Genomic DNA, 230,686 nt, shown 5'->3' with positions numbered 1-230,686 from the left:
TTGATCATTAATTATATGTGCAACTGGCGATGTGCTATAACTCAGTACCAAATCAGCTTCACCTTTTAAGAACATACCGTATGCCTCACTCCACCCTTTAGTAACTGTAACAGTATTTTTAGCAATTTTTTGCCATGCAGATACCGCATCCTTACCATAAATATTTTTTACCCAAAATAGCAATCCTAATCCGGGAGTACTGGTTCTAGGATCTTGATAAATAATCTTCCAATTGGCTTTATTGTCAACTAACTCATGCAATGAGTGAGGAGGATTCTTTATTTTTTCTTTATTGTAGATAAAAGCAAAATAACCGAAATCATACGGCATAAAATCTTCATCCCACCAATCAGTATTAAGATTGTTAGGTTTGGCTATTTGATGAGGTGCCATGATATTAGCCTGTTTAGCTTGTCCTAAAAGATTATTGTCTAAACCTAAAATAACATCAGCATTGGTTTTATTACCCTCAAGGCGAAGACGATTTAAAATCGACACACCATCGCCTAGCGTTACAATATCAAGTTGGCAATCACACTGCGCTTCAAAGCCCTGTTTAATTGCTTCACCTGGTCCCCACTCGGAAATAAAAGAGCTATAACTATAAACAGTTAAAATAGGTTTTTCATGAATTTTAGCATTGGCAGAAGTTGCTACAAAGAATACAGAAAATAAAAATGACAGTAAGAATTTATTACAAAACATTTTGCCTCCAAAAAAGCGAATAAAAGACAAAAGGTTTGAGCAGACACGATAACTCAAATCCCTCCGCTGGCATGACCCAGTTCAGGTTCGACGAGTTGCATTAGTAAATCTAACACTCTCAGCCCATAAGGCACCCCGTTGAGAACGATATTAGTTTAGTAGTTAGTTGGAAAATTGTAAATAAAGAAAGTGGTAAGTTATTTTTAAGGTATCATTTTCTGGTAAAAAATCATCAGAAAATCCATTATTTTTAGTTAAATTTAAATCATATCAAACATTAGTAACCAGTAGCTCCTCATTTAGGTATAAAAACGGTTATGCTTAAAATAAAAATAGCGATTTTTGTAAAAAATATTCAGGAGTCTATACCGTTTCGTCTATTTTATTATTAAATGTCTAATAGAATTCATGTGAATAAAAAGACTTTTTATTACTGTTCTTATATTCAATCATCATTATCCATTCAAGTTATTTAAGTTCGTTATTATGGCTTGATATTATATTTTTGTTTAATTGCAGCTAACTCTTCAAGTGATGTAGCATTAAAGGCTTCCACCATCCATTCTGGCCAACCCTCACCCTCTATCATATCCTCTTTGAATTTTACCTCTTCATCTGTCTTGTATTCGCCATCATCTATATCGGCTGATTCATAATTCACCATAAAACTGTTAATCCAACACCAAACATGCAAACTACCTGCTCCGGGTTGAGCCGGATCTAACATAACATGGTCAATAACCTGATGTGTACTGGGTTGACATACCATTAACACCGTTGAGGTTAAAGCATTGCGTGAAAAATTATGGATAATTACGCCATGCATATCATTCCAATCATACTCTTGTATGCGGCGTTTTTTCGGTTGTAAAAATACTTTTGGGTGCCGTAATACTTTAAAGTTAAAAAAGTAACTTTCATTAACATACACTTTACCCGTCTTACGATTAAATATAATTGGACTACAGTGGCGTGAAAATGCATTCTGGTAGAATTCAGGAATAATTAGATATAAACCAAAACTACAAGTAATAAAACCAATTATTCCAATTAGTGTTAGTTCGTGATCAAATCCAAAAATAAACATAACCATACCAACAATTAGAATATTCATCCCAATAATACAAATAAAATAAAGATATGTATAAAAAATCTGATCATTTCGTCGCTGACGAATAAATGCACAATAGTTATCATTAGCATAAATTAATCGACGACAATGCAATGATAGGCCATAAGGACCTTTATCTAGGTCTCCAAACCAACCAAAGATCTGGGGGCGGTATTTTGAGGGCATTACTGTTTTATTCCTTTACGTTCTACTTAAGTTCGTTATTATGGCTTGATATTATATTTTTGTTTAATTGCAGCTAACTCTTCAAGTGATGTAGCATTAAAGGCTTCCACCATCCATTCTGGCCAACCTTCACCCTCTATTATATCTGTTTTAAATTTTCCTTCTTCATCTGTTTTGTATTCACCATCATCTATATTGGCTGATTCATAATTCACCATAAAACTGTTAATCCAACACCAAACATGAAAACTACCTGCTCCTGGTTGAGCCGGATCTAACATAACATGGTCAATAACCTGATGTGTACCGGGTTGACACACAATTAATACCGTTGAAATTAAAGCATTCCGTGAAAAATTATGGATAATTACACCATGCATATCATTCCAATCATACTCTTGTATTCGGCGTTTTTTCGGTTGTAAAAATACTTTTGGATGCCGAAAAAATTTAAAGTTAAAAAAATAACTTTCATTAACATACACTTTACCCGTTTTACGATTAAATATAATGGGACTTCCAAGGCGTGAAAATGCATTTTGATAGAATTCAGGAATTGCATAATTTAAAGCAAAAAGGCTAGTAAAAAAACAGGCTATAACAACCAGATCAACAAACTCTATTTTAGAATTATCATGTAGAACCGCTAGCCAAAGACATCCTATGATAGTTCCAATCAACAAAATAATGGCAATAAAATAGAGACAAGTATAAAAAATCTGATCATTATGTTCCTGACGAATAAAGGCACAATAGTTATTATTCGCATAAATTAACCGACTATCATGCAATGATAGGCTATAAGGGCCTTTATCTAGGTCGCCAAACCAACCTAAAATTTGGGGGCGGTATTTTGATGGCATTAATGTTTTATTCCTTATTCCTTTGCGTTCTGTTTAAGTTCGTTATTATGGCTTGATATTATATTTTTGCTTAATTGTAGATAACTCTTCAAGTGATGTGGCATTAAAGGCTTCCACCATCCATTCTGGCCAACCTTCACCCTCTATCATATCCTCTTTGAATTTTGCCTCTTCATCTGTTTTGTATTCGCCGTCATCTATATCGGCTGATTTATAATAAACCATAAAACTGTTAATCCAACACCAAACATGCAAACTACCTGCTCCGGGTTGAGCCGGATCTAACATAACATGGTCAATAACCTGATGTGTACCGGGTTGACATACCATTAACACCGTTGAGGTTAAAGCATTACGAGAAAAATTATGGATAATTACGCCATGCATATCATTCCAATCATACTCTTGTATACGGCGTTTTTTCGGTTGTAAAAATACTTTTGGGTGCCGTAATACTTTAAAGTTGAAAAAGTAACTTTCATTAACATACACTTTACCCGTCTTACGATTAAATATAATTGGACTACAGTGGCGTGAAAATGCATTCTGGTAGAATTCAGGAATAATTAGATATAAACCAAAACCACAAGTAATAAAACCAATTATTCCAATCAGTGCCAGTTCATGATCAAATCCAAAAATAAATATAACCATACCTACAATTAATATACTCAACAAAATAATCGCAACAAAATATAGACATGTATAAAAAATTTGATCACTATGTTCCTGACGAATAAAGGCACAATAGTTATCATTGGCATAAATTAAGCGATCATCATGCAATGGTAGGCTATGAGGGCCTTTATCCAGATCGCCAAACCAACCAAAGATCTGGGGACGGTATTTTGAGGGCATTACTGTTTTATTCCTTTACGTTCTATTTAAGTTCGTTATTATGGTTTGATATTATATTTTTGCTTAATTGCAGCTAATTCTTCAAGTGATGTAGCATTAAAGGCTTCCACCATCCATTCTGGCCAACCCTCACCCTCTATCATATCTGTTTTAAATTTTGCTTCTTCATCCGTCTTGTATTCGCCATCATCTATATTGGCTGATTTATAATAAACCATAAAACTATTGATCCAACCCCAGACAAACATTCTACCTGTTGCTGCTCGTGCAGGATCTAACATAACATGGTCAATAACCTGATGTGTACCGGGTTGACACACCATTAACATCGTTGAGGTTAAAGCATTACGTGAAAAATTATGGATAATTACACCATGCATATCATTCCAATCATACTCTTGTATGCGGCGCTTTTTCGGTTGTAAAAATACTTTTGGGTGCCGTAATATTTTAAAGTTAAAAAAGTAACTTTCATTAACATACACTTTACCCGTTTTACGATTAAATATTATGGGACTACCAAGACGGGAAAATGCATTTTGATAGAATTCAGGAATTGCATAATTTAAAGCAAAAAGGCTAGTAATAAAACAGGCTATAACAACCAGATCAACAAACTCGATTTTAGAATTATCATGGAGAACCGCTAGCCAAACACATCCTATGATAGTTACATTCAACAAAATAATGGCAATAAAATAGAGACAAGTATAAAAAATCTGATCATTATGTTCCTGACGAATAAATGCACAATAGTTATCATTGGCATAAATTAAGCGATCATCATGCAGTGGTAGGCTATGAGGACCTTTATCCAGGTCGCCAAACCAACCTAAAATTTGGGGACGGTATTTTGATGGCATTACTGTTTTATTCCTTATCCTTATTCCTTTGCGTTCTATTTAAGTTCATTATTATGGCTTGATATTATATTTTTGCTTAATTGTAGATAACTCTTCAAGTGATGTGGCATTAAAGGCGTCCACCATCCATTCTGGCCAACCCTCACCCTCTATCATATCCTCTTTGAATTTTGCCTCTTCATCTGTCTTGTATTCGCCATCATTTATATCGGCTGATTCATAATTCACCATAAAACTGTTAATCCAACCCCAGACAAACATTCTACCTGTTGCTGCTCGTATAGGATCTAACATAACATGGTCAATAACCTGATTTGTACCAGGTTGACATACCATTAACACTGTTGAGGTTAAGGCATTACGTGAAAAATTATGGATAATTACACCATGCATATCATTCCAATCATACTCTTGTATGCGGCGCTTTTTCGGTTGTAAAAATACTTTTGGGTGTCGTAATACTTTAAAGTTGAAAAAGTAATTTTCGTTAACATACACTTTACCTGTCTTGCGATTAAAAATAATGGGATTACCAAGACGGGAAAATGCATTCTGGTAGAATTCAGGAATTGCTAGATATAATGCAAAACAGCAAGTAATAAAACCAATTGTACCAACTATTGTTAGTTTGTCACCGATATCAGAATCATTAAATCCAAAAATACAGAAAGGAAAACCTACAAGTAGTATAATTCCTAGAATAATTGCAACAAAATAGAGACATGTATAAAAAATTTGGTCATTGTGATCCTGGCGAATAAACGCACAATAGTTATCATTGGCATAAATTAAACGACGGTCATGCAGAGGTACGCTATAAGCACCTTTATCTAGATCACCAAACCAACCAACGATCTGGGGGCGGTATTTTGAGGGCATTATTGTTTTATTCCTTATCCTTATTCCTTTACTATCACTTTAATTTTTTTGTTATTATTTAATATTATATTTTTGTTTAATTGCAGCTAACTCTTCAAGTGACGCGGCATTAAAGGCTTCCACCATCCATTCTGGCCACCCTTCACCCTCTATTATATCTGTTTTAAATTTTACTTCTTCATCTGTCTTGTATTCGCCATCATCTATATCGGCTGATTTATAGTACACCATAAAACTATTAATCCAACACCAAACATGCAAACTACCTGCTCCGGGTTGAGCTGGATCTAACATAACATGGTCAATAACCTGATGTGTACCAGGTTGACACACCATTAACACCGTTGAGGTTAAAGCATTGCGTGAAAAATTATGGATAATTACACCATGCATATCATTCCAATCATACTCTTGTATGCGGCGTTTTTTCGGTTGTAAAAATACTTTTGGGTGTCGTAATACTTTAAAGTTGAAAAAGTAATTTTCGTTAACATACACTTTACCCGTCTTACGATTAAATATAATTGGACTACAGTGGCGTGAAAATGCATTCTGGTAGAATTCAGGAATAATTAGATATAAACCAAAACTACAAGTAATAAAACCAATTATTCCAATTAGTGTTAGTTCGTGATCAAATCCAAAAATAAACATAACCATACCAACAATTAGAATATTCATTCCAATAATACAAATAAAATAAAGATATGTATAAAAAATCTGATCATTTCGTCGCTGACGAATAAATGCACAATAGTTATCATTAGCATAAATTAATCGACGACCATGCAATGATAGGCCATAAGGGCCTTTATCTAGGTCGCCAAACCAACCTAATATCTGGGGACGGTATTTTGAGGGCATTACTGTTTTTGTTCCTTATTCCTTTGCGTTCTATTTAAATTCGTTATTATGGCTTGATATTATATTTTTGCTTAATTGTAGATAACTCTTCAAGTGATGTGGCATTAAAAGCTTCCACCATCCATTCTGGCCAACCCTCACCCTCTATCATATCTGTTTTAAATTTTGCCTCTTCATCTGTCTTGTATTCGCCATCATCTATATCGGCTGATTTATAATTCACCATAAAACTGTTAATCCAACCCCAGACAAACATTCTACCTGTTGCTGGTCGTGCAGGATCTAACATAACGTGGTCAATGACCTGATTTGTGCCAGGTTGACACACCATTAACACCGTTGATGTTAAAGCATTACGTGAAAAATTATGGATAATTACACCATGCATATCATTCCAATCATACTCTTGTATGCGACGTTTTTTCGGTTGTAAAAATACTTTTGGGTGCCGTAATATTTTAAAGTTAAAAAAGTAACTTTCATTAACATACACTTTACCCGTTTTACGATTAAATATTATGGGACTACCAAGACGGGAAAATGCATTTTGATAGAATTCAGGAATTGCATAATTTAAAGCAAAAAGGCTAGTAATAAAACAGGCTATAACAACCAGATCAACAAACTCGATTTTAGAATTATCATGGAGAACCGCTAGCCAAACACATCCTATGATAGTTACATTCAACAAAATAATGGCAATAAAATAGAGACAAGTATAAAAAATCTGATCATTATGTTCCTGACGAATAAATGCACAATAGTTATCATTGGCATAAATTAAGCGATCATCATGCAGTGGTAGGCTATGAGGACCTTTATCCAGGTCGCCAAACCAACCAACGATCTGGGGGCGATATTTTGATGGCATTCTTACTCTCCTTTTTAATTACTCATCGTGAAATTTATTACTATCTCGGTTAATTATCAATGGGATTTCGTTACAATCTGTGGTATCAGTGTAGATATTGATTTGATAACTTTTTACCAGATCACAAGCGAATGTGCCTGCTACCCATGTGATTGCCGTTAAGTCACTCTTTGGCTGGTTAGGGGTTGAACTTTTCAATTCGACTTTTTCAATATCATTAAAATTGGATTCCCGTATTGCTTTACGGTTTATAATCGTTTTAAAGCTTTTACTTTCATAACGTTCAACAAAATAACTTTTTTGAGAAGTAACATAGTCTCTAATTTTTAAAGTTTCTTTATCTTTATCTTCATTTGTGTGGATTAGGATATTGTCATTTGGTGCAGGGTACTTATTTATCTTGGTGGAGTTGATATTAAAGTTGAATTCAATAAAATCGGCATTGCTTTGGTCATTTTTGCCAAATAAACGAACTGATGCCTGCAAAGATTTGTTGGAAATGAATGTGTAATCTAAATATTGCAAATAAAAATAGATATGTCTATGATATAGTTTCATTCCATTATATAAACTTGGTTTTTTAAAAATCATAAATGTATCAATGCCTGAAATTGCAACCAAGTAATCATTAACCGAATGACCAAAACCAACAAAAGAATTTTGCTCTTCGTGATAGGCATCATACCCTAAAAAGTCAAATTCTTTATGCACTCCAAAATAACAGCGGTTTAGCCAGTGATCGATAGGGGTAAAATTGTCATATTTTTTACTCATACCAATTAGATATATTCCTATTAATAATAATATAACTCCCCCACCTATAGCTAAACTTGAAGTAGCTAGTAAAAAAACAGCCCCAATACCTAAGATGGAAGCACCTATAACTCTATAAATAAAATAACTTTTATCTTCCATATTCCACATGCCAAAAGCACTTTTTAATTCACCTAACGCTTCCAGTACAGTTATAAAGGCAAAAGCTTCTGCTATACTTTTAGAAATAATACCATTTGATTTTAATAAATTTTTAATTTCAGGTATTGATGCTTTGGCAGTGGTGGAACGCATAGCTTTTAATAATTGCATTTGCAATTTTATATCACGATATATGGCAACTGTATCGACACTGAGTAACGCTAATGAGCTTAAGTCGATGGCTAGCTTAAGTTGTTTCTGTTTTTGAGTTTTGCCCTCTTCAATTTTGTCCAATGCTTTAATGTCATCTAAAATATTTAACATGGTGATAACACCCATTACCGCATTAACAGTGTAGTTAAGTCTAGCGGCTTTCACATTTTGTCTAGTTCGTTTTGCTTGTTCAGTTCTCGATTGATTTTGTTCGATCTTTATTTTTTCGTTCTTTTTTTTATTCATCGCTTCAGTTTCTTTTTTTATTTCATATTCACGAGTTTTATCATCCCTTTTATTTTGGTTTGATTGGTGAATCGCTTCGTCATTGGAAGCTTTCTGCCGATTGGTAATATCAATTTTGCCTTCTAAAACAGCTTGCCGATTGACTAAAGTGACATAATCAGGCATTTTTGTTGCTAAAAAATTCTTAAAATCATTTGGATTGACAATCTCTTTATTTTTCAAAAAACCAACAACTAAGCCTTTACTGACTTCATCAGGAAAACAAAGCGTAAATTTAAGCGTTTGGGTTGTTGGTTTTTTTACGCCAACATCATATTTTGCATCTGTCACATCAAATTTTTCCAAAAAAGCAATTTCTGGACCGGTCAAACTGTTTTCGCGGAAAAGCTCCCCTTGTAATTGAGTCAATAATGCATAAACTTGTCGAATTTTTTCCGGTCTAACTTTTTTAGTAAACTCAACTGGATAGGCACCAATGTCACCTAAGTAAGCAAGCGAATCAAGCTGTTTTAAACGAGGCTCAATAGGTTGGAATTGTTTATGTGTTCTTAAGATTGAGTATTTTTTTAGTGCTTGTTGATGCAGATATCGATTTTTTCCTACATCTGTCATTACACTGTTTCCCTCTACCATCTCGGCTAGTTGGTGGTTGATTGATGCTAAATGCTCGTTTAATTGTTTGAGTTCTTTAATTTTTTGATCTCTTATTTTTTGTAGCTTTGCATGCTCTTGTGGATTATATTTTCGATTGTTGTTTAACTCTTCTTGTTTAGCGTTGATCTCTTGCCGTTTTTTTTCAATATCAAGTTCAACACGCTCTTTCGCTTTTTGCAGTTCCTTTTCTTTGTCGGTTTGGGTGTTTTGAGTTTTTTCTGCCTGATAAGTGTTATAAGCTAAAACCAAACCTGTTGAGTTACTGATTACATCACGCCATTTTAGTAATGTATTATTATCTAAATTGACAAATGCTGGCGCATCAATATTGATCCCTTGATTATTCTGATGTTCAATTACATAAAAAATACTATTATGGTTACTCAGTAATTCGTCCCAAAGGGCGTTATCTTCATCAAGACGGACTTCCGCATGGGTAGAATCAAGTAGGATTTGCAAAACTTCTTTTATATAGCTTAGAGCTCTGATACTGGTAGAAAAATCAAATTCTTGTTGCCAAAAAGGCGCTTGATTGAACGTTGTCGGCTTTATTTTACTGTATTTTGAAACAAATTGTGCATTACCAAATAACCAACGCACATAAGTAAAATAGTCTTGCGACCATTCTTGATAATATTTTTCAATATCAGCAAAAGCGGTTTCTAATTCACCTTTGAAAGAATCAATTTTTTTATTATCAAGCTGTTCGTTTATTTTTTTTATTTTTTCGGCTTTATCTGATTCGGCTTTTGCAATGTCATTTTGTGCTTTATCTAAAAAATCATTACCTGAATCATGTGCAGCGTCAATATTTTTTATATAGTCATACCATTCCTGTAACCGTGCAATTTCAGTGTCATAAGCATTTTCAACTGAAGTACGATAGTTCTCAATAAATTGTAGAATCGTGCGTTTTTTAAACATGTCTGACTGATAATACTTAAACCGTTTTTTTAAAATAGGATTAACACTTTTATACAGTTGTTCACCACGTTTTTGATAAACCTGTGTTGCATCTTTTAGAGAAACGACATCACATTGTTGGTCATTCAGATCACTTTTTTGGTTATTCTTATTGTCTTCTTGATTGGTAAAAATATGCAGTTGTGATAATCTTTGGGAGTTGAGTTCTTGAGCAATGCCAAATGTATCTTCTAATACAACACCACAAGATATCGGTTTATCCCCGCTATATAGTTGACTGGCATGTATAGCATATTTTTGTTTCTGACTTTTTAAACTTATAAAAGGATGTACCGATTCAAAATTATTAAGACCTTGCTCACCAAAACGAAACTCCAATACTTTGCTGTCGTCATTATTAGATTCTTGATAATTACTCCCAAAAATATCTTTAAATGGCACCGAACGATTACCTGTTGCTTCGGCCGGTGAGTCTTTAAATTGTTTTATATTAATTTTTGTAAAACGGGATAATATGTTGCTATCTTGTTGCTTTAAATAATCATTGATTGTTTTTTCGCTCCAAGGTTGCGAAGTATAAGCCACCCATGCATAAGTATAATGTTCTTGAAGATTAATAAATGATGCTGGAATGGTATGACAGGCATTTTTGCATGCTTTTGATATCGGTCTTGGCTGGGTATTGGTCAATTCATAGAGTTTTTTTAATCTAAGTGCCCCCTCAATACATTCATAGACATGAAATATTCGGCTATTAATATCATCGTCAAGTTGATGCATAACGTAGACATAACCGTCACGCAAAGTACGAAGTACATAGCTATAATACTCTAATTCTATTTCTGGTTTGCGATTGTTAAAATCTAAAGTTTTAGTGTAATCAGCTAATTCTTGATAAATGGGGTCAATGCTTTTAGTTAACAAAGATTGGGTTTTTACAACCGCTTGACGCAGTAAAAAAACCGGAATTCCGACTCGACCACAAGCAAGGCAATTTCCTTTTGCTTCGTTTTGATTTTCTTTAGCAATGTTTTCTGTTTTTTTCATCTTATACTCTATTATTCTTGTTTTATCTGTTTTTGCTATTCTTTAGCAGAAAGTAATTGGCTTTCAAAATGAATATTGGCATTAATAACATGTTTTGAGAATGTGCCTGGTTCTTGTTGCGCTTTTCTAATTTGCTCAAATATTTGCGGATGTTCAGTAAAAACTTGATGATACCTTAATCCGTTTAATCCCCAAAATAAGATATCGGTAGCATGGGTTAATCCTAATTGATAAGCCTGTTCAACCAGTTGTGCTGATTGCGAAATCACATTTTCATTAAGCGGTAAATTTTTTTGTTCATCAAATTGTGACCGATTATTCGACCATGCATTAACAAGCGTTCGAATCATCCTGAAATTTTTTAAGCGTTGACAGTAATTTGAACTCCAACTGATTGGCGTTTCGAGTGTGTTATCAGCAGTGAAACGCATAAATTTGCCACTATCAATGGATGGATAATAGTAGTTTTCAATTTGAGAAAATTGCGCTTTTAGCCATGCATTGTCTTCTTTTGAACCCACTTCGTGTAAAAATTGCATTCGAAAAGGTTCAAAGAAAGGATAATAAGGTTGTCGCAATGTTTGTGCGATATTATTACCAATCTTGATCAGTTGTTTTGCCAGCACCGACGGTTTGAGATCAGAGATAATATAAGCACAAATATAGCGTTTAGACCATAAACATTCAATTTTGGCTTGTTGGTTGATTTCATCAAGCATCGAATCGGCAAAAAATTCATTTGGATCAGCAAGTTTAATAAGTGTCGGGCATATACTTTGATCATAATCCAAATCTGTACGTAATACTTGCGTCAGTTTTTTTTCGCCAAAGGATTTATCTTCACCAAATAGATCTAATAATGAATCGCGTGATAATGGACTTAATGAGTTAAGTACCACTAAGTTATCCACTAATAAATAGCGATATTTATTAAAGTTATCTTGATTGTTTAATTCATTTAGCATTATTAATCCGTTTCTGCGCAGTGTTTAACATTCAGCTCACTTGATTTTAATGTTATCGTTCTGTTTTGAGTTGCTGGACCCATCTTTTTCATCGCATTGCATTTCAAGTAAACGTTATTATTTGTGCCCAGTTCAATTCCCGCACCGCTGATTTTTACGTATGAACCACCACATATTAAGATAATTTCTTTTGTTGCTGACCAATCAACACTGCCATCAACACTGTCTATTTTAATATCTTGCTTAGCAGCCATATTCAGGTTGGCATTTTGTGCCTGCACGTTAACATCACCTTGGTTGGCAAAGACTTTCATTCCTGATTTATGAGCAAACAGACCGATGGATTCACCGGATGAGACAGTAATGTTTTTTAACGCATTGATGTCAGTTTGGTTTTCACTGGTCACCGATACGCTGTTTGATGTGGACAGTTGGATGTTTTCCGGACTGGTTAAAGCGATGCCCTCTTGCGCATAAGCAATAATGCCACTTTGGGCTAATTGGGTTAATGTCGCTTTAAGTTGCTCTTGACTGTCGGTATCCGCACCATGAGCTTCAGAGGCAGTTGCTGCATTTTGCAGTGCTTTAGCAATTGATAATGCATTTTCAAGCTGGGTAATGGCACCTTGCATATCAAGCTGTTTACCCTGTGCCTTAGGCTCGGTCTGACTGGTCAGGTATAAACCTTTATTGGCAGCAATTGCCCCCCACTCATCGGTGCGCAGTTCAAATCCCTCACCACGCTGCTCTTTGTTTTGGTCAACTAAATGCCCGATGTTAAGCTGGGTTTTACCGTATTCGGTCGCTAACTTAATGTGCTCTTGTCCGCGCTTATCATCCATCCGCAGTTTGTTGTTAGCAGGAGTACGAATTACATTTCGATGTTTGTTTATGGTAGTCACATGGTCAGGGTGGCCACTGTCATGCATCGCATGCGCGATATAAGGTCGGTCCGGATTACCGTTAGTAAACGCTACCGCAACTTCTGTGCCGTCAATCAGTGGAAAGTGAAAACCATAGGTACTGCCTGCATACGGTTTAGCCAGTCTTAACCATAAACTCTCTTCACCGTTTCGCCACTCTTTTAAATCAAAGTTAAATTTAACCCGATAGCGACCTTGTGTATCAATATAACCATAGGTGTCATTATTCGGACTGGTTACCCGTGCCGGTAAAGTGCCGTCAATAGTCGGAAAAGGAATCGGCTCCGGGCGGTAAGGTTTTAATGGCTGGTAAGGTATGGCGGTAAAACTCAGTTCATAAGCATCACTGCGGTTTCCCTGTCCTTGCACCGTTAATATCATTACCCCCTCATCTATTCCGGCAATCGTACTGCCTTTGATACGGATATGTTGACCCGGAGCTAAAGTGGCCTGATTGCTTTTACCCCGGATAATAATTTGACGGCTAATGGCGTGTTCATGGCGAATACGGGCATACCATTCTCCACTTTCAACACTATTACTCGTGTTAGCTTGATTACGGTCAATATCACTGCTGTTGTTATTGCTATTACTACTGTTAGTGTTAACGCTATTATTTTCGTTGTCATTACTATTGCCGTTACTGCCTTGACTGCCGTCGGTATCGATATCACTACTGTTTTCATCATTATTACTGTTATGATTATTTATATCATTGTTATTGGTATTACTACCATTACCATTGCTATTTAACCCTTTATAGTGCTCATCATAACGGTAATCAGTACCGTAAGTGGTGTTATCTTTTAGTTGGCTATTAACCTCACCCAGTAAATTTGTCTGCGCATCGCGGTAGTTATAATCCTGTACTTGTACCGAAGCTTCCACCATCTGACTGTGTAAGGTCATATCCCAGACACTTTCAACGCCATTATCCAGTGTGCCGCTCGGTTGTTTGTACACAATATCAGCCACCTGCTGGTAACCTTGCTCATAATCACTGATGACCAACACATCACAATTGTGTTCACCATGCGTTTCAAACCGGAAATAGACCCCCACATCAGCAAGCAATCTTTGAATAAACTCAAGGTCACTCTCCTGCCACTGGGTGATAAACTCACGCTCCGGATATTGCTCTTTAAGTGCTAAACGATAATCAATCCCTGTATAACCATGACCTCGCAAGACCTCTTCAACCACACTGATAACGCTTTGATTTTGAAAAATGGCACAGTTATGACTTAATGCCAGTTTGGCTAATTGCGAGGATAAAACAACCTGATAACGGGCTTCATCGTTACTGACTGATAATTGACTGAACTGGGTTATCACACCATAAAGAGTGCGTGAGCCGCCTTGAGATAATAGTGAATTTAACGGATTAAGCGGATTAAATTGGGTTAAAGAATTAAGTGAATCGAGTGGATTGGATTGTTTAAGTTTATCTAACTGCTTTAATGGATTAGTCTGTTTTAATGAATCTAAAGGATTAGCCGAAGTTAAGGAATTAAGTGCATTAAGTCCTTGAGTTGCAAAGTCGCTTAAACTGCCAGAATTAGCAGGGTTAAAACTCAAACGGGCATTTTGGTTAAGAAATGACTCAACAGAAAGTTGTTTATCCGAGCAGGTGAAAGTAATCGTATAGTGCCAAGGCTGGTTAAGCTGCTCATTACCCTCAACCTGTAAAACTGAAACCTCAGCAGACAAACCATCAATATTTAACGTATAGCGATTATGACCGACTCCATTAACCAAACCTTGCTTTAAACCCCGACTTAAACCATTGCCCAATTGTTCCATCAAATTGGTTAATCCTTTATCCATGTTATCCTCAATATATTTCATGACTACTGAAAATATTTTGTTATTGTTATAAATAATTTTTTGTATTATTTTTTGATTGTTAGGATAATTTACAATTATCACAAAAGCCTTTTGATAAATTCATATCAAAAAACAATCTAAAAAAGAGGTATAAAATACCTTTTTTTACGCAATTTGCAATATTTTTTTAAAGTTTTTATAAATTTAATTTTAATAGATAACTTACTGATATCACTAATAAATCATAAGAATATAAATAACAATTTGTCACTAAAATATTATTGAAAAAGTGTATTACCAGAATTTGGATTTTGGAAATTTATTTTGGGTATTTTACAAAAAAATTTACATTAAGTATTTATAACTAAAACAAGGTTTTTTTTAAGAAAATTATATTTTTGTTGTACGAAAACCAACTTATTTATGAAATATTTGTTTTAATTTTCGATTAATTTACACTTTATACTAAATATTTAACTAAATAACCTTATGATTGCCCTGAAAATTACATGAACATTAGGTATTAACGATTTAGTTATCAATTTCAATATTTTGAAATTTTTTTAACGATTTCTTATCAGATCAAATTTGACAAAATATCCTTAAAAATTCTATTATTTAACCACTTTCTCCTTATATGCGTCATCCCTTGCATATGATCCTCTGGTGTTTATCATCAGAGGAATTTTTCTTTCTACTCACCTCATTTAATAAAGTTTCTTATTATTAGCTAACAACTTGTTACTATACAATAATTTTTATTTTTTATATGATTTTTCCTAACAAAATTTTAAATATTATTTAAATTATATGTAATCTTGATGATAGGATTACAAAACCTAGTGATAAAATTAAAATAATCGGTTCTAAAATATTTTACAATTAGATTTAAAATAAACATTATAATAGATAATTATTTACACTCTTTAAGTGTACAAAATCAACAAAAGCTAATTCAAATTGGTAATCGCCTTTGCAAAGCTAAATTTAACTTGTATTGATAATTTTTTGTTAAATAATTTTTATTTAATATTAATTGAATATTACACAGTATTTGCGATATCAATAATAATTGACCTGTTTAGTGATTTTACATATTTGGCAAAAGTATTTTTACAGAACAATTATTTTTAATACGCAATACATCCTGTTTTAACTACTACTTTGACATTGCCAATAAAGCAATTAAAGCAAGAACGTATTCTTCGATTTCGTTACATAGATAAAAAAACTATAAACGATTTTGTTTATAAATTCATAACCACCTAAAAGTAGAAAATATTAAGACAAAAAACTTAAAATAGTTATTTTGTAATATCCTTAGCACTAATTTCAAATAAGGTTAACAATTTGCTTATTCCCTTTGATAAACGATGGTGGCTAGCTATTAAAAAATACCTATAAACATTACCTATTCTTTTTAAAAACTTTTCTTAAACTCAAGAATTATTAATTCTATTTATATTTTTATGCATTGTTCATAATTTTATGATTTTTTTCAAATATAATATATCTTACAAAGCATTGAATTGGTATGTTAAATAAATCGCGCTTTTTCAGAAGAGAGATAAAAATACTTTCTAAAATATATTGTTAGATGATTTACAGAAAATCAAAAAAAGATTGAAACAAAAAGAGACAAGCAACAATAAATTATTTTAATTTCAATAGAATAATGTATAAGTAGAGGCTTTTAAAGTCTAGGAATGTTTATTGTTTAGATTTTATGGTGTGTAGAGATTTTATATCTAACAATTACGGTATTTTCTGAATGTGGTTAAAAAAATACCATAACAATACCGTCGTTATCAATTGGTTAATATTGTCATTGATCGCGTTAAAGGTATTAAATACCCTTATTTGAAAAGAATTTAATCGTCTTAAATCTTGTAACTTCTTTTTGTAATTTTGACCCCAGCAGGAATCGAACCTGCAATTAGCCCTTAGGAGGGGCTCGTTATATCCATTTAACTATGAGGTCATAGCGGCGAGCATTTTAATAAATTTAAACAAACATTGCTATTTAATTCATGAAAAATTTTCTATTTTGAACAAACATGATACAATCATGCCCATTCAACACTTTATCATTTTTATTCGGTAACATTATGAAAAAAAAAATAATAGGTATGATGTTTTCGGTTTTAGCACTGACAAGTTGTGCAACCTATCAGCCTGAGACAGATAGCTACAGTGACCCATTATCTGGGTTCAATAAAACTATGTTTAATGTTAACTATTATGCGCTTGATCCTTACATTTTGAGACCTGCCGCAGTTGTTTGGAAAGATTATGTACCTACACCAATACGTAAAGGGGTCGTTAATGTTTCATCTAACCTTTCTGAACCCGCATCAATGGTCAATAGTGTGCTACAAGGTGAAGGTCATGAAGCAGGCAAGCATTTAGCTCGATTCTTTCTAAATACCGTTTTTGGTGTTGCTGGTTTATTTGATGTGGCAAGTATGGCCGATCCACAATTACAAAAAGGTTCTAAACGTAGTTTTGGTGATGTGTTAGGCCATTATGATATGCCTTATGGTCCTTATGTTGTGTTACCTTTCTATGGTTCAGCTACCCTCCGCCAAGAAGGTGGTGATATTGTTGATACTTTATATCCGCCACTTGTCTGGTTAGATTGGGAATGGGCATTAGTCCGTGGCGTATTTGATGGTATTGAAGCACGTGCTGTAGCAATTGAGTATGAAGATTTACTCAAAAATAGTGATGACCCTTATAACTTTATGCGTAATGCTTATTTCCAACGTAATGATTTTAATGCATCTGGTGGTAAAGTTGACGAGCAAAAACAACAGCAACGCCAAGAAAGCATTAATAGCATAATTAATGATATAGATTCTCAATAAGTTTAATTAGTTACATTCGTTAAGAAACCGCCTTAATTGGCGGTTTTTTGTGTCTTATAAAAGCTTTTTAAATGCCGTTGCGGTCTTTTACGGCAAGTTTCATTTCGGGTAGATAGCGCCAAAACCGACTTGGCATATGTTGCCGTTGCAATTTTGGATTAATACGTTCTTTGATGGTTATTGCATTGCAATACCTTAACCACATGGTTTGAAACAATGCCTCGTCCTCGGTTAGATAATTTTGATTAACTTGACTGTTAATAATTAAATCATCTTTATCAATCAATGATACCTGTTCTATGCTATTCAAATCATAGACATAACCATATTGGCGCTTTTCGTCATATATTGCCCATTTTTGATCAGCAAAGCGTTCTTTAAAAAAAGTTAGTACCAAAGGTAGCACGTTATAAATAGGACCTATCACAGAAAAGTAGATCTTTTCGCATTCTTCGTTTTCGTCATCATCTGATGCTTGTTTATAAGTTTTTTTTAATGGATTTTTTATAGCATTAAAACGAATAAACTCTATTATACGATGACGTTCATTACTTACTTTTTTTGCAATTTCGCGCACGGTTAATACATCGGGATCGGCAAAATCAGTTTCGATAGATTTTGTGGCTTTAAACACTTTGCAAATATATCGAAAGATGATTAAGTCGCTATCGGGTAATTCAGATAACCATACATACATTAATTGCCGCAAAGCCGTTTTACTCAATTTTTTGATTAATGCAACACGCACCCGTTCATACTTAAATTCGCAAAATTCCACATGATGCCTATCAGTCACAAGTAGTGGTTCTACCTGTCCTGTAGCTAATAAACATTCTGGCATTTTTTTGAGTTTAAAAGCATCAAATACCGCGCATAGCACACCTTCAAAGCTTTTTTCGTAATAAAACGCTAACATGCGTTACCACCCCATTACGAGTTGTTGTGGTTGATAAATTGCTTTATCTTCTAACAATGGTGTATCTTGCAAAGATAGCTTGATATATTCGGCCGATGAGTCAAGTATTTTAAATTTTTTCATATCATGACAAATAATAAAAAACTGCGCCCGCTTTAACACCACTCCGATCCGTTTAAGTGCTTCGAATGTTAATCGACGATGACGCCTTGCCATAACAATTAATTTGGCAGATTTAACACCGATACCAGGTACCCGTAATATTTTTTGATAACTATCACGATTAATATCAACTGGAAAAAACTGCGGATTGCGGATCGCCCAAGAAAGTTTAGGATCAACCGTTAAATCAAGATCTGGATATCTATCATTAACAATTTCATCAACATTAAAGTCATAAAATCGTAATAACCAATCAGCTTGATACAGCCTATTTTCACGCACACGCGGTACATCTTGCACAACTGGCAAACGTTTATCATAACCGTTAACAGGAACAAATCCTGAATAATAGACTCGTTTCATGCTCGGTCGCTTATAGAGTTTGGCAGTTAGTTGTAATATCTGTTTGTCCGATTCATCCGTTGCACCAATAATCATTTGTGTGCTCTGCCCTGCTGGTACAAATTTTGGTGTAGATTTAAACTTTTTACGATCTTCAATATTCTCAAGTAAATTTTGATGGATTTGACGCATAGGTTGATAGATACTTTTATGATCTTTATCTGGCGCAAGTAATTTAAGATTTTCTTCGGTTGGAATTTCTAAGTTAACACTCATTCTATCAACCAATAATCCAGCTTGATTAACCAGTTCATCACTAGCACCAGGGATCGCTTTCATATGAATATAACCATTAAAATGATACTCAGTACGTAAAATTTTTACTACACGGATCATGCGTTCCATAGTGTGATCAGGGCTGCGCACAATACCCGAACTTATAAATAGACCTTCGATGTAGTTACGACGATAAAATTCAATGGTCAGATCAGCTAGTTCGCGCGGAGTAAAACCCGCTCTAGGAATATCGTTACTTTGTCGGTTAATACAATAAGCACAATCAAACATGCAGTAGTTAGTTAACATAATTTTGAGTAACGACACGCATCGCCCATCGGCAGTAAATGTGTGGCAAAGACCACTTTTGCTTGCACTCCCAATGCCTTTATTTTTATTGCGACGGGTTGATCCACTTGATGAACACGAGACATCATACTTTGCTGATTCGGCTAATATCTCAAGCTTAGCAATCATTTTTTCATTCATTTTGCATTACCATAAACTGTATTTATATACAGTATATATTAACTGTATTATGCTCCGCAAGTATGTTGCTATTTAATCGTATTAACGTAGAAAACTTAAGCCATTACACTATCAATAACATGTTAACTTTTAACCAATTTAAGGCTGAATTCACTCAATTAATATATTAATAATCAATAAATTACAAAAAAGCAAAGATAAAAGAATTACTGAGGTATTGTTGAGCTTACAAGTGTACGCTATAATCACACTAATTTTTGTTAGAAGCAGATAATTTAGGAGCTGAATATTGTATGAAACGCGTTGTTATAACAGGGTTAGGAATTCTTTCAAGTATTGGAAATAATACCAAAGAAGTTTTGGAATCTTTAAAAATTGGCCGTAGTGGTATTACCTTTTCACAAGAAATGAAAGATAGCGGAATGCGAAGCCATGTTTGCGGAAATGTTAAATTGGACACTACAGGTCTTATTGATCGTAAAATAGTTCGCTTTATGAATGATGCTTCTATTTATGGTTATCTTGCTTTACAACAAGCTATTGAAGACGCTAAATTAACTCCAGAACAAGTTTCTAATATACGTACTGGTTTAATTGCAGGTTATGGTGGTTCAACTAAAACACAATATAATATTGTTGCTGGAATGAAAGAGAAAGGATTACGTGGTGTTGGTCCTTATGCAGTGACAAGAACAATGTCATCGGCAATTTCAGCTTGTTTAGCTACACCATTTAAAATTAAAGGTATGAGCTATTCTATGACCTCAGCTTGTGCAACGTCTGTGCACTGTATTGGTCACGCTGCTGAACTTATTCAGCTAGGTAAACAGGATATTGTTTTTGCCGGTGGTGGTGAAGAACTTAATTGGGAAATGTCTTGCGAATTTGACGCAATGGGTGCACTATCAACTAAATATAACGACTGTCCAGAAAAAGCATCACGTGCTTATGATGCCAATCGTGATGGGTTTGTTATTGCTGGCGGAGCGGGTATGGTTGTCGTTGAAGAGTTAGAACATGCATTAGCCCGTGGTGCTCATATTTATGGTGAATTAGTCGGTTATGGTGCAACATCAGATGGTTATGATATGGTTGCTCCATCAGGCGAAGGTGCAATGCGTTGTATGCAACTTGCTATGCAAAACTTAGATGCGCCGATTGATTATATCAATACTCATGGTACATCAACACCTGTTGGTGATGTAAAAGAGTTATGGGCAATCAAACAAGTGTTTGGTGACAATATTCCAGCAATCTCATCAACTAAGTCAATGACAGGTCACTCATTAAGTGCAACAGGCGCACAAGAACTTATCTATTCATTATTAATGCTTGAGCATGGCTTTATTACACCAAGTATTAATATTGATGAATTAGACGAAGCAGCAGTTGGCATGAATATTATTACTGAACCAACCGAACGTGAATTGACAACGGTTATGTCAAATAGCTTTGGTTTTGGTGGTACTAATGCTTCAATTGTCATGAAAAAATATAAAGCTTAATCACTCAAATTTTTTATCAATCAATAAAAAACCGTTCTATTAAGAACGGTTTTTTTGTGCAAATCATTAACTACATAAACACCTAGAGTACTTTACTTAAAAATAACTGGGTACGTTCGTTTTGTGGATTTTTGAAGATCTGCTCAGGTGATCCTTGCTCTTGAATAATTCCCTGATCAATAAAAATTACTCGGCTGGACATCTCTCTGGCAAAACCCATTTCGTGAGTGACAACCACCATCGTCATACCCTCTTGCGCCAATGATTTCATAACGGCTAGTACTTCACCAACCAATTCAGGATCAAGTGCTGAAGTTGGTTCATCAAATAACATTACTTTAGGATCCATCATCAAAGCTCTGGCAATGGCAACACGTTGTTGTTGACCACCTGAAAGTTGACTTGGGTAAGCATCAATCTTATCAATTAGTCCGACTTTAATAAGTAAACTTTCTGCCTTGGTAATAGCATCGGTTTTAGCCATTTTTTTGACATCACGAGGTGCTAAAATCAAATTTTCTAACACAGTCATATGTGGAAACAGATTAAAACGCTGAAACACCATTCCCACTGATTCACGCAAGCGATTGATATTGATTTTAGGGTCATGAACTTTAAAGCCATTAACTTCAATTTCACCTGAGGTGATATCTTCTAACCCATTTATGCAACGTAAAAAGGTACTTTTACCCGATCCTGACGGACCAATAATTGAAATAACCTCTTTTTCTTGGATATCGCACGTTATACCTCTTAATACATGAATATCACCAAATTGCTTTTGTAGATTATTAATGTGAATCACTTTTACCTAACCTTTTTTCCATATATTTAACCAGTAATGACAGCAAAAATGTCATAGACCAGTAAATTAAAGAGATAACTAAATAAGGTTCTGTATAGACAGCATTGGCTGCACCAGCCGTTCTTGCCGCATAAGCTAAATCGATCAACCCGATAGCTGAACCTAATGAAGAATCTTTTAAAATTGCAATTGCATTATTACCTAAAGGTGGAAGCATGCGTCGAAAAGCTTGTGGTAAAATTACCTTACGCATAGTACTACCATAACTCATGCCCAGTGAGCGTGCTGCTTCCATTTGTCCTTTATCAATAGATTGAATGCCTGCTCTAAAGATTTCAGAAATGTAAGCTCCAGCATTTAAAGTTATCGCTAAAACACAAGAGATAAATGCGCCATATTGCACTCGTAAAAAACGCGCGGTTTCAGGTGAGATCAAATAATCAGAGACTAAAATACCCTCTCGAGGATGTAACAGAAATGGCATGATAACAAAGTACATAACCATAATTTGTACAAATAACGGTGTACCACGAAATGCACTTACATAAATTTTAACTGGCCATTTTACTACTAATAATAAAACATATTTATAAATGCCGTGCTTCACTTCAGCAACTCGACCAAGACCTAACATTAATCCCCAAAGGGTACCAAACACCACACAAACTATTGTACAGGTGATGGTCATTATTGCCCCATCAATAAACAGAGGCAAATAATCACTAATTACTTCCCAATTAAACTGCATAAATAAAATGATCCTGTAATTGTCGATTAATTAATGGGTAGAGTTGGTACATTTTCATCAAACCATTTAGCATAAATGGTTGCATAAGTACCATTGGCAATAATTTTTTTAAGTCCTTCGTTAATACTATTAAGTAATTTATCATTACCTTTAGCAACAGCTATACCAAAATATTGAGGCTCGAAATTTTGATCAGCAATTAGATTGAAATCTTTTCCTGGATGCATTTTAATATAGAACTTAACGACTCCAACATCACTAACCGCAGCATCAATCCCTTCTTCGTAAAGATCTTGTAATAAAAGCGGCGTATTATCAAAACGCTTTATCGCTTTGCTATTCATTCCTAAAACTTTTGAAACAACCACATCTGCTGTACTACCATTTACAACGCCTACTGTTTTGGTTTTTAAATCTTCCAATGAAGTAATACTCGACTGTGCTTGCGTTACAACAACTTGTTCAGCAGGAAAGTAAGGGAACGAGAAATCTACCGATTTTTTGCGTTTATCGGTAATAGTAATACCTGAAATAATAATGTCTCGTTCACCATTGTTCAAACTGGCAAAAATACTGTCCCAAGGTGTATTAATCAATTTGATATTAAAATTTTCTACATCAGCAATTGCTTGGATGATATCTATATCAAACCCCTCTAATTGGCGCTGAGTATTTTCATATTCAAACGGACGATATGTACCACCCGCACCGACTACATAAGTTATATCTTTATCAGCATAACTAAAATGACTAGTGAGTAATAAAAAAGTGGATAAAATTAACGAAAAACAAGACTTAATCATGGTTATTCCTATCTTTAAATAAATGTGAAAACCATAATAACTTTTGAGGGAAATAATGCAAATTAATATTCAGATTTCATTATATTATTTACTTTTTGAAGTGCATTAAATGATTAAAAAGTAATACGTAATCTTAGCGTGAGATCTTTTTTAAACTCAACAATAAAAACTCAGAACTTTACTTAGCACTTTGTAAAGTTAGTATCTCTGATTTTTATAGCTTCATTGTTCGGATAAAAAAGGTTAATATCGCGAATACGATAAGTAATATCACTATAAACATAAACGCATTATTATAACTTCATTATAACTTCCTCCAGATTGGTCAGCTATAAAGCCAATTAATTTCCTTAAGTATAATATTATCCCTAATAAGCTGACACCAAAGGGGCTAGTTTTTTCAATATTTTAAAGCAATATGCTTTGCCATGTAATTTTGCGACCATTAACGATTTATGTTGCGCTATATGTTGCACCATTTTTACATCCACCACTTTGGTTGCAATGGATGTAAGGTTAACTCAAATAAGTGAGCGTTTATTATCAATAATACAATTTTACTTTTGATAAATATCCCAAGCAGCTTGTAATCCAGCGCCTTGGATGGTTTTGAAACCAACACGATTTAATACCGCTTCAAATGCGGTTAATGTTTGTAAAACACACGGTTTTCTAGCGTTATACCCCATGGTGCCAATACGCCAAACATTACCTTTAAGAGGACCAAAAGACGCACCAATTTCAATACCAAAATCATTAAGCATTAAGTTACGCACTTCTTGATCGTTAATATGTTCTGGACGTATCACCCCAACCACATTATTCATTTTATGGTTAATATCGCCAAACAATTCAAGTCCCATTGCTTGTAAACCAGCCACCATGGCCGCACCATTAATACGGTGACGTTCTATAACATTATCCAACCCTTCTTGTAATACAATGCGAGCACACTCTCTAGCAGCATAAAGCATAGAAGTAGCTTCAGTATGATGGTTAATTCGTTCTGATCCCCAATAACGAATGATCATATCAATATCGAAATAGTTGGAATAAATCATTTCATCACTACCACTACTATCGCCTTCAGCTCGAATACCAAGTTCAACACATTTGCGTGATTGGATAATTTCAACCATTTTTGGACTTAACGTTAAAGGAGCCACACCCGGAGGTCCACTCAAACATTTTTGCAAACTAACAGATACCCCATCAAGTTGCCATTTATCGACTTCTAAAACGTTACCGACAATTGAAGCGGTTGCATCTACGTAAGACAGTACACCATGCCTACGACAAATTTCACCAATTTTATCTAATGGTTGAAGTAATGTAGTTGATGTATCACCTTGTACACAAAGTAGCAAACGTGGCTTAATTTTTTTAATGGCATCTTCAATTACATTAGGATCGAATATTTCACCCCATGGTACTTCGATAGTATGCACATCAGCTCGGCAGCGGTGAGCGATTTCACAAAGTAATAAACCAAATCGACCAAATATTGGCACCAATACTTTATCACCAGGGCGAATTGTAGACACAAGAACGGCTTCAATCCCCGCTCTGGCTGTACCATCAATAACAAAAGTTTGTTCATTTTTGGTTTTAAAAATGTCACGATAAAGCGCCATCGTTTGGTTCATATAATCAGTCATAACAGGATCGAATTGACCAATTAAAGGTGCAGCCATTGCTCGCGTTACACGTGGATCAGCATTAATTGGACCCGGTCCCATCAATAATCGTGCTGGCGGATTAATTTGATCATATTTATCTAAATCTAACATGTGATTTTCCTTTAGTTATTTCTTGTTTATTTGTTAACAATCACGTTTAGTTGTGATGAATTATTTATCTTTTTATATCAATATTTTTTAAAAAACTAGTGGCTAATGGATGGTGAAACTTAAATAAATTAATAATTTCACTCATCACTTTTCCCATATGAGACTTTTTCCATGCTAAGGATAACGGCGATGGTTTACGTTCATTAATCACTTGGCATTCAATTAAATCACCCGAATCCAAATACTTTTGACAAACTGAACGCGGTAAAAAACCTATCCCCAGCCCTTTTAAATGACACGATAATTTGGTTGTAACATTAGGCACAATAATTTCGGATTGGCTTGGCAGTAACCATGCTACGCGTTTATTCATATGAACTGATGTATCTTCTATATTAATTGCAGGATATTTGCGTAACGTTTCGTTCGATAACGGTCCTTCTAAATGAGTAATAGGATGATTTTTTGCGGCGACAAAAACCCAATTAATTTCACCTAATGGAAAAATATTAATCATATTATCCAATGACTCCGTTCCTGTTGCGCCAATAGCAAGATGACATTCTCCATGCAATAACGAATCCCAAACGCCCATATATACCTGCCGATTAAATGTAAAATTAGTAAATGGAAATTTTTCTTGCAAATAACTCAACAGATCAGTGACAGCATCAACATCATAGAGCAAATTATTAATGGTCAGATTGATTTTGCGTTCAACGCCATCACGGATTTGATGCAGTTCTTCCGGCATGGTGGTTAACCAAAGTAGCCATTGGCTACAATGCTCATAAAGATGTTGACCGGCAAGCGTTAACGATACAGTACGTGTTGTGCGTTGAAACAATTGAGTATTAAGATCGGTTTCCAATGATTTGATGCGATAGCTAATGGCAGCGGGTGTTTTAAATAACAGTTTGGCTGCTTTGGAAAAGCTTTTACACTCAGCAACTTTTGTGAAAGTCCGCATAGTTTCTGTATCTAACATTATTCAGTCCTTTATAACAAAACGATCAATACCCAACCAAATCCCCAATAAAAGATCGGCTCCCGATGTGTGTCCATAATTTAAAAGATTATGAATAGCACAATGGTCATACTTATGTTGTTTAAGCCGTTCAATGACATTCAAAACAGATAATGAAAATTGACCTTGTAACGCATATTTTAAAAACGTAGCACTAATTGTTGTTGTCAACGTCTCTAATGGTAAAGCCTGCATTGCTGTTTTTAATTGTTGTATTTTGGGCTTAAAACGATGATCACTGACCAGTACCGCAATCATCCCAACAATAATATCATCAAAGCTAGGCGTTAAGCCGGGACCTAAACCAATAAATTGAGTGATATCCGCATGTTGTCCCAACATTAACCGATTCAACCCATCACACAAAATCACCAGATCTGGCGCGGGTTTATCAACAATATTTTCTTTAAGAAAACCAAATAAACCCGTTGGATAATCTATCTGCATGAATCGTTGCTTAATCGCGGTTTTATCTAATTGGGTGTGTGATCTGCATTTTAGCGTCATATTGCAGATATGTGTGTTATAACTTAACAGAACATCACCCATTTTTAAATCACCATTAATCTGTTGTGTTATGGTTAAATGATCATTAGCTAGCCTAGATTTTATTACATCAAAATCATTAGTCTTTAGAACCCAGCCCATAGGTGATAAACCACTGCCATAACGATGTAAAGTGAGCAATTGTTGCTGATGATTAATTAAATTAATGGAATGTTCATGCAAACTAAATAACGATAATCCGCTTTTTACATTTGGTGCATGAGCACTAATAATTAAGGGTTTAATTTGTTGTAAGTCATTTTGGGGTGATAACAGGCTATACTGCCGATCCGCATCGGCAGTGAATGATGTTGCTGTAAGTGAAGTACTTATCGCTTTTGTTAATAATTTATTTTCTGCATAACTACATTTCATAAATTAAACTTTAAGTTTTTTAGCTAATGCCTCAAGTGCTTTTTCAAAACAGGCTAATGGAGCACGTACCGTTCCTGCACCAATTTGACCCACACCAGCCTGTTTGTGGGCAATACCCGTATTAATCAAAGGAGTGATCCCCGTTTCAACAACACGGCGAACATCAAGCCCCAAACAGCATCCTTGGAAGTTCCAAGATGGAATTTGTAACAGCATATTATGGTCGAGGTAGATTTCACTCATCTCTTCAGATACTTCATATGCAACATCCGCGCCACCAGCACCAACGAAGCGAGTTACTCCAGGCGCAGCTACCATGGCAGCACCACCGATCCCAAAGGTTTCAGTAATCGCACTATCACCGATATCTGGATTGGCTTCGTTTTGTGAATAACCCGTGAAAAATAGTCCTTGCGGAGTGTTAACTGGGGCCGTAAACCATTCATCACCTAACCCACTCACTTTAATACCAAAATCTTTACCATTACGTGTCATAACAGTAACAATAGTACCTTCTTGAATTTGTGCTGCACTGTCCATAACCGATTTACAATACGCCATCGCTAGGTTTAAAAAGAACTGATCAGTGACACTTAAAAAGTCAAAAATTTTCGCCATTTCTGTTTTATTGCGATCAAGTAGAGCTAATTTGGGTGACAAGGTTCTAAGCAATAAAGCTGAAGCTGCAATATTACGTTGGTGAAACTCATCCCCCATAGTAATGGCTTGCGCCATTAACGCTGTAAGATCAATACCATTTTCAAATAGTTTAAGGGCATCATTTAATGCTGGTCCTAAGGACTCTTTCATCCAATGGTGACGATGAAGCACTTCCTCACCATAGGCGCCAAAGCGCATGACTTTACCAATACCTTCGTTTAAATTGCAGTATGCTCGATTACCATGAGTGATGTTTTCGACAACCAACATTGGCATATTTGCCGAAGTTATCCCTCCCATTGGTCCAACTGCATTAACGCTGTGACATGGAATGAATTCAACCTTACCATTTGCTAGTAAATCTAAAGCGGGTTTTTCATCGCTTGCCCAATTTTCAAACAAACATGCACCAATGCAAGCCCCCTGCATTGGACCAGTCATATCTTGCCAAGAAATGGGAGGACCTGCATGTAATAATTTATAACCTTGTGCTAAAGTCGGTACAGCTTCTTTTGCAGCAACTACCCCAATCCAATGTGGTCTAGCGGCTCTAATTCGCTCAATAATGGCTTGGTTTGCTTCATTAATTGCTCTATTCATACGTCAAAACCTCTTAATTTAATTTTTTTAAAATAGCCGCTAATTTTTGATTTCCGCCAGCTATTGGTGCCCATTGATAATGCACAACAGACACATTGGATGATTGAAGATCTTCCGCAAAACTGCGCAGTCCAGCATTGATTACACTTATATGATTAAGCAATGGATATGATTTAAGTGAACCCGTTGATTTTGTTGGCGTAATTAATTTTTTAGCTAATAATACCGCTTCTGGCAAATTATCCATTACCACAATGTTATTTTCAGTTAAGGCAGTTATTTGTTGGCTACGGCATTGTGGATCTTGCTGTGAGCCGGTTACTGTTGCAATAGCGATTAATGGATTATCGCTTGAACGTTGTGCGCAGGCCGCTTTATAACCGGCAATAATTGATTCAGCAGGATTAGGATTAGCACCATAACCAATCACCAAATCGAGTAATACTACGCCAACTGTCTTTTGTGCCCCTAACTTACTAATTTCTTGTTCACGAATTGAGGGGTCGATCATTGGATGAGGACGACCAACAGTATAAAAATCATCACCAAGATCAATAATTTTATGACCATTTTCGTCAAGCATTATGCCTTTATCATGATCTTCATTGATTGATAAATGCAACTCCTGAGCAAGTAACATCGCGGCTTCTGACGCTAAAGTTCCACCAGTATACAGTCCTGAAATCGTTTGCTTGGTTACTTTTGGTAATGCGCGTGCTGCCACTTCTACTTTGGCTAGCAAACAAGCTAAACGTGCTGCCTGATCTAATGTTTTGGCAAAATAGATATTCTCATCTTGTACTTTGTCGATAGTTGATCCTAAAAACAGTGCCACAATTGGCTTATTAATCAGCTTCATGGCATTAATAACTTTTTCTCGCACACTTTCAGCAGGTGGTTTTGAAATAAAAGTAATGACTTGACTTTGCTCATCTGCAGCGAGCATCTTTAATGCAGTCAGAGCACTTATTCCCCCTACCTCTTGTGATAAATCGCGCCCGCCCAAACCAATAGCTTGTGTAATACCTTGGTTTAATAAAGCAATTTGTGAGATGACTTCTTGAATACCTGTACCCGATGCACCAATTACACCAATATTCCCCTTAGGAATTACATTTGCAAAAGCTAGCGGTGCTCCAGCAATAATAGCCGTACCACAATCAGGCCCCATCACAATCAAATCTTTACTCGAAGCCTTAGTTTTTAGGCGAATTTCATCATTCACAGGCACATTATCTGAAAATATCATGACATTTTTATTATCATCTATGGCTTGTTCGGCAAGTTCTGCTGCGTATTCACCAGCAATCGATATCAAAACTAAATTAGCATCAGGTAATTTTTGGGTCGCGCTAGCATAACGCCTTGCTTTAAGTAATTTACTACCACCTTGTTGTTGCTGGGCGATATTTTTTAAAGCATCTTCAAGCTGTGTACTGATTAAATCCACAACATTAATTGAATCGTTATTCGTTTTAATAGCAACGCAAATATCATTGGGTGTTGCATCATTAAACTTATCACTCCAAAAACCCGTTGCCGTAAGCAAGGATTTATTGGCTGGAGTCCCCATCATGACAGAAACCTCATCAACTTCATCAAGATTACTCAGTTTTTTTGAAATTAACATTAAACTGACTGAATCTTGAAAGCTCCCTTTTTTTATGAAAGATTGAATCATGAGAATTGCCTCTCAATTATTTAGTAGTTATTTATTTTTAAATATGCAATAAATCTAAAATGATAGATATCGATTACAAATGGTATTTACTATAAGTCGATAAATCGTTATACCTTTATCTATCAAATTTAAAATCACACGCTATTTATATATTACGAAAAAAACTGCGAATAAATAGGTTAGATGTCACAATTCAATAACTTATTATTAGAAAAAATTTAAATAAAAATCATAATGATACCTGATTATTAAAAAATTTTTTATAATAGTAACTTATTAATTTAATTAAATTTTATAAAACTAAAAAAGAGTGTTTGATCACATTATTATTTGCTATTAATAGTATGTTACTTAGCAAACATAACCAGAATAATTCTTAAGAATAGAAAGATTAAAAACAGGTAGATGCTTATGAAAATCTTATATGATGATGTGGCAAACGCAGTGGAATGGATATCGAGTTTTGGGGGACTAGAACAAGGTGGAACCACGCGTTTACTTTATACGCCTCAATGGCTAGCAGCACAAAATGCATTGAAAGAACGCATGACCAATATCGGTATGCAAAGCTATTTTGATGATGTTGGCAATTTATATGGTCGCTTTGAAGGTAGTAAATATAAAGATCAGATCATTATGTCAGGTTCGCATGTTGATACAGTTGTCAATGGTGGAAAGTTGGATGGGCAACTCGGTATTATTGCCGCCTTACTTGCCATGCAATACCTAAAAGAAAACTATGGTCAACCTCTTCGTACTCTTGAGATTATCTCAATGGCTGAAGAAGAAGGCAGTCGTTTTCCATATGTATTTTGGGGTAGTAAAAATGTTTTTGCGATTGCAAACAAAAAGGATGTTGAAAATATCACTGATTCGGAAGGCATCAAATTTGTTGATGCCATGCAAGCCTGCGGATTTCAATTCAGTTCACAACCTGCACGCAGCGATATCAAAGCTTTTCTAGAAATTCATATAGAGCAAGGCGGCGTACTTGAAAAAGAACAAAAAAGCATTGGAGTTGTGACCAGTATTGTCGGTCAACGCCGTTATAACATCAGACTGATTGGAGAAGCCAACCATGCAGGCACTACACCAATGGGATATCGTAAAGATGCGGTGTATGCCTTTAGTCGTATATGTCATGAATCCATTAATAAAGCACTAAAAAAAGGTGATCCACTCGTACTTACTTTTGGTCATGTAGAGCCAAAACCTAATGTGGTTAACGTTGTACCAGGTGAAGTGCTATTTACCATGGATTGTCGCCATACCAATAAATCCGAATTAGTTGGATTTACTGAAGAAATCGAAGCCGATATGGTGCGTATTGCCAAAGAGCTAGGGCTTGAAATTGAAATAAATCGCTGGATGGATGAAGATCCCATTCCAATGAACGACAAACTAATCCATATGTTAGAAGACATTTGCAAAGAAGAAAAGCTCAGCTATCGTGTAATGCACAGCGGTGCAGGTCATGATTCACAAATTTTTGCGCCACGAGTACCTACCGCCATGCTGTTTGTACCAAGTATCAAAGGCATTAGCCACAATACGGCCGAAGATACCAAAACTGAAGATTTAGTCGAAGGTATCAAAGCGTTAACCTATGCGCTTTATAAATTAGCTTACCAAGAGTAATGAGGAATTAAAATGACAACCGTTGACACAACATCCAAAACAGTTGGTATCCAATACTGGCATAAAATCGTAGTATTATTATGTCTTGGTTGGACAGTGATGTGGATCTATCGTCCTGTTCTAACCGCTATCTTTCCAGAAGTTCAACAAACTATAGGTCCGCAATCCAATACCGAGTTAGGTTTAATTGCTAGTTGCTATTTTTTTGCTTATACCGCTATGCAAATCCCAGCAGGGATGTTAGTTGATAAGTTTGGTAAAAAAGCAGTAGTAATTCCTGGTTTCTTATTATTTACCATCGCCGCTTTAATCATTGGTAATGCACATTCTATTATGATGATTTATGTTGGTAGTTTATTAGCTGGCTTAGGTTGTGGCTCTTATTATGGTTCGGCTTGGTCACTTTCAGCCGAAAATATCCCATCTGAACATCGTGGCTTTGCTTCAGCTATTATCAATACTGGCTCAGCTTTAGGGATGGGCATAAGTTTACTGGCAACCAGCTTTTTAGTTAAATCATGGGGTATGCCATGGGAGTATATGCTCTATATTATTGCTGCGCTGTTACTTTGTTTAGTTGCAGGCTTTGCTATTGTTATCAAAGAACAACCAAAGCTTAGACAGCCAGTTCAAAATGACTCAACGAATAACCAAACGAAAACATCGCCAATTAAATCTGACCAAAAGCATAGTTTTTTTAGTATTGAAATGATTGCCTCTTACATTATGTATTTTGCAACATGTTATGGCTACTACATGATTGTCAGTTGGTTACCAAACTTTCTAGAAACTGAACGTGGTTTTACGGGGGGTAGTATTGGCTCAGCATCATCATTGGTAGCTTTTGCAGCTATTCCGGGAGCATTAATCATCAGTAAAATATCCGATAAATTTAGAAGTAAACGTCTATTGTTTATTATCGTATTAGAACTGATTGCTGCTGGAACCTTATTTATTACCGTACAATCTGCAACCATCACTTTTTTACTTGCGGGATTAATCTTTTATGGATTATTTGGCAAACTGACTGTCGAACCAATATTGATTTCACATGTTGCCGAAACCGCACCAAAAACCAATTATGGTACCTCTTTTGGTGTCTTTAATTTCTTTGGCATGAGTTCGTCAGTGATTGCACCACCGCTAACGGGTTATTTAGCCGATCTTACTGGCACTAAAATCACTGGGTTTTACGTCGCCATAGTCATATTGATCGTTGCTACGCTGATCTTCATGCTGATTAACTCGAAAAAAAAGGCTAACAACCAATAAACACCATTACCGGTCAGATGCCTATGACCGGTTAAACCAATATAAACAATGACTGCTTTTTACAAGTTGGGATTGCTATTACCTAAATAACGATAAACAGATAATTTAATAACCAAAAAGTTACGTAAAAACAGCAGCATGTTACAAGGAGAATAAAAATGGGGTATATCAATAATAATACTGGTTATCCAAAAGATCTGCTTGCATCAAGAGCCATTATTAAACGCCATAACTACGCATTGATACCGCCAGATGGGTTAGTCAAAAATATCATTCCAGGCTTTGAAAACTGTGATATCACAATTCTATCCACACCCAAATTAGGGGCATCATTTGTCGATTATCTTATTACTATGCATCAAGATGGTAAAAATTTACAAGGTTTTGGCGGTAAAGATATAGAAGTATTTGTCTATGTGATCAGTGGCGAAGTAACGGCAAAAGCTGACGATCAAGTTTTTAATCTAAAAACGGGGGGTTATGTTTATTGTCCAGCAGGAATTAAATTGTATTTGCAAAATGACACTGCTTTATCCCGATTATTTTTGTATAAACGTCGCTATATACCGCTCGCAGGTTATCAAGCACATATAGTGAGCAATCATGTCGAAAAACTGGATTGTATCTGTTATGAAGATATGGATAACGTCTTTGTGCAAGATCTCCTGCCTAAAGAGCTTGGTTTTGACATGAACTTTCATATATTAACTTTCAAACCTGGTGCAAGCCATGGCTATATTGAAACTCATGTCCAAGAACATGGCGCGTATTTGCTTAGTGGCGAAGGCTTGTATTTGCTTGATAATGAGTGGATACCAGTCAAAAAAGATGATTATATTTTTATGGGCGCTTATGCACTGCAAGCTTGCTATTCGGTTGGTAAAGAACCATTGAGCTATATCTATTCTAAAGATTGCCATCGAGATATAGAAATATAAACACAAGACACTTAAAAACATTATCAAGGAAACAAAATGGAACTTATTGTCATTGCGTTAGGTGGTAATGCCATTGCCAAACGCAATCAACCTTTAACAGTCGATAATCAATATGAAAATATTGATGCAACAACAAAAATTATTGCCAAACTTGCGGGTAAATACCGCTTAGTTATCGTACATGGTAATGGACCACAAGTAGGATTATTGGCTTTGCAAAATCAAGCTTATTCTCAAGTCCCTGCCTATCCGCTAGATATTTTAGTTGCCCAAACCCAAGGCATGCTAGGTTATATGATTGGACGCAGTTTACAACAACACAACAATATTAATAAAGTTGTGACGGTGTTAACACAAGTCGAAGTGGATGAGCATGATCCCTCGTTTATTCAACCAACTAAATATATCGGGCCTGTCTATCAACCCGATCAACAGCAACAATTACAAGCACAATATGGTTGGACATTTAAACAAGATGGTCAATATATTCGCCGAGTCGTTCCCTCACCAAAACCAAAAACAATACTCGAAATTGACACCATAAAAGAACTGCTGACCGATGATGCCATTGTGATATGTAATGGTGGTGGTGGTATACCAGTAATTAAAGATGTGAATGGTTACAAAGGTGTCGAAGCAGTGATCGATAAAGATCACTCAGCTGCAATACTTGCAACGCAGCTTAAAGCCGATCATCTGATGATCTTAACAGATGCCGATGCCGTTTATGAAAATTGGGGCACTCCTGATCAAACTGCATTACGCCATGTCACCCCTGAACGACTAAAACCGTTAGCGGTTGACGATGGTGCAATGGGTCCAAAAGTAAAATCGGTAATTGAATTTGTCGAAAAGACGGGCAACAGAGCTTACATCGGTACATTAACCGATATTGAAGCGTTATTAGATACCACTAAAGGCACCATTGTCAGCCCATCAAATCAACAAAGTAATGAGTGAGTAAACATATCTGGAAAAGATAGGAGTTTTAATATGAGAGTTGATAGACAAACCTTACATCATTTAATCGCTAAAAAATTACATAAAGCGGGTTTAACAAGCGAACACGCGGATATTGCTGCTGATGCCCTAACTTTTGCTGATGCCCGTGGCATCCATTCGCATGGCGCGGTGCGCGTTGAATATTATGCTGAACGTATTGCCAAAGGTGGAATGACACATAACCCTAATGTCACGTACCAAGAGACAGGTCCAGCCAGTGGCATATTAGATTTTGACAATGGGTGTGGTTTAGTGGCCGCTAAAGTAGGCATGGATAAAGCGATTGCCATGGCGAAAAAAAATGGTATTGCAGTGGTAGGTATTCGTCGTATGTCACACAGTGGTTCACTTTGTTATTTTACCGAAATGGCCGCTGAACAAAATTTAATTGCGGTATCTATGTGCCAATCCGATCCAATGGCGGTACCTTATGGCGGCGCAGAAGAATTTTTTGGTACGAATCCTATCGCCTTTGCTGCACCAACAGCCGATAATCGTCTTGTTTCGTTTGATATGGCTACCACAGTACAAGCTTGGGGAAAAATATTGTATGCCAAATCCAAAGGTGTGCCAATTCCACCGACTTGGGCAGTTGACGAACAAGGTGAACCAACAACCGATCCACACAAAGTCAACGCTCTATTACCAATAGCGGATGCCAAGGGTTATGGGCTAATGATGATGGTGGATGTATTGTCAGGCATTTTATTAGGTGTACCATTTGGCAAAAACGTCTCATCAATGTATGCCGACTTGTCTAAAGGACGCGATCTTGGACATTTGCATATTGTTATCAACCCCGATTATTTTATCGGTCTTGAAACATTCAAAAAGAACATGTCTGCCATGCTGGATCAACTAAAACACGTTAAACCTGCTAAAGGAAATAGTGAAGTCTTTTTCCCTGGTGAACGAGGCAAAAAACGTGAAGCGGATTACTTAAAAAATGGGATAGAAATTGTAGATGAAATCTACAACTACTTAATAAGTGATGCTATCCATTACAATCGATATGATCACAAAAATAAGTTTGCAGAATAAAAATCCCCCTGAGTTGGCATGGGATATGAAGATTGACCTTTAGAACTTTCTTAATTAAGAATCCCTGTGCATACAGGGAACACCAGTGACCAATCGATTATGAGTCGCTTTTATGGTGGTTTATCCCTGTGTATACAGGGAACATATGGGTATCGATAGACTCAAAAGCCCAACTGGTGTTATTTCCATCGCTGGTATTTTATTCCTTGCCCTCTCGATATTGAATTCAGAGGTTTAAATTAATTTATTATTCTTATGCAAAAAGCTTCTGTTTTTATTCGTAATGCCTCAATATCATCTTCTGAATCATATTGTTCATTTGGAGTTTTAATATATTCCTCAATCATTAAATAAGTATCATGTGATTTTTTAATTAGAGAATTGGTTGATTTTTCTATTAAATTATTTTCTTTTTTCTCTACTGTTTGCCCCGTATGAGTAATAGTTATATCACTTTCATCCCAATCATTCGATTCCCAAAAACTAAGTCCATCCATTTCAGTTTTACTTATACTATACAGTTTATTATTTTCTATTTTGAATTCTACCTTCCTTATTATATTAAACCCATCGGTAACATAATCAGTAAATTTTCCATTTTTCATTTTCGATCTGTAACCGTCCAATTTACACTCCCACTTACCAACCAAAAACTCATTAGTAACTTTACCGCCACCATCATCACCATCATCACCACAACCAGACAACGCAAAACAAACCAATCCTAGTAATGCAATTCTTTTCATACCATCTCCTTTTTTAGGTAATGGTATGTTATTTAAAAATTAAGGGCAATGAAAAATCGCCACTAGGGCGGTTTATCCCTGTATATACAGGGAACATTTTTCTGTAAATACACCTAATTTTTTTTCAAGCGGTTTATCCCTGTGTATACAGGGAACATACGATTGAGGCTGGGGATCTGGTTTTCGTTGACGGTTTATCCCTGTGTATACAGGGAACATTAGTTATTTCAATGTGACGAACGCCTCGATCGCGGTTTATCCCTGTGTATACAGGGAACATAGCGTATAAATTAGATTGGATCGATTCTGTGCCGGTTTATCCCTGTGTATACAGGGAACATCAGGTCAAAAACCTAACCCTAATGCATCAGTGCGGTTTATCCCTGTGTATACAGGGAACATTATCGGTAATACTCAAATACGCGTTTTTGCTGCGGTTTATCCCTGTGTATACAGGGAACATACCAATTATAACATACTGTTTTATAATTAAAATATTGACTGTGAAATTTCTACCGATTTTTTTGGCTATTTTTTATCAAAATTAGCATTTATAACACTATGTTTTTATTAAATTAATTAAAATTGATGGGAATTAAAATTCGATTCTACGGGATTCCAACAATAAATTTATATTTTTCATATAATTACAAATTGGCAAACAATGAAATATAGAATTGCGATTATTTGAATAGCAAAAAAATGCTATGTAATATTGACGCATCCCCGATTTATCCCTGTATATACAGGGAACATCAGAGACAGCTTTCTCGCCTGCTCGGCATATTCGGTTTATCCCTGTACATACTGGGTACACAAAAAACCATATATTATTATAGATAAATGATAAATTAATGCATATGCCAATAACCTAAATTAGGTTAATTTACAAATAAAGCTGTTTTATCTATATGTATAAGAAATACTTTTCTAGACTAATCTAATATAGAAATTAGTCTGTTTACAATTGAGCCCTTTCGGGCTTTTTTATGGATTAGGCATGGTAAATTGTTTGTCTTCTTCTTTAATGTTATCCGTTACTGTCTCAATAATCTCACTCATATCATCTGGGTTATCTTCAAATTTTTTTTCATCTAATTGGTTAGGATTTTTAATATCAAATTCTTTAAAACTCAGGTAAATCGCTTCAAAAAAATCTTTTGGAACGTCCCCGTCTTTTAGTTGGCTTATATTATTCATTGTGATTTCAAGAAACTTCTGAAAGTAACTGTCAGTAGCTACACAATCCTTTAAAACCGGAAATTTAACATTGTCTTTTGTACCCAGACAGATCAAGTCAAGTTTACTTCCCTTTTTGATGTTCACTGCATCATCTTTATTTTTTAATTCAATAGAAACCAATTCAGATTGATTATCACCATTTGCAACAATATATGGATTACCATTTAAATCCGTTTTTACTTCTGATGTTTCTGTTATAATATTCACTAACTGTTGATCGTATGTTTTGTCGTATTTAGTCAAATCATTACTGAATTCTTTGCTAAGATCTGATACCGATACGATTGGTATTTTTTCACCAATAATTGATTCACCGTTTGTTCTAAAAACAGCAATATCTTCATTTATAAGTAACTCAGTAAATTTTTTTGCATTATCATTAGCAAAAGCGTTGAAACCGATCAAAGTTAATATTGAAATTGCAATTAAATTTTTCATTCCTTACTTCCATTTATTATTGAATAATAACAGATGATAAAATAATTAAATTTTTTTCATACTTTAAATTTTATTTTGGGTAATAGTATTTTATTTAGATGATTTGGGCAATAAAAAACCGCCTAAGCAGTTAAGTGAATAAATTATTAATTCCTTTTAAAAAGAAGACTTTTCATAAACTATTTTATGGAAAGAGATCGTAATATGCAGTTATAAACAAAACAAATTCTGTAAGCGCTATTGAGCATAATCAATAAAATAACTTTGTATTTATAAGTTTAGTTGCTTATCTATACTGATAGGTAAAAATTCATTTATTTTATACTTTTACCATGCAATCCTTAAAAACTCATTAATCAATCAAATATATGTCGTATAAATAATATTTAGAATCCATTCATATAAAGTTAACAACTTCTAATCTATTATGATTTATCCCTGTGCATACAGGGAACGCTATCCACTGATTGCTTCTGTGTCTAGTTCTGCCGGTTTATCCCTGTGTGTACAGGGAACAGATCGTTTAATTTTTCAGCCACCAATTTTTTAGCGGTTTATCCCTGTGTGTACAGGGAACAGCCAGTATCTACTGCGATAAATCGCTCGCCCTCCGGTTTATCCCTGTGTGTACAGGGAACAGAACACGTCAATAATCCGCAAACACTGGTGGGACGGTTTATCCCTGTGTGTACAGGGAACAGACCAATTATAACATACTGTTTTATAATTAAAATATTGACCACCAAATTTCTACCAATTTTTTAGGCTATTTTTTATTAAAATCGGTATTAATAACGCACTGTTTTTATTTAATTAATTAGAATTGATGGAAATTAAAATTAGATTCTACGGAATTCTACCAATAAATTTATATTTTTCATGTAGTTAAAAATAGGAATTTTTATTGTTCTATTTTTAATGATTTGTTGTTATCAAAATGACTCTATTTTTATAGTTGTTTGCATGTGTAGCTTAGTTATAAAATTTTTACAAATTAAACTCAAGTAGTGTTTTTTTAGTAAGTGCATTTCTGTAATTTTGAGTGATCCAATATATTCTTTTTGAATGAAAATAATTTTATAAGCGCTGTTATTTGTGATCTATTACTCAATATTAAAAATAAAACTTTATGTCAGCTCAACATGGTATTTTGTCTATAATCATAGATTTAAAATAAATTATTTATTGATTTTTATACTGAAACGTATAGCTAACCTGAAACTTTTTGACAAAGTTTTGTCCCTGTGTTTATAGAAAACTCATATTATCAATTTGATTCAAATAAGATTTTAAAACGATAATAATCATAATAAGCTTTTTAATTTTTGCCATGCATATTTAAATCTAAACTTAAGATAAAAAGCCAAAATACGCATCTTGATTTTACTTATTGGGCGATTTTCTTTTTTTTTGATATCATCAATTGCACTCAATAACTCATCTTCATCAAAAAAGTAGCAGACAGATGGAACAGGTGTGAGCGCATTGTGGTAACAATAAGGTGCGACATAATTAAATAAAGCATGCTCAACATAGGATATTGGAAATAATTTTGCTACTGAAGCAATATGGTTATAATCGACTTCATTATCAACAAATAGATCTGAAAGAGCAATATAAAGATCTTCTTCATTTAACGTATGTTCCACTTTGTAAACTCCTCTATTTCATCATCAAGGCTATCTGCAACTGCTGAACCAATCATCGATCCTCCAATACTGCCAGCTAAAACAACAGCAATAGCACAAAATGGAGCACCTGGACCACATATTGTTGATGCACCTAACCCTGCCAACCAGCCTCCTGCCATCGCTCCTCCAATTCCCATTCCTTGCTTTATAGTTTCTTTCGGTTTATTTTCAGCATTAATAATCTCATAGGTAGCAAGTGATGCCGTCACTAAAATACCAACTTTACCTATAATTTTTAATCGTTTATTTTTTGTTGTATAGTCTTTATTATCACGACCAGAAGAGCTAATTGTTTCATAATATATGATATTTTTTTGTTTAGGTGAAAGATCTTTAAAGTTTAATTTGAATCTTAGCTGTGAATATTTATTTAAATAATATTCATGTGTCTTAGGTCCTGATTTATATTTTTCTGCTCTCGCTAATCCATAAGCTGATGTGTATTTTCTATGCTCTGCCATAATTTGATTTCTCATTTCGTAACAAAATGTAGCAGCCTCTTTCACTGATACTTTCTTCGCGTCAACTAATCCTTTTATTTCTACACTAATTCTTTTTATATTACTTATATAACTCTCTCTTACTTTTGCATCGCTGATTGCATCTTTTGCAAATTTCATTGCAGTATCATTCAGTGCAAACAAAGCATTGTCTAATATTTGATTTGGATCTTCGATTAAATTGTCAGTTTCCGTAGGAAATTGACCTCCCACCATAAGTGTAACCACCATAATTATCAACCTATTATTGTTTTTAATAAATTTTCAGTTATGCTTGATATATTATTATCATCCCCTAAATTCTCTAAGCTTTCTATCTCTATTCTTGCACTATCACATTGTGTATCAATAGTTAGTCTTGCTTTATTATTTTGATCAAAAGTTCCTTTTAATAATTGACCATTATTTAAAGTAACAATGAAGTTTAAACCAGAATAATCTCTATTTGAAGCTATTTGAAATCCAATCCAGTTATCAGCTTTTTTTTGGTTGATTTCTTGTTTATTTATAATGGAATTTGATTGAGATGAATTCGATAGACTATTATTAGAGATATTAATATACATAGTACTTTTTAATGCAATGATTCTATGACCACCAACTGGAGTGCATTTACACGCAATAATACAACCATCATAAGCAACAGGTTTTCCGTCAATAATAAAATTACTTGCCCCCTCTATGATCCTTCCTGTGCTTCTACATTTAGGGCAAGATGCTAAATCGCCCAATAAGGCGACACCATCAATACCACAATAACCATTCCCTGAGGCTGTAATAATCCTACCACCATAATTAGTTATATCTCCCAATACAGCTATTTGTTTAATCATGCTATATTCTCAAGTGCTTTATATCCATTTTTAATATGGAAATATTTTATACAATATAACTATATAAATCCTATTTTTTAGGTTAATGAATGTAAATAGATATTTGGTTATGAACGGATATCTGAGAAAGTAAAAGATTTGACGAATCACATTTGCGCACTCTGTAATTCTGTAATAGCAATAAAGCATAACCGTTTTAACACTGGCGATTCTGTTTTTTTCTCGCAAATTATTCAACTGGTCGATGACAGTGGCTAAGGTTTGTTTATAAATACTAAACAACTGTAACTGAGTAGAGTTAAAATTCATGTCTACTATTGATTAATACCTGTGTATACAGGGAACACAATCAGTAATTGATACAACTCATCACGCAAATCGGTTTATCCCTGTGTGTACAGGGAACAGAAAAGGCAAGAAAGGCAAACACAAATCAATGCCGGTTTATCCCTGTGTGTACAGGAAACAGCGGCGTGACTACCGACGAAATAGGAAATTTGGCGGTTTATCCCTGTGTGTACAGGGAACAGGTATCTGACAATTTTCATTGATAACTACGTTGCGGTTTATCCCTGTGTGTACAGGGAACAGTCCAGATGTAATGACGATAGGTTTACCTAGAGCGGTTTATCCCTGTGTGTACAGGGAACAGGATATAATCTACAACGTGATCCACCATCATACCGGTTTATCCCTGTGTGTACAGGGAACAGTGCAATTGTGATTGGTTCATCAAATTGTTTAGCGGTTTATCCCTGTGTGTACAGGGAACAGACCAATTATAACATACTGTTTTATAATTAAAATATTGACCACCAAATTTCTACCGATTTTTTAGGCTATTTTTTATTAAAATCTGTATTTATAACACACTGTTTTTATTTGATTAATTAAAATTAATGGAAATTAAATTTCGATTCTACGGAATTCTACCAATAAATATATATTTTTCATGTAGTTAAAAATAGGAATTTTTATTGTTCTATTTTTAATGATTTGTTGTTATCAAAATGACTCTATTTTTATAGTTGTTTGCATGTGTAGCTTAGTTATAAAATTTTTACAAATTAAACTCAAGTAGTGTTTTTTTAGTAAGTGCATTTCTGTAATTTTGAGTGATCCAATATATTCTTTTTGAATGAAAATAATTTTATAAGCGCGGTTATTTGGAATTTATTATACTGTTTTAAAAGTAAATACTTATATTGGCTCAATATTATATTTTTTTATAAACATAAAATTAATTTAGATTATTTATTTATCTTTTATACTGAAACGTATGGTTAACCTGAAACTTTTTGACAAAATAGAAATACCTATTATTTGTTAGTAAACAGACTATAAATTGTTGATCACTATTGTCACTCTTTGCATTTGGCTGATTGTATCTTGCAAATTTTTATTTTCTAGTTTAATTTACCTGCACAAATTATAAATAATTAGAGACTAAACATGCAGATATCATTTAAAGAACAACAGCAGCGAATTAGCTTTGTAAAACAATTTTTTGCCGATAAGTTAGCGGAAAATTTATCATTAATCGAAGTTCAAGCCCCTCTACTGAGTAAAGTTGGTGATGGTGTTCAAGATAATTTATCTGGAACTGAAAACGCAGTGCAAGTTAAAGTGAAAACCATTAATGATGCCCAATTTGAGGTAGTGCATTCACTCGCTAAATGGAAACGTAAAATTTTAAGTGATCACCATTTTGCTGTTGGTGAAGGCTTATATGCTAACATGAAAGCATTGCGTCCTGATGAAGATCGCTTATCACCTATTCATTCTGTCTATGTTGATCAATGGGATTGGGAAAAAGTAATTCGACCAGAAGATCGTAATCTAACTTATTTAAAACAGACGGTTGAAAAAATTTATTCAGCCATTAAAGCGACTGAAAAAGCAGTATCCGAAAAATATCATCTTTCCCGTTTTTTACCTGAATCAATAACCTTTATGGACAGTGAGCAACTGTTAAAACGTTATCCAAATTTATCCCCTAAAGAGCGTGAAAATGCGATAACTAAGGAACTTGGCGCTGTATTTTTAATTGGTATTGGCGGTAAGTTGGCAAATAACGAAAAACATGATGTTCGTGCTCCAGATTATGATGATTGGAGTAGCGATAATGAAATGGGTTCTAAAGGATTAAATGGTGATATTTTAGTTTGGAATCCAATTTTAAATAGCGCATTTGAAATTTCATCTATGGGTATTCGTGTCGACCCAGAAACATTAAAACGTCAATTGAAAATTACAGGTGATGAAGATCGGTTACAATTTGCTTGGCACCAAGCTTTAGTCAATGGAGAACTATTACAAACCATAGGTGGTGGAATTGGTCAATCTCGTCTAGTTATGTTACTTCTACAACAAAAACATATTGGTCAAGTTCAAGCTAGCGTTTGGGATGATTCAACCAAACAAAATTATTCACAATTGCTTTAGTCGCAGTAAACATACTTTACCTTAAATGGTAAAGTATGATTTTGACTAAAAACTCCTATCCAATCCCATTTGCCAAAAATTAGCTTCAAGCTGTGTAGCCTGCTTGAATATTGTCGTTAACTGTTCAAATCGGCTCGTATCGATATTTATTAAACGTTGATCAATCCAAGCAATTTCATTTTGCATTGCTTGTTGAAACTCCTTACTGGCATACATTTTAATCCAACTGGTATATGGGTTATTTTTAGCATCATACCAAAGTTGTTTTTTTAACCATTTGGCAATCATACCATAACCGATTAAACAAGGAGCCAATACAATATGTAAGTCTAAAATATCACCTTGTAATCCAACATCAAGCACATACTGCGTATATGCCTTATTTGCTTTGGCTTCCGTTAGCGTATTGAGTTCATTTTCATTTATTCGCCATCTTTTACAATATTCAATATGTAAATCGAGTTCAACTTCAACAATCGTTTTTAAACTATTTAAAGATTGCTTAATTTCTGAAATATCATTACTTTTATAGACAGCAAGTCCCCAAACCCGTGAAAAATTGATTAAAAATAGATAGTCTTGTTTTAAATAGTGCTGGAAACAGGTTATATCTAATGTTCCTTTGCCTAATCGTTGAATAAATTCATGTTGAATATAGTGATCCCAATCAGTTTGACATGATTGAATAAGTGAGTAAAACGATGACATAACAGCTCCTTTTTTAACAACTCAGCTACTGACGAGCAAAACAGTCTTGCAGAAAAAGTCTGTTTTAAACTCCTTTCGTCGGCATTAAACGAATCAGATTCTACTGATATAATTTCAGCCTATAGCACCCCAATTAAATAAATATCTAGAATTATGAACAAAACTTTTACATGAGTAATAATTTATTATTAAGTTTTACTTTCTTTTTGTTCATTTATTATCAACTAAAAAATTAATTTTTATTATTGCAGTTGAGTAGGCTTATTCGGTCACATTGTAGATATAGCTTAGTGAGCCTACTCTATCTATTTTATTAAACTTACTTATCTGTTTTCTGACTCAATTTGGGGTTCCTGATTTTCTGTAGCGGGCGGAGCTGCTGCTTCTTGTTGAACTGATGCATCAGATTGAGTTTTTTGGTTCTGATCTTGGGTTGTTGATGTTTGTTCGGTTGTTTTAGTCGTTGCGGATATATCTTTAAAGAGCACATAAACAATCTTTTGTTGACCACGATCACAAGATCCGACAATTTTACCTTCTGTTTGTTGATCGGCTTGATCTACTGAAATGAGTTTCAATTGAAATTTTGAAGGATCAACACCATTATTTTCTATTTTTTTAGCTATATTGGCACTGATATCATCACAATTAGATGCTACAGCCATCATTGGTAAACTTAATAACAGAACCAAGACTAACTTTTTCATTTCCTTTCCTTTTAATATAGAACTGCCAACATTATAAAACTATTGGTGAATCTGTCTACATTTGTTGTACATAATTACTTCATAAAAGTGAGTGATGATAAAACGAATTTTGGAAAAAATGGAATAATGATTACTGGTGTTGGTTTTCCAATAATTTTAATCTATTCACAATCCAAGTTCGGATATCGTTTAATTCATCTTCCGATAAACTATTCACAAAATCTCTTTTTTCGTGCAATTTTTTTCGATCAGCTTCAGTTAATACTACTCCTTTTAAATTTAACAATACTTCTTTACGGTATACGGAGTAGATAAATTCTTTTATCAAGTCATCTGAAAAATTTATCTCAGTCATAATATTCATTCCTTTTGTCTCATCATTACCTACTTCACAACTATTGAATAAAAATAGCTGGTCTTTTTTCAGGTAAATACCATCAACTACATCGGATAAAAAATGCCATTTATTCTAAAATTTAAATCATTATCAAAATATCACTGACACTTTTTACTATAATATTATATTAAAGTCTTTACAATGGACGAATATTAATCATTCATAAAAATTTTTTAATTTTATATCACCAAAATTATTCACTATACTATTTGATAAGTATTTAACAAACCTGTTGATAACTCTTTATAAAATTGATTTATATTGTTATTTTCACTAGGTTAAAAATTAACCAGCGAATTTTTTGGTTTTATACCCTTAAAAAAAGCAAGTGTTTTTTTACTTTTTTCTTTTACAAAAAAAGCTTTTTATCGTCTAAATTGCAACAAAAAAGCAACAGCCAAATATTAATATTGTGATTGTTGCTTTAACATTATTGGTATTTAAAACGCAGTAAAATTCCAAATAGCAAATAAGAAATCTAAATAGTCAATATTTACAATTGGTAAACTTTACACCTTTTAAAATAGATAGGTTTAAAGTAAACAGCTAATTGCGATAATTCTGTTATTTTGTTAATTATTAAAATTGTTAGGATAAGTTTTTTTAATTAAACAGCGAAAATCAAATATCAAGATTGATTGTCACATTATCATTATTAGAATTTATAATGCGGTTAGAAATGCGATAAAACCAAATATGACACCAGGAGAATTAGCGATTGCAATTGGCCAATCTTTCTTTTCTCGTAATAATCCATAAAACACCCAAAGTAAACAGTTGATTGCAGCCGCTAATGGTTGAGTTGGATTAGATTTTAACCCATGAAGATTATCAATAATTTGTGGAATATAAGAAATATACATACATAACGAAGCTGCTGTTGCGATAATACCTAAATAATGGAAAGCTTTTTTTGATAGTTTCAAAATTGTCCCCTTTTAAATTTCTAAAGATATCTAAATGATTATAATCAGATGTGGAATTACCTGCAATTACACGATCTTGCCCCAAAGTATTCATTATCGTTAAGACAAATCAATGAAATAATAAGGAATGTATGTGTTAAAAAACGATGTTACAGTTATTCATCAGGTTATAAAACGCACTGTGTAGTTTATTAACCAGTAAGATAAAAACCACACAATGCAATTTATTTCTAGGATTGGTGATACTGTTATAAATTACCTGTAATTATTTAAGTTCAGTCTGTTTTGTTTCATAACCTAAAAATATAATACTGATAATTGCAACTAAGATCGATAAACTAAAAAGCCCGAAAATGGTACTGATTGATACATTATTTGCCATTAATAACCCAACCATTAATGGACCTAAAATACCGCCAATACGACCAATTGATGCCGCCATGCCGGCACCCGTTGCCCGAATATTAGTGGTGTATTGTTCTGGCGTGTAAGCATACATCGCCCCCCATGCACCTAAATTAAAGAACGAAAGTAATGCACCAAAGAATAATAACTGGTTAGCGGATTCAGACAAACCAAACAAATATGCGCTTATTAATGTACCAAGTAAATAGGTAACTAACACCCATTTACGCCCAACACGTTCAATTAGCCATGCAACTGTAAAATAACCAGGTAACTGTGCAAGCGTCATTAGCAAAATATATTCAAAGCTTTTAACCATACCAAAGCCTTTCATCATCATAACACTTGGCAACCATAAGAACATGCCATAATAGGAAAACACTACGCAAAACCAAACAATCCATAGCATTAATGTTTGACGACGAAACTTTGTTGATAACAATGACTGTACTTTATGAAGGATGGAATCTTTTTTAGCATTGGAATTTAACTGTATGTATGTTGGTGAATCCGGTAAGCTAAATCGTAAATAGAGCGCATAAAAAGCAGGAGCAGCGCAAATTATCATAGCTCCACGCCAACCAACTGCTGGAAGCGGGATCAGAAAATAAGCAATCAATGCCGCAAGTACCCAACCTACAGCCCAAAAGCTTTCCAGTAATACCACAACCCTACCACGTACCTCTGGTGCAACGCTTTCACTAACTAATGTGGATGCAACGGGCAATTCACCACCTAATCCCATACCAATGAAAAAACGTAATACAAGCAAGCTACCCAGTCCCCATGCAAAGGCACTTAAACCACTGGCAATACTAAACATGAGTAAGGTAAATAAAAAGGCCGATTTACGTCCTTTTTGATCTGCATAAATACCAAATACAAATGCACCCACCGCCATACCGATAGAGTTAACACTACCTATCCATCCCAGTTGAGCAGGTGAAAGCCCCCAATCTTGCTTTAACGCAGCTAAAATAAAAGATAATAAGCCAACGTCCATTGCATCAAACAACCAACCTGTGCCGGCAACAAGTAATAGCTTATTAATCGATAATGATGATACTTTTAAATTTTCCATAATAACTAACAGATAAAATGACTTGAGTTTGCTCATCAAATCAGATTCTGAACAAAATGTCCATAACTTAATCTGACTTTACCCAAGCTATCCCCAAAATCTGAGCCTTGTGCAACAATAATACCTTGAGATAATAGGTGATTTAAAAACATTAATTCTTGAGCCGTATTTGTGACGGGTAAGTTTGCATACAAATGGAAACCACCTAATGATGGTTGATAAGTTATCTCACCTTTAAATTTCGTGTTTAGCCAATCCATTAATAGCTCCGATCTGTATTTTAGTTTTTCACGTAGCAGTTGTTGATGTGCCAGATAGTGGTTCTTTAAATATTGTTCTGCTAATAATTGAGGTAAAATGCTTAACCCTGAATCAATATGTTGGCGGATTTTAGCTAAGTTTTCGATAACTGCTCGAGGCGCAATCATCCAACCAATTCGAATATTTCGACCAATATATTTAGATAATGAACCTAAATAAATAACCTGATCATTACTATCAAACTTTTTAATCGGTGAGATTGCTAAGTTATCGCTAAAGGCTAAATTACTATAAGCATCATCCTCGACGATTCCAATACATTGTGATCGACAAAAATCAAGTATCCTTTTTTTTCGTTTATCACTCATAACAAATCCCATCGGGTTTTGAAAAACAGGATTTAAGAACAACCATTTTACTTGATGTTGTTCTACTACTTTTTTTAAACTCTCCGGCATGATGCCTTGAGCATCACACTCTATGCCATATAAGCGTAATCCCGCTGCTTGAAATAAGGGTAACGAATAAAAGTAAGAAGGAGACTCAATGCCAATCGCATCTCCTGGTTTGAGTAAACCTTGCGTAATTAAGAACAATGATTGCTGAGTACCTGAAGTAATTAAGATCTCATCACTGTTAACTTGCATAGCAAAACATGCTTTCATGTAGTGCACAATCTGTTCTTTAAGTGAGGGTAACCCCAACTGTAGTTGATCACTCTGTTTTTCGTGCATCACTAATTCGTGCGATGATATATTAGGTAATTGTAATTTGGGAATTAAATCAGTGGGTAAATCTCCATTAGCAAGATCATATATTTGAGTTTTACTGTTCCGTAGTTTATCAATTTTTTGTTGATACAATGTTTGTTTGTTTTGATAGAAGAAATGTCCAGGTAAACGCCAATTAATCGTAGAGTAAACTTGCACCCCCCATTTTTGATTATTTACATATGTACCACTACCACGTTTACGAATTAATACACCGCGTTCAGTTAAATAATCTAGAGCATGTACGATAGTCGAACGATTTACTTGCAATTGTTTAGCCAATTCACGTTCTGAAAGTAACCTTTCACCCGAAATCAAAATCCCATGTTCGATATAATACTCAATCAGTTGGATAACTTTTTTGAAAATTGGCCCTTCAAAGGGAACAAGTTTTTGTTTATGCCACATGTTTTACTCTTTTTATATCGGAGTGATAAGTCTAATATTTTTAAAACTGGTATTAAATGGTTGAGTCTTTTAATGCCATCGCAATTTTGTGTGATTAGGTTTCGACTTTTTTAATATACATTTCCTACCATTAAAAAATTATGTCCTAAGAAAAAAACTTTATAATTTTATTTTGGTTTTCATTTATCTCATTGATAATGTTCGCTTTATTACATTAAGTATTGCAAAACAAAGATGATCTATTGAAATAATGGCATTATAAGCAATGTCTAAAAATATACTTAATGTTGCCTAAATTTAACCGAATATAAAATAAAATTGGATGGTTTGATTATAGTCCAATTGGCCGTTTATTCCACTCTTATATTTCTGAATAATAGATACCTGATCTCACATTTTATTATTAAGAACTTTACTAGGAGCAAGCATGAATCAAGTTACAGGAACGCAAACCGTTAAACGTGGCATGGCGCAAATGCAAAAAGGTGGTGTTATTATGGATGTCGTTAATGCCGAACAAGCAAAAATTGCTGAGCAAGCGGGGGCTGTCGCAGTGATGGCTTTAGAACGTGTGCCATCGGATATTCGAGCAGCTGGAGGCGTTGCCCGAATGGCGGATCCAACAATAGTAGAACAGGTAATGAATGCAGTGACGATTCCTGTCATGGCAAAAGCACGTATTGGGCATATTGTTGAAGCTCGTATCTTAGAATCAATGGGCGTTGATTATATCGATGAAAGTGAAGTATTAACCCCTGCCGATGAACAATATCATCTACTTAAAAGTAATTTTACCGTACCATTTGTGTGTGGTTGTCGTGATTTAGGCGAAGCATTGCGTCGTATTGGTGAAGGTGCATCAATGTTAAGAACCAAAGGTGAGCCTGGTACGGGTAATATTGTTGAAGCGGTACGCCATATGCGTAAAGTCAATGAACAAATTCGTATGGTTGTCAGTAAATCTGATGATGAGTTGATGACTTTTGCTAAAGAAATTGGTGCGCCTTTTGAACTAGTAGAACAAATTAAGCAACTCGGTAAATTACCTGTCGTCAATTTTGCTGCTGGTGGCGTAGCAACTCCTGCCGATGCAGCTTTGATGATGCAACTTGGTGCGGATGGCGTATTTGTCGGTTCTGGTATTTTTAAATCACAAAATCCTGAAAAATTTGCTAAGGCAATTGTGCAAGCTACAACCTATTATGATGATTACCCACGTTTAGTGGAATTATCGAAAGGCTTAGGTGAAGCAATGAAAGGAATAGAAATCAGTAAACTTACCGAATCGGAACGCATGCAAGAACGAGGTTGGTAATGACGCAATCGTTAACTTCCAAACGGTTAAAAAAAGTTGGTGTGCTCAATTTACAAGGAGCGGTTAGCGAACACATCACTATGCTAAATAGTTTAGATAACGTGCAAGCTATCGCAGTAAAACATCCTGAGCAATTAGCTGAACTAGATGGCCTGATTATTCCGGGAGGAGAATCAACAACCATTAGCCGTTTGATAAAACAAAATGGACTGTTTGAACCAATTAAACAATTTGCTCAACAAGGTAAAGGTATTTTGGGAACTTGTGCAGGATTAGTATTATGCGGAAAAACCACTACTCATAATGAAGTTGAACAGCTTGCTTTAATCGATATTCATGTTGAGCGTAATGGTTTTGGTCGGCAGATTAACAGCTTTGAAACAAAGTTAGATGTTAAGTTAATCGGTCAACAAATCCCTGCTGTTTTTATTCGTGCTCCCTATATCGCCAAAGCAGGTAAGCATGTAGAACAACTCGCTTTTATTGATGAACATTGCGTAATGGCTAAACAAAATAATATTTTAGTCTGTTCATTTCATCCTGAATTAACACAAGATAATCGCATTATGCACTATTTTGTAGAGAGCTGTTAATCAGTTTTAGTAAAATAGACCATTAATTTAATCAACTAGAAATTAAGCAATAAACTAACAGATTATTATGATCTGTTAGTTTATAGTTTATATGTTAATAGCACTTTTAAAGTTGGGTAATATAGACCTGATGATTCAAAATGTTATTAGGATCAAATTGCTGTTTTATTCGCTGCATTAATTGACGGTTTTCTTGGGCAATGGCATTGTTAAAATATTTTACTTTTGCGGTGCCAATACCATGTTCAGCCGAAGGCAGACCACCTAACTCATGACATTTTTGATATAAGGCATTATGGATTTGCTCGAGTGCTTCTGACCATTGCTTTTCGTCTCGTCCGTCACGCAATATGCATAAGTGAATATTGCCGTCTCCTGCATGACCAAAAGCGAGCATACGAACACCTGATTGGGATTGTAACTGTTTAGTGTAATTAATAAAATCGGCAATGCGATTAATCGGAACGACAATATCAATCGGATCTTGTTCTGTAACTGCCTCAACAGCACGAACCAGTGATCCGCGAACGGTCCAAATTTGATTGGCTTGTTCGAGCGTTTCGGCAATAAAATAGTTGCAATCGCCTAAATTCGCTAATAACTGTTGGCGTTGCTGAACAATGTGTTGCTTGTTCGCACCATCAAGCATAATGATTAAATAGGCCTTAGAATCTGGCAATGGAAATTGGAACCCTAAATAGCGTTCTCCCCACTGAGCCACTTGACGTTCAACAAATTCCAGCGCAGTGGGTGTTAATGTCTGTAATATTGTCGTGATATTGGCAACGGCTTGTTCAATGGTGTTAAATCCAATAATTAATGTTTCAAAGACACTTGGTTTAGCAATCAATTTTAATGTACATTGGGTAATAATACCTAATGTTCCTTCGCTGCCGATAAAAAGATGTTTTAATGACAGCCCCGTATTATCTTTGATATTTTTACTACCAATATTTAATATTGTGCCATCTGCCATAACGACTTCAAGCGCTTGCACATAATCTCGCGTAACACCATATTTAACCGCACGCATGCCACCCGCATTAGTACTAATATTACCGCCAACGGTCGCATTTTTTGCACCGGGATCAGGTGGATAAAAAAGATCCTGCTTTTCAACAAACTGTTGCAAATCTTGCAATAAGATGCCTGATTGTACAGTTACCGTAAAGGTAGATCTATCTAGTTCGATAATGGCATTCATTAACGATAAGTCGATAATCATACCACCATTAGGAATGGTTGAGCCAACTAGATTGGTACCCGCTCCACGTGTTGTAACTTTAAGATTATTTTGATTGGCATATTTGACAAGTTGTGCAACTTCATCCGTAGTTTTAGGATAAACCAAAATTTCCGCTTGCCCATAATGTGATTTAAGCCCATCAGTTAAGTGAGATTGAGGTATATGATCTTTAGTAATGATTCGATCTGAATCAACAATTATATCCGTTAATTTTTTCATGTTGCTTTACCGATTATTTGTGACTTCTATCAAAATGATTAGCTAATTTATCACCTAGATACTGTATTAACATAACTACAATAATTAAAATGATAATACAGATAATAAGAACTTCGGTGACATAACGCTGATAACCAAACCGAATCGCTAAATCGCCGATTCCTCCACCACCAACAACACCAGCCATTGAACTAAAACCTATGAGTGATATGGTCGTGACTGTAGCATGGCGGATTAGCTGTGCTAACGCTTCAGGAAACAATATACCAAAGATGATACGAGTGTGTGAGGCACCACTGGCAATGGCTGCTTCAATAACACCTTTGTCAATTTGGCTAAAGGCGTTTTCCGCCAATCTAGCATAAAATGCTATTGCAGCTATTGCCAACGGGACAATTACCGCTTTAGGGCCAACTGTAGTACCGACAATATACGTTCCAAGCGGTAGAACGGCTACCATCAAAATTAAAAAAGGAATGGAGCGCGTTGCATTAATAATAAAATTAGCAATATTCCCTATCACTCTGTTTTTTAGAAAAAATGGATTGGATAATAAAAATAGAAGCAATCCAATTAGGGTACCAAAAACAAGCCCAGCTAGTAATGACCAACTTACCATAATGAACGTTTCGTCAGCGGCTTTCCATAGCATTTCCATTATTTCAGCGATTGTCAATTTAACCATTATTTTATTTCCTCAATGATCACGCTTTGATGTTCCAGTTTCGCAATGAGCTGTTGGATATTATTGGGCTCACCAATTAACTCTATAACTAAATTGCCTAGCGCTTGTTGGTCAAAATATTCGATAAAACCATGCAATATATTAAAAGCCACACCCGTTTCATAAGCAGATTGATACAAAATAGGTTGAGTGGTGTTTTCGTTGATATAGCGAAGTCGAACCAATTTACCTTTGACATTTTGTCTAATAGGTTCAGGCAAATGAGTATTTTCATCAATGTTAAGAAAATTTTGGGTGAATTGTTGTTTGGGATTGGCGAACAAATTGAAAGTATTATCCATTTCAACTATTTCACCTTGAGACATCACAGCAACTCGATCGCAGATTTTTTTTACGACATCAATTTCATGGGTAATCAGTACTATGGTTAAGGAAAATTTTTGGTTAAGCTGTTTAAGTAGCTCCAAAATGGCACTGGTTGTAGTCGGATCGAGTGCACTGGTAGCTTCATCACACAGTAATATTTTAGCTTCATTAGCTAATGCACGGGCAATACCGACTCGTTGTTTTTGTCCACCACTCAGTTCAGCAGGATAAGCTTTGGCTTTGTCACTTAATCCCACTAATGCAAGTAACTCCTCTACTCTATTTTTGACTGCCTCCCCTTTTTTACCCGCAGCTTTTAGTACAAAGGCAATATTTTCATAAACAGTTTTTGATGAAGCTAGGTTGAAATTTTGGAAGATCATGCCGACTTGAAAACGAAAGGCCATTAATTGTCGGCCTTTTAACGTCTGAATATCTGTGCCGCCAACAATAATCTGTCCAGAGCTGGGATCAGCAAGTCGATTAAGAGTGCGAACGAGGGTACTTTTACCTGCACCACTGGAGCCAATAATACCAAATATCTCGCCATGATTAACCTCAAAAGAAACATTTTTTACTGCATCAATGATCTGATCTTTGGCCTCAAAACGAACAGATACATTTTTTACTTGAATCAGTGGTGTATTTTGCATAGTTAAAATAATTGATAATCAGGTTTTTGGAAAGTATAGAAAATACCGTTTTTGTCTTCGATCACTTGTAAATATTCGTCTGATTTCAAAACATCTATAATGTCTTTACCTAAAGTATCTTTTGATTCAGTACGAATCGCGATGACGTTTTTGTGATCTTTATCAAGGATTTCTGTATAAAGTGCTTTAGATAGATCCAAACCTGCACCGATCGCATAATTTCCATTTACAACGGATAAAACAACATTATCCAGTGATCTAGGCGTTTGTGGCGCTTCAATGGGTACAATTTCCAATTCATATGGATTTTCGATAATGTTTTTTGGTGTTAGATTATTTTTATCAACCGCAGGATCGAGCTTAATTAAACCTGCTGCTTGTAAGATTCTTAGCGCTCTCGCTTCGTTAGTGACATCATTTGAAATGGTGACTTGATCACCTTTTTTTAATTGCGAAAAATCGGTGATCTTGTTCGAAAAAATACCCGCCCCAGCCGTTGGTACAAAGCCAACAGCTAAGATATCTAAATTACGTGCTTGTTTGAAATTTTCAAGATAGCTCAAATGTTGGAATAAATTAATATCAATATCTTTGTTGGCTAAAGCCAGATTAGGTTGTACATAATCACTGAATTCTCGAATTTCAATTTTGTAACCTTTTTTTTCTAATCCTGGTGCAATCGCTTGTTTAAACATATCACCATATGGACCTGCTGCTACGCCAACGGTAATCTGGTTTTCCTTTTTAGCATCGTCACAACCTGTTAATAACAACATAACCGAAAATATGGCTATAGTTGATGTAATTAGTTTTTTAAACATGTTAATTTTTCCTTAAGTTTTGATAATCTATCTAAAGCTGCAATCAAGGTTTGTTCTTGTTTTGCAAAATGAAAACGAATATAGCGATATTCTGGATGTTTAAAAAAAGCCGATCCAGGAACAGCTGCTACACCAACTTCTTTTATTAACCATTCACAAAATTCAAAATCAGTGGTAAATGGATTCAATCCAGAAATATCAACCAATACATAATAAGCACCTTGCGGTTCATAATAAGATAAGCCTATCTGATCTAAACCTTGTAAAAATAAGCGACGTTTAGCCATATAAGTTTCGGTGAGTTGCTGATAATATTCCTCACTTAATGATAGACCTGCACAAGCGGCTTTTTGTAATGGCGCAGCAGCACCAACGGTAAGAAAATCATGAATCATTTTGCAACCATCAATGATGCGTTTGTCCGCTATGATATAGCCTAGACGCCAACCAGTAATAGAATAAGTTTTAGATAATGAACTACAACTAATCGTGCGCTGTTGCATATCAGGAAAACTCGCTAAATAGAGATGTTTATGCGGTGGATAGACCATGTGTTCATACACTTCGTCAGTAATGACATAAGCATCGAATTCAATTGCTAATTGACTGATATATTCAAGCTCATCTTTAGTAAATACCTTGCCACAAGGATTACTCGGATTACATAAAATTAATGCTTTAGCACCTTGCTCAAACGCCTCGCGGAGCTGCTTTTTATCAAACTCGAAAGTAGGTGGAATAAGTGGTACATAGATAGGCGTTGCATCTGACAAAATTGCATCAGCACCATAGTTTTCATAAAAAGGCGAAAAGATGATAACTTTATCTTTTGGGTTACATACCGCCATCACCGCACACATCATTGCCTCAGTACTGCCACAAGTAACTAATACGTTTTCATCTGGGTTTATGTCGATGTTCATTAACTTTTGCTGTTTTTTGGCCAACAGTTGCCTAAATTCTTGCGATCCCCACGTGATCTCATATTGGTGAGGCCCATTATCAGCTACTTGTTTAAGGGCATCAATAAGCTGTTTTGGAGGATCAAAATCAGGAAAGCCTTGTGATAAATTGATAGCCTGATATTGGTTAGCAATTCGCGTCATCCTACGAATAACTGAATCAGAAAAATGATCGAGTCGATTGGCTAGTTTATGCATTGTTTTTTTTTAGATAATAAAATTATAAGGTTGGTAAGTATAATACAAAACTCTATTTTTTCTGTTAAATAAAATATTTATATATAGTTATAATTTTTATTTATAACGCAGTATTTGGTAAAAGATAATGATTGATTGGATATTTTATTCTTAATTTAAACAGAAACGAAATAACCCGCAAAACTCACATAAAACCTGACAAGAAGAAAGTCTGCCATGTTTAATCTTGAGCAATTGAGCTTTTAATTAATTAAAAACTATCCATTAGCATTCACTTTCTTTGCCAATGAGTCTTATGGGCAAAGCCTAAAAGATTGTTCGTCATTTTTATCTGTTGTAGCTGTAACGACCAGATGGGTGCTTTCATTACTCTGGCAAAAGGAAAGGCACGATAGTATTGATTATAAGCATCTTTAGCTTGCTCACCTTGCAACTGTGTTGCTTGAGCCTGAAATTGTATGCCCTGAATCTGAGCAACGGTTTTAGGTGTAACGGCAATCGTCCCCGCTACTTGCGGTTGAATTAGCATTGCCTTGGCATGCTCCGTTTTTAACTCAGTTAAAAAATAGAGATTTAACTGATCTTCATCCAATACATAAAACACATTACACGCCCACGGTAAGTTATCTGAAGTAATGACACTCAGCGATAATACATGGTTTTTTCTGATAAACTTAAGAATTTTGGGATCGATTAACATACATTATTCTGGCTTAACATTTAAATGCATATCTTCGCCCCAGCGAGGTAGTGACGGTATATCAATATCAAACAGATCAAGCGCTCGTGCAACACTGTGGGTAATCATATCATCGATACTGTCAATATGCTGATAAAGCGCAGGTACTGGTGGAAAAATTACTCCTCCCATAAGAGTGACCATTTCCATATTTTTTATATGGCTTAAATGTAGGGGGGATTCTCTTATCATTAATACCAATCGGCGACGCTCTTTTAGTACGACATCTGCAGCACGAGTTAATAAATTATCCGATAAACTCTGAGCAATTGCAGCTAAAGAGCGCATTGAGCAAGGTGCAACCAGCATGCCCATAGTCTTAAACGATCCACTGGCAATCGCTGCGCCAACATTATTGACGGAATAAACTTTATCCGCCAATGATTCAATCTGAGCCAAACTCATATTAGGGATTTCGTAAGAGCGTGTTAGTTGTGCCGCTTTTGAAATTACTAAATGTGTTTCAATATCCAATGGTTTTAAAAGCTCTAACGCTTTAATACCATAAGCAAAACCTGTTGCACCACTAATCCCAATTACTAGTCGCTTTACAGTCATATTCATTCCTATTTTATTCAAAATCTGGCAGAAAACGTTTTATATCAACTTCTTTAAAACGGGCTCGTTCAAATTCTGCTTTTAACGCAAAAGGCACCGTGCAATCAAAAATTACTTTTGCCGAACTACCAAATTGCCTAATAAACGGGCTATATTCTGGACGTTGAGATGGATCGAGCGGATGGCATCTAACGCCTGATATTGTTGAAATATCAATATCACCTTGAAAACGAGTATTCATCGCCCACAGTACATCATCAGTATCATAAATATCGACATCCTCATCAACAAGTATTACATGTTTTAATTCGGAAAATGCCGCAAAAGCTAAAATAGCAGCTTGCTTGTGTTTACCTTCATCAGAAGGAACAGATTTTTTAAATTGTAAGATAGCTAAATATTTTCCCCCACCAGAACGATGTGCGTAAACATTTAATAATTTACCTGGCATCGCAGCCTCAACCATTTGTAAAATACTGGCCTCGGTAGGAATACCCGCCATATTAACATGTTCTTCACTTGGTCCAATGCAAGTTTGATAAATTGGATTTTTTCGATAAGTAACTGCTTTCACTTTGATAACGGGTAATGATTGATTCGCAGGACCAGTATAACCCGGGAATTCAGGCATTGCTTTACCTGTGTGAGAGTTTTGATCTTCAGCGACTCGCACATTTGGTAAGATTTCACCTTCAATGACGACTTCGGCATTAGCAATCGCTTTTGCATTAACTGTTAAGCAATCGACTAATTCAACTGCACGCCCACGAATGCCACCAGCAATAGAAAGTTCATCAAAACCAATTGGTGTGGTTGGTGGTTCAAAGCATGCAGACACTTCAATCACGGGGTCGACACCGATACTAATTGAGACAGGTAACGGTTTACCCGCTTTTTCAGCCTTTTCACGAAATACATCTATATGTCGTCCGGGAACAAAGTAGATTGAAATTTCGTCTTTGCTTTGATAGCACATTCGATGAATAGTCACATCGCTTTCACCTGTTTGTGGATCGCTCGCATAGAGCATGCCAAGAGTAATGTATGGGCCGGCATCTTCTTCGGTATTAGTTGGTGCGGGTACTAGTTTACGAATATCAAAATCAGGATCAGTCGCTTTATGCACGATTTCTTGACAAACTGCTAGTTCACGAGGAATCGTTATCGGGGCTATGGGATTATTTACTGCATCTTTTAGTAAAAATGCGAGTTTGTCTGGTTCACAACCAAATAAATGTGCAACTCGTTTGCGTGAAGCAAGTAATCCAATTAAGACTTTAAAATCATCAAATCCTTTTACTTTATTAAAAATCATTGCAGGACCAATTCGAGTAGGTCTTTTAACCGTTCCCCCTGCCCCAACAAACCGATAAACACCCGCTAATTCTGCCATAGGGTCAACAAGGGTGTCAGTTGTAACCAGTTGATCGGGGATTTGTGCTAATTGATTAATTGCATCACGCAAATCATAAGATCCAGTAGGATTTGCCATAATAACCTCTTCCATTTCAATCAATATTAAATCAGACAACTTTTGATAACAATTCAAGCTATATTTAACGGTTATTAATTTCAAAAATTGATTTTAAATAATCGAATGTCACTAATCATACCGATATAACACCTAGCTATCAAGCAAGTATCTGCATGGTTCACTGGATTTGAGCATTAATGAGATAATTTATGCTATCTAACAGTATTAAACACCGTTTTTTATAAAAAAATAGCAAGATCTGTTAATAAAAAATGATGAGTTCTTTGACACAATAATAATAGATTTACTAAATAATCAACAAGAATATAACAACTAACTTCCCTGTTAGTTGTATTACAAGACTTATTCTTTTGCCATTGGTCGTTCAACAACTTTGGTTTCTTGGTTGCCCTGTATAGACTTGATTTGAGCCTCATATTGTTCAACGGCTTTTTTACCCGATAACAAACTATACACCAAAGTAAACTCAGTACTTTGTCCTGGTTCTAATTGACGTACACGCTTTTGTTCACGCTCAATTGTAACTGGGTAGGCAAAGCTGGTTCCAGGCTCTAAACCTGTTACATAGCCTTGTTTAAGAGTATCGGTATTTTTCCATAAAGTAAAAACAGGTAATTGACTTGTATTAAATGAGATACCCGCCCCTTTGTCACCTGCTTGGTTAGTAACCATCACTTGAGTCTGTCCTTGATCATCGGCATAAGGATAAATATTAAAGACCATTTCATCAAAGTTTTTAGTTGGACCTAAATACGTTTGCCATGTTTTTAAGCCTTTTTTAGCATAATCATTAAATGGTGAAATTTCTTTAACTGGTGCAACAAATCGAGCACCCTCTTCTAGAATCGGCGTACCATAATTGCTGTGATAAATAATTTGGTAATCACGAGTATAATCACCTTTATTGGTTACGACATCATGAACAATGAAATCTTTACTACCTGGTACGTAGCTAAGCGATACCCAAGTTTCTAGATTGCTTTTCTTGAAAGTATTTTCTTTAATTAATCCTTTCACTGTTATGGTATAAGGTGCTTTATCTAATACATTAACGATCAATTTTGATACAGGGGTATTTTGTGCTCGACCATGAAGCGTATATATCATGCCATCGGCTTGTACCGCATGACCTGTCCATTCAAAACCACAACGGACCATCAACTCATTAAAACCATCTAACCAACCCAATCCGCCGCGACTTTCTAAATTAATGTATTTAGGGTTGACAACTTCATCTACAGGAGAGTCCCATCCCAGACGGATGCCATCGCCATCAACAGATAAAATACCGAGTCCTCTTGTAGGACTTAATTTAATTGTAAGATTATCACTAGCTATAGTTAAAAGTTCCGCACCATCCTGTTTACCACCTTTAAGAACCGTATTTTTGATAGTGAATTCATGTTCTTTTACACCTAAATCTTTACTCGTAATTGACCAGTTACCTTTAGCAAGACCTTTTTCAACATCTGTTAGTATAAATTCTTTTGCATCGGCACTATAACTAGCCAAACTAAGTATTGTAGCTAATGAAACTAATTGAACTTTCATGGTAATTCCTCTCATGATTAATAAAACAACACTGAATCGTTTCAGTCAATATGACATAAATAACCAAAAATCGACAAAGAAAAATTATTAAAATGAGAGGTTATTCACACTTTTACAAAACCAAATAATAAATATAGCAATATCATTAGATTGAATAAGTGTGAAATATTAAGAAGATTATTGTTTAGGTCTAATTTGTCCCGCTTTCCAATGTTTGCGACAAACTGAATGGAACTCACTATCTCCTAAATGAATTGAATTACCATATTTAACAATTTGCCCATCTTTTCCTTCTAATAAATTCATGGTTGCTTTTTTTCCACACCAGCAAACTGTTTTTAGTTCTCTAAAGTTATCGGCAATTTCTAATAATGTTTTTGAACCTTCAAATAAATGTCCCATATAATCCGTTTTTAAACCAAAAAACATCATCGGTACACCATATTCATCACACACATCAGACAGCTTCCAGATAGTGCTTTGCGATAAAAATTGGCTTTCATCGATTAATACACAAGCGTAATTATTTTTCTTAATCAATTCAATGATTTCATCAACACTATTATCATCAAGCTGTAATGCTTTTTTTCGCAATCCTAAACGTGAGACAATTTCAACCGCCGAATCACGGGTATCGACCGAAGATTTAAGCAGTAAAGTTTGCATATTATTACTTAAATAATTGTGGTCAATTTGTAGTAACTCGGTTGATTTACCTGCGTTCATTACGGCATAAATATAGTAAATTTTCGACAAAATAAGACTCTCAGAAATAAAATTAATGGATAAAAGAGATAGTTCAGATAGTAAAAAGGTAAGTTACATAACTTACCTTTTTCAAAGCTTAAAGATTAATTATTTCGCTTTACCTTGATTAGCAACCGCTGCTTGTTTTGCCGCGATCTCATCAGCATTACCTAAGTAATAATGTTTGATAACTTTCATGTTGTCATCAAACTCATACACTAATGGCACACCAGTTGGGATGTTTAGTTCGATAATATCATCGTCACTGATGTTGTCTAAATGCTTAACTAAAGCACGAAGAGAGTTACCATGAGCAGCGATAATTACACGTTCACCTTTAGCAACACGTGGCGCAATTGTTGATTCCCAATAAGGAAGTACACGTTTAATGGTTAACGCTAGACTTTCTGTTAATGGTAATTCTGATTCAGGTAAATTGCTGTAACGTGAATCATGACCAGGAAAACGTTCATCTGATTTTTCAAGTGCTGGAGGCGTAATTGCGAAACCACGGCGCCATAATTTTACTTGCTCATCACCATATTTAGCCGCAGTTTCAGCTTTATTTAGACCTTGCAGCGCACCATAGTGACGTTCATTTAGTTTCCAACATTTTTCAACAGGTAACCAAGCTTGATCAACTTCGTCAAGAACATGCCATAAAGTATGAATTGCACGTTTTAATACAGAAGTATAAGCGTAATCAAATTGGAAACCTTCTTGTTTAAGTAGTTTACCTGCTTCGGCTGCTTCTTTATTACCTTTGTCAGATAAATCAACATCAGTCCAACCACAAAAACGGTTTTCTTGATTCCAAACACTTTCTCCATGTCGAATAAGAACTAATTTTTTTACTGCCATGAGTCTAACTCCTTTGTTACGTAGAATAAAACTGTTTAAATTAAATAATCTTTATAATACTCGTAAATCCCATACATTAACTGTTTCGCAGTTAATAAATACTAATTTTTTGAAAGATATTTTAATGGATCAACGGATTTTGCTTTATAACGAATTTCAAAATGCAATCTTACTGAAGAGGTACCTGTCGCTCCCATAGTTGCAATCTGTTCTCCTGCTCGAACTGCTTGTTGCTCTTTTACTAAAATCGACTGGTTATGTGCATATGCAGTTAAGTAATCATCATTATGTTTTATAATAATTAAATTCCCATAACCAGGTAAAGCATTACCTGAATAAACCACGCGACCATCTGCGGCAGCCATCACTTTATTACCTAATCCACCAGCGATATCAATACCTTTACTAGCATTAGAAAATTTTTCAATAATTTTGCCTTTTGCTGGCCACTGCCATGTAATATTTGCAACCTTAGTAGCGGATGTTCCAGTATCTGACAAATTTGTTTTTCCATTATTTGTAGTATTGCTAACAGAATCGGTTACCGTTTGAGTTGTCTGAACAACACTCGATGTCTGATTTTTTCCTGATGTAGTAGTTGTTGTAGTGGTCGTAGTTAAAACAGGTGTAGGTACTGGTGTAGAAGTTGTAGTTGTAGGTGTAGGTGCTGTTTTAGTATCCGTTACTTTAGATGTTGGATTGGTAACCACCACTTGTTGAGTTGTTTGATTGCTCGTTACTTGTTGTGTAACAACTGTAGTTCCCCCACTTACATCTAATACTTGGCCAACTGAAACAGAGTAAGGTTTCTTAATATTATTTTTAGCCGCTAAAGAGCGATAATCATTACCCGTTACCCAAGCTATATAATATAATGTGTCGCCTCGGCTTACAGTATAAGTATCTCCTTGATACCCTCCCTTAGGAATTTCGTCATAATTACGGTTATATGAAACACGATCGTTAGTAATAATAACACCGTTATTGCTGTTTACATTACTGTTTGTCTTATTGTTTGCATCACCATTATTTGAACTTGACGTCGTTACTGGTTTAGGTACCTGTGTTGAATTGGTATTTGATGGTACTGAAGATGGAGTAATACCACTTCCAGTAGAAATATTAACAGGAGGTTTAGAGTAACCTGTTTTTGATGAACCACCAGAAAAATCCGAAATATCTTCAATTTGGGCAGGATTGGATTGAGTACAGGCAGTAATGACCAAGCTTAAACAAGTTAGCGTAAGAATCTTTTTCAAAGCAACACCTTTCATTCGTTAATATTGTTTTAAGAGCATATTCTATCGTTTCTGATATAAAAAGCTATTATATCGGTTCCTTATTATGCTAGCTATAATAAAATAGTTAAGGATACAATTTAAATCAATTACAATCCACCGAATTTCTACTAAATTCGCACAAATATACCCTCTGTTTTTCGATTATTAATAGATTGCACAACAAATAGTCAACATCTAATGAGCAATATGTTTATTTATTATAACTATTATAATAAATAGCGGAAAATAGAATTTATTTTTGAAAGTGGTGAGTATATACAATAAAATGCTTTCTCGTACAGTAGATTTATTCTATTTTCTGTGAAATTTTAATGTGACTCAAATTAATGACTCTATATATTGTTGCAACACCCATTGGAAATTTAGATGATATTACCCTTAGAGCAATTAACACACTTAAACGTGTTGATTTGATAGCTGCTGAAGATACAAGGCATAGCGGTTTATTATTACAGCATTTGGGTATTAAAGCTAAGCTTTTTTCCTTGCATGATCATAATGAACAAGAAAAAGCACACGTTCTGATTGAAAAACTCCAATCAGGTATCTCTATTGCCTTGGTTTCAGATGCCGGAACGCCATTAATCAATGATCCTGGCTACCATTTAGTAAAAGCTTGCCGTGAAAATGATATAAAAGTAGTTCCGATTCCAGGAGCTTGTGCCGCCATTGCAGCCTTATCAGTAGCTGGATTACCATCCGACAAATTTATTTATGAAGGATTTTTACCCGCTAAAAGCAAAGCACGGCAAGATAGTTTAGTCTCATTAATTACTGAGCCTCGCACCATGATTTTTTATGAATCAACGCATCGCTTATTAGAGACACTTAAGGATATGCAAACTATTTTTGGTGCCGATAAGCAAATCGTTTTGGCTAAAGAACTTACTAAAACATGGGAAACCATTGTTAGCTTTCCAGTCAATGAACTTATAGACTGGTTAAATCAAGATGCATCTCGTCAAAAAGGTGAATTTGTCTTAATTGTGGCTGGGTATACAGAAAGTAACAAGGATATTGATCCAAAAGCCATAAATACTCTTAAATTATTACAAAAAGAGCTACCATTAAAAAAAGCAGCTGCGATTACTGCTGAAATTTATGGACTTAAAAAGAATCAACTCTATCAAATTGGTTTAAATTTGGAAGAATAAACTAACAAGTCATGCGCTACTTGTCACTTTTAATAAATTCAAGCAAAGTAACAAGTTAAAACCGATATCAACATTTGATATAGATCTATTAGCAGCACGTCAATAAGAACATTGGCATAAATAGCATGATTTAGTATATAATTACCTCTTATATTTAAGACATTTATTGATAAAAAGGTAACAAACAGTATGGGATTTAAATGTGGTATCGTCGGACTACCAAATGTTGGCAAGTCAACTCTTTTTAACGCACTAACCAAAGCAGGCATTGAAGCAGCTAACTTTCCATTTTGTACTATCGAACCAAATACTGGTGTAGTACCAATGCCCGATCCACGTTTAGATGAGCTGGCTAAAATTGTCAAACCTCAGCGCACTTTACCTACTACTATGGAATTTGTTGATATTGCTGGTTTAGTAAAAGGTGCCTCAAAAGGTGAAGGTTTAGGTAATCAATTTTTAGCTAACATTCGTGAAACTGAAGCCATTGGTCATGTTGTTCGTTGTTTTGAAAATGAAAATATCATTCATGTTGCAGGCAAAATTGACCCAGCTGAAGATATTGAAATTATTAATACTGAACTTGCGTTAGCCGATCTAGAAGCTTGTGAAAGAGCAATGACACGTTTACAAAAACGTGCTAAAGGTGGCGATAAAGATGCTAAATTTGAACTAGAAATTCTTGAAAAATGCTTACCACATTTAGAACAAGGTAAAAAGCTATTGCTATTGGATTTAAGTAAAGAAGAGCTTGATGCGGTTAAATACTTAAGCTTTTTAACATTAAAACCAACCATGTATATTGCTAATGTTAATGAAGATGGGTTTGAAAATAATCCTTATTTAGAAAAAGTAAAAGCTATCGCCGCTCAAGAAAAATCTGTTGTTGTTCCTGTATGTGCAGCCATTGAAGCAGAACTTGCTGAACTAGATGATGCTGATCGTGATGAGTTCATGCAAGATCTAGGATTAACTGAACCTGGTTTAAATCGCGTTATTCGTGCTGGTTACAGTTTACTTAATTTACAAACATATTTTACCGCAGGTGTTAAAGAAGTTCGCGCATGGACAATTTCGGTTGGAGATACTGCCCCACAAGCAGCAGGTAAAATTCATACCGACTTTGAAAAAGGCTTTATTCGAGCACAGACCATTGCTTTTGATGATTTTATCAAATATGGCGGTGAACAAGGTGCTAAAGAAGCAGGGAAAATGCGTTCTGAAGGAAAAGACTATATCGTACAAGATGGCGATATCATGAACTTTTTATTTAATGTATAACCATCTATTTCACGTCGTCTTTTGGCGACGTTGTTATATTTACTGTTATATTAAGTTCTCATTAAGATATAATATAATAATAATTTTTACACAAACGTATACCTTACCTGAAACTTCTTGTCAAAACTAATGGACTATTCACATAAGGAAAGCACTCGTCAATGTTACTTACTTTTAATCAAGCTAAACAAAATATATTAGAAATCGCGACTACAGCAAAACCTCTTTCTAACCAAAAGGTTTCATTATTTGACGCTTTAGATAGAATTGCTGCCATACCAATTATTTCGCCAATTAATGTTCCAGGATTTGATAATTCAGCAATGGATGGGTACGCAGTCAGACTTTCAGATATTCAACAAACAAAAACATTACCTCTAGCCAGTGCAATTTTTGCGGGTGACGATATTAGTAATTTACAATGGCCTGAAGGTACTTGTTTACGAATTATGACAGGTGCCCCTGTCCCGATTGACGCAGATGCGGTTGTAATGCAAGAGTATACAGAACAATCCGATTTAGGTATTCGTTTTTTAAAGGAAATTAGAGCGGGTGATAACATACGTCGGTGTGGTGAAGATGTAAAAAAGAATTCGATAACGGTTGCCACAGGTACTAAATTAACATTACCTACCCTATCAACCCTTGCAACATTAGGCATTAGCGAAGTCACCGTTTTTAACAAATTGAAAGTAGCTATCTTTTCAACGGGTAATGAACTAACACCAATTGGAATGCCCTTATCAGGCAATGGCGCAATTTATGATAGTAATCGCTTTACTTTAAAATTGTTATTAACAAAACTTAACTGTGAAATCATTGATCTTGGAATTATTCCTGATGATCCGACTCAAATTAAACAAGCTTTAGTGACCGCATCAAACCAAGCAAATCTTGTCATAACCAGTGGTGGCGTTTCGGTGGGCGATGCCGATTATACGAAAACAGCCTTAGAAGATTTAGGACAGATCAATTTCTGGAAAATTGCCATGAAACCAGGTAAACCTTTTGCTTTTGGACAAATTGGTCATGCATTATTTTGTGGTTTGCCGGGCAACCCAGTATCAACTTTGGTAACTTTTTATCAACTCGTTCAGCCTTTGATTTTAACACTTTCTGGGCTTGCAACATCCGATATTGATTTTCGTTTCCAAGTAAAAGCAGCTACCAACCTTAAAAAGAGTATTGGTCGGGTAGATTTTCAACGAGGAAGATTGCAAATTGATGCTCAAGGAGAATTAGAAGTTGTTACTACTGGCCAACAAGGGTCACATATTACACAGTCGTTTAATCAGGCTAACTGTTTTATTATTCTCGAACAAGAACGCGGTAATGTAAACAAAGGCGAATTGGTGACGATTGAACTATTTAATACTCTACTTAAGTAATTTCACTAATCTAATATAAAAGTTAACTTATTAACACAAGATCATACACTATTTAAATAGTGTATGATTAATGTTATTTAGTTATTAGAAGAGTGCAACTAAAATAGCACCAGCAGCAATCATTGCCACACCAATTCCAGCTAACAATGAGATTTTTTCACCAAATAAAATCGCTGCAAATACGACTGCAAAAACCACACTTAATTTATCGATTGGCGCAACTTGCGATACTTTACCTTCTTTAATGGCCATAAAATAAAACAACCAAGATAGAGCACCAGCAATACCACTTAGTGCTATGATTAACAATGCTTTTTTATCATTTAAAAATGTGCTAACAAGATTAAGTTTTCCTTGTACTACAACCACACCAACCAAAAAAATGGCCATAACAACGGCACGAATCGCTGTGGCTGTATTGGCATCAAGCTGTTGTAAACCGATTTTACCTAAAATCGCCACACCAGCTGCGGTAATTGCTGAGAGTAAAGCATAAATAAGCCATGCACTCATACTAATACCTATCTACTTGAAAAAGGAACTGCTGATTATTTGAATTATTTTCACATTGTTGTGATTTACTCATCATACCTTTGCAATCTTCTAATACGCCATGTGCCTTTGACCAGTGATATTTTTTCCCTTGATCATTCTTCCCGCCACATGCAACTAAAGTTAAACTTAAGATGATGCAAGTTAATCCAAGCGTTGCTAATTTCATTATGCCCCCTTTTTTCAATCAAAAACTGAATTACAGTTTCGAATTCAAACATTTGAAAATCATTTTAATCCAGAATTATGATGATTAATAGCTAAACTGCCACCTATTTTTAATAGATGAAAACAACGATCAGCTCTATGCTCACATAATTGTTGCGCAGGCTCATCTAACGATTCATCAGATAATTCAAATGTTCCCCAGTGAATAGCAATCGCTTCATGACAATTGAGTTCGTCATACAACTGCACAGCCTGCGCAGGATCGATATGTTGTGATTGTAACAATCTACGGGGAGCATAAGCACCTATTGGAATTAATGCCAGATCAATACAAGTAAAACGTTGACCTATCTCTTTTAAACGCGGTGAATAGCCAGTATCCCCCATAAAATAAACGGTTTTAGTTTTATTGGGAATATCCACATTTGATTGCACTATCCAACCGCACCATAACGATTTGTTAATATCAAAAAGACCTCGATTACTCCAGTGTCTAGCGGGTGTTGCGGCAAAAGTTAGACAATCAAAAGTGATTGAATCATACCAATTAAGTTCAAAAACCTGCTGAGCACCCCATTTCAAAAGCTTATCTTTCAATCCTAAAGGAACAACCAAGACGATTTTAGGAAATCGCTTAACCAATTGATGAATACTATAATCATCCAAATGGTCATAATGATTATGCGAAATCATAACAAAATCAATGTTAGGCAGTTTATCGATAGTAAGTGCAGGTGAATTATGACGTTTAGGACCAGAAAATTGTGAGGGTGAAGCTCGCTTAGAAAAAATAGGATCAGTTAAAATCATCTTATCATTTAAACGAATTAAATTGGTTGAATGACCTATCCACCAAACTCTATCGTCAGGTAAAGTAAGATCGATAGGCTCACACCAAACCTGATTAAATGCTTCATACCCTCCTTTTGGTTCAAGCACTTTACGTCTTTGATACCACCACCATGTTTTAACAAAATCGATGGTAAAAGGTTCATAATTCTCAAATTTATTGGTTGAACGATGTGCTTTTTTATTAGCTTCTTGCTTGTTTATCATCGATTAAAATCCTAGATTAATTAGCGGTTCGTTCTATCACCACGGCCACATTACTCGCATTAGCAATCGCGCCAGGTTTTGAAACTTTCACTTTTAACCATTGCACTGAAAACTTTCGTATCACCAATTGTGCTACACGTTCAGCGACACATTCTATAAGCTCAAATTGAGTAGATTGAATAAAATTAGTTATCGATTGACTAACCAAAAAATAATCTAAACACAGTGTAACATCATCACTCTCACCCGCAGGCTTGTTGTCCCATGACATTTCAAGATCCAGTATTAACTTTTGTTTTATGGTCTTTTCCCATTCATAAACACCGATGGTTGTTAGAACAGTAAGACCTTCTATTAATACTCTGTCTTTATTATTAATTTTCATAGTTAGTTCCGATTGCTGATCTGTATTAAATAGAGATTACCGAATATTGATAAATTACGCTATAATTTATTGCAATATATTATAAGAAATTAGTAATTATGACTCGGATACATCAACCTTTTACCATCAAACAAAATAGCCTTATAACTTTAAATGATGATGCTTTTAATCATCTTATACGGGTGTTGAGAATGAAAGCAGGTGAAGAAATCATCTTATTTGATGGTTCAAATCACATCACCCCAGCAGTTATTCATGAAATAAATAAAAAATCCATCACAGTAAAAACAGCTACAACAATTTTAGATAATCGTGAATCTCCTTTAAATATTCATTTAGGCCAAGTGATTTCGCGCGGGGAAAAAATGGAATTTACCATTCAAAAATCCGTAGAATTAGGCGTTAACACTATCACTCCCCTTTTGTCAGAACGCTGTGGTGTTAAGTTGGATGACGAAAGAATGAATAAGAAAGTCCAACAATGGCAGAAAATTGTGATATCAGCCTGTGAACAGTGCGGTCGTAACGTGATACCTATCGTTAATCCCGTGATGAAACTGGAAAATTGGTGTGCAAGTTTAACAAGTCAGTTAAGGTTAAATTTACATCCTAAAGCGCAACATGGTATTAAGCATTTACCTTATGATAAAAAAGATATTAGTCTACTAATTGGTCCAGAAGGCGGTTTGTCCGATGCTGAAATCAATATGACACATCAATATGATTTTACTGATATACTACTTGGTCCACGTATATTACGCACTGAAACAGCAGCACTTACCGCTATTACAGCCTTACAAGTACATTCAGGTGATTTAGGCTAATGAAATAGAAATAAGGTAATAAATGTTTATTTGCATCTAGACCAGTAACGAGTATGATAGTTACCAATTTACTTATAATAATGGGTAATATTCTATCATAATGTTTCAAATATACTTTTTAACAAGTATTACTTTAATATATGTTATCATCATAAATGTCGATAAAACCAATAACGTCAGTAAGGAGTTACCATGATTAAGCTTGGTATAGTAATGGATCCAATTAGTCATATCAAAATTAAGAAAGACACAAGTTTTGCTATGCTACATGAGGCACAAAAACGTGGATACCAACTTTTTTATATGGAAATGAATGATCTTTTTTTACGCAATGGCGAAGCGTACGCAACAACAAAGACATTAAAGGTTTATAACGACCATTCCCATTGGTTTGATTTTACTGAAGAACAAACTATACCGTTAAGTGATCTTGATGTCATTTTAATGCGTAAAGATCCACCCTTTGATACAGAATTTATATACGCAACGTACATTCTTGAACGTGCTGAGGCAAAAGGTGTATTAGTGGTTAATAAACCACAAAGTTTACGTGATTGTAATGAAAAACTATTTACTGCTTGGTTTGCACAATTTACACCTGAAACATTAGTTACTCGGCAAACCCAACATATTAAAGAGTTTCATCAACAATATTCTGATATTATCTTAAAACCTTTGGACGGTATGGGAGGCGCCTCAATTTTTAGAATTAAACAAGGCGATCCAAATGTATCCGTGATTATTGAAACATTAACCGAACATAATACACGTTACTGCATGGCTCAAACCTATATACCCGCTATTAAAGATGGCGATAAACGAGTTTTAGTTGTCGATGGCGAACCTGTCCCTTTTTGTCTAGCTAGAATTCCACAGAAAGGTGAAACACGAGGTAACCTTGCGGCAGGTGGTCATGGTGAAGTCAGAGCACTAAGTGAAAGTGATTGGCATATTGCTAAAAGTGTTGCTCCAACTTTAAAAGAAAAAGGGTTATTATTTGTAGGATTGGATATCATTGGTGATAAACTAACTGAAATCAATGTTACTAGCCCTACATGTGTTCGGGAAATTGAAGCAGAAAATCCAAATCTTTCAATTACTGGCATGCTTATGGATGCCATTGAACGTCGATTAAATAAGTTGAGTTAAAAATGATTAGAGAATTTAAAAGTGCCGATTTAGATAAAGTTATGGAAATATGGTTACAAGGTAATGAACAAGCACATAACTTTATTGATAGTAATTTTTTCAAACAAAATTTTGATATCGTAGAAATGTTGATCCCAATGTCAACTGTTTATGTTCAAGATCTTGATGGTGTAAAAGGCTTTATTGGTATAACTGAAAATTATATTTCAGGTCTGTTTGTTGAACAAGATTATCGTCGACAAGGAACAGGCAAAGCTTTAGTTAATAAAGCTAAACAACGCTATAATGAACTTTTTGTGCATGTTTATAAGAAAAATACTGATGCGATTAACTTTTTTCTTTCACAAAACTTCGAAATCATATCCGAATCAATCAATGAAGAAAGTAATGAATCAGAACTTTTATTGCGTTGCGATATTGAGCATAATGTTAAAATTGGTAAATGTGCTTTATAAACAATTAAAGATGTGAGCATATGAATTTAAAAAATCATTTTATAATAGCTATGCCGACCATGAGCGACGTATTGTTTAGTCGTTCTGTAGTATATATTTGTGAGCATAACCGCGATGGCGCTATGGGAATTATTATCAATAAACCTATCATTGAACTGAATGTTTCAACGATACTAAGTCGCCTTGAAATTACTGCATCAAGAAATTGCGCAGAACTTGAATATCCTGTTTTTGCAGGAGGTCCTATTGCAGAAGAACAAGGCTTTATATTACACACACCGCAAGCCGGTTTTTCATCAAGTATTCAAATTTCTGACGATGTAATGATAACCACTTCTCTGGATTTATTAAAATCAATTGGCACAAGTCAACAACCCAAAGATCTTTTATTAGCATTGGGTTACTCTAGTTGGCAGTCGTTACAGCTTGAAGATGAAGTTGCCAGAAACGACTGGTTAGTTGCTGATGCTGACGCTAAGATTATTTTTGAAGTTCCTTTTGAAAATCGCTGGCAAAAAGCAGCCGAATCTTTGGGTGTCAATATGAACACAATTTCGCACCAAATGGGTAATGCATAACCCATGGCGACAGTAATTGCATTTGATTTTGGCACCTTTAGTATTGGTGCTGCTATTGGTCAGGATGTGACTAGAACCGCTAGTCCTCTTTGTTCATTCAAAGCTCGTGATGGTATCCCCAATTGGCAATCTATTGAAAAAGTCTTAAATGAGTGGCAACCTGATTTATTAGTCGTAGGTTTACCGTTGAATATGGATGGTACAGAACAACCGTTAACCGCCAGAGCCCGTAAGTTCGCTAATCGATTACATGGACGGTTTGGTTATCAAGTTCAATTGCAAGATGAACGCTTATCGACTGTTGAAGCAAAATCAAGGATTTTTGCTTCTCGTGGTTATCGAGCCCTTGAAAAAGGGCATGTTGATGCTACTTCTGCTGTCATTATTTTAGAAAGCTGGTTTGAAAATAATTAGCAAACTGAATTAATTCGTTATTTTTTAAATAATCCATCGCCAACAAATTTCATCCTTGCTAAAATAAAAAGCAATTTTTCTACTGTAAGGATTGCTCGCTGTGTCAAATAATAAATCTCTCAGTTATAAAGATGCTGGTGTCGATATCGATGCTGGCAATGAACTGGTTAATCGCATCAAATCGGTTGTTAAAGAAACTAAACGCCCAGAAGTGATGGGGGGACTAGGTGGCTTTGGAGCACTGTGTGCTATTCCACAAAAATACAAAGAACCCATTTTAGTATCTGGTACAGATGGCGTTGGTACTAAATTACGTTTGGCAATGGATTTGAACCGCCATGAGTCAATCGGTATTGATCTGGTTGCCATGTGTGTCAATGACCTCATTGTTCAAGGTGCTGAACCCTTATTTTTCCTCGATTATTACGCAACGGGCAAACTTAATGTCGATGTTGCCGCAACGGTAGTTACAGGCATTGCCGAGGGGTGTAAACAATCAGGTTGTGCCTTAGTCGGTGGTGAAACAGCTGAAATGCCAGGCATGTATCATGGTAACGACTACGATTTAGCAGGATTTTGTGTGGGTGTCGTTGAAAAATCGCAATTGATTGATGGTACTAAAGTTCAAGATGGTGATGCATTAATTGCATTAGCATCAAGTGGTGCACACTCCAATGGCTATTCATTAGTACGAAAAATTATTGAAGTGAGTGGTGTTAACCCTGCTGTTGAACAACTCGACGGGAAACCACTTGCTGATCATTTACTTGCACCAACTAAAATCTATGTCAAATCTGTTCTTGATTTAATTGCTCAGATTAAAGATGTACATGCAATTGCGCATATTACTGGTGGTGGATTTTGGGAAAACATTCCTCGCGTTCTGCCCGATAATACTCAAGCAATAATAAATGAAGCAAGTTGGCAATGGCCAGCAATATTTAATTGGCTACAAAAAGCAGGTAATGTAAGCCGTCATGAAATGTACCGCACGTTTAACTGTGGTGTTGGTTTAATTATTGCTTTACCAAAATCACTGGCAGATAAAGCTATTTCTATACTTAATCAGCACGGTGAAAAGGCATGGTTATTAGGCGAAATTAAACACTCAACATCGACTGATCGTGTTGTGATGAAATAAATTAACTTAATGATATTATTCGAAAAAATCTATCTTTAGAATAATATCATTTTTTATCCCTTTTTTAAAATGTTGGTTTTAAATCTAATTAACTTATTATCAATCGTTTAATCACTAAAATTCTAATTACAGATAATATTTTACTCCTAATTATTTGTTACTGAAAAGCTGCTTTTTTCTTTATCTCATTAATATCTCGATAAAAAGTTAGAGATATCTGTAATTCAAAAACACCTACCAAAAATTTAATATAAAAATAACTAAAAGCTATCTTACTTTCTGGTACAATAGTCAAAATTTATAATAATTAAGTAATGTCGTAACACTATAAATTACAAGGTTTTTTTAATGATCATATCAGATGCTAATAGCGCGGTGTCCTCCGTCGCTTATCGTGCAAACGAAGTCATTGCCATTTATCCAATTACTCCTAGCTCTTCAATGGCTGAACAAGCTAGCACATGGGCAGAATTTGATAAGCCAAACGTATTTGGTGATATTCCAAGAGTAGTTGAAATGCAATCCGAAGCAGGAGCAATTTCCACTGTTCATGGTGCATTAATGACGGGTGCATTAGCAACATCATTTACATCATCACAAGGATTATTGTTGATGATCCCTTCGTTATATAAAATTGCAGGGGAACTTACACCATTTGTTTTACATGTGGCTGCGCGTACTGTTGCTACGCATGCCTTGTCAATTTTTGGTGATCATTCTGATGTTATGTCTGTTAGACAGACCGGTTTTGCTATGCTTTGTTCTAGCTCGGTACAAGAAGCACAAGATTTAGCATTAATTTCTCAAATTGCAAGTTTTAACAGTCGAATTCCATTCGTCCATTTTTTTGACGGTTTCAGAACATCACACGAAGTAAATAAGATTTATCCGCTATCAGATGAAGATATTCATAATCTTTTACCACATGAAGCAATTAAAGCTTATCGTTCACGAGCACTAACCCCTGATAAACCGGTGATCCGTGGTACATCTGCCAATCCTGATACCTATTTTCAATGTCGAGAAGCTATAAATAGTTATTATGATAATGCCTATCAGCACGTTGTTGATGCTATGATCGTTTTTGAAAAACAAACTGGAAGAAAGTATAAACCTTTTGAGTATTACGGAGCCAGTGATGCTGAACGAATTATTGTAATTATGGGTTCTGGTGCGAGCACCAGTAAAGAAGTGGTTGATTATCTACTTAAAGAAAATCAAAAAGTCGGGGTGGTAATTGTTCGATTATTTCGTCCTTTTTCAGCTCAACATTTACTTGCCGTGATTCCAGATAGTGTTAAAAAAATTGCCGTATTAGATAGAACCAAAGAGCCAGGAGCACAAGCGGAACCTTTATATTTGGATATTATGACAGCTTTTGCTGAGAGCTTGTCTCGTGGTGAACGTAGTTCTATGCCACAGATTGTAGGTGGACGTTATGGATTATCCTCTAAAGAGTTTGATCCCCGCTCGGTACTTGGCATTTTCAATGAGCTTGGTTTAGAAAAACCAAGACCACGCTTTACTGTGGGTATTTATGATGATATTACTGGGCTATCATTACCACTACCAGATAAATCAATTCCGCAAAAATCAGCACTAGAAGCACTGTTTTACGGGCTGGGAAGTGATGGCACCGTTTCGGCAACTAAAAATAATATTAAAATTATTGGAGACAGTTCACCGTTTTATGTGCAAGGTTTTTTTGTTTATGATTCCAAAAAAGCAGGTGGATTAACTACCTCTCACCTACGTGTGAGCTTAGATCCAATTGATTCGCCTTACTTAATTACAAGTGCACATTTTATTGGTTGTCATCAAGACCAATTTATAGATAAATATCAGATTGTCGATAAACTCAAAGATGACGGTATTTTTTTACTTAATACCCCTTATAGCAAAGATGAAATTTGGCATCGGTTACCTAAAGAAGTGCAGGTACAATTAATTAAGAAAAGAGCCCATTTCTATATTATCAATGCAGCTAAAATTGCGCGTGAATGTAATTTAGGAGCCAGAATTAACACAGTCATGCAAGCTGCTTTTTTTCATCTATCAGATATATTCAAAAATGATTTTAGCATCACACAGTTAAAAGAAGTCATTGCCAAAAGTTACAGTAGTAAAGGTCAAGAGTTGGTTGAAAATAACTGGAAAGCGTTAGATTTAGCCATCACTTCGCTTGAACAAATACCACTTAGTTGTGTGGATCAAAGTAGTCCATCAATGCCTCCTATTGTACCAAACAATGCGCCAGATTTTGTAAAAACCGTTACTGCAACTATGTTAGCAGGTTTAGGCGATAGTCTACCGGTTTCGGCATTCCCACCAGATGGCACTTGGCCAACTGGCACCACTAAATGGGAAAAACGTAATATTGCTGAAGAGATCCCGATTTGGAAATCAGAACTGTGTACACAATGTAACCATTGCGCAGTTGCCTGTCCTCATGCAGCTATTCGAGCCAAAGTGGTCGAACCGGATGCAATGCTTAATGCTCCTGATACACTAGAATCGCTAGAAGTTAAAGCGCGCGATATGAAAGGTCAACGTTATGTATTACAAGTAGCTCCGGAAGATTGCACTGGTTGTAACTTATGTGTTGAGGTGTGTCCATCTCGTGATCGTAACAACTTTGATATTAAAGCAATCAATATGCAACCTCGTATTGATAACCTTGACACACAAAGAGTTAATTATGAGTTCTTTTCTCAATTACCAGATCGTGATATCAAATCACTTGAGCGTATAGATATTCGAACTTCTCAATTAATTACACCATTGTTTGAATATTCGGGTGCTTGTGCGGGTTGTGGTGAAACACCTTATATTAAATTATTGACACAACTTTATGGCGACCATTTGGCTATTGCTAATGCAACTGGTTGCTCATCCATTTATGGGGGTAATTTACCATCAACACCTTATACTACCGATCGCTCGGGTCGCGGACCTGCTTGGGCTAATTCTTTATTTGAAGACAATGCTGAATTTGCTTTAGGTTATCGCATCACTTATAACCAACATAGAAAACGTGCCTTACGTTTACTTGATCATTTGGCGGGCGAGATTTCCCCAGAAATTGCTATCATTTTGCAATCTTCTGATGCAACCATCGCTGAAAAAAGAATGCAAGTTGACTTATTACGAGAGCAATTAAAACACATTGATTCTGTCGAGGCTAAAGAATTATTAGAAGACGCCAATTATCTGATTGATAAATCAGTGTGGGCAATTGGTGGAGATGGTTGGGCTTATGATATTGGTTTTGGCGGACTTGACCATGTAATGAGTTTAACCGATAACGTCAATATTTTAGTATTAGATACTCAATGTTATTCTAATACGGGTGGTCAACAGTCCAAAGCAACACCTATGGGCGCCGTATCTAAATTTGCAGATTTGGGTAAACATAAAGCACGTAAAGATTTAGGTGTAAGCATTATGATGTATGGTCATGTTTATGTGGCTCAAGTGGCTTTAGGTTCTCAACTAAACCAGACATTAAAAGCATTACAAGAAGCGGAAGCCTATGATGGGCCATCACTTGTCATTGCTTATAGTCCGTGTGAGGAACATGGTTATGATCTGGCTAAATCCCACGAACAAATGAAAGATTTAGTGAAATCTGGGTTCTGGCCTCTTTATCGTTATGATCCTCGCCGTGCGGCTGAAGGAAAACCGGGTTTAGTTTTAGATTCAAAATCACCAAATAGTGAAGCTCTATCAAGTATTTTACTTAAAGAACAACGATTCCGACGTTTAGAAACCTTAGAACCGACTGTTGCTAATATACTACATGCACGTTCAACAAAAATGGTCGAATCAAAATATAGGTTCTTACAAATGCTATCAAGCTATTCGGATATTGAAACCCCGCCTGATAGTTAAGCACAAATGATGCATTTTCTATAAAGAATGAAACAGACCAGTTATTACTAAAAACAATAACTGGTCTTTTTATACACCCTTTTTGTGCAATAAAGCATCAATATTGTGCATTCTTTAATAAACATCTATTGCCAACCTTCTTCTTTTACTATTTTATTATTATAAATCAATAATATTAATTAATTTTTTAACTTGGTATTATTTTTGCATGGATAAATATTGACCACATAAGGATCAACTAAAACATGAGGTGAATCATGGTGTCTAATATAAATATCAATAGAAGAAAATTATTAACATTTTCAAGTGCAGCGATAGCTGGTTTGTCTATCAATCAATTTTTATCTAAAGCCTATGCGCAAGAAGTAAAAAACACAATTTCATATACCCTACCGATGCTTGATAAAGTAGTTACACCCGATGTAAACAATCCAGTCAGGCTCAATTTTAATGAAAATGCCCTTGGCATGTCACCTAATGCTCAACAAGCGGCAATTAATGCTGTTCCTAAAGCAAATCGTTATGCTAAAGCAGAAATGCCACTACTAAATAAAAGATTAGCTAAACACCATAATGTAGATGAATCTCAAATTTTATTAACTGCAGGTTCATCAGAGGGGATTCGTAGCGCTATTGCCGCCTATGTTAAACCAGATACCCAATTAGTTATCCCAGAACTTACCTACGGTGACGGCGAACATTTTGGTAAAATTTTCAATTTACGCATCAACAAAGTACTAAGTTTACCAGATTGGCAAATCGATTTGAAAGGTATACAAAAAGCGGTTGAGAACTATAAAGGGTCATCGATTGTTTATTTAGTTAATCCTAACAATCCTACTTCGACCGTTTTTGCAACTAAAGAGATCGAATCATGGATAAAAAGCAAACCTAAAAATACTATTTTTATTATTGATGAAGCCTACGCTGAGTTTGTTAATGATCCTGCATACAAATCAGTCGATTACCTTATTGGACAAGGTTACGAAAATATAATATTGCTGAAAACTTTTTCAAAAATTCATGCTATGGCAGGTTTACGTGTAGGTTATGCAGTTAGTTCAGCCGAAAATATCAATAATATCGCCCAATATGTAGCAGGCGAAAAGCTTAACTATTGTGGCGTTTGTGCCGCGTTAACCTCAATGGATGATCAAGCATTTTTAACCTATTCTAAAAAAGCCGTTGATGTTTCACGTCAAATCATGGAAAACGTCTTATCCGATTTAGGTTTACATTATCTAAAATCTGAAACCAATTTTATGTTTCATAAAAGTCCGATTGATTTAAAAGCATATCGGGAATTAATGAAAAATAACTTTATTTTGATTGGACGGGATTTTCCTCCTGCTACGGAATGGTGCCGTATTTCACTCGGTACACCAGGCGAAATGCTTTATGTTGCTAACATTATGCGAGGATTAAAAGAGAAAGGAAAAATTTAATTTCATAAGTGTTCTTAAAAATGTCATTATTGACAAAATTAAACTCTCTAAATTGAACACGATTTAGAGAGCTTTTTAGATATCACTATTTTGAGTCAAATAGACAACCAGATTTCTAAATTAACCTCCAGTCACTCGTCGCGTCATCCAGTAACGTTTTTTCCAATAGTCATCATTTAAATTTGAATAAATTACACCTTTTGATGTTGAAGCGTGTAAAAATTTACCATCTGCATAATAAATGCCGACATGTAGACCACTGCCGCTTCGACCTGTTTTGAAAAATACTAAATCACCTGGTTTAGGTTTAGTCACTTTATAACCTAATTGAGCTTGTTCAGCAGCACTTCTTGGTACAGTTTTAGAAAGTTTATTTTTGAAAAAATTAACAACTAAACCAGAACAATCACTCCCATCTAAAGTCATACCACCATAACGATAGGGTGTTTTATACCATTTTTTATAATGGGAATCAATTTTGGCTAACATCTGCGCATCTTGTTTAGTCACTTTTGCCGATTTGGCACCATAACCAGTATTCACAGTAGCGGTTGTTGTACTGCTACAACCGAATGACATAAACATAGAAAACAGCAATGTTATGAGAAAACGCTTTTTTATACTAAAAAAGTTGTTCGGCAACATTTTCAATTGTCGATTGTCTTTTTTTGTCATTTCTTTTTGTTCCTTTATTTAACGTCGACCAATGCGAATAACGCCTAGCTACTTTCAAACTTTTAGGTAACACGCCTTTTTTCCATTCTTGAGTCTCTAACTTAGACAATTTAATGGGGCAAGTGTTCGCATGGCTGCGATGATTTAAACTCTCTCTTAGACTAACAAGTCGTAAAGAAAGGTAACAAATAATAACATCATCAACACTTAATTTATTATAACCAGAAAGCTGATATCGCATTCTAGAACCATAATGCTTGGCTGTTTGCACTAAACTACCGACAGCACCGCCAATGAGCGTTGCAGAACCAAGCGTAATGCCTCCGGTAACTAAATCAATACTTGCACCAATTGTAGCACCTGACACAAAACCTTTCGTCAAATGCATGCCCATTGTGGTTAGGGTATCTATATTAAATAGATCTGCATTATAACGACCTTTTAACAAAGGCAAACATTCTTCACTTTCTAAAGCTGAATTAAACTGAAAGAGTTTTAACAGCTCATTTATTGCCAACTGTTCCCGCTTTCTTACTTGATTTTGCATATCAACAATGGCCTGTTTATCATCAGATTTGGCCATTTTGTAAAAAGCTGTTACATCAACTAAAGCTTTAGCAATAATCAAATTAGCCTTTTTATTGCGAGTTTCACGCATTTGCGTAATTTTAGTTAGCCATTGATCTAAGATCAATTTTGCTGGCTCAATTAGCAACGATAAACTTTTATACAATCGCTCTTCACCATCTATGGGCGGCACGATTGCATCGAACCGTATGATAGCATGAATACCGATCCGAGAAAGTAATATTTTCCATTCATTTTCATTTTGCTGCTCACTAGCGGTAAAATTTAATACCGCTAATATTGGTTTGGCTCCACTGGCTAAAATAGCTAATTCATCATGATATTTATCTAAAACAGGCTCACGTACGTCGATTACATAGATAGCTGCATCACTTTTCAATAATTGTCTGATTACTTTAGCTTCTTGATCAAAGGTATTTTCGGCTTCTGGGCTATGTAAAAAAAATGTTAATTTATCAATACCATCAAGTTTATTGTTAGCAGGTATTAATTGATCAATGTAATCATACAGTGCCAAGCTATCTTCTAAACCTGGTGTATCATAAAAAATGATGGTGTTTTGGTTATCAACAGGTAAGGTAATTGATTCGACATGTCTTGTTGTGCCTGGTTTATCTGATACATCACCAAAGTTACTATTGCGAATTAAGGTGCGTAATAATGATGTTTTTCCTACATTTGCATGCCCAACCACAGCTAATTTCAATGTCGTTAACATGTTAAAATTCCTCGCCTAACCACGTTGGTAAAGCTGATTGTAACGATAACGCTTGCCAATTATTAAATTGTTTGCCTTGATTGATAAACCAGATCCGACTTTGTTGCGATTTACTTGTCAGTTGATTAATAAAATTTAACATACCCCGATCGGGTGCCCTATCAGTATCAATCGCGATTAATAACTTTTTGGCAGGTGTTAATTGTAAATAGTCAAGAATTTTACGGCGCTGTTCACGCGTATTTAAAAAACCTAAAAAGGTTACTGAATTTGGTGGATTCCACTCTTCTTGCACATCAATTGCCACCAAGAAAGTACCTATGCCCTCTTGAGTCAAATGCGAAATTGATTGTTCAAATTTAACGTTATCTTTATTATCTTCATCTTCAACATGAAACAATATAGGTTGTAGATCATTTGCTAATAATTGATAATCAGGATGTTGGGTATTGAATTTAATTCGTCGACAACTTACCAACCAATTAATCCCGCAAATTATCATACATAAAAATCGAATCACTAAACCATAAACGATGAAAACACCGAGCAACCAAATTGCCCAAGCAGAACGTATTTCTCCAGCATTTAGCGCGTGTTCACTTAATCTGATAATATTATCATCAGGAATCATAAACCCTATTTTCGAGGGTAACCAACCTAAATAATGAGTTAGGCTAATAATTGTATCTGAGCTAAGTAATGTTGTTTTCCATTCAAAACTATAATGTTTTGTTGAAAATAAGGCAATAATCACTATTAAGGCACTACTTAATATTACTGTCCAAAAAAGATTAAGTACAAATCCAATTAACCAACGAATACGCCCACCAAATAACTCAATAAAAGCAGGAATAAGCTGTTGTACCGTCTTTTTTTGGGAGAACTTTCTTGCTAACCATAACCAGCAATAAACTAAAAAGCTACCACCTAAATTAGTAAACAAAAAAGAGGAGACTAACCAGATAAATAAAGTGACTAAATGAAGACCTAGTAAACTAAAAAGCGCCCAATACAAATTAATTGGATTTTGACTTAATGTACTAAAAGCCAATGATGCACCACAAATAATAGAAAGAAAAATAAATATGAAAAAGGAAAGGTTTATTGCTCTTAATAAATTTTTTTGCGCTGCATACAAACCATTTTGTTTTGATAGCATAACCGCACGCATAACAATACGATTAATCAGTGACGTTTGAGTCACTCTTACTTGTCGATTAATATCTTGATCAGCAAATCGCCCAGATTCTTTTTCAATTAGATGAATAGTCTGAGCAATCCACAACGATTTTAACTCTTCTCGCATTATAGTTAATTTTCACAATTCTATTAATGAAATAAAAAACAATCGCAAGATAAGCCGCGTTTATAAATAGCGTGATTTATTGTGTTATTTCACCTATTTTGGTTAATAAAGTTTGGATACGTTGCTGCCAAACTTGTTGATCTTGTTTGAGCTTTTCATTTTCTTCGCGTAATGCTTTCATTTCGTCTGAACTGTCATTGATCAACTGTTCTAATTCTTGATTGCCTTGCTTTAAAGTAGCAATTTCGTTTTGTAATGTCGTAATAGTATTAACAGTATGCTGAATTTTATTTTCTAACTGATTTAAAATTTCTAATGTCATATTTTTCCTCAAGTTCAAATTATTTGATGTATAATACTCCTCATTATAACGAATTCATTCTAAAATCAACACCTTTTTAAAACTTAAGTTGGAGAAAATTATGCGAAAACCTCTCGTTATGGGTAACTGGAAACTCAATGGTAGTATTGATATGGCTAAAAATTTAGTTGAGGGTTTAAGAAAAGAACTATCGACAGAAGCTGCGTGTGATATTGCTATTGCCCCGCCAGTAGTTTATTTAGACTTTGTTAAACATCAATTAGGTGGTTCTAATATTATTTTAGGTGCCCAAGATGTAGATGTTAACCTGTCTGGCGCTTATACAGGTGAAGTATCAGCGACAATGTTAAAGGAAGTGGGTGTCACTCATGTAATTATTGGTCATTCAGAACGTCGTACTTACCACAAAGAGTCAGATGAGTTTATTGCCAAAAAATTTGGTGTATTAAAAGAATCTGGTTTAGTACCAGTTCTTTGTATCGGTGAAACTGAAGCTGAAAATGAAGCAGGTCAAACTCAATCAGTATGTGCACGTCAAATTGATGCTGTAATAAATGCATTAGGTGTTGAAGCATTCAACGGTGCAGTAATTGCTTATGAGCCAGTTTGGGCTATTGGTACTGGCAAGTCTGCAACTCCAGCCCAGGCTCAAGCTGTTCATAAATTCATCCGTGATCATATTGCAAAACAAGATGCTAAAGTTGCAGAACAAGTAATTATTCAATATGGTGGCTCAGTAAATGATAAAAATGCAGCAGAATTATTTACACAACCAGATATTGATGGTGCTTTAGTGGGCGGTGCATCCCTTAAAGCAGATGCTTTTGCAGCAATTGTTCGTGCAGCAGAACAAGCAAAAAAATAAAATAATGACGCCTGAAAAGGCGTCTTTTTTAAGGAAGAATTTAAATTGATATAGTATCAAAAATAATTATTTTGCTTGAATGCTATAACGTGAAGGCCAAATAGTTTCAACAGAAACTTGTAAGTATTCAGCAATAATTCGTTCATATTTAGGGCAATGTCGATATAAAGCATTTCTCAAAGTATCAGCTTGTAAGCCACTTGATCTTGATAGTGCTCTTAAGTTTCCACCTCTAATTTTAATTTCACCGACAACTCTTGATGGTGACCAATCTTGATCTTGTTCGCTCATTATGAGATCCTCTTCAGGTTAATTCTTTGCTATTGTAATGATTATCGGCATTACAATACTAAGTGGTATAATGTTACCACAAAAAGGATAACACATAAAAAAACGAAACAAAACCATAAAAACAAAAAAAATCTATAAAATGGAATAAAAAATGAAAGAAAACAATTTTAAAACGCTTAATGAGCACGAAAAAACGAGTATTTTGACAAAAACAGGCGTAATAAATTTTAAAAATAGATTAACTTTATTATTAGAAGGACTATCCGGTAATGCTTTTGCCAAAAAAGTTGGCATGTCAGAAGCTGTAATTCGAGATTATTTATCTGGTAAAACCTATCCATCTTTAAATCGATTAGCAATCATTGCCCAAAAATGTGATGTGCCTATTGAATGGTTAGCGACAGGAAAAGGAGAATGTCGTTTACTTAATGATTCTTTAGGTACAGAATCAATTCGTATTCCTTTTCATGACTTAACTAAGAATGTCAATCCATTATCACAAATTAATTCTATCCCCTTTGAAGTAAAATTGATTAAAAATCAAGGCTGTAAAACTGAGGATTTAACTGCGATTTGGGCTAAAGGTGACAGTATGGATCCGACTATATCCAATCATGATATTTTGATCATTAATAAAGCATATTGTAAACCGATTGATGGTTATCTTTATGCTGTACAATATGATGACCAAATTTGTGTTAAACGAATACAAAATCAAGGAACTAATTTAGCTTTATTGTGTGATAATCCTAAGTACCCAACGATTTTGATTGATAAAAATTCGCCGCAGAATTTCGAAATTATTGGGCATGTCATCTATTTATTAAAGGATTTTTAATAAAAAACTACATATAATATCTTAATAACTCCGTCGCTAATTATTCGACTGAGTTATTAAAAGAATTATTAATTCGTTTTTTTCCTTTCTTATAAACTTTAAAATCAGTTTAAAAAAATGTAAAAATATTTGAGGTTATCCTATGTTTTAGCAAAAAACAGTCACGATTAAATAAACTGTTGTGGGTATAACTTTATGCTTTTTAATTGAGGTATGGTAAAATTACCATAATTTCTAAGTCTACTATTTTGTTATTATGTCAAATGTAAATACACCCAAAAAAGTTGTTGTCGGCATGTCTGGCGGCGTTGACTCATCTGTTTCGGCTTATCTATTACAGCAACAAGGTTACCAAGTTGTTGGCTTATTTATGAAAAATTGGGAAGAAGATGATACCGAAGAGTATTGTTCCGCATCAGTCGATTTAGCCGATGCTCAAGCCGTTTGTGATAAATTGAATATCAAATTACACACTATCAATTTTGCAGCCGAATATTGGGATAATGTTTTTGAACATTTTTTATCTGAATATAAAGCAGGTCGCACGCCAAATCCAGATATCTTATGTAATAAAGAGATCAAGTTTAAAGCTTTTCTTGAATATGCAGCAGAAGATCTTGGTGCAGATTATATCGCAACAGGTCATTATGTACGCAAACGTGAAAGTAATGGCAAAGTTGAATTATTGCGCGGTGTGGATAACAATAAAGACCAAAGTTATTTTCTTTACACTCTAAGTGAAGCCCAAATTAAGCAAAGCCTATTTCCAGTAGGTGAACTGGAAAAACCGAAAGTACGTGAAATCGCTCAACAATTAGGTTTAGCAACGGCGGCTAAAAAAGATTCTACAGGTATCTGTTTTATTGGAGAACGAAAATTCAGTGACTTTTTAGCGCGCTATTTACCTGCAAAAGCCGGAGCAATTCGTACGGTAGATGGTGAAATAATTGGAAAACATCAAGGGCTTATGTATCACACATTAGGGCAGCGTAAAGGCTTAGGTATTGGTGGTTTAAAACAAGCTGATGATACACCTTGGTATGTGGTAGATAAAGATTTACAAAATAATGAATTGATTGTTGCGCAAGGACATGATCATCCTGCATTATTTTCTGATGGATTAATTGCTAGCCAATTACATTGGGTTGATCGTCAAGTTGTCAGCAAACCTTTTACATGTACCGTTAAAACACGTTATCGCCAGCAAGATATCGCTTGCCAAGTTAATCCTTTATCAGAAGATAAAATTGAAGTGATATTTAATCATCCTGTTGCTGCAGTAACGCCAGGACAATCAGCCGTATTTTATCAAGGAGAAGTGTGTCTTGGTGGCGGCATCATTGAAGAGCGAATCATAGGTAGACAGGAGTTGTAAAATGGACAGCAAATATCATCATATTGCAATTGCACTTGCAGGTGTTGCGCAAAGTGCATTATTAATTCCGCAATTAGCTAATTCAGGAATCTGCAATAGTACATTATACGAACGCTCGATAAAAAGTGTGTTTATCACCTCACCCAACACAACATTAGATGTTTATAATGGTATTTACAACATTAAAATTGGGTTACAAACACTTATTGAGCTACTTTCATCTGGACAAAAAGAACAGATGGAAATAATGCGTTATGTTTTTAGTTCTCTAAATATAACCAGTAAATTACTAAAAAATAATGATTCACTAAGTAAGATAGATCAACGATTAAAACACATTACCAGTCTTTATCCTGATTTAAGTGATGAAACAATTGGTAATAATATTGAAGATTTATCCTATTCATTAGCTGGAATTTATTCTGATATTGTCAGCCCTATATCCACCAAAATACAGATAACGGGTAAAGCCAAATTTCTACAAAATGCTTTTGTGCAGGCTAAAGTCAGAACTGCACTTTTGGGCTGTATTCGATCGGCCATCCTATGGTATCAAGTCGGTGGTAGTCGTTTACAGTTTTTGTTTCAGCGCAAACGTATTTGTGATGCAGCACAACAGCTTTTACAAACAATTAATACACCTTATTAACGTATATTTTATATTCGATATTTCAAAATAGTAACGGAGTTAAACCGATGGAATTATCTGCACTTACTGCCCTTTCGCCTATTGATGGCCGTTATGGAGAGAAAACAACACAATTACGTACCATTTTTAGCGAATATGGTTTATTAAAATACCGCGTTCAAGTTGAAGTCCGTTGGTTACAAAAATTAGCATCCCAAGAAAATATTCCTGAAGTTCCAGCATTAAGCCAATTAGCTACTGAGCATCTGAATCAAATCATTGAAAACTTTAATGAGCAAGATGCACAGCGAATTAAAGAGATAGAAAGAACCACCAATCACGATGTGAAAGCGGTTGAATATTTTTTAAAAGAAAAAGTCAGTAGTAACGAAGAACTGCATGCTATCAATGAATTTATCCATTTTGCCTGCACATCCGAAGATATTAACAATTTATCGCATGCGTTGATGCTAAAAACAGCCAGAGAAACGGTCTTACTACCCTATTGGCAACAACTAATTGATAAAATCACTTCACAAGCAAAAGAGTATCGAGATTTACCGTTACTTTCTAGAACACATGGGCAACCGGCAACACCATCAACAATTGGTAAAGAGTTCGCCAATGTTGCTTATCGTCTGCAACGTCAATTTAAACAACTCCAATCGATTGAGATTTTAGGTAAAATTAATGGCGCGACTGGGAATTACAATGCACATATGGTCGCTTATCCACAGGTGGACTGGCATAAATTGAGTGAAGAATTTGTTTGCTCATTAGGATTAGAATGGAATCCTTATACCACACAAATTGAACCACATGACTATATTGCCGAGTTTTTTGATTGTGTTGCCCGTTTCAATACCATTGTAATTGACTTCGATCGGGATGTATGGGGCTATATTTCATTAAATCATTTTAAACAAAAAACCGTTGCTGGTGAAATTGGTTCATCAACAATGCCACATAAAGTCAATCCAATAGATTTTGAAAATTCAGAAGGTAACTTAGGCATTGCTAACGCGATCATGAACCATTTAGGCAGTAAATTACCAATTTCTCGTTGGCAACGTGATCTTACCGATTCAACCGTTTTACGCAATCTAGGTGTTGGGATTGGTTATGCCGTTATTGCTTATCAATCAACGTTAAAAGGATTAAATAAACTTGAAGTAAATCAAAGCTATTTGCTTGAAGAACTTAATCGTAATTGGGAAGTATTAGCCGAACCGATACAAACTGTGATGCGACGTTATGGCATTGAAAAACCATACGAAAAATTAAAAGAGCTAACTCGCGGCAAACGTGTCGATGCTCAAGGTATGCAACTGTTTATTGAATCGTTGGATCTACCTGAGGAAGAAAAAGCACGTTTAAAACAGTTAACACCTGCTAATTATATTGGTTTTGCGACCAGTTTTGTCGATAAGTTATAATGTTTACTGATCATTAAGTATAACAACAACTGTGCTAAGGATTGATTATCAATAATCATCCTTAGCGCTATAAAAATAACAGAGTTAACCAAACAAAAAGCCTCATTTATAAAATTAGGAAAATGAATTGAAGATTCGTATTGCAACAAGGAAAAGCCCATTAGCGTTATGGCAAGCTAATTTCGTTAAACAAAATCTATTATTAGCACATAAAGATTTAACGGTTGAACTTATTCCAATGGTGACTCAAGGTGATATTATACTTGATAGTCCATTATCAAAAATTGGTGGAAAAGGTCTTTTTGTTAAACAGTTAGAACAAGCAATATTAAATAATGAAGCAGATATTGCGGTTCACTCAATTAAAGACATTCCCGCTCAGTTCCCTGAAGGTTTGATGCTAGCAGCAATTTGCCAAAGAGATGAGGTTCGAGACGCATTTGTTGCTAATAAATATATCAATCTAAATGATTTACCTGAAGGTGCAATTGTTGGTACATCAAGTTTACGGCGCCAATGTCAGTTACGCAGTCATTTTCCCCATTTAATAATTAAAGATCTTCGTGGTAATGTAGGTACACGTCTCAATAAATTGGATGATGGGCAATATGATGCCATAATTCTGGCGTCAGTCGGTTTAAAACGTTTATCTTTAGAACACAGAATTACTCAATACATAGATACAGATTTAATGTTGCCCGCTGTTGGACAAGGCGCGATTGGCATTGAAAGTCGCACTGACGATAAACAAATATTGGACATTATTTCAGTTCTCGATGATAAAAAAAGTCGAGCTTGTATCCAAGCCGAAAGAACAATGAATAACGTCTTACAAGGTGGATGCCAAGTACCTATTGCGGGTTATTGCCGGCTGAATAATGATGAATTAGTGTTACAAGGTCTGGTGGGTCGTGTTGACGGTTCAAAAATAATTAAACAACAGATAACAGGTTTTATAAACGAAGCCGAATCTTTAGGTGAAAAGCTTGCTAAACAGTTATTAAATCAAGGTGCAGATTTAATTCTAACGGAATTATTAGACGCATGATTTTAGTAACCAGACCCTCTCCGGAAGGTGAAAAATTAACTGAGTTATTTAACCAAGCCAATCTACCTGCGCAACATTTGCCATTTTTTAAAATTTCACAAGGTCGTGACATTCTACAGTTACAGCATCAGTTAAACCAACTATTACCCCAAGATATCGTAATAGTGGTTTCCCCCCAAGTAACTCATGTCATTAATCAGTATTTTACCAATTTGACCTTGCCAAAAAACATTAGTTATTTTGCAATAGGCAAAAAATCTGCACAATTATTTAAGCAATTCACCGAAATTGAAGTTAATTATCCTGATAGAGAAGACAGTGAAGGATTATTAGTGTTACTTCAACAACAATCAGTAAAACAACGAAACATTTTAATCTTGTGTGGTAATTCAAGTCGACCTTTACTGGCACAAACGCTAAGGTCTCGCCAAGCCAAAGTAAAATTGATTGAGTGTTATTCTCGCACTCCCATAATCTACCAACCTGATATCTTATCTGAGCATATCTCACAACAACTCATTATTATTACCAGTATTGAGCACCTAAACCAACTTGAATCCTATAGCAGTGATGAACACAAAAAGCAAAGTCGTTTACTGGTAACCAGTCAAAGGATTTTTACAAAAGCTAAAGAGTTAACATGGCAAAATGTTTTATTAGTAAATAGTGCGGATAATCAAACTGTCTTTAATGCTGTAAAACAACACTTCCCTACCCCGTTATAAAAAATTTAATAACGTTGAAAAATACTTTTCGTTTATTCGTTTAAATAGTAATAGTAAAGATGATTATTTATTTTAAAAAATTTTATTGAATAAAATTTTAATTTATTAAAAGTAATAGCAAAGCTAGGTTAAAAAAAGTTATTATGGTCGTTTGTTAATTCAAATAGCAAATTTTATTTAAAACTATAATGACTCTATGTCATAATATTGTTAATTATATCAATGCTAAATGAGGTCAGTTATGCCATTACGATATTATGGTGCCAATGCCACACTTTCTACCATCAGCACCTCTTCATTTAGCCAATCTTCCACTATCACTACTTTAGATAAAGCGAAAAAGACTATGAAAGAAGATAATAGAACATCAACAACCGCCCAATCTAGTCCAACAGTTGAAAAAAAAGTTGCATCATCTAATAATGTCAATAAAGCACCCGTATCAAAACTATCCCTTTTAGCTATTGCGCTAACTCTTGGTCTTGGAGGTTTTGTTTTTTATCACGGTCATACACAAGTTGAAAACCAAAAAAAGACGATTGCTAGTTTACAAACAGAATTAGCTAATTTAAAGCAAACCACCAAAGATAGTATTATTCACGATTTACAAAACAACATTACGCAAGCGGTAAACAAACAGAATCAACAGTTTGCAACATTAGAGCAGCGAGTTGATGATCAATTGACTGAACAACAAAAAGCACAACAACAGTTAACTAATCAGATTAATGATGCATCAAAACTCAATGAGCAAAATATTTATAATCTTAATGAACGCTTATCGTCCATGTCGGCAACAAATTACAGTGTCTGGCTAATTTCTCAAGCTAATTATTTAGTGCATTTAGCTGGTAGAAAAATCTGGAATGAGCAAGATTATGCGACTGCTCGGTTATTGTTAAAAAATGCTGATGCAAGTCTTGCACAAGCAAATGATCCAAGTTTAATACCAGCAAGACAGGCAATTACTGAAGATATTAATTCACTGTCTCAGGTGAGTTTTATTGATTATGATGGCATTATCATGAATTTGGTTGGACTTTCTGAATCACTCAATGAACTCCCCTTAGTTGGTAATTATAAACAAATAGATTTAGGCATGACGCAACATGATGATGCCGTTGCCTCAACCCAAACAGAGCCGTCAAATTCCCATACGACCAGCGCGCAAGGCATGAATTTGGGAGCTGATTCTGATAAGGCTCATAATGATAAGCAAAGTATTACTTCGTCAATTTCAGATTGGTCCAGTAATTTACTGACTAACACAAAAAACTTTATGGCTAAATTCATTACCATCGAAAACCTCGATGAAAAAGAAAATAACTTTAAAACCTGTTTGTCTAAAGCAGGCTTAGATGAAAAACAGATGCTTAGATGTCAAATTTTTAAAGAACCATTGACTTTAGAACAATCACTTTATCTTCGAGAAAATATTCGTTTTCGTCTTTTAATTGCTGCTCAAGCAGTACCTCGACATCAAGATTTAATCTATCAAAGAGCACTTAGTGATGCTTTACTTTGGGTGAGTGCTTATTTTGATAGTAACGCACCAAGCGTTAAAGCTTTCTTAGATGACCTTGACAATTTGCTCAACCAATCCATTAGTGACCAATCTGTACCTAACAAACTCGAAAGTGCCAGTGAGTTAGAAAAACTGATGCAAACTCGTGTTCATTTAATGATGGCAAAATAGGAGAATAATGATGCTTAAAATATTAATTATTTTCTTAGTGCTAGTGGGTGGATTTTTTCTAGGGCCATTATTACAGGGTCATCAAGGCTCAGCCGTTTTTGAGGTCGCCAATTATAAAATCAGTATGTCATTTATATCCTTTGTGATCTTAGAATTACTGGGTTTACTTTGTTTATATATTTGCTATTGGTTCTTTGAGAAAATCTTTAATTCCAAAACAATGTTGGGCAACTGGTTGCGCTCAAAATCACCTAGAAAATCAGCTAAACGACTTGAGCAAGCACAGCTTTCATTACTTGAAGGGGACTATAAACAAGCCAGTAAATTTTTTATGAAGAGTGCTAAAGCGTCAACCAATACAGCTTTATCGTTCTTACTTGCTGCCCAAACGCAAATTGACAATGATGAAGTGATTCCAGCTAATCAATCGTTAGAACAAGCAGCTAAACATTGTCAACCGAACGAATTATTTGCTTTTCAATTAGTGCAAATCCGTTTGCAAATTAAAAACCGCGAATATGATGCAGCACGAGCAACAATTGAAACTTTATTAAATGAAAAACCTCGTAATCCAGAAGTGTTAAGGCTTGCTGATCAAATCTATTATGATACAAAAAATTATCAAGCAATCATTGACCTTATGCCAGCTATGTATAAAGCAGAAGCATTTAGTGAGTCGCAATTAGACCAATTTAAACAAGTTGCCTATGTAAGTCGTATTAAGCAATTATCAACCGATAGTGATCCATTAGCCTTAATAAAATGGTGGAATTCACAACCTAAAGCGATTGTTAATAATGTTGCCTATAAAAGAGCGATGGCAAATTATCTTAATCAATTAGGGCAAACGGCTGAAGCAGATAAAATCCTCAGAACAATTAACAAATTAGAATTGAAAGAAAGAACATAAAAAACAGGGCGTCTGCCCTGTCTTTTTTTGTTCCTATTTATCATTAAACCAAGAAATACCGAATCACCGCCATAGAGCACATACCAACAACGACAATCCACATTAAATTTTTAGTCAAAATTGCAATCAATGTAGTTGGTATAGCCGCTAAACAATACTCAATGTTAAAAACAGGGAATTCACCTTGTTTGGCTATAAAGAGATTTTGCACAAAAAGGGCCGTTAAAATACATAAAGGTACATAAGATAAGAATCGGATAACGATTTCAGGCAATTGCACTTTTCGTACCAGTATAAATGGAATTACTCTCGGCAGCCAAGTAACAAGTCCACACCCTAAAATAATTAATAAACTATATGTGGTCATGCCTTACGCTCCATTGCAACGCCCATAAAACAACCTGCGAATGTGCTGATAAGTATAGCCATTTCAGAAGAAATAAATCGTAATAACAGTACCAATAAAACAGTAACCGTTAACATCGCAATAACTCGATTTCTTAAAAGTTTAGTTTTATCGCCAATTAACTGTAAATACAAGAGCCCTATAAACATAGCAACTAAAGCGTAATCTAACCCAAATTTTGTTGGATCGGGTAACCACTCACCAATTAGAGCGCCAATGAAACAGGATAAAATCCAAGTAATATAAGCGGTTAAATTTAGTCCATGCATCCATGCAGCATTAATAGGCTCTTTATTAGCAATTGCATTCATTGCCACAGCAAAACTCTCATCTGTCAATAAGCTACCAATCCCAATATTGTTGAGTAATGAGTATTTTCGAAAAGTCGGTGCGGTTGCCATACTCATTAAAAAGTGACGAGAATTGACTAAAAATACGGTAAAAATAATAGCTGAAATAGGTGTGGCAACTAACATTAATCCAGAAACAATAAATTGTGAAGCTCCAGCATAAATAATTACGGCCAATAAAGTGATTTCTAATACAGATAGATGTGCAGATTTGCCAACAACACCAGCAGCAATACCGATACCAATGTAACCTAATAAAGTTGGGATACAAGCGTAAACACCATCTTTAAATGTTAATGACATGTTCTTTCCTTAATATAATAACTGTACAACTAATAAATAATTATAATTTTTTTGTAAAAAAGTTTCAGGTTAAGCATACGTTTCAGTATATTTTTTAATTAATCTTAACTTAGCATAAACTTATACCAACTAAATAGTCTGCATAATAATATGAGACAAACTATCGTTAAAGTTTGTTATAATATCGCCAAACTCGTCTTTATGACAATAAAATAACTTAATATTAATTAAAGTGGCAATCAAATATATGTATACTGGAACGCTATTTATTATCTCAGCGCCAAGTGGTGCAGGTAAATCAAGTTTAATTCGAGCTTACTTAGAGCAAGAGGATCATCATCCCGCTAAAGTTTCTATTTCTCATACCACGCGTAATCCAAGACCAGGAGAATTACATGGCACACATTACTATTTTGTCGATCACAAACATTTTGAGTCATTAATTGATGAGCAAGCATTTGTAGAATACGCTCATGTGTTTGAAAACTATTATGGAACCTCTAAAGCTGAGATTGAACAGAGCTTGTTACAAGGTATTAATGTATTTTTAGATATTGATTGGCAAGGAGCACAACAAGTAAGGGAAAAAATGCCACAAGCAAAAAGCATTTTCATTTTACCACCATCACTCAAAGAGCTTGAAAATCGCCTAATTAAACGAGGTCAAGATGATGCAACTGTTATTAATAAAAGAATGCAAAAAGCCCAAGCTGAAATTTCACATTATAATGAATATGATTACATTATCATTAATGATGATTTTGAATGTTCTTTAAATGCATTAAATTCTATTATCAACGCAGCCAGTCTAGAGCAACCAAAACAAGCCTTAGCCAATCAACAATTACTCAAGGAATTGCTTGCTGAATAATTAATTATCGATCTGCACTAAATCACTAAATAAAGTTAGATAATTATTTGCATTAATTATTAGAGTGTTGCAGAGGAGTCACAATAGTAATTTTACAAAACTATAAACCTTAGTTATGTAAAAAAGTTGATGTAAAAAATTAATCGATCGCCGATATGAATCGGCGATTTTATGAGTAAATAAAATTAGTTACCTAATGCTTTATCCGCCTGATCATTTTGGATCAGCTCAATTTTATAACCATCTGGATCTTCAATAAAAGCGATGATAGTTTTACCACCTTTAACTGGCCCTGCTTCACGTGTAACTTTACCACCCGCTTGTTTTACATCATTACACATTTTAGCAACATCATCCACACCAATGGCAATATGTCCAAAAGCATCACCATGATTATATTGCTCTACACCCCAATTGTAGGTAAGTTCTATAACTGAACTGGAGGTTTCATCGCCATAACCAACAAATGCAAGAGAATATTTATATTCTGTATTTTCACTGGTTCTTAATAGCTTCATTCCCATTACACGAGTATAAAAATCAATAGCACGTTGTAAATCTCCAACTCGAATCATAGTATGTAATATACGCATTGCTTTATTGTTCCTTTTAATAGTTAACTACACCACCAGATTTTATCTGTTAGCGGTTATACAGGCAAATATTTTATATTTATATTAGAAATTGGATTGAAATGGGAAATTTTTAGAGAAGTAAAAATTGTTAACTTAGAGTGATTATTATGCTAGTTGCATAACTCAAATTTAAACTTCAACTTTCGCTCACTTATTAAGCAAGCGAAAGTTAAGACTAATGGTTGTTAACTTATTGATTATTATAGGAACGACCATAGCGTGGAGATGCGCTTATTTGTTTACCATTACTAACTAAACGAACATGTTGACCTGCATAAAATTCATTAGGAGAGCCTTTTTGCACGATAACAATATTACCACCGCTTTCTCGCTCAATTTCTAACTCGACAGCATTTGTTTGGCTAGTTTTATCTTCAATTGCACTGCCAATTACTGCACCACCAATAGCGCCTGTGGCAATAGCTAACGCTCTACCGGTACCATTACCAATGGTATTACCTAACACACCGCCAATCACAGCTCCACCTAGTGAGCCGACAACGTTTTCATTTTTACCATTTGTAGCGTTGGCTTGAATTTTAACTGGACGTACAGATACGACAGTACCATAACTAACTTGTTGAACTTGTTTTGCTTGATCAGTTGTATAAACATCACCTGAATATATATCACTATTGGTGCAACCAGAGAGAAGTGAAACTAATATAGCTGCTGTGACAATTTTTTTCATAATTTATTCCTCATATTATTGAGCATGAGCTAGCTCATACTTTTTTAAGCATAATATTCTTTTACAAAAACGACAATATGCTTTTCATTATTTTATCAAACGATAATACTATTTATTATCAAGTTGGGTTATACTCAGCTCAATAGTTTATCTACCATACAATTAGTATATGAAACGGTTATTTTTTCATTTAATATTATCAGTTATGATATCCGCCTGTCATAATATAAACTAACAACAACAGACAACTGAAAAAGCAATAGCGAAATCAACAAATGCTACTTGCTTGTCTAATGAAGTAAACAACAATTTACATTAACCCGACAACTTTGCAATGCAAATGAGTCCAGTAAATTAATTTAATAGGCATAACTAACATAATGAAAACTATCGAAATTGACGAAGAATTATACCATTTTATCGCATCACAAACAAAACATATTGGTGAAGATGCATCCAGTATTTTGCGACGTTTATTAAAAATCAATCAACCAGTTAAATCTAAAACTAACATGGTTTCTCAACCTGAAACCCAATATACATTATTTAATGACTTATTAGATAGTGATATGTTTATTAATGAAAAGTCAATCATCAGCCGTTTTATATTACTACTTGGCGCACTTTATAACTATAATCCAGCCCTTTTTTCGATAGCAGCCACTTCTTTACATGGTAGTAAACGTCAATATTTAGCAAAAGATAAAAAATCTTTAGAAACATCAGGTAAAAATACTAAACCACGCGAAGTTATCGGAACACCTTATTGGGTTATTAGTAATACCAATACAGCTAGAAAAATGTATATACTAGAATCAATAATGAGTGATATGGGCATTTCTGAAAGTATGATAAACCAAGTTATCAATATTTTTTCAGCACAAACAAAATAAAACATTCACTAAATGTGTATTAAATAGTCAATAATTGATAACATAGATATAAATTTGGATGTAGATATAAAATTTTCGAAAAAGGAGTATAAAATGGCAAATCACAGCCGAGCAGGATTATTAGCAAAACCAGCCGATTTGATTGACGTTGAAACTTTGAAAAATAATTACTATCAAATTAGTCCTAACCCAGAAAATGCCAGTCAATTAGTGATTTTTGGCACTTCAGGTCATCGAGGTAGTGCAAATAAAGGCACATTCAATGAGGCACATATTTTAGCTGTTGCTCAAGCAATAGCCGAATACCGTAAAGTAAATAATGTCACTGGTCCGTGTTTTATTGGCCAAGATACACATGCCCTGTCTGAATTAGCTTTAAAATCTGTTCTTGAAGTTTTCGTTGCAAACGAGCAAACGGTGGTTATCGCTCGTGATTGGGGATATACGCCTACACCAGTTATTTCACATGCTATTCTGACTTTTAATCAAGATAAACAATCACAACTTGCCGATGGTATTGTCATTACACCTTCACATAATCCTCCTGAAGATGGTGGTATAAAATATAATCCTACTAATGGTGGGCCTGCTGATACAGATATTACGAAACAGATTGAAAATCGCGCTAATGAATTACTCAAAAATCACCTTAATGGTGTAAAGCGTGTTACGTTAGAAAAAGCACTTAACTCATCTTATATTCATACCAAAGAATATGAAACAGACTATGTTAATGATTTGGAGAATATTTTAGATTTAGCATTAATTAAATCTTCAAATTTAAATATAGGTGTCGATCCATTAGGTGGCGCGGGCATCACTTATTGGCCGCGTATTGCTGAAAAATATGGCATTAACCTTAATATTGTGAACAATAAAATTGATTCAACTTTTAGCTTTATGCATTTGGATCATGATGAAGTTATCAGAATGGATTGTTCTAGCCGATGGGCTATGGCGGGTTTATTAGAGTTAAAAGATAAGTTTGATTTAGCATTTGGTAACGATACGGATTCTGACCGTCATGGTATTGTAACACCTAAAGGATTAATGAACCCTAACGCTTATCTTTCAACTTGTGTTAACTATCTTTTCCAAAATCGTCCGCAATGGCACAAAGATATTGCTATTGGTAAAACATTGGTTACCAGTTCAATGATAGATCGCGTAGCAAATAGCCTTAATAAAACATACTTAGAGTATCCAGTGGGTTTTAAATGGTATGCTGATGCGCTTTATAACGGTAAATTAGGATTTGCTGGTGAAGAAAGCGCGGGTGCATCGTTTTTAAGAACTAACGGCAAAGTTTGGACGACAGATAAAGATGGTATTATTCTTTGTTTGCTTGCTGCTGAAATGACAGCTAAGATCGGCAAAAATCCCCAAGAACAATATCAAGAACTTGAAGCCAAATTTGGGGTATCTTATTATGGACGAATTCAAGCACCAGCAACGTTTAGTGAAAAACAAAAACTATCTAAACTTAATGCAAGCCAGTTAACTACTGACAAACTCGGGGGAGAAAAAATAACCCAGTGCTTAACCACCGCCCCTGCTAACAATGCACCAATCGGTGGACTAAAAGTTATCACAGAAAATGGTTGGTTTGCCGCTCGTCCATCAGGTACAGAAGATGCATATAAAATCTATGCTGAAAGCTTTATCAGTAATGATCATTTAGCGACTTTACAGAAAGAAGCACAAGAAATCGTAGCCAAAGCAATAAAATAACCATATCAATGACGGTATTTAAGCCCCAAAAAAAGAAAAAATAGTAGTCGTTATGGCTGCTATTTTTTTGTTTTAAAAACATTTCTAATTATTTTTTTCAGTAAAATTATTAGAAATTCTGGTAATGAAAGTGACCATTAAAAAGATGATTCTGAGCTCATTGAATTATTATTTTTTGAATTGAAACAATAAAGTGTTTATTGATATGAAAGAACCTGACAAAGAATTTGGATAATTTTAGAAAGATTGCAACTTATATTGGGTGTTATAAACTATCTTATTACTAATTAAAATTTAATAGTAACTAATGAATTATTCATTTTAACGATTTTTAAATTATTATTCTTAAAAAATAAATCAATATAGTTCAAACAGTTGGTTAACCTATATTATAATATTAAAAATTTCCAAAATATTTAGCCTGCTTCTCCTGGTAATTTTTCATTTGCACCAATTTCAATAACTTCTGAAACCGTTTTACCATTAATTTTGTTCTTGATAATCTCTTGTTTCTTTTTCTCGTCGCCTGCAGCTTCAATAGCTGAATTGATCATAATTCTACCAATTGAAATATTAAATGATTGTAACTGATCATCTTGAAGCTCATTTACCATTTCAGAAATCGATTTCTGCAGATTTTCTGAGGATGAAGCATCAATGGTTTTATCACTACAACCTATTAATAAACCTGTTGAAATTACTACAATTAATAACTTTTTCATTTCCTATCCCCATTTATTATTATAAAATATTGATTATTAGTTAATCTTATAGATAATTTGATTACAGATCAAATTATTTACGCAAAAAAATAACTCCAAAAAACATTAAGTTAATTAAATTTCAAAATAAAATTTGTAAATTTATTTAATGACAATATCTATCAAATATTTTAAATAGTTAGTCAGTGTTATCCATTAAAACGATGATGTTGAAATAACCTAAGTTACAATGGTAACCAATCCAAAATACACAAAACCAATTGCAACGAAAGAATTTTTACTGAATGACAATGTTATGAATCAAAAGGAATTTTGTAAAAAATATTCAGGAGTCTATACCGTTTCATTTTTTTAATCTCCAATTCATGATTTAAGTATGAATCATAGTTAAAATAAAGAAAGATAAAAGGTATGGTGTTGGGATACCATTGATTAAAGGGACTTAAGAAGTCCCTTTAGTTTCGATAAATTTTAATGATGATAAGCGATATCTATTTTAAAATGCCTAAAATCAAACTACCCTAGAAAAGAGATATACTAAAATTATACCCCAGCTCGATAGTTAGGTGGCTCTTTAGTAATTAAAACATCATGTACATGGCTTTCTTTCATACCCGCGCCAGTGATACGATAAAATTTCGATTTAGTGCGTAATTCATCAATAGTTGCACAACCGGTTAATCCCATACAAGAACGTAATCCTCCCATTTGTTGGTGGATGATTTCTTTTAAGAAACCTTTATAAGCAATACGCCCTTCGATGCCTTCTGGCACGAGTTTATCAGCAGCGTTATCAGTTTGGAAATAGCGATCGGACGATCCTTTCGCCATAGCACCAAGCGATCCCATACCACGATAAGATTTATAAGCTCGACCTTGGAATAATTCAATTTCACCAGGAGCTTCTTCAGTGCCAGCAAACATAGAACCGACCATAACACAGGCTGCACCCGCAGCTATGGCTTTGGCAATATCTCCAGAAAAACGAATGCCACCATCGGCAATAACTGGAATATTGTGCTTTTGTGCCATCTCAACTGCATCCATAATTGCACTAATTTGCGGTACACCCACGCCAGTAACAATGCGAGTAGTACAAATTGAACCTGGACCTATCCCAACTTTAACGGCATTAACGCCTGCATCAATGAGTGCTTTAGCACCTTCTGCTGTAGCGACATTACCTCCGATAATTTGTAGATCAGGATAGGCTTTTCGCGCTTGGCGAATACGCTCTAACACACCCTCAGAGTGGCCATGCGACGAATCAATTAATAACACATCGACACCCGCTTCAACTAATGCGGCAATGCGTTCTTCATTACCTGCGCCCGCACCCACTGCGGCTCCCACACGCAAGCGCCCTTTTTCATCTTTACATGCATTAGGTTTTTGTTCAGCTTTATTATAATCTTTGACGGTGATCATACCTTTAAGATGAAATTTCGAATCAACAACTAACACTTTTTCGACGCGATGTTCGTGCATTTTTTTTAAAACAATTTCACGTTGTTCACCTTCTTTTACCGTAACCAAACGTTCTTTCGGCGTCATTACCGCAGTAACGGGCAGTGATAAGTCAGTTGCAAATCGAACATCTCGTGCAGTAATAATTCCCACTAATTCTTGTGACTCAGTCACAACAGGAAAACCAGCAAATCCATATTCTTTCGCTAAATCGGTCACTTGTTTGATAGTGGCTGTTGGTAAAACAGTTACTGGATCTTGTACAATCCCGCTTTCATGTTTTTTCACTCGTCTTACATGATTAGCTTGGTTTTCAATTGACATATTTTTATGGATAAAACCAATTCCACCTTCTTGGGCAAGTGCAATGGCTAAATCAGATTCAGTAACGGTATCCATTGCTGCTGAAAGCATTGGAATATTTAGTTTAATGGTTTGGGTAAGCTGCGTACTGATATCAGCGGTGTTCGGTAATACAGTGGAATGAGCTGGAACTAATAACACGTCATCAAACGTGAGGGCTTCTTTTACTATACGAGACATGACAATATTCACCATTGAGTTGAGTTGTTGATAAAATATTGCCGATGCATTCTACTCACTTTTGCGCAAAAAGACCAGCGGTATTTAAGAAAAATTCCTTAGTAGAATTATCCACTAAGGAAAAAATAAAAATGCGGTAAATTAGATAAATATATTGATCGCTAAACAACCTACCAATCCGCACACCGAAATGACAGTTTCTAACAATGACCACGATTTCATGGTTTCGGTGATGCTAAGGTTAAAATATTCTTTAAACAACCAAAATCCAGGATCATTAACATGAGAAAACACCACGCTACCTGCTCCAGTCGCAATCACCATCAATTCTGGACTCACGCCTGTGGAAGCGATTAATGGGAATACAATGCCACCTGCAGTTAATGCCGCAACCGTTGCTGAACCAAGAGCTAATCGCAATAATGCAGCAATTAACCAAGCCATAATAAGTGGTGATATATTAGATGCATGCATCATCTCTTCAATATAAACTTTAACGCCACTATCAACTAAAACTTGTTTAAAGGCGCCACCACCGCCAATAATCAATAACATCATGGCGATGATTTTAATTGAATTCGCTAAAGTCGTATTGATTTGAGCCATTGAACGCCCACGGAAAATGCCAAAGGTAAACACCGCTACAATCACTGAAATCAATGTAGCGATAATTGGATCACCAAAAAATTCTACATAAGGCAGAATTAAATGCCCTTTTGGTAAAGTCATTTCACATACTGCTCGAATTGACATGAGTACAACTGGTATTAAAGCAGTAAATACACTGACAACAAAACTTGGCATCTGTTCATCAGTAAATTGTTTTGAATTATACAATCCGTCTTCAATCGGATGATTAATGGCTCGTATAAAAGGCATCTTGGCAAGTACAGGACCGGCTAAAATTACAGTTGGAATACCTATGATGGTACCGTAAAGTAAAGTGCGTCCCATATCAGCTTTAAATATTTCGGCGATAGCGGTTGGTCCAGGGTGAGGAGGTAAAAAACCATGAGTAACAGATAAAGCAGCCGCCATAGGAATACCAATATATAATGGGGATATACGAAGCGTTGCTGCAATGGTTAATATGAGCGGTAGCAATAAAACAAAACCTACTTCATAAAATAAGGCAAATCCAACAATAAAACCCGTAAGGGTAACAGCCCACTGTATTTTTTTATCGCCGAACGTATTAATTAACGTTGTTGCAATGCGCTGTGCGCCACCACAATCCGCTAATAGTTTGCCCAGCATGGCACCGAAACCCATAATTAATGCTAAGCTACCTAGCGTTCCTCCCACTCCATTTTTTATGGATTGAACCACTGCCATTACCGGCATACCTTCCATGATACCAACACTTAATGCGACAAGAATCAAGGCAATAAAACCATTGACGCGCAGCGGCAACATTAAGACAAGTAATAAAGCTACGCCTATAGCTATAATGATTAACGGCATGAATATTTCCTCTAGAATAATCTAATATGTTATCGGTAACATTCAGGATTATAGAGGAAAATAAAAAAAATAATGGAAAAAATGTCTAAAATGAGAATTAGATCACATTTTACAAATTTGAGGTTTTTTGGGCTGTTAAAATATAATTAACATCAATGTTTGGTCCCAACTTAAATTCATTTTTGAGTATGTGATATTCCATGCCTATAATATCTTCGACATCTAATTTCGCTTGTTCTACCCAATTCATTAATTCTGATGGACGAATAAATCGATTAAAATCATGAGTCCCTTTTGGTACCATTCGAGCAATGTATTCTGCACCATAAATCAACAATAATTTGGCTTTATGATTACGATTTATAGTAGATAAAAAGAGTTTGCCATTCGGTTTAAGTAGCGTTGCACAAGCTTGGATAATCGAAAATGGATCCGGTACGTGTTCTAGAAGTTCCATACAGGTAATGATATCATAATAAGTAGGATGCTCTTTAGCATGATCTTCAACGGTTTGCTTTTGGTAATTAATAACTAAGTTATTTTCTTTTGCATGAAGCTGGGCAACTGCCAGTGATTCATCTGCAAGATCAATCGCTGTAACATCAGCGCCAAATTTAGCAAGGCTTTCGGATAGAATGCCTCCCCCACAGCCGACATCTAATACTTGTTTGTTTTCCAAACAACCTACCTGTTGTTTAATATAATCCACACGTAGAGGGTTGATAATATGGAGGGGTCTGCATTTGCCATTTGGATCCCACCATTGAGCTGCTAACTGAGAAAATTTACTTATTTCATTGAAATCAATATTTTGTGTCATGGGATCTCGTTTATCCAAAAATTTAATTAATCAGACTGTATTTTATGTCATGGTCGGTATGAATAAAAGAATAAAATTAAATGCAATATCAATAAAATACGAGTGAGTAATTAGTATATTTAAAATAAAACTTTCAAATTGTCAACACGATAAGTTTTATCATAATAAATAATTCTAATTTTAAAATAGACAGTTATATTAAAATTTACAATGAATTCTTGTTTCCCCTTGTATTTCATGGCATGATTTGCAACTTTACGCTTCTAATAAAGTAATGGTTAGACATTAATTAAAGCTACAATTAAATAATTATTTTGAGGGCAAGGTAAATATTCATGAGTACAGGTACTATGAAAAAAAATCACTCTCAGTGGAGCTCACGCATGGGATTCATGCTTGCTGCTGCTGGTTCTGCTGTTGGGTTAGGAAACATTTGGAAGTTTCCATATATGGCGGGTGAAATGGGCGGTTCAGCATTTGTGTTGACCTATTTATTGTTCATGTTTTTAATTGGTTTACCTATTTTGGTCTTAGAATGGTTAATTGGTCGTCGTGGGCAAAAAAATCCAATTCATACTATGGAAGATGTTGCTGTTTCTGAAGGCCGTTCTAGATCATGGAAATGGGTAGGTATTATAGGTGTACTCGGTTCATTTTTAATTCTTTCATTTTATAGTGTGATTGGTGGCTGGGCGACTGATTATATCTTTTTAGCAATTAAAGGAACATTTAATGGTGTTGATGGTGCGGGCACCGGTCAAATTTTTAATGATTTTCTTGGCAACGTTAACAGTTTATTAATATGGCATACCGTTTTTATGGCGGCTAATACTCTTATCGTTGCTTTGGGCGTTGGTGCTGGTTTAGAGCGATCATGTAAAATCATGATGCCAGGCTTAGGCATATTGCTACTGGTACTAGTTGGCTATGCCGCTTATGTGAGTGGTCCATCTTTCGGTCAAGCATTTAAATTTTTATTTACCCCAAATTTGTCAGCGCTAAATGGCACCGCAATTTTAGCAGCTTTAGGGCATGCTTTTTTTAGCTTATCATTAGGTATGGGCATAATGATGGCGTACGGTTCTTACCTTGGTAAAGATGTAAATTTACTATCAACCGCACGTACTGTGGTGATTTTAGATGTAATAGTAGCAATGTTATCTGGTATGGCGATATTCCCACTCGTATTTGCAAATGGTTTAGAAGCAGGTTCTGGTCCTGGGCTTATTTTTGTTACACTTCCAATTGCCTTTGGTAATATGGCTGGAGGAACTATTTTAGGTTGTTTATTTTTTATTTTCTTAACTTTTGCTGCGTTAACTTCCTCAATATCTTTGCTTGAACCAACAGTTGAATTATTAGAAGAAAAAACCCATATGGGGCGTAAAACAGCAACAGTGGTAAGCAGTGTTTTCATTTGGGCGTTAGGTATCGCTTGTATTTTGTCATTTAATGAATGGTCAGACGTAAAATTATTTGATAAAAACATTTTTGATTTACTGGATTATTTAACGAGCAAAATCATGTTACCTGTTACCGGGTTAGGCACGGTAGTGTTTGGAGCATGGATGATGAATCAAAAACGTATCCGTGAGGAGTTAAACTTAAATGAATTTTGGTTCAGTATTTGGACCGTTGTATCTCGATTTATTGTTCCTGTTGCGGTTATCTTCATTTTGATTTATGGATTTATCTAAATAATATCAAAATTACATTATATATTATAAGCCTTGATATCCATCAAGGCTTTTTTATACCTCTTATTTAACAAAAAACAGACAAACAATTAATAAATTTTACTAACTTGTATTGAAATCCTAATTTTTATTCCCATATAGCAATACAACAATAATTCAAACCATTATATTAATATTATTCAGTAAATATTAACGACTAAAGCTACATAATAAATCGATTAAAATCATATAAGTTTGTCGATAATAACGTCATGTAGCAGATAGCGTGAATTGAAATAACTAAATATAGTAGAGGAACTAGTCAATGAGTAAGCAAGGCACTGAAACTCGTGGATTTCAATCAGAAGTTAAACAAATTCTACATTTAATGATCCATTCTTTATATTCCAATAAAGAGATCTTTTTAAGAGAGCTAATTTCCAATGCATCTGATGCAGCCGATAAACTTCGCTTCAAAGCATTAGAAAACCCAGATTTATATGCAGGTGATGCTGAACTTGGTGTGCGCATTTGGGTAAATAAAGAAGCAGGTACCCTATCGATTTCTGATAATGGTATTGGTATGACACGTGATGAAGTCATCGAAAATTTAGGAACCATTGCAAAATCAGGCACCAAAGCATTTTTAGAATCAATTGGAAGCGATCAAGCTAAAGATAGCCAATTAATCGGTCAATTCGGGGTAGGTTTTTACTCTGCCTTTATTGTTGCTGACAAAGTTACAGTGAGAACCCGTGCAGCAACCGCTAAAGCGGACGAAGCCGTTATGTGGGAATCAGCTGGTGAAGGTGAATATACCATTTCAGATGATAATAAAGAAACTCGCGGTACCGAAATCACTTTACATTTAAAAGAAGATGAGAAAGAGTTTTTAGATGATTGGCGTCTACGTTCCATTATCAGCAAATATTCTGATCATATTTCATTACCTGTTGAAGTGCAAACTACTGACGAAGAAAGTAAAGAAGTCAAATGGGAAAAAATTAATAAAGCTCAAGCACTTTGGACTCGTAGCAAATCCGATATCACTGATGAAGAGTATAAAGAATTTTATAAACACCTGTCACATGATTATGCTGATCCATTAAGTTGGAGCCATAACCGAGTTGAAGGTAAACAAGAGTACACCAGTTTACTGTATATTCCAGCTAAAGCACCATGGGATATGTGGAATCGCGATAATAAACACGGATTGAAATTATATGTTCAACGTGTATTTATTATGGATGATGCTGAACAATTCATGCCAAACTATTTACGTTTTGTGAAAGGTTTAATTGATTCAAATGATCTTCCATTAAATGTATCGCGTGAAATTCTACAAGATAACAAAATCACCCAAAGTTTACGTAATGCGTGTACTAAACGCGTACTACAAATGCTTGAAAAATTAGCCAAAGATGACAAAGAACAATATCAACAATTCTGGGGTGAATTTGGTTTAGTATTAAAAGAAGGTACAGGTGAAGACTTTGCTAATCGGGAAGCGATAGCCAAATTATTACGTTTTGCTTCAACCCACACTGATAGTGATGCACAAACAGTATCGTTAGAAGATTACATCAGCCGTATGCAAGACGGGCAAGAAAAAATTTACTACATCACAGCGGACAGCTATGGTGCTGCAAATTACAGCCCTCACTTAGAGCTATTCCGTAAAAAAGGTATTGAGGTATTATTATTATCCGATCGTATTGATGAATGGATGATGAGCAACCTAACTGAATTTGATGGTAAACAATTCCAATCAGTCAGTAAATCAGACGAATCTATTGAAAAACTGGCTGATCAAGATAGTGAAGAACAAAAACAAGTTGAAAAAGAACTCGAACCATTTATTGAGAGAGTAAAAACAGTATTAGGTGATAAAGTTAAAGAAGTTAAAATAACTCATCGTTTAACTAACACACCTGCTGTTGTCACAACCGCTGCTGACGAAATGAGCACACAGATGGCCAAATTGTTTGCTGCTGCTGGACAAAAAGCACCTGATATAAAATATACGTTTGAAATTAATCCAGACCATAAACTGGTGAAACGTATAGCAGATACTCAAGAAGAAAGTGAGTTCACAGATTGGGTAGAGTTATTACTTGATCAAGCATTACTTGCTGAAAAGGGTTCATTAAGTGATCCAAGTAAATTTATTCAAACTATGAATAAGTTATTAGCACAAGAATAAATAAAACATAAAATTCAGCCCCGATAAGATTGACTTAATCGGGGCTTTTTTATAGGTACTTTGGTTCCTTGATAGAAAAATAATTTAATGGCAACTAAATTATGACAAAAGTTTGATATTAATCACACTTTTTTAATTTTTTTCTTTTCATTTTTATTTAGCTATTCATAATAAAAAAAATTAAAAATTATCCTTAATTTAATGAAAGTTCATAAAATATTAAATAATAATGTAATTGTTACACTGGATGATAAAGGAAAAGAGTTAATCCTTACTGGCCGAGGTATTGGTTTTAAAAAACGCGAAGGTGATTTAATCGATATCAATCTGATCGAAAAACAATTTTCGTTAGATAACAAAGATATATTGCCTAAATTTAATGAGTTACTTTCTGAAATTCCTTTAGAGGTATTAACCACTTCTCAAATTATAATCAATCATGCCAAAGAATTTATGGATAGTAAACTGCAAGACAGTATTTATATTTCACTCACTGACCACATCCATTTTGCTATTGAACGCCACAAGCAAGGATTTGATATTCCTAATAGTTTTTTATGGGAAATCAAAAAATTCTATCCAAAAGAGTTCCAAATTGGTCTTTATGCATTATCAGTCATTAAAAAACGCCTTGAAATAGAACTACCAGAAGATGAAGCAGGCTTTATTACCTTTCATATTATCAATGCACAACTAAATGGCACCATGCCCAATATTGTCAATATGACCAAAATCATGCGCGAAATACTTAATATTGTTAAATATCATTTCAACATTGAATATGACGAAGATTGCCTTTCTTACCAACGATTTGTAACACATTTAAAATTTTTTGCACAACGAATATTAAGCAAAGGAACACATACGCAACAAGACTCTTCACTGTACGAAATTGTTCGCAAAAAATATGATCAAGCTTACTTATGCACTAAACAAATTGATTTACATCTAATTCAACAATATCAACACGCACTTACGGATGATGAAAGTTTATATTTAACTATTCATATAGAACGGTTGAGAACTGAACTTAAAAAACCATAAATGTGAGATATATCACAATTTATTAATCACAGTCTGAGAAGTCATACCATGCCATAAAAAATTATGCTAACCTAATTATCACATTTACTGGATTGTCATTGCATAGTAAATTATTACTATGTAAGCAAAACCTAGATCTCTTGATAATAAGAGATCTAGGTTTTTTTTTGCGCTATTTAAGCGTTAAACAAATAAGGATAAGGAATGAAAAACAAAGAACTTGCCGAATCAATCATTAATAAAGTTGGTGGAAAAGACAATATCACAAGCCTAGTTCATTGTGCTACTCGTTTACGTTTTGTATTAAAAGATGACAGTAAAGCTGATGCAGAATCTCTCAAAAAACAAAAAGGTGTGATTACTGTAGTAAAAAGCGGTGGACAATTTCAAGTAGTAATTGGCAATCATGTTGCCGATGTATTCAGTGACATAATGCAATTAACCAATCTTAATGAAAATAATACAACCAATGCTGCCCCTGATAAAAAAATGGGAGTTTTTTCAAAACTAATTGATTTAGTTTCCGGTATATTTATTCCTGCGTTAGTTGTAATCGTCGCCGGAGGTATTTTTAAGGGGATAATCGCTTTATTGCAAGTTGAAAACATTGTCTATGAGGGTTCTCCAACTTATAACTTCTTGTTCGCAATTGCGGATGCGCCATTTTACTATTTACCGGTCATTTTAGGTTTTTCAGCTGTTAAAAAGTTTGGCGGAAATCCTTACGTTGGTATGGCATTAGGTGGAGCATTAGTTCATCCCAATATTGTTGGCATGCTAGGTGGTGCATTTGAAATACAAACTTCATTATTTATGATACCTATTAAATTGATTCCTTATGCATCGTCAGTGTTCCCTATCATTATCGCTAGCTGGTTCTATTCGTTATTAGAACGTAATTTTAACAAGATTATGCATGATTCATTTAAAAAATTCATTGCACCATTGCTGGGCATCATCATTACCGTACCATTAACGTTTGCCGTTATTGGTCCAGTTGTATCATTTTTAAGTGATATTGTGGCTGCTGGTATCATCTACGTTTATCAACTTAACTCAGTAGTTGCATCGATGATTTTAGCCGGACTTTGGCAAGTAATGGTTATTTTTGGAATTCATTGGGGTATGGTGCCATTTGCAATGAACAATTTTACCCTTTACAACGAAGATTTTATGATGCCTATCTTGTTCCCTGCAGTATTTGCACAAGTCGGTGCAGTATTAGCTGTCATGTTACGCAGTAAAGACCCACAAATGAAAGCGTTAGCCAGTTCGTCGGTATTATCAGGCATTTTTGGTGTAACAGAACCGGCTATCTATGGAATTAATCTACCATTAAAACGCCCATTTGTGATTGGCTGTATCTCAGCAATGATTGGCGGTGGTATTGTTGGTTATTTCCATTCGGTTATCTATTCGTTCAGCTTTATTAGTATTTTCTCATTTTTACAATTAATTCCTCCAACAGGAATTGATGAAAGATTCTATGCGGTGGTATTTGGTTCTCTCATTTCATTCGGTGTTTCTACAACTGTAACTTACCTGTTTGGTATACCAAAAGATAAAAAAGCAGCCGATGAAAATCAACCTCAAAACAGTGAAGATAAAAAACAAACCGATGAAATTAAACAAGTCGACACAATCACTATTTCAAGCCCAATGACAGGTAAAGTGATTCCATTAAATCAAGTTAATGATCCTACTTTTGCTGGTGAACTAATGGGTAAAGGTTCGGCAATCATTCCAACAATTGGTCAAGTATTAGCTCCAGAAGACGGAGAAGTGGTATCCCTATTTAGAACCAAACATGCTATTGGATTTGTAACTGATACAGGCGCTGAAATACTCATCCATATTGGTATCGACACCGTTAAATTAGATGGACAACATTTTGAAGCACATATCGAATCAGGTAGTAAAGTTAAAAAAGGGGATCTATTAGTCAGCTTTGATATTGATGCCATTAAACAGGCAGGATTTGAAGTCACAACTCCAATAATTATTACTAATACTGATGACTATAAGGATGTAAAAACTATTTTTATGCAAAATGATATTCAAGCTGGCAATGAATTACTAGCATTAAACAAATCTGAAGATTAAGGAGTAATACATGTCTAAACTATTTCCTAGTGATTTTTTATGGGGCGGCGCAATTGCTGCCAACCAAGTTGAAGGCGCTTACCGAGAAGGTGGTAAAGGCTTATCCACATCGGACTGTACGCCAAATGGCTTATTTGGCGACATTGTAGACCGTAATAAAAACGATATTACTAGTATTAAAGATCGCGCGATCGATTTTTATCATCGCTACCCAGAAGACATCTCTTTATTTGCTGAAATGGGTTTTACCTGTCTACGTACATCCATTGCATGGACGCGTATTTTCCCTAATGGTGATGAACTAGAGCCAAATGAAGCAGGTCTTGCTTTTTATGACAAATTATTTGATGAAATGCTCAAACATAACATCACGCCATTAGTTACATTATCTCATTATGAAATGCCCTATTATTTAGTCACTCAATATGGTGGTTGGGGTAATCGAAAGGTAATTGAATTCTTCACCCGTTATGCTAAAACAGTCTTTGAACGCTATAAAGATAAAGTAAAACATTGGTTAACATTCAATGAAATTAATATGTCTCTACATGAGCCTTTTACAGGTGTTGGTCTTGATAGAAACAGTACCAAAGCACAAATTTATCAAGCGATTCATCATCAACTTGTTGCGAGTAGCCAAGCTGTAAAATTGTGTCATCAAATTATTCCTGATGCCAAAATTGGCAATATGCTACTAGGTGCACTGGCTTATCCACTCACCCCAAAACCTGAAGATGTTTGGGCAACCTTACAAGAAAATCATGGCTGGTTATTCTTTGGTGATGTGCAAGCTCGTGGTTATTATCCTACTTATATGACTCGTTATTTTAAAGAGAACAATATTGAGTTAGAAATTACGGATCAAGATCGTGAAGATCTAAAAGAAACCATCGATTTTATCTCATTCAGTTACTATATGAGCTGCTGTGGTACCGCAGATGATTCTTTACGCCAAAAAGGTAATATTTTAGATATGGTGCCAAATCCATATCTAAAAGCATCAGAATGGGGTTGGCAAATCGATCCTATCGGCATCCGTTATCTACTTAATATGCTCTATGAGCGTTTCCAAAAACCGTTATTTATTGTTGAAAATGGTCTAGGAGCTAAAGACAAATTAGAAGCTGATGGCACCATCAATGATGATTATCGTATTAATTATATGAACGATCACCTAGTACAAGTGCGCGAGGCAATCAATGACGGTGTTGAAGTGATGGGCTATACCAGTTGGGGGCCAATTGACTTAATCAGTGCTTCAAAAGCGGAAGTAACTAAACGTTATGGATTTATCTATGTCGATTTAAATCAAGATGGAACTGGCACTTTAAAGCGTTATAAAAAGAAAAGTTTTTATTGGTATAAATCAGTAATTTCATCCAAAGGGGCGAACTTGAAATAATAATGATGCAGGTAAGTGATTAATCATCCTTACCTGCTAATTGATTTAGCATATCAATAATTTATGCTATACGAGGCTAACGATGAAAAATAAAACAATAAAAATAACATTAACCACTGGATTATTAGTTCTAACCACTCTTACAACTGGATGCAGCACCCCATCAAGTAAAGTGTCAATTAATAACGTAAATAACAACAATGAAGAGATTACCATCTATTTTGCTCGTCATGGTAAAACTTTATTTAATACCTACGATTTAGTACAAGGTTGGGCGGATTCGCCATTAACCGATAAAGGGATTGAAGTTGCGCGTTATTTAGGAGAAGGATTTAAAGATAAGCAAATCCAATTTGATGCCTACTACACCAGCGATGCAGGGCGTCAACGTGAAACCATGCAAGTACTATTACAACAAAAAGGTGTCCAAAATTACCAAATTCAAGAACTCAAAGGATTACGTGAAGTCTTTTATGGTGGGTTTGAAGGCGGCACCAACGCAAAAATGGTCTCTGCTTCAATGAAGTCACTTGGCTATAAATCTGTTAATAACTTCTATAAAAGCTATGTAGAAGGTCAAATTCCAGTGGCAGCACTTACAGATGCTATTGCAAAAAGTGATCCTAAACATGAAGCGGAAAACTTTGAACAAGTTAAAGAGCGTACTCAAAATGCACTCAATACCATTATAAAAACAGCACAAGAAAAGCATCAAAAAAATATTTTGGCGATTTCATCTGGCATGTCAATGCAAGCCATGATTTCCGATCTCACCGATGATCCAATTAAAAACAAACCATTATCCAATGCAACGGTTGTTAAAATCGTTTACCAAAATGGTAAATACAGTGTCGTTGAAATTGGCAATATGGAGTATGTGGATTTAGGAAAATTATCCTTGAATAAATAATAAGGCTGAAGGAAATAATCAATCACTAAAAAAATAATTAAAGCGGAAAGATAGGACGATACTGCTTTTGCAGACAAAGCCTAAATGTTTAGTAAAAGTAAAAAACCCATAAATACCAAACATTTTTTAAATTAGGATACACAGTTAGGAAAACGACAATGAAAATAAAATATCTAACATTGGCGCTATTGAGCATAAACAGTTATGCCGTATTTGCTAGTGAATCATCCCATCATTATGAACCCAAATCCCTATCTGATGAAACATTTTTTAAAGATAGTAAATTTGAATTTTCAACACGTAACCATTGGAAATATTTAAAAGAAAATGCATCCCAACCTAAAGAAGTCCATAGTGCATGGGGACAAGCATTTACGTTCAATTATAAATCTGGTTATTTGTTCAATACACTTGGTTTTGACTTCACTTATGACAACGTAATAAAACTTGGTGCAAGTGATTACTTTGCTACTCGTAATTTACTCTATAACGTTGGTAAAAAACCGAATAAACACAATGCCCATGGTTTTAATAAATTTACTCAACGCTATGCTAAAATCAAGCTAGGCAATGACCAAGCGAATTTTAATGGTAAAGCCGGTTGGCATAGTTTAAAAGATATGGGGGTCATTAGTTCATCACAACATTTAACTCGTTATAGTTATTTAGGTTACAGTGGTGTACTTAAATATTCTAATTTAGCATTATCATTAGCCTATATTGACAGCGCCTTTCCACGTGAATCATCCCAAAAAGTGCATTTTTATAGTTTAGACAGAAAGTACGTAATTGATAGCATCAAAACAGCTGGTATTGCCTATAAAGACAAATCCATCACTCTTGATTACTCATATGGCGAAGCAAAAGATTATATTAAACGTCATGCGATTGAATTTTCTTATAAACCAATGGATAAACTTATCTTAGGTTCACAAATTTATGGCAGTACTGCTCTTAAAAATCATGACAAAATGAAAGCAAATGTTCGCGATTTTGATGATTCGGCTTGGCATTATGGCGCGGATATTGAGTGGAAAGAACCGAAATGGAGTGCCAAGTTTGGTATTGCTTATACCGATGCTAATCGTAAAGGCGCTATCGGTTATTATGGACGTCACCTAGGTAAAAACAATCGTGGACGTTATAACGGTATGGCGGCTACGGGTGCTGACTATATGCGTGATGGAGAAGTAGTATTATCAAGCATATTAGGTTATGATTTCTTTAAAGATAACACTACAGGTTTATATCTAAACTATGGTGAATTTAACTATAAACATGAAACCTTAAAAAATGGAGAAATCAACGTGTTCAATCATTGGAAACCTTCCAGTGGAACATTTAAAAATCTATCGATTCTGGCAAAATTTGGTTATGGTTGGTCTTATAAAACTTTAAGCAGTAAAGACATTACACCAAAATTAAGAGATGGTCGTGCTCAGCGTTCACCGACATTATCTGCAGAAACCGTTATTGATTATCGATTTAATTTGTTATAACAAAAGGACGAAACTATGAAAATCAAAAAATTTATTAAGCTTGTCAGCTTATCTGTAATTCTTTCCGCTTCAATTGCTCAAACGTTTGCTGCGGATGTGAATTTATATGTAACTCGCCATGGTAAAACCATGTTCAATAACGTTCACCGCGCACAAGGTTGGTCTGATACTCCATTAACCAAACCAGGAATCGAAGTTGCCGAGCAACTAGGACGTGGTCTAAAAGATGTGAACTTTATCGCCGCTTACTCAAGCGATTTAGGTCGTGCACGCCAAACAGCCCGCATCGTTTTAGATTCAAAAGGTCAATCACTACCCGTTAATGAAATGGAAGCACTTCGCGAAACATGCTTTGGTGTATACGAAGGTGACCTTGATCCTAACATGTGGGGCCCAGCGGGTAAACATTTAGGTTATCCAAGCCATAAAGAATTAATGGAAGATTTTGGAAAAGGTAAAATCAGATTAAACAAGATTATGGATGCAATTGCTGCTGTTGAAAAATCAGGTGAAGCAGAAGACTACAAAACAGTAAAAACCCGTATGCAAACTGCGTTAAAAGTAATTGCTGAATCAGCCAAAGCTAATGGTGGTGGTGATGTACTAGTGGTATCACACGGTATGGCGATCACAGCCATGGTTGAAGAATGGCTTGATACACCAGTCAAAGGTGGATTAGGTAACGCAAGTGTTACTAAAATTCGATATACTGATGACGGTAAATTTATTGTCGAAAGTTTAGGTGATATGAGCTATGTCGAAAAAGGTAAAGCACTTGGCAAATAATTGTAACAAGAACTAAATACCATAAAAGAAGACTCACCAAGGTGAGTCTTTTTATTTTTAATCACTATTGAGTAAAATCACTGTTTAAAGTCTCTTTTATGAGTAATGTTGCACAAATACTGATGATTGAAGCAACGGCAACATAATACCCCACCCAAGATAAATCACCATTTGCTACCAAATAATTGGCTATAATAGGTGCAATAGACGCCCCTAAAATACCGCCAATACTGTAAGCGGCCGAAGACCCCGTATAACGTACATTGGTTGGAAAAATTTCGGGCAAAAAGGCGCCCATAGGGGCAAACACCATGCCCATTAAAAACAGCTCAAGAGATAAATAGATCAAGACCAATAGTTCTGAACCACTTGCCATAAACTGCGTCATAACTGTGCCTGATAATGCGACGAATAACAAGCCAATAACAAGCACAGGTTTACGCCCATATTTATCACTTAAACGAGCAGAAATTGGAGTCGCTATTGCCATAAAAACAATGGCAACACATAAAAAACCTAAAAAATGACCTTTAGCAATACCTAGATATTTAGTGCCATATTGTAATAAAAATGCAGTAGTTATATAAAATAAAGTATAACAACCTACCATTGAAAATGAACCTAATGTCAAAGCTTTCCAATGATGAACAAAGATGTTAAACGCAGGAACTTTAACTTGCTGTTTGCTGCGCAATGCTTTGGCAAAAATGGGACTTTCAACAATTTTTAAACGCACATATAAACCAATAATCACCAATACTGCACTTAATAAAAACGGAATTCGCCATCCCCATTGTAAAAATTGTTCATTAGAGAGTGATAAAGTGACCAGCAAAAACACACCATTAGATAATAAAAAACCAACCGATGGTCCTAACTGAGGAAACATGCCAAACAATGCTCTCTTATTTTGTGGAGCATTTTCAGTTGCCAGCAATGCTGCCCCACCCCACTCACCACCAAGCCCTAATCCTTGTGCAAGTCTTAAAATACACAGCAAAAACGGTGCCCAAAAACCAATAGCACTATAACTCGGTAATAATCCAATCCCAGTCGTTGCCACACCCATTAATATAAGGGAAAACACCAAGGTTGACTTACGCCCTATTTTGTCACCAAAGTGCCCAAATAAAATGGCGCCAATTGGACGGGCAACAAAGGCTATACCAAAAGTAGCAAAAGATTGTAACGCCTGAGCAGATGGTGAACTGTCAGGGAAAAATACCGGTCCAATAACTAAGGCAGCGGCTGTTGCATAAATATAAAAGTCATAAAACTCAATCGCAGTGCCGATAAAACTGGCTAAAGCAACACGAGACATCGAGTTAGCAGGTTTAGTGTTTGAATCCATAATCCATCCTTTCAACATTATTGTTATTTTAAAAGTCGTTAAATACATTATAGTCAGAGTTAATACTTTTTACATATTCAATAAAAAAAGTAATAACCATATGCATAATATAAGAAGTCGCTATAATAGAATTTGTGCACCTTTACCTAATAATTTACTTAATAAGGATAGCTATGTTTTATCTAGACACCTATTGTTCTCCAATGGGACTAATCACACTAGCTAGTCAGCAAAATAAATTGGTTGGAGTGTGGATCGAAGGCCAAAAATATTTTGGACAAATCGTACATGATCAAAAACAGTATCAACCAAATTTACCCATATTTAATATAACTAAGCGGTGGCTTGATAACTACTTTAATGGTAAAAAACCGACTATTGAAACACTACCCTTAGCACCACATGGTACTCCTTTTCGACATTTAGTTTGGGATATTTTATGCCAAATTCCTTATGGTCAAGTGATTACCTATGGCGACATCGCAAAACAGATCATGCAAAAAACCAATACCGCAAGCATGTCTAGCCAAGCTGTTGGTGGAGCAGTAGGTCATAATCCAATATCAATTATCATTCCGTGTCATCGAGTAATTGGGGCTAAAGGTAATTTGACTGGGTATGCAGGCGGAATTGATAAAAAAATTACCTTACTTAAATTGGAAAATATAGATACTTCTCAATTTTTTATTCCAACAAGAGGAACCGCACTTTAACTAATTAAAAAGATTAGTCTGAACTATTTTACTAACATAAGATAATCAATCGGCTTAACTAAAATTGCTGAAAACATGCATTATTACTGATTAAATATTTAAGGATATAAATAAATTGTTAGATATTTATAATTGTTTAAGATTCGACTTAACTAAGTATTATCAACAATTAACATTCATCAATAAATAATATAAAACATAGTAATCAGTAAAATAAAAAGAAATGAGTATAGCTTAGGCTATCACCATTAGCATTTAACGTTTGAATTTAACTGTACAAAATTACTTAAGACATTATACTGTGACATAATTAAAAAATAGAATAATCAATAAATAAACCAATAAAATGAGAAATTTGCTAATTAGCTTATTATTAATAATATCTTTCCCTGCATTAAGTTCTATTTATGCTTATAAAGGTTACATTGCCGACAACCCAATTATGTTATATTTAGAATCCACATTAAATGAGCTGAATAAAAATCAGGTTAATAAAGGTTTTTGGGTTTATCAAAATGATCCTGAACAACAACTTAATGTTTTATCAGCTGAATGTGAATTTATTCGCTCATGTACTGAAGACGATCATCCTACCAGTTTAGTTTTGTATGATAATCAAGATATCTATCTTGATAATATTGCGCATAAAATAAAAGTTAAAGATTCAAGTCACTATTTTAAATTTATTAACATGCACATTGAACCAGCTGACGATCAAAAATTTTTGCCTGAAACATTAAATGGTTATTGGTTCGATGGGAAAAATGATCAACAATACTCCGTAGTATTGCAAAAACAATTTGTAATCAATGACCAACCTAATACAGAATTTAATCAGATTGAGTTATTACAATTAGAATCTCTAGACAAGCTCTATTTTACGGCCGTTTTGTCAAAGCAGAAAAATGATAAAATTAAGTTAGTTGGTATTAATGTTTACAATAAAAAAAATCATAAACTACTGCAACATATACAAAATTTAAATTACAGTTACAACAAATTTAACAGTATTATCATGCAAGATATTAACTTTGATGGTGAACCTGATTTAGCTATTAAAAAGTATCATTTTAATGCCAGATTGGGCGATAACTATGACTATTATCTCAATGACAATGGTAAGTTTAAAGCGACAAACTTGTGGGGAAGTAACATCTATTTCAACAACAAAGACAAATCAGCAACTGGCACAAAAAGATGTTATGATTATGACGAAAATGAGCAAAAAATTATTATCCAAATTGATAGTGTTTATCACTATAGGAATAAACACTATATTCATAAAAAAAATCAATGCCAGACACATTACTTTGATACTAACGTAAGCCGTCAATGTACCGAAAATGAATACAATGCCTGCTTATTAAAACGAAATAATATCATTTTTGAAAATCCACACTATATAGGCGAAGATAATATATATCACAAGAATATGGCTTGGGATAAAGGTAAATTAGTTGATGGAGTTGTATATGATGATTGATTACGATGCATTTCCTGAACAACGACAATCTTATATTCAACAGTTATTAAACGAAAATGGTCGAGTCGTAAGCGCTGATTTGATTAAATTACTGGGTGTTTCAGAGCATACCATTCGTCGAGATTTACAAAAACTTGCGCGAGATGGAATCTGCAAAAGAGTATATGGTGGTGCAGTCAGTCATTTAAAACAATCAGCAAGCTTTGAAACAAGAATGACACAAAGTGTTGCCGAAAAGTCATCCGTCGCCAAGCGTTGTGCTGAGTTAATCAAAGCGAACACGTGTATCTTTATTGATGCAGGCTCCACTTATTTAGCCATGGCAGAATATATCCCTAATGACCTAGAATTAACTATTGTTACCAATTCACCGCAAATAGCATCATTACTTAGTAGTCGCACCAATGGCGAATTGATATTACTTGGCGGTAAAATAAACCCACAAACTGGCAGTACTATGGGATCTGATACTGTAAATCAAATACATAATATGGTTTTTGATCAAACATTTATTGGTGTGTGTGGACTCGATCCTCAAGCAGGTTTGAGCGCAGTTTATTATGAAGATGCCTGTTTTAAAAAAGAGGTCATTGCCCAAAGCAACCAAGTTGTCGCAGCCGTCATTGCCGATAAGGTTTTACAAGTTGCACGCTATAAAGTGGCAACTTGCGAAGAAATAGATATCATTGTTGCGAGTAAGCAATCAAAAATTGATGGTTTTCACAACCTCAATTTGCATTTAGAAATTGTTTAAAAATACAAAAACAAACTATCTACTGATAATACTATTTTTCTTGTAATGCTAACATTAATTCAATCGTTTTTAACACTGCACTCTCGGTGTTAAAACCGGTTATAAATTTTGCCACGGCTTTAGTATCATCAAAAGCATTACGCATAGCAAAACTGTATTCAGCTTGTTCTAGTAGTTCAATATCATTATAACCATCACCAAAAGCCATAGTCTGTTGATAACTAACATCAAGAATCTGCTGTAATTTCTTTATAGTATTTCCTTTATGTACATTTTGCTCAGTAATATCTATCCATGCCGCTTCGGACACAACTATGTAGGTTTCATTTTCATAAGGGGTTAAGTGAGGACGAATTTCAGGACAACGCTCGTTTTCGTCATAAACTGTAATTTTAACAAAATCATCAGTAACAGCACTAAGGTCATCAACTTCTAAAATATTGGTATAAGATTGTCTCATTTTTTGTTTCAAGTATTCAGGAGTATCGGCTTCAAGCACCGCACCTTTTTCTGTACAAGCAACAATCACATGATCGATACCAGTCTGTTTTAAGGTTTTAATTATTTCTTGTCCCAACTCATTACGCAGAAAAGATCGATAAATAAATTCACCATTATATTTGATTGCAGTTGCACTATCTCCAACAATCCAGATTTTATCGCTATAATCACCAAACAGCTCTTCGACTCTTTCACACTGTTTACCTGTACAAGCAACAAAATGAACATCATTATGCACCATTTTCTGATAAATCCGAGCAAATAACTCACGATCATAATCACCTTGTTTATTTAAAAATGTTCCATCTAAATCACTGATAATTAATTTAATCATTTCATTTTCCTTACAACTTTACATTTAGAGTAATAACAATTCAATATGATAGATTATGCAATATTGTGCAATATTAAGCAAGATTGAATTAACTTATTCCTCTTAAAATAATTATTAAAACATATGTGATAAAAACACCTTATCTGACAAAGCAAATTAACTTTTTAGTCTCGTGATCAAATTTAGAAAAACATAAATCTAAACAATTTTACAAAATGGTAATGAAGGATGTATTCAATCCAAGTAGCAACTAATAAATGGTATTACAACTAAAGTAGATAAGAGTTTACTGATATGAAATGTGTAATAGATTGTAGGTTATCCCGATTATTTAAGTTAAATTTCTAATAGGAATACAAAACTCAGGGGATTAACTATAAAAAAACCGACCATTTGAAGGTCGGCTTTTTCAAGTGTTAAAGATATTATTGTTTAGCTACAATTTCATCACCTTGTAAATCAAGATGGATGGTCTTACCTGGAACTAACTTACCAGATAGTATTTGTTGCGCTAATGGATTTTCAATCTCTTGTTGTATTGCTCGTTTTAACGGTCTTGCACCATAAATTGGATCAAAACCAACTTTAGCAAGTTGTTCTAACGCAGCATCAGAAATATCCAATTGGTAACCACGTTCATCTAAGCGTTTTTCAACATGCGCTAATTGGATTTTCGCAATCGCTTTGATATTTTCTTGACCAAGTGGATGGAATACCACCGTTTCATCAATACGATTAATGAATTCTGGTCTAAAGTGTTTAGTTACAACCGTCATTACTAATGCTTTCATTTCATCATAGCTTAACTCAACTTGACCTTGAATCAAATCAGAGCCTAAGTTAGATGTCATGATAATAACGGTATTACGAAAATCAACCGTACGCCCTTGTCCATCGGTTAAGCGTCCATCATCTAATACTTGTAATAAAATATTAAAGACATCCGGATGTGCTTTTTCGACTTCATCCAACAAAATGACTGAATAAGGACGACGTCTTACGGCTTCAGTCAAATAACCGCCCTCTTCATATCCTACATATCCTGGAGGCGCACCAATTAAACGTGCTACAGAGTGTTTTTCCATAAACTCGGACATATCGATTCTGACCATTGCATCTTCGCTATCAAACATAAAGTTAGCCAAAGCTTTACAAAGTTCAGTTTTACCAACACCCGTTGGACCCAAGAATAAGAAAGAGCCAATTGGTTTATTTGGATCAGACAATCCTGCTCGACTACGACGAATTGCATTGGCTACCGCAACAACGGCTTCGTCTTGACCAATCACACGTTTATGTAACGCATCTTCCATATGTAATAATTTATCTTTTTCACTTTCCAGCATTCTTGAAACAGGAATACCGGTTGCTTTAGATAATACTTCGGCAATTTCGTTATCGGTGACTTTATTACGCAATAACTTCATAGTCTTGCCTTCAAGCTGTGTTGCTGATGCTAGTTTTTTCTCAAGTTCTGGTATTTTGCCATATTGAAGCTCTGACATTTTATTAAGATCACCAGCACGGCGAGCTTGTTCTATTTCAGTACGTGCTTTTTCCAACTCAGCTTTGATTGTCTGAGTACCAGAAACAGCAGCCTTCTCTGACTTCCACTCTTCTTCAAGTGACGCATACTCTTTTTCTTTCTCAGCAAGTTCATCGTTTAGCATCTCTAGTCGTTTTTTACTCGCATCATCAGACTCTTTTTTAAGAGCTTGTTGCTCAAGTTTAAGCTGAATAATACGGCGTTCAAGTCGATCTAATGATTCAGGTTTTGAATCCATTTGCATACGAATACTCGATGCAGCTTCATCAATTAAGTCAATGGCTTTATCAGGAAGCATACGATCGGAAATATAACGATGCGATAACGTTGCTGCCGCCACAATTGCCGGATCGGTAATTTGTACATGGTGATGTAATTCATAACGTTCTTTTAAACCACGCAAGATAGCAATGGTGTCTTCAACAGTTGGTTCAGCCACATACACTTTTTGGAATCGACGCTCTAAAGCGGGATCTTTTTCAATATATTGACGGTATTCATCTAACGTTGTTGCGCCAACACAATGTAATTCGCCGCGAGCTAAAGCAGGTTTTAACATATTACCTGCATCCATTGCGCCATCACTTTTACCTGCACCGACCATGGTATGGATTTCATCAATAAATAAAATAATGCGCCCTTCTTCTTTGGCTAAATCTTTTAAAACGGCTTTTAAGCGTTCTTCAAATTCACCTCGATATTTAGCGCCAGCAATTAAAGCACCCATATCTAAAGACAATACGCGCTTATTACGTAATCCTTCTGGTACTTCACGGTTTACAATGCGTTGTGCAAGTCCTTCAACAATTGCTGTTTTACCCACACCAGGCTCACCGATTAACACTGGATTATTTTTAGTACGACGTTGTAATACTTGAATTGTACGGCGAATTTCTTCATCACGCCCAATTACTGGATCGAGCTTACCCTGTTCAGCACGCTCGGTTAAATCAATGGTATATTTTTTCAACGCACCACGTTGATCTTCGGCATTGGCATCGTTCACGTTATCACTTCCTCTTACTTGACTTACGGCCTGATTTAATCTGTCTTTTGTGATCCCTGATTTTTTAAGAATATCACTAAGACTACCCTTTTCGTCTAAAGCCGCTAAGATAAAGAGTTCAGACGAGATATAACTATCGCCATTTTTTTGTGCTAATTTGTCACAAAGATTTAAAACGCGGACAAATTCTTGTGATGGAATAACTTCACCACCCACGCCTTGGACTTGTGGCAATCGATCAATAGCTTGATTTAATTCTTGCTGTAACATTGCTACATTAGCACCAGCCGCTGCCAGTAAAGGCTTGACACTGCTACCTTCTTGGTTAAGCATAGCGGATAAAACATGGACTGGTTCTATATATTGATTATCTTTACCTAATGCTAATGATTGTGCATCAGCTAAAGCTTGTTGGAATTTATTAGTGAGTTTATCTAACCTCATATTAACTATCTCCTGAGCAATAGATTTGGCTTAAATGCTTTAAGCAGATAAACCATTTGCATGATTACTAAATGAGTGTGGAAAGATAAATTTCAAGAGTTTTTTATGAAAATTTTTTACAAAAAATCGACAATAAAATTAATTTATATTCTGTTGTTGAAATAAGCAAAATATAAACGTTCAATTTTACACCGTTAGTGTAATAAATATTGCTCGGAATAACAATTGTAAGATGACAATTAAGCATTAATCCATTATATTAGCCGCTCTATTTTGTTAGGTGGTCTAACCGTGGTTCGTAATCCATCCCACGAAAAAAAACTAGGAATTATACATGTTCAAAATTGCTAAAGAATTTCAATTCGATGCTTGTCATATGTTAGATGGGCACAACAAAAAATGTCACAACCTGCACGGTCATACTTATCGCTTATTAGTCGAAATTGAAGGGGATCTAATAGATAACGGTTCTAGCGCTGATATGGTGATGGATTATGCTGATTTAAAAGCAATAGTGAAACAGCATATTGTTGATCCTCTCGATCATGCTTATCTATATAATCAAAATAATCCTAATGAGTGCCGTATTGCTTCATTATTAAAAGAGATGAATCGCAAAATCTTCGCCTTTCCTTGTCGTACAACTGCCGAAGGTATGAGTAAATATATTTTTGATTGTCTGTCACAATATTTACCCATCTCAATGATCAAACTCTGGGAAACCCCAACATCTTACTGTGAGTATCATCGGAGCGAAAAATGACAGAATTTCGCATTGTTGAAATCTTCGAATCATTACAGGGCGAAGGTTACAACACAGGCATGCCTGCTATTTTTATTCGTTTTGCTGGTTGTAATTTAAATTGCGTTTGGTGCGATACTAACTTTCGCCAATACACCCGTTTTACATTAGAGCAGTTATTGACGAAAGTTAAACAATATACGAGCAAAAACATCATTATTACCGGTGGCGAACCTACTATGGTTAAAGCGCTACCAGAATTACTTTTACCACTAAAACAGGCTGGTTACTATATTGCTATTGAAAGTAATGGATTAGGTAAAGTCGATCCTCTAATTGACTATATCGCCCTTAGCCCAAAATTTTGCTATCAAGCACGATATCAAAAAATCGTACAACCGACTGCAAGTGAAGTGCGAATTGTTGCCGAAAATCATGTGGACTTTCTTCCTTTTTGCCAATATATTGAACAAAATATTCAAGCAAAACGTTATTATCTTTCTCCTTGCGAAAAAAATGATAAATTTAATATGTTTGAAACAATTGAATTACTTGGCAAGATTAACCAAAACCGCAACGACAACAAGTGGCTACTCAGTATTCAAACGCATAAGTTTGCAAATATAGAGTAATCTTTTTAAAGAAGTTCATTGTTTTTCTTATCATTTAGATGTGCAAGAAGAAGATGAAGATAAAGTTATCTTTAAATCGCATTTTTATTTATACAAATTAAATAAGAGCAATAAATTATTATAAGCATTGTATTTAACGGTGCTTATAATTCTAGTGATGCTTATTAGGTTATTCTCAAGAAAATATCAACAATAAAAAATTGAGTTTGTAGTAACCAATCAATTTGTTGAATATAGTAAGAATGTAATCAAAAGCAAATCAATTAACTTCACATTTATTTTGTAAAAAATATTCAGGAGTGTATACCATTTCATTTTTTGCTTACACTCAACATTTTATTTGTAGTTCAACTTATAAATAAAATAATAATAAACATGGCGAGTTATTTACCATACTGCATTTATCACTAATTGATACTGAGACTGCACCATAAAATATGAACGCCTTATAAGTCTTTTTTCAACCTATCGATTCTTAAAATTAAATTCAGATATTAATAAAAAGTAAAACGGTATACACTCCTGAATATTTTTTACAAAATAAATTATAACTTATTAATATAATTAATTTATTAAATTAAAGTTAATCCAATGATTCAATCACATTAAAATCTTACTTATAGCCTAATCGATCGTTTTAGAAAACATTATTTTTTGGTACTTGAGCAAGTAATTATTTTGTTAAAATGTTTCAGGTCATGGCTATATTTGAGTAAAAATGATTTTTTAGTTACAAATCTTAATAAAAATTCGGTGCAAAATACTCAATAAAAAATCTACAAAAGCCAAATTCTACTAATCCTTTTTTGATCATGTTTAGGCGACAATTTGTTATCTATATTTTACTGATATTATTAGTAATATCAGTAAGTTACCCGTCTAATTTAAATTTAAAGATTTTTTTAAAAAAAAGTTGCAAAATATACGAGACAGTGTATTTTATATTCATATTTAGATTATTTTTAAATCTGACCAATTTTAACACCTTACTGCCTATTGGCAATTTTTATAATAATTATTAACTGGTCAGATAAAAATAATAATAAATAGTTCAGTAAAACAAAGTTGTATTTGCTATATACATGAAATATATCGAGGATAACATGGAGAAAGGATTAACTAATTTGATGGAGCAGTTGGACAATGGTTTAAGTCGAGGCTTAAAGCAAAGTTTGGTTAATGGAGTCGGTCACAATCGCTATACGTTAAATATTGATGGTTTGTCTACTGAGGTTTCAATCTTACAGGTTGAGGGTAATGAGCAACTTAACCAGCCTTGGCACTATACGATTACTTTCACCAGTTCTGATAAACAACTTTCTGTTGAGTCATTTCTTAATCAAAATGCCCGTTTGAGTTTTAATCCTGCTAATTCTGGCAGTTTAAGCGACTTTGCAACTCAAGGACTTAATGCACTTAATTCCTTAACTTCGACTAATCCATTAGATGCATTAAAACACTCTGAGCCATTAAAACAGTTAGATAAACTTAAACAATCTAATCCACTTGATTCACTTAATTCTTTAACCCAGTTTAATCCGCTTAATCCGTTAAACTCACTATTATCTCAAGGCGGCTCACGCACTCTTTATGGTGTGATAACCCAGTTCAGTCAATTATCAGTCAGTAACGATGAAGCCCGTTATCAGGTTGTCTTGTCTTCACAATTAGCCAAACTGGCATTAAGTCATAACTGTGCTATTTTTCAAAATCAAAGCGTTATCAGTGTGGTTGAAGAGGTCTTACGTGGTCATGGTTATACAGGGATTGATTATCGTTTAGCACTTAAAGAGCAATATCCGGAGCGTGAGTTTATCACCCAGTGGCAGGAGAGTGACCTTGAATTTATTCAAAGACTGCTTGCTGATGTGGGGGTCTATTTCCGGTTTGAAACGCATGGTGAACACAACTGTGATGTGTTGGTCATCAGTGATTATGAGCAAGGTTATCAGCAGGTGGCTGATATTGTGTACAAACAACCGAGTGGTACACTGGATAACAGCGTTGAAAGTGTCTGGGATATGACCTTACACAGTCAGATGGTGGAATCTTCGGTACAAGTACAGGATTATAACTACCGCGATGCGCAGGCGAATTTACTGGGAGAAGTTAACAGCCAACTAAAAGATAACACCACTTACGGTACTGATTACCGTTATGATGAGCACTATAAAGGGTTAAATAGCAATGGTGACGATGATAATGAAAACAGTGGTGATATCGATACCGACGACAGTCAAGGCAGTAACGGCAATAGTAATGACAACGACAATAATAGCGATAAAACTAACACTAATAATAACAATAACAACAGCAGTGATACTAACCGTAATCAAGCTAACACGAGTAATAGTGTTGAAAGTGGAGAATGGTATGCCCGTATTCGCCATGAACACGCCATTAGCCGTCAAATTATTATCCGGGGTAAAAGCAATCAGGCCACTTTAGCTCCGGGTCAACATATCCGTATCAAAGGCAGTACGATTGCCGGAATAGATGAGGGGGTAATGATATTAACGGTGCAAGGACAGGGAAACCGCAGTGATGCTTATGAACTGAGTTTTACCGCCATACCTTACCAGCCATTAAAACCTTACCGCCCGGAGCCGATTCCTTTTCCGACTATTGACGGCACTTTACCGGCACGGGTAACCAGTCCGAATAATGACACCTATGGTTATATTGATACACAAGGTCGCTATCGGGTTAAATTTAACTTTGATTTAAAAGAGTGGCGAAACGGTGAAGAGAGCTTATGGTTAAGACTGGCTAAACCGTATGCGGGCAGTACCTATGGTTTTCACTTTCCACTGATTGATGGCACAGAAGTTGCGGTTGCGTTTACTAACGGTAATCCGGACCGACCTTATATTGCACATGCGATGCATGACAGTGGCCACCCTGACCATGTGACCGCCATAAACAAACACCGAAATGTAATTCGTACTCCTGCTAACAACAAACTGCGGATGGATGATAAGCGCGGACAAGAGCACATTAAGTTAGCGACCGAATACGGTAAAACCCAGCTTAACATCGGGCATTTAGTTGACCAAAACAAAGAGCAGCGTGGTGAGGGATTTGAACTGCGCACCGATGAGTGGGGTGCAATTGCTGCCAATAAAGGTTTATACCTGACCAGTCAGACCGAGCCTAAGGCACAGGGTAAACAGCTTGATATGCAAGGTGCCATTACCCAGCTTGAAAATGCATTATCAATTGCTAAAGCACTGCAAAATGCAGCAACTGCCTCTGAAGCCCATGGTGCGGATACCGACAGTCAGGAGCAACTTAAAGCGACATTAACCCAATTAGCCCAAAGTGGCATTATTGCTTATGCACAAGAGGGCATTGCTTTAACCAGTCCGGAAAACATTCAACTGTCCACTTCAAACAGTGTATCTGTGACCAGTGAAAACCAAACTGACATCAATGCGTTAAAAAACATAACCGTCTCATCCGGTGAATCCATCGGTCTGTTTGCCCATAAATCAGGAATGAAAGTCTTTGCCAATCAGGGGGATGTTGAGGTGCAGGCACAAAATGCCAACCTGAATATGGCTGCCAAGCAAGATATTAAAATAGACAGTGTAGATGGTGAACTGAGAGTAAGCGCATGCGAAGATTTGACGTTAATGTGCGGAGGTTCATACATCAAACTCAGTAGTGCGGGGATTGAACTGGGCACGGCGGATAATGTTTATATAAAAAGTAATGCATTACAGAAAATGGGGCCAGCAACGAAAAATATACTTGAAATTTTATTACCTCAAGCTATCCAAAACGAACTTTCATCAAGTAAAACATATAGCTTAAAATACCTTATGGTAAATGATGAAGATCAACCATATAAAAACACAAAGTATTTAGCCTTTATGGAAGATGGTTCAGTTAAACAAGGGCAAACAGATGATAAAGGATATACGGAAAGATTTTATACCAAAAAAGAAGAAAAAATTGCGATTCGCTTATTGATAAGCAAAACAAGCAATGGCGAGTTTATCAATTAGTAAAGAATTAAGCTAAAAAATATTAACTCACTAATTTTTAGAATAAAGATATAAGCTTAATCTTAAGGATGAAAATTAAATGACAGTATACAACATATCAACATATATTAAGACTAAAACTGATCCTAAATATATTGTTTATGAAATGGAATTATATAAAATTGATGATAAAGATAATAAAGTTTATGCTTTAAAATCAACAGGAAAACAAAACTTACAAGCTGATAAGAGGACATTAGTGCACTCTTCATTAGATATTTCTGACCCTGAAAATACATCTTATATCTTAGAACTCAATCTTTTTCATAAAATAGGTAACGATGAATATGAAGTGTTACCAGAACCTATGACAGCAATTATACCTCTAAAGGGATTTTTAATAACTGATAAAAAATGGGGGCCATCAAGGGAATTTGAATACAATGAAACAACTGAAAAAACCCAAAAGGGGCATGTGTTCATATACAGTGTAAAAGTGACCTTTAAATCAAGAGCTTTTGAAGCTAAAGAACACCCTGTTGGTGATCCACATGATCCTTTTAGCAAAGAAAAAATTGACGAGAGTTTAAAATTAAGATTAGCAAAAGAAAAAATTGACGAGGGTTTAAAATCAAGATTAGCAAAAGAAAAAGTTGACGAGGATTTAGTAAAAATGGAATTTCCTAATCAACAACAAGCTATGCTATGTGGTCCGGCCGCGTTTTTTTATTGTTTATTGGTCGATAGACCAGATCTGTATAAACAGATGGTGAAAGAACTTTGGGAATCAGGTAAAACTAAAATTGGCACATTAAAACTAGAACCTAGTTATGATTGTCGTCATCCGAAAAAATTTTTTTATTATGATAACACATTAGGATATACGACTAGAATTCCAGCTATAGATTGGATAACCTTAGCAAGTTTAAGGGATACAGAAAATGTTTTTTTTGATTTTGATTCTCCTGATGATCAAATCCCAGGTATTACGCCAGCCGGGGATCTTAAAACATGGTTTAAAAAAGCTGGTTCTGAAATTCTCTACGAAATCAATACAAATATAATAAATCAAGTGACAGGTCCTAAATTAACGTTAAAAGATTTATGTCGCTTAAATTCTTATGTTCGTAAAGATACGCACGTAGTCATGTTGATAACATCACGAATGTTCGATACAAGGGTATCTATTCCAACTAAAAACCATTGGATTGTTTGGGCTGATAAATTAAAGTTAATAAATGGTTATGAGGTAACTGAACAAACTCTACTAACGGAGCTAGTAGAGCTTGAGTGTTTTTCATGGGGTAGTGTAGATAATCATTTACTAGATAATACAACTTTAGCTGATGTTATAAAATACTCTTATGCGGCTTTTGTGATAAGTAAAATACCATAAAACGGAAAAGTAAATGTTATTGAAACAAATGGGGAAGTGTTTAAAAAACACTTATTAACAACAAATTTTATTAAACTGAATAAATTATATGAAAAAAATACGATATCACTTAATGTTAATCATTGGACTTTTTTTAACTACTGTTCTTACCGGTTGTTTTTGTATGGAAAAAATGGAAGTTCGACCGAAGTCGTTACCCAATGCCACATTGGGTAATCCCTATTACGCTAAAATTGAAGTTTTTGGTGGCATCGTTATAGATGAATTCTTTACCTATCATATCAAACCAGCAAAATCCGGACTCGAATTATCTGCTCCTTTTAAATTTGGATCACGTGTTTCCTATAATGATCTTGAAATAAAAGGAACGCCTAAAGTTACAGGAACAATCAGCATAGAACTTTCTGGAGGCACTTACGGTACAATGTCGTGTCCGGGAAGAGACTTTAAGAAAGTTTATACCATTAAAGTTGAAGAATAGTATTAGGATTAGAATAAATTTTATGAAAAAAATACAATATCATTTAATGTTAATCATTGGATTTTTTTTAACTACTGTTCTTGCCGGTTGTTTTTGTATGTATAAAATGGAAGTTCGACCCAAAACGTTACCCAATGCCTCATTGGGTAATCCCTATTATGCTAAAATTGAAGTTTTTGGTGGCGTGGCTATAGATCGTCACTTTTTCTATCATATTAAACCAGAAAAATCAGGTCTTGAATTATCTCCTACTGATTTTGGAACAGAATATGTTTCCTATAATGATCTTGAAGTAAAAGGAACCCCTAAAGTTGCAGGAACAATCACAATAGAACTTTTTGGAGTTACTTACGGAACAAATACATGTCCGGGAAGAGACTTTAAGAAAGTTTATACCATTAAAGTTGAAGAATAGTATCAGGATTGGAATAAATTTTATGAAAAAATTACGACATCACTTAATGTTAATCATTGGATTTTTTTTAACTACTGTTCTTACCGGTTGTTTTTGTACACAAAAAGTTGAAGTCCTACCGAAGTCGTCGTTACCCAATGCCATATTAGGTACTCCTTATTATGCTGAAATTGAAGTTTATAATGGTCGTGTTATTAATGACTCTTTTCACTATCTTATTACACCTGAAAACTCAGGACTAGAAATATCTCCGACTGATTTTGGTACACATGTTTCCTTTAATGATCTTAAAGTAAAGGGAACACCTAAAGTTGCAGGAAAAATAACAATAAAATTTGCTGGATTAACTTACGGTACGATGTGTCCGGGAAGTAAATTTATTAAAACTTATACCATTAAAGTTGAAGAATAGTATCAGGATTGGAATAAATTTTATGAAAAAATTACGATATCAATTAATGTTAATCATTGGGCTTTGTTGACTACTGTTCTTACCGTTTTTGTATTGAAAAAATGGACGTTCGACCAGAGTCGTTACCCAATGCCCTTTTAAAAATTAAACAAGTCCAAAATCTCAGTTATCGTTATTTATCAGGTTGGTAAAATTGTGAGATATATTTTTAAAGAAATTACTTTAGAATTTAAAATATACCAATATATCTAGAATAATAAATACAATACGTTCATTACACATTGAAATATATGGACATTATCAGATTAATAGTATTAAACATTCGATCGTTAAAAATCCTATTCACCATCGAAAAGTAAAGTTGAAATATCATAACGATTCGTAGTTTTTGAAGTATAATGAATTCAAAAATCTCTACGGTTAAATTTTCTTTTATTGATAATTAGCGTAATATCCTATAGAGATATAAAAACGCCATTCAAATAAAAAGTAATTTTTATAAAATATCCATCTTCTGTAAAAATTAGTCTGATTTTAAATACAATACAAACTATAAAAAGAACGTAATAGTAATAACGATAAACATCTATCCGTTATAAACTGGAGTTAGTTTTTTTAAACAATTTAAAAGATAAGTGATATACCCACTTAGTATTATTTTGGTACAGATAATTACACAGATAAAAGTAGATTAATCAATGCATTATTTGATATTAAATTAACTTAATCTAGTATCCTACCCTTTTATCCTTTAAAATAATTTAAGCAAAACTGATGAGGTGTTCCCTATGCGTTGGAGAGACCAAAGAGAGAGTGATAATATTGAAGATCGCCGCTCACAATATGGAAGCGATTCAGGAATAAGGATCCCAATAAGTGGTAAAGGTCGAGCTGTTTTATTTATCGTAGTTTTGGTTGCTGGTTATTATGGTGTTGATTTGACCGGCTTACTTAATCCTAATCTAATTGACTCCAATAGCTCATCACTAAGCTCAAATCAATATTCCATCAATGATGAAGATGCTGCTAAATTTACATCGGTCATTTTAGCGAGTACTGAAGATTACTGGCAACAAGAGTTTAATCGTTTAGGTAGAACCTATACTCCTCCCAAATTAGTCTTATATACGGGTTCAACAAGAACATCGTGTGGTGTTGGCCAGACTTTTATGGGGCCATTTTATTGCAGTGTTGATAAAACTGTCTATTTGGATATTTCATTCTATCAAGAGATGAAACAACAACTTGGTGGTGGTGGTGACTTTGCCCAAGGTTATGTCATAGCACATGAAATTGGTCATCATGTACAAAATTTGCTGGGTGTGTTCAATAAAATAGAACAATTAAAGCAAGGCCAATCTGAAGTGTTCGCCAATCAATTATCGGTTAAATTAGAGCTACAAGCCGACTGCTTTGCTGGTATGTGGGGGCATGCAATGCAACAAAAAAATATTTTAGACGTTGGCGATATTGAGCAAGCGTTAAAGACCGCTGAAGCTATTGGTGATGATCGCTTACAACGTCAAAGTAATGGTTACGTTGTACCAGATAGTTTTACACATGGTAGTTCTAAGCAACGTTATACTTGGTTTAAACGAGGATTTGATAGCGGTGATATCAATCAATGTAATACTTTTGCTGAATAAGGGAAATAGAATGATGTTTAATAAATTAGTAAATCGCGTTTTGTTAGTCAATGATGATGGTATTGATGCATCTGGCATTAAAATTTTAAAGGATGTAGCACATAAAATTGCTCATGAAGTTTGGGTAGTAGCACCAGCAATTGACCAAAGTGGTGTATCATGTTCGGTCAGCTTAAAAGCGCCTTTTCGAGTTGCAAAACGTGATGAACAAGAATACGCAGTTTATGGAACTCCCGCCGATTGCTCATTATTTGCTATTAAGCATTTAATGGCAGATAAGTTGCCTGATCTTGTGCTATCGGGCATTAATAATGGCTCAAATGTTGGATTTGAAACGGTTTTATCCGGTACGGTTGGCGCAGCTATGATGGCAACAGCTTTAGGAATACCATCAATTGCCTTAAGCCAATGCTCTACTGAAGATAACCAACCAACAATATGGGATTGTGCTGCATACCATGCTGAATCAGTGATCAGCAAACTACTATCATTATCTACTCCTAAAAATATCTGTTTTAATGTTAATTTTCCTGCTTGTGATGCTCATCAGATTAAAGGATTAAAAATCACTAAACAAGGTGATTGTGATGTCAGTCGTTTTGTGGTGGCACCAACTAAAGATCCAGAAGGTCACGATTATTTTTGGTTTAGAGCTAAGCGTAATCAGCAGGTGTTTGATGATAATAAAGAGTTGGATGCGGCTAATGGTAATTTCATTGCCATTACACCTATTGGTTATGAAAGAACAAATTATGCTTTTTATGAAACATTATTAAAAGAATTTGATTGTTAATAATTGATTTTGATATCGTCTTCCAATTCGTTTTGGAAGACGAACAAATAAAAGATAATGGATGGCTTACTTAATATGACCGTTTTTTTCCATCTTTAACCAGTGCACAAAACAGCAATGAAACAGCAACCATCACAAGCGCAATCCAGTAGATAGCTTCATGCCCATATTCATCAGAAACAAACCCTTGCAAAACACCTGCCAGAATAACGCTAAAAATAATCCCGTTATTAAATAGTGTCGAAGCTACGCCCATTCTAGTTGGTAACAAATCCTGAAAGTAGATAATACCAATATTAGCCACAATTCCGATAAATAATGCATTAAATATCTGTAGTGCTAACAAAGCAAATTTACTGGTAAAGAAAATCATGCCAATATAAAAAAATAAGCCACAAATAATAGCAATAAAAAATAGATTTCGCTTGCCCAAATAAGGCACTAAAAATCCAGCAATAAGCATCGCAGGAATTTCAATACCCGCTGCTAACCCCATTAAAATGCCGGGTAAAGAGTCGGGAAGATGTAAAACTAAGTCAACATAAAGTGGCATGTCGATAATGTACATCATGTTAGCTGTCCACATAAATACTGTAGATAATAGTAAACAAACGACATTTCTGTTTTTCCAAAGTGGTATATTAGCCACTTGTAAATCAGCTGCACTGCTGAGTTGTGAAGTAGGATTTTTTTCGACTGATGGTAAGAATATTGCAACAAATAACATTGCAATTATAAACATGGACATTGCGGTTAGATACATTACAGTAAAGCCAAAACTTAAAGCTAAACCGAAAGAGATTGGTGGACCAAATACCCATGCCAACGATAATTGAGCACGAATTATTGAGTTGAAAGCAACCACATTACGTCCTGATTTGACCGCATATTCACGCGCTAAAGCAAAAACTTGCGGCATAGCGGCCGATGATAACGCGGCAAATAAAACCCCTAGCGTAATCAGTATAAAATAGTTACGCGTAAACGCAAACGTAACACTATTGGCAACCCCCATTAAACAGCAAAATATGACAATATAACGTCTATCCCCTTTTTTGTCCGAATATTTTGCTAATAGAAAACTACCCACAATGCTGGCTAAAGCATTTATCGAAAAGAAAAGACCGACTAAATGGGAATTTACATTAACTTCAAAGGTTAAGAAACGGCTTAATGTAGGTGATTGTAACGCCCCTGCAATACCGATAATAAAGGTCGTAATTAGAAAAGCTAGAAAGACAATGCTCTGTTTTTGACGAAAGGATGAAGCTTTGGACATAAACTTTCTCTATCATTTTATTTTGTACAATTATAAACATAAAAAAGAGAGGGATACAGTAGAAGAAGGAAATAAAAAATGGTTATTTTTAGATTTGATTCCTTACTTGTCATGTACTCAATATTTTTGATCTAACTATCAAATAAATTAAAAAAAGATATCTTTTTATTTTTTTGAGCGTACAATCAAAATCATCCACAAAGCGAGGTAACGTTATGTTATATAATAACAAATCCACACATTCCCACCATGAAAATCACATCCATTGTCATAGCGATTGTCAAAATATTGCTCATAATCATACATATGACACCCATCATTCCCATGATGCAGATCATAATCATTCTGAGGGGCATTACTGTGAGGGGCATGATCATGGATCAACGCAAAAAAATGAGATAGAAGATCCTCCCGAAGATCCTGAGCGGAAAAGCCAAGACATTAAATTGACTTGGAAAATTAAGGGAATGGATTGCGCTCATTGCGCTAGTAAAATCGAAAATGGTGTTAAAACACTGCCAAACATTAATCAAACCAAAATTATTTTCTCTACAGAAAAGTTGATCGTTTTTGTTCCTAAGCATGACGATGCAGTAATAAAAATGATTGAAGACAAAGTAGTAGAATTAGGGTATACCCCAATTTTTGAAAGCACCCCTAATCACGCACATCATCACGAGCATTCACATAGTTTTGATAAAAAAGCATTCATACCGTTAGCGGTTTTAGGTTCATTAATTGTGATAAGTTACCTTATTTTATTAGTGAATCATACAGCAGGTGAATATGCCTTTATCTTTACTGCAATTGTCGGATTGATTCCGATTTTGAAAGAGGCTTTAGTATTAACGCGAAGTGGTACACCATTTGCCATTGAATCATTGATGAGTATTTCAGCTATAGGAGCCCTATTCATCGGAGCGGCCGAAGAAGCCACCATGGTACTCTTCTTATTTATGATTGGTGAGATGTTAGAAGGCGTTGCGACCACTAAAGCCAAAAAAGGAATTTCATCTCTTGTGCAGCTAATGCCTGAAGAAACGGTGGTCATTATTGACGGCAAAAGGAAAACGGTTGCCAGTCATAGTTTAAAACCTGACGATATAATCGAAATTTCATCTGGTGGGCGATTACCTGCTGATGTTATTTTAGTGAGTGAACAAGCTAACATTGATGAAAGCGCTTTAACTGGGGAATCAATTCCGGTCAATTATCTATCGGGCGATAAAATTTTAGCCGGATCGTTGGTTGTGGATAATACCATTCAACTAAAAGTTATCTCACAATCAGGACAAAATGCCGTAGATCGCATTTTACAATTAATTGAAGATGCTGAAGAACGTAAAGCACCCATTGAGCGATTTATTGATAAATTTAGCCGTTACTACACTCCAGCTATCGCCTTGTTTGCGCTATTGGTCATTGTTATTCCTCCGTTATTATTTAATGAGGATTGGTACACTTGGGTGTATCGTGGATTAACTTTATTATTAATTGGTTGCCCTTGTGCGTTGGTAATATCAACACCAGCCGTTATCACATCAGCCCTATCCAATGCGGCTAAGCAAGGTGTATTAATAAAAGGTGGTGCAGCTTTAGAACATATTGGTTCGATTAAAATGGTGGCATTTGATAAGACCGGCACCTTAACCGAAGGCAAGCCACAAGTCACCGATGTCATCGCACAATCTGTTACCCAACAACAGTTACTTACTCTTGCAGCAGCCATTGAAAGTGGTTCACATCACCCTTTAGCGAAAGCAATCGTTGATTATGCAGCTAAGCAGCAGATCGAAGTTATCGAAGCAAGTAATCGCAAAGCTAATGCGGGTGTAGGTATTCAAGGCGATATCGATAATCAAACCTATTATATTGTTGCGCCAAGTAAAGTTACTACGGTATCGATACCCTTAAATGATGAAAATGCACAAAAAATCCATCAACTAGAAAGCGCCGGTAAAACCGTTGTGGTACTAGTAACACAACAAAAATTAGTCGGAATGATTGCCTTGCAAGATGTGTTACGTTCTGATTCTATTACTGCAATAAAAGCGCTTAATGAATTGGGTCTTAAAACCTTAATGCTTACGGGTGATAATCAACGTGCGGCAAAAGCCATTGCAAGTCAATTAGGAATTGATTATCGTGCTGAATTATTACCAGCAGATAAATTGGTCGAAATTGAAAAAATTCGTAACACAACTTCAATTGCCATGGTTGGGGATGGTATTAACGATTCACCCGCAATGAAAGCAGCGACCGTTGGCATTGCTATGGGCAGCGGTACCGATGTAGCGCTAGAGGCAGCCGATGCCGCATTAACCAAAAATAGCCTACTAAGTTTGCCTAATTTAATTCGTTTAACTCGTTTCGCTAACCGTAATATTAAGCAAAATATCACTATTGCCTTAGGGATCAAGTTGGTGTTTTTGTTAACAAGTTTATTCGGTTATACTGGATTATGGTTAGCGGTATTAGCGGATTCAGGAACAACAGCTATCGTAACAGCCAATGCTTTAAGAGTGCTTGGTTTTAAAAGTAAAAAAGACAAAATTTAATTACTGATTTAAAAACTATTCCATTGAATAAATGGAATAGTTTTTTATTGGTTACTCATCACCACGCAATGAGATTTCACCACCAATATGTGCATTGATTTTGCCATCTTGCTCCAACATTAAAGCGCCTTGCTCATTGATGCCTTTAGCAATCCCTCGGATAATAGTATCACCAATAATCAGTTTTACAGGACGATTAGCGAAGTTATCTAATCGATTCCAATCACTAATAAAAGGCGCTAAGCCCTGTTTTTCAAATTCAGATAATTTAATGTTTAAATTTTTGACAATACGCGCGACTAACAAATTACGATCTACCTTACCTAAATTTGCCCATTTTTGGTTAACAATATTAGGATCTGGATTAGTCATCATTAAGTTGACACCAATACCGATAATTGCATGCGCACAATCACCCGTTTTACCCGCTAACTCAATCAATATTCCTGCTAATTTTTGATCGTTAAGATAAAGATCATTAGGCCATTTTACTTTAATATCTTGACCCGATAATTCCCTCAAAGTATCTGCTATCACAATTCCGACAACTAAGCTCATTCCCATAGCGGCAGCCACGCCCTGCTCTAACTGCCAATACATAGAAAAATAAAGATTAGAGCCGAACGGTGAAAACCATTTTCGTCCACGACGACCGCGCGCTTTTGATTGGAATTCTGCTACACAACAATCACCCGAGTGAAGTTGGCCAATTTTATCGAGTAAATATTGGTTAGTTGAATCAATAATGGGTAAAATTTCACAACGACTATCCGCTTGATAATAGTGATCAATTTTAGTCTTTTTTAATAAATCAATCGCTGCAGTTAAACAATAACCTTTACCTTGAACCGATGTAAAATCCAGCCCCCATTCGCGCAATACTTTCATGTATTTATTGATTCCAGCACGAGTTATTCCAAAACTCGCTGCAAGTTCTTCACCTGAATGAAATTCACCGTCCGCTAAGATTTCAATTAATTTGAGTGGATTTTGGTGGCTGCGCATCGGTTCCTCTTTTTTTAACTAATAAGGCAATAAAATAAAGCGAGATTATAGCAAAACTTACAAATAAATAAGTATTATTCGTTTTATCCATAACAAAAGCAATCACTGCTGGGGCAATAAGACTACCTAATGTATTAGTTAACAACATGGCTTGATTCATCGCCACAATATCTTGCTTTCTAACGCATGAACATGCCCATGCCATAGAGATTGGATAAATGGTATAAATTGTTGCACCTAATAAGATAATTGCTAATGTATCAAACCAATTAAATATCAACATTACACAAGCCAATAACATGAGCGTTGATTCAAATAATAATACAATTTGTCGACCAAATTTATCGGCACACCAATTAGCGGGCATTTGTGCTATTACACCAGATAAAATAAGCAAAATCATCCAATTGGCAACTTGAGTGTCGTTATAACCTAAATGAGAATAATAGGCAGGTAAAAGCGAATAAAGTGATCCAATTAACATACCAGCAATCACGCAACCAATTAAACCAATGCGTGACGGTTTATTGACAATCATGGGAATGATATTAAAACTGCTTTTTTTACGTTTAGGCAATTTATAATGAGTTAGCAATATAAATAATATTGCAAGCCCCATCAGTAAAGCGGTCACTAGACCAAAATACAATACATTTTGCGGAAAATACTGTAATAACGCTTGTCCTAACACCGTGCCTAAATAATAGGTAGTTAGATACACCGCCAGCATTTTTCCACGAGTACGCACAGTACCTGTTACTAAAATACAACTTTCAATAACAACCCAAGTCACTGCGCAGGCAATACCAATAAAGAACCGCCATATTACCCAGCTATAAAAATCCATTGAAAAACTTAAACCAATGGTAGCAATAGCAAAAATAATGCAACTGTAGGTATAAGTATAACGAGCATTAAATTTACTAATGAACCAATTTGCAAAAATGGTACCAATCAAGTTGCCAGTAAAGTAACTTGAGCCAACTAAACCAATTTGCCCTAGTGAAAATTCATTACGCACCAACCATAGCGGTACTTGGGTATTAAGTGCGGATAATGCAATTGTCACAAATAATAAGCTTGTTAATAAAATAGGAAATGAATATGAATGTTTCATCGTCTTTTACAATATCATTGTTTAATTATAAATTGTTGGTTGCAACCTAAATTTATAACCGTTGTTATTTAAAGAAAGTTGTCTACATCAATTTCAGCTATTTTGCCAATAAAACGGATTTCAGGTGAAAGATTAACTGAAAATTTTCGTAATACGGCATCTCGAACATAACGAGCTAATTCAACCACATCTTGCGCAGTTGCGTTATTTTTATTGACTAATACAAGTGCTTGATTTTGATGAACTGCAGCGCCACCCAATTGATAGCCTTTTAGACCACATTGATCGATAAGCCAACCTGCAGCAAGTTTGACTTGATTATTTACTTGTGGATATATTGGCATAGTTGGGTAAATTTCAAGTAGCTTATCGGCAACTTTTTTATCAACAACTGGATTTTTAAAAAAACTACCGCCGTTACCAAGCACCTTTGGGTCAGGCAGCTTACTAAGCCGAATTTCACAAACTTTATCGAATATCATCTTAGGAGTAGTACTTTTTGGATCAAAGTTACGCAATTCGCCATAAGTTAATACAGGTTGCCACTGTTTAGGTAATTTGATACCGACATAAATTACCGCATAACCATCAGCATATTGCTTTTTAAAAATACTTTCCCGATAGCCATATTGACCATCTGTTACCTTAATGATGTTTCCTGTAGCAAGTTCCAATAATTCCACATAATCCGCCACTTTTTGAAACTCAACTCCATAAGCGCCAATATTTTGGATTGGTGCAGAACCCACACTACCTGGAATTAATGCTAAATTTTCAAGTCCGGCGATATTGTGTTCAATAGTTTGTGTTACAAGTTGATGCCAAATTTCGCCTGCCCCCACTTTTAAATGCCATGCTTGTTCCGTTTCGGTGATGGTAATACCTTTAATTCGATTCACAATCACAATGCCTTCAAAGTCACAAGTAAAAAGTGTATTACTGCCTTCACCAAGGATCATAATGGGCAGGTTCTGGTGATTATCTTGCCAAACCTGCATTAATTGTTCGACCGTTGCTACTGTCACAACTTTTTGAGCATAAACTTCAAGATTAAAAGTATTTGGGATTCTTTGTTTCATCAACTACAACCTTATCTGGGTGGAAATAGACCGCCAATATTAAATTACTTTCAGTGTGTTATTTGATTTTATTGAGATGTCTATCACATATGGCAACATATATTATCACATTGGTTAATCTTATATTATTAATTATTTACTCACTCACTATTATAAGATTCTTGGAACTCAAAATATGTACATTTATTAACATTTTAATTACAAAAATGTGATAATGATCGAATTTGGAGGATCAATTAATCAAATAAACCGTTAAAGTAATGCTTAAATCTTTTTTGTTTTTTTAGATCATGTATTATAGATATATGAGCGATGTTTTTTTAAAATTACAGTTAAACAGATTACTGTTTACAGATACATTTAGTGCAAATAATAGACGTTATCATCAAGATATCATATCAAAGGTGTAATTACTTAAATGAGTATTATAAAATAGACAGCTAAGTATGAAAGTAAGTATGAAAGATTGTTCAAGTGGCTGTTCTTCCTTAACCCGTACCCATATAAGCGAAAAGTAAAATGCGAGTACGAAGATAACTTGTAGCAAGATCCGTTTTTGATAAGTTCGAGGAAATTATGAAAAGAGTTTTTATTATGATCCTAGATTCATTCGGGATTGGTAGTGCCAAAGATGCAGCAAAGTTTGGGGATGAAGGTTCCGACACATTAGGTCATATTGCTGAACAATGCGCATTAGGCAATGCAGAACAAGGACGCAGTGGTACACTTAAATTACCTAATTTGGGTAAATTGGGATTAATTGAAGCAGCATACGAATCAACAGGTCATTACCCTAAAGGTATGCAAACCGAAGGCGAAATTATTGGTGCTTACGGTTATGCTAGCGAAATTTCATCTGGTAAAGATACGCCATCTGGCCATTGGGAAATTGCTGGAGTTCCAGTACTGTTTGACTGGGGTTACTTCACCAATACAACCAATAGCTTTCCTCAAGATCTATTAGATAAAATTGTTACCCGCGCTAAACTTCCTGGTTATCTTGGTAATTGCCACTCATCGGGTACCGTTATTCTTGATGAACTTGGCGCTGAACATATGGCGAGTGGCAAACCTATTTTCTATACATCCGCTGATTCAGTTTTCCAAATTGCTTGTCATGAAGAAACTTTCGGTTTAGACAAACTTTACGAAGTGTGCGAAATCGCACGCGATGAACTTAATAAAGGTAATTACAACATTGGTCGTGTTATTGCCAGACCTTTTGTTGGTAAAAAAGCAGGTGAATTTGTGCGAACAGGTAATCGTCATGATCTGGCGGTTGAACCACCTGCGCCAACTGTGATTAAAAAGCTGGTTGACGAAAAACAAGGCGATGTTGTTTCGATTGGTAAAATCGCCGATATTTACGCTCACGTTGGCATCACCAAAAAGATTAAAGCAACCGGCATTGAAGCATTATTTAATGCATCGTTAGAAGAAATTAAACAAGCTAAAGATAATACCATTGTATTTACCAATTTTGTTGATTTTGATTCCTCTTATGGACACAGACGTGATGTAGCTGGTTATGCTGCTGCATTAGAATATTTTGATAGTCGCTTACCTGAAATGTTAGCGCTAATTGAACCAGGCGATCTGTTAATTATCAGTGCAGATCATGGTTGCGATCCAACTTGGACCGGTACTGATCATACTCGCGAACATATTCCTGTTTTGGTGTATGGTGATAGTGTACCAGTAGGCTCATTAGGTCATCGTGAAACGTTTGCCGATATTGGACAAAGTGTCGCTGATTATTTTGATTTATCACCAATGGAATATGGTAAATCTTTTATTAGTAAGTAAGCAAATGAATTTAATGTAATACTTTTTTGAATTGAAGATCAGGAGAATTAGATGTCTACCCCACATATTAACGCTGTTGATAATGCTTTTGCAGAAACAGTTTTGATGCCAGGCGATCCGCTACGTGCAAAATTTATTGCTGAAACATTTTTAGAAGATGCACAAGAAGTAACAAATGTAAGAGCCATGTTAGGATTTACTGGTTATTACAAAGGGAAAAAAGTTTCAATCATGGGGCATGGCATGGGTATTCCATCTTGTTCTATCTATGCAACCGAACTGGTTAAGTTCTACGGTGTTAAAAATATCATTCGCATTGGTTCTTGTGGTGCCATTAGCCCTAATGTAAACCTTGGTGATGTGATAGTGGGCATGGGGGCTTGCACCGATTCAAAAGTCAACCGTTTACGTTTTAAAGATAGTGATTTCGCTGCGATTGCCGATTTTGATTTAACCTGTAATGCCGTTAATGCTGCTAAAAATTTAGGTGTAAACGTTAAAGTAGGTAACCTTTTTTCAGCTGATCTTTTCTATAGTGTCGATCCTGAAATGTTCGATATCATGGAAAAATACAATATTCTAGGCGTAGAGATGGAAGCTGCAGGCATTTATGGTGTAGCGGCAGAATATGGCGCTAAAGCATTAGCAATCTGTACGGTTTCTGATCACATTCGCAAAGGTGATGCTATGTCGCCGGAACAGCGTCAGATTGGTTTTAAAGAGATGATAACTGTAGCGTTAGAATCTGTACTATTAAATCAATAATTGAAAATGGCAGATCAACTGCCATTTTTTTTAACTAAATATTGATAGCTTGAGCACTATAAAATTGATAATAGTGCTTGTTTATATATAAATTTATTCATTAGTAATTGTTAGGCGGAAGATTATCAAATATGTCATTTAATAAGGAATCAAAATGAATATTAAGTTTAAACTTAAAATTATATTTTTCTTACAGTTTTTCATCTGGGGGAGTTGGCTGATCACCTTAGGTTCTTACATGATGGAAACATTACATTTTAATGGTGTAACCGTAGGTTCAGTTTATGGCACAATGGGGATAGCTTCTTTATTTATGCCTGGCTTACTTGGAGTTGTCGCAGATAGATGGATTCCAGCTAATCGTTTATTTATGCTTTGTCATTTAATTGGTGCCATCACGTTATTTATTGCAGCATCAATCACATCACCTTTTTTGATGGTAGTGATAATTTTGATTCATTGCCTTGCGTTTATGCCAACCATCGCAATTTCTAACTCAATTTCCTATTCTTGTTTAGAAGCACAAAATCTTGATGTTATTTCGCAATTTCCAAAAATAAGAATTTTTGGTACCATCGGCTTTATTGCAGCCATGTGGTTAGTGAGTTTCTTAGAATATGGATTAAGTAATATGCAACTTTATATTGCGGCGGCTGGTTCAGTTTTACTTAGCTTATATTCATTAACACTACCATTAATTAACATTACTAAAGACAGCTCTAAAAGGAAGTCTTTAGCAAGCTCTTTAGGTTTAGATGCATTCGTATTATTTAAAGACCCAAGAATTGCGATCTTTTTTGTCTTTGCCGTATTCCTTGGTGGTATTTTACAAATAACCAATACTTTTGGTAATCCGTTCTTACTTTCGTTTAAAAACATTCCAGAATATGCTGATAGCTTAGTAGTACAATATCCTTCGGTGTTATTGTCTATTTCGCAAATGTCTGAAGTGGTATTTATTCTATTTGTTCCATTTTTTATGAAACGACTTGGCATCAAATATGTCATGTTAATCAGTATGCTTGCTTGGGTAGCTCGTTTTGGTTTATTTGCTTATGGTGATCCATCTCCAACTGGCTTTATATTACTGCTTTTATCAATGATAGTTTATGGGTGTGCATTTGATTTTTATAACATTTCTGGCTCAATGTATGTTGAAAAATCAGTCTCACCAAGCATCCGTAATAGTGCGCAAGGTCTATTTATGATCATGACTAATGGTATCGGGGCATATTTAGGTTCGACAATCAGTGGCTTTGTTGTTGATCATTACACAACTGATGGTCTTACTGAGTGGCGTACAGTTTGGCTAATTTTTGCTGGTTACTCTTTATTGTTGGCTATCGTGTTTATGATTATTTTTAAAAACGATGACTTAAATAAAACAACTACAGCCAATAATAATTAATCATTTATGGTGTTTTAAATAAAACTTTCCATAATCAAAATACTGGCAGCAACCTTGGTTGTTGCCTTCTTCAAAAATATTTAATGAGTTAGAATGACTTTTAATGCATATTACTGCATAAAAACTAATTAAGTCACACAAAATGTATGGTAATAAGATGTCTGTTCAAGGTAAAATAGTAAAGATTATGATGAGCAAAGCTAAGGTTACTATACTAAGCTTTCCTATAAGTGTTTTTCATATCATTATTATTTGTACTCAATTGGCAAAATAAACTAGATTAAATATTAAATGAATACACATACCGTACCAAAAGTCATTTTACATGAACATATTGAAGGTAGTATTACGCCTTTTATGGCTCAACAGTTAGCCAATAAAAATAATATCGTTTTCCCTGAATCATTATGTTATAAAGCGGGTCAATACGATGCAAACGAGTATAAAAATGGTCGTTATTGCTATGATGAAACTGACTTTGTTCAATTCATTCAAACTTATGACACTGTTTCCAATTTTGTAAAAACACCCGAAGATTATTATCTAATTACTTACGATTTTCTCATTAGAAACGCCAAGCAAGGATTAATCTATTGCGAGCTTTTCTTATCCCCTTTTCATATCTGTACTACCGAAATTGATGGCGAAATTATTTGGAACAAAGAAAGATTCCAACAAACACTCAACCAAATGGATAACGCCATTATTGATGTACAAAAAGTTTATAATATTACGGTAAGGTATCATGTAATCGGTGTTAGGCATCTAGGGGCTAAAATTGTTTATGATACGTTACGTTTTATTAAAGAAAATCCTCACCAATTTATCACTGGATTTAATATTGCTGGAAACGAACGTTTTGGCCATTTTGATGATTTTAAAGATGCACATGAGTTAGCATCTGAGCTTAAACTAAAAAAATCCTATCATGCTGGTGAAATTGAGTCTGCTGAAAGTATTATTCAAGCGCTTAAACACGGTGCACAAAGAATTGGTCATGGTATCCGTGCTATTGAGAATCATAACCTAATTCAGGAGTTGATTAATAAAAAAGTTACTTTAGAAATCGCATTGACCAGTAATCGTATACTTGTTAATGAACTTCATGGGGATATTCGAAATCATCCCGTACGTCAGCTTTATGATTATGGTGTACGCATCACATTAAATACCGATGATGCTGGAATTTTTGGTACAGATATTGAAAAAGAGTACCACCTTGCCTCATCAATTTTTGGTTTTTCAAGATTAGAATTATTGGATATTACATTATGTGGTATTGATGCCGCCTTTGTTGAAGATTCAGTAAAAGAACAATTAACAAATTATGTTTTGTCATTGTTTACCTTAGATGACAAACAAACACTACAAAAAGCAGTCAATGATGCTAGATATCATCCTGCAATAATAGAACGATTTATTAAATACCAAAAGTCACTACCAATAACAAGTTAGTGGATAACAAAGTCAGAAAAATAGGAGATTTATATGAAAAAAAACAAATTAACTTTATCCCTTTTAACCCTATTCATTTCTGGCTCCCTTCAAGCCGCAACGGTTGATTTAAGAATAATTGAAACCACTGACTTGCATGGCAACATGATGAACTTTGATTACTTCAAAGATCAGCCTGTTGATACTTTTGGATTAGTCAAAACGGCAAATCTAATTCATCAAACAAGAAGCGAAGTAAAAAACAGCGTACTTGTTGATAATGGAGATTTGATTCAAGGTAGCCCTATGGCTGATTATGCCTTGAACAAAGGTTTAAAAGATGGTGATATTCATCCTGTTTATAAAGCGATGAACACACTTAATTATGTTGTTGGCAATATTGGTAATCACGAATTTAATTTTGGTTTAGATTATTTACAAAAAAGTCTTTCAGGGGCTAAATTCCCTTATGTTAATGCTAACGTTTATGATGCCAAAACTGGCAAACCCTACTTTCAACAATATATTATTATTGATACCCCTGTTGTTGATAGAGATGGTAACCAACAAATCATTAAAATTGGCTATATCGGATTTGTGCCACCACAAATTATGCAATGGGATAAGCTTAATCTAAATGGAAAAGTAGTAGTAAAAGATATTACTGAAACTGCAAAAAAATTAGTCCCTGAAATGAAAAAACAAGGCGCTAATGTTATTATTGCCATTCCACACTCTGGAGTATCTGCTGAACCATATAAAGCGTTAGCGGAAAATTCCGTCTACTATTTAAGTCAAGTTGAGGGTATTAATGCCATTATGTTTGGTCATTCACATGGCGTTTTCCCGAGTGATGATTATAAATCCTTACCTAATACCGATATCAAAACAGGTAACATCAATCATGTCCCTGCCGTTATGCCTGGTCAATGGGGTAGTCACTTAGGTGTGGTTGATTTAGTACTTGAGGGTGATAACTCTAACTGGAAAGTGACATCTGGGAAATCAGAAGCTCGACCTATTTATGATTTAAAAAATAAAAAAGCATTAGTACAAGCCGATCAACAGATTGTCGAAATTTTGAAACAAGATCATCAAGGTACGCGTGAATTTGTAGGTAAACCGATTGGTAAAGTTTCTAGCGATATCAACAGCTATCTAGCGCTCGTTGAAGATACATCCGCACTACAAATTATTAGTGATGCACAAATTGACTATGTAAAACAGTTTATTCAAGGCGATCCAGATTTGGATGGATTACCAATTTTATCAGCGATTGCACCATTTAAAGTTGGTGGAAGAAAGAACGATCCAAGCGCATATGTTGATGTTAAAAAAGGTGATTTATCATTTAGAAATGCTGCCGATATCTACCTTTATCCAAATATTTTAAGTGCAGTTAAAATTACTGGTAAAGATGTTAAACAATGGCTAGAATGTGCAGCTGGCGTATATAATCAAATCGATGTTAATTCGACTCAACCACAATATCTAATTAATTGGGATAAGTTTAGAACTTATAATTTCGATACAATTGATGGTGTAAGTTATCAAATTGATGTCACCGCACCGCCACGTTATGATGGCAACTGCAAGTTAATCAATCCAACATCGGAAAGAATAAAAAATCTAACTTATCAACAACAGCCTATTGATCCTAATCAAGTATTTTTAATTGCGACCAATAATTATCGTGCCTACACCGGTACATTCCCTGGGACAGGTGAAAATAACGTTAAATTCAACTCACCAGATGATTTAAGAGTTATTTTGTCTGCTTATATTACTAATACTACAAAAAAAGCGGGTATGGTTAATGTCACGGTAGATAATAATTGGCGAATTGCACCAATTATTAGCGATAAAAAACTGGATATTCGCTTTGAATCTTCACCAACGGATGAAGCAAAAGCTTATATAGAAAAACATTCGCTTTATCCAATTAACTTTATTGAAAAAGATGAATTAGGCTTCGGTGTTTATCGACTTGATTTACAATCATCGGTTAACACAAAAGCCAAAAATCAAAAATAGTACCATTAAGACCTGAAGGATTATCGATATGAAAATTGAAAAGTTAATCGAACTTGCTAAAACTGCTCGCTCAAGAGCCTATGTGCCTTATTCTAAATTCCAAGTTGGCGCCGTGCTCATTACTGAAGACGATGAAGCAATTTTAGGCTGTAATGTCGAAAATGCTTCTTACGGATTAGCCAACTGCGCTGAACGTACCGCCATTTTTAAGGCAGTGTCAGAGGGCAAACGCAAGTTTAAAAAATTAGTGGTAATTGGTGATACCGATGGCCCTATTTCACCTTGTGGTGCTTGTAGACAAGTTATCAGCGAATTTTGTGCTAAAGATATGCCCGTAATTTTAACCAATCTTCAAGGGAAAATCCAAGAAACAACCGTAGGTGAATTATTGCCTTGGTCTTTTTCGCCGAGTGATCTTGATTAGTTAAAATCAATTGCAAGTAAAATGGATAAAAATAGATAAAAAAGCACATTACTGTAGTTAAAACTTTTTGACTATATTTTCAAACATAATCGGTACAGACGTTTATGTAAATTTTATATAATCAAGTTGATAGACTAATTTGATTAATTGTTTTAAGTGAGAGATATAATGAGATTTGTAGATATTATTGAAAAAAAACGTGATGGTAATGCATTAACCACAGAAGAAATTCAATTTTTTATTACTAACTACACCAATGGTACCATTCCTGATTATCAAGTGAGTGCATTATTAATGGCGATTTATTATCAAGGGATGACATCAAAAGAGTGTGCTGATTTAACCAGTGCTATGATGTATTCAGGTGATACGGTTGATTTATCCTCAATCAATGGCATTAAAGTTGATAAACATTCTACTGGTGGTGTAGGTGATACAACGACTTTAGTACTTGCACCATTAGTTGCCGCATTAGATGTTCCTGTTGCAAAAATGTCAGGACGTGGTCTTGGCCATACTGGTGGAACAAATGACAAATTCGAATCAATTCCAGGATTTAAAATTGAATTAGGCAAGCAAGACTTTATTAATCAGGTAAATGAAAAAGGCGTTGCGGTAATTGGACAATCAGGCAACTTAACACCAGCCGATAAAAAATTGTATTCACTACGAGATGTAACGGCTACCGTTAATTCTATCCCATTGATTGCAAGCTCAATTATGAGTAAAAAATTAGCTGCAGGTGCAGATGCGATTGTCTTAGACGTTAAAACCGGAGACGGCGCCTTAATGAAAAACATGGCTGATTCAGAAAAATTGGCTCATGAAATGGTTAATATTGGTAATCAAATTGGTCGTAGAACCATGGCGATTATTTCAGACATGTCACAACCACTTGGTTTTGCAATTGGTAATGCCCTTGAAGTTAAAGAAGCCATTGACACATTAAAAGGTCATGGCCCAGCTGACTTAACTGAATTGGTGTTAACACTTGGCAGTCAAATGGTCGTATTGGCCAATAAAGCCAAAACACTGGATGAAGCTCGTGAAAAACTACAAGAAGTCATCAAAAATGGCAAAGCTGTTGAAAAATTCAAAACATTAATTGAAGCTCAAGGTGGAGATAGTTCAGTTGTTGATCATCCAGAAAAATTAGCAAGCGCACCTTACCAAATTGCCTTACCAGCACTTAAATCAGGTTACGTTTCAAGAATTATTGCTGACCAAATTGGTATTGCAGCAATGCAACTTGGCGCAGGTCGTGCAACCAAAGAAGATGTTATCGATCCATCTGTTGGAATTATGTTACACAAAAAAGTAGGTGATAAAGTTGCCGAAGGTGAAGCATTACTAACTATTCATGCTAATACTGATAAAATTGATGCGATTAAACAAAAACTATACGACAACATTACCATTAGTGATAATGCGATAGAACCGCAATTAATTTATAAAGTGATTACGGAATAACTATTACACCTAAGGATTTAGGAGGCACCATGCATCATCCACAATTATTTAAAAAACTAACGCTTATTGCCGTTTTGGGGTTATTTTCGGTTAATGCTTTAGCTGATGTAACCAAGAAACAATCAACCGATCCAACTTGGCAAAAAGATAAATCTTACCGATTTACAATTTTACATACCAACGATCACCATGGTCGTTTTTGGCAAAATGATATCGGTGAATATGGACTTGCAGCCCAAAAGACGGTTGTTGATGAGATCCGTAAAGAAGTTGCCGCAAAAGGTGGTAAATTATTGTTATTATCGGGTGGTGATATTAATACTGGTGTCCCTGAATCTGATGTACTGCAAGCAAAACCCGATTTTATTGGTATGAATGAAGTGGGTTACGATGCTATGGCGGTGGGCAATCATGAATTTGACCATCCGCTAAGGATCATTCGTGAACAACAAAAATGGGCTAAGTTCCCATTTTTATCAGCGAATACTTACTTCAAAAACAGTGATAATCGGGTTTTTGATGCTTATAAAATGTTTAACTTAAATGGTATCAAAGTAGCGGTATTTGGATTGACTACTGATGATACGATCTTTTTGGCTTCACCTAAAAATACCGACGGTATTGAATTTCGTAAGACCTTACCTGAAGCACAAAAAATCATTACTCAAATCAAAAAAACCGAACACCCTGACATGATCATTGCTGTTACTCATATGGAACATTATGAAAATGGTGAGCACGGTTCAATGGCACCTGGAGATGTTGAATTAGCTCGAGGGTTGCCAAACGGTGAATTAGATATGATTGTGGGAGGACACTCACAAAACCCAGTTTGTATGGCTAGCCCAAACAAACGTATTACCGAATATGTACCAGGTACACCTTGTGCGCCAGATCAACAAAATGGCACTTGGATTGTTCAAGCCCATGAATGGGGCAAATACGTTGGTCGTGCCGATTTTGTCTTTTTAAATGGCAAAATTACGCTACAAAATTATCAATTAATTCCAATCAATCTGAAAAAAGAAGTGGATAATGGTAATGGCACTAAGCGTCTTGAATATTATACGAAAGAGATACAACCACACCAAAATTTGTTAGAAACCTTAAGACCTTATCAGGAGCAAGGTAAACAGCAATTACTCGCTAAAACGGGTGAATTAATTGGCCGTTTAGAAGGTGATCGTAGCGTAGTGAGATATCAACAAAGTAATATGGGACAGCTACTACTCAGTGCGTTCATTGAAAAAACGAATGCTGATATCGGTATTATGGCTGGTGGTATGATTCGCGATTCACTTATTGAAGGTCATATAACTTATCGCGATATTTTAAAAGTTGAGCCTTTTGGTAATACTGTAGTCTATTTTGATTTAACCGGCCATGAGTTAATGGAATATCTTAAAGTTGCATTAAGTAAAAAACAGGGTTCAGGCGGTTATACTCATTTAAAAAATATCACGTTAACTAGAACTGGTGATACGATTAGTGATGTTAAAATTAAGAATGAACCCATTGATTTGCAAAAATCTTATCGCATTACGACCCTTGACTTTTTAGCTGCGGGCGGTGATGGCTACCCAATTACCAATACTTTACCAACTTATGTTGATACGGGTTATCGAGATGCCGATGCAGTAAAACAGTATTTTGAAGCGCATTCACCAATCAAGGCGTTAGATTATGAACCGTCGAATTTTATTTTAGAAAAATAATTTTACGGTTTTATACACGATTTTTAGAAATAAACAGCACTGATAATATTGATTTTCAGTGCTTATAACTAAGTAATTAGTCATAAAGATTTAATTTTGCTCTCAGCATATAGGTAATATAGAGGTATTTATGAACATGACCGAATTTCAACAAAACTGTTATAAAATTGTGACCGATCCTAATTTGTCACCAAAACAAAAATCTAATTTACTCGCCCTAGCAGCAGAAAATAATTTACCTTATGTTGATTTGGATAGTGATACTAAGCAAGCTTTAGATGAGCGTGTGATTTGTGACATGTATGAAGGTCATGCACCTTACAAACCTCGTTATGTATTACCTGATTATGCAAAATTTCTTAAACAAGGATCTGAGTATTTAGAACTTGAACCAGCAAAAACATTTGATGATGCATTAAACATGCTTACTATTGCTTATCACCATGTTCCATCAGTAACAGGTATGCCTGTTTATTTAGGCTGTCTAGATCAAATCTTATTGCCTTATGTTGGTAATCTTAGTGAAGAAGATCTTTATCAACGTTTAAGACATTTTTGGATAATGCTCGATCGCAATTTACCTGATGCGTTTATGCATGCGAATATTGGTCCGACTGACAATGTTATCTGCCGTATTATTTTACGCGTCGACAGAGAACTTAAACAGGTCGCCCCTAACTTAACGTTTATCTATGATGAGAAAATTACTCCAGAATCATTGCTATCGGTTGCAATAGAAAATATCTGTGAAACAGCTAAGCCACACATCGCTAATAATGAGATGATCAAAAAAGATTTTGATAATAAAGGTTATGGTGTGGTTAGTTGCTACAACTCCTTACCAGTTGCAGGTGGTGGCAGTACTTTATCTCGAATTAATTTAAAAGAGGTTGCATTACGCAGTAAAAATATTGATGATTTTCTACAAAATACTCTACCTCACTATTGTCAGCTACAACTCAATTTGATTAAAGCTAGATCTGCATTTCTTTTCGAAAAATCTAACTTTTTCACTCATAGTTTTTTAGTGAAAGAAGGCATTATAGATACTGGTCGATTCGCTCCAATGTTTGGTATCTATGCAATGGCTGAAGCGGTCAATATTTTGCAAGAAAAATCTAACCTTGCTGGACGTTATGGTAAGGATGAAGATGCTAATGACCTTGCCTCAACGATTTCACAACAACTTGCGGCGTTTGTCGATAGCCATGAAATCAAATACGCATGGCGAGGCAAAGCTATGTTACATGCTCAATCAGGTATTAGCACTGATAGAGGAGCAACACCAGGATTACGCATTCCGTATGGCCATGAACCTGATCCCGTTACGCATATTATGGCACTGTTTAAACATCATCATTACTATACATCGGGTATCAGCGATATTTTAACGATTGATGAGACCATTAAAAGTAATCCATCAGCCCTACTGCAGATATGTAAAGCTGCGTTTAAATTTGGTTTCAGAGAATTTACCGCCAACATTAGTGGTAATGATTTGGTGCGTGTAACAGGTTATATGGTTAGACTTTCAGATATTGCCAAATATAAACAAGAAGGCTCTCGTATTAACACGACATTCTTAGGTAGTGAAGCAGCCGAAGATACCGTAAATAATAGTTATCTATGCCGTACGTCGCGAGTCATCAGTCATGAACAAGTCATGGGCAATCGTTAATAAACTATTACCATTTTCTTGTGTTGACGGACCGGGTAACCGATTAGTCATATTTTTACAAGGTTGTAATTTTAAATGCTTAAATTGCCACAATCCTTATACCATATCATTATGTAAGGAGTGTGGTGATTGTGTAAACACCTGCCCACATCAAGCATTATCTTTTATTAATCATAAGGTCATCTGGCAAACTTCGGCTTGCCAGCAATGTGATACTTGTATTAATACTTGTGGTTATCATTCTACCCCTATGACCTATAAATATAGCCTGGAAGATATTTTGATTATGATTCGTAAATATCTTCCCTTTTTAAATGGGATAACGGTCAGTGGTGGCGAAGCAACTATGCAGTTGCCATTTATCGAAAAATTATTTAAAACCATAAAACAAACGAACGATCTAAAACATCTAACTTGTTTTATCGATAGTAATGGGTATTTAGCACAAACGGGCTGGCAAAAAGTAGCCGATACGATGGACGGTGCAATGATTGACCTTAAAGCTTGGAATAATCAAGTACATAAAAAATTAACTGGTCGAGATAATCTTCGTGTAAAAAACACGATAACCTATCTTGCGAAAATTAAAAAATTATATGAAGTTCGATTTTTAGTTATACCAGAACATACCGATCTTCAAGATAATGCCAAGCATCTTGCGCAATTTTTAACAGAAATAAGTCCCAATATCAAAGTTAGAATTAATGCTTTTCATAATCATGGTGTTCATGGTATTGCCAAAACTTGGAAATCTGCCACAAAACAGCAAGTGGAAACTTTTGCAGATCAATTAAAACACTATGGCCTGAAAGATATTATGTTACCAAGTGTTTATTTATAACGCTTGAATCTTACTATAATTTAAGCATAACTAAATTTAATATTATTTATGAACATTGCTTAATTAATTGATGATGATTATCATTTTTCATGAAATTAACCTACTTTTAATATTATTGTTTTCTTTCCAATATATTCATATGATTTACTTTTACTAAAATTTCAGCATTTATGTTAGTTGTCTTTTCCATTTCGGATCATGCTGAAGATAATGCTATCCGTTTTTATGATGTTATCTAGGTTGATGCTAAAGTCAAAAATAAAACAGATTGTCTACAAGGTATTGTTGTTATGCCCTGTATGTTAGCAACCCAAAACAACGTTTTGGTTGGGTTAAAAAAACATGCAGGTCAATGATCAATTAAGTCATTTTCACACCTACCTATCAAACCAATGAAACTGTATTTAAATAAAAGTTTGTTTTTATGATAATTGGCTTATTAGCAATCGTCACTTTAGTCAAATTTTGCCAACAAAAGGTTAAACTTATTTCTATCCGAATACAGAATGCACGCAGTTTATTGGCATTGAGAAGATAAACTTGCCGAAGGATTACCATATTTATTGCTCTTTCTAGCAAGTCATCATTTTAATGAATTTCTAATATTTGGTACACATGGTATAGGCATTATCTGGTTCGACAATGACATTACCTTCAGCCACTCCGACACTGTAACGATGGACAAATCCATTAGGATCAACCACAGGAGATAAATCTTGGGTAAAATAAAAATCATAATCAAATAATGGTTCATAATCAGAACTAGAAATACCGGCCATCATATCGCGCAAGTCATTATTATTTGGCGCATAATAAAATATTTTCCCCCATTCTGCCATTACACTATCTCCGATAGCTCGTTTGTAACCATTTCCTTGAATATACCATTTGTCATTAGTGTTATTATCATAAGCAAGAGGTGAATTAGTGAGTTCAGTTCGAGTTGGTAAACGATCACCACTATTTTTGCATAACTTCTCCGATTCAGAGAAACTGATGTAGCCAAGATTGCCTTTATGTACATAAACCCAATGATATATTGAGAATCGATATAAAAAAGTTGCGTTTGTTTGCGTATTGGTGACTTGAATTACAAATTCATCCCCTTTATTTGGAACATTATTAGTAAAAACAAATTCACTTTTTGATTCTGGAACGGAACTGCGTGGTACATTTTTTAGCGATGAATTAGGGTTTTTTAACATGGTGTAAGTATATTGTGATATTGAATTAACTGGTACAATTCTGAAGCGAGCATATGGAAATGCAGTAGTTGGAAAATGATTACCGGAAGCATCAACAGCCGAGGCAATAAAACCAGCTTGTTTAACAAATTGATTCGGATCAAATGGATCTGATCGATTAACGATGTCACTCCCCCAAGATGCATTATTTTTACCATCTGGCCAGCCATCTGGGTAAGGAGTATTAATTGCTAAAACGCCTGGTCTTATATAACAAATACCATCATTTGCGACTACTGAAAATGTTTTAGATACCACTCTTGACTCTGAATCTGTTGGTATTCCGTATTGAGTTCTCGCATAAAATTGAACAGTTACAGTAACCGACGAATCACCTTTATAAGAACTACCTGTACATAAATTATCCCCTAATGGGTTGGTTGAATTCGAAGCGATAACATTATTATTCTGATCTTTCCACTCAGAAGTAATACTTTGAATAATGAAACTATTTGAAGATTCTAAATAATCTCCATCACGATCACTAATATCTGCATTGGTTAATTGCGATAGATCAACATCAAATGAATAATTACTTGGTGAGGTATTAAAAGCAAGCGAAAGTTTTTTATTCGAATCGGGAGCTATAATTATGGGATCGATATTTTTCAAATTTAACTTCACTTGAATACCATTTAAAATTTTAGTATCTGCTGTATCAAGTATTGATGGTGGAGTACCCTGTATGTAATTGGCAGTAGTAACTGTCAAATAGGCAAAAGAGGCATGCCCATAACTGAGTAAGACAGTAAACATTAAAATATTTAGCATTAAGTGAGCTAAACTAAATTTTTTATAAAAACCAAGATTTTTATTCATTGCTACTCCGCTTTTCATAAACTACTCCGCCTATCCGAATTAGATTATCGTCAATAGAATCAAGTTAGCGAACAAACATGCTTACATAAGATATATGATAAAAAGAAGAACATGCTCCTTTATGTATCCTTGATACCTAATATTTTAAAATCGAGTATGTGACAAAATATAAAAATTTATTTTATAGAGCTGATTACTTTAACTAACTATAATTTTTGACTATTTATTTAAATTTAATTTTTTATCCTAAGATTTCCATTACAAGAGAATCCTACTTAATAAAACTAAATAAAACTTTAAAAAATATGCTATGAAATTTTTGGTATTGAATATCTTTTTACTTTAGTTTCTAACAAAGTTCATCACTAGATATTTATTAAAACAATTAATAAAAAAATATTAAAACCCAAAAAACTACTAAGAAGTGAAAATAAGAAAAAATAAAACTACGAATATTTGTGTTAATTTTAATCATTTAATTTTATAAAAGCAAATATTTCAGCAATAGATTCATTTATTAAAAAATTACATTAATAATCAATAACTGATTTTATGTCATTTTAAAAGAATCATTCTAATCTGATTTTAAGCTCTTATTTAAGATAAGACAGGCCGATATTAATAAATTTCCCATCATAAATATATGATGATATTGATGATGGGAAATTGCTAATTATTTCCCTTTTTTAAAGGCCGCGGCGAAAGCGTTCCCCATAGCGCTATTGTTTAATGTCGATCTATTATTATTTTTAGAATGGTTAGCAGGTTTACTATTAATTGATTTATGTTCTTCCTGTTTTGGCGTAGCAGGATCATTAAGTCGCATTGATAAAGCAATACGTTTACGTGCAATATCAACTTCAACGACTTTAACTTTGACAATATCACCGGCTTTTACAACCGTTCTTGGATCTTCAACAAATTTATCCGACAATGCTGATATATGGACTAACCCATCTTGGTGTACTCCAATATCTACGAAAGCGCCAAAGTTGGTTACATTGGTAACCGCACCTTCCATAATCATGCCGATTTTCAAATCTTCCATCGTTTCGATATTATCAGCAAATTGCGCCGTTTTAAATTCAGGTCTTGGATCTCGACCCGGTTTATCCAATTCTTTGATAATGTCTGTCACGGTTGGAACACCAAAGTGATCATCGACATAATCGATAGCTTTAAGTGATTTCAAATAGCTTGAGTCACCTAAAATCTCTTTTAATGTTTTGTGATTTTTATCCAAAATTCGCTCAACTACTGGGTAGGCTTCAGGGTGAACCGCTGAGGCATCAAGTGGATTTTTACCATCCATAATACGTAAAAAACCAGCACATTGTTCGAATGCTTTAGGACCTAAACGGCTAACTTTTAATAACTGTTTGCGATCGATAAATTGACCATTTTCATTACGCCAATCAACAATATTTTGGGCGATCACTTTATTCAGTCCAGCAATGCGCGCAAGTAACATCATTGATGCAGTATTTAAATTAACGCCAACGGCATTTACACCATCCTCGACAACAGCATCAAGCTTTTTAGCTAATTGAGTTTGACTCACATCGTGTTGATATTGTCCCACACCAATTGATTTTGGATCGATTTTTACCAGTTCAGCTAATGGATCTTGTAAACGGCGAGCAATGGATACCGCACCACGAATTGAGACATCTAGATCAGGAAACTCTTGAGCAGCAAGTTCAGATGCGGAATAAACCGATGCACCGGCTTCGCTGACAATGACTTTTTGCCCTTTTACTTCTGGATACTTTTTCTGAACATCAAGGTAGAAGCGTTCAGTTTCACGAGATGCCGTACCATTACCAATGGCAACTAATTCCACTTGATATTTGATGCAAAGTGCAGCCACCACCATTGCCGCTTTGTCAGCTTGTCCTGTATGTGGATAAATCGTTTCAGTTGCAACAAGTTTACCGGTCGCATCCACAACGGCAATTTTTACACCTGTTCGCAAACCGGGATCCATCCCCATAGTGACTTTCATACCTGCAGGTGCAGCCATTAACATATCATGCAAATTTGCCGCAAATACATTAATTGCTTCTTCTTCTGCGCGTTCGCGCAAAGTAGTCATAAGTTCGGTTTCCATGTGCATTAAAATTTTAATACGCCATGTCCAATTGATCACGGCTTTACGCCATTTATCAGCTGGCTGATCATTAAATCGAATGCCAAGATGTTCAGTAATGATCTGCTCGCAATAACTCTCTTTTGGCGTTTCTTCAAATTGAGGATCAGCATTTAAAGATAGTTGTAAAAAACCTTCATTGCGTCCTCGAAACATCGCTAATGCACGGTGAGAAGGTACTTTGGAAATAAGTTCGCTTTGAGCAAAATAATCACGAAATTTTGCGCCCTCTTCTTCTTTACCAGTAACAACTTGCGAAACCAAATGCGCATTATTCCAAAGATAATGACGCACTTTAGCCAATAATGTCGCATCTTCTGCAAATCGTTCCATTAAAATATAACGAGCACCATCTAACGCGGATTTAGTATCAGCAATGCCTTTTTCCGCATTAAGATATTGTTCAGCTTCATTCTCAGGGTTTAACATTGGATTTTGCCATAAGCTATCAGCTAATGGTTCTAACCCAGCTTCTATCGCAATTTGACCACGAGTGCGTCGTTTTGGTTTATAAGGCAAATAGAGATCTTCAAGTTCAGTTTTACTTAAGGTTTGCTTAATACTTTGGCTAAGTTCTGGCGTCAATTTTCCTTGTTCGTCAATTGACTTTAAAATGGTCTGTTTGCGATCTTCAAGTTCGCGTAAATAACTCAAACGGTTGTCTAATGTACGTAACTGGGTATCATCAAGCCCACCGGTTACCTCTTTACGATAACGGGCAATGAAAGGAACGGTACTGCCTTCATCTAATAACTGTATGGCAGCTGAAACTTGTTCTGGTTTTACAGTGAGTTCACCAGCTATAATATGGCTAATTTGATTATTTATCATGGTATCTCAGTATATCTTATCGATTAACGGAATTTAATTTAATCATGCAAAAAGCTAATTATATAACAAGAGAAGGCTATTTGGCACTTGATCGTGAATTGAAATATTTATGGAGGGAAGAAAGACCTCGCGTTACTCAAGCCGTATCAGATGCCGCAGCACTGGGTGATCGCAGTGAAAATGCAGAATATATTTATGGGAAACGCCGATTGCGAGAAATTGATAGGCGTGTTCGATTTTTAACAAAAAGGTTAGAAATATTAACCATTGTTGATCCTGATCCAAGACAGGAAGGCAAAGTGTTTTTTGGCGCTTGGGTCAAGTTAGAAGACGAAGCGGGCGAATCGCATATTTATCGTATTGTCGGCGCTGATGAATTTGATCCTAAAAAGAATTGGATCTCAATCAACAGCCCTGTTGCCCGAGCGTTAATTGGCCATAAAGTTGATGATGAGATATCGGTCAATACACCGAATGGCAAAACCTTTTTTTATATTTTAGAGATCAGTTATTCAAAATTAAATTAATATTGAGATTAAATAGATATGATTATAAAAAGGAATAATTTAAAAAACCTGTCCCTTTCTTTTAAATAAACACTCTTAGATGATATCGATTTAAGGTTAAAAACTTGAGGAAATAATGATTAATGTAGATATGGTTTTTTTACAGAGATGATTAAATGTTTCTCATCCAATAATCAATAAAATGTAGACTATAAAAAGTTGTTAGCTACTAATTATGGCTTATAAAGGTTACAATTAAAATAATTTATATTATTTATTATTAAAATTATGATTTCTGTCAATCAGTTATATATATATCCAATTAAATCGCTTTCAGGTATATCACTTCAAACAGCCAATACTATTGATGGAGGTTTTGAACACGATCGAATCATGATGATTAGTGAACCTGATGGAACATTCATAACTGCCAGACAATTTCCGCAATTGTTAAAGCTCCGAGCATCAATAATAGGTAATGACGTTTCTGTTTCATTGCCTTTGTTAGAAAAAATTTGTTTTAATTTGGATGAATTTTCTGAAAATAATGAACCAACCGAAGTTTGGGGTAACCATTTCACTTCGCAAATTGCACCAATTAGAGTTAATCAATTTTTTAGTCACTTTCTTCAAAAGGATGTGCAGTTACGCTGGGTTGGTCATAATCTAACAAGACGAACCAAACGCTATCCACAAATACCCGTGAGTTTTGCTGACGGTTACCCCTATTTGTTATTAAATCAGGCTTCATTTAATTATTTGCAGCAACAGTGCCCTGCTAAGCTCGATATTCAACAATTCCGAGGTAACATTATTATTGATGGTGCATTGCCTTTTGCCGAAGATGGTTGGAAAACAATTAAAATTGGTGAAGTCACCTTTGATATTGTAAAACCTTGTACTCGTTGTGTATTAACAACGTTCAATGTCAATACAACCGAACCATTACCTAATAATGAACCTTTAAAAACATTGGGTTATTTTAGATCTGATTTGGAAGGAAATATCAATTTTGGCATGAATATGATTGCTCGAAATCATGGAACTGTATCGGTTGGAGATAAAATTGAGATACTTGAACGACAACCCGCCAATAGTTATGTTAAAAACTTTCCTAAAGTAGAAACAAACAACTATCAATCTTGCAGTATCTCTTTTGAAAATACACAATTTGAAGGTAATAATCAACAAACACTATTAGAGCAACTTGAACAACATAATATATCACTCCCCTATTCTTGTCGAACCGGTGTATGCGGTCGTTGCTCTGTGTTATTAAAAAAAGGACAAGTTAAATCATTAACGCAATCTGGAATTAAGCGCAATAACACTATTTTAGCGTGTAGTTGTATACCTATGAGTGATATCATCATAAAACCATTAAAATAATTATCTAAAAATCAAATATTTAATTAATAAATTCAAAAAATTAATGAATGTAAGTATTAAAATTATCGTATAAAGATAAAGTTACACTGGATGTTTAAAAAGTTTTTTATTTATCGTAAACCCTTTAACTATTGATGCATAGGATTAGCAGCTAAAAGAAGTCAGAAAATCAGGATTCAGATTATCTTTAATGGATTTATATGACTTTCATATGAATAATAAAATATATTGGCTAACAGAAAAACGCCAAAGCAAAAAGTGAATCATCACTGCAAAAACTACCTTTTTAGGGCAACGCTAATCATTAACCAAATTACGATTAAAAAGTATAGGATATAATATTCAATACTAATTAAAATCTGAATTACAGGTGTTAATCAAAAGAAGAATGGATTAAATAGGAATGAGTAGAGAATAACTACTCACTTTAAATTAAGTTTGAAAATTAGGAAATTGCCTTTAATTCTAGTTCTTTATCATCTAAAACCATTGAATTATCTGGTTGGGTAAATTGTTGCGCTAAAGCCAGTCTATCATTCATTACCTTAATCGCCTCTGAAAAATAGAAAGTTTTATTCATAGAGAAAAAAGTTGGTTGAGCAATAATACACAATGATGCATGTACACCAACTTCAACAACCATCATACAAACTTCAAATCCATCTTCTTGCATATGAACTTTAACGATATCAGCCACTTTTGGTATATATTCAATGGATTGTTGAGAAAAATACCAACTTTTTGGCATTTGCGGCTTTAAAAAATTAGCTGCGACAATGGCGTTAATTGATAATTGAATTTTTTGTGATTCTGTCAAATTTAATGAATGACAACTATTGTGAAACTGATAATAAGATGCAGCATCACTAACAGAAAAAGCAAATTCACTAAAAACATCAGGAATTAGCATTTTACTTGGATAACAAGAACGGAACAACATATCAGATGAAACTTCCAGCATTAAACTATCGTATTCACGATCAAAATACCAACGCCAACCATCAGTTGGTCGAAAAGCCATCTTCATTGATATATTACCCCCTAATATAAGCAAATGCTGAAAGATAACATAATTTAAATAAGAAATAAATAAGAAATTAAAATAAAAAAATTTTAATTACCTAATTTTTAAAAACTTTATGATCATATCTGATCAATTAAAATGATCTAAATATGATCTTGTCACTATTTTTAGATCTTATTGAATTCAATGCGTTTTTTTTACTAAAACGTAGGCATGACCTGAAACTTTTTTACAAAGTTAAAATATAAAAAGGTGCCATTTAGCACCTTGTGTTTTAACCAGAATTAACCTGTCTCAGTACTTAACTGGCTACATTAATACGTTTCATATCGGTCATGTAGCTATGTAATCACGACCTAATTTTTCGATCAGTTAATCCTAGATCGTTTCTTCTAATTCTATAAAAATAAAATATCGATTTTTTCAATCTAATCATTTTTTACTAAAACGTAGGCATGACCTGAAACTTTTTTACAAAATTAAAATATAAAAAGGTGCATTTAGCACCTTTGGTTTTAATCAAAATTAAACGATTTCAGCGTTTAACTCGCTACATTAATACGTTTCATATCGGTCATGTAGCTACGTAATTTGCGACCTATTTTTTCAATTGGATGATTACGGATTTCTTCATTTACATCACGTAATTGCGCATTATCAACACTACCTTCAGGAATTGCTTTGCCAAGATCACCAGCTTGTAACATTGGCATAAATTTTTCTCTTAATAGTGGTACAGCTGCATTAGCAAATAGATAATTACCATATTCAGCCGTGTCAGAAATTACCACATTCATTTCATATAAACGTTTACGAGCAATAGTGTTAGCAATAAGTGGTAATTCGTGTAATGATTCATAGTAAGCTGATTCTGGTAAGATTCCTGATTCAAGCATGGTTTCAAAGGCAAGTTCAACACCCGCTTTAACCATCGCTACCATCACCACACCTTGATCAAAGTATGCTTGTTCGTCAATTTTGCCTTGATATTCTGCTGCTTTTTCAAATGCGGTTTCACCTGTTTCTTTACGCCATTTTAATAAGTTTGCATCATCATTTGCCCAGTCTTTCATCATCGTTGAAGAAAATTCACCTGAAATGATGTCATCCATATGTTTACGATAAAGATCAGTCATGATCACTTTTAATTCTTTCGCTAAAGCATTAGCGCGTAATTTAGCTGGGTTTGATAAACGATCCATCATTAAAGTTATACCACCTTGTTTTAATGCTTCGGTGATAGTTTCCCAACCAAATTGTAATAATTTACAGGCATATGCAGGATCTACACCATCAGCAACAAGTTTATCAAAACAAAGTAGTGAGCCTGTTTGTAACATACCGCAAAGAATGGTTTGTTCGCCCATTAGATCGGATTTAACTTCGGCAACAAATGATGATTGTAAAACACCGGCACGATGTCCGCCCGTTGCAGCTGCCCATGCTTTAGCAATGGCTAGACCTTCACCTTTTGGATCATTTTCTGGGTGAACAGCAATCAGTGTCGGAACACCAAAACCACGTTTATATTCTTCACGCACTTCGGTACCCGGACATTTTGGTGCGACCATCACAACAGTAATATCAGAACGGATCTTTTCGCCCACTTCAACAATGTTAAACCCATGAGAATAACCCAATGCCGCACCTTGTTTCATTAGTGGTTGTACAGCTTTAACAACCGCTGAGTGTTGTTTGTCTGGAGTTAAGTTAATTACAAGATCCGCAGTAGGGATAAGTTCTTCATACGTACCAACTTTAAAACCATTTTCAGTGGCTTTTTTCCATGATGCACGTTTTTCAGCAATAGCCTCTTTACGTAGTGCGTAAGAGATATCCAATCCTGAATCACGCATATTAAGACCTTGATTAAGACCTTGCGCACCACAACCTACAATCACAATTTTTTTACCTTTTAAAAAATTCGCTTCTGAAGCAAATTCATCACGAGCCATAAAACGGCATTGACCTAATTGTTCTAATTTTTCACGTAAATTTAGGGTATTAAAATAATTTGACATCATTCTCTCCATGAGTTCATTGTTTATTTTCGAATCATGAAACATGATATAGTAGTTTTATTGTTGCGAAAATTGATATATTTACAATATTATATTGCATAAATTGCAACATGCTTGCTAAGTTAAACACTTTCTTTTACTCTAAGCCACTTTCAATTCATCTATGAATCATTATGGATCCACGTTACCAGCAAGCAAATAAAGAAGCTAAACTATCACTGTTGTTAACCATTATCTACCTAATTGGGTGGATTATTTGTGCTTATTTTGTCGGGGATAGCATTGGCTTTTTAGGGTTTCCTTTGTGGTTTGAGCTATCTTGCATAATGGTCCCATTAGGTTTTATTTTATTGTGTTGGATCATTGTAAAATTTCAATTCAAAAACATCTCATTAGAGCAAACTAAGTGATTAAAAAATGCATTTAGATATTATTTTACCTCTAGTTATTTATCTTATTTTTGTGTTTGCATTATCAATTTATGCTTATGCAAAACGTAAAAAAGTTAATCAATTTACCGATTATTTTATTGGTAATCGAACCATGGGCGGTTTTTTACTCGCTATGACCTTAGCGGCCACTTATATTAGTGCAAGTTCGTTTATCGGTGGTCCAGGTGCGGCTTATAAATATGGACTTGGTTGGGTATTGTTGTCGATGATTCAAGTGCCTACCGTCTTACTTTCTTTAGGGATTTTGGGTAAAAAATTTGCTATTTTGGCGCGTAAATATAATGCGATAACGTTAAGTGACATGCTTTATGCTCACTATAAAAGCAAAATTATCGTTTGGTTTGCCAGTATCGCATTAGTGATTGCTTTTGTTGGCGCTATGACAGTTCAGTTTGTTGGTGGTGCTCGTTTGTTGGAATCGTCAGTTGGCATTCCATATGACATTGGGTTACTAATTTTTGGCGTTGGCACCGTTATCTATACCGCATTTGGAGGCTTTAGAGCAAGCATTTTAAACGATGCTTTTCAAGGTTTAGTAATGATTATTGGTGCAATTTTGCTATTAACTGCTATTATTTATGCAGGTGGCGGAATATCAGCGATTATTCATCGTTTAAATGAAATTAATCCAGCACTTTTAACACCACAAGGTCCAGATAATTTTATGGACTTTCCTTTTATGACTTCTTTTTGGATATTAGTCTGTTTTGGGGTGGTTGGGTTACCGCACACTGCCGTGCGTTGTATGGCATATAAAGATAGTAAAGCCGTGCATCAAGGCATCATTATTGGTACGATTGTCGTTACCATTATTATGTTAACTATGCATCTATCTGGCGCGCTTGGACGTGCTATTATTGATGATTTAACGATACCAGATCAAATCGTTCCAACACTCATTATTAATGTTATGCCGCCATTAGCTGCTGGTATCTTTTTAGCTGCACCATTGGCTGCAATTATGTCTACAATTAATGCTCAATTATTACAGGTTTCATCTGTATTAATAAAAGATCTGTTTTTAAGTATAAAACCTGATACTAATTATAATGATAAACTGTTAACCCGCGCGTCGATCATCATTACCATTATTTTTGGTGGTTTGCTTATTTTAGCAGCTTGGAATCCTCCTGATATGATTATCTGGTTAAATTTACTGGCTTTTGGTGGACTTGAAGCTGTATTTTTATGGCCATTGGTGTTAGGTCTATATTGGAAAAACGCCAATGCAACAGGGGCGTTATGCTCAATGTTTGCTGGAGCTATTAGCTATACTCTATTAGCTGCTTATAATAGTAAAATTTACTCTTTCCATCCAATTGTTCCTTCACTGATTATTGGATTATTTGTTTTTATAATTGCCAACATGTTTGGCAACTCGGGAAAAAATTATGCCTTGGATTCAACTCAGAATTAATACGACTAGCGAATTTGCAGAAGAAATTAGCGAACAATTAGAACAATCTGGTGCGGTATCAGTTACATTTCAAGATACCTATGATAACCCTGTTTTTGAGCCCTTACCTGGCGAAACAAAGCTTTGGGGCAATACAGATGTTGTGGGTCTTTATGATGCTCAAACCAATACTGATGAGTTAAAAGCAATATTAAATCTTGAGCAATATTCTTATAAAATTGAACAATTGGAAGACAAAGATTGGGAACGTGAATGGATGGATAACTTTCATCCTATGCAGTTTGGTCAACGACTTTGGATTTGCCCAAGTTGGCGTGATGTTCCTGACCCCAATGCGGTTAATGTCATGTTAGATCCAGGTTTAGCATTCGGTACTGGTACGCATCCCACTACTGCCTTATGCTTAACTTGGCTAGAAAGCTTAGAGTTGAATAATAAATTAGTTATTGATTATGGTTGTGGTTCTGGCATATTGGCTATAGCAGCATTAAAATTAGGCGCAAAACGCGTAATTGGTATCGATATCGATCCTCAAGCAATTCAAGCTAGTTATGATAATGCACAACGTAATAGTGTCGATGACAAGATAGAACTTTATTTAGCTAAAGATATTCCTGATAATTTACAAGCAGATGTAGTTGTTGCAAATATCCTAGCTGGTCCTTTAAAAGAGCTTGAGCCACAAATAAATAAACTTGTAAAATCCCACGGTCAACTAGGCTTATCTGGTATTTTGGCAACCCAGTCATCAAGTGTTTGTAGTGCTTATCAAACACATTTTGATTTAGATCCTGTCGTTGAACAAGACGAATGGTGCCGTATTACTGGTAAAAAAAAGTAAAAAATTAACATTACCCCCTTTTAAGTTTGAGAAAAAATGCGTAATATAGCCGCCCTTAATTTGCTAAAAATTGGTGAAATTAAATTAAAAAATAATTTAATTGCTGCACCAATGGCTGGAATCAGCGATAAACCATTTCGTAAATTATGTTATCGATATGGTGCAGGAATGACAGTCTCAGAAATGTTTTTAGCAAATTCAGATGTTTGGCATACAGATAAATCTGCATTGAGAATGATCTCAAATGATGATGTTGGTATTCGGGCTGTACAAATTGTTGGGTCAGATCCTGATGAGATGGCTAAGGCTGCGGAATTTAATGTCAAACATGGCGCTCAATTGATTGACATCAATATGGGTTGCCCAGCTAAAAAAGTTAATAAAAAGTTAGCTGGCTCTGCATTAATGCAGTATCCAGAACTAGTAAAAAAAATTTTGCAGAAAGTTGTCGGCGCAGTTGATGTACCGGTAACATTGAAAACGCGGACTGGATGGAATAAAGATAATAGAAATTGCATTGAGATAGCACAAATAGCCCAAGATTGTGGCATAAAGGCTATTACTATTCATGGGCGTACTCGTGCTTGCTTATACAATGGTGTAGCAGAATATGAGTCAATAAAAGCAGTCAAGGAAAAGGTTACGATTCCGGTTATTGCTAATGGTGATATTCGTACACCTGAACAAGCAAAAGAAGTTTTTCAATATACGCAAGCTGATGCTATAATGATCGGCCGTGCGGCACAGGGTCGGCCTTGGATATTTGAAGAAATTGCATTCTATCTATCACATGGACAGTTAAAAAAAAGTAAAAGTGTTGATGAGGTGGAGCAAGTGGTTTTATCGCACCTTGATGAACTTTATCGGCTTTACGGAGAATATAAAGGATTGAGGATTGCCAGAAAGCATGTAAATTGGTATACCAAGGATTATGCTGATAGCGATCAATTAAGGCGCTTATTTAGTGTACTTAGCAATTCAAGTGAGCAAGTTAAAACACTAATAGCATTTTTTAGTCAAATTAGAAACAACCAAAAGAGTTAAGAATACTATGTCAGAACAACGCGTTACAGCTGCAGCACTTAAATTTACAACTGTAAATTCGCAGGACCAAATAACACAAAAGCCATTGCGAGATTCAGTTAAACAAGCTTTGAAAAACTATTTATCTCAATTAAATGGTGAAGATCCGACTGATCTATATGAATTAGTGTTAGCTGAAGTTGAACATCCATTCCTTGATATGGTTATGCAATATACACGCGGTAATCAAACTCGCGCAGCAAACATGCTTGGTATCAACCGTGGTACGCTTCGCAAAAAATTAAAACAATATGGAATGAGTTAATTATTCTATTTGATAAATTTACGATATTTTGAAAACGCCTATTTATTAGGCGTTTTTTATAACAATAAAATAATTAAAAGTGAGTCCTAACGTTTTTGTTTTACTAAGCAGATAAGCGTTTTATCAATGTTGGCATTAATGATAGTTTATGTAATGGCTCTTTAGGGTTATGAAATCGATTTATTAACATCTCAACGGCTAATTGACCCAGTTCTTTTTTGGGTTGATGAATAGTAGTTAAAGGTGGTGTCATATATTGTGCTATTTCAATATTATCATAACCAATAATTGCAATATCTTTTCCAGCTTCAAGTCCATTTTGGTAAAGTGCTTGATAAACACCTATAGTCATAGCATCATTAGAACAAAATACAGCTTGTGGAGGTTTAGCCAAACCTAATAAATATTGCATCGCAACAATACCTGATGCAAATCGAAAATCACCTTGCACTTCATAACCATTATGAATGATTAAATTAGCATCATGCATTGCTTTACGATAGCCTTGCAGGCGCGATTGTGCTTGAGTATTATTTAAGGGCCCCGTAATACAAGCAATATCCTTGTAATTTTTTTCAATTAAATATTGAGTCGCAATTGTTGCACCATAAAAAGAATTATCCTGAATAATATCACACATACTCATTAATGGTGTCCAATCCATCATTACGATGGGCAGTTTTGGATAACGTATAAAGATCTGTTGTGGACTTGAATGGCTTTCAGTGCACATGATTAATAAGCCATCAACACGTTTTTGTAATAAATGCTCAATGTTATCAAGCATCCGTTTATGATCACCCTCTGTACTACATAAAATCAAGTTATAACCCAGCTCATAACAACTTCGTTCAACGCCTTGGACCACTTCTGAAAAAAAAGGATTATTACTCGTTGTAACTAACATACCTATAGTATAGGTTTTATTACTCTTTAAACTACGCGCTATTGCACAAGGAGTATAATTCAGCTGTCGAATCGCTAATTCAACTTTTTCCCGTACAGCAGGGCTAACATAACGATCGTTATTAATAACATGAGAAACCGTAGATGTAGAAACTTGTGCAAGATTTGCAACATCTTTCATCGTAGCCAATGGTTAGATCTCTTTTTACTGATTATGTAATTGAATAAAATTGTCAACCTCTGTACGCGTTGGTACTGATGTTTGTGCTCCAGCTTTAGTTACTGACAGAGCCCCTGCAGCATGTGCATATTTGATAGCTTGGCTAAGCGATTTGCCTTCTAATAATGCTGTGACTAACATGCCATTAAAGGTATCTCCAGCGCCAATAGTATCAATGGCTTTTACTTTAAAACCATCGATAAGTTCCCCTTTACCTGAATCACTTACCCACGCACCTTTACTACCTAACGTAATTATGACAATTTTTATTCCTTTATTATGCAAAATAGCCGATGCAGTTTGGGCATCTTGTTCAGTGACAATTTTTATACCGGTTAAATATTCAGCTTCGGTTTCGTTTGGGGTAATAATATCAATATTATTAAGCAAATCATCGGATAACTTCTGCGCAGGTGCAGGATTTAAAATCACTTGAGTATTATGTTCTTTGGCTAATTTAGCTGCTTGCTCTATGGTTGCTAAAGGTGTTTCAAGCTGCATTAGAATCGCATCTGCCTGTATAATATCGTTTTCAAATTCATGTAAATAATCAGGCGTAACCGCAGCATTGGCACCTGCATAAATAGCAATTTGATTCTCGCCTTGAGCATTAACTAAAATGAGTGCAACACCTGTATTTTCGTTTTTGATTGTTGCAACTGAACGGGTATCAATATGATCACTTTTTAATTGCTGATTTATTTTTTTTCCTAATTCATCATCACCAACTGCAGCAATGAATTGTATATTGGCACCTAAACGACCTGCAGCTACAGCTTGGTTGGCACCTTTACCTCCAAATGAAATTTGGTAATCTCTGCCTGCTAATGTTTCACCTGGTTTTGGAAATTCATTAACATTTAAAATATGATCGACATTCACACTACCCAGTACAATTAGTTTTTTACCACTCATGTAATTCGCTCCAAATTTTACCGCGATAGGACGCAATAATGCGTCCTTAACTCTTTATTTAGTAATTAATTTTAATTCTACAGGAACTTTTTGTTCAACTTTCTCACCTTTTATCACTTTATCAGCGATCTCAATACCCATTGAACCTATCTTTTCTGGTTGTTGCGCAACTGTTGCTGCCATTTTACTTCGTTCTACGGATTTAACTCCATCTTGTGTGCCATCAAATCCAACCACTAAAATATCATTACGCCCAGCAGTTTGAATTGCACGTATCGCACCTAATGCCATTTCATCATTTTCGGCAAATACAGCTTGTAAGATTGGGTAAGCAGTAAGTAAATTTTGCATGACATTCATACCTTTGGCACGATCAAAGTCAGCAGGTTGCGCAGTTAAAATAATTAATTTATTCACTTGTGCGGATTGAACAAACCCCTCTCCACGTTCACGTGATGCGGATGTACCAACAATGCCTTGTAGTTGAATTATTTTTGCATCAGCGCCCAGTTTTTCAAAAATAAAATCTCCTGCCATTTTACCTCCAGCAACATTATCGGATGCGATATGACTGATAACCTCACCTTTACCGGCTGCTCTATCAAGAGTAATTACTGGGATTCCTGCTTTATTGGCAGCCAAAACGGCATTGCCGACCGCATCTGAATCAGTTGGATTAATTAAAATGACTTTAGCGCCTTTTACGATAGTATCTTCAACATTCGCTAACTCTTTTGCTGGATTATTTTGCGAATCGAGTACCACTAAGTCATAACCTAATTCATTAGCCTTTTGTACCGCACCTTCTTTAAGTGTTACAAAAAAAGGATTATTAAGTGTTGAAACAACTAAGGCAAGATTGTCTTTCGCTGAAGCTTGAAAACTAACGGTTAGACTTAAAGTTACAATTGTAACTGCAGTAATAATTTTTTTAAATTTCATAACCCTCTCCAAAAATAAGCAACTATTTATTGGTTTTTTTATCAACTAACACAGCTAATAAGATAACCACCCCTTTTACGATCATTTGATAATAAGCATCTACCCCTAACATATTGAGACCATTATTTAAAAAACCTAATATTAATGCACCAATTAATGTACCTATAATTTTACCTTTACCGCCTGACATGCTCGTGCCACCAAGAACAACCGCTGCAATCGCATCCATTTCATAACCAGTACCAGCAGTAGGCTGTGCCGATGATAGTCTTGCAACTTCAATGGTACTAGCTAATGCGCAAAGTAATCCACTAAGTGCATAAACCGTAATTTTGACTCGATCAACATTAATCCCTGAGAGTTTTGTGGCAGCTTCATTACCACCTAAAGCATAAATATAACGACCTAAACGGGTATATTTTAATAAGTACCATGCAGCAATAAATACCATCGCCATGATAATAATTGGCACAGGAATCGCAAAAACCCGACCAAAAGCAAACCACTCGAAAAGTTCTGAATTATCATTCATACCCGTCGATATTGGACTACCTTTTGTATAAACCTGTGTTACTCCACGTAAAATGAGCATCATAACTAGCGTAGCAATAAATGCTTGTATTTTACCTTTTGCAATGATCAGACCAGAAAAAGCACCTAATAACGATCCTAAAGCTAAGGATAAGGCTATCGCAATAAAGGGGGAGATGTCTGAACCAACTAAAGAAGCTGTGATAGCACCAGCTAAAGCAAAGGTAGAACCTACTGTAAGATCAATACCGGAGGTTAAAATTACTAAAGTCATACCTACCGCAATGATCGCGTTAATAGATGTTTGCTGTAAAATATTGAAAAAGTTATTTAAAGTGAAAAAGTTATCACTTAAACATGAAACAATTGCGATTAAAATAAGTAATGTTACTAATGATTTTTGTTCAATTAAAAAATTCTTGAACGTTTTATTTTGCGACATCGACTCTCTCCTGTGATTTTCCAACGGCAGCAGCCATAAGTTTTTCCTGTGTCGCGTCACTAATTGAAAATTCGCCAGTCACAGTTCCGTCGTAAATAACTAAAATTCTATCGCTCATACCTAATACCTCAGGCATATCAGATGAGACTAAAATAACGCTCAAACCCTGCTGTTTAAATTGATTAATCAGTTGGTATATCTCTTTTTTAGCACCTACATCAACTCCTCGCGTTGGTTCATCTAAAATTAAGATACTTGGTCGAGTCATTAATCCTTTAGCAATAGCGACTTTTTGTTGATTACCACCTGATAAGAGCCCAATAATTTGGTTAATTGAGGGCGTTTTGATGTTAAATAAGCTAACAAAATCCTCAACAGCTTGTTGCTCATTTTTAAGTTGTAATTTACCAAACTGATTAGCGAAATAACTCAATGCATTGAGTGACATATTGTCCTTAACGGACATACCTAAAATTAGTCCATCTCTTTTCCGGTCTTCAGAAATATAGACAATGCCGTGTTTTAAACCATCTAACGGCGAATTCACTTTTATTGTTTTTCCTTTAAGTATAATAGAGCCAAACTTCGCTGGATTGGCACCATAAATCATTTTCATTAATTCAGTTCGCCCTGCCCCCATTAAGCCTGAAATACCAAGTATTTCGCCTTCGTAAAGTTTGAAACTGATATTGTTTACTCCTGCACCAGTTAGATTTTTAACTTGCAGTGTTACCTCTCCATGTTCTTTATTGATGCGAGGATATTGTTCTTCAAGTTTTCGTCCAACCATCATTTCAATAAGGGAATTTTCATCAAGTAGTGCAACTTTCTTTTCGCCAATAAATTGTCCATCTCGTAAAACAGTAACGTCATCACAGATTTCAAAAATTTCTTTTAATCGATGAGAAATATAAACAATTCCACAATTTTGCTGTTTTAGTTTGTGAATAACTTCAAATAATGATGCCGTTTCTGTTTCGGTAAGCGCATCGGTAGGTTCGTCCATTATGATAACTTTGGAATTAAAGCTAAGTACTTTAGCGATTTCAACCATCTGCTGTTCACCTATCGATAACTCACTAATAAGCTTACGACTATCATAAGTTAAATGTAGTTCAGCTAATAATTTGTCAGCTTGGTCATATGTTTTTTTCCAATCTATACAGCCAAATTTATTAGTAAACTCTCGACCTAAAAATATATTTTCGGCAATAGTAAGTTGTGGTATTAAATTTAACTCTTGATGAATGATGCCGATACCTGCTTCTTGTGATGATTTTGGTCCTTTAAAATTTACTTTATTGCCTAAGTAAATAATTTCACCCTCATCTTTTGAGTAAATGCCAGTTAACACTTTCATTAGAGTAGATTTTCCGGCGCCATTTTCACCAATCAATGCCATTACTTGTCCAGCTCGAACATTTAAATTTGCGCCTGTTAATGCTTTTACTCCGGGAAAAGATTTATGAATATTAATAAGCTGTAATAAATTATTGTGCATAAATTCCTCATCGCTTAATTAAAACAAACCTTTTTAAAACAACATTTAAAAAATGACACCCGATTGCAAAATAATATTTGCAAATGGTGTGCACTCACCGGTTCTGATAACGGCTTTGCAATGATGCGTTTGTTTTTTTAGCATTTCGTGAGGAAAATAAATAATTTCTATTTTATTGTTCTGAATTTGTTCAATCTGACTGATTCTTTCTATAATTTCTGCCAAAATTTGAGGATTTTTTTCTTTGATTTCTGTAGCAAGTATTACTTTTTCTATTTGCATCTCTTGTGAAATTAATTCGAAAACTTGCATAAATGATGGGATACCATAAGTAAGTGCTAAATCAATTCGTAAGGTTGTATTAGGTATAGGTAAGCCTGCATCCCCGATTGCAATTTGATCAGTGTGCCCCATTTTAGATAGTACTTGGTAAATATCAGAATTAAATAGTTGGCCTTTGCGCATAACAAATCCCTTTTAAAGATAGTTAACAAGGAATATCGAAACGTTTCGATACATAATCTTGTAACGAATAAGAGTTTCTTGCAATGTTTAAAATTCAAACTTGTGATCTCGATCAATATTCATGCTCGGTATAAAATTCATTTAATGAATCAATATGGAATAATTTAAGCTAATAGTCTGATTTTCTGCTAAATGAAATCATTTTAAAGATGTATTCAATGAAACAATGCGTTGTAATACTCTGAAAATTTTGCCTTAGCTATTGGTATAACTTATACACATATTGATAATGAATTTTTAGTTAAAGTTTGCTAAAATAGACCGATTTTAAATTATTTATCTGGAGAATTTTATGGCAGGTCATAGTAAATGGGCCAATACCAAACACCGCAAAGCAGCACAAGATGCAAAACGCGGTAAAATCTTTACCAAAATTATTCGCGAACTTGTAACTGCAGCTAAACTTGGTGGTGGCGATCCAGCGTCTAACCCTCGTCTACGTGCTGCTATGGACAAAGCATTATCGAACAACATGACTCGAGATACCATGAATAGAGCTGTTGCTCGTGGTGTGGGTGGTGAAGATGATACAAATATGGAAACTATCATCTATGAAGGTTATGGACCAGCAGGTACTGCGGTAATGGTTGAATGTTTAAGTGATAACCGCAATCGTACTGTTTCTGAAGTTCGTCATGCTTTTACAAAAACTGGTGGTAATTTAGGTACTGATGGTTCAGTCTCATATTTATTCACGAAAAAAGGCGTTATTTCATATCCGGCAGGTACTGATGAAGATCAAGTAATGGACGCAGCGCTTGAAGCTGGAGCTGATGATGTCGTAACCTATGACGATGGTGCAATTGATGTGTTTACAACACCAGAATCATTTGGTGAAGTTAAAGATGCTCTTGATGCAGCTGGTTTAGTGTCAGAAGCAGCAGAAGTATCTATGATTCCAGCAACTAAAGTTGATCTTGATATTGAATCTGCACCTAAATTACTTCGTCTTATTGATATGCTTGAAGATTGTGATGATGTTCAAGAAGTTTATCATAATGGTGAAGTTTCTGACGAGGTTGCAGCAACGCTTTAATGGCCATTATTCTTGGCATCGATCCAGGCTCTCGTTTGACAGGTTACGGAGTAATTCGTCAAACGGGACGACAACTCACTTACCTTGGCAGCGGATGTATTCGTACTGCAGTTGATGATCTTCCTACCCGTTTAAAACGCATATATGCAGGTGTGAGTGAAATTATTTTACAATTCCAACCTGATATGTTTGCTATTGAACAAGTATTCATGGCACGAAATGCCGATTCTGCATTAAAATTAGGCCAAGCAAGAGGTTCAGCAATTGTGGCAGCGGTAAACAATGACCTACCTGTTTTTGAATATGCGGCGCGTTTAGTCAAACAAAGTGTAGTTGGGACTGGTGCTGCCGACAAAAAACAAGTGCAGCATATGGTTAAATTATTACTTAAGTTACCTGCAAGTCCTCAAGCCGATGCAGCAGACGCATTAGCTATAGCTATTACCCATGCTCATATGAGTCAACTATTAATCAAATCACATAAATAAATCAGTTCTTATATTCTTTCAACGCAAATCACTTTTGGCATAGCAAATAAAGAACCATTTCCAAGCTTAATTATTCCTTAAAAAATATTAAACTAAATCATTAATAAAATAATCAATGAAAACTAACATAAAAAAAGCACCAATACTATTGGTGCTTTTAACTTATATTAATAATAGGTTAACTTTTATTAACTATTTTTAGTATTACTGTCATAGTTAGATGGTAAAACGACTTTGTTCTTATGTTTAGTAAACAGTTTGGTTACAAACAAGAAGAATAATGGAACATAGAATATCGCTAAAAATGTTGCCGTTATCATGCCACCGATTACCCCTGTACCTACCGCATTTTGGCTAGCAGATCCAGCTCCAGTATTTAGTGCTAATGGTAATACACCTAAAATAAACGCAAATGATGTCATTAGAATTGGACGTAAACGTAAACGACAAGCTTCTAACGTTGCATCAATTAAGGACTTACCTTCTTTTTCTAGTGCATCTTTAGCAAATTCTACAATCAAAATAGCATTCTTAGCAGATAATCCCATCGTAGTTAATAGACCAACGATAAAGTAAATATCATTATCAAGGTCTCTAAACATAGTCGCATATACGGTACCAATAATACCTAATGGTATAACGAATAGGATTGAAATTGGTACTGTCCAGCTTTCATATAAAGCTGCTAACGATAAGAATACTACAATAAGTGAAATAATATAAAGTGTTGTAGTTTGAGAGCCTGTTTGGCGTTCTTGATATGAAATATCTGTCCAGTCAAATGAGAAACCTTTAGGTAACTGTTTAGATAATTCTTCCATTACTGCCATAGCTTGACCAGAACTCATACCAGGCGCTGCTGAACCACTAATCTCCATTGCAGCTACACCATCGTAACGAACAAGTGATGGAGAACCATAACTTTTTGTTGTGGTTGCAAAAGCATCATAAGGTACCATTTCACCTTTTTGGTTTTTCACATGCCAAAAACTGAAATCATCAGGTAGCATTCTATAAGCCGAATCAGATTGTAAATACACTTTTTTAACACGGTTATTATATACAAAATCATCAATATAAGCAGAACCTAATGCAGTTGAAAGCACTGTATTAACACTACTTACAGCCACACCAAGGGCTTGAGCAGTTTCAAAATCCACATTAATTTTATATTGTGGAACATCTAACATACTACCAGGACGAACTTGCTGTAATTGTGGTTCATGCATGGCTTGACCCAATAGTTGGAAAAATGCGCCCATCAAAGCATCATGACCAAGACCAGCCGAATCTTTTAACATATAAGAAAAACCATTGGCCATACCAAGTGATGGTACTGCTGGGACATTGGTGATAATGACACGGCCTTCAGTGATCGTTGAAGCAAATCCCCAACCACTGCCAACTAAGGCATCAACTGTTTGATCTGGGCGTTTACGCTCATCCCAATCTTTTAATCGAATAAAGCCAAGCCCCATGTTCTGTCCACGACCAACCAGACTAAAACCAGCAACGGTAAAGATTTCTTTCACTGAATCGGCTTTTTGCGTCATATAAAAGTCAGAAGTTTTATTAAGCACGCCCATCGTTTGTTCTAATGTAGAACCTGGTGGTAATTCAACCAAAACAATCAAGACACCTTGATCTTCATTTGGTAAGAAACCAGTTGGTAAACGGTTAAATCCAAATACTAAACCTACAACAATCAAGGCATAACAAATAAATGAAATAATTGGATAACGAATAAATTTAATTACACCTTTTTCATAGGCATGCAAACTCTTGTCATATAAATTATTAAATCTATCAAAAAACCATTTAGTTCCAGCAGAACACCAACTAAATGGCGCCATGGTTACGAGTTTTTCACCAAAAGTTGTTTTCTTAACTTTAGATTTTGATGGTGCTTTTAAAATTTGCGCACAAAGGGCAGGCGTTAATACAATTGCCATCAGTACTGATAGAGACATAGAAGTTACAATTGTAATAGAGAATTGACGATAAATTCCCCCTGCTGCACCACCATAAAATGCCATTGGTACAAATACAGCTGAAAGTACCACGGCTATCCCAACTAATGCAGAAGTAATTTGTTCCATTGATTTAACGGTTGCATCATAAGGAGATAGACCTTCATCATGCATAATACGTTCAACGTTTTCGATAACTACGATGGCATCATCGACCAGAAGACCGATGGCGAGAACCATAGCAAACATGGATAACGTATTGATAGTAAATCCACAAATATATAAAACCGCAAAAGTACCTAACAATACGACAGGTACAGTAATAGTTGGAATAAGTGTAGAACGAAGATTTTGTAAGAATACATACATTACGATAACAACCAAAATAATTGCTTCGATTAATGTATGAATTACGTTATTAATAGATAATTTGACAAAAGGGGTTGTATCATAAGGATACGCAAATTTAATGTCTTCAGGAAAAATCTGAGATAATTCCTGAATTTTTTTATCTACTTCTGCTGATGTATCTAATTGATTAGCGCCTGTCGCCAAATAAATACCTAAACCAGCTGAAGGTTTACCATCATAACGAGAAAGAAAGTTATAGTCAGCAGCACCAATCTCAACCCTTGCCACATCTTTTAATAAAACATTTGACCCATCAGTGTTAACACGGACTAAAATATTTTGAAATTGCTCAGGTGTCTTTAAACGTGATTGAGCAGTAATTGTTGCATTAAGTTCTTGCCCTTCTGTTGATGGTAAAGCACCAAGTTGCCCTGCAGTAACCTGCGCATTTTGCGCTTGAATAGCAGCAGTAATTTCTTCAATAGATAAATTAAAATAGTTCAGTTTGTTTGGATCTAACCAAACACGCATTGCATATTCAGAACCAAATAACTGAGTATCCCCTACGCCTTGCACACGGCGAATGGGATCTTGCACTGTTGAATAAATAAAGTCAGCAATATCTGCTTGTGTTTTCTGAGGATTGGTAGAATAGAAGCCAATAACTTTTAAGAAGTTAGTATTATTTTTAGCAACCGATACCCCATTTTTTTGAACGCTTTCTGGTAAACGTGATTTGATACTTTCTACTTTATTTAATACTTGAACCTGTGCAAAATCGGGACTTGTTCCTGGAGCAAAAGTCAAAGTAGTTTGTACCACACCTTGTGCACTACTGGTTGATTGCATATAAATTAAATTATCCAAACCAGTTAAGTTTTGTTCAATTAATTGCGTAACAGTGTTTTCAATAGTTTGCGCATCAGCACCTGGATAAACCGCAGAAACAGTAACAGCAGGGGGTGCTATATCAGGATACTGTTCAACAGCTAATAGCTTAATACATAAAGCACCGCCCAGCATCATCATGATAGCAATTACCCATGCAAAAACAGGTCTATCAATAAAAAACTTAGCCATAATTAAATCTACCCCTGTTTTATTTTACATTGTTTTTGATGATGTCATCTAATTGTTCTTGAGAAAGAGTATTAGGCTCACCAACAACTTCTGCCTTCATAGGCATACCTAATTCAACGGCAGTTAAATTAAGTAGACCTGTAGTGATAATTTGTTCACCAATATTGATACCGCTAGTCACTACCCAATAACCACTGATTCCTGTATAAACTTTAATATCTTGACGATACTCAACCGTATTATCTGGTTTTAAAATTTTAGCGGTATATTGACCTTTTTGATTACTTGTAACGCCTTGTTGAGGTACTAACACTGCATTTTTGATAGTCCCCAATGTCAATTGAGGTTTAACAAACATCCCCGGTAAAATTTTACTTTCACTGTTAGCAAATTGAGATCGTAGTGTTACTGTTCCGGTTGTTTCATTAACAGTCATATCTGAAAATTTAACACTACCTGGAAGAGCATATTTTGAACCATCATTAAAAAATAGTTCCACATTATTCCCTTTGACTGGTTCATAAATAATGTTTTCATCTTGAAGATATTTATTATAACGTGTCGCTGCTTCTGTCATATCAACATAAATAGGATCAAGTTGTTGCACTAATGCAAGTGGTGTTGCTTGCCCAGCTGATACTAAAGCCCCTTCAGTCACACTTGATTTACCAATATAACCATCAATTGGTGAGTATACTTTAGTATAATCTAAATTAACTTTAGCAGCATGTTCCGCCGCTTGAGCAACCAATACACTAGCATTAGCTTGTTTAGCATCAGCGGCCGCTTTATCGTATTCTTGTTGGCTTATAGATTTTGTATTTAATAATCCTGCATAACGTTTTAAAGTAAGTTGTGCGATATTAGCGTTAGCTTTTGCACTTGCTACACTAGCAACTGCACTATCATAATTAGCTTGATAAATGGCAGGATCGATTTGATAGAGTGATTGCCCAGCTTTAACATTTGAACTTTCTTCAAATTCTCGGTTCAAAACAATTCCACTAACTTGTGGCCTTATTTCTGCTATTTGTGATGCAACAACCCGCCCAGGTAAATTTATTTTCAGTGTATAATCTAAAGGTTCCACTTTAAATACAGTTACCTTAGGTAATTGGTCATCATCATCATCATCTTGTAACTGATTATTATCACAACTTGTTAATAACAATAGACTAGTTAATGCCATTGGCAGAATAAGTAACAGCTTATTAAATCTCATATAAGAAAGACCTCGGTAACTTAATAATAATTTAGATAATAATGAATTAATTTTATTCAAAAGTAACAAGCGATTTTACAAAAAAAATACACAAAATGTAAGTATCTTTACAGCTTAATAGCACAGAGTTCTAAAAATAACAAAACTGGGATATGATAAGAAATAAATTATATTGTTAAATATGATTCTTTTCGGAAATAAAGTATTATAGGCTAATTGATTTTTTGTGCTATAAAAAAGCTAAAATAAAATGCTATACTAATATTATTATGTATAGGAAGTATCGTTCAAGTGGTTTCAATTTACATTTGTTGTACTCCGTTATCATTTTATTCAATTTTTCTAATATTGGATGATTTGACTCTATATTCAATTTAATTCTGAGATGGTTATTATGGATAATTTACGTATTGTTCTAATTGTTGTTGCATCCTTAGTCATTATAGCTCTATTGATTCATGGGTTTTGGATCAATAAAAGGGAACTTTATTCTTTTGGTTCAGAAAAACGAAAAAAAAATCAAACAAATAATCAACAAAATGAAAATAACTTCATTGATATAATTGAAGATGACGTGATATTGATCACTAAAAATAAAAAAAATAATGAACACCAAGATAATACACCTAAAGAGCCGATTGAGGCAGTTCCTCCTCAGCAAGAAGAATTATTTGTAAATAATGATGAAGAACAGATTAATGATGAAACTATCAGTAAATCAAAACCAATTATTAAAATAAAGAACGATTCTTTCGAAGATGAAAAATTACAACTAAATAAACAACCGCAACAAAATATCCATGATAACGAAGCAAAAACCAATAATGATGCGCATACACCTGCAAAAAATAGTAAAACTCAGAAAGGTAGCTTAAACAAATTCGACGAAGACAATACAGAAATTATTATATTAAATATAAAGGGAATTAATGGTAGTTTATTACAGGGCGATGTACTCCTAGCAAGTATAATGCAATCAGGTTTCCAGTTTGGTGATATGAGAATATTTCATCGTCATGTTGATCCAGCCGGTAATGGTCCTGTGCTGTTCAGTTTAGCTAATATGGTTACACCTGGATATTTGGATCCTGAAACAATGCATGAGTTTACAACTCCTGGTGTCTCTATTTTTATGGTTGCACCTACCGAAGGCAACAACCAACAAAATTTCAAATTAATGCTACAAACAGCACAGCGTGTAGCCGATGATGTTAATGGTGTGGTTTTAGATGATGAACATCGTATGCTAACACCACAAAAAATTGATAGTTATAAAAATCGTATTAAAAAAGCCTGTAACGAAATTTAATCGCAAAAAATTTCAACAATTCTTTAATAAAATGCCACCAATCCTATTTGGTGGCTAGAAACAAAAATTTATATAATGCAGCTATAAATTGATTTAATAACTGTATACTTCATTAATTAAGCAATTTTGATGATTTTCCTAAAAGCTACGTTTTAATTTAAGAGCCCATTATCATGCCACTATCAACTAAAACAGAACATTCAGCTATTCAACCTGATTCGATTGCAGATGTCATAGAACAATTGACTTCACTGCGAAATTTAATCAGACACCATGAGTATTGTTATTACGTACTTGATGCTCCCGAAATCCCTGACTCTGAATATGATAAATTAATAAAACAACTGCAACAAATAGAGCAACAGTATCCAAATCTAATTACAACTGACTCACCAACCCAACGAGTTGGCGGTGCGGCTTTATCCCAATTTGCTTCAATCAAACATGAATTACCGATGCTTTCACTTGATAATGTTTTTGATGAGTCAAGTTTTATTGCCTTTAATAAGAGAGTTAAAGATCGTCTCCATATTACTGAAAACGAGCAAGTTGAATATTGCTGTGAACTAAAACTTGATGGTTTGGCGGTGAGTATATTGTATGAAAACGGGAAGTTCTCAAAAGCGGCTACACGTGGCGATGGCACAACTGGAGAAGACATCACCGCAAATGTACGGACAATTAAAACTATTCCTTTAGTATTAATTGGTGAAAATATCCCTGCCCGCTTAGAAGTACGGGGCGAAGTATTTATGACTCATAAAGGTTTTGCCAAACTTAATGCTGATGCGGAAAAACGAAACGAAAAAGTATTTGCTAATCCCCGTAATGCCGCTGCAGGTTCATTAAGACAATTAGATCCTAAAATTACTGCTAAAAGACCGTTATCATTTTACTGCTATGGTGTTGGTATTATTGAAGGTAGTTCTCTACCTGATACTCATTATGATCGTTTAATGCAATTTAAAGCATGGGGATTACCTGTTAGTGATAAAGTAGAAAAACGACAAGGAGCCCAAGCCGCTTTAGACTATTTTAAACAAATCGGTGAACAGCGTATGTCATTAGATTTTGATATTGATGGTGTTGTCATTAAAGTTAATAGTATTTCATTACAAAATGAACTTGGCTTCGTTGCACGTGCTCCGCGCTGGGCAACAGCATTTAAATTTCCGGCTCAAGAAGAAGTAACACAATTAAACAAGGTGGATTTCCAAGTTGGGCGCACAGGGGCAATTACACCCGTAGCAAGACTTGAGCCTGTTTCTGTTGCTGGAGTTATTGTCAGTAACGCTACACTACATAATAGTGACGAAATAGCCCGATTAGGTATACGAGAAGGTGATTATGTAACTGTACGTCGAGCGGGTGATGTCATCCCTAAAATTGTTGCAGTCTTATTAGATCGAAGACCTACAGATACAAAAGAAATTGTTTTTCCAATTCATTGCCCTATTTGCGGTTCATTAATTGTTCGTGATGAAGGACAAGCAATTTCACGCTGTGCAGGAGGATTAATTTGCCCAGCACAACGCAAAGAAGCCTTAAAACATTTTGTTTCTCGACGGGCAATGAATGTAGATGGGATGGGTGATAAAATTATTGAACAATTAGTCGATAAAGATTATGTTAAAACTCCAGCAGATCTGTATAAACTTAATCTGCCTACCTTATGTTCATTAGATAAAATTGGCGAAAAATCTGCCAATAACTTATTAAATGCATTAAATGCTTCTAAAAATACCACATTAAGCCGATTTATATTTGCTCTTGGTATCCCTAATGTTGGTGAAGTCACTGCGGAAAATTTAGTGAACCAACTTGGAAATTTATCGGCAATCGAAAATGCTTCTCTTGAACAACTGCAAACGGTAAATGATATTGGTGTAGTGATTGCTGAAAGTATCATTGATTTCTTTCAAGAACCTCATAACAGAAATGTGATTGAGCAATTAACCAGTGAAGAAATAAATATTCATTGGCAAGATATTACTCCCCAAGCACAGACAACGATTGTTGATTCCCCATTTTCAGGTAAAACAATAGTGTTAACAGGTACGTTATCGGTTTTAACAAGAGATGAAGCAAAAAATAAATTAAAACAACTTGGTGCTAAAGTGACAGGCAGTGTATCTAAAAATACCGATCTTGTCATAGCTGGAGAAGCAGCCGGTTCTAAATTAGATAAAGCCCAAGAACTCGGAATTAAAGTCATTGATGAGCAAGAAATGTTAAATTTACTTGCCGAGTAAACATAAAAAAATATTGGTTGTCGAGATTGAATTGATTAAAATAACGAAAACCAAATAAGGAGAAAGTTATGCCATTACTAGATAGTTTTAAAGTTGATCACACTAAAATGAAAGCTCCTTTTGTTCGAGTTGCCAAAACTATGGCAACGCCAAAAGGCGACAACATAACAGTGTTTGATCTGCGTTTTACCATTCCCAATAAAGAACTATTACCTGAAAGAGGGATCCATACCTTAGAGCATTTATTTGCTGGATTTATGCGCGATCATCTCAATAGTAAACATGTCGAAATTATTGATATTTCGCCAATGGGATGCCGTACTGGTTTTTACATGAGTCTTATAGGTAAACCAGATGAATCGTTAGTTGTTGATGCGTGGTTAAAATCCATGCAAGATGTTTTAAAGGTTAAATCGCAGAATCAAATTCCTGAGCTTAATGAATACCAATGTGGTACCTATAAAATGCATTCATTAGATGAAGCCAAAGCCATTGCAGAAAAAGTTATACAATCAGGTATCGGTATCTGCCGTAATGAAGAAATCGCTTTAACCGATGAACAGCTTGCTAACATTAATCACTAGGAGATTTTTATGCCAAATGTTGTTATTGACTTTTTAGAAGGTCGTACAGTAGAACAAAAAAGGGAAATGGCAAAACGTGTAACAGTAGCAATTGCTGAAACGCTTAATTGTAAACCAGAAGCTGTACAAATCATTATGCACGAAATATCAAAAGATCAGATCGCCAATGGTGGTGTACTTCGCTGTGATAACGAATAATCATAAAGGTAATTAAATACATCTTTATTTCTAAAATATAAAAAAAACCTCGAAAAATCGTAATATTTTTTGAGGTTTAAATAAATCGATTCTTTTTAGTTTTATTGGCTAATGATCACAATTGCAATTGCCATGATTTAAATGCAACAAGTGACCCATTTTATTCACTTTTGTTTCTAAATAGTGTTCATTATTAGGATTTTCTCCAACTTCTAATGGTACTCTTTGTACAATTTTAATGCCTGACTGTTCAAGCACTTTTATTTTTTCGGGATTATTCGTCAATAAACGAATTTGCGATACACCAAGTAAAGTTAATATATCAGCACATAAAGTAAAATCACGTTCATCAGCCGCGAAACCCAATTGTTCATTGGCTTCAACAGTATCAAAGCCTTTATCTTGTAGCGCATAAGCTCTGATTTTATTTAGTAAGCCAATATTACGACCCTCTTGACGATGATAAATTAAAATTCCGCGACCTTCTTTAGCTATTTGTTTTAAAGCTGCTTCTAACTGAAAACCACAGTCACAACGCAAACTGAACAAAGCATCCCCAGTTAAACACTCTGAATGAATTCTAGTCAGAACTGGAGCATCACCAGATATATCGCCAAATACTAAAGCTGCATGATCTTTCCCTGTTGCAATTTCTTCAAATCCAACAATAGTAAAACATCCCCATGGTGTTGGTAATTTTGCTTGTGCAACATGTTTTAATTGCATTATCATCTCCGTTTAAATAAAACATAAATAGACTTTTAAAAAAAGCTATCTTCCATGCTAAACTATTTAGCAATTAGTGTTAAATTGAGTCTATAAATGGGGTTTGTATTAAAAAAAACAATGGCACTTTTAGCCATTATGTTAGTAGTACCATTAGTTATTATAGCCATAAATTGGCATTGGCAACCAGAATCATTAAATAATACATCAAAATATTTTTTCTTTATAACAGAAACTGCAAGTTTTCCTTGGGCGATTATTACATCAACCATTCTTTTTATGGTATTTTGTTATCTATTACCCAACAAAACAAAAACAAAGATTATTGCATTATGGTTTTGTTTTGTTTGTGCAATATTAGGTGGGCAAATAGTCAAAACCATTATAAAATCTCAAACAGCAGAATCAAGACCTTATGTACTTTGGATGGCAAAAGAATTTCATCTTAGCGACAAACAATTTTATTTGTTACCTAAGTCAGAAAAACAAAAAATTATTTCTGAAAAGTTAAATAATTCAACTACCATTCCGAATTGGTTAAGTAAGCATTGGCAAAGTGAAACAGGCTATTCGCTACCCTCTGGACATACCTTATTTTCGGCAACATGGGCATTTCTTGCAATAATATTATTAGGATTTAAACGTCACTATATTATTGTTAACGTAATTATTGTATGGGCATTATTAATTGAAATTAGCCGATTAGCATTAGGTATGCACAGCCCGATTGATTTATTATTGGGTATTTCACTTGCTTGGATCATTTCATTAATTTGCTATTTTTATGCACAAAAATGGCATATAGTAGATAGATAATTTTTCATCTAACATTTTGTAAAAATGTTTAAGATTATATAGACGTTTAAGTAAAATTAAAAAAAGATAAAGGTCATTATTATGAAATTTGTTATATCAATTATATTAATAACTGTTATTTTCACTATATCTATCGCATTAGGTGCATTTAATGGCGAAGTTGTGTCTTTCAATTATTTGTTTGCTAAAACCGAACTCCGATTATCAGTTCTTTTAGCTATATTTTTTGGTTCTGGCTTTATTGTAGGTACAATATTAACAGGAATTCTCGTCATAATTTCTAAGCTACAACATTCATCCACTAAACGAAAATTGAATAAATTACAAAAAAAGTTAGATGATAACCTAACGGATCATCAAAAATTAAGTTTAACTAAAACTAATCAAGAATAAATATTATGTTTGAACTGTTATTTCTGTTGTTACCTATTGCTGCCGCCTATGGTTGGTATATGGGCGATAGAAATGCAAAACAAAAATATATCAATCAGTCTAATCGATTGTCACGTGAATATGTAGATGGTCTTAATTTTCTTTTGTCTAACCAGAAAGATAAAGCTGTTGATCTTTTCTTAGATATGCTTAAAGAAGACGAAGGTACGCTTGAAGCCCATCTAACTTTAGGTAACTTATTTCGCTCTAGAGGTGAAATCGATAGAGCAATACGAATTCATCAAGCATTAATGGAAAGTTCCTCATTGACATTTGAACAACGTCTTTTAGCCATCCAGCAATTAGGTCGTGATTATATGGGGGCAGGACTCTATGACCGTGCAGAAGAGATGTTTTTGCAACTCATCAATGAAGAAGACTTTCAACAAAATGCCCTACAACAACTTATTATTATTTATCAATCCACCAGTGAATGGATTAATGCAATTAATGCTGCAACTAAACTGGTCAAACTTGGCAACGAAAAATACAAAACATACATTGCTCAATTTTATTGTGAGCTAGCATCCCTCGCAATTGCCAATGATGATCTCGATAAAGCGTATAGCTTATTACAAAAATCATCAGCAGCGGATCCAAATTGTGCCCGCACATCATTAATGTTAGGGAGAATATTAATAGTTCAAAATAAAACAGAAGAAGCTATTGAATCACTCAAACAGATATTACAGCAGGATAAAGCTTTCATTGGTGAAGCATTACCTTTATTAAATGAATGCTATAACAAATTGAATAAGCAAGACGAATTTAAACAGTTTTTACAATTGTGTGTCGATAAAGACACTGGTAATGTGGCTGAACTAATGTTAGCTGACATTATTGAAAAACAAAATGGGCTTGATTCAGCCCAATACTATATGTATCGAGAATTATTAAAGCATCCTAATTTAAAAGGATTTTACCGATTAATGGATTATCACGTAGCAGATGCCGAGCAAGGGAAAGCCAAAAAAAGCCTTTTATTATTACGTAATATGGTTGGTGAGCAAATAAAAGCTGTCCCGAATTATCGATGCCAAAAATGTGGTTTTACTGTTAATACTATTTATTGGCTTTGCCCTGCTTGTCGTTCCTGGTCAACCATAAAACCCGTCCGTGATTTTGAACAACATTCCTAAAAATAAAAAGAGATTATTATGTTTTTAATTGATTCTCACTGTCATTTAGATAGTTTAGATTTAAAAAGTAAAACTATCGAAGATGTTTTACAACAAGCTATAAATAATGATGTTAAACATTGCTTAAGCGTGGCAACGACATTGTCAGGCTATGAAGCGATGAAGCATCTACTTATGCCTTTTAAAAATCAATGTTCCTTTTCATGTGGAATTCATCCTCTTAATTTAGATGATGAAAAATATGATGCAGATCGCTTTCAACGCTTAGCTCAAGAGGATAATGTTGTCGCTTTAGGTGAAACAGGTCTTGATTACTATTATCAGCAAGATAATTTAGAACAGCAACAAGAAAATTTTAAAGAACATATTCGGTTAGGACGAAAACTAAGTAAACCTGTGATTGTTCATACTCGTAATGCAAAAGAAGATACTTTAAGAATATTAAAAGATGAACATGCCCATTCTGGGGTATTACACTGTTTCACAGAAGATATTGCTACAGCTAAACAGCTATTAGATATTGGTTTCTACATCTCTTTTTCAGGAATCATTACCTTTAAAAATGCCGAAGCATTACGAGAAGTAGCAAAATATGTACCGCTCGATCGTATTTTAGTCGAAACAGATTCGCCTTATCTTGCTCCTGTCCCATATCGAGGAAAAGAAAACCAACCCGCATACGTGCGAAAAGTCGCCACTTATCTATCGGCATTAAAAGGTGTTACTTTAGAAGTAATAGCGAAACATACAACTGACAATTTTTGTCAATTATTCAACTTACAAGGGGTGTTAAATGAATAATAAATTAAATATAGATTGGGATGACTTTTTAACAAACTATTGGCAAAAAAAACCAGTGATATTACGCAAAGCTTTTAGTCATTTTATTGATCCAATCACCCCTGATGAACTTGCTGGATTGGCAATGGAAGAAGAGATTGAAAGCCGAATTGTTACCAATAAAAATGGCAATTGGGATGCTAAATTTGGTCCTTTTGATGATTTTAGTAACTTAGGCGAGGATCACTGGAGTTTATTAGTTCAAGCGGTTGATCACTGGCACGAACAAGCTGCAACTTTAGTCGAACCATTTAAATGTATCCCACAGTGGCAATTTGAAGATCTGATGATTTCTTATGCTACACAAGGTGCAGGTGTAGGTCCACATATCGATAATTACGATGTTTTTATTATTCAAGGTATGGGACGTCGACGTTGGCAAGTTGGTGATCGTAATCCTAATTATAAACAATTCAGTGCCCATAAAGCGTTATTGCATGTTGAAGACTATCAACCGATTATTGATGAAGAGATTACTTCTGGTGATATTTTATATATTCCAATTGGTTTTCCGCATAATGGTGTATCAATCGGTGAATCACTAAGTTATTCGGTTGGTTTTAGAACGCAAACATCACAAGAAATGCTAAGTGGCTTTGCCGATTATATTATTGATAATTTACCAAATGGGATTTTTTACCAAGATCCAAATTTAAAATTACCTAAAGATCCCTACAGTATACAACCTTATGAATTAACCAAATTACAAGATCAAATCATTGATTTAATCAAAACACCCGATCTTTTTAATGATTGGTTTGGTAAACATATCACTTTACCGATGCACGAACTTAATATTGTCCCTGTTGAACCTCCCTATGAATATGATGAATTTAAAACAATCCTACAAACAGGAGCAGAATTATTCCGTGTACCAAGTATCCGAATTCTTAAAGTTGGCGATTTTGGTTATATTCATGGTGAAAAAATAGATTTACCTATGTCTGTTATTGATATACTTTGTCAAAACGAAATACTCAGTTATGAACATTTACAAAATGAAGAAACACAACAAGTATTGCTTAATTTTGTTAATAAAGGCTATTGGTATTTTATTGATGAACAATAATATTATTTATCCGCCGATAATGAAATCGGTGGATAAAATAACCTTTTTAAGCTTTAGACTTGGCTTTTTTTAAGTTTTAAGTATATACTTTGCCCCGCTTTAGATTACCCCCCGTTTAATGGCAAATTAAACATCACAAAATGCTAACTTTTAGCAAAAAATCTATTTTCAATTACTAGAGGTATACATGAAAACTGAATCAAACTCAGTCAAGCAAGTTGAAAGTGAAAAAGCAACACCATACCAAAAGAAAACGCTTTTTGCATCGACTGTCGGTTATGCATTAGATGGCATGGATATGATGATTTTAGGTGTCTGTTTTAGCCTAATTTCGGTTTCTTTTAATTTATCCAAAACCGATCTAGGGACATTAACTTCTGTAACCTTACTTGGTGCTGTATTAGGAGGCATTTTATTTGGTGTTTTAGCGGATAAATATGGTCGAGTACGCGTGTTTTCATGGACTATATTAATCTTTTCTTTATTCACCGGTTTATGTGCAATATCCCCCAATTATGAAAGTTTTTTAATTTTCCGTTTTTTAAGTGGTTTAGGTCTTGGGGGTGAGTTTGGCATTGGTATGACACTCGTATCAGAAAGTTGGCCAAAGCACAAGCGTTCACGAGCAACATCGATTGTTGCGTTAGGTTTTCAAGCTGGTATTATCCTTTCTACTTTAACTGTCAATTTCGTTGGGCAAGCTTATGGTTGGCGATGGGCTTTTGCCGTCGGGGTATTACCTGCACTATTTGTTGCTTGGACTCGAAAAGGCCTAGAAGAGCCAGAAATTTGGCAAAATTTAAAAGATCAGAATAAAAATGAAATTGCGGTTGGTAAATTGTTTAAAACACCAAAAACCACTGCAACCACTATTGGTTTAACAATTGCATGTGCGGTGCAAAATTTTGGGTTTTATGGTTTGATGGTTTGGATGCCAAGTATGATTGCTTCTGAACTAAAATTACCATTTAAAGATACTCTGTATTGGACTATTTCAACCACAATTGGTATGTCATTAGGTATTTTAATTTTTGGTTGGCTTTGCGATAAATTTGGTCGTCGTCCTTCATATATTATATTTCTTTTAATTTCAGCAATATCTATTTGGTTCTATTTCCAACAAACTGATATGATAATATTAATTATATTTGGTTCAGCAATTGGCTTTTTTGTTAATGGTATGATGGGTGGATACGGCGCCCTACTTGCCGAACATTATCCTACCGATGCCCGTTCAAGCGCTGAGAATATTATTTTTAATGTAGGACGAGGAATCGCTGGTATATCACAAGTTCTAATTGCTTATTTCGCAACGGTGTATTCAATTAGCTACGCATTAGCTTTATTATCAGCTACGTATCTATTATCTGCCGCAGCTTTCGTATTTCTTATACCAGAAACCAAAGGTAAAGCTTTAGAATAAAACGGTATAATAAAACAGGGCTATTGCCCTGTTAATATGATATTTAACTATTTAAATTAATAAATCAGAACTTTAGTTAGCGTTACATGAAGCTGGTGTTAATTTTACGCTAAATAATTTTTCATCATTAATATAATAATTGTGGACAGCACCATTAGGAAAAGCATCCCGAAAGTCTTTAACTTGCTGATTGTCGGTACAATAAACTTTCTTCAAATTTTCGGACGTCATTTTTTCTGTTTCAGAAATTTGTAATTGGTCTTTAGATGCCTTAATAACATATCGATAGTTAATAGAATTATCATCTTTAAAAATATCTACTAAACTGGTTACGGAATCAACTTGGTAAGGAAGAGATTTTTTCGCATCACTAATAATTATATCTTGTGTTTTAGTTAGCTTTTCTGCTTCATCTTTTTTTGCTTTTTCACTGTTATCACAACCAAATAATCCTAGACTTATTAAAACTAATGTTGTTATTTTTATAACTTTCATATTTATTCCTCAATTATTCATATTTTCAATATTATCAGATACTTTCTTCAGTACGTTTATGTATATAAAATATAACTCTCTATTAATCTCATTTAAAATTACAATCTAATAACAACATATTATAAAACTGATTAACTTTAATAAATAAACCATAAACAGCCAAAAATTGTTTTACATTAAAAACATCACAATTAAAAAGCATCCTAACTTTTAAAAAAGTGTAACTTATTGTACAAAATAGTGGCTAAAACTCAATAATTATTAGCTATATGCTTAAAATAAAAATTAAATTTCTTGTCTACCTTTTTAAATGCAAATTTAAACAAACTCAGGCTTATAACACAGTGACTTAACACAAAATTATTTACGTAATTATTCATTCCTTTTTAAACAAAATGATGCAATTTTTGTTTCTAATTGAAATAAAAGGGCTCTAACGGCCCTTTTATTAACAATAATTGATAAGTACAAAATTATTTAGCATCACAATCACTAGGTTTTAAATCAAGTGTTAAAACTTTTTCTCCATTTAGGTAATAATTATGGCTAGCGCCATTTGGAAAAACTAATTTTATGGCGTTGGTAGTCGCATCTTTACTACAATAAAGGGTATGCAAACCATTTAAAATATTTTTTTGATTGCTTTCAGCTTGAAATGCGTCTTTAGTTATATTTTTTACATCATATTTATAACTAATAATATCGTTTCCTTTTGTTACATCGACCAATGTTGAATTTTGATCAACATCCAAAGGTAATTTTAAACTTAAACCTTTGATTATTGCATCTTGAGCAAGACTATAATTACCATCTTTTAAATTATTGAGTGCATCTTGAGTTGCAGATTTGGTTTGTTCATATAATTCTGCTACTTTATCGCTAACCTTTGAACTTGTTTGCTCAACTTGTTCTTTGATATTATTGACTGTTGGTTTTGAATTATCACAATTTACTAAAAAAAGCCCCATCATTGCCAAAGTAATTACTTTAAATGTTCTCATTGTTCTGCCCTTATTGGTTATAAGTTCCGTATAGTTACTATTATGGTTTTGTATAATAGTGGTTAATTTAAAAGGAAATTAATTACTCAAACATGCAGTAAAAAGGCTTTTATGAGCCCTTTTACTGTAAAAAATATTAATTAATATGCATACCACCTGTTACGCCATATGTTTCAGCTGTGGTATAACTTGACTCTTCAGAAGCTAAATGTACATATACACCAGCAAGTTCAACAGGTTGTCCTGCACGTTGTAATGGTGTTTGTTTACCAAATTCAGGAATAACATCACTCGGCTGACCACCACAGATTTGTAATGGCGTCCAAACTGGTCCTGGTGCTACACAGTTAACACGAATACCTTTGCTGCTTAATTGGTTGGCTAAGCCGCGAGTAAAGGCAATAATTGCAGTTTTAGTTGCCGCATAATCTAATAAATTGCCACTTGGTTGATAAGCTTGAACAGAGGAAGTAGTAATAATAGTTGAACCGGGTTTTAAATAACCTAAAGCCGCTTTAGTAACCCAGAAAAGTGAAAATACGTTTATTTCGAATGTTTTTTTAATTTGTTCTGTGGTCAGTTCCATTATATCTTCCACAGCAGTTTGTTTACCAGCAACTAGTGTTAAATTATCTAATCCCCCCAATTTTTGATGTGCTTGTTCAACTAATTTTTTACAAAATGCCTCATCGCTTAAATCACCTGGAATTAATACTGCTTTACGACCAACGGCTTCTATAACCTTTGCGACATCTTCAGCATCTTTCTGTTCATAAGGAAGATAATTTATTGCCACATCAGCACCTTCTTTTGCATAAGCAATAGCCGCAGCTCGACCAATACCCGAATCACCACCTGTTACTAACATTTTGCGACCTTCTAAACGACCATGACCTTGATATGTTTTCTCACCACAATCAGGAATCGGATCCATTTCACACTGTAGAGCGGGTGCTGCTTGTTTTTGTTTTGGAAATTTACCATGATGGTATTTTGTAAGAGGATTACAAATTTGTTTACTCATTATATTCTCCTAAGTTAATTATGTATTTGTACACAAATTCAATATAACTTAAATAAAATCAATTAGTAATCACAAAATCCTATTGTTAAGCCTATTTTATATCTTTAAAATAACCAATTAATTCAATAAATTATATTTAATAATTATAAAATTTGAATATTTGTTTCTTAAAGCTAAATCTTGTTGCTTAATATCACCCTCTGTATCTATTTAAATTAATGAATAAAAAGAGGTAGAATATTATTAAAGGTGTCATTCCTTGATTGGCTTGGCGGGGTCACTGAAAATAGTATTACCAAAGCCATGAGTATTGCATAATCTTGCACCACTCCCAGTTTAGCAAATTAATTTTAACTAAGCTAGTTATTACAAATTTTGCATTTATAATTCGATTTGATGATAAATTTATATAAAGAAGATTAAAGGTATTTTTAGTAATAAAAACAGTTTTAATAATGATTAGATAAACCATTTTTAATATTTGTTTTTCTTTATTTAACCATAATTAGATGTTTGTTTTCAAAAACTATAATTTAACAATGATCAAATACTAATTATTATTTAAAAAGGCCATATTAACCTGCCAAAATCACGTTATTATATTAAAATGTTTTATACTAAAACGTATAGTTAACCTGAAACTTTTTTACAATCCATTTCTAACACTTTATAAAAGCAAAAAAAATAGTTGCACTTTTTTTAAAAACGAGTATTTTGTTTAAAATAATTTTTTAAAATGACAAAAAAGTTAATCAATACATATTATGAAATTTTCACTGAAAAACGTCCTTATCAACATTATTGTCAGCGTGGTCATTATTCCAACGCGGGGGCGTTTTTGAATAAAAATATGTTTATACATAAAATCAAAAACCCCGCTCCAAAAAGCGGGGTTTTTTTTATGAACAACGATTGGGCAAAAAAGAACAAGTGAGGAATAAATGTTAGGAACACAGTGGATAGTAAAAACCTTAAAAGAAAAAGGCGTTACCACCGTTTTTGGATATCCGGGTGGACAAATTATGCCTCTTTATGATGCTTTGTATGATGGAGGTATTGAACATGTATTATGTCGTCATGAACAAGGGGCAGCCATGGCAGCAATTGGTTATGCTCGTTCAACTGGCAAGACCGGGGTTTGTATTGCGACATCAGGCCCTGGTGCGACTAATATCATTACTGGACTTGCTGATGCATTAATTGATTCTGTACCTATTGTTGCCATAACAGGGCAAGTTCCAACTAATCTAATTGGTACGGATGCTTTTCAAGAAGTAGATGTTCTAGGATTATCCTTAGCTTGCACCAAACATAGTTATTTAATAAATGATGCTAAACAATTGCCCAATACATTAGAAGAGGCATTTAATTTAGCCAACTCAGGCAGGCCAGGACCAATTTTAATTGATATTCCGAAAGATATACAGCTTGCCAATTTAGATTATCAACAATATTTAGCTCCATCTTTAATAAAAAACAGTCCTGATAAAACACAATTATATACCATCCCACCTGAAACAATAAAACTCGCCCAAAAAATGATCGCTCAAGCACGAAAACCGATGCTTTATATTGGTGGAGGTGTTGGACTTTCAGGCGCTATATCAGAATTGAAAGATTTTATGACATTGACTCAAATCCCAACTGTTTCAACATTAAAAGGATTGGGAGTTGCTGATATTAATAATCCTTATTATTTAGGTTTAATTGGTATGCATGGTGCTAAAGCAGCCAATTTAGCCGTACAAGAGTGCGATTTACTTATCGCCTTAGGTGTACGGTTTGATGACAGAGTTACAGGTAATCTTAATGAATTTGCCCGTTGTGCAAAAGTGATCCATGTCGATATTGATCAAGCCGAAATCAATAAATTACGCCAAACACACTTAGGATTACAAGGTGATATTAAGCAGGTTTTACCATTGCTTAATCAAACTGTATCAATCGAAGCATGGCATAAAAAAGTGGATGAATTAAAAGCACAGCATCCTACACGTTATGATCATCCTGGTGAAGCCATTTATGCGCCAGCATTATTAAAAACCATTTCCGAACGTAAGTCAGCCAATACGATAATCACCACAGATGTTGGTCAACATCAAATGTGGACCGCCCAACATATGCGTTTTAATCATCCACAAAATTTTATTACCTCAAGTGGATTGGGCACTATGGGATTTGGTTTACCAGCAGCGATTGGTGCACAAATGGCTCGCCCTAATGATTGCGTAATATGTGTATCGGGTGATGGATCATTTATGATGAACGTACAAGAACTAACCACTATAAAACGTAAAAAATTACCGATAAAAATAGTATTAATTGATAACCAACGTTTAGGCATGGTTCGTCAATGGCAAGAACTCTTTTTTAACGAAAGATATAGTGAAACTAATTTATCAGATAATCCTGATTTTTTAATTTTAGCAAAAGCATTTGAGATTCCGGGTGAAATAATCACAAAAAAATCAGAAATTAATTCTGCACTTGATAATATGTTTAATTCATCTGGTGCATATTTATTGCATGTGCGCATCGATGAATTAGAAAATGTATGGCCATTAGTACCACCAGGCGCAGCTAACGAAAACATGCTCGATCAAAGTTGCAAGGAGTAAGTGATGAATCAACAAATACAACATCAATTGACCATAAAGGCTAACGACACGTTAGGTACATTGGAACGTATTTTACGTGTTGTTCGTCATCGCGGTGGACATATTGAATCTATGCAAATGCAAACTATTGAAAATAATTTACTGATTTTGACACTCAGATTAACTATTGAAAGAGATCTTTCAATGTTACAAAACCAAGTAGCTAAATTAGAAGATGTTATTTCAATAGAATAAAAAATTTTACAAATAATTTATCGGTAAAACAAAAAGTTAAATTAAAATATGTCAATATTTTAGATATTAAACAAACAAGAAAATATTGTATAATGTTCGATGTTTAATTGATAAAAGCATAAAGCAAGATACATGCTAAACAAAATTAAAATTTAAGAGGAAAACAAAAAATGAGTACTACAGCAAAATCTGATTATATTTGGTTTAATGGCGAATTGGTTCCATGGGCAGATGCTAAAGTGCACGTAATGTCACATGCACTACATTATGGTACATCGGTGTTTGAAGGTGTACGTTGCTATAATACACATAAAGGACCTGCTATATTTCGTCATAAAGAACATGCTCAAAGATTATTAAACTCAGCCAAAATTTATCGTTTTCCTGTTCCATATTCTCTTGAAGAAATTATGGAAGCAACACGCCAAACTATCAAAAAGAATAATTTAGAAAGTGCTTATATTCGTCCATTAGTATTTATCGGCGATGTTGGCATGGGTGTTATACCACCAGCAGGTTATAAAACGGATGTCATGATTGCAGCATTTCCATGGGGAGCTTATCTTGGTGAAGATGCCTTAGAACAAGGTATTGATGCAATGGTATCATCATGGCATCGTTTTGCACCAAATACGATTCCAGCTGCAGCAAAAGCCGGTGGTAACTACTTATCATCACTACTCATCGGATCAGAAGCTCGCGCTAATGGCTTCCAAGAAGGGATTGCGTTAGACGTAAATGGTCAGCTTTCTGAAGGTTCTGGTGAAAATCTATTTATTGTTAAAGATGGTATATTATTTACACCGTTATTATCTTCATCAGCACTACCGGGGATCACCCGTGATGCTATCATCACCCTTGCACGTGATTTAGGAATTGAAGTACGTGAACAAACACTATCCCGTGAATCACTCTATTTAGCTGACGAAGTATTTATGACAGGAACCGCCGCTGAAATTACTCCTGTTCGTAGTGTTGATCGTATCGAAATCGGTATTGGTCGCTGTGGTCCAATTACTAAAAAGCTCCAGCAAACATTCTTTGGTCTATTTAATGGTCAAACTGAAGATAAATATGGCTGGTTAGATCTAGTTAAATAGGGAATACCTGTTAGAGATCCTCCAGTTAACATGGCGGATTTTTTTCAAGAATGTGATTTACTTTATAGCATCATGTAAAACAAGATATCGTTTTAAATGGTAACTTGAATAATAAAAAGTTGGGAGCAAGAAATGCCTAAATATCGTTCAGCAACATCCGTAGAAGGTCGGAATATGGCTGGAGCCCGTGCATTATGGCGTGCAACGGGCGTTAAAAATGAAGACTTTGGAAAACCTATAATTGCGGTCGTTAACTCATTTACGCAATTTGTACCGGGACATGTACACCTGAAAGATATTGGGCAGCTTGTCGCCAAACAAATTGAGGCATCGGGTGGTATCGCTAAAGAATTCAATACTATTGCAGTAGATGATGGTATCGCCATGGGGCATGGTGGTATGCTTTACTCACTTCCATCACGAGAATTGATTGCTGATTCTGTTGAATATATGGTAAATGCACATTGCGCTGATGCCATGATCTGCATCTCAAATTGCGATAAAATAACCCCAGGTATGTTAATGGCGTCACTTCGCCTCAATATTCCAACAGTATTTGTATCGGGCGGTCCAATGGAAGCAGGTAAAACAAAATTATCTGACCAAATTATCAAACTCGATCTTGTTGATGCTATGATCCAAAGTGCTAACCCAAATGTTAGTGATGCCGACAGTGAAGCCATTGAGCAATCTGCCTGCCCAACGTGTGGATCTTGCTCAGGTATGTTTACCGCGAACTCCATGAACTGTTTAACAGAGGCCTTAGGTTTATCACTACCAGGGAATGGATCACTCGTTGCCACGCACAAACAGCGAGAACAATTATTTCTTAAAGCAGCTAAACGTATTGTAGAAATTACTAAACGTTATTATGAACAAGATGATGCGTCTTATCTACCGCGATCTATTGCAACCAAAGCCGCTTATGAAAATGCTATGTCATTAGATATTGCCATGGGTGGATCAACTAATACAGTATTGCATTTACTTGCCACTGCTCAAGAAGGTGAAATTGACTTCACCATGTCAGATATTGATAGACTCTCACGCAAAGTACCACATTTATGTAAAGTAGCTCCAAGTACTGCCAAATATCATATGGAAGATGTCCATAGGGCCGGTGGCGTGGTATCAATTATGTCTGAACTTGATAAGGCTGGATTGCTTAGACGCGATGTTCACAATGTGCTTGGACTGACTCTGCAAGAAACGTTTGCACAATATGATATTACCCAAACTAATGATGAAACTGTGAAAAAAATGTATCGCAGCGGGCCAGCAGGGATCCGTACAACTAAAGCTTTTTCACAGGATTGTTATTGGGATACGCTTGATGACGATCGTGAAAATGGTTGTATTCGTGACAAAGCCCACGCTTATAGTCAAGATGGTGGGTTAGCTACGCTTTATGGTAATGTTGCTCAAGATGGTGCAATTGTCAAAACCGCCAGTGTTGCTGCTGAAAACTTAGTTTTTAGAGGACCGGCCAAAGTATTTGAAAGTCAGGAAGATGCTGTCGATGCAATATTAGGTGGTAAAGTAATTGCTGGTGATGTTGTAGTGATTATTTATGAAGGTCCTAAAGGTGGACCGGGTATGCAAGAAATGCTTTATCCAACCAGCTATTTAAAATCAATGGGTCTTGGCAAAGCTTGTGCACTTATTACAGATGGTCGATTTTCAGGTGGATCATCTGGTTTATCGATCGGACATATCTCACCGGAAGCGGCTAATGGTGGTTTGATAGGATTAGTACGTGATGGTGATATTATTGATATTGATATTCCTAACCGTAAATTAGTTTTAGATGTACCTGATGATGAACTTGAAAGACGACGTGTAGCAGAAATTGCTCGTGGTGATAAAGCTTATACACCACATAATCGCAACCGCTATGTGTCATACGCACTGAAAGCTTACGCGAGTTTAGCAACTAGCGCAGATAAAGGTGCTGTTCGTGATAAAAGCAAACTAGGTGGCTAACTGTGAAACAAGAAGATAATAAACTTACTGGCGCTGATTATTTAAAAGCAACACTTTGCAGCGCTGTTTACGATGTGGCAGATGTCACACCACTTGAAAAGATGGAAAAAATCTCATCAAGAATAGGAAACCAAATCTTTGTTAAACGTGAAGATCGGCAATTAGTCCATAGTTTTAAAATCCGTGGAGCTCAAGCAATGATTGCCAGTCTTAACGAAGATGAACGTAAATGCGGCGTGATTGCCGCATCGGCTGGAAATCATGCACAAGGCGTTGCTTTTTCGGCAACAAAATTAGGCATAAATTCGCTTATTGTCATGCCATTAACTACAGCAGATATCAAAGTTGAGGCAGTCAAAGAATTTGGTGGTGAAGTACTTTTATATGGCGCTAATTTCGATGAAGCCAAAGCAAAAGCAATGGAATTAGCCAAAGAACAAAATCGAATTTTTATTCCTCCGTTTGATCACCCATTGGTCATCGCTGGTCAAGGCAGTATTGCCATGGAATTACTTCAACAAAATGCCAAACTCGACCGTATTTTTGTGCCTGTCGGGGGAGGAGGACTTGCTGCAGGCATTGCAGTATTAATTAAACAAATTATGCCGACAATCAAAGTTATTGCGGTTGAACCTTCTGATGCAGCCTGTTTGAAAGCTGCACTTGATGCAGGTAAACCCGTTGATTTAAGTCGAGTTGGGCTATTTGCTGAAGGTGTTGCCGTTAAACGTATTGGAGATGAGACATTTAGACTCTGCCAACAATACATTGATGATATTGTTACCGTTGATAGCGATGAAATTTGTGCTGCAGTAAAAGATTTATTTGATGACGTCCGCGCCATTGCTGAACCATCAGGTGCGGTTGCACTGGCAGGACTAAAAAAATATGTTAATCAACATAATATTAGTGGTGAAAATCTAGCACATATTTTATCTGGTGCAAATTTAAACTTCCACAATCTGCGCTACATTTCAGAACGTTGTGAACTTGGTGAAAAACGCGAAGTGTTATTGTCGGTGACTATTCCTGAAAAGAAAGGTAGTTTTTTAAATTTCTGTAAATTATTAGGCGGACGCTCAGTAACGGAATTTAACTATCGTTATCATGACGATAAATCAGCTTGTATTTTTGTCAGTGTCAGAATATCGAAAAGTAATGAAAAAGAGGACATACTACAAGAATTAGCGGCTGCGGGATATCCTGTTGTAGATTTATCTGAAGACGAAATGGCAAAACTTCATGTTCGGTATATGATTGGCGGTAAACCGTGTAAACCGATTCAAGAACAAGTTTATAGCTTTGAATTTCCTGAATCACAAGGTGCATTACTTAAGTTTCTACAAACATTAGGAACAAATTGGAATATTTCCATGTTCCATTACCGTAGCCATGGCACAGATTACGGAAGAGTACTTTGTGCTTTTGAAATTGATGAAACAGATAGCAATAAATTTGCTCAACATTTAACTGAGCTTGGTTATGGTTTCCATAATGAAACACAAAATTCATCAATTAAACTTTTTCTTACCAATTCGCATTAAAATAATGATGACCACCCTTTTTACTATGGGTGGTCTAATGGGTATCAAATATTTAGTTCTTTGATATATGTTTCGCTTAAATGTAAAAGATGTTACTATTTATGCTATCTAACCTATTAATAATATGATAAAAAATAGACTAAAACGTTATGTTAACCTCAAACTTTTTTACAAAAAAGTGATTAATATAGCAAATAAATTTATAAAGGGATGCATATGATTAGACTAGCAACAATAGGTAGCAACTGGATCACAGAAAAATTCATTGATGCCGCATTACAAACTCAACAGTATCAACTTGCAGCTATTTATTCACGAGATATAGATAAAGCTCGCCAGTTTGCACAAAAATATAATATTAGTGTTATTTATGATGATTTAATAAAATTAGCTAACGATACTAATATTGACGTAGTCTATATTGCTAGCCCAAACTCACTACACTTTGCACAAGCAAAGTTAATGTTAGAAAACAATAAAGATGTCATTTGTGAGAAACCTTTAACTTCAAATTTAGTACAAACTCAAAGATTATTAGATATTGCGAAACAAAATCAACAAATCATTTTCGAAGCGCTAAAGACCTTTTACTTACCTAATTTTGAATTAATCCGAAACTATCTACCTAAATTAGGAAAAATACACAAAGCTTTATTAAATTATTGTCAATATTCATCACGGTACCCTAGTTATTTAGACGGTGAAAATCCTAACACGTTTAATCCTCAATTCTCGAACGGCTCAATCATGGATATTGGTGTTTACCCCCTTAATTTTGCAATAGGCTTATGGGAAAGACCGAGCTCAATATATGCCAGTGGCACACAACTTGAATCCGGAGTTGATGCTCATGGTACGGTTTTATTAAATTATAATGACTTTGATGTTATTATTTGGCACTCTAAAGTCACTAATTCATCTATTCATAGCGAAATACAAGGCGAAGATGGCGCTTTAATTATTAAGCACTTATCTGTTTGTGAACAAGTATTCTATCAGCCAAGGCAAGGAGAATTACAAGAAATAACCCTTACACAAAATAGTAACGAAATGTATTATGAAGCGCTAGAGTTTGCTAAGCTCTATCAACAAAGACAAATAAATCATAAAGGGCTAAAATATTCTGTGATTTCATCAGAATTATTGACTGAAATAAGAAAGCAAATCCATGTAAAATTTCCAGCTGATAATGATTAAAATTTAAAGAATGACTAAAACATTAAATAGGTTTGGTTTACCGTTCATGCTTTGCTTCTATCTGGTTGTTTGAATGTAATTGATATTTACAAGTATGCCAACCGAACACACTGAATATAGACGAATATTCTTGGACTGTTTAAATTTTTTTAGCAAAAATTATCTATTTTAAATTATCATTTAATTAGTTTTCTTAATATTTATGATTAAACAGATCGCTAGGAAATTTTAATGAAATGGTGAATGTGGCTCATATTTCAGCACTAATTTTTATAAGAAAATGTAAACCGTTGTAAGGAAATAATCTAATATATTAATCGAATGTCCATCAATTTCTTATTTTTGCTGAATATGTTCAGTTACATTCTCAAATACCTATTTTAATATCATTAAAAAAGATTATTTGTGGCATATTTTAAAAAATAATGCCACAAATGAATAGTATTAAGCCCATACTCTAATTGAGCAATGGTAAAAAATATTAGTTTAAATTAATATGCTCAATATAACCTTTAACAATTTCAACACTGTTTGCAAATAACTGTTTTTCCTTTTCAATAAAATCAAGTTCAATAATTTTCTTGATACCATGTTGGTCAAGTATGGCTGGTACACCAATAGCAACATTTTTATAGCCATATTCACCATCCAAAATACAACTAAGTGCTAACGCTCTGTGACTATTGGTAAATATATGTTGGCAAATTTCGGTGATAGTGCTAGCAATCCCATATTCAGTGCAATGTTTTCGTTCCATGATTTCAAAACCCATTTTTCTTGCTTGAGTACCGATTTGAGCAAAATCAATTTTATTTTTTTCTAATTGATTTAGATTGATACCATAAATCGAGGAATGTGACCAAACAGGGAATTGAGAGTCACCATGTTCACCAACAATAAAAGCATCAATACTTTGTGGACCGATATCCATTTTTTCACCTAATAATCGACGTAATCTTACCGTATCAAGCCATACGCCTGTACCAATTACACGGTGACGAGGTAATCCAGATAATTTCCAAACTTGATAAGTGATGGCATCACAAGGATTTGTCGCGACTAAAAAAATACCTTTAAATCCATTCTTCATCATATTAGGTACAATACTGGCGATAATTTTTGATGTTCCGTCTAACTCTTCTTTTCGGCTTTTTTGGGCTAGCCCTGATGTAACGGTGATAATAACAATGTCGATATCAGCACAATCAGTTGATTCACGCAAGCTGACTTTTATCATATTTTGTCGATAGGCTGCTGCATCTAATAGATCTTGCGCATGTCCATATGCTAACTCTTTATTAAGATCAACGAGTGCGATTTCTTCACAAATACCTCGATTAACAAATGTATAAGCGGTTGTTGAACCAACATTACCTACGCCGATAATCATTACTTTTCGTAATTTCATACTGCCCCCAATTAATTTCGGTTTATTCAAAAAAGTTAATTAACTTTGTTTAATATTTACTCATCGTATACCTACTGTATTACAATTTCCAGCAATTAATGATTTATGATTTTTATAAAACCAATGTATATAAAATGTTTAAACAGTAAATTTTTAGCTAGCTGACTATATAGGGTAACTTAGTTGAAAAGATTTTTCTGGGAAAGCTTAATAACGTTGGTTCAGGTAATTAGTGAATTTAATCTAAAATATCATGATTATCAATTTAATATTAATAAATGGTTATCACGTTTTTTTATTTGTTAAAATTGGAATTTTAATGGTTTGCAATGGTTTACCATCATCATATATGGTAAACATTAATACTAGTAATTTTAATATATTCTTCTTAGATAATAATACTTTAAAGAAGGTTGGGATTTTATCTATTTGTGAAAAATACGATATTATTAATTAATTGTTTTAGAGTATTCACGTTTTTTATCAATAAATATAGGAATATTAATATTCCTATATTTGAAAACAGCTATGTAATCTTTAGCCTTCAGCTAGATGACTGATAAAATTATTGGCCTTATTACTCATATTGTTTTTTTTATTCCACTGCTTTTATTGTTATTTTTTCAAGCAATTTAAAATCAGTTTTTAGGTGTTTTACGAGTATATCTTAACCGAGCTTTACCATCTGACATAAAATAAGTACCGTATCGAACCAATCCACCCTCTTTAAAATAACAAGTCATTTCGTATGCTAATACCATGTTATCATTATTTTTTTCATCAATATTGATGTTAATAGCCTGTAGCCTTGGTTCATAAGTTAATAACGTTTGCTCAATTGCCCGCATTAAAACATAAGCTGAGGAAGGTAATGCTTGAAAAACTGTCGACATATCAGGTAATCCATAATCGGGCATATGCATAATTGCACCTGCCCGACTATTTAAAATACGCTCAATATTATCCATTACACTAATAACGGTTTGTTCATTTTCAGACACATCTTCAATGGCGATGCCTGATTCAAAATAACCATATAATATGTCGTACAAAGATGCGCTCATTAATCTTAATCCACTAGTTTAATGATGTATTTACTTGCTTCTATTTTACGTGCTTTAGTTATGTGTAAATCAGAGCGTTTTAATACTAATCGCCAATTATCCGCTTTTAAATCAGGATCATTATAAAGAGCAACTACCGCAGCAAAATTTGCTCTGTTGTCAAAAGGTACTTCTATTGAAACAGAAGTATCAGGTTTTAACACAATTTCTTTAGTATCAAGCAACGTTGCTTTCAACTCATCATTATCTTGATCAACCAGATTTTGATAAGATGCAGATTTAAATGCAGTATCTTTAGTTAACTGATAAATTCTAATAACAACAGGAGATGATTTCTCTTCGTCATCAAGATTTAATTCAGCTCTAGCTGTTATATCTAAGTGTAATGTTTTAATATCCCACGAAAAAATACTATTTCCAATACTAGTTGCACCTTTCGTTACGCTTTGTGCTATACCACATCCATTTAAACAGATAGTTAATAGACAAATAATAAATAAATTAATTCGTTTCATACTGATTCCTTTTTTTCATGCTGTATAATTAATTCCACAATAGTGACCTAAATTTACAGCTACCTTATCTTGAATATACTCGCCATTTTCTGTCATTTTGGTTAATGATGCAGTTTGTCCTAATCGACAATTTTTTGATGTTAGCCGGCTACGTGGCAAAAAATTTCGCTTAATATACAGTGTAATTTTGGCATCAACTTGATAACCTAAATATGCACGCATCAATGCCATGAGATCCTTATATAACTGCCCATCAGGGAGTAAATCCATAATCTGATCTTCATGTTGAGGAGTTATGGCTATATGAATTGTTTGATTACATTCTTTTAAGCGAGATCCTAAGACAGCACTACCATCTAAACCTATTTTGTTAGTTTTACCACCTACTTGAGCTGGGTTTTCAATAGAGTGCCAAGTAGGATAAAATTCCGTTATATCAACTTTAGCATCACTAACTATTACTCTTGTTAAACCAGCAATACCTTCAGCCGTTCGTGTTTTTTGTGTAACCAGACCTAACAGAGCCAAAAATCGCGAAGCAGGCGAACCAATTTGTTCGCTAGTTCCTTTTATTATAAGACCTGTCAGTCCAAGCAAACACTGAGATATAGAATCTTTACCACCATTTATAAAACAGGCTGGATAATGATATTTCAACCAAATTCGATAAAATTGTGTTATAAATCGATGGTTGAATATATCTAGAAAATCAGTCATCGCATGATAGTTTTCTTCACGTCGGATAATATTGTGCAATAATCCAAAAGGTAATACTGCGTCAACACCATACAAACCAAAAAAGCGAGTTCTTACCGTTGCCGGGCGATTTAAATACGGCAATCTTTCAATATACTGTAATTCGCTCGCAGGAAACGACATATCAATTGATGGCGCAAAGCGTAAAGGATCAGCAGTTGGAGTTTCCGCTCTTCCTAGTATGGGTTCTTCTTTAGCGTAGAGTTGCTCAAGTAACTGACAAAAACGATAAAAGTTTATTTTTGGGAGTACTTTTTCAAGCTCTTGCATTAAAGCGCTACTTTCGATATTTTGCTTTGATTCCATACTATTTTATTTCCAACAGGTAGAAGATTAATGACTAATTGAGTAAATAAATTAACGTCAGCATATAGAGCAAAAAATTGATGTAATAACTCACCAAAAAGCATCACATCACCTTCGCCAGTAAACTGGAAACTATTTATAGTTACTTCAATCTCTATTCCTCTTTGTAACATTCCTTTTTCAATTCGTTTTATCATTCTATGAGATACATCGACGATACCTTCTAAGCGTCGACGATTAAGCTCATTTTCAGTCCAATCATATAAAGCAAGTGTTCCTCTTAATACTTCAGCATTAATTAATGACAAATAATTAGGTGCTAAATGTGATAATACTCGCCAATGAAAACGATCCTCGGTTGGCGGATAACAAGGTAATGTTGGTGAGCATAAATTTCTAACACTTGAGATGCTATTTTGTGAACTGCTCAGTGATTGTATCCGTGCATTGCTTAACGTCTTGCGAGGTAACATACCATTGGTACCAGTAACCCGTAATGATAACGTTTCAGTCTCAAGAGATTGATCTTTATCCCAAATTTTACCCCCCAAAACCAACCAAGTTTCATGTAATCCAGAAGCACCTTTTCGAACATGAGTATGATAATACCTTTCAGGTGCATCATGACGTAACATACCCCCCCTATGCTTAAAGCTAGTGAAAGGAACATAACTATAGCGACCGTTACGAGTTATAGCTTCAACATTCTCAACTGAGTAAATTTCAATGTGTCCATCTTGACGTAATAATGGTCTAAGCAGATATTCACTTTCTAGTTGATTAACTACAATAGGATCAGCTTCCATATCAAATAAATTTATAACTGGCACACAATGTAATCGAATGTTATCCTTATTAAAAGGCATATCACTTGGCCAAGTTTGACTCAGGATAATTTCAATATCAATATATTCACAACTTTCTGGAACATTACGAATATTAAGTCCATGTAGATCAACAAACATAAATTTTTCACGAAAAGCAAAGTATTCTAATAATAACTGATAGCCCGCAAAAGCATTATCTGGTTTTAGCCATAAGCGATCTTCTTCACTAAAGCCAACTGGCGTTATTTTTCCTTGAAAACGGACTATTTCATTAGGTTGATTAGAATAGCGCAACTGTATTGCTGAAACTTGATGAGTTAATGCATGATGCAATGTTGAAGCGATTGGCGCATCTGCATTTAAATAGAGTCGTAATTTAGACAAATCAACTTGTTCAAAATCAATTAGTTCACCAAAACCTAAACGAATGTTGATAATGCTTCGTCCATCTTGGTGTACTCCTAATCTTACCTGATTAATTTTAACAGGTTGCAGAGTTACTGATTGAGTTGTTCGGAACGGACACCTTGTTCCTTTCGGTCCAAGCGGTTCTGTTTGAACTTGTAACCCTTTGGGGATAACTTCCAAACGTGACAATGTGGAGTAATTCGGTGTAAGCTCAATAATCGATAATGAAGGTATTAATCTTAAATAATGAGGCCATAACAAACTCACAAGGCTCTCAGTTAATTCTGGTAAATCATCATCAATTTTTTGACGTAATCGTCCTGTCAAAAAAGCAAAACCCTCAAATAATCTTTCAACATATGGATCACGATCACCAACACGATCTAAATTCAATTGACCTGCTCTATCAGGATGAATTTTGGCAAATTCTTTCCCTGCTTCCCGCAAGTAACGCATTTCTGACTCATAATAGCGTAAAATCAAATCATCCATTCTTTATCTCTTTAGTTTTATATTTTTCTAACGTGACTCGTTTATTAAGAGTTTAAATCACACTTAGTGCCCTAGCTGGATTGAGCTGCATGAGTTCATGTTGCAAATCCTCTATTTGTTCACCAAAATTTCTATTATTATCTTTTTGTAAATTTTTTTGTTTAATTAATTTGAGTAAAAATCTTTTAATATCAAATAATAGTTCAGGTTCCCATTGTAACAAAGTAATTGATTGCTGTTGATTATTTAATCCTACCAGTAATGTTAATGCAATATCTTGCTTTCCTAATTGTTCCGCAACTCTTGCTTGCGTATATTGTAATAAATATTGTTGTTTAGGTGAACGCAATGATGGTAAACTTTGTAGCCATTGGAATGCATGTTCTAGGCTTTCTGTTTGAGCTAATTCTAAGGCTTGTTTTTCAATCTCACCCCAATCGTTTTCACCCGATACAGCAATAGGTTCAATGCTATCACCTTCACCTAAATGATGTATACGAGCATCACTAGCAATCCAGCTTAATGTTTCATCATCAGCAAAAGGCATACCATTGTCAAAATAGAGATTTTCAATTCCATTTAAGCGTTCTAACATTAAGCCAATATCTGTTAAATAAATATCAGCCCAAGACCGATAAGGTTCACCCATGTTTTTTAGGGCTAAAACAGAAGCACGTTGCAGATCTAACCAAAAATGATTTGCATTTTCCATAAAAGCATTTTCAACACGTTCGAAAAGTGTTGACCACTGTTTTTGGAGAATTAACCGATTAATATTTTGTTTAAGTTCCGCTCTTGGTGCTGGTAATCTTGTTTTACCCTTAGAATCAACAGGTGGTAAATCTGCAATCATATCCCAGCGGATTACTCGCAAAAAACGTCCTGCAGCAAGGTAACCTTCAGGATTTTCTCGTAAAAATGCAGCCATTTTTCTAGCTTGGTCAAGTAAATCTCGTTGAGAACTAATTTTTATTTCAACGTTACTTTGTTGTACTTCTGAGACAGGTACAGGATTGACCGGCGTTTGTGACGGTTGTTCTTCGTTTGTAGTTTTAGCTGGTTGTTTTGCTATATTGCCAAAAAAATGAACCAACGCCGATAAATCAGGCGGTGTTATTGACTGATTAGGCGTTTCAGAATTAAATAATTTTTGACAACTACTATCTATCTGACTTAACGCAGCGATAATACGACCTAAAAGCTCATCACTTATAGGTTGTAATTGTGTCAATTGATCTATAAAACGCGCGTTAGTAAGCCATTCTATGGCATTTTTGCGTATATTAGGTCTTGATGGATAAATCAATGGTCCAAATGTATCAAGTAATCCAGCCAATATTTCAAGACCATCAGCAAAACCATCTACACCATCTTGATATAATCGCGCTAAACAATAATATGTAGCCACACGAATATCTTTACTACTTCGTTTTAGTAAGCTTTCACTCTCAACAATAACAAATGAATAATCGATACCAGATATTTTTGCGATTTGTTCTTTAATATCTTGAAAAGTATCATGATAAGTCAAATCTTCACCTGTTGGTTTATCTGGATTGATTGGCTGTAACCAATCAACCCAAGTTTGATTTAACTTTTGTATCAGTTTGCTCTGATCATCAGTACCTGTAAAACGGCTTAATAATTGACTAAACATAACATTAATCCAGTATCCGATATTAATTTAACATTATTCAAATACGTTTTGTGGTAAAGTAAAATTGCGTAATTTCAATAACGTTAGTGGTCCACCGCCTAGTTGTGTTCTTAAAACATATCTAAGTTTATTACCGTCTTTAGCTTCCCAAACCAATTCATATCGACTGGAATCTAACGGTTTAATTGATGCTGATTCAAGTAATCTTATCCATGCCCAATCACCATTATAGTATTGATATAATCTTAAGCCTGAATGATTACTACTCCAACTGAGCTGTGAATATGGTGCATATCCATCACCTGGCCAATTAAAACGCTGCCAATTAGGTACTTGATTGAAATATTCAAGTTTCTGCTTATTAATTATTAATTCTGTTTTAGAGGTACTTCCTCCTGTGCGAGGCATTAGATCGAATGATAAGGATACATCACCTGTCTCAAGAACTTCTGCAGAAAGTTGATTAAATAAGTTTAATGCTTCAAGAAATTTAGGAGAAAAATTAAGTCCTTGGGCATTAACATTATTTACAACCCACATTCCACCTTTTTTATCTAATACACCATTTAATTCACTAGTAATAAATTTATCTATAATACCAGTATCAGCTCGAATAAAACGAGCTAATTCAGGTAAAGAGGCTTCATTTTCACTATTTTTAAATGGATAGCGACCAGCAAAGGATTTTTTCCACTGACTGACAACATAGTTTTGCCAAATATCATTAAAACTTTCTGTTGCTGGTGTTAATACTACTTGCCATGATTGTTCTAATGGTTTTTTGAATAAACTATAACTAAATCCTGACCACTCTTTTCCTAAGTTAGCAGCAATTAAATTACCATAATCTCGGGTTTCAGTTAAATCAACCGAAGTGCCTTTAAATACACTTTTAGCTAGTTCTTGCATCATAGTTTGTGGTTCGGCACTATTAGTTATATTTTGCAATTTCAATCGCACTTGAGTGATACGCGATAAATAGGTCTCTAAAGATAGACCATTGGCATTATCATTTCTTAACAAACTAACAATAGGCGCGAATGTTTCTGTTAAAGGACCTGTTGCTTCATTGTTCTTTTTAGACATTCCAGTTGATGATTTGTTGTTGTTAATAAGCTCTTTAGCTGAACGTAATATATTACTAGATAAACCATCTTCACTATAAGCTACCTCTGATTGGTACTTAATTGCGTTTACTAATGCGACTAAAGGAGATTGTCTAGTATCAGCAAGTATTGTTAATTGTTCAATAACATCTGATACATTGTCAGATTGACGCCATTCTATAGCATTTAAAAAGTTCAACCATGCAGCACCATATTCACTAAAATATAGTTCGGTAAGTTGTTTTTTTAATGATTCAGACGAAATCGATTTAGGTAATGAATTACCTCCATCACTTAAAACCCAATCAATTTGTTCTTGGCGGAGTTTAGAGACTTCATTTATTTCCTGCTTAATGGTATTTTCCCAGGCTTTTCGTGTGTAAATACCAGGTAGATCATCCTTACTAAAAAATAGTAAATGATTATCAAATCCATCAAGTAATTGACTCAAACTTTGATCTGCGTAATTCTGGCTAGCTCGTTGGATCATCCCTTTATAAATTGAGTTCACCGCATTTTGTGCACCAATTTTATTAATTAATATTTGGCGAGCATTTTTTACTAATGATACATCTTCTTTTTGTGCCCACTTAGGATTAAGATTTAATGATTGTCCCCAAAAACGAACCAGATCAGGCATTAATCTTTGCCAATTACCATCACTAACATCTTTCGGCGCATTCCATTTTTTAGTTGCAAATTGACTTAAATAGTCCCCATCACTTTTATCAGCGCGACTCATCATTAAGTATACTTTCAATACATCATATGCTGATTCAACTAATTCGTCTCGGTGAGGATCATCGGGAGGTAATTGCGTTAATAACTCTAAATAATCGGTCATTATATCTTTAAATGGAACAACAATATTACGTAAGTTTGTTGTGTAATAACTTGACCACAATTTTTTTAATAATTTACCATCATGATTTAAACCAAACCGATAAGATAACGGCGCCCCATTTTGTTCACGAAACAATAATTGTTCTAATCTTTGTTGTAATTGATATTGAATTTGTAATCTTGATGTATAATCTTTAGTAGCAGATTCATCAGCATTTTTAGCAAGTTTAATACTATCTTCGATCAATGATTCGTTTCGGAAATATGATGTGAGCATTGCACATCCTGTCATGAGCATAGATACAAATAAAACATAACAAGAAATTGCTCCCCAATTTAATCCAAGTCTTCGCCCTACGTTTGTTTTTGCATCATCAATGATCGACTGCCAAGTTGGTGTCATAAAAAAATAATTTAAATCATAAAATTCTTGTTCTTCCGTTGGCCTCGATGACTGATGAGGCATAAAAAATAGTCCACGAAGGTTTGGAGCATAACGCAGTGAAATCAATGAGGTCAAATATCGTTTAATCTTATCAATATCGTTTTTGACTAGATTCTGGCTTAACTGAAGCAAATAGGCATAATGAGAGTTTTCTTTTACCTGTTGTATACCTCGTTGACAACATTCAGTTGCCAATTGTTTTAGCGATAATTCCGCAGAGTCAATGATGCTATTTTTAGAAGAAGAAAACGTTATCCCAACGCTTTGTTCAATTCTTCCTTCTTGTGACCATTCACTTGTTTGTCCTGATACTAAATAAAGCGGAGCAGACCATCTTAAAATTTTATCGCGGGATCTTAGTTGCAATATAGTTTTTTCAATTAAAACTTGTTGTTGTCGAGTATTATCAAGATAATTTTTTGAAACAGCCCAAATGATTGCATCTAACGGTTTATGATAAAATGGTAAATAACGTGAGAAATGTTTCTTTAATAGTTTCATCCAAGGAATATTGACTTCACTTGAAACATCTCCGCCATAAACCATTAATGTTTGACCACTTAACTGCCATTTAGCTTGTTGTAGATTAGGGAATAATGTTTCTACATCAGATGATGTCCCAATAACCAAACATTTTCGAACTTTATATCGCCAAAACAGACCGTAACGGGATTTGCACTGATTGTTTATTTCTGAAAATTCAGGAAATGTAATAACTTTTTTTACGGGTTTCTTTTCGGTAGGATTCAAAGATTCACGCTTAGCTTTATCTTTAGCCCATATTTTACGATTATTAGTAATAATAACAGGCGTTAACAATAAGCCAAGCAATAAAAGCATTGCTTGTAACCATATTGAAAATTTCTGTCCTGTTGTTACATAACCTAAACCCGCTCCCCAGAAAAAAAGTCCTGCAGCTAGAATTAGTGCTCCTAATAATATAATGAAAATTAATCCAATCAGTTTCCATTTATTTTTCATTTACGACTCCCGACGTACTACTCGTCAAAATTGAAAGTAACCATTTGTTATGACTATATGCAGTCATAAGATTATTTTGGTTAGTGAGCATAACCATTTCATATCCCATCGCCAAAGAAAGCCAAAAACTTAACACAGTATGATTCCCAATAAGACTGTCTAATTTAACTAAATTGGTCGGGGAAATTTTTTGATCTGCTAATAGTGTTGTAATTTCTGTTTGTTGTTTATTATCCATATTAGCAAACCAAAGTTGTTTTACTTGTTTTATTGCATGTTGCATATCTATCATTTGGATAATAGCATTATCAAGTTCAGTTGCTATCATGGGTCTCAAGATTTCAACTTTCGCATTATTTATTCCCAAATCTTGATAATATTGTTTGCTTGTTGCTAAAAAAGCACACAAAAATGCCGAGTTCGATGAAATGGTATTATTGATAATGACAAGTTGAAGACTTGTTTGTGAGTCATCTATCATTTCTTGTATTATTTCAAGATCAATATTATCTGATATATGCTGTGTTAACTTATATTTCCATGGCAATTGTGCCATTTGATAAGCTTTATTAATATCTTCTTTTAAAAGAACATTTGATTCAAATGATGTATAAATAGTGATGTTAATTATTTCTTTTTCCGGTAAATCAAGTAACAATTTACGTAAAGATAAAAAAACTTCTTCAAGATATATGTTAATATTAAACTCGTCACCAAACTCTAACGATTTATTGACTTCTGTTGGTATATTCTCACTGTTACTTAAGATGTCTTGTACGGTGAGGTGATTAGGCAAAATATAATAGCTATCAAGAATTACTAAAGATTTCATCGCCCAATCTTTCCAATTTTCTTCAATGTTTTTCTGTTCTAACTGCCAAATTTCATATTCTTCCTGAGCCAAACCATATAAATATAATCGTATACTGATAGCAATCCCAGTAATTATTGTTGGAATAATTGTAGCAAACATCCAAAATATCCACTGTGAACCATAGTTTTCATTCGGCCAGATTAAAATAAGCAAAATAGTTGTGATAATACCCAGAACTATAAAAAACAAATACCATCTGCCGCGATGTAATTTTAATGGTGGTTTTAATGGATTTAGTACCTTAGGTTTAGGCCAAGACATAATATTATTCAATCTCCGATGTACTTAGTGTTGAAATCACTTTACAACCACATTCACATGTACATTGATCCACGACAACTGGTTTACCATCTGAAAAACAAGTCGTTGAAGCTTCAATAATTTTATTTACTCCATGTCCTTTCTTAGGACAGCTAACCAGATCACCTAATAGAGCTGCAGGTCTCCCTTCTACAATCATTGTTGAAGAAACAGAAATAACCGTCCCACCATGAGTTGTAGGATCACCCAATCGAACCACGTTTTTTCCCATTATTTATCCCTTACTTAAATTCTCAAATAAGAATGCTCGTTATACGATGTTTTTAAACCCACAATTTTTCAGTATTCAAATTAATCATATTGCAAACGACCTTAAGTATTGATAGTAATTTAAGATCTTTCATCAATACTTGTACTATAATCACTATGATTAATAATAAATATTATCTTTGTCTATTTTAATTTTATTTAAAACTGACCAATAAGTTTTTATACAAATTGATCAGTTTATCTCATTTAAAAAACATCATGTTATTAATCAATTTCATCTGATTTTTTTTGTTGTTTTTCCTTAGTTTTTGTAGTTTTTGTTTTATCTTTTACGGATTTACTTTTTGCTTTCTCAGAATTTTGTTTTATTGAATCATCAATTAATTCGAGAACAATTCCTTCCGTTTCGCTAAAATCAAGTAATAATGTTGAAGCTTTCCCATTACTATTGTTCTTTCTTTGTAATAATAAATTTGAGATTGCAGGCAAAATTTGTTGATTTAAAATACTATCAATATTACGAGCCCCTGTATCAGGTAACAAACAAGAAGAAGCAAGTTGATCGTATAATTGCTCACTAACTTTAAAGTCAATTTTGTAATGTTTTTGTATTCGTGAAGCAACCTTATCCAATTTCATTTTGACTATCTGCTGTAATGCTTTGTCCGATAACGGTGTATAAATAACCGTTTGGAAACGGGCCAATAGTGCTGGTTGGAAATGTTCTCGAATGATTGGTCGTAGTAACTCATGCTGAGTAGCCGTATCAGCATCTGGCATCTGATCAAATAGAGCCATTAATTCATCATTACCTAAATTAGATGTCATGAGTATTAAGGTATTACGAAAATCGATTTCACGACCTTCTCCGTCTCGCATAAATCCACGATCAAAAACTTGATAGAATAAATTAAGTACATCACGATGGGCTTTTTCAATCTCATCTAATAACACTACACTGTAAGGTCGTTTTCTGACTGCTTCGGTTAATACACCACCTTGACCATAACCAACATAGCCTGGAGGAGAACCTTTAAGTTGAGATACTGTATGGGGTTCTTGATATTCAGACATATTAATAGTTACAAGTGATTGCTCACCACCAAATAATGTGTCTGCAAGTGCTAATGCCGTTTCAGTTTTACCCACTCCAGACGGACCAACTAATAAAAATACCCCCATAGGTGCATCTTCTGAAGTCAGTCCTGTTTTAGTGGCCCGAATACGTTTTGCTAACTCAAATAAAGCATTAGCCTGACCGACAATTCGTTTGCGTAAATCATCCTCAAGTGCCATAAGATGACTTTGTTCATCCTTTAATAAGCTTTCTAAAGGAACACCTGTCCAATCAGCAATAACAGAAGAAACGACTCGACTATCAACATCAAGGGATAATAAAGGTCTATTTCCTTGCAATTTATTTAACTTTTCTTGTGTATCAGTCAACTGTTTTGACAATTTTGGATCTGGCGTAGTCGTTAATTGTTTTCTCAGTTCAATAAGTTCTTCAATGATTTTCTTTTCTTCTTCAAACTGATTTTGCTCGATGACTAATCGTTTCTGTAGATCATCTAATTGCTTATTAATTTCAGTTATGCGTTCGGATGAATTGTTTTCACTTAATAATAAATCGTCTTCAATCGCTACTTTTTCGATTGTTAATGATGCAATTTTTGCTTCAAGTTCAATGATCGACTCAGGTATGGTATCAAGACCCATTCTTACTCTAGCTGAAGCTGTATCTAAAAGATCAACTGCTTTATCTGGAAGTTGACGACCGCTAATATAACGACGAGATAATGATACAGCTGTTTTTACTGCCTCATCTAAAATGTGAACACCATGATGAATCGCATATCGTGATTTTAATCCACGCAACATAAGACAAGCTTTTTCATCATCAGGCTCATCAGCTTTAACCATTTGAAAACGACGTTCAAGTGCAGCATCTTTTTCAAAATATTGTTTGTATTCTGACCATGTTGTAGCCGCAATGGTTCTTAATTCTCCACGAGCTAATGCTGGCTTTAATAAATTTGCCGCATCTGCACCGCCTGCTGAATTTCCTGCACCAATAATGGTATGAGCTTCATCAATAAACAGCAGAATTGGGTTTTGTGATTGCTGCACAGCATCGATAACGTTTTTAAGTCTTTGTTCAAATTCACCTTTTACACCGGCACCCGCTTGCAATAAACCTAAATCAAGGGTTAATATGCTCACATCTTTAAGATTATTTGGTATATTACCTTCTGCTATTCGTAATGCTAACCCTTCAACTAAAGCAGTTTTACCTACACCTGGCTCACCCACTAAAATTGGATTATTTTTTCGGCGACGGGATAAAATATCAACCATCTGCCTAATTTCTTTATCACGACCTAATACAGGATCGATTTTACCTGCTTTGGCTTTTTCTGTGACATCTTCAGTAAATCGACTTAATACTGCTTGATGATGTTTTTGCTGAAGAGCTTTATTATCTTCTTTTTCACTTTCAGCTTGAGTTATTCGAGAATGATCACCTAAATTTTGCAGGTCATTTTGTAAACCATCATTTGAATCATTAAAAGGACTTTCATCAGATAGTTCATCTAATTTTGGACGGAGTTTCTTTAAAGAAACAGGTGTTAAACTAAGAAGTTGCCATGCATCTTGTGCTTTTAAGCATTGTGGCATTTCTTGTAAAACCTGTAGGATATGAAGAGATCGAATTGTTTCTTCATGATCTTCTAATGACGCTTTTAACCATGCAGCTTGCAATACAGCAATAAGTGATGATGATAAACTAGGTTTATTATTAATGGTATGCGGTAATGCATCAAGGAAATTTAGGATGCCTTGCCAAATTTTATCCATATCAAGTTGATAATGCCTTGCTATGATTGTAATATCACCAGATCCTTGCTCTAATAGTTTTAACAACCAATGTTCAAGTGTGATTTCAGTATGAGCGCGGGTTTGACATAACTCTGCGGCTGACTCAAGTGATTTTGCACAGTAAGGGTTCAGTCGTCTTAATAAAACAGATGGATCGGCAATCATTACTATTCCTTTTTGTATATATTGATCTCTAATCTTTACTTCCAAAGATGCTGACCCTTAAGTCAGAAAGGGCCAGCAAATATTAAATTACGCTCGACTTTCTACCCAGCTATCTGAGTGAATGATGTTGCCATCTTTATAAGTCCAAGTAATTTTTTCATAACGAAGTTCAACACGCTCTAAATGATTGTATTGTTCTTTTGTTGGGTCTTTGATATTGTGCATTTCTGGTTTAACAGATACAACTTTTACACCATCCATTAACGTATTAAAATACTCAATTTCTTGACCAGCATCGTTAATTTTGTACCATTTGATCTCAACTGATTTTAAGTTCTGACCAGTGGTAACTGCTTTGTAAAGATAAGGTGATGAGGCATCAACTTCTTTAACAAACTCAAGTGCTTTATGAACACGTGTACCAGTTAATTTACCAGTGTTACCATCTGTTGGGATGTACACTTTGTGATCAAACTCAACAACTTCTACACTACCTTCACGGCCAAACACGGTTACAGATCCCTTAATTTCCGCGCCGCCGTCATCTTTTAAAAACATATATGCTGGAACAGCCATTGTTTTACTCCTTTTTTGTTTTAGTTAAATCCCTTAGTTTTCTTGTGTCAAAAAACAATTTGACATTTGAGGAACTAAGCTTATTTCCACACGTCGATTTTTGGCACGATTCTCTGCAGTATCGTTATCAACCAACGGTTTTTTTGAGCCATACCCTTGTATGGCAAAACAGGTTTCAGGCATATCGCTTGTTTTCATGAACCAATTTCTAACTGAAATAGCACGATCTAAAGACAATTGTATATTTTTGTCCTCACTACCTGTGGAATCAGTATGTCCGCCAATTAAGATGAGCCACCCTGTTTCCTGATTACTTTTTATTTGTTTTTGCATTTCAACTAAAGCATTGATCAGTATTTTGGTCGAATCTGGCTTTAAATTTGATTGACCTGTTTCAAATAATGATAAACTATCTAAACGTATTACCACTGGAATTACTACTTGAGGTGGTTCTATCACTTCTGGTGGTTTCGCAACATATTTACTAATGGCAATATTTAATGGTTCTATGAGTTGTTGCCCATGGTATAATCCTACACCTAAGCGTACAGGTTCGCCTTGTGAAAAATACTTATTCAACATTATTCTATCGTTTTTCAAAATTTCTAATGCTTTAAGTTTCTCATCATAATTATCCATAGCAATGGAATTATAAAAATCAATATCGCTTTCCACTTGCTTAGCAAGTTTTATATTATTTTTAAATGATGCCCCTAAACATCCCATAGTAAATAAGGACGTTATAACAAGTAATCCACAGATCATTGAACTGATAGGTGAAAATGGATATGCAATAGGCATAAACTTTACTAAATCATCTGGAGGACTGACGTTTTCTTGAATTTTTCGAGTATTAGGGAGTCTCATAGTTGTAAGATTTTCCCATTGCGTTTGTATTATATTATTAGTAGTAGTCTCTTGATTAACAGGATAAATAGCTGCAGCAGCTGGCATACATTTCGCTATGGGTTGTTTAGGATCCGCTAATGTTGATAAAACAACTTTTTCAATCCAATCTTTAGTTTCATTTAAAAAAGCTTGAAGACTTAAACGACGTTCTCTTTCTTTAGGTGAAATTTTAATATCATTCACCCAATTACTTAATGGAGATAAATAACGATCAAGCAAGTTTAATTTTTGGTTTTTAAGTTGAAACCATTGAACAGGAATGGATTCAAATTCATCAAAAATTAAATCATTAAATCCAATATGTACCGATATGTAAACAGGTAACGAATATTTAGCTATTTTGCTAGTATCAACCCAAGATTGACGAAAAGCTTGCAATTTTGCAATAAAAATACCTTGTTTATCTTCGATTTCTGGCGTCAAAGCTAAAAAAATACCTACCCTGCCAATCATATCAGGCCATTTAGCTATTAATGAATCATAGACTATTGGCAAGTGTGAATATTCATCAACATAGATCCAAACGGCTTCAGAAGAAACTAAAATATTCGATTGTGCTAAAGATAAATCATCAGGGAAAAAATCTTTTGCACCACTGCCTGTTACTAATAAAATAGGCAAACGATAACGCTGCTTTGCAGGTAGCAAATCAAGTTTCTCAGTTAAAAAAGCAATATTAGTAGTCGATGAAGCAAGTACTTTTCTATAGTGCTTCATACGCCATAATATGGCCGTGGCTATCACTACCACTAAAACTGATCCTATAATTTGCCATCCCATTGTTATTGGCAAAAAAACAAATAACAATAATAGACTTAAAACAGCAGCATAAATAATCTGAATACGCTTAGGATAATCGCTCATAACACCTCTTTTTAACCAATAAGCGAATCAATTAAATTATCAAGTTGATTATTTAAGATAAAGTATAGTGCTACCACGCAAATAAAAGACAATGCAGTTAAAGATAAAAGTAAAGTCTTTCGTCCCCAATAACGATGATCCTGAGCTTGTTCAATAATAGGATGATTCTGCTCTGGTTCTGATTCACGTAATGCTTCTCGAAGTGCTAACATAAGATGTTCTCTTTCCATTTGAGCTTTTCCTAAATAACATCCTTGGAAACCTAGCCCTAATACTCTATCAAAGCAACTTAAAACAATTTCTTCTTTTTTATCATCTTTTAAACGACCACGAATTTTTTCAAATAAGTCATAACCTGCATTATTAGTATTAAAATAGATGACTTGGAGCGGTTCACCTAGCCATTCATCATAGCCTTGATCACTTGGATTGTCTTTTTGATAAAGCAAAACTGTTTCATCTAATAAAGCACATAATGCATAACTAATATCATCTATAATGTCTTGTTTATATTGCGCATTATATAAAGTATCACGAACATTCTTGATTTGTTCTTTACAATGTTCATATAGTTTATGCCCTGAAGGAATTTTTGCTTTTGCCTTTAGTTCTACAACCACTAATATTGAGTCACGCAATAATTCATCGATAATAATTTTTTTTGGTTCTGTATTCATTACCTTAACCCTATGATCGCATTACTGCGAAAAGTTCTAATGAAATATCTGGCATTGCCCTTGGAACATAAAATTCACAACATCTGGCAAGCAACATATTTTTTGCTGCACTATGAGACAAATCCAGAGCAAAATATTGATTCTCTAAACGTAAAGGTATTGCTGCTGGTACATGATTTAATGCTTTGATCGGAATACCTGAAAGTGCTGAATGTATAATTTGTCTAACATCATCTGGCGCCCCTGCTTTACACAATATTGGAAATTGTGAAAGTAGTTGATGTCCTGGCATACTAGAGCGAACTGAAAGATAAAAATCTGCATCCTCAACAAGGCGTGAATCATTCAACCGACCTGTCCACAAGGTATCTTGATCATGAACCAAATCAATTTTAATGACGCGTGAAGGTAAGCTTTCTTCTAATAAATTACGCACTAACTCAAAAAGCGGAGGGAAAACCTCATTAAGCTTATCATGTTGATAACTAGGAATATCATTAACACTATTTGCTAATGAAAAAGTCAACAAAGAACCTGTAAACGCTGTTAAAGTTTGATAAAGACGTTCAGGATGAATTGTTGGATTATCACGTAAAAATTTAAGCTGAGGTTCAAATGAACTCAATGCATTAAGGAGCCAAAATAAAGAAACATCCGCAGTTGCAAATTCAGCAATTTGCTGATTACGTTCATGGCGCATACCAAGTAAATGCTGGCGTTTTGCTTGAATTTGAATACATAAAAGATCTAGCTCTTTTAATAATGATCCGCTTTGTGTCAAAAGATTCAATATTGGCGGAATGTATTGTAAATCTAAAACAAATCGACCATTAAGATCACGTTTTAAACGAGCAACTGGACAGGTTACATAATCACTATTATCTTCAAAATCAAATAAAAAGGTCAATGCATAACGTTCAACTGCAATTGTTTCAGAGTTTTGACCAAAAAGATCAGGTACTTCAACCCACTCTTTTCGATAACGAAGCGGTCTTTCTAAACGTTGATTATCTTGTAAACAGTTACCACCATTAGCATTTAATAATGGAATTCCGATTAAAACAGTGACTTCATTGAGTTCAACTGGAATATCTGTGTTCAACATTCTTGCTTCTGGCAAATTATCAGCAATATCAGTGTCAACAACCACGCCATCATTAAACCGAATACTGATCGATTCAGCTTTAAGACGATCAATTGAAAGTGATTGCGTATCAATATTTATTTTCTCAACTCCCCACGGATTAGCTACTAACATAGCCATTAAATTTTGTGAGGAGTATTGCCGCCATAATTCTTGTTGCTGGAATTGCTGAGGCGTCAAAAAGACGCCTTCATTCCATAAAGGACGAAAAATTTTCATTTACCCTAAGACTCCAGTTTTTTTCCTATAAAATCGATATTAATTTTTAGCTTTTGGCATTTGTGAAACCATTGATAAATTAATATCCATTCCTTCTATTTGGAAATGAGGAACTAAAAATGTTTTAACACGGAAAAAGCCTGGATTATCTTCAATGTCTTCAACAATTACTTTCGCTTCACGTAATGGGTGCGATGCTTGAACTTCATCACTTGGATCGGTCATTTCTGTAACAAGATTACTAATCCATCTGTTAAGTTCAAGTTCAAGTACTCGACGATCTTTAGTTGCACCAATATTTTCACGTTGAATAACTTTAAGATAATGAGCTATACGTGATAATAAGAAAATATAAGGTAAACGAGAATTAATGCGACTATTTGCAGTTGCTTCTTTAGTATCATAAAGCGCTGGTTTTTGTGTTGAATTAGCAGAAAAGAAACATGCATAATCTCTGTTTTTATAAAAAGATAATGGTATAAAGCCTAAATTAGCAAATTCAAACTCACGAGTTTCTGGAATAAGAACTTCCGTTGGAATTTTAACTTGATTACCTGTCCCTAAATCATAAAGATGAATTGGCAGATCTTCTACTAAGCCCCCAGCTTGTGGACCACGAATTTGAACACACCAGCCATTACGAACAAAGCTTTGTGCCATATTTGCAGCAAAAGCATAAGATGCATTAGCCCAAAGATAACGATCATGGTCAAGACCTTTAACATCTTCAACATAGTTAAAACTACGAACTGGAACAGTTTCAGGTCCATATGGTAAACGTGCTAATACACGAGGTAAAGTTAATCCAACATAACGTGAGTCATCAGTTTCTCGGAAACTGTTCCATTTTGTATATTCCGCACGGTCAAAGTAATTTCCAATATCTTTGATTGCTGCAACTTCTTCCATGGTTTCTTTACCAAAGAATTTTGGTCCGGCAGAACCAACAAATGGCATATGAGCTGAGGCAGCAACCTTAGAAATATTACGTAATAAAGCGATATCCTGAGAGCTACGATCAAATTCATAATTTGAAATGGTTACACCAATTGGTTCGCCGCCTGGTGTATCATATTCCTGAATATAAGTGTGTCTGTAAAAACCTGATTGAGAAATTTCTGGAGCATCCTCAAAATCTTGACGAAGATCCTCTTTAGATATATCTAACAGTTCAATTTTTACATTTCGACGGAAATCAGTACGATCAACTAAAAATTTTAGACCACGCCACGTTGATTCAATTTCTTGAAAGGTTTTATTATGCATCACAACATCAAGTTGGCGACTTATTTTTTGGTCTATTTGGCTGATATGATAATCAAGTAAATGCTTATCTAACTTTTCTATTTTTTGAGATGAACCTTGTATTAACTGAAGTAGTATATTAACAGCCATTGTAACTCGTTCATCTTGTGAAGTTTCAAACAAAACCTCATTATCTTCATATTTATCGATATCATTTACTTTTTTAATTGTATTTAGATTTATTTTATCAAATAAAGATTGGTAAACACTTCCTGTTTCTTGTGTAACTGTCTCTACAGTAGCTTTATTCTCTTGCTTTTGTTCCATTGTTGTTCTCTCGTAATACTTATCTTTAAGAAACTAAATTGTTATTAATTTTTTAACTAATTCTTATAAAAAAACTATTTCGTACTTTCAGATACAATTGCTTCTAATTCAGCTCGTAGCTCATCAGATAATTGTTCATCCTTAACAATTTTTTCAAGTTCATAACGAAATGTTGCGTTATCGAGCAAATTAGATTTCAAATCTCTTAGTAAATTACGCATTGCAAGCAAAGATCGTAACTGAGGGATTTTCTTAGCGACTTGTTCTGGAGAGAAATCATTCATTGATTCAAAAGAGAGATCGACATTTACATCACTACCATCATCAGCAAGCGTATTAGGAACGGTAATTTTTGCTTCAGGTTTAAAGTCTTTTAATACTGCATCAAAATTATTCTTATTGATAGACACTTTTTCTTTTTCTGAAAGAGTGCGTTTATCTTTACCACGACCATAATCACCAACAGATAAAATTTTTAACGGTAATTCAACTTTCTTTTGGGCTCCACCAGTATGAAGGTCTAGTTGAATATTGACACGTGCAGCAGGTACTTCATTTTGATAACTATTAGACATTTTAATTCCTTTATTTCCCTATTTTTTATAAACCTTAGTGGCGAGATCAATTATTGATTCGTTTCTGTTTGGAATTTACACTAATTAAAATCAATTTACAACCTTCATTAATAATTTTATTTAATTTTTTTTTAAAAAAAAAGTTCTTATTTCCTTTAATTAAAATTAGAAATTAAGGAACTTACTGTAAATATTAAGTTTTTTTTTAATAAATTATAAGAAAAATTATTTATTAAAAAATAATTTTCACATGATAAAAATTCAATCGAACATTCAATCAAAAATGTCATAGGTTAAAAAATAACCGCTTTTAGGGGTAACTTAATAATTTGTATGCATTTTTTGATAAATATAAATTTTGTGACAATAAATTTAAAAATTATAAAAACTTATTAGTAATATTAACTTTTCCATATTTATTTGTTTTTTTACTAATAAAAACAGTTTTTAATTTGACTACTATTTTTAAAAAAAGTAGTTTTACTTTTTTTTGAATGGTTAATATTTATTCAGAAATTTGTTAAGGTAGACGATAATATAATTCTAAGTATCTTATATATTAAAAAACAATAAATGCAGTCATTGTTATTTTTCTTAAAAAATGATTTTGCATTTATTATCATATAAATTATTTAGTTATTATATATAAATAGAGTTTTTATGTTGTTTAATAGTTAATATTTTCACGTATGCTTTTCTATAATATCTATCATTCATATAGACGGAACAATCTACTTTTAATTCAAATTTTATATACAATAAGATATCTATAAAAAATAACTTGTTCAATTTTAAAAATTTTAGAAAAAAAGTTTGACTTTTATCTATTTGGTGATAATAATTCTCATTAACATTTAAATAAAAATTTAACAACAATTTAAACGTCCAAAGAATTATCAGTAAAACGGATTTTACTTTTTTAAATCATCAAAACTCTCACTGATTTTCTATAATGTGCTTCAATTTGATTATATATTAAACAAAAGGAGTCGCTAATGAAGTTTAATTATTTTAAACGGCGCAAAACCCTACTATCGGTAATACTATCATCTTTGCTCGTTCTTACAGGTATGTCCGAGTCATCAGCAGCAGAAAAAAAATTTAAAGTTGTTACCACATTTACCGTTATTCAAGATATTGCCCAAAACGTTGCGGGAGATGCTGCAACTGTTGAATCAATTACTAAAGTAGGAGCCGAAATACACGAATATGATCCGACCCCTCAAGATATTACTAAAGCGCTTTCAGCCGATCTAGTTTTATGGAATGGACTTAATTTGGAACTTTGGTTTAAACGTTTTTTTGAAGATATTAAAGATGTTCCATCAGTTATAGTGACAGAAGGCATCGAACCGATGCCAATCCAAGAAGGTAGTTATAAAGGGAATCCAAATCCTCATGCATGGATGTCACCGACACTTGCTTTAACTTATATTGAGAACATTCGTGCAGCCTTTGTTAAGTATGATCCTAAAAATGCCACTATCTATAATAAAAATGCGCAGGATTATGTTGCTAAAATCAAAGCTCTTGATGCCCCACTGCGTGAGCGTTTGGCTAAAATTCCAGAAGCACAACGTTGGTTAGTGACAAGTGAGGGTGCATTCAGCTATCTAGCTCGCGATTATAATTTAAAAGAAGCCTACTTATGGCCAATCAATGCTGAACAACAAGGTACACCAAAGCAGGTTAAAAATCTTATTGATTTAGTCAGAGCGAATAAAATTCCTGTTGTTTTTAGTGAAAGTACAATTTCTGATAAACCTGCAAAGCAAGTTAGCAAAGAAACGGGCGCTAAATACGGTGGTGTGCTTTATGTTGATTCGCTTTCAACAAAAGACGGTCCTGTTCCAACCTATATCGATCTTTTAAAAGTCACGGTTGAAACCATAGCTAAAGGATTTGAGAAATAATGACACAAATATGCTTAAATGTTAATGATATCACGGTAACATACAATAATGGTCATACTGCAATTCATGATGCTAGTTTTCGCCTTAATGGCGGTACGATTTGTGCACTTGTTGGAGTGAATGGTAGTGGAAAATCCACTTTGTTTAAAAGTATTATGGGTATGATTCGACCAACCCGTGGGCAAGTAACATTTAATGATATTTCCGTTGCTCAAGCATTAAAGCAAAACATTATAGCCTATGTGCCACAAACGGAGGAAGTTGATTGGGATTTTCCTGTTTTGGTATCCGATGTCGTTATGATGGGACGTTATGGTCATATGTCTTTTTTTCGTATACCAAGTAAAGAAGATAAAAAACAAGTTGATATTGCACTTGAACGAGTGAATATGCTGGACTTTAAGCACCGTCAAATAGGTGAATTATCAGGAGGGCAAAAAAAACGTGTTTTTTTAGCAAGAGCTTTAGCGCAGCAAGGTAAAGTATTGTTACTAGATGAACCCTTTACAGGAGTTGATGTAAAAACTGAAAATGCCATTATCGATTTGTTAAAAGCTCTGCGAAAAGAAAATCATCTTATTTTAGTTTCTACCCATAATTTAGGTAGTGTGCCGGAATTTTGCGATCAAGTCGTGTTAATCAATCAAACGGTACTGGCTTTTGGACCAACCGAAACTACCTTTACCCCTCAAAATTTGATGACGACCTTTGGTGGTGCGTTGCGCTATTTGAGTTTGTCTGGCGAAAAATTACACCAAGATGAAGATCCACGAAAAGTATCCATCTTAACTGACGATGAACGTGCAGCTATTTTTTATGGTGAAGGAAAAGATGATTCTCCACACCAAGATTTGTTGGTTGATGACCAGTCAAATCAACCAAAAGGATGACAATAATGGAATTCTTACTGGAGCCATTTACCTATGATTTTATGCTTAAAGCCATTTGGGTTAGTAGTATTGTTGGCGCAGCTTGTGCTTTTTTATCAGCCTTTCTGATGTTAAAAGGTTGGTCCCTAATGGGCGATGCGTTATCACATTCGGTTGTCCCTGGTGTAGCGGGTGCTTATGCACTTGGTTTACCTTATTCGGTCGGAGCTTTTTTTACGGGATTACTTGCAGCGTTATCCATAACTATCATTCGCGCCATAACACGCTTAAAAGAAGATGCAATTATCGGTTTTATTTTCTCGACTTTTTTTGCAATTGGATTATTAATTATTTCGCTAAATCCTACTTCTGTTAATGCGCAAACTATTATTTTTGGGAATATTTTAGGCATTGATGATAGTGATATGTGGCAGGTACAAATCATTATTTTGGTTTCTTTGGTTTTGTTACTCCTTTTTTGGAAAGATCTATTAGTCGTATTTTTTGATGAAATCCACGCACGATCAATTGGTCTAAAGCCTTTGCATTTAAAAATTCTTTTTTTCACTATTTTGAGTGCTTGTACTGTCGCAGCCCTACAAACAGTTGGTGCTATTTTGGTTATTGCTATGGTCGTCACTCCTGGTGCAACCGCTTATTTGCTAACAAATCGATTTTCAAGGCTGTTAATTATTTCAGTAGTAATTGGCGCATCAACCAGTGCAATTGGTGCTTGGTTTAGTTACTTTTTAAATGGTGAAACTGGTGGCGTTATTGTTACACTGCAAACATTGGTTTTTATAGTAGTATTTTTGTTTGCACCAAAACAAGGTTTAATCTCAAACCGTTTACGAATAAGACAAAGCCGACTAAATAACGGGGCAAATATATGACAGATTTATTGGAATATCTTTATTATCCTTTTACACTGCCTCTTATGCAACGTGCCATTTTAGCGGCACTAGCCACAGGTATTGTTTGTGCTCTCCTATCATGTTTTTTAGTGTTAAAAGGCTGGTCATTAATGGGAGATGCCATATCACATGCAGTATTACCAGGCATTGTACTTGCGTTTTTAGCAGGAATTCCGATTATCATAGGCGCATTTGCGTCGGGATTATTGTGCTCGGTTGCCACGGGCTATATTAAAGAAAATAGCCGAATAAAAGAAGATACAGTAATGGGAATTGTGTTTTCGGGAATGTTTGCGTTTGGATTAGTATTGTTTTCAAAAGTAGATACATCACAACATTTAAATCATATCCTATTTGGTAGTGTACTGGGCACGAGTTATGCTGAGTTAGAACAGATTATCTTAATTGCAGGGATAGTATCAGCAATAGTGATCATCAAGCGTCGTGATTTACTATTATATTGCTTCGATCCAGTTCAAGCCAAAGTTGTAGGTTTACCAGTAAAATTATTACATTATGGATTACTTTGTGTTTTAGCTCTAACTATCGTCAGTTCTTTAAAAACAGCTGGCGTGATTTTGGTTATTGCGATGCTGATAGCACCAGGCATTATTGCATTTTCGTTAACTAAACGTTTTGAAAGGATGCTATTGATAGCAGTAATTGTTTCGATGTTTTCAACTGTTATCGGAACACTAATTAGCTTCTATTTAGATGCTTCGACCAGTGCATGTATTGTAATTTTGCAAGCCACTATCTTTTTAGGCGTACAGATTTACCAATTTATAGTAAGGCAAAGTGTAAGGAATTAATGAGAAATATTAGGTATAAGCGTGAGTATAAAGCTACTCACGCTTAATATTTTCGGTGATTGAGTATAATTATTCATCATCCATATATTTACTGGAATCGGCATAATTATCAAATCGAGAAAAGTGACCTTGGAACTTTAACCGAACTTTACCAATTGGACCGTTTCTTTGTTTACCTAATATAATTTCAGCAATCCCTTTATGTTCAGATGCCTCATTATAAACTTCATCACGATAAATAAACATAATGACGTCAGCATCTTGTTCAATAGAGCCCGATTCACGTAAATCTGAATTCACTGGACGTTTATCCGCTCGTTGTTCCAAACTACGGTTTAGCTGTGATAAAGCTACTACTGGAATTTGTAACTCTTTTGCTAACGCTTTTAATGAACGGGAAATTTCGGCAATTTCTAGAGTTCGGTTTTCAGAAATATTTGGTACACGCATCAATTGTAAGTAATCGACCATGATCATACTTAAACCTTTATGTTCACGATAAATACGTCTAGCCCGTGATCGCAGTTCCATTGGCGTTAAACCTGCAGAATCATCAATATAAATATTTTTCTTTTCAAGTAATAATCCCATCGTGCTGGAAATTCTTGCCCAATCATCGTCTTGCAATTGTCCTGTTCGGATGCGTGTTTGATCAACACGCGATAACGAGGCAAGCATACGCATCATAATTTGCTCTGATGGCATCTCTAAACTAAATATTAGTACGGGCTTTTCTTGCGTCATTGCTGCGTTTTCACATAAATTCATTGCAAATGTGGTTTTACCCATTGATGGCCTTGCAGCAATAATAATTAAATCTGAACGTTGTAAGCCAGCCGTTTTTTTATCTAAATCAATATAACCCGTTGAAACCCCTGTCACGCCGTCATGCG

193 protein-coding genes, 1 tRNA gene, 1 pseudogene, 2 CRISPR repeat arrays and 2 riboswitches (2 of these 199 running past the window's edge) are annotated in these 230,686 nt (G+C 34.7%); of the genes and pseudogenes, 93 read left to right on the top strand and 102 right to left on the bottom strand.

The window, feature by feature from the left end:
• The 12 genes from thiB to A9G17_RS12150 all read right to left on the bottom strand — a co-directional run.
• On the bottom strand, nt 1-705 hold the 5' portion of the coding sequence (thiB, locus tag A9G17_RS12205; RefSeq protein WP_065738948.1) for a thiamine ABC transporter substrate binding subunit. It extends 303 nt beyond the left edge of the window; 705 of the gene's 1,008 nt are visible here — the first part of the coding sequence; the start codon lies at nt 703-705; the stop codon falls past the left edge of the window.
• A gap of 40 nt (nt 706-745) precedes the next feature.
• Nucleotides 746-853: riboswitch (TPP riboswitch) on the bottom strand.
• 336 nt (nt 854-1,189) lie between these two features.
• The gene (locus A9G17_RS12200) at nt 1,190-2,002 is read right to left on the bottom strand and encodes a DUF6708 domain-containing protein (RefSeq protein WP_065738947.1); all 813 of its coding nucleotides are present in this window, start codon (nt 2,000-2,002) and stop codon (nt 1,190-1,192) included.
• 38 nt (nt 2,003-2,040) lie between these two features.
• The gene (locus A9G17_RS12195) at nt 2,041-2,865 is read right to left on the bottom strand and encodes a DUF6708 domain-containing protein (protein ID WP_065738946.1); all 825 of its coding nucleotides are present in this window, start codon (nt 2,863-2,865) and stop codon (nt 2,041-2,043) included.
• 45 nt (nt 2,866-2,910) lie between these two features.
• The gene (locus A9G17_RS12190; RefSeq protein ID WP_065738945.1) at nt 2,911-3,723 is read right to left on the bottom strand and encodes a DUF6708 domain-containing protein; all 813 of its coding nucleotides are present in this window, start codon (nt 3,721-3,723) and stop codon (nt 2,911-2,913) included.
• A gap of 38 nt (nt 3,724-3,761) precedes the next feature.
• Nucleotides 3,762-4,586 (bottom strand): DUF6708 domain-containing protein, encoded by an 825-nt coding sequence (locus A9G17_RS12185; RefSeq protein WP_065738944.1) that lies wholly within the window; start codon nt 4,584-4,586, stop codon nt 3,762-3,764.
• A 51-nt stretch (nt 4,587-4,637) separates the two neighbouring features.
• On the bottom strand, nt 4,638-5,465 hold the full coding sequence (locus A9G17_RS12180) for a DUF6708 domain-containing protein (RefSeq protein WP_065738943.1): 828 nt from the start codon (nt 5,463-5,465) through the stop codon (nt 4,638-4,640).
• Nucleotides 5,466-5,519: 54 nt separating this feature from the next.
• Nucleotides 5,520-6,329 carry a DUF6708 domain-containing protein gene (locus A9G17_RS12175; protein WP_065738942.1) on the bottom strand — a complete coding sequence of 270 codons (810 nt, stop codon included), beginning with the start codon at nt 6,327-6,329 and terminating at the stop codon, nt 5,520-5,522.
• Nucleotides 6,330-6,375: 46 nt separating this feature from the next.
• The gene (locus A9G17_RS12170) at nt 6,376-7,200 is read right to left on the bottom strand and encodes a DUF6708 domain-containing protein (protein WP_065738941.1); all 825 of its coding nucleotides are present in this window, start codon (nt 7,198-7,200) and stop codon (nt 6,376-6,378) included.
• Between the two features lie 18 nt (nt 7,201-7,218).
• Nucleotides 7,219-11,199, bottom strand: coding sequence for a toxin VasX (locus A9G17_RS12165; RefSeq protein ID WP_065738940.1), 3,981 nt, complete (start codon nt 11,197-11,199; stop codon nt 7,219-7,221).
• Nucleotides 11,200-11,234: 35 nt separating this feature from the next.
• Nucleotides 11,235-12,164: a hypothetical protein gene (locus A9G17_RS12160; RefSeq protein ID WP_065738939.1), complete on the bottom strand. Its 930-nt coding sequence runs from the start codon at nt 12,162-12,164 to the stop codon at nt 11,235-11,237.
• A gap of 2 nt (nt 12,165-12,166) precedes the next feature.
• A complete protein-coding gene (locus tag A9G17_RS12155) occupies nt 12,167-14,914 on the bottom strand; it encodes a type VI secretion system Vgr family protein (protein ID WP_065738938.1) in 2,748 nt (915 codons plus the stop codon).
• A 1,909-nt stretch (nt 14,915-16,823) separates the two neighbouring features.
• A tRNA-Arg gene (locus A9G17_RS12150) sits at nt 16,824-16,895 on the bottom strand.
• Nucleotides 16,896-17,022: 127 nt separating this feature from the next.
• Here A9G17_RS12150 and A9G17_RS12145 point away from each other — a divergent pair.
• The gene (locus A9G17_RS12145) at nt 17,023-17,781 is read left to right on the top strand and encodes an MlaA family lipoprotein (protein ID WP_065738937.1); all 759 of its coding nucleotides are present in this window, start codon (nt 17,023-17,025) and stop codon (nt 17,779-17,781) included.
• 67 nt (nt 17,782-17,848) lie between these two features.
• Here A9G17_RS12145 and A9G17_RS12140 read toward each other — a convergent pair whose 3' ends face one another.
• Both A9G17_RS12140 and A9G17_RS12135 read right to left on the bottom strand, forming a co-directional pair.
• Nucleotides 17,849-18,697 carry a TIGR03915 family putative DNA repair protein gene (locus A9G17_RS12140; RefSeq protein ID WP_065738936.1) on the bottom strand — a complete coding sequence of 283 codons (849 nt, stop codon included), beginning with the start codon at nt 18,695-18,697 and terminating at the stop codon, nt 17,849-17,851.
• Nucleotides 18,698-18,700: 3 nt separating this feature from the next.
• Complete coding sequence (locus A9G17_RS12135; RefSeq protein ID WP_065738935.1) at nt 18,701-19,966, bottom strand: putative DNA modification/repair radical SAM protein; 1,266 nt, start codon at nt 19,964-19,966, stop codon at nt 18,701-18,703.
• A 293-nt stretch (nt 19,967-20,259) separates the two neighbouring features.
• Here A9G17_RS12135 and fabB point away from each other — a divergent pair, with 293 nt between their 5' ends.
• The gene (gene fabB, locus A9G17_RS12130; RefSeq protein WP_065738934.1) at nt 20,260-21,471 is read left to right on the top strand and encodes a beta-ketoacyl-ACP synthase I; all 1,212 of its coding nucleotides are present in this window, start codon (nt 20,260-20,262) and stop codon (nt 21,469-21,471) included.
• Between the two features lie 82 nt (nt 21,472-21,553).
• Here fabB and A9G17_RS12125 read toward each other — a convergent pair whose 3' ends face one another.
• The 8 genes from A9G17_RS12125 to fdrA all read right to left on the bottom strand — a co-directional run bounded on the left by A9G17_RS12125 (nt 21,554) and on the right by fdrA (nt 30,506).
• Nucleotides 21,554-22,276: an amino acid ABC transporter ATP-binding protein gene (locus A9G17_RS12125; protein ID WP_065738933.1), complete on the bottom strand. Its 723-nt coding sequence runs from the start codon at nt 22,274-22,276 to the stop codon at nt 21,554-21,556.
• Nucleotides 22,263-23,024, bottom strand: coding sequence for an amino acid ABC transporter permease (locus A9G17_RS12120; protein WP_065738932.1), 762 nt, complete (start codon nt 23,022-23,024; stop codon nt 22,263-22,265). The genes A9G17_RS12125 and A9G17_RS12120 overlap by 14 nt, the downstream gene beginning before the upstream one ends.
• 26 nt (nt 23,025-23,050) lie before the next feature.
• Nucleotides 23,051-23,827 (bottom strand): basic amino acid ABC transporter substrate-binding protein, encoded by a 777-nt coding sequence (locus A9G17_RS12115; RefSeq protein WP_081301763.1) that lies wholly within the window; start codon nt 23,825-23,827, stop codon nt 23,051-23,053.
• A gap of 557 nt (nt 23,828-24,384) precedes the next feature.
• Nucleotides 24,385-25,617 (bottom strand): pyridoxal-phosphate-dependent aminotransferase family protein, encoded by a 1,233-nt coding sequence (locus tag A9G17_RS12110; RefSeq protein WP_065738930.1) that lies wholly within the window; start codon nt 25,615-25,617, stop codon nt 24,385-24,387.
• 64 nt (nt 25,618-25,681) lie between these two features.
• A complete protein-coding gene (gene allS / locus A9G17_RS12105) occupies nt 25,682-26,605 on the bottom strand; it encodes an HTH-type transcriptional activator AllS (protein WP_065738929.1) in 924 nt (307 codons plus the stop codon).
• Nucleotides 26,606-26,608: 3 nt separating this feature from the next.
• Nucleotides 26,609-27,565 (bottom strand): oxamate carbamoyltransferase subunit AllH family protein, encoded by a 957-nt coding sequence (locus A9G17_RS12100; protein WP_065738928.1) that lies wholly within the window; start codon nt 27,563-27,565, stop codon nt 26,609-26,611.
• A gap of 3 nt (nt 27,566-27,568) precedes the next feature.
• Nucleotides 27,569-28,825 (bottom strand): YlbE family protein, encoded by a 1,257-nt coding sequence (locus A9G17_RS12095; protein ID WP_065738927.1) that lies wholly within the window; start codon nt 28,823-28,825, stop codon nt 27,569-27,571.
• Nucleotides 28,826-28,838: 13 nt separating this feature from the next.
• Nucleotides 28,839-30,506, bottom strand: coding sequence for an acyl-CoA synthetase FdrA (fdrA, locus tag A9G17_RS12090; protein ID WP_065738926.1), 1,668 nt, complete (start codon nt 30,504-30,506; stop codon nt 28,839-28,841).
• Nucleotides 30,507-30,917: 411 nt separating this feature from the next.
• Between fdrA and allC the strand changes: the two genes are divergently transcribed.
• From allC to allD, 5 genes are all read left to right on the top strand, one after another.
• A complete protein-coding gene (allC, locus tag A9G17_RS12085) occupies nt 30,918-32,144 on the top strand; it encodes an allantoate deiminase (RefSeq protein ID WP_141677594.1) in 1,227 nt (408 codons plus the stop codon).
• 12 nt (nt 32,145-32,156) lie between these two features.
• Nucleotides 32,157-33,416: an MFS transporter gene (locus A9G17_RS12080; RefSeq protein ID WP_065738924.1), complete on the top strand. Its 1,260-nt coding sequence runs from the start codon at nt 32,157-32,159 to the stop codon at nt 33,414-33,416.
• 158 nt (nt 33,417-33,574) lie between these two features.
• Nucleotides 33,575-34,354, top strand: coding sequence for a (S)-ureidoglycine aminohydrolase (gene allE, locus A9G17_RS12075; protein ID WP_065738923.1), 780 nt, complete (start codon nt 33,575-33,577; stop codon nt 34,352-34,354).
• Between the two features lie 36 nt (nt 34,355-34,390).
• On the top strand, nt 34,391-35,314 hold the full coding sequence (locus tag A9G17_RS12070) for a carbamate kinase (protein WP_065738922.1): 924 nt from the start codon (nt 34,391-34,393) through the stop codon (nt 35,312-35,314).
• Nucleotides 35,315-35,347: 33 nt separating this feature from the next.
• Nucleotides 35,348-36,397: an ureidoglycolate dehydrogenase gene (gene allD, locus A9G17_RS12065; protein WP_065738921.1), complete on the top strand. Its 1,050-nt coding sequence runs from the start codon at nt 35,348-35,350 to the stop codon at nt 36,395-36,397.
• A 239-nt stretch (nt 36,398-36,636) separates the two neighbouring features.
• On the opposite strand, the gene A9G17_RS12060 is transcribed toward allD, so the two are convergent.
• From A9G17_RS12060 to A9G17_RS12040, 5 genes are all read right to left on the bottom strand, one after another.
• A complete protein-coding gene (locus A9G17_RS12060; RefSeq protein WP_065738920.1) occupies nt 36,637-37,143 on the bottom strand; it encodes a hypothetical protein in 507 nt (168 codons plus the stop codon).
• A 68-nt stretch (nt 37,144-37,211) separates the two neighbouring features.
• A CRISPR array of direct repeats spans nt 37,212-37,606; the repeat unit is 29 nt; unit sequence CGGTTTATCCCTGTGTATACAGGGAACAT.
• 524 nt (nt 37,607-38,130) lie between these two features.
• Complete coding sequence (locus tag A9G17_RS12055) at nt 38,131-38,823, bottom strand: OB-fold protein (protein ID WP_065738919.1); 693 nt, start codon at nt 38,821-38,823, stop codon at nt 38,131-38,133.
• A 1,304-nt stretch (nt 38,824-40,127) separates the two neighbouring features.
• Entirely contained in the window at nt 40,128-40,472 is a 345-nt protein-coding gene (locus A9G17_RS12050) for a DUF7079 family protein (protein WP_065738918.1), read from the bottom strand.
• A complete protein-coding gene (locus A9G17_RS12045; protein ID WP_065738917.1) occupies nt 40,457-41,245 on the bottom strand; it encodes a hypothetical protein in 789 nt (262 codons plus the stop codon). The genes A9G17_RS12050 and A9G17_RS12045 overlap by 16 nt, the downstream gene beginning before the upstream one ends.
• A 5-nt stretch (nt 41,246-41,250) precedes the next feature.
• A complete protein-coding gene (locus A9G17_RS12040; protein WP_065738916.1) occupies nt 41,251-41,847 on the bottom strand; it encodes a PAAR domain-containing protein in 597 nt (198 codons plus the stop codon).
• 379 nt (nt 41,848-42,226) lie between these two features.
• A CRISPR array of direct repeats spans nt 42,227-42,621; the repeat unit is 29 nt; unit sequence CGGTTTATCCCTGTGTGTACAGGGAACAG.
• A gap of 678 nt (nt 42,622-43,299) precedes the next feature.
• Here A9G17_RS12040 and asnA point away from each other — a divergent pair.
• The gene (gene asnA, locus A9G17_RS12035; RefSeq protein WP_065738915.1) at nt 43,300-44,292 is read left to right on the top strand and encodes an aspartate--ammonia ligase; all 993 of its coding nucleotides are present in this window, start codon (nt 43,300-43,302) and stop codon (nt 44,290-44,292) included.
• A 45-nt stretch (nt 44,293-44,337) separates the two neighbouring features.
• On the opposite strand, the gene tenA is transcribed toward asnA, so the two are convergent.
• From tenA to A9G17_RS12005, 6 genes are all read right to left on the bottom strand, one after another.
• Nucleotides 44,338-45,000, bottom strand: coding sequence for a thiaminase II (gene tenA / locus A9G17_RS12030; protein WP_065738914.1), 663 nt, complete (start codon nt 44,998-45,000; stop codon nt 44,338-44,340).
• Between the two features lie 323 nt (nt 45,001-45,323).
• Complete coding sequence (locus A9G17_RS12025) at nt 45,324-45,707, bottom strand: DUF1161 domain-containing protein (protein WP_065738913.1); 384 nt, start codon at nt 45,705-45,707, stop codon at nt 45,324-45,326.
• 130 nt (nt 45,708-45,837) lie between these two features.
• Nucleotides 45,838-46,062: a hypothetical protein gene (locus A9G17_RS12020; RefSeq protein WP_065738912.1), complete on the bottom strand. Its 225-nt coding sequence runs from the start codon at nt 46,060-46,062 to the stop codon at nt 45,838-45,840.
• A 704-nt stretch (nt 46,063-46,766) separates the two neighbouring features.
• Nucleotides 46,767-46,967 (bottom strand): SemiSWEET family transporter, encoded by a 201-nt coding sequence (locus A9G17_RS12015; RefSeq protein ID WP_065739172.1) that lies wholly within the window; start codon nt 46,965-46,967, stop codon nt 46,767-46,769.
• A gap of 328 nt (nt 46,968-47,295) precedes the next feature.
• Nucleotides 47,296-48,516 (bottom strand): MFS transporter, encoded by a 1,221-nt coding sequence (locus A9G17_RS12010; RefSeq protein ID WP_065739171.1) that lies wholly within the window; start codon nt 48,514-48,516, stop codon nt 47,296-47,298.
• A 35-nt stretch (nt 48,517-48,551) separates the two neighbouring features.
• Complete coding sequence (locus A9G17_RS12005; RefSeq protein WP_065738911.1) at nt 48,552-49,955, bottom strand: aminotransferase-like domain-containing protein; 1,404 nt, start codon at nt 49,953-49,955, stop codon at nt 48,552-48,554.
• Between the two features lie 427 nt (nt 49,956-50,382).
• Here A9G17_RS12005 and pdxS point away from each other — a divergent pair, with 427 nt between their 5' ends.
• Both pdxS and pdxT read left to right on the top strand, forming a co-directional pair.
• Complete coding sequence (gene pdxS, locus A9G17_RS12000; protein WP_065738910.1) at nt 50,383-51,270, top strand: pyridoxal 5'-phosphate synthase lyase subunit PdxS; 888 nt, start codon at nt 50,383-50,385, stop codon at nt 51,268-51,270.
• Nucleotides 51,270-51,863, top strand: a complete 594-nt coding sequence (pdxT, locus tag A9G17_RS11995) for a pyridoxal 5'-phosphate synthase glutaminase subunit PdxT (RefSeq protein WP_065738909.1) — start codon at nt 51,270-51,272, stop codon at nt 51,861-51,863. The genes pdxS and pdxT overlap by 1 nt, the downstream gene beginning before the upstream one ends.
• Before the next feature lie 106 nt (nt 51,864-51,969).
• Here pdxT and A9G17_RS11990 read toward each other — a convergent pair whose 3' ends face one another.
• The 12 genes from A9G17_RS11990 to nlpD form a co-directional block, all read right to left on the bottom strand.
• Nucleotides 51,970-53,328 (bottom strand): FAD-binding oxidoreductase, encoded by a 1,359-nt coding sequence (locus A9G17_RS11990; RefSeq protein WP_065738908.1) that lies wholly within the window; start codon nt 53,326-53,328, stop codon nt 51,970-51,972.
• 13 nt (nt 53,329-53,341) lie between these two features.
• Nucleotides 53,342-54,013, bottom strand: coding sequence for a methionine ABC transporter permease (locus A9G17_RS11985; protein WP_065738907.1), 672 nt, complete (start codon nt 54,011-54,013; stop codon nt 53,342-53,344).
• Nucleotides 54,013-55,032: a methionine ABC transporter ATP-binding protein gene (locus A9G17_RS11980; RefSeq protein WP_256114218.1), complete on the bottom strand. Its 1,020-nt coding sequence runs from the start codon at nt 55,030-55,032 to the stop codon at nt 54,013-54,015. The genes A9G17_RS11985 and A9G17_RS11980 overlap by 1 nt, the downstream gene beginning before the upstream one ends.
• Nucleotides 55,033-55,034: 2 nt before the next feature.
• A complete protein-coding gene (locus A9G17_RS11975; protein ID WP_141677593.1) occupies nt 55,035-55,853 on the bottom strand; it encodes a MetQ/NlpA family ABC transporter substrate-binding protein in 819 nt (272 codons plus the stop codon).
• Entirely contained in the window at nt 55,838-57,013 is a 1,176-nt protein-coding gene (locus A9G17_RS11970; RefSeq protein ID WP_065738905.1) for a pyridoxal phosphate-dependent aminotransferase, read from the bottom strand. The genes A9G17_RS11975 and A9G17_RS11970 overlap by 16 nt, the downstream gene beginning before the upstream one ends.
• A gap of 271 nt (nt 57,014-57,284) precedes the next feature.
• Nucleotides 57,285-57,713, bottom strand: a complete 429-nt coding sequence (locus A9G17_RS11965) for a PNPOx family protein (RefSeq protein WP_065738904.1) — start codon at nt 57,711-57,713, stop codon at nt 57,285-57,287.
• 3 nt (nt 57,714-57,716) lie between these two features.
• A complete protein-coding gene (locus tag A9G17_RS11960; RefSeq protein ID WP_081301761.1) occupies nt 57,717-58,310 on the bottom strand; it encodes a UbiX family flavin prenyltransferase in 594 nt (197 codons plus the stop codon).
• A 13-nt stretch (nt 58,311-58,323) separates the two neighbouring features.
• Nucleotides 58,324-59,802 (bottom strand): UbiD family decarboxylase, encoded by a 1,479-nt coding sequence (locus A9G17_RS11955; protein ID WP_065738903.1) that lies wholly within the window; start codon nt 59,800-59,802, stop codon nt 58,324-58,326.
• Nucleotides 59,803-60,147: 345 nt separating this feature from the next.
• Nucleotides 60,148-61,356 (bottom strand): aldose 1-epimerase family protein, encoded by a 1,209-nt coding sequence (locus A9G17_RS11950; protein ID WP_065738902.1) that lies wholly within the window; start codon nt 61,354-61,356, stop codon nt 60,148-60,150.
• A gap of 177 nt (nt 61,357-61,533) precedes the next feature.
• On the bottom strand, nt 61,534-62,112 hold the full coding sequence (locus A9G17_RS11945) for a thymidine kinase (protein WP_065738901.1): 579 nt from the start codon (nt 62,110-62,112) through the stop codon (nt 61,534-61,536).
• 99 nt (nt 62,113-62,211) lie between these two features.
• The gene (gene gpmA, locus A9G17_RS11940) at nt 62,212-62,964 is read right to left on the bottom strand and encodes a 2,3-diphosphoglycerate-dependent phosphoglycerate mutase (protein ID WP_065602620.1); all 753 of its coding nucleotides are present in this window, start codon (nt 62,962-62,964) and stop codon (nt 62,212-62,214) included.
• A gap of 101 nt (nt 62,965-63,065) precedes the next feature.
• On the bottom strand, nt 63,066-64,223 hold the full coding sequence (gene nlpD / locus A9G17_RS11935) for a murein hydrolase activator NlpD (RefSeq protein ID WP_176714273.1): 1,158 nt from the start codon (nt 64,221-64,223) through the stop codon (nt 63,066-63,068).
• A gap of 368 nt (nt 64,224-64,591) precedes the next feature.
• On the opposite strand from nlpD, the gene rsmI reads away from it, so the two are divergent.
• From rsmI to moeA, 3 genes are all read left to right on the top strand, one after another.
• Nucleotides 64,592-65,419, top strand: coding sequence for a 16S rRNA (cytidine(1402)-2'-O)-methyltransferase (gene rsmI, locus A9G17_RS11930; RefSeq protein ID WP_065738899.1), 828 nt, complete (start codon nt 64,592-64,594; stop codon nt 65,417-65,419).
• A gap of 189 nt (nt 65,420-65,608) precedes the next feature.
• A complete protein-coding gene (gene ychF, locus A9G17_RS11925) occupies nt 65,609-66,700 on the top strand; it encodes a redox-regulated ATPase YchF (protein ID WP_065602623.1) in 1,092 nt (363 codons plus the stop codon).
• 161 nt (nt 66,701-66,861) lie between these two features.
• Complete coding sequence (gene moeA / locus A9G17_RS11920; RefSeq protein ID WP_065738898.1) at nt 66,862-68,088, top strand: molybdopterin molybdotransferase MoeA; 1,227 nt, start codon at nt 66,862-66,864, stop codon at nt 68,086-68,088.
• Between the two features lie 84 nt (nt 68,089-68,172).
• Here moeA and A9G17_RS11915 read toward each other — a convergent pair whose 3' ends face one another.
• From A9G17_RS11915 to folB, 4 genes are read right to left on the bottom strand one after another with little or no spacing between them, the layout of a single operon-like run.
• Entirely contained in the window at nt 68,173-68,601 is a 429-nt protein-coding gene (locus tag A9G17_RS11915) for an EamA family transporter (protein WP_065738897.1), read from the bottom strand.
• Between the two features lies 1 nt (nt 68,602).
• Nucleotides 68,603-68,809, bottom strand: a complete 207-nt coding sequence (locus tag A9G17_RS11910) for a hypothetical protein (protein ID WP_065738896.1) — start codon at nt 68,807-68,809, stop codon at nt 68,603-68,605.
• A 59-nt stretch (nt 68,810-68,868) separates the two neighbouring features.
• Nucleotides 68,869-69,864, bottom strand: a complete 996-nt coding sequence (locus A9G17_RS11905) for an MBL fold metallo-hydrolase (protein WP_065738895.1) — start codon at nt 69,862-69,864, stop codon at nt 68,869-68,871.
• A 16-nt stretch (nt 69,865-69,880) separates the two neighbouring features.
• Nucleotides 69,881-70,249, bottom strand: coding sequence for a dihydroneopterin aldolase (folB, locus tag A9G17_RS11900; protein ID WP_065738894.1), 369 nt, complete (start codon nt 70,247-70,249; stop codon nt 69,881-69,883).
• Nucleotides 70,250-70,347: 98 nt separating this feature from the next.
• On the opposite strand from folB, the gene rsmE reads away from it, so the two are divergent.
• From rsmE to A9G17_RS11860, 8 genes are all read left to right on the top strand, one after another.
• Nucleotides 70,348-71,073, top strand: a complete 726-nt coding sequence (gene rsmE / locus A9G17_RS11895) for a 16S rRNA (uracil(1498)-N(3))-methyltransferase (protein ID WP_065738893.1) — start codon at nt 70,348-70,350, stop codon at nt 71,071-71,073.
• A 192-nt stretch (nt 71,074-71,265) separates the two neighbouring features.
• The gene (gshB, locus tag A9G17_RS11890) at nt 71,266-72,222 is read left to right on the top strand and encodes a glutathione synthase (protein ID WP_065738892.1); all 957 of its coding nucleotides are present in this window, start codon (nt 71,266-71,268) and stop codon (nt 72,220-72,222) included.
• 2 nt (nt 72,223-72,224) lie between these two features.
• Nucleotides 72,225-72,677 carry a GNAT family N-acetyltransferase gene (locus A9G17_RS11885; protein WP_065738891.1) on the top strand — a complete coding sequence of 151 codons (453 nt, stop codon included), beginning with the start codon at nt 72,225-72,227 and terminating at the stop codon, nt 72,675-72,677.
• A gap of 20 nt (nt 72,678-72,697) precedes the next feature.
• Nucleotides 72,698-73,255: a YqgE/AlgH family protein gene (locus A9G17_RS13105; RefSeq protein WP_065738890.1), complete on the top strand. Its 558-nt coding sequence runs from the start codon at nt 72,698-72,700 to the stop codon at nt 73,253-73,255.
• Nucleotides 73,256-73,258: 3 nt separating this feature from the next.
• A complete protein-coding gene (gene ruvX / locus A9G17_RS13100) occupies nt 73,259-73,669 on the top strand; it encodes a Holliday junction resolvase RuvX (RefSeq protein ID WP_065738889.1) in 411 nt (136 codons plus the stop codon).
• Nucleotides 73,670-73,769: 100 nt separating this feature from the next.
• The gene (purM, locus tag A9G17_RS11870; RefSeq protein WP_065738888.1) at nt 73,770-74,810 is read left to right on the top strand and encodes a phosphoribosylformylglycinamidine cyclo-ligase; all 1,041 of its coding nucleotides are present in this window, start codon (nt 73,770-73,772) and stop codon (nt 74,808-74,810) included.
• Between the two features lie 348 nt (nt 74,811-75,158).
• Nucleotides 75,159-78,701, top strand: a complete 3,543-nt coding sequence (gene nifJ / locus A9G17_RS11865; protein WP_065738887.1) for a pyruvate:ferredoxin (flavodoxin) oxidoreductase — start codon at nt 75,159-75,161, stop codon at nt 78,699-78,701.
• Between the two features lie 257 nt (nt 78,702-78,958).
• Complete coding sequence (locus A9G17_RS11860) at nt 78,959-80,146, top strand: pyridoxal phosphate-dependent aminotransferase (RefSeq protein WP_086308643.1); 1,188 nt, start codon at nt 78,959-78,961, stop codon at nt 80,144-80,146.
• A gap of 120 nt (nt 80,147-80,266) precedes the next feature.
• Here A9G17_RS11860 and A9G17_RS11855 read toward each other — a convergent pair whose 3' ends face one another.
• The 4 genes from A9G17_RS11855 to zapB all read right to left on the bottom strand — a co-directional run bounded on the left by A9G17_RS11855 (nt 80,267) and on the right by zapB (nt 83,755).
• Nucleotides 80,267-80,821, bottom strand: coding sequence for a C40 family peptidase (locus A9G17_RS11855; protein ID WP_086308644.1), 555 nt, complete (start codon nt 80,819-80,821; stop codon nt 80,267-80,269).
• On the bottom strand, nt 80,769-82,127 hold the full coding sequence (locus A9G17_RS11850) for a DUF3482 domain-containing protein (RefSeq protein WP_065738886.1): 1,359 nt from the start codon (nt 82,125-82,127) through the stop codon (nt 80,769-80,771). Before A9G17_RS11850 ends, A9G17_RS11855 begins: the two co-directional genes overlap by 53 nt.
• 1 nt (nt 82,128) lies before the next feature.
• Nucleotides 82,129-83,433: a DUF2868 domain-containing protein gene (locus tag A9G17_RS11845; RefSeq protein ID WP_065738885.1), complete on the bottom strand. Its 1,305-nt coding sequence runs from the start codon at nt 83,431-83,433 to the stop codon at nt 82,129-82,131.
• A gap of 76 nt (nt 83,434-83,509) precedes the next feature.
• Complete coding sequence (gene zapB / locus A9G17_RS11840; RefSeq protein ID WP_065738884.1) at nt 83,510-83,755, bottom strand: cell division protein ZapB; 246 nt, start codon at nt 83,753-83,755, stop codon at nt 83,510-83,512.
• 100 nt (nt 83,756-83,855) lie between these two features.
• Here zapB and tpiA point away from each other — a divergent pair, with 100 nt between their 5' ends.
• Nucleotides 83,856-84,620, top strand: coding sequence for a triose-phosphate isomerase (gene tpiA / locus A9G17_RS11835; RefSeq protein WP_065738883.1), 765 nt, complete (start codon nt 83,856-83,858; stop codon nt 84,618-84,620).
• A gap of 66 nt (nt 84,621-84,686) precedes the next feature.
• Here the strand turns inward: tpiA and A9G17_RS11830 are convergent, their stop codons facing one another.
• Complete coding sequence (locus A9G17_RS11830) at nt 84,687-84,911, bottom strand: helix-turn-helix domain-containing protein (RefSeq protein WP_038517432.1); 225 nt, start codon at nt 84,909-84,911, stop codon at nt 84,687-84,689.
• Nucleotides 84,912-85,062: 151 nt separating this feature from the next.
• Here A9G17_RS11830 and A9G17_RS11825 point away from each other — a divergent pair, with 151 nt between their 5' ends.
• The 8 genes from A9G17_RS11825 to A9G17_RS11790 all read left to right on the top strand — a co-directional run bounded on the left by A9G17_RS11825 (nt 85,063) and on the right by A9G17_RS11790 (nt 93,567).
• Nucleotides 85,063-85,749 carry a LexA family transcriptional regulator gene (locus A9G17_RS11825; protein ID WP_065738882.1) on the top strand — a complete coding sequence of 229 codons (687 nt, stop codon included), beginning with the start codon at nt 85,063-85,065 and terminating at the stop codon, nt 85,747-85,749.
• 256 nt (nt 85,750-86,005) lie between these two features.
• Nucleotides 86,006-87,124, top strand: a complete 1,119-nt coding sequence (gene mnmA / locus A9G17_RS11820; RefSeq protein WP_065738881.1) for a tRNA 2-thiouridine(34) synthase MnmA — start codon at nt 86,006-86,008, stop codon at nt 87,122-87,124.
• 1 nt (nt 87,125) lies between these two features.
• On the top strand, nt 87,126-87,773 hold the full coding sequence (hflD, locus tag A9G17_RS11815) for a high frequency lysogenization protein HflD (RefSeq protein WP_065738880.1): 648 nt from the start codon (nt 87,126-87,128) through the stop codon (nt 87,771-87,773).
• 47 nt (nt 87,774-87,820) lie between these two features.
• Nucleotides 87,821-89,188, top strand: coding sequence for an adenylosuccinate lyase (gene purB / locus A9G17_RS11810; RefSeq protein ID WP_065738879.1), 1,368 nt, complete (start codon nt 87,821-87,823; stop codon nt 89,186-89,188).
• Between the two features lie 127 nt (nt 89,189-89,315).
• A complete protein-coding gene (gene hemC, locus A9G17_RS11805) occupies nt 89,316-90,236 on the top strand; it encodes a hydroxymethylbilane synthase (protein WP_065738878.1) in 921 nt (306 codons plus the stop codon).
• Nucleotides 90,233-90,961 carry a uroporphyrinogen-III synthase gene (locus A9G17_RS11800; protein WP_065738877.1) on the top strand — a complete coding sequence of 243 codons (729 nt, stop codon included), beginning with the start codon at nt 90,233-90,235 and terminating at the stop codon, nt 90,959-90,961. Before hemC ends, A9G17_RS11800 begins: the two co-directional genes overlap by 4 nt.
• A 241-nt stretch (nt 90,962-91,202) precedes the next feature.
• Entirely contained in the window at nt 91,203-92,657 is a 1,455-nt protein-coding gene (locus A9G17_RS11795; RefSeq protein WP_065738876.1) for a uroporphyrinogen-III C-methyltransferase, read from the top strand.
• Between the two features lie 10 nt (nt 92,658-92,667).
• Entirely contained in the window at nt 92,668-93,567 is a 900-nt protein-coding gene (locus tag A9G17_RS11790) for a heme biosynthesis HemY N-terminal domain-containing protein (protein WP_065738875.1), read from the top strand.
• Nucleotides 93,568-93,610: 43 nt separating this feature from the next.
• Here the strand turns inward: A9G17_RS11790 and A9G17_RS11785 are convergent, their stop codons facing one another.
• Both A9G17_RS11785 and A9G17_RS11780 read right to left on the bottom strand, forming a co-directional pair.
• Entirely contained in the window at nt 93,611-93,934 is a 324-nt protein-coding gene (locus tag A9G17_RS11785; RefSeq protein WP_065738874.1) for an AzlD domain-containing protein, read from the bottom strand.
• Nucleotides 93,931-94,626: an AzlC family ABC transporter permease gene (locus A9G17_RS11780; RefSeq protein ID WP_065738873.1), complete on the bottom strand. Its 696-nt coding sequence runs from the start codon at nt 94,624-94,626 to the stop codon at nt 93,931-93,933. Before A9G17_RS11780 ends, A9G17_RS11785 begins: the two co-directional genes overlap by 4 nt.
• A 247-nt stretch (nt 94,627-94,873) precedes the next feature.
• Here A9G17_RS11780 and gmk point away from each other — a divergent pair, with 247 nt between their 5' ends.
• Nucleotides 94,874-95,497, top strand: coding sequence for a guanylate kinase (gmk, locus tag A9G17_RS11775; RefSeq protein WP_065738872.1), 624 nt, complete (start codon nt 94,874-94,876; stop codon nt 95,495-95,497).
• 185 nt (nt 95,498-95,682) lie between these two features.
• Here the strand turns inward: gmk and gloA are convergent, their stop codons facing one another.
• Complete coding sequence (gloA, locus tag A9G17_RS11770; RefSeq protein ID WP_065738871.1) at nt 95,683-96,090, bottom strand: lactoylglutathione lyase; 408 nt, start codon at nt 96,088-96,090, stop codon at nt 95,683-95,685.
• Nucleotides 96,091-96,322: 232 nt separating this feature from the next.
• On the bottom strand, nt 96,323-96,826 hold the full coding sequence (locus tag A9G17_RS11765) for an outer membrane lipoprotein (RefSeq protein ID WP_065738870.1): 504 nt from the start codon (nt 96,824-96,826) through the stop codon (nt 96,323-96,325).
• A 377-nt stretch (nt 96,827-97,203) separates the two neighbouring features.
• On the opposite strand from A9G17_RS11765, the gene A9G17_RS11760 reads away from it, so the two are divergent.
• Both A9G17_RS11760 and pgm read left to right on the top strand, forming a co-directional pair.
• Complete coding sequence (locus A9G17_RS11760) at nt 97,204-97,716, top strand: hypothetical protein (protein ID WP_065738869.1); 513 nt, start codon at nt 97,204-97,206, stop codon at nt 97,714-97,716.
• Between the two features lie 93 nt (nt 97,717-97,809).
• Nucleotides 97,810-99,447 (top strand): phosphoglucomutase (alpha-D-glucose-1,6-bisphosphate-dependent), encoded by a 1,638-nt coding sequence (gene pgm, locus A9G17_RS11755; RefSeq protein ID WP_065738868.1) that lies wholly within the window; start codon nt 97,810-97,812, stop codon nt 99,445-99,447.
• A 416-nt stretch (nt 99,448-99,863) separates the two neighbouring features.
• On the opposite strand, the gene A9G17_RS11750 is transcribed toward pgm, so the two are convergent.
• The 4 genes from A9G17_RS11750 to ubiG all read right to left on the bottom strand — a co-directional run bounded on the left by A9G17_RS11750 (nt 99,864) and on the right by ubiG (nt 104,463).
• A complete protein-coding gene (locus A9G17_RS11750) occupies nt 99,864-100,169 on the bottom strand; it encodes a DUF6694 family lipoprotein (protein WP_065738867.1) in 306 nt (101 codons plus the stop codon).
• A gap of 543 nt (nt 100,170-100,712) precedes the next feature.
• On the bottom strand, nt 100,713-102,179 hold the full coding sequence (guaB, locus tag A9G17_RS11745; RefSeq protein WP_065738866.1) for an IMP dehydrogenase: 1,467 nt from the start codon (nt 102,177-102,179) through the stop codon (nt 100,713-100,715).
• A gap of 141 nt (nt 102,180-102,320) precedes the next feature.
• Nucleotides 102,321-103,643 (bottom strand): gluconate transporter, encoded by a 1,323-nt coding sequence (gntT, locus tag A9G17_RS11740; RefSeq protein WP_065738865.1) that lies wholly within the window; start codon nt 103,641-103,643, stop codon nt 102,321-102,323.
• Between the two features lie 109 nt (nt 103,644-103,752).
• Nucleotides 103,753-104,463, bottom strand: coding sequence for a bifunctional 2-polyprenyl-6-hydroxyphenol methylase/3-demethylubiquinol 3-O-methyltransferase UbiG (gene ubiG / locus A9G17_RS11735; RefSeq protein ID WP_065738864.1), 711 nt, complete (start codon nt 104,461-104,463; stop codon nt 103,753-103,755).
• Between the two features lie 335 nt (nt 104,464-104,798).
• Here ubiG and A9G17_RS11730 point away from each other — a divergent pair, with 335 nt between their 5' ends.
• The 8 genes from A9G17_RS11730 to A9G17_RS11695 all read left to right on the top strand — a co-directional run bounded on the left by A9G17_RS11730 (nt 104,799) and on the right by A9G17_RS11695 (nt 116,086).
• The gene (locus A9G17_RS11730) at nt 104,799-106,160 is read left to right on the top strand and encodes a sodium-dependent transporter (RefSeq protein WP_216354770.1); all 1,362 of its coding nucleotides are present in this window, start codon (nt 104,799-104,801) and stop codon (nt 106,158-106,160) included.
• Nucleotides 106,161-106,464: 304 nt separating this feature from the next.
• Entirely contained in the window at nt 106,465-108,342 is a 1,878-nt protein-coding gene (htpG, locus tag A9G17_RS11725; RefSeq protein ID WP_065738863.1) for a molecular chaperone HtpG, read from the top strand.
• 201 nt (nt 108,343-108,543) lie between these two features.
• On the top strand, nt 108,544-109,386 hold the full coding sequence (gene licT, locus A9G17_RS11720; RefSeq protein ID WP_065738862.1) for a BglG family transcription antiterminator LicT: 843 nt from the start codon (nt 108,544-108,546) through the stop codon (nt 109,384-109,386).
• A 204-nt stretch (nt 109,387-109,590) separates the two neighbouring features.
• The gene (locus A9G17_RS11715) at nt 109,591-111,489 is read left to right on the top strand and encodes a beta-glucoside-specific PTS transporter subunit IIABC (protein WP_065738861.1); all 1,899 of its coding nucleotides are present in this window, start codon (nt 109,591-109,593) and stop codon (nt 111,487-111,489) included.
• 10 nt (nt 111,490-111,499) lie between these two features.
• Nucleotides 111,500-112,891 (top strand): glycoside hydrolase family 1 protein, encoded by a 1,392-nt coding sequence (locus tag A9G17_RS11710; RefSeq protein WP_065738860.1) that lies wholly within the window; start codon nt 111,500-111,502, stop codon nt 112,889-112,891.
• Between the two features lie 82 nt (nt 112,892-112,973).
• Entirely contained in the window at nt 112,974-113,801 is an 828-nt protein-coding gene (locus tag A9G17_RS11705) for a histidine phosphatase family protein (RefSeq protein ID WP_081301758.1), read from the top strand.
• 158 nt (nt 113,802-113,959) lie between these two features.
• Complete coding sequence (locus A9G17_RS11700; protein ID WP_065738859.1) at nt 113,960-115,300, top strand: OprD family outer membrane porin; 1,341 nt, start codon at nt 113,960-113,962, stop codon at nt 115,298-115,300.
• Between the two features lie 15 nt (nt 115,301-115,315).
• Nucleotides 115,316-116,086: a histidine phosphatase family protein gene (locus tag A9G17_RS11695; protein ID WP_065738858.1), complete on the top strand. Its 771-nt coding sequence runs from the start codon at nt 115,316-115,318 to the stop codon at nt 116,084-116,086.
• A gap of 64 nt (nt 116,087-116,150) precedes the next feature.
• Here A9G17_RS11695 and A9G17_RS11690 read toward each other — a convergent pair whose 3' ends face one another.
• Nucleotides 116,151-117,437 (bottom strand): MFS transporter, encoded by a 1,287-nt coding sequence (locus A9G17_RS11690; RefSeq protein WP_081301757.1) that lies wholly within the window; start codon nt 117,435-117,437, stop codon nt 116,151-116,153.
• Nucleotides 117,438-117,610: 173 nt separating this feature from the next.
• Between A9G17_RS11690 and A9G17_RS11685 the strand changes: the two genes are divergently transcribed.
• The 3 genes from A9G17_RS11685 to A9G17_RS11675 all read left to right on the top strand — a co-directional run bounded on the left by A9G17_RS11685 (nt 117,611) and on the right by A9G17_RS11675 (nt 120,387).
• On the top strand, nt 117,611-118,150 hold the full coding sequence (locus tag A9G17_RS11685) for a methylated-DNA--[protein]-cysteine S-methyltransferase (RefSeq protein ID WP_065738856.1): 540 nt from the start codon (nt 117,611-117,613) through the stop codon (nt 118,148-118,150).
• 346 nt (nt 118,151-118,496) lie between these two features.
• Nucleotides 118,497-119,633, top strand: a complete 1,137-nt coding sequence (locus A9G17_RS11680; RefSeq protein ID WP_141677592.1) for a hypothetical protein — start codon at nt 118,497-118,499, stop codon at nt 119,631-119,633.
• Nucleotides 119,623-120,387, top strand: a complete 765-nt coding sequence (locus tag A9G17_RS11675) for a DeoR/GlpR family DNA-binding transcription regulator (protein ID WP_216354420.1) — start codon at nt 119,623-119,625, stop codon at nt 120,385-120,387. The genes A9G17_RS11680 and A9G17_RS11675 overlap by 11 nt, the downstream gene beginning before the upstream one ends.
• A 31-nt stretch (nt 120,388-120,418) precedes the next feature.
• On the opposite strand, the gene A9G17_RS11670 is transcribed toward A9G17_RS11675, so the two are convergent.
• Nucleotides 120,419-121,222, bottom strand: a complete 804-nt coding sequence (locus A9G17_RS11670) for a Cof-type HAD-IIB family hydrolase (protein ID WP_065738854.1) — start codon at nt 121,220-121,222, stop codon at nt 120,419-120,421.
• Nucleotides 121,223-121,647: 425 nt separating this feature from the next.
• Nucleotides 121,648-124,218: an ATP-dependent chaperone ClpB gene (gene clpB / locus A9G17_RS11665; RefSeq protein WP_025315949.1), complete on the bottom strand. Its 2,571-nt coding sequence runs from the start codon at nt 124,216-124,218 to the stop codon at nt 121,648-121,650.
• Nucleotides 124,219-124,503: 285 nt separating this feature from the next.
• A riboswitch (PreQ1 riboswitch) is annotated at nt 124,504-124,549 on the top strand.
• 3 nt (nt 124,550-124,552) lie between these two features.
• On the opposite strand from clpB, the gene queD reads away from it, so the two are divergent.
• The 9 genes from queD to surE all read left to right on the top strand — a co-directional run bounded on the left by queD (nt 124,553) and on the right by surE (nt 134,724).
• The gene (queD, locus tag A9G17_RS11660; protein WP_065738853.1) at nt 124,553-124,981 is read left to right on the top strand and encodes a 6-carboxytetrahydropterin synthase QueD; all 429 of its coding nucleotides are present in this window, start codon (nt 124,553-124,555) and stop codon (nt 124,979-124,981) included.
• A complete protein-coding gene (locus tag A9G17_RS11655; RefSeq protein WP_065738852.1) occupies nt 124,978-125,592 on the top strand; it encodes a 7-carboxy-7-deazaguanine synthase QueE in 615 nt (204 codons plus the stop codon). Before queD ends, A9G17_RS11655 begins: the two co-directional genes overlap by 4 nt.
• 1,103 nt (nt 125,593-126,695) lie before the next feature.
• A complete protein-coding gene (locus A9G17_RS11650; protein WP_065738851.1) occupies nt 126,696-129,602 on the top strand; it encodes a type VI secretion system Vgr family protein in 2,907 nt (968 codons plus the stop codon).
• A gap of 79 nt (nt 129,603-129,681) precedes the next feature.
• Nucleotides 129,682-130,977, top strand: a complete 1,296-nt coding sequence (locus A9G17_RS11645; RefSeq protein WP_081301755.1) for a hypothetical protein — start codon at nt 129,682-129,684, stop codon at nt 130,975-130,977.
• A gap of 88 nt (nt 130,978-131,065) precedes the next feature.
• Nucleotides 131,066-131,458, top strand: a complete 393-nt coding sequence (locus tag A9G17_RS11640) for a hypothetical protein (RefSeq protein ID WP_141677591.1) — start codon at nt 131,066-131,068, stop codon at nt 131,456-131,458.
• Between the two features lie 22 nt (nt 131,459-131,480).
• A complete protein-coding gene (locus tag A9G17_RS11635; protein WP_081301754.1) occupies nt 131,481-131,873 on the top strand; it encodes a hypothetical protein in 393 nt (130 codons plus the stop codon).
• Between the two features lie 22 nt (nt 131,874-131,895).
• Nucleotides 131,896-132,285: a hypothetical protein gene (locus A9G17_RS11630; protein ID WP_065738849.1), complete on the top strand. Its 390-nt coding sequence runs from the start codon at nt 131,896-131,898 to the stop codon at nt 132,283-132,285.
• 788 nt (nt 132,286-133,073) lie between these two features.
• Nucleotides 133,074-133,931 (top strand): KPN_02809 family neutral zinc metallopeptidase, encoded by an 858-nt coding sequence (gene ypfJ / locus A9G17_RS11625; protein WP_065738848.1) that lies wholly within the window; start codon nt 133,074-133,076, stop codon nt 133,929-133,931.
• Between the two features lie 10 nt (nt 133,932-133,941).
• A complete protein-coding gene (gene surE, locus A9G17_RS11620; RefSeq protein WP_176714272.1) occupies nt 133,942-134,724 on the top strand; it encodes a 5'/3'-nucleotidase SurE in 783 nt (260 codons plus the stop codon).
• Nucleotides 134,725-134,794: 70 nt separating this feature from the next.
• Here the strand turns inward: surE and A9G17_RS11615 are convergent, their stop codons facing one another.
• Nucleotides 134,795-136,003 (bottom strand): MFS transporter, encoded by a 1,209-nt coding sequence (locus A9G17_RS11615; RefSeq protein ID WP_065738847.1) that lies wholly within the window; start codon nt 136,001-136,003, stop codon nt 134,795-134,797.
• Nucleotides 136,004-136,218: 215 nt separating this feature from the next.
• Here A9G17_RS11615 and A9G17_RS11610 point away from each other — a divergent pair, with 215 nt between their 5' ends.
• Nucleotides 136,219-138,561: a zinc/cadmium/mercury/lead-transporting ATPase gene (locus A9G17_RS11610; protein WP_065738846.1), complete on the top strand. Its 2,343-nt coding sequence runs from the start codon at nt 136,219-136,221 to the stop codon at nt 138,559-138,561.
• Nucleotides 138,562-138,612: 51 nt separating this feature from the next.
• Here the strand turns inward: A9G17_RS11610 and birA are convergent, their stop codons facing one another.
• From birA to murB, 3 genes are all read right to left on the bottom strand, one after another.
• Nucleotides 138,613-139,566, bottom strand: a complete 954-nt coding sequence (gene birA, locus A9G17_RS11605; protein WP_065738845.1) for a bifunctional biotin--[acetyl-CoA-carboxylase] ligase/biotin operon repressor BirA — start codon at nt 139,564-139,566, stop codon at nt 138,613-138,615.
• A complete protein-coding gene (locus tag A9G17_RS11600) occupies nt 139,532-140,683 on the bottom strand; it encodes an MFS transporter (RefSeq protein WP_065738844.1) in 1,152 nt (383 codons plus the stop codon). The genes birA and A9G17_RS11600 overlap by 35 nt, the downstream gene beginning before the upstream one ends.
• 68 nt (nt 140,684-140,751) lie before the next feature.
• Nucleotides 140,752-141,762 carry a UDP-N-acetylmuramate dehydrogenase gene (murB, locus tag A9G17_RS11595; RefSeq protein ID WP_065738843.1) on the bottom strand — a complete coding sequence of 337 codons (1,011 nt, stop codon included), beginning with the start codon at nt 141,760-141,762 and terminating at the stop codon, nt 140,752-140,754.
• Nucleotides 141,763-142,338: 576 nt separating this feature from the next.
• On the opposite strand from murB, the gene A9G17_RS11590 reads away from it, so the two are divergent.
• The 10 genes from A9G17_RS11590 (at nt 142,339) to A9G17_RS11545 (ending at nt 155,337) form a co-directional block, all read left to right on the top strand.
• Entirely contained in the window at nt 142,339-143,568 is a 1,230-nt protein-coding gene (locus tag A9G17_RS11590) for a phosphopentomutase (RefSeq protein WP_065738842.1), read from the top strand.
• Nucleotides 143,569-143,619: 51 nt separating this feature from the next.
• Nucleotides 143,620-144,333, top strand: coding sequence for a purine-nucleoside phosphorylase (deoD, locus tag A9G17_RS11585; protein ID WP_025315976.1), 714 nt, complete (start codon nt 143,620-143,622; stop codon nt 144,331-144,333).
• Between the two features lie 154 nt (nt 144,334-144,487).
• Entirely contained in the window at nt 144,488-145,741 is a 1,254-nt protein-coding gene (locus A9G17_RS11580) for a nucleoside permease (RefSeq protein WP_065738841.1), read from the top strand.
• Between the two features lie 291 nt (nt 145,742-146,032).
• Nucleotides 146,033-147,196, top strand: a complete 1,164-nt coding sequence (locus A9G17_RS11575) for an adenosine deaminase family protein (RefSeq protein WP_065738840.1) — start codon at nt 146,033-146,035, stop codon at nt 147,194-147,196.
• Between the two features lie 33 nt (nt 147,197-147,229).
• Nucleotides 147,230-149,209 (top strand): bifunctional 2',3'-cyclic-nucleotide 2'-phosphodiesterase/3'-nucleotidase, encoded by a 1,980-nt coding sequence (locus A9G17_RS11570; RefSeq protein WP_065738839.1) that lies wholly within the window; start codon nt 147,230-147,232, stop codon nt 149,207-149,209.
• Nucleotides 149,210-149,237: 28 nt separating this feature from the next.
• Entirely contained in the window at nt 149,238-149,633 is a 396-nt protein-coding gene (locus A9G17_RS11565; RefSeq protein WP_025315980.1) for a cytidine deaminase, read from the top strand.
• 168 nt (nt 149,634-149,801) lie between these two features.
• Nucleotides 149,802-151,103, top strand: a complete 1,302-nt coding sequence (locus A9G17_RS11560; RefSeq protein ID WP_065738838.1) for a pyrimidine-nucleoside phosphorylase — start codon at nt 149,802-149,804, stop codon at nt 151,101-151,103.
• Between the two features lie 29 nt (nt 151,104-151,132).
• Nucleotides 151,133-152,818: a bifunctional UDP-sugar hydrolase/5'-nucleotidase UshA gene (ushA, locus tag A9G17_RS11555; RefSeq protein WP_065738837.1), complete on the top strand. Its 1,686-nt coding sequence runs from the start codon at nt 151,133-151,135 to the stop codon at nt 152,816-152,818.
• 130 nt (nt 152,819-152,948) lie between these two features.
• Nucleotides 152,949-154,496, top strand: coding sequence for a YjjI family glycine radical enzyme (locus tag A9G17_RS11550; RefSeq protein WP_442903417.1), 1,548 nt, complete (start codon nt 152,949-152,951; stop codon nt 154,494-154,496).
• Complete coding sequence (locus A9G17_RS11545) at nt 154,471-155,337, top strand: YjjW family glycine radical enzyme activase (RefSeq protein WP_065738835.1); 867 nt, start codon at nt 154,471-154,473, stop codon at nt 155,335-155,337. The genes A9G17_RS11550 and A9G17_RS11545 overlap by 26 nt, the downstream gene beginning before the upstream one ends.
• Nucleotides 155,338-155,936: 599 nt before the next feature.
• Here A9G17_RS11545 and A9G17_RS11540 read toward each other — a convergent pair.
• Both A9G17_RS11540 and A9G17_RS11535 read right to left on the bottom strand, forming a co-directional pair.
• A complete protein-coding gene (locus A9G17_RS11540) occupies nt 155,937-157,418 on the bottom strand; it encodes a hypothetical protein (RefSeq protein ID WP_065738834.1) in 1,482 nt (493 codons plus the stop codon).
• 793 nt (nt 157,419-158,211) lie between these two features.
• Nucleotides 158,212-160,380: pseudogene (locus A9G17_RS11535) on the bottom strand (Tex family protein); the annotation flags it as partial.
• A 44-nt stretch (nt 160,381-160,424) separates the two neighbouring features.
• On the opposite strand from A9G17_RS11535, the gene greB reads away from it, so the two are divergent.
• Both greB and A9G17_RS11525 read left to right on the top strand, forming a co-directional pair.
• A complete protein-coding gene (gene greB, locus A9G17_RS11530) occupies nt 160,425-160,907 on the top strand; it encodes a transcription elongation factor GreB (protein ID WP_065738833.1) in 483 nt (160 codons plus the stop codon).
• Nucleotides 160,908-161,174: 267 nt separating this feature from the next.
• Nucleotides 161,175-162,275, top strand: a complete 1,101-nt coding sequence (locus A9G17_RS11525; RefSeq protein WP_065738832.1) for a YcbX family protein — start codon at nt 161,175-161,177, stop codon at nt 162,273-162,275.
• Between the two features lie 445 nt (nt 162,276-162,720).
• Here the strand turns inward: A9G17_RS11525 and A9G17_RS11520 are convergent, their stop codons facing one another.
• Nucleotides 162,721-163,302 carry a cell division protein ZapC domain-containing protein gene (locus tag A9G17_RS11520; RefSeq protein WP_081301751.1) on the bottom strand — a complete coding sequence of 194 codons (582 nt, stop codon included), beginning with the start codon at nt 163,300-163,302 and terminating at the stop codon, nt 162,721-162,723.
• A 539-nt stretch (nt 163,303-163,841) separates the two neighbouring features.
• Complete coding sequence (gene ilvC / locus A9G17_RS11515; RefSeq protein ID WP_065738831.1) at nt 163,842-165,320, bottom strand: ketol-acid reductoisomerase; 1,479 nt, start codon at nt 165,318-165,320, stop codon at nt 163,842-163,844.
• A gap of 173 nt (nt 165,321-165,493) precedes the next feature.
• Between ilvC and A9G17_RS13510 the strand changes: the two genes are divergently transcribed.
• The 5 genes from A9G17_RS13510 to fis are packed head-to-tail and all read left to right on the top strand — an operon-like array spanning nt 165,494 to nt 169,378.
• Complete coding sequence (locus A9G17_RS13510; protein WP_065738830.1) at nt 165,494-165,730, top strand: YhdT family protein; 237 nt, start codon at nt 165,494-165,496, stop codon at nt 165,728-165,730.
• A 7-nt stretch (nt 165,731-165,737) separates the two neighbouring features.
• Complete coding sequence (gene panF, locus A9G17_RS11505; protein WP_065738829.1) at nt 165,738-167,189, top strand: sodium/pantothenate symporter; 1,452 nt, start codon at nt 165,738-165,740, stop codon at nt 167,187-167,189.
• On the top strand, nt 167,164-168,030 hold the full coding sequence (gene prmA, locus A9G17_RS11500; RefSeq protein WP_065738828.1) for a 50S ribosomal protein L11 methyltransferase: 867 nt from the start codon (nt 167,164-167,166) through the stop codon (nt 168,028-168,030). The genes panF and prmA overlap by 26 nt, the downstream gene beginning before the upstream one ends.
• Before the next feature lie 36 nt (nt 168,031-168,066).
• Nucleotides 168,067-169,074 (top strand): tRNA dihydrouridine synthase DusB, encoded by a 1,008-nt coding sequence (gene dusB / locus A9G17_RS11495; RefSeq protein ID WP_065738827.1) that lies wholly within the window; start codon nt 168,067-168,069, stop codon nt 169,072-169,074.
• A gap of 7 nt (nt 169,075-169,081) precedes the next feature.
• Nucleotides 169,082-169,378, top strand: coding sequence for a DNA-binding transcriptional regulator Fis (gene fis, locus A9G17_RS11490; RefSeq protein ID WP_034883623.1), 297 nt, complete (start codon nt 169,082-169,084; stop codon nt 169,376-169,378).
• A 103-nt stretch (nt 169,379-169,481) separates the two neighbouring features.
• On the opposite strand, the gene rbsR is transcribed toward fis, so the two are convergent.
• The 6 genes from rbsR to rbsD are packed head-to-tail and all read right to left on the bottom strand — an operon-like array spanning nt 169,482 to nt 175,300.
• Nucleotides 169,482-170,474 (bottom strand): ribose operon transcriptional repressor RbsR, encoded by a 993-nt coding sequence (gene rbsR, locus A9G17_RS11485; protein ID WP_081301750.1) that lies wholly within the window; start codon nt 170,472-170,474, stop codon nt 169,482-169,484.
• 15 nt (nt 170,475-170,489) lie between these two features.
• On the bottom strand, nt 170,490-171,419 hold the full coding sequence (gene rbsK / locus A9G17_RS11480; protein WP_065738825.1) for a ribokinase: 930 nt from the start codon (nt 171,417-171,419) through the stop codon (nt 170,490-170,492).
• Nucleotides 171,420-171,473: 54 nt separating this feature from the next.
• A complete protein-coding gene (rbsB, locus tag A9G17_RS11475; RefSeq protein ID WP_065738824.1) occupies nt 171,474-172,361 on the bottom strand; it encodes a ribose ABC transporter substrate-binding protein RbsB in 888 nt (295 codons plus the stop codon).
• Nucleotides 172,362-172,383: 22 nt separating this feature from the next.
• A complete protein-coding gene (gene rbsC, locus A9G17_RS11470; RefSeq protein ID WP_065738823.1) occupies nt 172,384-173,334 on the bottom strand; it encodes a ribose ABC transporter permease in 951 nt (316 codons plus the stop codon).
• A complete protein-coding gene (gene rbsA, locus A9G17_RS11465) occupies nt 173,321-174,835 on the bottom strand; it encodes a ribose ABC transporter ATP-binding protein RbsA (RefSeq protein ID WP_065738822.1) in 1,515 nt (504 codons plus the stop codon). The genes rbsC and rbsA overlap by 14 nt, the downstream gene beginning before the upstream one ends.
• A gap of 45 nt (nt 174,836-174,880) precedes the next feature.
• Nucleotides 174,881-175,300: a D-ribose pyranase gene (gene rbsD / locus A9G17_RS11460; protein WP_065738821.1), complete on the bottom strand. Its 420-nt coding sequence runs from the start codon at nt 175,298-175,300 to the stop codon at nt 174,881-174,883.
• Between the two features lie 352 nt (nt 175,301-175,652).
• On the opposite strand from rbsD, the gene A9G17_RS11455 reads away from it, so the two are divergent.
• The gene (locus A9G17_RS11455; protein ID WP_065738820.1) at nt 175,653-176,396 is read left to right on the top strand and encodes a YebC/PmpR family DNA-binding transcriptional regulator; all 744 of its coding nucleotides are present in this window, start codon (nt 175,653-175,655) and stop codon (nt 176,394-176,396) included.
• On the top strand, nt 176,396-176,884 hold the full coding sequence (gene ruvC, locus A9G17_RS11450) for a crossover junction endodeoxyribonuclease RuvC (protein WP_065738819.1): 489 nt from the start codon (nt 176,396-176,398) through the stop codon (nt 176,882-176,884). Before A9G17_RS11455 ends, ruvC begins: the two co-directional genes overlap by 1 nt.
• A 188-nt stretch (nt 176,885-177,072) precedes the next feature.
• On the opposite strand, the gene A9G17_RS11445 is transcribed toward ruvC, so the two are convergent.
• On the bottom strand, nt 177,073-180,285 hold the full coding sequence (locus A9G17_RS11445; RefSeq protein ID WP_065738818.1) for an efflux RND transporter permease subunit: 3,213 nt from the start codon (nt 180,283-180,285) through the stop codon (nt 177,073-177,075).
• 19 nt (nt 180,286-180,304) lie between these two features.
• On the bottom strand, nt 180,305-181,507 hold the full coding sequence (locus A9G17_RS11440) for an efflux RND transporter periplasmic adaptor subunit (protein ID WP_065738817.1): 1,203 nt from the start codon (nt 181,505-181,507) through the stop codon (nt 180,305-180,307).
• Between the two features lie 394 nt (nt 181,508-181,901).
• Here A9G17_RS11440 and zipA point away from each other — a divergent pair, with 394 nt between their 5' ends.
• The 4 genes from zipA to A9G17_RS11420 all read left to right on the top strand — a co-directional run bounded on the left by zipA (nt 181,902) and on the right by A9G17_RS11420 (nt 185,850).
• On the top strand, nt 181,902-182,816 hold the full coding sequence (gene zipA / locus A9G17_RS11435) for a cell division protein ZipA (protein ID WP_176714271.1): 915 nt from the start codon (nt 181,902-181,904) through the stop codon (nt 182,814-182,816).
• A 221-nt stretch (nt 182,817-183,037) separates the two neighbouring features.
• Nucleotides 183,038-185,068, top strand: a complete 2,031-nt coding sequence (gene ligA, locus A9G17_RS11430; RefSeq protein ID WP_065739157.1) for an NAD-dependent DNA ligase LigA — start codon at nt 183,038-183,040, stop codon at nt 185,066-185,068.
• Between the two features lie 68 nt (nt 185,069-185,136).
• Nucleotides 185,137-185,652 carry an S-ribosylhomocysteine lyase gene (gene luxS / locus A9G17_RS11425; protein WP_065738816.1) on the top strand — a complete coding sequence of 172 codons (516 nt, stop codon included), beginning with the start codon at nt 185,137-185,139 and terminating at the stop codon, nt 185,650-185,652.
• A gap of 9 nt (nt 185,653-185,661) precedes the next feature.
• Complete coding sequence (locus A9G17_RS11420) at nt 185,662-185,850, top strand: 2-hydroxymuconate tautomerase (RefSeq protein ID WP_065738815.1); 189 nt, start codon at nt 185,662-185,664, stop codon at nt 185,848-185,850.
• 108 nt (nt 185,851-185,958) lie between these two features.
• Here A9G17_RS11420 and ribA read toward each other — a convergent pair whose 3' ends face one another.
• A complete protein-coding gene (gene ribA, locus A9G17_RS11415) occupies nt 185,959-186,576 on the bottom strand; it encodes a GTP cyclohydrolase II (protein ID WP_065738814.1) in 618 nt (205 codons plus the stop codon).
• Nucleotides 186,577-186,672: 96 nt separating this feature from the next.
• Here ribA and A9G17_RS11410 point away from each other — a divergent pair, with 96 nt between their 5' ends.
• From A9G17_RS11410 to A9G17_RS11385, 6 genes are all read left to right on the top strand, one after another.
• Complete coding sequence (locus tag A9G17_RS11410; protein WP_065738813.1) at nt 186,673-187,392, top strand: phosphatase PAP2 family protein; 720 nt, start codon at nt 186,673-186,675, stop codon at nt 187,390-187,392.
• 81 nt (nt 187,393-187,473) lie between these two features.
• Nucleotides 187,474-187,785, top strand: a complete 312-nt coding sequence (locus tag A9G17_RS11405) for a LapA family protein (protein ID WP_065738812.1) — start codon at nt 187,474-187,476, stop codon at nt 187,783-187,785.
• Between the two features lie 5 nt (nt 187,786-187,790).
• Nucleotides 187,791-188,963: a lipopolysaccharide assembly protein LapB gene (gene lapB, locus A9G17_RS11400; protein WP_065738811.1), complete on the top strand. Its 1,173-nt coding sequence runs from the start codon at nt 187,791-187,793 to the stop codon at nt 188,961-188,963.
• A gap of 18 nt (nt 188,964-188,981) precedes the next feature.
• The gene (locus A9G17_RS11395) at nt 188,982-189,764 is read left to right on the top strand and encodes a YchF/TatD family DNA exonuclease (protein WP_065738810.1); all 783 of its coding nucleotides are present in this window, start codon (nt 188,982-188,984) and stop codon (nt 189,762-189,764) included.
• On the top strand, nt 189,757-190,872 hold the full coding sequence (locus tag A9G17_RS11390; RefSeq protein WP_065738809.1) for a ribosomal protein uL16 3-hydroxylase: 1,116 nt from the start codon (nt 189,757-189,759) through the stop codon (nt 190,870-190,872). Before A9G17_RS11395 ends, A9G17_RS11390 begins: the two co-directional genes overlap by 8 nt.
• Before the next feature lie 187 nt (nt 190,873-191,059).
• On the top strand, nt 191,060-192,295 hold the full coding sequence (locus A9G17_RS11385; RefSeq protein ID WP_065738808.1) for an MFS transporter: 1,236 nt from the start codon (nt 191,060-191,062) through the stop codon (nt 192,293-192,295).
• Between the two features lie 72 nt (nt 192,296-192,367).
• Here the strand turns inward: A9G17_RS11385 and A9G17_RS11380 are convergent, their stop codons facing one another.
• From A9G17_RS11380 to A9G17_RS11370, 3 genes are all read right to left on the bottom strand, one after another.
• Nucleotides 192,368-192,790: a hypothetical protein gene (locus A9G17_RS11380; protein ID WP_065738807.1), complete on the bottom strand. Its 423-nt coding sequence runs from the start codon at nt 192,788-192,790 to the stop codon at nt 192,368-192,370.
• A gap of 473 nt (nt 192,791-193,263) precedes the next feature.
• Nucleotides 193,264-193,791: a hypothetical protein gene (locus A9G17_RS11375; RefSeq protein ID WP_065738806.1), complete on the bottom strand. Its 528-nt coding sequence runs from the start codon at nt 193,789-193,791 to the stop codon at nt 193,264-193,266.
• Between the two features lie 136 nt (nt 193,792-193,927).
• Nucleotides 193,928-194,815 carry an SDR family oxidoreductase gene (locus A9G17_RS11370; RefSeq protein WP_065738805.1) on the bottom strand — a complete coding sequence of 296 codons (888 nt, stop codon included), beginning with the start codon at nt 194,813-194,815 and terminating at the stop codon, nt 193,928-193,930.
• Nucleotides 194,816-195,756: 941 nt separating this feature from the next.
• Here A9G17_RS11370 and ilvG point away from each other — a divergent pair.
• From ilvG to A9G17_RS11335, 6 genes are all read left to right on the top strand, one after another.
• Nucleotides 195,757-197,433 (top strand): acetolactate synthase 2 catalytic subunit, encoded by a 1,677-nt coding sequence (gene ilvG / locus A9G17_RS11360; protein ID WP_065738803.1) that lies wholly within the window; start codon nt 195,757-195,759, stop codon nt 197,431-197,433.
• A gap of 3 nt (nt 197,434-197,436) precedes the next feature.
• A complete protein-coding gene (gene ilvM / locus A9G17_RS11355) occupies nt 197,437-197,667 on the top strand; it encodes an acetolactate synthase 2 small subunit (RefSeq protein WP_065738802.1) in 231 nt (76 codons plus the stop codon).
• A gap of 170 nt (nt 197,668-197,837) precedes the next feature.
• Nucleotides 197,838-198,767: a branched-chain amino acid transaminase gene (locus A9G17_RS11350; protein ID WP_065602053.1), complete on the top strand. Its 930-nt coding sequence runs from the start codon at nt 197,838-197,840 to the stop codon at nt 198,765-198,767.
• A 132-nt stretch (nt 198,768-198,899) separates the two neighbouring features.
• The gene (gene ilvD, locus A9G17_RS11345) at nt 198,900-200,750 is read left to right on the top strand and encodes a dihydroxy-acid dehydratase (protein WP_065738801.1); all 1,851 of its coding nucleotides are present in this window, start codon (nt 198,900-198,902) and stop codon (nt 200,748-200,750) included.
• A 2-nt stretch (nt 200,751-200,752) separates the two neighbouring features.
• Entirely contained in the window at nt 200,753-202,294 is a 1,542-nt protein-coding gene (gene ilvA / locus A9G17_RS11340) for a threonine ammonia-lyase, biosynthetic (RefSeq protein ID WP_065738800.1), read from the top strand.
• A 216-nt stretch (nt 202,295-202,510) separates the two neighbouring features.
• Nucleotides 202,511-203,491 carry a Gfo/Idh/MocA family protein gene (locus A9G17_RS11335; protein WP_065738799.1) on the top strand — a complete coding sequence of 327 codons (981 nt, stop codon included), beginning with the start codon at nt 202,511-202,513 and terminating at the stop codon, nt 203,489-203,491.
• 481 nt (nt 203,492-203,972) lie between these two features.
• Here the strand turns inward: A9G17_RS11335 and A9G17_RS11330 are convergent, their stop codons facing one another.
• The 16 genes from A9G17_RS11330 to tssB form a co-directional block, all read right to left on the bottom strand.
• On the bottom strand, nt 203,973-204,899 hold the full coding sequence (locus tag A9G17_RS11330; protein WP_065738798.1) for an L-lactate dehydrogenase: 927 nt from the start codon (nt 204,897-204,899) through the stop codon (nt 203,973-203,975).
• Nucleotides 204,900-205,537: 638 nt separating this feature from the next.
• Nucleotides 205,538-205,963, bottom strand: coding sequence for a type VI secretion system baseplate subunit TssE (tssE, locus tag A9G17_RS11325; protein ID WP_065738797.1), 426 nt, complete (start codon nt 205,961-205,963; stop codon nt 205,538-205,540).
• Between the two features lie 5 nt (nt 205,964-205,968).
• The gene (gene tssJ, locus A9G17_RS11320) at nt 205,969-206,478 is read right to left on the bottom strand and encodes a type VI secretion system lipoprotein TssJ (RefSeq protein ID WP_065738796.1); all 510 of its coding nucleotides are present in this window, start codon (nt 206,476-206,478) and stop codon (nt 205,969-205,971) included.
• 15 nt (nt 206,479-206,493) lie between these two features.
• The gene (tssG, locus tag A9G17_RS11315) at nt 206,494-207,540 is read right to left on the bottom strand and encodes a type VI secretion system baseplate subunit TssG (RefSeq protein WP_065738795.1); all 1,047 of its coding nucleotides are present in this window, start codon (nt 207,538-207,540) and stop codon (nt 206,494-206,496) included.
• Nucleotides 207,504-209,267, bottom strand: a complete 1,764-nt coding sequence (tssF, locus tag A9G17_RS11310) for a type VI secretion system baseplate subunit TssF (RefSeq protein ID WP_065738794.1) — start codon at nt 209,265-209,267, stop codon at nt 207,504-207,506. Before tssF ends, tssG begins: the two co-directional genes overlap by 37 nt.
• A 52-nt stretch (nt 209,268-209,319) precedes the next feature.
• Nucleotides 209,320-210,924 carry a type VI secretion system protein TssA gene (gene tssA, locus A9G17_RS11305; RefSeq protein WP_065738793.1) on the bottom strand — a complete coding sequence of 535 codons (1,605 nt, stop codon included), beginning with the start codon at nt 210,922-210,924 and terminating at the stop codon, nt 209,320-209,322.
• Nucleotides 210,925-210,957: 33 nt separating this feature from the next.
• Complete coding sequence (locus A9G17_RS11300; protein WP_065738792.1) at nt 210,958-214,299, bottom strand: ImcF-related family protein; 3,342 nt, start codon at nt 214,297-214,299, stop codon at nt 210,958-210,960.
• Entirely contained in the window at nt 214,289-215,434 is a 1,146-nt protein-coding gene (locus A9G17_RS11295; RefSeq protein ID WP_065738791.1) for a hypothetical protein, read from the bottom strand. Before A9G17_RS11295 ends, A9G17_RS11300 begins: the two co-directional genes overlap by 11 nt.
• 4 nt (nt 215,435-215,438) lie before the next feature.
• Complete coding sequence (locus A9G17_RS11290) at nt 215,439-215,705, bottom strand: PAAR domain-containing protein (protein ID WP_065738790.1); 267 nt, start codon at nt 215,703-215,705, stop codon at nt 215,439-215,441.
• Nucleotides 215,706-215,968: 263 nt separating this feature from the next.
• A complete protein-coding gene (gene tssH / locus A9G17_RS11285; RefSeq protein ID WP_065738789.1) occupies nt 215,969-218,749 on the bottom strand; it encodes a type VI secretion system ATPase TssH in 2,781 nt (926 codons plus the stop codon).
• Between the two features lie 87 nt (nt 218,750-218,836).
• A complete protein-coding gene (locus A9G17_RS11280; RefSeq protein WP_065738788.1) occupies nt 218,837-219,325 on the bottom strand; it encodes an Hcp family type VI secretion system effector in 489 nt (162 codons plus the stop codon).
• 33 nt (nt 219,326-219,358) lie between these two features.
• Nucleotides 219,359-221,098: an OmpA family protein gene (locus A9G17_RS11275; protein ID WP_065738787.1), complete on the bottom strand. Its 1,740-nt coding sequence runs from the start codon at nt 221,096-221,098 to the stop codon at nt 219,359-219,361.
• Between the two features lie 11 nt (nt 221,099-221,109).
• On the bottom strand, nt 221,110-221,775 hold the full coding sequence (tssL, locus tag A9G17_RS11270; RefSeq protein WP_065738786.1) for a type VI secretion system protein TssL, short form: 666 nt from the start codon (nt 221,773-221,775) through the stop codon (nt 221,110-221,112).
• Nucleotides 221,776-221,785: 10 nt separating this feature from the next.
• Nucleotides 221,786-223,138 carry a type VI secretion system baseplate subunit TssK gene (gene tssK / locus A9G17_RS11265; protein ID WP_065738785.1) on the bottom strand — a complete coding sequence of 451 codons (1,353 nt, stop codon included), beginning with the start codon at nt 223,136-223,138 and terminating at the stop codon, nt 221,786-221,788.
• A gap of 39 nt (nt 223,139-223,177) precedes the next feature.
• Nucleotides 223,178-224,710: a type VI secretion system contractile sheath large subunit gene (gene tssC / locus A9G17_RS11260; RefSeq protein ID WP_065738784.1), complete on the bottom strand. Its 1,533-nt coding sequence runs from the start codon at nt 224,708-224,710 to the stop codon at nt 223,178-223,180.
• Nucleotides 224,711-224,784: 74 nt separating this feature from the next.
• Entirely contained in the window at nt 224,785-225,285 is a 501-nt protein-coding gene (gene tssB, locus A9G17_RS11255) for a type VI secretion system contractile sheath small subunit (RefSeq protein ID WP_065738783.1), read from the bottom strand.
• A gap of 1,070 nt (nt 225,286-226,355) precedes the next feature.
• Between tssB and A9G17_RS11250 the strand changes: the two genes are divergently transcribed.
• Genes A9G17_RS11250 through A9G17_RS11235 form a run of 4 tightly spaced genes read left to right on the top strand, consistent with a single transcriptional unit; the run spans nt 226,356 to nt 229,793 of the window.
• Entirely contained in the window at nt 226,356-227,198 is an 843-nt protein-coding gene (locus A9G17_RS11250) for a metal ABC transporter substrate-binding protein (protein ID WP_232352536.1), read from the top strand.
• The gene (locus tag A9G17_RS11245) at nt 227,198-228,088 is read left to right on the top strand and encodes a manganese/iron ABC transporter ATP-binding protein (protein ID WP_065738781.1); all 891 of its coding nucleotides are present in this window, start codon (nt 227,198-227,200) and stop codon (nt 228,086-228,088) included. The genes A9G17_RS11250 and A9G17_RS11245 overlap by 1 nt, the downstream gene beginning before the upstream one ends.
• 2 nt (nt 228,089-228,090) lie before the next feature.
• Nucleotides 228,091-228,960, top strand: coding sequence for a metal ABC transporter permease (locus A9G17_RS11240; protein WP_065739156.1), 870 nt, complete (start codon nt 228,091-228,093; stop codon nt 228,958-228,960).
• Nucleotides 228,957-229,793 carry a metal ABC transporter permease gene (locus tag A9G17_RS11235; RefSeq protein WP_065738780.1) on the top strand — a complete coding sequence of 279 codons (837 nt, stop codon included), beginning with the start codon at nt 228,957-228,959 and terminating at the stop codon, nt 229,791-229,793. Before A9G17_RS11240 ends, A9G17_RS11235 begins: the two co-directional genes overlap by 4 nt.
• Nucleotides 229,794-229,862: 69 nt before the next feature.
• Here the strand turns inward: A9G17_RS11235 and dnaB are convergent, their stop codons facing one another.
• Nucleotides 229,863-230,686 carry the 3' portion of a replicative DNA helicase gene (gene dnaB, locus A9G17_RS11230; protein ID WP_065738779.1) on the bottom strand. 601 nt of this gene lie beyond the right edge of the window, so the window shows 824 of its 1,425 coding nt (coding positions 602-1,425); the start codon falls outside the window, past its right edge; it ends in the stop codon at nt 229,863-229,865.

Origin of the sequence: Gilliamella sp. wkB7, from assembly GCF_001693435.1 — a bacterium.
Lineage (GTDB): Bacteria > Pseudomonadota > Gammaproteobacteria > Enterobacterales > Orbaceae > Gilliamella > Gilliamella apicola_N.
This window is presented reverse-complemented; position numbering and strand designations above follow the sequence as displayed.

Coding starts and splice junctions, on each gene's coding strand:
- A9G17_RS11380 (WP_065738807.1), bottom strand. CDS start 192,790: ATGAAAGTTATAAAAATAACAACATTAGTTTTAATAAGTCTAGGATTA.
- A9G17_RS12190 (WP_065738945.1), bottom strand. CDS start 3,723: ATGCCCTCAAAATACCGTCCCCAGATCTTTGGTTGGTTTGGCGATCTG.
- A9G17_RS11570 (WP_065738839.1), top strand. CDS start 147,230: ATGAAAAAAAACAAATTAACTTTATCCCTTTTAACCCTATTCATTTCT.
- A9G17_RS11375 (WP_065738806.1), bottom strand. CDS start 193,791: ATGAGAACATTTAAAGTAATTACTTTGGCAATGATGGGGCTTTTTTTA.
- htpG (WP_065738863.1), top strand. CDS start 106,465: ATGAGTAAGCAAGGCACTGAAACTCGTGGATTTCAATCAGAAGTTAAA.
- A9G17_RS12170 (WP_065738941.1), bottom strand. CDS start 7,200: ATGCCATCAAAATATCGCCCCCAGATCGTTGGTTGGTTTGGCGACCTG.
- A9G17_RS11960 (WP_081301761.1), bottom strand. CDS start 58,310: ATGACTGTAAAGCGACTAGTAATTGGGATTAGTGGTGCAACAGGTTTT.
- licT (WP_065738862.1), top strand. CDS start 108,544: ATGAAAGTTCATAAAATATTAAATAATAATGTAATTGTTACACTGGAT.
- A9G17_RS12185 (WP_065738944.1), bottom strand. CDS start 4,586: ATGCCATCAAAATACCGTCCCCAAATTTTAGGTTGGTTTGGCGACCTG.
- A9G17_RS11455 (WP_065738820.1), top strand. CDS start 175,653: ATGGCAGGTCATAGTAAATGGGCCAATACCAAACACCGCAAAGCAGCA.
- A9G17_RS12095 (WP_065738927.1), bottom strand. CDS start 28,825: ATGAATAGAGCAATTAATGAAGCAAACCAAGCCATTATTGAGCGAATT.
- A9G17_RS11300 (WP_065738792.1), bottom strand. CDS start 214,299: ATGAAAAATAAATGGAAACTGATTGGATTAATTTTCATTATATTATTA.
- A9G17_RS11685 (WP_065738856.1), top strand. CDS start 117,611: ATGTTTTATCTAGACACCTATTGTTCTCCAATGGGACTAATCACACTA.
- A9G17_RS11975 (WP_141677593.1), bottom strand. CDS start 55,853: ATGTTTAAAAAACTAATTACATCAACTATAGCCATATTTTCGGTTATG.
- A9G17_RS12060 (WP_065738920.1), bottom strand. CDS start 37,143: ATGAAAAGAATTGCATTACTAGGATTGGTTTGTTTTGCGTTGTCTGGT.
- A9G17_RS12020 (WP_065738912.1), bottom strand. CDS start 46,062: ATGACTGAGATAAATTTTTCAGATGACTTGATAAAAGAATTTATCTAC.
- A9G17_RS11705 (WP_081301758.1), top strand. CDS start 112,974: ATGAAAAATAAAACAATAAAAATAACATTAACCACTGGATTATTAGTT.
- tssE (WP_065738797.1), bottom strand. CDS start 205,963: ATGAGCGCATCTTTGTACGACATATTATATGGTTATTTTGAATCAGGC.
- A9G17_RS11560 (WP_065738838.1), top strand. CDS start 149,802: ATGAGATTTGTAGATATTATTGAAAAAAAACGTGATGGTAATGCATTA.
- tssB (WP_065738783.1), bottom strand. CDS start 225,285: ATGTCTAATAGTTATCAAAATGAAGTACCTGCTGCACGTGTCAATATT.
- A9G17_RS11525 (WP_065738832.1), top strand. CDS start 161,175: ATGATTTCTGTCAATCAGTTATATATATATCCAATTAAATCGCTTTCA.
- moeA (WP_065738898.1), top strand. CDS start 66,862: ATGTTACTTACTTTTAATCAAGCTAAACAAAATATATTAGAAATCGCG.
- guaB (WP_065738866.1), bottom strand. CDS start 102,179: ATGTCTCGTATAGTAAAAGAAGCCCTCACGTTTGATGACGTGTTATTA.
- A9G17_RS11690 (WP_081301757.1), bottom strand. CDS start 117,437: ATGGATTCAAACACTAAACCTGCTAACTCGATGTCTCGTGTTGCTTTA.
- A9G17_RS12195 (WP_065738946.1), bottom strand. CDS start 2,865: ATGCCATCAAAATACCGCCCCCAAATTTTAGGTTGGTTTGGCGACCTA.
- A9G17_RS11580 (WP_065738841.1), top strand. CDS start 144,488: ATGAATATTAAGTTTAAACTTAAAATTATATTTTTCTTACAGTTTTTC.
- A9G17_RS12040 (WP_065738916.1), bottom strand. CDS start 41,847: ATGATTAAACAAATAGCTGTATTGGGAGATATAACTAATTATGGTGGT.
- A9G17_RS11280 (WP_065738788.1), bottom strand. CDS start 219,325: ATGGCTGTTCCAGCATATATGTTTTTAAAAGATGACGGCGGCGCGGAA.
- A9G17_RS11350 (WP_065602053.1), top strand. CDS start 197,838: ATGAGTACTACAGCAAAATCTGATTATATTTGGTTTAATGGCGAATTG.
- A9G17_RS12120 (WP_065738932.1), bottom strand. CDS start 23,024: ATGCAGTTTAATTGGGAAGTAATTAGTGATTATTTGCCTCTGTTTATT.
- fabB (WP_065738934.1), top strand. CDS start 20,260: ATGAAACGCGTTGTTATAACAGGGTTAGGAATTCTTTCAAGTATTGGA.
- A9G17_RS11395 (WP_065738810.1), top strand. CDS start 188,982: ATGTTTTTAATTGATTCTCACTGTCATTTAGATAGTTTAGATTTAAAA.
- rbsA (WP_065738822.1), bottom strand. CDS start 174,835: ATGCACAATAATTTATTACAGCTTATTAATATTCATAAATCTTTTCCC.
- rbsK (WP_065738825.1), bottom strand. CDS start 171,419: ATGAGTGGTAAAAAACTAATTGTACTGGGTAGTGTGAATGTCGATCAT.
- ruvX (WP_065738889.1), top strand. CDS start 73,259: ATGGCGACAGTAATTGCATTTGATTTTGGCACCTTTAGTATTGGTGCT.
- A9G17_RS12175 (WP_065738942.1), bottom strand. CDS start 6,329: ATGCCCTCAAAATACCGTCCCCAGATATTAGGTTGGTTTGGCGACCTA.
- A9G17_RS11750 (WP_065738867.1), bottom strand. CDS start 100,169: ATGAAAAAGTTATTAATTGTAGTAATTTCAACAGGTTTATTAATAGGT.
- A9G17_RS11550 (WP_442903417.1), top strand. CDS start 152,949: ATGAACATGACCGAATTTCAACAAAACTGTTATAAAATTGTGACCGAT.
- gshB (WP_065738892.1), top strand. CDS start 71,266: ATGATTAAGCTTGGTATAGTAATGGATCCAATTAGTCATATCAAAATT.
- nifJ (WP_065738887.1), top strand. CDS start 75,159: ATGATCATATCAGATGCTAATAGCGCGGTGTCCTCCGTCGCTTATCGT.
- pdxS (WP_065738910.1), top strand. CDS start 50,383: ATGAATCAAGTTACAGGAACGCAAACCGTTAAACGTGGCATGGCGCAA.
- rbsB (WP_065738824.1), bottom strand. CDS start 172,361: ATGAAATTTAAAAAAATTATTACTGCAGTTACAATTGTAACTTTAAGT.
- rbsC (WP_065738823.1), bottom strand. CDS start 173,334: ATGTCGCAAAATAAAACGTTCAAGAATTTTTTAATTGAACAAAAATCA.
- tssJ (WP_065738796.1), bottom strand. CDS start 206,478: ATGAAACGAATTAATTTATTTATTATTTGTCTATTAACTATCTGTTTA.
- A9G17_RS11680 (WP_141677592.1), top strand. CDS start 118,497: ATGAGAAATTTGCTAATTAGCTTATTATTAATAATATCTTTCCCTGCA.
- A9G17_RS12145 (WP_065738937.1), top strand. CDS start 17,023: ATGAAAAAAAAAATAATAGGTATGATGTTTTCGGTTTTAGCACTGACA.
- A9G17_RS11980 (WP_256114218.1), bottom strand. CDS start 55,032: ATGCAAAATACACCACTGATTCAAGTAAAAAATGTATCTGTTCGTTTT.
- gntT (WP_065738865.1), bottom strand. CDS start 103,643: ATGCCGTTAATCATTATAGCTATAGGCGTAGCTTTATTACTTGTCTTA.
- A9G17_RS11600 (WP_065738844.1), bottom strand. CDS start 140,683: ATGAAACATTCATATTCATTTCCTATTTTATTAACAAGCTTATTATTT.
- A9G17_RS11860 (WP_086308643.1), top strand. CDS start 78,959: ATGGTGTCTAATATAAATATCAATAGAAGAAAATTATTAACATTTTCA.
- ubiG (WP_065738864.1), bottom strand. CDS start 104,463: ATGACACAAAATATTGATTTCAATGAAATAAGTAAATTTTCTCAGTTA.
- pgm (WP_065738868.1), top strand. CDS start 97,810: ATGGCAAATCACAGCCGAGCAGGATTATTAGCAAAACCAGCCGATTTG.
- A9G17_RS11405 (WP_065738812.1), top strand. CDS start 187,474: ATGAAATTTGTTATATCAATTATATTAATAACTGTTATTTTCACTATA.
- A9G17_RS11695 (WP_065738858.1), top strand. CDS start 115,316: ATGAAAATCAAAAAATTTATTAAGCTTGTCAGCTTATCTGTAATTCTT.
- tssG (WP_065738795.1), bottom strand. CDS start 207,540: ATGGAATCAAAGCAAAATATCGAAAGTAGCGCTTTAATGCAAGAGCTT.
- A9G17_RS11670 (WP_065738854.1), bottom strand. CDS start 121,222: ATGATTAAATTAATTATCAGTGATTTAGATGGAACATTTTTAAATAAA.
- A9G17_RS11640 (WP_141677591.1), top strand. CDS start 131,066: ATGAAAAAAATACGATATCACTTAATGTTAATCATTGGACTTTTTTTA.
- gmk (WP_065738872.1), top strand. CDS start 94,874: ATGTATACTGGAACGCTATTTATTATCTCAGCGCCAAGTGGTGCAGGT.
- queD (WP_065738853.1), top strand. CDS start 124,553: ATGTTCAAAATTGCTAAAGAATTTCAATTCGATGCTTGTCATATGTTA.
- A9G17_RS11250 (WP_232352536.1), top strand. CDS start 226,356: ATGTCCGAGTCATCAGCAGCAGAAAAAAAATTTAAAGTTGTTACCACA.
- A9G17_RS11390 (WP_065738809.1), top strand. CDS start 189,757: ATGAATAATAAATTAAATATAGATTGGGATGACTTTTTAACAAACTAT.
- ychF (WP_065602623.1), top strand. CDS start 65,609: ATGGGATTTAAATGTGGTATCGTCGGACTACCAAATGTTGGCAAGTCA.
- A9G17_RS11915 (WP_065738897.1), bottom strand. CDS start 68,601: ATGAGTGCATGGCTTATTTATGCTTTACTCTCAGCAATTACCGCAGCT.
- surE (WP_176714272.1), top strand. CDS start 133,942: ATGATGTTTAATAAATTAGTAAATCGCGTTTTGTTAGTCAATGATGAT.
- A9G17_RS11295 (WP_065738791.1), bottom strand. CDS start 215,434: ATGTCTTGGCCTAAACCTAAGGTACTAAATCCATTAAAACCACCATTA.
- A9G17_RS11615 (WP_065738847.1), bottom strand. CDS start 136,003: ATGTCCAAAGCTTCATCCTTTCGTCAAAAACAGAGCATTGTCTTTCTA.
- A9G17_RS11370 (WP_065738805.1), bottom strand. CDS start 194,815: ATGAGTAAACAAATTTGTAATCCTCTTACAAAATACCATCATGGTAAA.
- A9G17_RS11970 (WP_065738905.1), bottom strand. CDS start 57,013: ATGCATAAACTAGCCAATCGACTCGATCATTTTTCTGATTCAGTTATT.
- A9G17_RS11800 (WP_065738877.1), top strand. CDS start 90,233: ATGATTTTAGTAACCAGACCCTCTCCGGAAGGTGAAAAATTAACTGAG.
- murB (WP_065738843.1), bottom strand. CDS start 141,762: ATGAAACAAAGAATCCCAAATACTTTTAATCTTGAAGTTTATGCTCAA.
- ypfJ (WP_065738848.1), top strand. CDS start 133,074: ATGCGTTGGAGAGACCAAAGAGAGAGTGATAATATTGAAGATCGCCGC.
- A9G17_RS12135 (WP_065738935.1), bottom strand. CDS start 19,966: ATGAATGAAAAAATGATTGCTAAGCTTGAGATATTAGCCGAATCAGCA.
- zipA (WP_176714271.1), top strand. CDS start 181,902: ATGGATAATTTACGTATTGTTCTAATTGTTGTTGCATCCTTAGTCATT.
- A9G17_RS12005 (WP_065738911.1), bottom strand. CDS start 49,955: ATGTGGCATAAACAAAAACTTGTTCCCTTTGAAGGGCCAATTTTCAAA.
- pdxT (WP_065738909.1), top strand. CDS start 51,270: ATGACGCAATCGTTAACTTCCAAACGGTTAAAAAAAGTTGGTGTGCTC.
- A9G17_RS11965 (WP_065738904.1), bottom strand. CDS start 57,713: ATGTTAATCGATCCCAAAATTCTTAAGTTTATCAGAAAAAACCATGTA.
- A9G17_RS11830 (WP_038517432.1), bottom strand. CDS start 84,911: ATGAGCGAACAAGATCAAGATTGGTCACCATCAAGAGTTGTCGGTGAA.
- mnmA (WP_065738881.1), top strand. CDS start 86,006: ATGTCAAATGTAAATACACCCAAAAAAGTTGTTGTCGGCATGTCTGGC.
- A9G17_RS11855 (WP_086308644.1), bottom strand. CDS start 80,821: ATGACAAAAAAAGACAATCGACAATTGAAAATGTTGCCGAACAACTTT.
- purB (WP_065738879.1), top strand. CDS start 87,821: ATGGAATTATCTGCACTTACTGCCCTTTCGCCTATTGATGGCCGTTAT.
- A9G17_RS11850 (WP_065738886.1), bottom strand. CDS start 82,127: ATGTTAACGACATTGAAATTAGCTGTGGTTGGGCATGCAAATGTAGGA.
- allS (WP_065738929.1), bottom strand. CDS start 26,605: ATGTTAGATACAGAAACTATGCGGACTTTCACAAAAGTTGCTGAGTGT.
- tssK (WP_065738785.1), bottom strand. CDS start 223,138: ATGAAAATTTTTCGTCCTTTATGGAATGAAGGCGTCTTTTTGACGCCT.
- A9G17_RS13105 (WP_065738890.1), top strand. CDS start 72,698: ATGAATTTAAAAAATCATTTTATAATAGCTATGCCGACCATGAGCGAC.
- tssC (WP_065738784.1), bottom strand. CDS start 224,710: ATGGAACAAAAGCAAGAGAATAAAGCTACTGTAGAGACAGTTACACAA.
- deoD (WP_025315976.1), top strand. CDS start 143,620: ATGTCTACCCCACATATTAACGCTGTTGATAATGCTTTTGCAGAAACA.
- A9G17_RS12100 (WP_065738928.1), bottom strand. CDS start 27,565: ATGAAATGTAGTTATGCAGAAAATAAATTATTAACAAAAGCGATAAGT.
- gloA (WP_065738871.1), bottom strand. CDS start 96,090: ATGCGTATATTACATACTATGATTCGAGTTGGAGATTTACAACGTGCT.
- A9G17_RS11790 (WP_065738875.1), top strand. CDS start 92,668: ATGCTTAAAATATTAATTATTTTCTTAGTGCTAGTGGGTGGATTTTTT.
- greB (WP_065738833.1), top strand. CDS start 160,425: ATGCAAAAAGCTAATTATATAACAAGAGAAGGCTATTTGGCACTTGAT.
- A9G17_RS11245 (WP_065738781.1), top strand. CDS start 227,198: ATGACACAAATATGCTTAAATGTTAATGATATCACGGTAACATACAAT.
- A9G17_RS11610 (WP_065738846.1), top strand. CDS start 136,219: ATGTTATATAATAACAAATCCACACATTCCCACCATGAAAATCACATC.
- A9G17_RS11910 (WP_065738896.1), bottom strand. CDS start 68,809: ATGAAATTAGCAACGCTTGGATTAACTTGCATCATCTTAAGTTTAACT.
- A9G17_RS11630 (WP_065738849.1), top strand. CDS start 131,896: ATGAAAAAATTACGACATCACTTAATGTTAATCATTGGATTTTTTTTA.
- A9G17_RS11385 (WP_065738808.1), top strand. CDS start 191,060: ATGAAAACTGAATCAAACTCAGTCAAGCAAGTTGAAAGTGAAAAAGCA.
- A9G17_RS11825 (WP_065738882.1), top strand. CDS start 85,063: ATGAAAGAAAACAATTTTAAAACGCTTAATGAGCACGAAAAAACGAGT.
- A9G17_RS12165 (WP_065738940.1), bottom strand. CDS start 11,199: ATGAAAAAAACAGAAAACATTGCTAAAGAAAATCAAAACGAAGCAAAA.
- A9G17_RS11700 (WP_065738859.1), top strand. CDS start 113,960: ATGAAAATAAAATATCTAACATTGGCGCTATTGAGCATAAACAGTTAT.
- A9G17_RS11780 (WP_065738873.1), bottom strand. CDS start 94,626: ATGTCATTAACATTTAAAGATGGTGTTTACGCTTGTATCCCAACTTTA.
- A9G17_RS11950 (WP_065738902.1), bottom strand. CDS start 61,356: ATGAAAGTTCAATTAGTTTCATTAGCTACAATACTTAGTTTGGCTAGT.
- A9G17_RS12155 (WP_065738938.1), bottom strand. CDS start 14,914: ATGGATAAAGGATTAACCAATTTGATGGAACAATTGGGCAATGGTTTA.
- A9G17_RS11985 (WP_065738907.1), bottom strand. CDS start 54,013: ATGGTTAAATTGACAATCGCTGAAATAATGGAAATGCTATGGAAAGCC.
- lapB (WP_065738811.1), top strand. CDS start 187,791: ATGTTTGAACTGTTATTTCTGTTGTTACCTATTGCTGCCGCCTATGGT.
- A9G17_RS12055 (WP_065738919.1), bottom strand. CDS start 38,823: ATGAAAAATTTAATTGCAATTTCAATATTAACTTTGATCGGTTTCAAC.
- dusB (WP_065738827.1), top strand. CDS start 168,067: ATGCGTAATATAGCCGCCCTTAATTTGCTAAAAATTGGTGAAATTAAA.
- rsmE (WP_065738893.1), top strand. CDS start 70,348: ATGACTCGGATACATCAACCTTTTACCATCAAACAAAATAGCCTTATA.
- A9G17_RS11730 (WP_216354770.1), top strand. CDS start 104,799: ATGAGTACAGGTACTATGAAAAAAAATCACTCTCAGTGGAGCTCACGC.
- ilvD (WP_065738801.1), top strand. CDS start 198,900: ATGCCTAAATATCGTTCAGCAACATCCGTAGAAGGTCGGAATATGGCT.
- A9G17_RS11440 (WP_065738817.1), bottom strand. CDS start 181,507: ATGAGATTTAATAAGCTGTTACTTATTCTGCCAATGGCATTAACTAGT.
- A9G17_RS12015 (WP_065739172.1), bottom strand. CDS start 46,967: ATGTATATTTCTTATATTCCACAAATTATTGATAATCTTCATGGGTTA.
- A9G17_RS11575 (WP_065738840.1), top strand. CDS start 146,033: ATGAATACACATACCGTACCAAAAGTCATTTTACATGAACATATTGAA.
- rsmI (WP_065738899.1), top strand. CDS start 64,592: ATGACTCTATATATTGTTGCAACACCCATTGGAAATTTAGATGATATT.
- A9G17_RS11715 (WP_065738861.1), top strand. CDS start 109,591: ATGAAAAACAAAGAACTTGCCGAATCAATCATTAATAAAGTTGGTGGA.
- A9G17_RS11590 (WP_065738842.1), top strand. CDS start 142,339: ATGAAAAGAGTTTTTATTATGATCCTAGATTCATTCGGGATTGGTAGT.
- A9G17_RS11645 (WP_081301755.1), top strand. CDS start 129,682: ATGACAGTATACAACATATCAACATATATTAAGACTAAAACTGATCCT.
- A9G17_RS12070 (WP_065738922.1), top strand. CDS start 34,391: ATGGAACTTATTGTCATTGCGTTAGGTGGTAATGCCATTGCCAAACGC.
- prmA (WP_065738828.1), top strand. CDS start 167,164: ATGCCTTGGATTCAACTCAGAATTAATACGACTAGCGAATTTGCAGAA.
- A9G17_RS11635 (WP_081301754.1), top strand. CDS start 131,481: ATGAAAAAAATACAATATCATTTAATGTTAATCATTGGATTTTTTTTA.
- tssF (WP_065738794.1), bottom strand. CDS start 209,267: ATGGATGATTTGATTTTACGCTATTATGAGTCAGAAATGCGTTACTTG.
- folB (WP_065738894.1), bottom strand. CDS start 70,249: ATGAAAATTAATAATAAAGACAGAGTATTAATAGAAGGTCTTACTGTT.
- A9G17_RS11955 (WP_065738903.1), bottom strand. CDS start 59,802: ATGGCAAATCCTACTGGATCTTATGATTTGCGTGATGCAATTAATCAA.
- A9G17_RS12115 (WP_081301763.1), bottom strand. CDS start 23,827: ATGATTAAGTCTTGTTTTTCGTTAATTTTATCCACTTTTTTATTACTC.
- A9G17_RS12045 (WP_065738917.1), bottom strand. CDS start 41,245: ATGGTGGTTACACTTATGGTGGGAGGTCAATTTCCTACGGAAACTGAC.
- A9G17_RS12025 (WP_065738913.1), bottom strand. CDS start 45,707: ATGAAAAAGTTAGTCTTGGTTCTGTTATTAAGTTTACCAATGATGGCT.
- allD (WP_065738921.1), top strand. CDS start 35,348: ATGAGAGTTGATAGACAAACCTTACATCATTTAATCGCTAAAAAATTA.
- A9G17_RS11545 (WP_065738835.1), top strand. CDS start 154,471: ATGAACAAGTCATGGGCAATCGTTAATAAACTATTACCATTTTCTTGT.
- ilvG (WP_065738803.1), top strand. CDS start 195,757: ATGTTAGGAACACAGTGGATAGTAAAAACCTTAAAAGAAAAAGGCGTT.
- clpB (WP_025315949.1), bottom strand. CDS start 124,218: ATGAGGTTAGATAAACTCACTAATAAATTCCAACAAGCTTTAGCTGAT.
- A9G17_RS12080 (WP_065738924.1), top strand. CDS start 32,157: ATGACAACCGTTGACACAACATCCAAAACAGTTGGTATCCAATACTGG.
- A9G17_RS11675 (WP_216354420.1), top strand. CDS start 119,623: ATGATGATTGATTACGATGCATTTCCTGAACAACGACAATCTTATATT.
- allC (WP_141677594.1), top strand. CDS start 30,918: ATGAAAATCTTATATGATGATGTGGCAAACGCAGTGGAATGGATATCG.
- panF (WP_065738829.1), top strand. CDS start 165,738: ATGCATTTAGATATTATTTTACCTCTAGTTATTTATCTTATTTTTGTG.
- A9G17_RS11445 (WP_065738818.1), bottom strand. CDS start 180,285: ATGGCTAAGTTTTTTATTGATAGACCTGTTTTTGCATGGGTAATTGCT.
- A9G17_RS12010 (WP_065739171.1), bottom strand. CDS start 48,516: ATGGAAAATTTAAAAGTATCATCATTATCGATTAATAAGCTATTACTT.
- hflD (WP_065738880.1), top strand. CDS start 87,126: ATGGACAGCAAATATCATCATATTGCAATTGCACTTGCAGGTGTTGCG.
- A9G17_RS11275 (WP_065738787.1), bottom strand. CDS start 221,098: ATGAGCGATTATCCTAAGCGTATTCAGATTATTTATGCTGCTGTTTTA.
- A9G17_RS11335 (WP_065738799.1), top strand. CDS start 202,511: ATGATTAGACTAGCAACAATAGGTAGCAACTGGATCACAGAAAAATTC.
- gpmA (WP_065602620.1), bottom strand. CDS start 62,964: ATGGCAGTAAAAAAATTAGTTCTTATTCGACATGGAGAAAGTGTTTGG.
- A9G17_RS11520 (WP_081301751.1), bottom strand. CDS start 163,302: ATGAAGATGGCTTTTCGACCAACTGATGGTTGGCGTTGGTATTTTGAT.
- A9G17_RS11885 (WP_065738891.1), top strand. CDS start 72,225: ATGATTAGAGAATTTAAAAGTGCCGATTTAGATAAAGTTATGGAAATA.
- A9G17_RS12200 (WP_065738947.1), bottom strand. CDS start 2,002: ATGCCCTCAAAATACCGCCCCCAGATCTTTGGTTGGTTTGGAGACCTA.
- A9G17_RS11655 (WP_065738852.1), top strand. CDS start 124,978: ATGACAGAATTTCGCATTGTTGAAATCTTCGAATCATTACAGGGCGAA.
- A9G17_RS11330 (WP_065738798.1), bottom strand. CDS start 204,899: ATGAAATTACGAAAAGTAATGATTATCGGCGTAGGTAATGTTGGTTCA.
- tssA (WP_065738793.1), bottom strand. CDS start 210,924: ATGTTTAGTCAATTATTAAGCCGTTTTACAGGTACTGATGATCAGAGC.
- A9G17_RS11290 (WP_065738790.1), bottom strand. CDS start 215,705: ATGGGAAAAAACGTGGTTCGATTGGGTGATCCTACAACTCATGGTGGG.
- A9G17_RS11905 (WP_065738895.1), bottom strand. CDS start 69,864: ATGATAAACAAGCAAGAAGCTAATAAAAAAGCACATCGTTCAACCAAT.
- ruvC (WP_065738819.1), top strand. CDS start 176,396: ATGGCCATTATTCTTGGCATCGATCCAGGCTCTCGTTTGACAGGTTAC.
- tpiA (WP_065738883.1), top strand. CDS start 83,856: ATGCGAAAACCTCTCGTTATGGGTAACTGGAAACTCAATGGTAGTATT.
- rbsD (WP_065738821.1), bottom strand. CDS start 175,300: ATGCGCAAAGGCCAACTATTTAATTCTGATATTTACCAAGTACTATCT.
- tenA (WP_065738914.1), bottom strand. CDS start 45,000: ATGTCATCGTTTTACTCACTTATTCAATCATGTCAAACTGATTGGGAT.
- A9G17_RS12160 (WP_065738939.1), bottom strand. CDS start 12,164: ATGCTAAATGAATTAAACAATCAAGATAACTTTAATAAATATCGCTAT.
- A9G17_RS11540 (WP_065738834.1), bottom strand. CDS start 157,418: ATGAAAAGCGGAGTAGCAATGAATAAAAATCTTGGTTTTTATAAAAAA.
- A9G17_RS13510 (WP_065738830.1), top strand. CDS start 165,494: ATGGATCCACGTTACCAGCAAGCAAATAAAGAAGCTAAACTATCACTG.
- tssL (WP_065738786.1), bottom strand. CDS start 221,775: ATGAATACAGAACCAAAAAAAATTATTATCGATGAATTATTGCGTGAC.
- tssH (WP_065738789.1), bottom strand. CDS start 218,749: ATGATTGCCGATCCATCTGTTTTATTAAGACGACTGAACCCTTACTGT.
- A9G17_RS11760 (WP_065738869.1), top strand. CDS start 97,204: ATGAAAACTATCGAAATTGACGAAGAATTATACCATTTTATCGCATCA.
- allE (WP_065738923.1), top strand. CDS start 33,575: ATGGGGTATATCAATAATAATACTGGTTATCCAAAAGATCTGCTTGCA.
- A9G17_RS12180 (WP_065738943.1), bottom strand. CDS start 5,465: ATGCCCTCAAAATACCGCCCCCAGATCGTTGGTTGGTTTGGTGATCTA.
- A9G17_RS11420 (WP_065738815.1), top strand. CDS start 185,662: ATGCCAAATGTTGTTATTGACTTTTTAGAAGGTCGTACAGTAGAACAA.
- ushA (WP_065738837.1), top strand. CDS start 151,133: ATGCATCATCCACAATTATTTAAAAAACTAACGCTTATTGCCGTTTTG.
- A9G17_RS11410 (WP_065738813.1), top strand. CDS start 186,673: ATGGGGTTTGTATTAAAAAAAACAATGGCACTTTTAGCCATTATGTTA.
- A9G17_RS12110 (WP_065738930.1), bottom strand. CDS start 25,617: ATGTTAGATTTAGATAAATATGATCAAATTAATCCGCCAGCACGATTA.
- zapB (WP_065738884.1), bottom strand. CDS start 83,755: ATGACATTAGAAATTTTAAATCAGTTAGAAAATAAAATTCAGCATACT.
- A9G17_RS11785 (WP_065738874.1), bottom strand. CDS start 93,934: ATGACCACATATAGTTTATTAATTATTTTAGGGTGTGGACTTGTTACT.
- A9G17_RS11845 (WP_065738885.1), bottom strand. CDS start 83,433: ATGCGAGAAGAGTTAAAATCGTTGTGGATTGCTCAGACTATTCATCTA.
- ilvC (WP_065738831.1), bottom strand. CDS start 165,320: ATGTCAAATTATTTTAATACCCTAAATTTACGTGAAAAATTAGAACAA.
- A9G17_RS11650 (WP_065738851.1), top strand. CDS start 126,696: ATGGAGAAAGGATTAACTAATTTGATGGAGCAGTTGGACAATGGTTTA.
- A9G17_RS11710 (WP_065738860.1), top strand. CDS start 111,500: ATGTCTAAACTATTTCCTAGTGATTTTTTATGGGGCGGCGCAATTGCT.
- ilvM (WP_065738802.1), top strand. CDS start 197,437: ATGAATCAACAAATACAACATCAATTGACCATAAAGGCTAACGACACG.
- ribA (WP_065738814.1), bottom strand. CDS start 186,576: ATGCAATTAAAACATGTTGCACAAGCAAAATTACCAACACCATGGGGA.
- A9G17_RS11990 (WP_065738908.1), bottom strand. CDS start 53,328: ATGAAAAAATTAACGGATATAATTGTTGATTCAGATCGAATCATTACT.
- fdrA (WP_065738926.1), bottom strand. CDS start 30,506: ATGATTCAATCTTTCATAAAAAAAGGGAGCTTTCAAGATTCAGTCAGT.
- A9G17_RS11235 (WP_065738780.1), top strand. CDS start 228,957: ATGACAGATTTATTGGAATATCTTTATTATCCTTTTACACTGCCTCTT.
- A9G17_RS12140 (WP_065738936.1), bottom strand. CDS start 18,697: ATGTTAGCGTTTTATTACGAAAAAAGCTTTGAAGGTGTGCTATGCGCG.
- fis (WP_034883623.1), top strand. CDS start 169,082: ATGTCAGAACAACGCGTTACAGCTGCAGCACTTAAATTTACAACTGTA.
- asnA (WP_065738915.1), top strand. CDS start 43,300: ATGCAGATATCATTTAAAGAACAACAGCAGCGAATTAGCTTTGTAAAA.
- A9G17_RS11565 (WP_025315980.1), top strand. CDS start 149,238: ATGAAAATTGAAAAGTTAATCGAACTTGCTAAAACTGCTCGCTCAAGA.
- luxS (WP_065738816.1), top strand. CDS start 185,137: ATGCCATTACTAGATAGTTTTAAAGTTGATCACACTAAAATGAAAGCT.
- A9G17_RS11795 (WP_065738876.1), top strand. CDS start 91,203: ATGCCATTACGATATTATGGTGCCAATGCCACACTTTCTACCATCAGC.
- birA (WP_065738845.1), bottom strand. CDS start 139,566: ATGCGCAGCCACCAAAATCCACTCAAATTAATTGAAATCTTAGCGGAC.